This is a genomic window from Agrobacterium sp. 10T429 (assembly GCF_056393925.1).
Genome location: NZ_JBFTGV010000001.1, coordinates 285,599 through 516,284, shown reverse-complemented (window position 1 = coordinate 516,284; position 230,686 = coordinate 285,599). Strand labels below are relative to the sequence as shown.

213 protein-coding genes, 6 tRNA genes and 1 riboswitch (2 of these 220 cut by a window edge) are annotated in these 230,686 nt (G+C 58.9%); of the genes, 85 read left to right on the top strand and 134 right to left on the bottom strand.

The genetic code is table 11. The features are described 5' to 3' along the window. From adhP to AC1DCP_RS02485, 4 genes are all read right to left on the bottom strand, one after another. Positions 1-583 carry the 5' portion of an alcohol dehydrogenase AdhP gene (gene adhP / locus AC1DCP_RS02500; RefSeq protein ID WP_003515167.1) on the bottom strand. It extends 446 nt beyond the left edge of the window, so the window shows 583 of its 1,029 coding nt (coding positions 1-583); its start codon is at positions 581-583; the stop codon falls past the left edge of the window. Positions 584-732: 149 nt separating this feature from the next. Then, complete coding sequence (locus AC1DCP_RS02495; protein WP_476774153.1) at positions 733-1,134, bottom strand: MAPEG family protein; 402 nt, start codon at positions 1,132-1,134, stop codon at positions 733-735. Between the two features lie 114 nt (positions 1,135-1,248). After that, positions 1,249-2,754, bottom strand: coding sequence for an IMP dehydrogenase (guaB, locus tag AC1DCP_RS02490; protein WP_003515165.1), 1,506 nt, complete (start codon positions 2,752-2,754; stop codon positions 1,249-1,251). A 284-nt stretch (positions 2,755-3,038) separates the two neighbouring features. Then, a complete protein-coding gene (locus tag AC1DCP_RS02485; RefSeq protein WP_065658331.1) occupies positions 3,039-4,040 on the bottom strand; it encodes an MBL fold metallo-hydrolase in 1,002 nt (333 codons plus the stop codon). 193 nt (positions 4,041-4,233) lie between these two features. Between AC1DCP_RS02485 and AC1DCP_RS02480 the strand changes: the two genes are divergently transcribed. Continuing rightward, positions 4,234-5,631 (top strand): MDR family MFS transporter, encoded by a 1,398-nt coding sequence (locus AC1DCP_RS02480; protein ID WP_112153177.1) that lies wholly within the window; start codon positions 4,234-4,236, stop codon positions 5,629-5,631. On the opposite strand, the gene AC1DCP_RS02475 is transcribed toward AC1DCP_RS02480, so the two are convergent. The 3 genes from AC1DCP_RS02475 to AC1DCP_RS02465 all read right to left on the bottom strand — a co-directional run bounded on the left by AC1DCP_RS02475 (position 5,632) and on the right by AC1DCP_RS02465 (position 8,243). Next, a complete protein-coding gene (locus tag AC1DCP_RS02475) occupies positions 5,632-6,372 on the bottom strand; it encodes an RlmE family RNA methyltransferase (RefSeq protein WP_003515161.1) in 741 nt (246 codons plus the stop codon). It abuts the gene before it with no gap. Next, the gene (locus AC1DCP_RS02470) at positions 6,369-8,000 is read right to left on the bottom strand and encodes a Ppx/GppA phosphatase family protein (RefSeq protein ID WP_003515160.1); all 1,632 of its coding nucleotides are present in this window, start codon (positions 7,998-8,000) and stop codon (positions 6,369-6,371) included. The genes AC1DCP_RS02475 and AC1DCP_RS02470 overlap by 4 nt, the downstream gene beginning before the upstream one ends. 166 nt (positions 8,001-8,166) lie before the next feature. Beyond that, positions 8,167-8,243: transfer RNA gene (locus AC1DCP_RS02465), tRNA-His, on the bottom strand. Between the two features lie 361 nt (positions 8,244-8,604). Here AC1DCP_RS02465 and AC1DCP_RS02460 point away from each other — a divergent pair. Beyond that, on the top strand, positions 8,605-12,351 hold the full coding sequence (locus AC1DCP_RS02460) for an ATP-binding protein (protein ID WP_112153176.1): 3,747 nt from the start codon (positions 8,605-8,607) through the stop codon (positions 12,349-12,351). An 85-nt stretch (positions 12,352-12,436) separates the two neighbouring features. Further along, a complete protein-coding gene (locus tag AC1DCP_RS02455; RefSeq protein ID WP_065688331.1) occupies positions 12,437-14,095 on the top strand; it encodes an ABC transporter permease in 1,659 nt (552 codons plus the stop codon). A 311-nt stretch (positions 14,096-14,406) separates the two neighbouring features. Here the strand turns inward: AC1DCP_RS02455 and AC1DCP_RS02450 are convergent, their stop codons facing one another. The 5 genes from AC1DCP_RS02450 to AC1DCP_RS02430 all read right to left on the bottom strand — a co-directional run bounded on the left by AC1DCP_RS02450 (position 14,407) and on the right by AC1DCP_RS02430 (position 20,145). Beyond that, entirely contained in the window at positions 14,407-15,219 is an 813-nt protein-coding gene (locus AC1DCP_RS02450) for an ABC transporter permease (RefSeq protein WP_003515157.1), read from the bottom strand. A gap of 4 nt (positions 15,220-15,223) precedes the next feature. Next, positions 15,224-16,132 carry an ABC transporter permease subunit gene (locus AC1DCP_RS02445; protein WP_003515156.1) on the bottom strand — a complete coding sequence of 303 codons (909 nt, stop codon included), beginning with the start codon at positions 16,130-16,132 and terminating at the stop codon, positions 15,224-15,226. Positions 16,133-16,143: 11 nt separating this feature from the next. Then, positions 16,144-17,301 carry an ABC transporter ATP-binding protein gene (locus tag AC1DCP_RS02440; protein WP_003515155.1) on the bottom strand — a complete coding sequence of 386 codons (1,158 nt, stop codon included), beginning with the start codon at positions 17,299-17,301 and terminating at the stop codon, positions 16,144-16,146. Between the two features lie 179 nt (positions 17,302-17,480). Beyond that, the gene (locus AC1DCP_RS02435) at positions 17,481-18,578 is read right to left on the bottom strand and encodes a polyamine ABC transporter substrate-binding protein (RefSeq protein ID WP_476774120.1); all 1,098 of its coding nucleotides are present in this window, start codon (positions 18,576-18,578) and stop codon (positions 17,481-17,483) included. 151 nt (positions 18,579-18,729) lie between these two features. Next, positions 18,730-20,145, bottom strand: coding sequence for a helix-turn-helix domain-containing protein (locus tag AC1DCP_RS02430; protein WP_003515152.1), 1,416 nt, complete (start codon positions 20,143-20,145; stop codon positions 18,730-18,732). 254 nt (positions 20,146-20,399) lie between these two features. On the opposite strand from AC1DCP_RS02430, the gene aceA reads away from it, so the two are divergent. Together aceA and AC1DCP_RS02420 are read left to right on the top strand one after the other, a co-directional pair. Continuing rightward, positions 20,400-21,689: an isocitrate lyase gene (gene aceA, locus AC1DCP_RS02425; RefSeq protein ID WP_013635503.1), complete on the top strand. Its 1,290-nt coding sequence runs from the start codon at positions 20,400-20,402 to the stop codon at positions 21,687-21,689. Between the two features lie 83 nt (positions 21,690-21,772). After that, on the top strand, positions 21,773-22,030 hold the full coding sequence (locus AC1DCP_RS02420; protein ID WP_003515151.1) for an SMc00767 family acetate metabolism repressor: 258 nt from the start codon (positions 21,773-21,775) through the stop codon (positions 22,028-22,030). Positions 22,031-22,036: 6 nt separating this feature from the next. Here the strand turns inward: AC1DCP_RS02420 and AC1DCP_RS02415 are convergent, their stop codons facing one another. Continuing rightward, the gene (locus tag AC1DCP_RS02415; RefSeq protein ID WP_112153175.1) at positions 22,037-22,909 is read right to left on the bottom strand and encodes a LysR family transcriptional regulator; all 873 of its coding nucleotides are present in this window, start codon (positions 22,907-22,909) and stop codon (positions 22,037-22,039) included. A gap of 83 nt (positions 22,910-22,992) precedes the next feature. Here AC1DCP_RS02415 and AC1DCP_RS02410 point away from each other — a divergent pair, with 83 nt between their 5' ends. Beyond that, positions 22,993-23,340 carry a hypothetical protein gene (locus tag AC1DCP_RS02410; protein WP_162696114.1) on the top strand — a complete coding sequence of 116 codons (348 nt, stop codon included), beginning with the start codon at positions 22,993-22,995 and terminating at the stop codon, positions 23,338-23,340. Positions 23,341-23,450: 110 nt separating this feature from the next. Here AC1DCP_RS02410 and AC1DCP_RS02405 read toward each other — a convergent pair whose 3' ends face one another. Continuing rightward, the gene (locus AC1DCP_RS02405) at positions 23,451-24,632 is read right to left on the bottom strand and encodes a BaiN/RdsA family NAD(P)/FAD-dependent oxidoreductase (protein ID WP_112153173.1); all 1,182 of its coding nucleotides are present in this window, start codon (positions 24,630-24,632) and stop codon (positions 23,451-23,453) included. A 129-nt stretch (positions 24,633-24,761) separates the two neighbouring features. On the opposite strand from AC1DCP_RS02405, the gene AC1DCP_RS02400 reads away from it, so the two are divergent. The 7 genes from AC1DCP_RS02400 (at position 24,762) to AC1DCP_RS02370 (ending at position 33,696) form a co-directional block, all read left to right on the top strand. Beyond that, on the top strand, positions 24,762-26,198 hold the full coding sequence (locus AC1DCP_RS02400) for a glutamine synthetase family protein (protein ID WP_476774119.1): 1,437 nt from the start codon (positions 24,762-24,764) through the stop codon (positions 26,196-26,198). 10 nt (positions 26,199-26,208) lie between these two features. Continuing rightward, positions 26,209-27,495, top strand: coding sequence for an NAD(P)/FAD-dependent oxidoreductase (locus AC1DCP_RS02395; RefSeq protein ID WP_003515145.1), 1,287 nt, complete (start codon positions 26,209-26,211; stop codon positions 27,493-27,495). Positions 27,496-27,521: 26 nt separating this feature from the next. Beyond that, positions 27,522-27,872, top strand: coding sequence for a hypothetical protein (locus AC1DCP_RS02390; RefSeq protein ID WP_013635497.1), 351 nt, complete (start codon positions 27,522-27,524; stop codon positions 27,870-27,872). Between the two features lie 137 nt (positions 27,873-28,009). Next, the gene (gene zwf / locus AC1DCP_RS02385) at positions 28,010-29,485 is read left to right on the top strand and encodes a glucose-6-phosphate dehydrogenase (protein WP_038489859.1); all 1,476 of its coding nucleotides are present in this window, start codon (positions 28,010-28,012) and stop codon (positions 29,483-29,485) included. 10 nt (positions 29,486-29,495) lie between these two features. After that, positions 29,496-30,194, top strand: coding sequence for a 6-phosphogluconolactonase (pgl, locus tag AC1DCP_RS02380; protein WP_003515141.1), 699 nt, complete (start codon positions 29,496-29,498; stop codon positions 30,192-30,194). 123 nt (positions 30,195-30,317) lie between these two features. Beyond that, positions 30,318-32,138, top strand: a complete 1,821-nt coding sequence (edd, locus tag AC1DCP_RS02375) for a phosphogluconate dehydratase (RefSeq protein WP_003515140.1) — start codon at positions 30,318-30,320, stop codon at positions 32,136-32,138. 193 nt (positions 32,139-32,331) lie between these two features. Beyond that, positions 32,332-33,696 carry a metallophosphoesterase gene (locus AC1DCP_RS02370; protein WP_065688335.1) on the top strand — a complete coding sequence of 455 codons (1,365 nt, stop codon included), beginning with the start codon at positions 32,332-32,334 and terminating at the stop codon, positions 33,694-33,696. A gap of 21 nt (positions 33,697-33,717) precedes the next feature. Here the strand turns inward: AC1DCP_RS02370 and AC1DCP_RS02365 are convergent, their stop codons facing one another. The 6 genes from AC1DCP_RS02365 to AC1DCP_RS02340 form a co-directional block, all read right to left on the bottom strand. Further along, entirely contained in the window at positions 33,718-34,074 is a 357-nt protein-coding gene (locus AC1DCP_RS02365; protein WP_034501827.1) for a hypothetical protein, read from the bottom strand. Between the two features lie 254 nt (positions 34,075-34,328). Continuing rightward, positions 34,329-35,417, bottom strand: a complete 1,089-nt coding sequence (locus AC1DCP_RS02360; protein ID WP_013635492.1) for an ABC transporter ATP-binding protein — start codon at positions 35,415-35,417, stop codon at positions 34,329-34,331. 21 nt (positions 35,418-35,438) lie between these two features. Further along, positions 35,439-37,094: a beta-galactosidase BglA gene (gene bglA / locus AC1DCP_RS02355; RefSeq protein ID WP_065688336.1), complete on the bottom strand. Its 1,656-nt coding sequence runs from the start codon at positions 37,092-37,094 to the stop codon at positions 35,439-35,441. Positions 37,095-37,130: 36 nt separating this feature from the next. Further along, on the bottom strand, positions 37,131-38,291 hold the full coding sequence (locus tag AC1DCP_RS02350) for a carbohydrate ABC transporter permease (protein ID WP_065688337.1): 1,161 nt from the start codon (positions 38,289-38,291) through the stop codon (positions 37,131-37,133). 1 nt (position 38,292) lies between these two features. Next, entirely contained in the window at positions 38,293-39,306 is a 1,014-nt protein-coding gene (locus tag AC1DCP_RS02345) for a carbohydrate ABC transporter permease (protein WP_065688338.1), read from the bottom strand. A gap of 106 nt (positions 39,307-39,412) precedes the next feature. Then, the gene (locus tag AC1DCP_RS02340) at positions 39,413-40,774 is read right to left on the bottom strand and encodes an ABC transporter substrate-binding protein (RefSeq protein ID WP_038489846.1); all 1,362 of its coding nucleotides are present in this window, start codon (positions 40,772-40,774) and stop codon (positions 39,413-39,415) included. Between the two features lie 275 nt (positions 40,775-41,049). Between AC1DCP_RS02340 and AC1DCP_RS02335 the strand changes: the two genes are divergently transcribed. Continuing rightward, positions 41,050-42,075, top strand: a complete 1,026-nt coding sequence (locus AC1DCP_RS02335) for a LacI family DNA-binding transcriptional regulator (protein ID WP_065688339.1) — start codon at positions 41,050-41,052, stop codon at positions 42,073-42,075. Between the two features lie 9 nt (positions 42,076-42,084). Here AC1DCP_RS02335 and folD read toward each other — a convergent pair whose 3' ends face one another. The 29 genes from folD to motA all read right to left on the bottom strand — a co-directional run bounded on the left by folD (position 42,085) and on the right by motA (position 69,472). After that, positions 42,085-42,984 (bottom strand): bifunctional methylenetetrahydrofolate dehydrogenase/methenyltetrahydrofolate cyclohydrolase FolD, encoded by a 900-nt coding sequence (gene folD / locus AC1DCP_RS02330; RefSeq protein ID WP_038489842.1) that lies wholly within the window; start codon positions 42,982-42,984, stop codon positions 42,085-42,087. Positions 42,985-43,061: 77 nt separating this feature from the next. After that, the gene (locus AC1DCP_RS02325) at positions 43,062-44,837 is read right to left on the bottom strand and encodes a GumC domain-containing protein (protein WP_065688340.1); all 1,776 of its coding nucleotides are present in this window, start codon (positions 44,835-44,837) and stop codon (positions 43,062-43,064) included. A 113-nt stretch (positions 44,838-44,950) separates the two neighbouring features. After that, entirely contained in the window at positions 44,951-45,625 is a 675-nt protein-coding gene (locus tag AC1DCP_RS02320) for a WecB/TagA/CpsF family glycosyltransferase (protein ID WP_065688341.1), read from the bottom strand. Positions 45,626-45,802: 177 nt separating this feature from the next. Then, positions 45,803-46,339, bottom strand: coding sequence for a hypothetical protein (locus AC1DCP_RS02315; RefSeq protein WP_003515123.1), 537 nt, complete (start codon positions 46,337-46,339; stop codon positions 45,803-45,805). Then, positions 46,339-46,707: a hypothetical protein gene (locus AC1DCP_RS02310; protein ID WP_003515122.1), complete on the bottom strand. Its 369-nt coding sequence runs from the start codon at positions 46,705-46,707 to the stop codon at positions 46,339-46,341. Before AC1DCP_RS02310 ends, AC1DCP_RS02315 begins: the two co-directional genes overlap by 1 nt. Before the next feature lie 29 nt (positions 46,708-46,736). Further along, the gene (locus tag AC1DCP_RS02305; RefSeq protein WP_003515121.1) at positions 46,737-47,294 is read right to left on the bottom strand and encodes a rod-binding protein; all 558 of its coding nucleotides are present in this window, start codon (positions 47,292-47,294) and stop codon (positions 46,737-46,739) included. Between the two features lie 115 nt (positions 47,295-47,409). Continuing rightward, a complete protein-coding gene (locus AC1DCP_RS02300; RefSeq protein ID WP_003515120.1) occupies positions 47,410-47,829 on the bottom strand; it encodes a hypothetical protein in 420 nt (139 codons plus the stop codon). A 15-nt stretch (positions 47,830-47,844) separates the two neighbouring features. Then, the gene (gene fliR, locus AC1DCP_RS02295; protein WP_003515118.1) at positions 47,845-48,600 is read right to left on the bottom strand and encodes a flagellar biosynthetic protein FliR; all 756 of its coding nucleotides are present in this window, start codon (positions 48,598-48,600) and stop codon (positions 47,845-47,847) included. Next, positions 48,597-50,684, bottom strand: coding sequence for a flagellar biosynthesis protein FlhA (gene flhA, locus AC1DCP_RS02290; RefSeq protein WP_003515116.1), 2,088 nt, complete (start codon positions 50,682-50,684; stop codon positions 48,597-48,599). Before flhA ends, fliR begins: the two co-directional genes overlap by 4 nt. Before the next feature lie 159 nt (positions 50,685-50,843). Then, a complete protein-coding gene (locus AC1DCP_RS02285) occupies positions 50,844-51,110 on the bottom strand; it encodes a flagellar biosynthetic protein FliQ (protein WP_003515115.1) in 267 nt (88 codons plus the stop codon). A 49-nt stretch (positions 51,111-51,159) separates the two neighbouring features. After that, a complete protein-coding gene (gene flgD, locus AC1DCP_RS02280; RefSeq protein WP_003515114.1) occupies positions 51,160-51,630 on the bottom strand; it encodes a flagellar hook assembly protein FlgD in 471 nt (156 codons plus the stop codon). After that, positions 51,621-52,070, bottom strand: a complete 450-nt coding sequence (gene flbT / locus AC1DCP_RS02275) for a flagellar biosynthesis repressor FlbT (RefSeq protein WP_003515113.1) — start codon at positions 52,068-52,070, stop codon at positions 51,621-51,623. Before flbT ends, flgD begins: the two co-directional genes overlap by 10 nt. After that, positions 52,067-52,411 carry a flagellar biosynthesis regulator FlaF gene (gene flaF / locus AC1DCP_RS02270; RefSeq protein ID WP_003515112.1) on the bottom strand — a complete coding sequence of 115 codons (345 nt, stop codon included), beginning with the start codon at positions 52,409-52,411 and terminating at the stop codon, positions 52,067-52,069. Before flaF ends, flbT begins: the two co-directional genes overlap by 4 nt. Positions 52,412-52,445: 34 nt before the next feature. Beyond that, on the bottom strand, positions 52,446-53,549 hold the full coding sequence (locus AC1DCP_RS02265) for a flagellar hook-associated family protein (RefSeq protein ID WP_065688342.1): 1,104 nt from the start codon (positions 53,547-53,549) through the stop codon (positions 52,446-52,448). 3 nt (positions 53,550-53,552) lie between these two features. Then, positions 53,553-55,031 (bottom strand): flagellar hook-associated protein FlgK, encoded by a 1,479-nt coding sequence (flgK, locus tag AC1DCP_RS02260; RefSeq protein ID WP_003515109.1) that lies wholly within the window; start codon positions 55,029-55,031, stop codon positions 53,553-53,555. A 22-nt stretch (positions 55,032-55,053) separates the two neighbouring features. Further along, the gene (locus AC1DCP_RS02255) at positions 55,054-56,334 is read right to left on the bottom strand and encodes a flagellar hook protein FlgE (RefSeq protein ID WP_003515108.1); all 1,281 of its coding nucleotides are present in this window, start codon (positions 56,332-56,334) and stop codon (positions 55,054-55,056) included. A 104-nt stretch (positions 56,335-56,438) separates the two neighbouring features. Continuing rightward, entirely contained in the window at positions 56,439-57,110 is a 672-nt protein-coding gene (gene rem, locus AC1DCP_RS02250) for a transcriptional activator Rem (RefSeq protein WP_003515107.1), read from the bottom strand. A 282-nt stretch (positions 57,111-57,392) separates the two neighbouring features. Beyond that, positions 57,393-57,959 carry a lytic transglycosylase domain-containing protein gene (locus tag AC1DCP_RS02245; protein WP_019564301.1) on the bottom strand — a complete coding sequence of 189 codons (567 nt, stop codon included), beginning with the start codon at positions 57,957-57,959 and terminating at the stop codon, positions 57,393-57,395. Continuing rightward, the gene (fliK, locus tag AC1DCP_RS02240; RefSeq protein WP_065688343.1) at positions 57,907-59,262 is read right to left on the bottom strand and encodes a flagellar hook-length control protein FliK; all 1,356 of its coding nucleotides are present in this window, start codon (positions 59,260-59,262) and stop codon (positions 57,907-57,909) included. The genes AC1DCP_RS02245 and fliK overlap by 53 nt, the downstream gene beginning before the upstream one ends. Further along, positions 59,259-60,536 (bottom strand): chemotaxis protein MotC, encoded by a 1,278-nt coding sequence (motC, locus tag AC1DCP_RS02235; protein ID WP_003515101.1) that lies wholly within the window; start codon positions 60,534-60,536, stop codon positions 59,259-59,261. The genes fliK and motC overlap by 4 nt, the downstream gene beginning before the upstream one ends. After that, complete coding sequence (locus AC1DCP_RS02230; protein ID WP_065688344.1) at positions 60,533-61,819, bottom strand: MotB family protein; 1,287 nt, start codon at positions 61,817-61,819, stop codon at positions 60,533-60,535. Before AC1DCP_RS02230 ends, motC begins: the two co-directional genes overlap by 4 nt. Then, on the bottom strand, positions 61,816-62,466 hold the full coding sequence (locus AC1DCP_RS02225; RefSeq protein ID WP_003515099.1) for a hypothetical protein: 651 nt from the start codon (positions 62,464-62,466) through the stop codon (positions 61,816-61,818). Before AC1DCP_RS02225 ends, AC1DCP_RS02230 begins: the two co-directional genes overlap by 4 nt. Positions 62,467-62,717: 251 nt before the next feature. Further along, positions 62,718-64,010 (bottom strand): flagellin N-terminal helical domain-containing protein, encoded by a 1,293-nt coding sequence (locus tag AC1DCP_RS02220; RefSeq protein ID WP_019564305.1) that lies wholly within the window; start codon positions 64,008-64,010, stop codon positions 62,718-62,720. A gap of 306 nt (positions 64,011-64,316) precedes the next feature. Continuing rightward, a complete protein-coding gene (locus AC1DCP_RS02215) occupies positions 64,317-64,754 on the bottom strand; it encodes a hypothetical protein (RefSeq protein WP_003515097.1) in 438 nt (145 codons plus the stop codon). Positions 64,755-64,759: 5 nt separating this feature from the next. Further along, positions 64,760-65,842 (bottom strand): flagellar biosynthesis protein FlhB, encoded by a 1,083-nt coding sequence (gene flhB / locus AC1DCP_RS02210; protein WP_003515096.1) that lies wholly within the window; start codon positions 65,840-65,842, stop codon positions 64,760-64,762. A gap of 126 nt (positions 65,843-65,968) precedes the next feature. After that, positions 65,969-67,012, bottom strand: coding sequence for a flagellar motor switch protein FliG (gene fliG / locus AC1DCP_RS02205; protein ID WP_003515095.1), 1,044 nt, complete (start codon positions 67,010-67,012; stop codon positions 65,969-65,971). 27 nt (positions 67,013-67,039) lie between these two features. After that, positions 67,040-67,579: a flagellar motor switch protein FliN gene (fliN, locus tag AC1DCP_RS02200; RefSeq protein ID WP_003515093.1), complete on the bottom strand. Its 540-nt coding sequence runs from the start codon at positions 67,577-67,579 to the stop codon at positions 67,040-67,042. A 64-nt stretch (positions 67,580-67,643) separates the two neighbouring features. Further along, on the bottom strand, positions 67,644-68,603 hold the full coding sequence (locus tag AC1DCP_RS02195) for a FliM/FliN family flagellar motor switch protein (protein ID WP_003515092.1): 960 nt from the start codon (positions 68,601-68,603) through the stop codon (positions 67,644-67,646). Beyond that, complete coding sequence (gene motA, locus AC1DCP_RS02190) at positions 68,600-69,472, bottom strand: flagellar motor stator protein MotA (RefSeq protein WP_003515090.1); 873 nt, start codon at positions 69,470-69,472, stop codon at positions 68,600-68,602. The genes AC1DCP_RS02195 and motA overlap by 4 nt, the downstream gene beginning before the upstream one ends. 184 nt (positions 69,473-69,656) lie before the next feature. Here motA and AC1DCP_RS02185 point away from each other — a divergent pair, with 184 nt between their 5' ends. From AC1DCP_RS02185 to AC1DCP_RS02105, 17 genes are all read left to right on the top strand, one after another. Next, the gene (locus tag AC1DCP_RS02185) at positions 69,657-70,436 is read left to right on the top strand and encodes a DUF1217 domain-containing protein (protein ID WP_003515087.1); all 780 of its coding nucleotides are present in this window, start codon (positions 69,657-69,659) and stop codon (positions 70,434-70,436) included. Between the two features lies 1 nt (position 70,437). After that, a complete protein-coding gene (gene flgF / locus AC1DCP_RS02180) occupies positions 70,438-71,172 on the top strand; it encodes a flagellar basal-body rod protein FlgF (RefSeq protein WP_003515085.1) in 735 nt (244 codons plus the stop codon). An 11-nt stretch (positions 71,173-71,183) separates the two neighbouring features. Then, positions 71,184-72,590: a flagellar protein export ATPase FliI gene (gene fliI / locus AC1DCP_RS02175; RefSeq protein ID WP_065688345.1), complete on the top strand. Its 1,407-nt coding sequence runs from the start codon at positions 71,184-71,186 to the stop codon at positions 72,588-72,590. Positions 72,591-72,593: 3 nt separating this feature from the next. After that, positions 72,594-73,166, top strand: a complete 573-nt coding sequence (locus AC1DCP_RS02170) for a hypothetical protein (protein WP_112153172.1) — start codon at positions 72,594-72,596, stop codon at positions 73,164-73,166. 238 nt (positions 73,167-73,404) lie between these two features. Beyond that, positions 73,405-73,797, top strand: coding sequence for a flagellar basal body rod protein FlgB (gene flgB / locus AC1DCP_RS02165; RefSeq protein WP_003515082.1), 393 nt, complete (start codon positions 73,405-73,407; stop codon positions 73,795-73,797). 3 nt (positions 73,798-73,800) lie between these two features. Further along, positions 73,801-74,220, top strand: coding sequence for a flagellar basal body rod protein FlgC (gene flgC, locus AC1DCP_RS02160; RefSeq protein ID WP_003515081.1), 420 nt, complete (start codon positions 73,801-73,803; stop codon positions 74,218-74,220). After that, positions 74,217-74,552: a flagellar hook-basal body complex protein FliE gene (gene fliE, locus AC1DCP_RS02155; protein ID WP_003515080.1), complete on the top strand. Its 336-nt coding sequence runs from the start codon at positions 74,217-74,219 to the stop codon at positions 74,550-74,552. The genes flgC and fliE overlap by 4 nt, the downstream gene beginning before the upstream one ends. 122 nt (positions 74,553-74,674) lie before the next feature. Continuing rightward, positions 74,675-75,463, top strand: coding sequence for a flagellar basal-body rod protein FlgG (gene flgG, locus AC1DCP_RS02150; protein WP_003515079.1), 789 nt, complete (start codon positions 74,675-74,677; stop codon positions 75,461-75,463). A gap of 20 nt (positions 75,464-75,483) precedes the next feature. Continuing rightward, positions 75,484-75,972 carry a flagellar basal body P-ring formation chaperone FlgA gene (gene flgA, locus AC1DCP_RS02145; protein ID WP_013635474.1) on the top strand — a complete coding sequence of 163 codons (489 nt, stop codon included), beginning with the start codon at positions 75,484-75,486 and terminating at the stop codon, positions 75,970-75,972. Then, positions 75,969-77,090, top strand: coding sequence for a flagellar basal body P-ring protein FlgI (locus AC1DCP_RS02140; protein WP_013635473.1), 1,122 nt, complete (start codon positions 75,969-75,971; stop codon positions 77,088-77,090). Before flgA ends, AC1DCP_RS02140 begins: the two co-directional genes overlap by 4 nt. Beyond that, a complete protein-coding gene (locus AC1DCP_RS02135; RefSeq protein ID WP_019564308.1) occupies positions 77,087-77,623 on the top strand; it encodes a MotE family protein in 537 nt (178 codons plus the stop codon). The genes AC1DCP_RS02140 and AC1DCP_RS02135 overlap by 4 nt, the downstream gene beginning before the upstream one ends. Further along, the gene (gene flgH, locus AC1DCP_RS02130) at positions 77,620-78,336 is read left to right on the top strand and encodes a flagellar basal body L-ring protein FlgH (protein ID WP_003515062.1); all 717 of its coding nucleotides are present in this window, start codon (positions 77,620-77,622) and stop codon (positions 78,334-78,336) included. The genes AC1DCP_RS02135 and flgH overlap by 4 nt, the downstream gene beginning before the upstream one ends. 28 nt (positions 78,337-78,364) lie before the next feature. After that, on the top strand, positions 78,365-78,865 hold the full coding sequence (locus AC1DCP_RS02125; RefSeq protein WP_013635471.1) for a flagellar basal body-associated FliL family protein: 501 nt from the start codon (positions 78,365-78,367) through the stop codon (positions 78,863-78,865). Beyond that, positions 78,862-79,599 carry a flagellar type III secretion system pore protein FliP gene (fliP, locus tag AC1DCP_RS02120; protein WP_003515060.1) on the top strand — a complete coding sequence of 246 codons (738 nt, stop codon included), beginning with the start codon at positions 78,862-78,864 and terminating at the stop codon, positions 79,597-79,599. Before AC1DCP_RS02125 ends, fliP begins: the two co-directional genes overlap by 4 nt. Before the next feature lie 372 nt (positions 79,600-79,971). Continuing rightward, a complete protein-coding gene (locus AC1DCP_RS02115) occupies positions 79,972-80,982 on the top strand; it encodes a flagellin N-terminal helical domain-containing protein (protein WP_003515059.1) in 1,011 nt (336 codons plus the stop codon). A gap of 592 nt (positions 80,983-81,574) precedes the next feature. Continuing rightward, entirely contained in the window at positions 81,575-82,918 is a 1,344-nt protein-coding gene (locus AC1DCP_RS02110) for a flagellin N-terminal helical domain-containing protein (protein WP_026330633.1), read from the top strand. Between the two features lie 262 nt (positions 82,919-83,180). Continuing rightward, positions 83,181-84,518, top strand: a complete 1,338-nt coding sequence (locus AC1DCP_RS02105; RefSeq protein WP_003515057.1) for a flagellin N-terminal helical domain-containing protein — start codon at positions 83,181-83,183, stop codon at positions 84,516-84,518. A gap of 195 nt (positions 84,519-84,713) precedes the next feature. Here AC1DCP_RS02105 and AC1DCP_RS02100 read toward each other — a convergent pair. Next, positions 84,714-84,788: transfer RNA gene (locus tag AC1DCP_RS02100), tRNA-Thr, on the bottom strand. Between the two features lie 155 nt (positions 84,789-84,943). Between AC1DCP_RS02100 and AC1DCP_RS02095 the strand changes: the two genes are divergently transcribed. From AC1DCP_RS02095 to AC1DCP_RS02050, 10 genes are all read left to right on the top strand, one after another. Next, complete coding sequence (locus tag AC1DCP_RS02095) at positions 84,944-85,210, top strand: hypothetical protein (RefSeq protein ID WP_003515056.1); 267 nt, start codon at positions 84,944-84,946, stop codon at positions 85,208-85,210. 102 nt (positions 85,211-85,312) lie between these two features. Next, complete coding sequence (murA, locus tag AC1DCP_RS02090) at positions 85,313-86,605, top strand: UDP-N-acetylglucosamine 1-carboxyvinyltransferase (protein ID WP_013635466.1); 1,293 nt, start codon at positions 85,313-85,315, stop codon at positions 86,603-86,605. A 115-nt stretch (positions 86,606-86,720) separates the two neighbouring features. Then, positions 86,721-87,161 (top strand): DUF2948 family protein, encoded by a 441-nt coding sequence (locus tag AC1DCP_RS02085; protein ID WP_003515054.1) that lies wholly within the window; start codon positions 86,721-86,723, stop codon positions 87,159-87,161. 131 nt (positions 87,162-87,292) lie between these two features. Further along, entirely contained in the window at positions 87,293-88,591 is a 1,299-nt protein-coding gene (hisD, locus tag AC1DCP_RS02080) for a histidinol dehydrogenase (RefSeq protein ID WP_065658353.1), read from the top strand. Between the two features lie 3 nt (positions 88,592-88,594). Continuing rightward, on the top strand, positions 88,595-89,068 hold the full coding sequence (locus AC1DCP_RS02075) for a UPF0262 family protein (protein WP_003515052.1): 474 nt from the start codon (positions 88,595-88,597) through the stop codon (positions 89,066-89,068). Positions 89,069-89,070: 2 nt separating this feature from the next. Next, on the top strand, positions 89,071-89,559 hold the full coding sequence (locus AC1DCP_RS02070) for an arsenate-mycothiol transferase ArsC (protein ID WP_065688347.1): 489 nt from the start codon (positions 89,071-89,073) through the stop codon (positions 89,557-89,559). A 210-nt stretch (positions 89,560-89,769) separates the two neighbouring features. Next, entirely contained in the window at positions 89,770-89,988 is a 219-nt protein-coding gene (gene infA / locus AC1DCP_RS02065; RefSeq protein WP_003493814.1) for a translation initiation factor IF-1, read from the top strand. A 34-nt stretch (positions 89,989-90,022) separates the two neighbouring features. Then, on the top strand, positions 90,023-90,646 hold the full coding sequence (locus tag AC1DCP_RS02060; protein ID WP_003515050.1) for a Maf-like protein: 624 nt from the start codon (positions 90,023-90,025) through the stop codon (positions 90,644-90,646). A 3-nt stretch (positions 90,647-90,649) separates the two neighbouring features. Continuing rightward, positions 90,650-90,877: a DNA gyrase inhibitor YacG gene (yacG, locus tag AC1DCP_RS02055; protein ID WP_013635461.1), complete on the top strand. Its 228-nt coding sequence runs from the start codon at positions 90,650-90,652 to the stop codon at positions 90,875-90,877. Between the two features lie 148 nt (positions 90,878-91,025). Further along, on the top strand, positions 91,026-91,847 hold the full coding sequence (locus tag AC1DCP_RS02050; RefSeq protein ID WP_019564315.1) for a DUF6030 family protein: 822 nt from the start codon (positions 91,026-91,028) through the stop codon (positions 91,845-91,847). A 27-nt stretch (positions 91,848-91,874) separates the two neighbouring features. Here the strand turns inward: AC1DCP_RS02050 and galE are convergent, their stop codons facing one another. The 3 genes from galE to mscL all read right to left on the bottom strand — a co-directional run bounded on the left by galE (position 91,875) and on the right by mscL (position 94,980). After that, on the bottom strand, positions 91,875-92,906 hold the full coding sequence (galE, locus tag AC1DCP_RS02045) for a UDP-glucose 4-epimerase GalE (protein ID WP_065688348.1): 1,032 nt from the start codon (positions 92,904-92,906) through the stop codon (positions 91,875-91,877). Positions 92,907-93,232: 326 nt separating this feature from the next. Continuing rightward, positions 93,233-94,399, bottom strand: a complete 1,167-nt coding sequence (locus AC1DCP_RS02040; RefSeq protein ID WP_019564317.1) for a pyridoxal phosphate-dependent aminotransferase — start codon at positions 94,397-94,399, stop codon at positions 93,233-93,235. A 152-nt stretch (positions 94,400-94,551) separates the two neighbouring features. Beyond that, the gene (mscL, locus tag AC1DCP_RS02035; RefSeq protein ID WP_003515034.1) at positions 94,552-94,980 is read right to left on the bottom strand and encodes a large conductance mechanosensitive channel protein MscL; all 429 of its coding nucleotides are present in this window, start codon (positions 94,978-94,980) and stop codon (positions 94,552-94,554) included. A gap of 216 nt (positions 94,981-95,196) precedes the next feature. Here mscL and AC1DCP_RS02030 point away from each other — a divergent pair, with 216 nt between their 5' ends. Further along, a complete protein-coding gene (locus tag AC1DCP_RS02030; protein WP_476774118.1) occupies positions 95,197-98,706 on the top strand; it encodes a PAS domain-containing hybrid sensor histidine kinase/response regulator in 3,510 nt (1,169 codons plus the stop codon). A gap of 55 nt (positions 98,707-98,761) precedes the next feature. Here AC1DCP_RS02030 and AC1DCP_RS02025 read toward each other — a convergent pair whose 3' ends face one another. The 13 genes from AC1DCP_RS02025 to AC1DCP_RS01965 form a co-directional block, all read right to left on the bottom strand. Next, entirely contained in the window at positions 98,762-100,609 is a 1,848-nt protein-coding gene (locus tag AC1DCP_RS02025; RefSeq protein ID WP_112153170.1) for a methyl-accepting chemotaxis protein, read from the bottom strand. A gap of 148 nt (positions 100,610-100,757) precedes the next feature. Further along, the gene (gene visR, locus AC1DCP_RS02020; protein WP_162696116.1) at positions 100,758-101,459 is read right to left on the bottom strand and encodes a transcriptional regulator VisR; all 702 of its coding nucleotides are present in this window, start codon (positions 101,457-101,459) and stop codon (positions 100,758-100,760) included. A gap of 58 nt (positions 101,460-101,517) precedes the next feature. Beyond that, a complete protein-coding gene (gene visN / locus AC1DCP_RS02015; protein WP_003515014.1) occupies positions 101,518-102,249 on the bottom strand; it encodes a transcriptional regulator VisN in 732 nt (243 codons plus the stop codon). A 372-nt stretch (positions 102,250-102,621) separates the two neighbouring features. Next, positions 102,622-104,304 carry a flagellar basal-body MS-ring/collar protein FliF gene (gene fliF, locus AC1DCP_RS02010; protein ID WP_065688350.1) on the bottom strand — a complete coding sequence of 561 codons (1,683 nt, stop codon included), beginning with the start codon at positions 104,302-104,304 and terminating at the stop codon, positions 102,622-102,624. A gap of 131 nt (positions 104,305-104,435) precedes the next feature. Further along, entirely contained in the window at positions 104,436-104,819 is a 384-nt protein-coding gene (gene cheT / locus AC1DCP_RS02005) for a chemotaxis protein CheT (RefSeq protein ID WP_003515012.1), read from the bottom strand. Positions 104,820-104,833: 14 nt separating this feature from the next. Beyond that, complete coding sequence (gene cheD, locus AC1DCP_RS02000; protein ID WP_003515010.1) at positions 104,834-105,379, bottom strand: chemoreceptor glutamine deamidase CheD; 546 nt, start codon at positions 105,377-105,379, stop codon at positions 104,834-104,836. Further along, positions 105,376-105,765, bottom strand: a complete 390-nt coding sequence (cheY2, locus tag AC1DCP_RS01995) for a chemotaxis response regulator CheY2 (RefSeq protein ID WP_003515008.1) — start codon at positions 105,763-105,765, stop codon at positions 105,376-105,378. Before cheY2 ends, cheD begins: the two co-directional genes overlap by 4 nt. Next, positions 105,765-106,820: a protein-glutamate O-methylesterase CheB gene (cheB, locus tag AC1DCP_RS01990; protein WP_013635453.1), complete on the bottom strand. Its 1,056-nt coding sequence runs from the start codon at positions 106,818-106,820 to the stop codon at positions 105,765-105,767. The genes cheY2 and cheB overlap by 1 nt, the downstream gene beginning before the upstream one ends. Beyond that, entirely contained in the window at positions 106,817-107,725 is a 909-nt protein-coding gene (gene cheR, locus AC1DCP_RS01985) for a protein-glutamate O-methyltransferase CheR (RefSeq protein WP_065688351.1), read from the bottom strand. The genes cheB and cheR overlap by 4 nt, the downstream gene beginning before the upstream one ends. A 13-nt stretch (positions 107,726-107,738) precedes the next feature. Continuing rightward, on the bottom strand, positions 107,739-110,006 hold the full coding sequence (locus tag AC1DCP_RS01980) for a chemotaxis protein CheA (RefSeq protein WP_065688352.1): 2,268 nt from the start codon (positions 110,004-110,006) through the stop codon (positions 107,739-107,741). 16 nt (positions 110,007-110,022) lie between these two features. Next, positions 110,023-110,388 (bottom strand): chemotaxis response regulator CheY1, encoded by a 366-nt coding sequence (gene cheY1 / locus AC1DCP_RS01975; RefSeq protein ID WP_003493773.1) that lies wholly within the window; start codon positions 110,386-110,388, stop codon positions 110,023-110,025. After that, the gene (locus tag AC1DCP_RS01970; protein WP_013635450.1) at positions 110,385-110,684 is read right to left on the bottom strand and encodes an STAS domain-containing protein; all 300 of its coding nucleotides are present in this window, start codon (positions 110,682-110,684) and stop codon (positions 110,385-110,387) included. Before AC1DCP_RS01970 ends, cheY1 begins: the two co-directional genes overlap by 4 nt. Further along, positions 110,684-112,291 (bottom strand): globin-coupled sensor protein, encoded by a 1,608-nt coding sequence (locus tag AC1DCP_RS01965; RefSeq protein WP_081308557.1) that lies wholly within the window; start codon positions 112,289-112,291, stop codon positions 110,684-110,686. Before AC1DCP_RS01965 ends, AC1DCP_RS01970 begins: the two co-directional genes overlap by 1 nt. 504 nt (positions 112,292-112,795) lie before the next feature. Here AC1DCP_RS01965 and AC1DCP_RS01960 point away from each other — a divergent pair. The 7 genes from AC1DCP_RS01960 to mnhG all read left to right on the top strand — a co-directional run bounded on the left by AC1DCP_RS01960 (position 112,796) and on the right by mnhG (position 119,280). Next, positions 112,796-113,173: a hypothetical protein gene (locus AC1DCP_RS01960; RefSeq protein WP_026330635.1), complete on the top strand. Its 378-nt coding sequence runs from the start codon at positions 112,796-112,798 to the stop codon at positions 113,171-113,173. 106 nt (positions 113,174-113,279) lie between these two features. Continuing rightward, the gene (locus AC1DCP_RS01955; protein ID WP_065658358.1) at positions 113,280-116,198 is read left to right on the top strand and encodes a monovalent cation/H+ antiporter subunit A; all 2,919 of its coding nucleotides are present in this window, start codon (positions 113,280-113,282) and stop codon (positions 116,196-116,198) included. Further along, entirely contained in the window at positions 116,198-116,533 is a 336-nt protein-coding gene (locus AC1DCP_RS01950) for a Na+/H+ antiporter subunit C (protein WP_003514993.1), read from the top strand. The genes AC1DCP_RS01955 and AC1DCP_RS01950 overlap by 1 nt, the downstream gene beginning before the upstream one ends. Next, on the top strand, positions 116,530-118,176 hold the full coding sequence (locus tag AC1DCP_RS01945; RefSeq protein WP_013635446.1) for a monovalent cation/H+ antiporter subunit D: 1,647 nt from the start codon (positions 116,530-116,532) through the stop codon (positions 118,174-118,176). The genes AC1DCP_RS01950 and AC1DCP_RS01945 overlap by 4 nt, the downstream gene beginning before the upstream one ends. Then, the gene (locus tag AC1DCP_RS01940; RefSeq protein ID WP_003514990.1) at positions 118,173-118,661 is read left to right on the top strand and encodes a Na+/H+ antiporter subunit E; all 489 of its coding nucleotides are present in this window, start codon (positions 118,173-118,175) and stop codon (positions 118,659-118,661) included. Before AC1DCP_RS01945 ends, AC1DCP_RS01940 begins: the two co-directional genes overlap by 4 nt. Continuing rightward, entirely contained in the window at positions 118,658-118,939 is a 282-nt protein-coding gene (locus AC1DCP_RS01935) for a K+/H+ antiporter subunit F (protein WP_003514989.1), read from the top strand. The genes AC1DCP_RS01940 and AC1DCP_RS01935 overlap by 4 nt, the downstream gene beginning before the upstream one ends. Continuing rightward, entirely contained in the window at positions 118,936-119,280 is a 345-nt protein-coding gene (gene mnhG / locus AC1DCP_RS01930; RefSeq protein ID WP_003514988.1) for a monovalent cation/H(+) antiporter subunit G, read from the top strand. The genes AC1DCP_RS01935 and mnhG overlap by 4 nt, the downstream gene beginning before the upstream one ends. 246 nt (positions 119,281-119,526) lie before the next feature. On the opposite strand, the gene AC1DCP_RS01925 is transcribed toward mnhG, so the two are convergent. The 5 genes from AC1DCP_RS01925 to AC1DCP_RS01905 form a co-directional block, all read right to left on the bottom strand. After that, positions 119,527-119,602, bottom strand: a tRNA-Phe gene (locus AC1DCP_RS01925). A gap of 285 nt (positions 119,603-119,887) precedes the next feature. After that, positions 119,888-120,310 carry a hypothetical protein gene (locus tag AC1DCP_RS01920; protein ID WP_065688354.1) on the bottom strand — a complete coding sequence of 141 codons (423 nt, stop codon included), beginning with the start codon at positions 120,308-120,310 and terminating at the stop codon, positions 119,888-119,890. 169 nt (positions 120,311-120,479) lie between these two features. Further along, positions 120,480-122,696 (bottom strand): 3-hydroxyacyl-CoA dehydrogenase NAD-binding domain-containing protein, encoded by a 2,217-nt coding sequence (locus AC1DCP_RS01915; RefSeq protein WP_476774117.1) that lies wholly within the window; start codon positions 122,694-122,696, stop codon positions 120,480-120,482. Positions 122,697-122,882: 186 nt separating this feature from the next. Next, positions 122,883-124,091 (bottom strand): acetyl-CoA C-acetyltransferase, encoded by a 1,209-nt coding sequence (locus tag AC1DCP_RS01910; RefSeq protein ID WP_065688356.1) that lies wholly within the window; start codon positions 124,089-124,091, stop codon positions 122,883-122,885. Positions 124,092-124,123: 32 nt separating this feature from the next. Beyond that, positions 124,124-125,920: an acyl-CoA dehydrogenase C-terminal domain-containing protein gene (locus AC1DCP_RS01905; RefSeq protein ID WP_065688357.1), complete on the bottom strand. Its 1,797-nt coding sequence runs from the start codon at positions 125,918-125,920 to the stop codon at positions 124,124-124,126. 376 nt (positions 125,921-126,296) lie between these two features. On the opposite strand from AC1DCP_RS01905, the gene podJ reads away from it, so the two are divergent. The 4 genes from podJ to AC1DCP_RS01885 all read left to right on the top strand — a co-directional run bounded on the left by podJ (position 126,297) and on the right by AC1DCP_RS01885 (position 132,678). Beyond that, complete coding sequence (gene podJ, locus AC1DCP_RS01900; protein ID WP_075807503.1) at positions 126,297-130,070, top strand: cell division protein PodJ; 3,774 nt, start codon at positions 126,297-126,299, stop codon at positions 130,068-130,070. Positions 130,071-130,332: 262 nt separating this feature from the next. Beyond that, a complete protein-coding gene (locus AC1DCP_RS01895; protein ID WP_476774116.1) occupies positions 130,333-131,259 on the top strand; it encodes a sulfite exporter TauE/SafE family protein in 927 nt (308 codons plus the stop codon). Next, positions 131,256-132,080: a TIGR02186 family protein gene (locus AC1DCP_RS01890; protein ID WP_013635439.1), complete on the top strand. Its 825-nt coding sequence runs from the start codon at positions 131,256-131,258 to the stop codon at positions 132,078-132,080. Before AC1DCP_RS01895 ends, AC1DCP_RS01890 begins: the two co-directional genes overlap by 4 nt. A gap of 160 nt (positions 132,081-132,240) precedes the next feature. Continuing rightward, entirely contained in the window at positions 132,241-132,678 is a 438-nt protein-coding gene (locus AC1DCP_RS01885) for a universal stress protein (protein WP_003514961.1), read from the top strand. Positions 132,679-132,696: 18 nt separating this feature from the next. Here the strand turns inward: AC1DCP_RS01885 and pdeM are convergent, their stop codons facing one another. Together pdeM and AC1DCP_RS01875 are read right to left on the bottom strand one after the other, a co-directional pair. After that, a complete protein-coding gene (gene pdeM, locus AC1DCP_RS01880) occupies positions 132,697-133,425 on the bottom strand; it encodes a ligase-associated DNA damage response endonuclease PdeM (protein ID WP_025592414.1) in 729 nt (242 codons plus the stop codon). 34 nt (positions 133,426-133,459) lie between these two features. Then, positions 133,460-136,051: a ligase-associated DNA damage response DEXH box helicase gene (locus AC1DCP_RS01875; RefSeq protein ID WP_233284929.1), complete on the bottom strand. Its 2,592-nt coding sequence runs from the start codon at positions 136,049-136,051 to the stop codon at positions 133,460-133,462. Between the two features lie 50 nt (positions 136,052-136,101). Between AC1DCP_RS01875 and AC1DCP_RS01870 the strand changes: the two genes are divergently transcribed. Next, a complete protein-coding gene (locus tag AC1DCP_RS01870) occupies positions 136,102-136,605 on the top strand; it encodes an RrF2 family transcriptional regulator (RefSeq protein ID WP_013635435.1) in 504 nt (167 codons plus the stop codon). Between the two features lie 101 nt (positions 136,606-136,706). Beyond that, entirely contained in the window at positions 136,707-137,168 is a 462-nt protein-coding gene (locus AC1DCP_RS01865) for a carboxymuconolactone decarboxylase family protein (protein WP_065658364.1), read from the top strand. Between the two features lie 26 nt (positions 137,169-137,194). On the opposite strand, the gene AC1DCP_RS01860 is transcribed toward AC1DCP_RS01865, so the two are convergent. The 3 genes from AC1DCP_RS01860 to AC1DCP_RS01850 all read right to left on the bottom strand — a co-directional run bounded on the left by AC1DCP_RS01860 (position 137,195) and on the right by AC1DCP_RS01850 (position 139,597). After that, on the bottom strand, positions 137,195-137,836 hold the full coding sequence (locus AC1DCP_RS01860) for a YitT family protein (RefSeq protein WP_003514952.1): 642 nt from the start codon (positions 137,834-137,836) through the stop codon (positions 137,195-137,197). Positions 137,837-137,909: 73 nt separating this feature from the next. Continuing rightward, positions 137,910-138,521: a YitT family protein gene (locus tag AC1DCP_RS01855; protein ID WP_025592410.1), complete on the bottom strand. Its 612-nt coding sequence runs from the start codon at positions 138,519-138,521 to the stop codon at positions 137,910-137,912. A gap of 134 nt (positions 138,522-138,655) precedes the next feature. Beyond that, positions 138,656-139,597: a class I SAM-dependent methyltransferase gene (locus tag AC1DCP_RS01850; RefSeq protein WP_065688358.1), complete on the bottom strand. Its 942-nt coding sequence runs from the start codon at positions 139,595-139,597 to the stop codon at positions 138,656-138,658. 168 nt (positions 139,598-139,765) lie between these two features. Between AC1DCP_RS01850 and AC1DCP_RS01845 the strand changes: the two genes are divergently transcribed. Together AC1DCP_RS01845 and AC1DCP_RS01840 are read left to right on the top strand one after the other, a co-directional pair. Next, positions 139,766-140,032 (top strand): DUF6460 domain-containing protein, encoded by a 267-nt coding sequence (locus tag AC1DCP_RS01845; RefSeq protein ID WP_003514949.1) that lies wholly within the window; start codon positions 139,766-139,768, stop codon positions 140,030-140,032. A gap of 1 nt (position 140,033) precedes the next feature. Then, positions 140,034-140,531 (top strand): CAP domain-containing protein, encoded by a 498-nt coding sequence (locus tag AC1DCP_RS01840; protein WP_013635432.1) that lies wholly within the window; start codon positions 140,034-140,036, stop codon positions 140,529-140,531. Between the two features lie 124 nt (positions 140,532-140,655). Here AC1DCP_RS01840 and AC1DCP_RS01835 read toward each other — a convergent pair whose 3' ends face one another. Beyond that, positions 140,656-141,747, bottom strand: coding sequence for a quinone-dependent dihydroorotate dehydrogenase (locus AC1DCP_RS01835; protein ID WP_013635431.1), 1,092 nt, complete (start codon positions 141,745-141,747; stop codon positions 140,656-140,658). Then, on the bottom strand, positions 141,747-142,100 hold the full coding sequence (locus AC1DCP_RS01830; protein WP_065688359.1) for a DUF952 domain-containing protein: 354 nt from the start codon (positions 142,098-142,100) through the stop codon (positions 141,747-141,749). Before AC1DCP_RS01830 ends, AC1DCP_RS01835 begins: the two co-directional genes overlap by 1 nt. Positions 142,101-142,344: 244 nt before the next feature. On the opposite strand from AC1DCP_RS01830, the gene AC1DCP_RS01825 reads away from it, so the two are divergent. Together AC1DCP_RS01825 and AC1DCP_RS01820 are read left to right on the top strand one after the other, a co-directional pair. Next, complete coding sequence (locus AC1DCP_RS01825; protein ID WP_003514945.1) at positions 142,345-142,995, top strand: response regulator; 651 nt, start codon at positions 142,345-142,347, stop codon at positions 142,993-142,995. A 111-nt stretch (positions 142,996-143,106) separates the two neighbouring features. After that, entirely contained in the window at positions 143,107-143,757 is a 651-nt protein-coding gene (locus AC1DCP_RS01820) for a S24 family peptidase (protein WP_003514944.1), read from the top strand. A 74-nt stretch (positions 143,758-143,831) separates the two neighbouring features. Here AC1DCP_RS01820 and AC1DCP_RS01815 read toward each other — a convergent pair whose 3' ends face one another. Together AC1DCP_RS01815 and uppY are read right to left on the bottom strand one after the other, a co-directional pair. After that, on the bottom strand, positions 143,832-144,584 hold the full coding sequence (locus tag AC1DCP_RS01815) for a polysaccharide deacetylase family protein (RefSeq protein ID WP_065688360.1): 753 nt from the start codon (positions 144,582-144,584) through the stop codon (positions 143,832-143,834). A gap of 27 nt (positions 144,585-144,611) precedes the next feature. Then, positions 144,612-145,907 (bottom strand): Wzy-type polysaccharide biosynthesis protein UppY, encoded by a 1,296-nt coding sequence (gene uppY / locus AC1DCP_RS01810; protein WP_025592405.1) that lies wholly within the window; start codon positions 145,905-145,907, stop codon positions 144,612-144,614. A 350-nt stretch (positions 145,908-146,257) separates the two neighbouring features. Between uppY and uppX the strand changes: the two genes are divergently transcribed. Beyond that, entirely contained in the window at positions 146,258-147,484 is a 1,227-nt protein-coding gene (gene uppX / locus AC1DCP_RS01805) for a Wzx-type polysaccharide biosynthesis protein UppX (protein WP_476774152.1), read from the top strand. 40 nt (positions 147,485-147,524) lie between these two features. Here the strand turns inward: uppX and AC1DCP_RS01800 are convergent, their stop codons facing one another. Beyond that, the gene (locus AC1DCP_RS01800) at positions 147,525-148,286 is read right to left on the bottom strand and encodes a transporter substrate-binding domain-containing protein (protein ID WP_019564339.1); all 762 of its coding nucleotides are present in this window, start codon (positions 148,284-148,286) and stop codon (positions 147,525-147,527) included. A gap of 170 nt (positions 148,287-148,456) precedes the next feature. On the opposite strand from AC1DCP_RS01800, the gene AC1DCP_RS01795 reads away from it, so the two are divergent. After that, complete coding sequence (locus AC1DCP_RS01795) at positions 148,457-150,394, top strand: glycosyltransferase family 2 protein (protein ID WP_162696112.1); 1,938 nt, start codon at positions 148,457-148,459, stop codon at positions 150,392-150,394. A 135-nt stretch (positions 150,395-150,529) separates the two neighbouring features. Here AC1DCP_RS01795 and AC1DCP_RS01790 read toward each other — a convergent pair whose 3' ends face one another. From AC1DCP_RS01790 to AC1DCP_RS01775, 4 genes are all read right to left on the bottom strand, one after another. Next, positions 150,530-150,823, bottom strand: a complete 294-nt coding sequence (locus tag AC1DCP_RS01790) for a hypothetical protein (protein WP_019564341.1) — start codon at positions 150,821-150,823, stop codon at positions 150,530-150,532. Between the two features lie 90 nt (positions 150,824-150,913). Further along, positions 150,914-151,600 (bottom strand): aquaporin Z, encoded by a 687-nt coding sequence (aqpZ, locus tag AC1DCP_RS01785; protein ID WP_065688362.1) that lies wholly within the window; start codon positions 151,598-151,600, stop codon positions 150,914-150,916. A gap of 154 nt (positions 151,601-151,754) precedes the next feature. Beyond that, positions 151,755-151,828 (bottom strand) — tRNA-Gly (locus AC1DCP_RS01780). Between the two features lie 56 nt (positions 151,829-151,884). Then, positions 151,885-152,982, bottom strand: a complete 1,098-nt coding sequence (locus AC1DCP_RS01775) for a 2'-deoxycytidine 5'-triphosphate deaminase (RefSeq protein WP_065659892.1) — start codon at positions 152,980-152,982, stop codon at positions 151,885-151,887. Between the two features lie 73 nt (positions 152,983-153,055). Then, a riboswitch (SAM riboswitch) is annotated at positions 153,056-153,134 on the top strand. Between the two features lie 42 nt (positions 153,135-153,176). Between AC1DCP_RS01775 and AC1DCP_RS01770 the strand changes: the two genes are divergently transcribed. Then, positions 153,177-154,361: an O-succinylhomoserine sulfhydrylase gene (locus AC1DCP_RS01770; RefSeq protein WP_112153167.1), complete on the top strand. Its 1,185-nt coding sequence runs from the start codon at positions 153,177-153,179 to the stop codon at positions 154,359-154,361. 235 nt (positions 154,362-154,596) lie between these two features. Then, a complete protein-coding gene (gene apaG / locus AC1DCP_RS01765) occupies positions 154,597-154,989 on the top strand; it encodes a Co2+/Mg2+ efflux protein ApaG (RefSeq protein ID WP_003514932.1) in 393 nt (130 codons plus the stop codon). A 38-nt stretch (positions 154,990-155,027) separates the two neighbouring features. On the opposite strand, the gene AC1DCP_RS01760 is transcribed toward apaG, so the two are convergent. The 3 genes from AC1DCP_RS01760 to AC1DCP_RS01750 all read right to left on the bottom strand — a co-directional run bounded on the left by AC1DCP_RS01760 (position 155,028) and on the right by AC1DCP_RS01750 (position 158,416). Continuing rightward, complete coding sequence (locus AC1DCP_RS01760) at positions 155,028-156,017, bottom strand: Hsp33 family molecular chaperone (protein WP_065688364.1); 990 nt, start codon at positions 156,015-156,017, stop codon at positions 155,028-155,030. Positions 156,018-156,240: 223 nt separating this feature from the next. Then, positions 156,241-157,158, bottom strand: coding sequence for an ornithine carbamoyltransferase (gene argF, locus AC1DCP_RS01755; protein ID WP_003514928.1), 918 nt, complete (start codon positions 157,156-157,158; stop codon positions 156,241-156,243). A 55-nt stretch (positions 157,159-157,213) separates the two neighbouring features. Beyond that, positions 157,214-158,416 carry an aspartate aminotransferase family protein gene (locus AC1DCP_RS01750; RefSeq protein WP_003514925.1) on the bottom strand — a complete coding sequence of 401 codons (1,203 nt, stop codon included), beginning with the start codon at positions 158,414-158,416 and terminating at the stop codon, positions 157,214-157,216. A gap of 430 nt (positions 158,417-158,846) precedes the next feature. Here AC1DCP_RS01750 and AC1DCP_RS01745 point away from each other — a divergent pair, with 430 nt between their 5' ends. Next, a complete protein-coding gene (locus AC1DCP_RS01745; RefSeq protein WP_003514924.1) occupies positions 158,847-159,380 on the top strand; it encodes a GcrA family cell cycle regulator in 534 nt (177 codons plus the stop codon). Between the two features lie 299 nt (positions 159,381-159,679). Here the strand turns inward: AC1DCP_RS01745 and phoB are convergent, their stop codons facing one another. The 7 genes from phoB to phoR form a co-directional block, all read right to left on the bottom strand. Then, entirely contained in the window at positions 159,680-160,363 is a 684-nt protein-coding gene (gene phoB / locus AC1DCP_RS01740; RefSeq protein ID WP_003493692.1) for a phosphate regulon transcriptional regulator PhoB, read from the bottom strand. A gap of 31 nt (positions 160,364-160,394) precedes the next feature. After that, positions 160,395-161,120: a phosphate signaling complex protein PhoU gene (gene phoU, locus AC1DCP_RS01735; RefSeq protein WP_003514921.1), complete on the bottom strand. Its 726-nt coding sequence runs from the start codon at positions 161,118-161,120 to the stop codon at positions 160,395-160,397. A gap of 98 nt (positions 161,121-161,218) precedes the next feature. Next, positions 161,219-162,034: a phosphate ABC transporter ATP-binding protein PstB gene (gene pstB / locus AC1DCP_RS01730; protein ID WP_003514913.1), complete on the bottom strand. Its 816-nt coding sequence runs from the start codon at positions 162,032-162,034 to the stop codon at positions 161,219-161,221. Between the two features lie 14 nt (positions 162,035-162,048). Further along, on the bottom strand, positions 162,049-163,371 hold the full coding sequence (gene pstA / locus AC1DCP_RS01725; RefSeq protein ID WP_003514911.1) for a phosphate ABC transporter permease PstA: 1,323 nt from the start codon (positions 163,369-163,371) through the stop codon (positions 162,049-162,051). Then, positions 163,368-164,852, bottom strand: coding sequence for a phosphate ABC transporter permease subunit PstC (gene pstC, locus AC1DCP_RS01720; protein WP_003514909.1), 1,485 nt, complete (start codon positions 164,850-164,852; stop codon positions 163,368-163,370). Before pstC ends, pstA begins: the two co-directional genes overlap by 4 nt. Positions 164,853-165,126: 274 nt before the next feature. Beyond that, on the bottom strand, positions 165,127-166,161 hold the full coding sequence (locus AC1DCP_RS01715; RefSeq protein ID WP_003514907.1) for a substrate-binding domain-containing protein: 1,035 nt from the start codon (positions 166,159-166,161) through the stop codon (positions 165,127-165,129). 195 nt (positions 166,162-166,356) lie between these two features. Next, the gene (gene phoR, locus AC1DCP_RS01710; protein WP_046205579.1) at positions 166,357-167,616 is read right to left on the bottom strand and encodes a phosphate regulon sensor histidine kinase PhoR; all 1,260 of its coding nucleotides are present in this window, start codon (positions 167,614-167,616) and stop codon (positions 166,357-166,359) included. A gap of 240 nt (positions 167,617-167,856) precedes the next feature. Between phoR and ppk2 the strand changes: the two genes are divergently transcribed. Then, positions 167,857-168,738 carry a polyphosphate kinase 2 gene (ppk2, locus tag AC1DCP_RS01705; protein ID WP_003514903.1) on the top strand — a complete coding sequence of 294 codons (882 nt, stop codon included), beginning with the start codon at positions 167,857-167,859 and terminating at the stop codon, positions 168,736-168,738. Positions 168,739-168,799: 61 nt separating this feature from the next. Here the strand turns inward: ppk2 and AC1DCP_RS01700 are convergent, their stop codons facing one another. Continuing rightward, positions 168,800-169,945: a hypothetical protein gene (locus AC1DCP_RS01700; protein ID WP_065688366.1), complete on the bottom strand. Its 1,146-nt coding sequence runs from the start codon at positions 169,943-169,945 to the stop codon at positions 168,800-168,802. A gap of 255 nt (positions 169,946-170,200) precedes the next feature. Here AC1DCP_RS01700 and AC1DCP_RS01695 point away from each other — a divergent pair, with 255 nt between their 5' ends. The 4 genes from AC1DCP_RS01695 to AC1DCP_RS01680 all read left to right on the top strand — a co-directional run bounded on the left by AC1DCP_RS01695 (position 170,201) and on the right by AC1DCP_RS01680 (position 172,272). Beyond that, positions 170,201-171,163, top strand: a complete 963-nt coding sequence (locus AC1DCP_RS01695; RefSeq protein WP_065661405.1) for an NAD(P)H-dependent flavin oxidoreductase — start codon at positions 170,201-170,203, stop codon at positions 171,161-171,163. A gap of 137 nt (positions 171,164-171,300) precedes the next feature. Then, positions 171,301-171,376, top strand: a tRNA-Thr gene (locus AC1DCP_RS01690). Positions 171,377-171,543: 167 nt separating this feature from the next. Then, on the top strand, positions 171,544-171,702 hold the full coding sequence (locus AC1DCP_RS01685) for a YqaE/Pmp3 family membrane protein (RefSeq protein WP_003514897.1): 159 nt from the start codon (positions 171,544-171,546) through the stop codon (positions 171,700-171,702). Positions 171,703-172,029: 327 nt separating this feature from the next. Next, positions 172,030-172,272, top strand: a complete 243-nt coding sequence (locus AC1DCP_RS01680) for a DUF982 domain-containing protein (protein ID WP_003514896.1) — start codon at positions 172,030-172,032, stop codon at positions 172,270-172,272. Between the two features lie 72 nt (positions 172,273-172,344). Here the strand turns inward: AC1DCP_RS01680 and AC1DCP_RS01675 are convergent, their stop codons facing one another. The 6 genes from AC1DCP_RS01675 to AC1DCP_RS01650 all read right to left on the bottom strand — a co-directional run bounded on the left by AC1DCP_RS01675 (position 172,345) and on the right by AC1DCP_RS01650 (position 180,175). Beyond that, positions 172,345-172,731 (bottom strand): PRC-barrel domain-containing protein, encoded by a 387-nt coding sequence (locus AC1DCP_RS01675; protein WP_476774115.1) that lies wholly within the window; start codon positions 172,729-172,731, stop codon positions 172,345-172,347. Positions 172,732-172,858: 127 nt separating this feature from the next. Beyond that, positions 172,859-173,740: a helix-turn-helix transcriptional regulator gene (locus AC1DCP_RS01670; RefSeq protein WP_003514892.1), complete on the bottom strand. Its 882-nt coding sequence runs from the start codon at positions 173,738-173,740 to the stop codon at positions 172,859-172,861. Positions 173,741-173,842: 102 nt separating this feature from the next. Further along, on the bottom strand, positions 173,843-176,032 hold the full coding sequence (locus AC1DCP_RS01665) for a TonB-dependent siderophore receptor (protein WP_081308559.1): 2,190 nt from the start codon (positions 176,030-176,032) through the stop codon (positions 173,843-173,845). Positions 176,033-176,204: 172 nt separating this feature from the next. Then, the gene (locus AC1DCP_RS01660) at positions 176,205-177,881 is read right to left on the bottom strand and encodes an ABC transporter permease (protein ID WP_026330643.1); all 1,677 of its coding nucleotides are present in this window, start codon (positions 177,879-177,881) and stop codon (positions 176,205-176,207) included. Positions 177,882-177,954: 73 nt separating this feature from the next. Next, a complete protein-coding gene (locus tag AC1DCP_RS01655) occupies positions 177,955-178,971 on the bottom strand; it encodes an extracellular solute-binding protein (protein ID WP_065688368.1) in 1,017 nt (338 codons plus the stop codon). Positions 178,972-179,125: 154 nt separating this feature from the next. Then, positions 179,126-180,175, bottom strand: a complete 1,050-nt coding sequence (locus tag AC1DCP_RS01650) for an ABC transporter ATP-binding protein (RefSeq protein ID WP_013635410.1) — start codon at positions 180,173-180,175, stop codon at positions 179,126-179,128. 353 nt (positions 180,176-180,528) lie between these two features. On the opposite strand from AC1DCP_RS01650, the gene AC1DCP_RS01645 reads away from it, so the two are divergent. The 3 genes from AC1DCP_RS01645 (at position 180,529) to AC1DCP_RS01635 (ending at position 184,954) form a co-directional block, all read left to right on the top strand. Continuing rightward, on the top strand, positions 180,529-182,241 hold the full coding sequence (locus AC1DCP_RS01645) for a long-chain fatty acid--CoA ligase (protein WP_003514883.1): 1,713 nt from the start codon (positions 180,529-180,531) through the stop codon (positions 182,239-182,241). 127 nt (positions 182,242-182,368) lie between these two features. Further along, entirely contained in the window at positions 182,369-183,994 is a 1,626-nt protein-coding gene (gene pgi, locus AC1DCP_RS01640; protein ID WP_013635408.1) for a glucose-6-phosphate isomerase, read from the top strand. 90 nt (positions 183,995-184,084) lie between these two features. After that, positions 184,085-184,954, top strand: coding sequence for an ornithine carbamoyltransferase (locus AC1DCP_RS01635; protein ID WP_013635407.1), 870 nt, complete (start codon positions 184,085-184,087; stop codon positions 184,952-184,954). Between the two features lie 16 nt (positions 184,955-184,970). Here the strand turns inward: AC1DCP_RS01635 and AC1DCP_RS01630 are convergent, their stop codons facing one another. The 17 genes from AC1DCP_RS01630 to AC1DCP_RS01550 form a co-directional block, all read right to left on the bottom strand. Continuing rightward, positions 184,971-185,699 (bottom strand): esterase family protein, encoded by a 729-nt coding sequence (locus tag AC1DCP_RS01630; RefSeq protein WP_013635406.1) that lies wholly within the window; start codon positions 185,697-185,699, stop codon positions 184,971-184,973. Further along, entirely contained in the window at positions 185,696-186,661 is a 966-nt protein-coding gene (locus tag AC1DCP_RS01625) for an acetylxylan esterase (RefSeq protein WP_065688465.1), read from the bottom strand. The genes AC1DCP_RS01630 and AC1DCP_RS01625 overlap by 4 nt, the downstream gene beginning before the upstream one ends. 124 nt (positions 186,662-186,785) lie before the next feature. Then, positions 186,786-187,712, bottom strand: a complete 927-nt coding sequence (locus AC1DCP_RS01620) for a carbohydrate kinase family protein (protein WP_003514875.1) — start codon at positions 187,710-187,712, stop codon at positions 186,786-186,788. Between the two features lie 97 nt (positions 187,713-187,809). After that, positions 187,810-188,508: an orotate phosphoribosyltransferase gene (locus tag AC1DCP_RS01615; RefSeq protein ID WP_003514873.1), complete on the bottom strand. Its 699-nt coding sequence runs from the start codon at positions 188,506-188,508 to the stop codon at positions 187,810-187,812. A gap of 66 nt (positions 188,509-188,574) precedes the next feature. Next, positions 188,575-189,612 (bottom strand): dihydroorotase, encoded by a 1,038-nt coding sequence (gene pyrC, locus AC1DCP_RS01610; protein WP_013635404.1) that lies wholly within the window; start codon positions 189,610-189,612, stop codon positions 188,575-188,577. Positions 189,613-189,725: 113 nt separating this feature from the next. Then, entirely contained in the window at positions 189,726-190,763 is a 1,038-nt protein-coding gene (locus AC1DCP_RS01605) for a 4-hydroxyproline epimerase (protein ID WP_038489725.1), read from the bottom strand. Between the two features lie 128 nt (positions 190,764-190,891). After that, complete coding sequence (locus AC1DCP_RS01600) at positions 190,892-192,214, bottom strand: alpha/beta hydrolase (protein ID WP_013635402.1); 1,323 nt, start codon at positions 192,212-192,214, stop codon at positions 190,892-190,894. A 189-nt stretch (positions 192,215-192,403) separates the two neighbouring features. Continuing rightward, a complete protein-coding gene (locus AC1DCP_RS01595; protein ID WP_038489722.1) occupies positions 192,404-193,900 on the bottom strand; it encodes an acetyl-CoA hydrolase/transferase family protein in 1,497 nt (498 codons plus the stop codon). A gap of 268 nt (positions 193,901-194,168) precedes the next feature. Next, the gene (locus AC1DCP_RS01590; protein ID WP_013635400.1) at positions 194,169-194,969 is read right to left on the bottom strand and encodes a phosphodiesterase; all 801 of its coding nucleotides are present in this window, start codon (positions 194,967-194,969) and stop codon (positions 194,169-194,171) included. Between the two features lie 66 nt (positions 194,970-195,035). Then, on the bottom strand, positions 195,036-196,328 hold the full coding sequence (locus AC1DCP_RS01585) for an ABC transporter substrate-binding protein (RefSeq protein ID WP_013635399.1): 1,293 nt from the start codon (positions 196,326-196,328) through the stop codon (positions 195,036-195,038). Positions 196,329-196,370: 42 nt separating this feature from the next. Next, the gene (locus AC1DCP_RS01580; RefSeq protein ID WP_003514860.1) at positions 196,371-197,192 is read right to left on the bottom strand and encodes a carbohydrate ABC transporter permease; all 822 of its coding nucleotides are present in this window, start codon (positions 197,190-197,192) and stop codon (positions 196,371-196,373) included. Next, positions 197,192-198,118, bottom strand: coding sequence for a carbohydrate ABC transporter permease (locus AC1DCP_RS01575; protein ID WP_367079097.1), 927 nt, complete (start codon positions 198,116-198,118; stop codon positions 197,192-197,194). The genes AC1DCP_RS01580 and AC1DCP_RS01575 overlap by 1 nt, the downstream gene beginning before the upstream one ends. After that, positions 198,115-199,260, bottom strand: a complete 1,146-nt coding sequence (locus tag AC1DCP_RS01570; protein ID WP_013635397.1) for an ABC transporter ATP-binding protein — start codon at positions 199,258-199,260, stop codon at positions 198,115-198,117. The genes AC1DCP_RS01575 and AC1DCP_RS01570 overlap by 4 nt, the downstream gene beginning before the upstream one ends. Positions 199,261-199,477: 217 nt before the next feature. Further along, positions 199,478-200,290 carry a class I SAM-dependent methyltransferase gene (locus AC1DCP_RS01565; RefSeq protein WP_013635396.1) on the bottom strand — a complete coding sequence of 271 codons (813 nt, stop codon included), beginning with the start codon at positions 200,288-200,290 and terminating at the stop codon, positions 199,478-199,480. A gap of 174 nt (positions 200,291-200,464) precedes the next feature. Continuing rightward, positions 200,465-200,541: transfer RNA gene (locus AC1DCP_RS01560), tRNA-Arg, on the bottom strand. A gap of 217 nt (positions 200,542-200,758) precedes the next feature. Beyond that, entirely contained in the window at positions 200,759-202,177 is a 1,419-nt protein-coding gene (locus AC1DCP_RS01555) for a sensor histidine kinase (protein WP_013635395.1), read from the bottom strand. Positions 202,178-202,432: 255 nt separating this feature from the next. Further along, positions 202,433-204,460: a methyl-accepting chemotaxis protein gene (locus AC1DCP_RS01550; protein ID WP_003514848.1), complete on the bottom strand. Its 2,028-nt coding sequence runs from the start codon at positions 204,458-204,460 to the stop codon at positions 202,433-202,435. 348 nt (positions 204,461-204,808) lie between these two features. On the opposite strand from AC1DCP_RS01550, the gene rpmH reads away from it, so the two are divergent. From rpmH to yihA, 4 genes are read left to right on the top strand one after another with little or no spacing between them, the layout of a single operon-like run. Beyond that, entirely contained in the window at positions 204,809-204,946 is a 138-nt protein-coding gene (rpmH, locus tag AC1DCP_RS01545; protein WP_013635393.1) for a 50S ribosomal protein L34, read from the top strand. Positions 204,947-204,982: 36 nt separating this feature from the next. Further along, positions 204,983-205,366 (top strand): ribonuclease P protein component, encoded by a 384-nt coding sequence (gene rnpA / locus AC1DCP_RS01540; RefSeq protein WP_003514841.1) that lies wholly within the window; start codon positions 204,983-204,985, stop codon positions 205,364-205,366. Then, the gene (gene yidC, locus AC1DCP_RS01535; RefSeq protein ID WP_003514840.1) at positions 205,366-207,165 is read left to right on the top strand and encodes a membrane protein insertase YidC; all 1,800 of its coding nucleotides are present in this window, start codon (positions 205,366-205,368) and stop codon (positions 207,163-207,165) included. Before rnpA ends, yidC begins: the two co-directional genes overlap by 1 nt. Beyond that, on the top strand, positions 207,162-207,815 hold the full coding sequence (gene yihA / locus AC1DCP_RS01530) for a ribosome biogenesis GTP-binding protein YihA/YsxC (RefSeq protein WP_003514838.1): 654 nt from the start codon (positions 207,162-207,164) through the stop codon (positions 207,813-207,815). Before yidC ends, yihA begins: the two co-directional genes overlap by 4 nt. A gap of 13 nt (positions 207,816-207,828) precedes the next feature. On the opposite strand, the gene AC1DCP_RS01525 is transcribed toward yihA, so the two are convergent. Next, a complete protein-coding gene (locus AC1DCP_RS01525) occupies positions 207,829-208,206 on the bottom strand; it encodes a hypothetical protein (RefSeq protein WP_476774114.1) in 378 nt (125 codons plus the stop codon). A gap of 360 nt (positions 208,207-208,566) precedes the next feature. On the opposite strand from AC1DCP_RS01525, the gene argB reads away from it, so the two are divergent. Then, a complete protein-coding gene (gene argB, locus AC1DCP_RS01520; RefSeq protein ID WP_003514834.1) occupies positions 208,567-209,451 on the top strand; it encodes an acetylglutamate kinase in 885 nt (294 codons plus the stop codon). A gap of 48 nt (positions 209,452-209,499) precedes the next feature. Here the strand turns inward: argB and AC1DCP_RS01515 are convergent, their stop codons facing one another. Continuing rightward, entirely contained in the window at positions 209,500-210,417 is a 918-nt protein-coding gene (locus AC1DCP_RS01515) for a DMT family transporter (RefSeq protein ID WP_035252051.1), read from the bottom strand. A gap of 106 nt (positions 210,418-210,523) precedes the next feature. On the opposite strand from AC1DCP_RS01515, the gene AC1DCP_RS01510 reads away from it, so the two are divergent. After that, entirely contained in the window at positions 210,524-211,237 is a 714-nt protein-coding gene (locus AC1DCP_RS01510) for a pyrimidine 5'-nucleotidase (RefSeq protein WP_003514831.1), read from the top strand. Between the two features lie 122 nt (positions 211,238-211,359). Continuing rightward, the gene (locus tag AC1DCP_RS01505; protein ID WP_025592284.1) at positions 211,360-211,956 is read left to right on the top strand and encodes an EF-hand domain-containing protein; all 597 of its coding nucleotides are present in this window, start codon (positions 211,360-211,362) and stop codon (positions 211,954-211,956) included. A 43-nt stretch (positions 211,957-211,999) separates the two neighbouring features. On the opposite strand, the gene AC1DCP_RS01500 is transcribed toward AC1DCP_RS01505, so the two are convergent. Both AC1DCP_RS01500 and AC1DCP_RS01495 read right to left on the bottom strand, forming a co-directional pair. Continuing rightward, positions 212,000-212,257 (bottom strand): BQ00720 family protein, encoded by a 258-nt coding sequence (locus AC1DCP_RS01500; RefSeq protein ID WP_003493591.1) that lies wholly within the window; start codon positions 212,255-212,257, stop codon positions 212,000-212,002. Positions 212,258-212,313: 56 nt separating this feature from the next. Next, on the bottom strand, positions 212,314-212,739 hold the full coding sequence (locus AC1DCP_RS01495) for an Hsp20 family protein (protein WP_013635387.1): 426 nt from the start codon (positions 212,737-212,739) through the stop codon (positions 212,314-212,316). 212 nt (positions 212,740-212,951) lie between these two features. Between AC1DCP_RS01495 and AC1DCP_RS01490 the strand changes: the two genes are divergently transcribed. Then, on the top strand, positions 212,952-213,896 hold the full coding sequence (locus AC1DCP_RS01490; RefSeq protein ID WP_013635386.1) for a nucleoside hydrolase: 945 nt from the start codon (positions 212,952-212,954) through the stop codon (positions 213,894-213,896). Positions 213,897-213,966: 70 nt separating this feature from the next. Here the strand turns inward: AC1DCP_RS01490 and AC1DCP_RS01485 are convergent, their stop codons facing one another. Together AC1DCP_RS01485 and AC1DCP_RS01480 are read right to left on the bottom strand one after the other, a co-directional pair. Then, positions 213,967-216,312, bottom strand: coding sequence for a methyl-accepting chemotaxis protein (locus AC1DCP_RS01485; protein WP_112153184.1), 2,346 nt, complete (start codon positions 216,310-216,312; stop codon positions 213,967-213,969). A 166-nt stretch (positions 216,313-216,478) separates the two neighbouring features. Continuing rightward, positions 216,479-217,339, bottom strand: coding sequence for an LOG family protein (locus tag AC1DCP_RS01480; RefSeq protein ID WP_034501844.1), 861 nt, complete (start codon positions 217,337-217,339; stop codon positions 216,479-216,481). 144 nt (positions 217,340-217,483) lie between these two features. On the opposite strand from AC1DCP_RS01480, the gene dapD reads away from it, so the two are divergent. From dapD to AC1DCP_RS01465, 3 genes are read left to right on the top strand one after another with little or no spacing between them, the layout of a single operon-like run. Further along, complete coding sequence (gene dapD / locus AC1DCP_RS01475) at positions 217,484-218,338, top strand: 2,3,4,5-tetrahydropyridine-2,6-dicarboxylate N-succinyltransferase (RefSeq protein ID WP_003514821.1); 855 nt, start codon at positions 217,484-217,486, stop codon at positions 218,336-218,338. Positions 218,339-218,352: 14 nt separating this feature from the next. Beyond that, positions 218,353-219,549, top strand: coding sequence for a succinyl-diaminopimelate desuccinylase (gene dapE, locus AC1DCP_RS01470; protein ID WP_065688372.1), 1,197 nt, complete (start codon positions 218,353-218,355; stop codon positions 219,547-219,549). Beyond that, on the top strand, positions 219,533-220,129 hold the full coding sequence (locus AC1DCP_RS01465; RefSeq protein ID WP_019564415.1) for a hypothetical protein: 597 nt from the start codon (positions 219,533-219,535) through the stop codon (positions 220,127-220,129). Before dapE ends, AC1DCP_RS01465 begins: the two co-directional genes overlap by 17 nt. A 15-nt stretch (positions 220,130-220,144) precedes the next feature. On the opposite strand, the gene truA is transcribed toward AC1DCP_RS01465, so the two are convergent. Genes truA through def form a run of 3 tightly spaced genes read right to left on the bottom strand, consistent with a single transcriptional unit; the run spans position 220,145 to position 222,440 of the window. Next, a complete protein-coding gene (truA, locus tag AC1DCP_RS01460; protein ID WP_003514816.1) occupies positions 220,145-220,945 on the bottom strand; it encodes a tRNA pseudouridine(38-40) synthase TruA in 801 nt (266 codons plus the stop codon). After that, entirely contained in the window at positions 220,945-221,880 is a 936-nt protein-coding gene (gene fmt, locus AC1DCP_RS01455) for a methionyl-tRNA formyltransferase (protein ID WP_065688373.1), read from the bottom strand. The genes truA and fmt overlap by 1 nt, the downstream gene beginning before the upstream one ends. Before the next feature lie 47 nt (positions 221,881-221,927). Continuing rightward, a complete protein-coding gene (def, locus tag AC1DCP_RS01450) occupies positions 221,928-222,440 on the bottom strand; it encodes a peptide deformylase (protein WP_003514812.1) in 513 nt (170 codons plus the stop codon). A 148-nt stretch (positions 222,441-222,588) separates the two neighbouring features. On the opposite strand from def, the gene AC1DCP_RS01445 reads away from it, so the two are divergent. Together AC1DCP_RS01445 and AC1DCP_RS01440 are read left to right on the top strand one after the other, a co-directional pair. Then, the gene (locus tag AC1DCP_RS01445; RefSeq protein WP_003514811.1) at positions 222,589-223,782 is read left to right on the top strand and encodes a DNA recombination protein RmuC; all 1,194 of its coding nucleotides are present in this window, start codon (positions 222,589-222,591) and stop codon (positions 223,780-223,782) included. A 53-nt stretch (positions 223,783-223,835) separates the two neighbouring features. Continuing rightward, entirely contained in the window at positions 223,836-224,735 is a 900-nt protein-coding gene (locus AC1DCP_RS01440; protein WP_025592271.1) for a ribokinase, read from the top strand. A gap of 12 nt (positions 224,736-224,747) precedes the next feature. Here AC1DCP_RS01440 and trmB read toward each other — a convergent pair whose 3' ends face one another. From trmB to ybeY, 6 genes are all read right to left on the bottom strand, one after another. After that, complete coding sequence (gene trmB, locus AC1DCP_RS01435; RefSeq protein ID WP_065688374.1) at positions 224,748-225,446, bottom strand: tRNA (guanosine(46)-N7)-methyltransferase TrmB; 699 nt, start codon at positions 225,444-225,446, stop codon at positions 224,748-224,750. A gap of 173 nt (positions 225,447-225,619) precedes the next feature. Beyond that, positions 225,620-226,882 (bottom strand): methionine adenosyltransferase, encoded by a 1,263-nt coding sequence (gene metK / locus AC1DCP_RS01430; protein ID WP_003514808.1) that lies wholly within the window; start codon positions 226,880-226,882, stop codon positions 225,620-225,622. A gap of 188 nt (positions 226,883-227,070) precedes the next feature. Next, the gene (locus AC1DCP_RS01425) at positions 227,071-227,490 is read right to left on the bottom strand and encodes a helix-turn-helix domain-containing protein (RefSeq protein ID WP_003514807.1); all 420 of its coding nucleotides are present in this window, start codon (positions 227,488-227,490) and stop codon (positions 227,071-227,073) included. A 134-nt stretch (positions 227,491-227,624) separates the two neighbouring features. Beyond that, positions 227,625-229,214 (bottom strand): apolipoprotein N-acyltransferase, encoded by a 1,590-nt coding sequence (gene lnt / locus AC1DCP_RS01420; RefSeq protein WP_065661440.1) that lies wholly within the window; start codon positions 229,212-229,214, stop codon positions 227,625-227,627. A gap of 199 nt (positions 229,215-229,413) precedes the next feature. Next, entirely contained in the window at positions 229,414-230,559 is a 1,146-nt protein-coding gene (locus tag AC1DCP_RS01415) for a hemolysin family protein (protein ID WP_003514803.1), read from the bottom strand. A gap of 15 nt (positions 230,560-230,574) precedes the next feature. Next, a protein-coding gene (gene ybeY / locus AC1DCP_RS01410; protein WP_025592266.1) for an rRNA maturation RNase YbeY crosses the window boundary here: on the bottom strand, positions 230,575-230,686 show its final stretch. 395 nt of this gene lie beyond the right edge of the window; 112 of the gene's 507 nt are visible here — the last part of the coding sequence; the start codon falls outside the window, past its right edge — the gene reads right to left on this strand; its stop codon occupies positions 230,575-230,577.

The window sequence follows — 230,686 nt, the reverse complement described above, 5'->3', positions numbered from 1 at the left end:
CATGCATGCCCATGGCCTTGGCATATTGCACGGCCATATGACCAAGCCCGCCAATGCCCGATATGACCACCCATTCGCCGGGCCTCACTTCGGTTTCCTTGAGACCCTTGTAGACGGTGACACCGGCGCAGAGCACGGGTGCAGCGGGGCCGAATTCCAGATTGTCGGGAAGTCGGCCAACGAATTTCGGATCAGCAAGCCCGTATTCTGCAAAGCTGCCATTGACGGAATAACCCGAGTTCTTCTGACTTGGGCAAAGAGTTTCCCAGCCGGTACGGCACGGAATGCAGCATCCGCAGGCGGTATAAAGCCACGGCGTGCCGGCGCGGTCGCCTTCCTTGATGCCGGTCACGCCAGCGCCGATCTTGGCGACGTAGCCGACGCCTTCATGGCCGGGGATGAATGGTGGATTGGGTTTGACCGGCCAGTCGCCCGTTGCGGCGTGCAGGTCCGTGTGGCAAATGCCGGTCGCCTTGTAATTGATGAGAATTTCACCCGGGCCGGGATCCGGTATCGCCACTTCCTCGATGGTCAGCGGTTTGCCAAATGCGCGGACAACCGCGGCCTTCATTGTTTTAGCCATGACATACTCCCTAATCTCTGCTCGCCTGAAATTCTCGACGGCGAGGCAGAGACTACCGGGGATGGGGCGTCACGGAATTGACCCATCGCAAATCGCAGCATTTTAGAGGCGCGATTGTCTCACTTATGAAGCAACCTTACGGTGCCATCTCACTCCAGCGCCAACCAGATGGCGAGCCAGCCCCAGAGGCAGAAGAGAAGCGCGAAACCAATCGCGAACAATGGCGCACGATAACGCAGACGGTTGCTGGTGACGTGAACGAAGGAGTGCGCATAACGGGAAATCACGAACAGCCAGGCCAGAACGACGGTAACGATATTGTCCGCGTCGGTAATATAAAGCAGCAGGCAGACGGGGTGGAAGAGAACCGGAAGCTCGAACTGGTTGGCAATGTTTCGGTTGACCAGATAGCTTTCGCGCCCTTCCTGTCCCGTATCGCGATATCTGAGCGCGGTATCACGGTCCGTCAGCGTGTATTTTTTGCGGCGGTAAAGCAGTAGGGCGTAAAGAACGAACACGAGAAATGCATGGGCTATCATCGGCCAGAACATTGCGGTCGTTGGTGACATGCTTTCTCCTCCAATCACAATAACGCTCCCCGATCCGGCATGAATCGGGGAGCGCCAAATACTGAGACTATGTTGTTGCGGATTCGGTTCGAAAGATCAAACCGCGCCGGGGTAGTTCGGGCTTTCGCGGGTGATCGTCACGTCATGGGCGTGGCTTTCGCGCAAGCCCGCGCTGGAAATGCGCACGAAGGTGGCGCGCTCCTGGAATTCCTTGATCGTGCCGCCGCCGACATAACCCATGGCAGCCTTCAGGCCACCGGCCAGCTGGTGCAGGACGCCGGAGACCGGACCCTTATAGGGAACCTGACCTTCGATACCTTCCGGAACGAGCTTCAGCGTGTCGCGCACTTCCGCCTGGAAATAACGGTCGGCGGAGCCGCGCGCCATGGCGCCAACGGAACCCATGCCGCGATAGGCCTTGAAGGAACGGCCCTGATAGAGGAACACTTCGCCCGGGCTTTCATCCGTGCCGGCCAAAAGCGAGCCGATCATGACGGCGGAGGCGCCGGCGGCAATAGCCTTCGCCAGATCGCCCGAGAACTTGATGCCGCCATCGGCGATGACAGGAATATCTGCAGCATTGGCCACTTCGACCGAGGCCATGATCGCAGCAAGCTGCGGAACGCCAACGCCGGCGACGATACGGGTGGTGCAGATGGAACCGGGGCCGATACCGACCTTGACGCCATCGGCGCCGGCATCGATCAGTGCCTTGGTGCCGTCAGCGGTCGCAACATTGCCGGCGATGATGCGAACGGAGTTCGACATCTTCTTGACCACCGAAACGGCATCGAGCACGCGCTGCGAATGGCCATGCGCGGTATCGACGACCAGAAGGTCAACACCGGCATCGATGAGGCGTTCTGCGCGCTCGATGGCATCCGCACCGACGCTGATGGCGGCAGCGGCGCGAAGACGGCCCTGCGCATCCTTGGTGGCGTTGGGGTTGAGCTGCGACTTCTCCATATCCTTGACGGTGATGAGGCCGACGCAATTGCCTTTTCCATCCACCACCAGCAGCTTTTCAATGCGGTGCTTGTGCAACAGGCGGCGCGCTTCCTGCTGATCGACGCTGCTTTCCTTGACCGTAACAAGGTTTTCGCGGGTCATCAGTTCATAGATCTTCTGCTGCGGATCGGATGCGAAACGCACGTCGCGGTTTGTCAGAATGCCGACGAGACGGCCATTCTTGTGGCCGCCGGCACCGCCGTTTTCAACCACCGGAATGCCGGAAATGCCGTGCGCCTTCATCAAAGCCTGTGCTTCTGCCAGCGTGGCATCCGGGCCGATGGTGACCGGGTTGACGACCATGCCGCTCTCGAACTTCTTTACCTGCCGGACTTCTTCAGCCTGTTCGATGGGGGTAAGGTTGCGGTGGATGACGCCGATGCCGCCGGCCTGCGCCATGGCGATGGCAAGGCGGCCTTCCGTGACCGTGTCCATGGCGGAAGAGAGGATCGGCAGGTTGAGATCGATATCACGGGCAATGCGGGTGGCGATATTCGTCTGTCCCGGCATAACCTCGGAATGTCCGGGTTGCAGCAACACATCGTCAAATGTGAGGGCGTCCAAACCAGTGGGTGTTTGAATGATGCGTGCCATGACCAAATTCCTTCATAATGAAAATGCGTGGCCGTCCCGGAACGAAAAGTTCACCCCGGCGCCCTGCAAGGATTGCTTGGAAGTTGGCGAGGGCTGGTAACACGTTCATGACAGGAAGGAAATAGAAAAAACCCGGAATGACCTTCCGGGCTTATTCTGTTGCTGCATTGCAGCAGGCGTTAAAGAGCGTCCTGTGGATCCCTGTTCCGCACGACGCGCTTTAACTGCTTGTTTTTACGCATGTCTTTATCGCAAAATCGCTTAACACTCTTGCGCGATATGCATCAGATGTCGAACTGGTAGGACTTCGGAACGAAACGGTACCCCGTATCCAGCTTTTCCGCGTAACCGACAGCCGGGAAAGGCATGTGATAGCCGAGGAACGGCAACCGGTCCGTGGCGATCATGTCGTAGACCTTCTTGCGGGTTGCAGCGGCCGCCGCCTTGTCCATGTCGAACTTCACTTCCCAATCCGGCTTTTGCAGCGACAGGACGAAATGGTTGGCCGTATCAGCCGTCAGGATCAGCTGCTTGCCTTCCGATTCGACACGGAAGATCATGTGGCCCGGCGAATGGCCAAACGCCGCAATGCCGGTGATGCCGGAAACCACGTCAGCGCCGTCGCCGATGAAGGTCGCCTTTTCCGCCAGCGGTTTGACGTTGGCGATGACGCCTTTCTGGCCGCCTTCGGCAGGCGTGCCAACCCGCTTCTCGTCCGTCCAGAAATCATATTCCGCCTGGCCGAAAACATAACGCGCCTTGGAGAAGGCTGGCGCGCCCTTTTCCATCAATCCGCCAATGTGGTCTCCGTGCATATGGGTCAGCACCACCACGGTCACGTCGTCAGGAGAGTAACCGGCGGCAGCCATGCCTTCGATAAGACGGCCATTACCAGCGCCACGGCCGGACTCGCCGAAACCCGTGTCGAACAGCACGAGGTCCGTGCCGGTATTTACGAGAACCGGCGAGAAGGAATTGACGAATTGCTCCTTCGGCAGAAAATTGTCTTCCAGCAGCTTGCCGACGGTTTCCGCCGACTGATCGGTGCCGAAGGTCTCGCCCGGATTGGGCGCGGCGCGCGCGCCGTCTTTCACGACAAGCACTTCGAAATTACCAAGCTTGAAGCGATTGGTTTCAGGCGGCATGGCGTGTTTGATCTCCATGGAAGTTTGCGGCTGGTTCGTCTGCGCCGTTGCGGTGCGCGCCATCAAAAGCGGCGCGCCGAGAACGCTTGCTCCCGCCACACCGATAAGGCCGCGTCTGCTCATGCTCAAGGATTGAGTCATCATTTTTCTCCCGATTCTCGCCAATGTCACTTTGCCCAACGGACAATAGAGCGAGAAAGTTGCAAGAAAACCGGCCTCACGCAGGTTTGATCGGAACTTCAGAAATTGATAATTAACGTGTTGGCAAGTCAGCCCATCAGGCGTAGGAGGAACTGCGATACCATTGTCGCAGCGGAGAGCCGCAGGCAGCCTCATGAACCGCATCATTCCCCTGATCCTGGCAGTCGCTCTCTTCATGGAGCAGATGGACTCTACCGTCATCGCCACATCGCTTCCGGCCATTGCGGCCGATCTTCATGTGGGTCCGATCACGCTCAAGCTCGCACTGACGGCCTATATGGTGTCGCTGGCGATCTTCATTCCCATCAGCGGCTGGATGGCCGACAAATACGGCGCGAAGAAAATCTTCCGTTTCGCCATCGGCGTCTTCGTCGTCGGTTCGATCTGCTGCGCGGTCTCGTCATCGGTATTCGAATTCGTCGTTTCGCGCTTCCTGCAAGGCATGGGCGGGGCGATGATGACGCCCGTTGGCCGCCTCGTCCTCCTGCGGACGACGCAACGCAGCGAACTGGTTTCCGCCATGGCGCTTTTGACGATACCGGCACTTGTCGGGCCTCTGACCGGCCCGCCGATCGGCGGCTTCATCACCACCTATTTTTCATGGCACTGGATTTTCCTCATCAACGTGCCCATCGGCGTTATCGGCATCTGGCTGTCGACGATCTTCCTGCCGGAAATCGAGACCACCAATCCGCCACCGATGGACGGCAAGGGTTTCGTGTTATCCGGTCTCGCAGCATCGGGCGTGGTTTTCGGCGTGTCGGTCGTCAGCCTTCCGGCACTGCCGCCCGCCATCGGCATCGCCTCGACGGTCATCGGTTTCATCTGCGGCTTTCTTTATGTGCGCCACGCGGCAAACCACCCTGCCCCCATTCTGGATTTCCGGATTTTCCGCAACCCGACATTCCGGGCGGCCACCGTTGGCGGCACCGCCTTCCGCATTTCCACGGGCGCCATTCCCTTCCTGATGCCGTTGATGTTGCAGATCGGTTTCGGGCTCAACCCGTTTCAATCAGGCATGATCACCTTTGCCGGGGCAATCGGCGCGATCACCACGAAATTCATGGCCAAGCGGGTCTTCGCCGCAACGGGGTTCAGATCAACGCTGATCGGAGCCGGCATTGTCGGAGCCCTCACGACGCTCGCCAACAGCTTCTTCACGCCGGAAACGCCCTACCCGCTGATCATGATCTGCCTCGTCACGGCGGGCTTTGCCCGTTCCTTCTTCTTTACCGGATCCAACGCGCTCAGCTATTCCGATATAGACGACAGCCAGGCAAGTCAGGCAACTTCGATGGCATCCGTGCTGCAACAGATCAGCCTTGCGCTCGGCGTGGCTTTCGCAGCCGCCATCCTGGAAGTCAGCAGCATGTTATCCGGCTCGCATCTGCAGCTTGCCGATTTCCACGTTGCCTTCACCATCGTGGCGCTGGTCTCGCTGTTTGCAATCGTGCCGATCATCCGCATGGACGCGCAAGCGGGCGCGGCCGTTTCCGGCCACCGCGGCAAGGTCTCGCAACCGGCAGAGTGATTAGTCTTCGTCCGCCTCATCCACGTGCATAACGGACTGCGTTTCGGCTGTCCGGCCCTTGAAATGCTTGGCGAGCAGGAACATTTCGACCGATTCCGAGCGCGAGGACGCCGGCTTGATATGCAGGACCTGCTTGAAGTTCTTCTTCAGCATGTCGAGCAATGCCTTTTCCGTGCCGCCCTGGAAGGTCTTGGCGAGGAAATGGCCGCCTTCCGCCAGCACCTGAACCGCGAAATCGGCCGCGACTTCGCACAGATGCATGGTGCGGATGTGGTCCGTCTTCTGGTGGCCCGTGGTTGGTGCCGCCATGTCGGACAGTACCAGATCCGGCGTGCCGCCAACGGCCTCCATCAACTGGTCCGGTGCGGTCGGATCGAGGAAGTCGAGCTGCAGGATCTTCACGCCGGGGATGGGATCGATTTCGAGAAAATCGATAGCGGCGACGCGGATATCATCCTCGGTGGAATCGGTAACCTTAGAAGCGATCTGCGACCAGCTTCCGGGTGCCGCACCAAGGTCGATGATGCGGGTGGCGCCCTTCAGGATCTGGTGCTTGTCATTGATTTCCAGAAGCTTGAAGGCGGCGCGGGCGCGATAGCCTTCAAGCTTTGCGCGCTGCACATAGGGGTCGTTGATATGACGTTCCAGCCAGCGGCGCGATGAGGCCTTGAGCTTGGTCTTCTTGACCTTCTGACCGATCTTTCGGCCGGTGCGATTGGTGCTTGTGGGCGCCTTGCTCATGTCAAACCTTCCGTTCTGTCCTGCCGTGCCATCTGCATGCGCCTTATCCGGTTACGCCGCCATGCGCCGTCATCCGCCATCATATCCGTCAACAGGCCTTCGCGCAGCCCGCGATCGGCCACACGCATGCGCCGCGCCGGCCAGCGACGGCGAATGGCCTCGAGGATGGCGCAGCCGGCCAGAACCAGATCGGCCCTGTCAGGACCGATGCAGGCATTGGCGGCGCGGCCGGCGAAATCCCATGCCAGAAGCTTGTCCTGCATCGCCGTCACCTCGGTATCTGAAAGCCAGAGGCCATCCACCTTGCGGCGATCGTAGCGCGGCAGGTCGAGGTGAACGCCCGCGAGCGTCGTCACCGTACCCGAGGTTCCGATCAGGTGAAAATCCTCGTGATGCGCAAGTGGCGCCAGAGGCGGGCACTGGAAGGCATCCAGCAGCCCTTCGACTTCCCGCACCATGGCGGCAAACACATCCGGCGTCACATCGCGGCCGCCATGGCGTTCCGAGAGGGTAACAACGCCGACCGGCAACGATGTCCAGTGGGTGATGTGGTTGGCGAGCCGGTTGGAACGGTTTTCGCCGACCTTGATGACCGCGATTTCCGACGATCCGCCGCCTATATCGAACAGCACCACCGAACGAGCTTCACGCCCGACCAGGGAGGCGCAACCCGAAACGGCGAGACGCGCTTCCGTCTCGCGGCTGATGATCTCAAGCTTGAGCCCGGTTTCCCGGGTAACCCGCTCCAGAAACTCCTCGCCATTGGTTGCTGCCCGGCAAGCTTCGGTGGCGATGAGGCGCATACGCCTGATCGGGCGTCCAGCAAGTTTCGAGGAGCAGACCTTGAGAGCCTCCACCGCGCGATCCATGGCATCGTCTGAAAGACGGCCGGTCGATACCAGCCCCTCGCCCAGCCGGACGATGCGCGAAAAGGCATCGACGACCCGGAACTGGCCGGGCCGTGTCGGCTGCGCGATCAGCAGTCGGCAATTATTGGTTCCGAGATCGAGCGCCGCATACATGTCCGTTGCGAATTCGGAGCCATGCTCTTGATGGCGGGCGCCGTGACGGGCGGACATTTCGGATTGTTGCCGGTGCGGTTCCTGAGCCGTCCCATTGGCGCGACCGTTCTGCTTGCCAACATGTCGGGGCGCATGGGAGGGAACCAGCGGGCGACCCTGCGGATCGCGGCTGCGCGGATCACGGTGAGCCCGCTTGCGGTTACGCGACTTGCGACCACCGGCAGGCGGCACGGAGGATGGATTGGTGGCATCCGTTGCGACGACAGCCTCTGGCTGTTCACTGGCAGCAGGCGGCGTCTGATGGGAGGTGCCTTTGCCACGGGAACGCCGACGCCGCTTTCTTTTGCGCGGTTCGGCATCCGGCTCGAGAGCCGATACATAGGGGGAACCGGCCGGAACATCCGCGGCAACATCATGCGACAGCACAGCAACGTCACGGGGTTTACCGTCACGCCTGTTTTTCTTGCCACGACGGGATCGCTTCGCTTTCCCTTTGTTTGCCACCGACGCCCCTTGTTCCGACGGCTTTGGGCCGTTTCCGGGGTCGATCACTGTCTTGTCCATTTCGCCGCGCACAAGCGTAGACGCTATGCTGCTGGCTTTCATAAGGTTTCGTTGGGCGGACAATACCAGCGCAAGAGATTTTAGCCAAATGGTTTTTGGAAGCGAGGAAACCGCACCGTCGACGCGCAGCAAAGACATGCGTTTGCGATAACCCAAATCGGGTTTGAAATCGCTGCAATGATTTTCAGGAATTTTAGGAAATTGGAGATGGTACGGTTGGGGGGTCTCGAACCTCCGACCTCAGGTGCCACAAACCTGCGCTCTAACCAACTGAGCTACAACCGCACATCAAACGCCGAACCGGCGCCACGGGGGGTGACATAAAAGGTGTTTTCGCTATTTGCAAGTCCTTCAGCGAATTTTGCGAAAAAAGGCTTGGAAAGGCAAGCGGTTTTCATGGCGCCAGAGCTGGCAACAGTCGATAGCCGGGTATACCGCTTGTAATCTGGAACGGGGCCAGAACGGGTCTCGCCGGGCCTGTTCATGTTAACTCTATTTGGCGATTCATTCAGGCGGCGGTGGACCGCGCCGCCCTGTGAAGTTATTTAAAATTCTGTTAACGTGGTGCCTCAGCGGGTTTACGTTTCAGCTTCATGAGGAAGCCGAAAGCCTCGCAAGGTCCGGTAGTGCCAGAATAGGTTTCGACATGCCCGCCGTCCAGTATCCCTTTATCGATATCGCAGTGCATGAACGGGTGCGCGAAGGTTTCGGGCGCGGCGAGGCGATGGCTTTGTTCTCGCTCGATCTTCAGAGCGCGCTCTGGGCCAATGGGCGCGGTGCAGCGCTGTTCGGCACGCCGATGGTCTATGATTTTCTGGAACAGGGGCCCAAACGGCAGGACGTGACCTTCCGGCAGCTGGCCGCGACGGCGGCGCGTCTTTCGAAGACCGGCGACAGCCTGTCGTTTACCATTCGTATCAATGCGGGCTTCCGCAGCCTTGCCGTTACCGCCAAGGCGGAAATCATCGAGGCCGAACCGGGCCAGCCTGCTATTCTGTTTTCCGCCCTCACCGATCAGGCCGCACCTGACACGGCGGAATGCGCAAGGCGCATGATTGAAGGCTTTGACGATCCCGATATCCATATCGCTGTCATCAATGGCGATAACGAGGTCGTTGCCGCTTCGGCCAAGTTTGCGTCGCTCGGCATCACGCCGCATACGGCAAAGACGCTGGTTAGGATGGCCGCAGGTCAGGCTGGCCACCTCGTCAAACGGCCCGTGCCGACCGGCAAGGGTTACATGCCCGCCGCCGCCGGCCAGATCACAACATCGCCAGAACTCAATCTGTTGTTCGTGGTCGAAACCGCGCTCGGGACGCTCGATCCCGTTAACGGCTTTGCCGAAGACAAGCCGCAGGAAAACCCGGCCGCCGCCCAACCGGCTTTGCCGGTTGCCGAGACCGCGCCTGTTGCCGCAACGGCTGCCTCGTTCGATTCCGTGCTCGACGCCGTCGCCGGGATAGAAGATGTGGAGGACGTGCCGGAACTGCCTTCCGACGTCGAAGACGAAGTGACGGTGGAACAGGATGAGGAAGCCGTCCTGCCATTGCTTGCGGCAAAAGAAGAAACGGATGCTCCGGCGCATATCCCGCCGGAGGATGCCGATACGGCTGCGAATGCGGCTATGACGGACGATATTGCCGATATCTTCGAACTGGATGCGGATGAGGCAGAGGTTCCGGCAGCTGGTCAGGCTTCCAGCGAAGACCATACCGAACAGGCCCCGGACGTGGAGCGCGCAGAGGCGGAAGATGAGGTCGCTGAAACAATAGCGGCGCAGGACGCTGCACCCGTTGAAGAGGATGCCCCGGCGGCCGTGGAACAGACCGACGAACCCCGGCCTTTTGTCTTCAACGCCGGTGCGCGTGCATCCCGTTTCGTCTGGAAAATCGATGCCGAGGGCCGCTTCAGCTCGATCTCGCACGAATTTGCGGAGGCTGTGGGCGCGAAGGCGGCAGCTGTCGAAGGCATGAGTTTTGCCGATGTGGCGGCACTGTTCAATCTCGATCCGGAAGGCAAGATTCGCGAGCTTCTCGGCCGCCGTGATACCTGGTCTGGCAAGACGATCTATTGGCCGGTTGAAGGCACGTCTCTCATGGTGCCGATCGATCTCGCCGCCCTTCCCACCTATACGCGCTCGCGCGAATTTGACGGTTTCCGTGGTTTCGGCATCGTGCGGCTGGCCGATGCCGCAGAGGATCCGCACGCTACCGGCCTCACCTTCCTGCACGGCGAAGACATCCTTCAAACCGAGGTTTTGCCGCAGCCGGCTGCCGAGGATGAAGACGAGGAATTGCTGGCTTTTCTCGATGAGCTCGATGAGGAAACCCCGGCCGCTGAAGATGCGCCAGCCGAGATTTCGGACGAAGAGCGGCCCCACGATTACAGCCCGCCGGAATTCGAAGTGCCGGCCTTGGCAATCGTACCGACCCCGGAACCAGAGCCGGAGCCAACCTACTCCGACAAGGTCGTCCATCTGGAAGAGCGCCGCTGGCGCTCCCGCGAGGGCCTGACCGCAGGCGAGCAGGCCGCCTTCCGCGAAATTGGCCGGACGCTGGCACCCGTAGATGCCGTTTCAGACGAAGGCCCGAAGGCGGAAGAAGACGCTCCTTCTACCGATCCGGCTGCACAGCATATCCAAGACGATATCGACGCGGTAACGCAGGTGGACCTGCCGCCCGTGCTGGAAGAAGACGTTAATGCCGCAGAACCGGCTGAGGAAGACGATCTCTTCGCGGACTATGTTCGCGGCGAACGCCCTGCGGCCACGAACAAACCTGCCGATGAAATCCAGATCGAAGAAAAGACAGTCGCCTTCACCGAGGTGGTACCGGCGGCCGATATCGCTGCTGCGATGGTTAGCCCACCGCTGCGCCCCGCCGATGCGCTGAGCGCCGAAACGCTGGACCAGATGCCCGTGGCACTGCTGGTGCATGCCGGTGACAGGCTGATCCATGCCAATCCGGATTTCCTGCGGCTGACGGGCTACGGCTCTCTTGATGAATTGGACGAGGTCGGTGGACTGGAAGCCCTGCTGCAACGGCAGGAGCTTGAGGATATGCCTGATAACGAAGGCGGCATGGTCGTCGTCAGCGCCGAAAATGACATCATTCCGGTCAAGGCACGGCTGCAATCCATCCGCTGGGAAGACACCAAGGCGCTGATGCTGTCGCTGGTTCCGCTGGAAGAAAAGCAGGCACCGGTTACGGCAGCCAACGAGAATACGTCAGCGGCGGAAACCGCGAATGCCGACGCAGGCAGCGTTTCCGTATTGCAGGGCGAAGTCGAAGAACTGCATTCCATTCTGGAAACGGCAACGGATGGCGTGGTGCTTTTGGGAGACGACGGCGAAATCCGTTCGCTCAATCGCTCCGCCAGTGCGCTATTCAACTATGACAATGGCGAAATCGCAGGAAAGCCCTTCGTCACCCTGTTTGCGCATGAGAGCCAGCGCGCGGTGCTGGACTATCTTTCCGGCCTTGCCAATAACGGTGTCGCCAGCGTGCTGAACGATGGCCGCGAGGTGATCGGCCGCGAGGCATCCGGCGGTTTTCTGCCGCTGTTCATGACGATCGGGCGGCTCAAATCCTCGCACGGCTATTGCGTGGTCATCCGTGACATCACCCAGTGGAAGCGCACGGAAGAAGAGTTACGCAACGCCAAGCGCGCGGCGGAAACCGCCAATGCACACAAGACCGATTTTCTTGCGCGTGTCAGCCACGAAATCCGCACGCCTCTCAACGCCATCATCGGCTTCGCGGACATGATGGCGACCGAGCGTTTCGGGCCGATCGGTCATCCGCGTTATGTGGAATATTCCAATGATATCGGACGTTCGGGCCGGCATGTGCTCGATATCGTCAACGACCTCCTCGACATCTCCAAGATCGAAGCCGGGCAGATGGATGTCGATTTCATCGCGGTTCCGCTGAACGAGACGGTGGCCGAGGCGGTCTCGCTGGTGCAACCGCAGGCCAACAATCAGCGTGTCATCATCCGCACGGCGCTTTCGCAATCCGTTCCACAGATCGTTGCCGACCTGCGCTCGATCAAGCAGATCGTGCTCAACATCCTGTCGAACGCCATCCGCTTCACGCCATCAGGCGGCCAGATCGTAGTTTCCACTGCCTATGAGGCCAATGGCAGCGTCGCGCTGCGTATCCGCGACACCGGCATCGGCATGACCCGAGCTGAGCTGGAACAGGCCATGAAGCCGTTCCGGCAGGTGGCGTCATCGGGCAAGCGCGTGCGCGGCGATGGCACCGGGCTCGGCCTTCCCTTGACCAAGGCGATGGTGGACGCCAACCGTGCGAACTTCTCCATCACCTCGACACCGAACGAGGGAACGCTGGTGGAAATTACCTTTCCGTCGCAGCGGGTTCTTGCCAACTGAGGCCATGCGGGCGTAGCAATGCGGGAACCGCCGGCTAAACGGACAGCCGGTTGAGGCTTTCGCAGGACATCAGGCTGGCATTTCCATGACGGTTTCCATTCCGGCAACAAGACGCGTTTCATTGTTGCCCATCACGGCGGTCATCGTCGCAGCCATCGCCGCCATGCCTGTTCTGGCGGTCTTCTGGCTGGCGCTGACCGGCAGCACGGAAGGATGGCAACACCTTCTAGCCAATGTTCTGCCGCGCGCCGGGTTGCGCACCTTCCTGCTGCTGGCGATGACGGCCGCAACGACGGCATTGTTCGGCATTGTCTGCGCCTGGCTCGTCACCACATTCGAATTCCCTTTGCGGCGGGTATTGTCGGCGGCACTTGTCCTGCCGCTCGCCATTCCCTCGTATCTGGCAGCCTATGCTTTCGGCGAGTTCCTGGATTTCACCGGCCCGGTACAAAGCGCCCTTCGCGCCGCCTTCGGCTATCACAGCATCCGCGACTACTGGTTTCCGGACGTACGCTCGCTTGGCGGCGCCGTGGTGGTTCTGAGTTCGGTGCTTTACCCTTATGTCTATCTCTCGGCCCGCGCCGCCTTTTCCATGCAGGGACGGTTTGCGGCCGAAGCTGCGCGCACACTTGGTGCGAAACCGCTTGGCGTATTCTTTTCCGTTCAATTGCCGATGGCGCGGCCGGCGATCGCCATCGGTCTTTCGCTGGTCCTGATGGAAACGCTGAACGATATTGGCGCTGTCGAATATCTCGGTGTCCAGACGCTGACTTTCACGATTTACGAGACCTGGCTCAATCGCGGCAATCTTGCCAATGCGACACAGATCGCCGCTGTCATTCTGCTCATTGTCGGCGCGTTGATCTTCATCGAACGCAATGCCCGCGAAAAACAGCGCTTTGCCGCTCCAAAAGCCACGACCATGGCGCAACGCCACCGGTTGAAAAGCCTTCGCGGCTGGCGGCGCTGGTCTGCAAGCCTCTTCTGCATCGTTCCCGTGGCGAGTGGTTTCCTCATTCCCGTCATCGTTCTTGGCGGTTACGCCGCAAAAAGGCTGGATGCGCTGTTTGCGCCGAAGCTGCTGAAAGCACTCGGTCACAGTCTCGAGGTCTCGCTTTCCGCCGCCTTCGTCACCCTGATTGCGGCTTTCGTATTTTCCTATGCCATCCGCACCGAGCGCTCGCGGACGTCAAAAGTGGCCGCGCGACTTGGCTCCATGGGATATGGCGTGCCGGGAACGGTGCTCGCCATCGGCGTGCTCATTCCCCTGGCCGGTCTCGACAATCACGTAGACGGGTTTGTCCGCTCCCATTTCGGATTTTCGAGCGGCCTGCTGCTGTCAGGCACTGCCTTTGCCATCATCTACGCCCATTCGGTGCGCTTCATGACCATGGCGGAGGGAACGCTTGATGCCGGGTTCCAGAAGCTCTCGCCGCATATCGACATGGCCTCGCGAACGCTTGGGCGCAACCGGTTGCAGACACTGTTCAAGGTGCTGCTGCCGAATATGCGGCCTGCGGCGCTGACAGCCTTTCTTCTGGTACTGATCGAATCCATGAAGGAGCTGCCGGCGACGATCCTGCTGCGGCCCTTCGGCTTCAACACGCTCGCCACGCTGGTCTATGAAGACGCGTCCCGCTCAAGGGTGCAGGATGCCGCCGTGCCGGCGATCATCATCATCATTGCCGGGCTTATCCCCGTGCTTCTCGTGTCGAAATCGATGGATCATCCGGAAAACCGCTGAAGGCAACCCGCATGGCGGCAAAAAGAAAGGCGGCCTCTCGGCCGCCTGTATTAGTTGTGCTTTTTTAACGAGAGAAAGGGGGACAACCTCGCCATATGGAAATTATCAATCCCGGCTATCTAAAGTTTGACAGCCCTGCGTTGGGATTTACTTTCCGCCAACTCCTATTAACAAGCGGTTAAAACCAAAATCGATCAATTACCGACGATAATTCCTATTTTGAGACCGTAAAAGTCAAAAACTAAATTACAGGTTTCTAATTTTATCGACGCCTCAACAGTAACGCGTAGAAATCGGAGAGGAATATTCGATCAGTTGCGCGCGGCTGCGTGTTCGTCCTTCATTCGCTGGAGTTCCGTGCGTTTTGAGGCGATGGAAGCGACAATCACGCCGATTGTGACAAGCCCGATAAGGATCGTGCAGATGGCGTTGATCTCAGGTGTGACACCAAGACGAACCTGCGAATAAATCTTGATCGGCAGCGTCGTCGCACCCGGACCGGTGGCGAAACTTGCGATCACGAGATCATCGAGCGACAGCGTAAACGCCAGCATCCAGCCGGCGATGACGGCCGGGAAGATCAGCGGCAGGGTAATTTTGAAGAAGGTCTTGACCGGCGGGCAACCGAGATCGAGCGCTGCTTCCTCGAGGCTGCGATCAAAGGTCAACAGGCGCGACTGCACGACGATTGCCACATAACACATGGTGAAGGTGGTGTGTGCGATGACCACCGTCCAGAAGCCGCGATCCACCCCGACGGCCACGAACAGCAAAAGCAGCGACAGACCGGTAATGACCTCCGGCATGACGAGCGGCGCATAGATCATGCCCGAAAACAGCACGCGTCCCGGAAAGCGCGCAAAGCGCGTCAGAGACAGCGCCGCCAGCGTTCCGAGGATGGTGCCGATGGTGGCGCTCAAAATACCGACACGAAGCGTCACCCAGGCTGCATCCATCAGCCCCTGGTTCGACCACATGGACTTGTACCATTGCAGCGAAAATCCGCCCCAGACGGTGACCAGCTTAGAGGCATTGAAGGAATAAACAATCAGGATGATGATCGGGATGTAGAGAAAGGCAAAACCGAGGGTCAGGACGGTGATGTCGAATTTTCCGCGTTTCATGGCCTCACCCGACTTTCTTCTGCTGGTTCTGGAAGATGGCGATGGGCACCACCAGCAACAGTAGAAGCAGCACCGCAACGGCGGATGCTAGGGGCCAGTCGCGGTTGCCGAAGAATTCAGTCCAGAGGGTCTTGCCGATCATCAGCGTCTGCGCACCGCCAAGCAGATCGGGAATGACGAATTCGCCGGTTATCGGGATGAAACAGATCATCGACCCGGCCACCACACCCGGAAGCGACAGCGGGAAGGTAATCTTCCAGAAGGCCTTCCAGGGCGGGCAACCCAGATCGGCCGCCGCTTCCAGAAGCGTATTGTCGAATTTTTCCAGCGCCGAATAAAGCGGCAGCACCATGAACGGCAGATAGGAATAGACGATTCCGATGAAGATCGCAGTCTCGGTGCGGAAGATATTGACCTGCTGGTCCGGCCCCAGAAAACCGAGCCATTGGAACAGCACCGTCAGCAGACCTTCGGGCTTCAGAATACCGATCCAGGCGTAAACGCGGATCAGGAACGAGGTCCAGAACGGCAGGATGACCAGCATCACCAGCGTCGGGCGGATGGATGACGGCGAACGCGCCATGGCAAGAGCCATGGGATAACCGATCAGCAACAGCAGGAAGGTGGAGATGAATGCGATGCGCAGCGACGAGAGATAGGCGTCGATGTAGAGCGGGTCTTCCGTCAGAAACAGGTAGTTTTCGAAATCCAGCTGCGAGAAGAATGCGCCAAGCTTCGAAAACCCTTCGAAGACTGGCGTATAGGGCGGCATGGATATCGCCGTATCCGAAAGCGATATTTTGAAAATGATGAAAAAGGGCGCTGCAAAAAACAGCATCAGCCAGAAATAGGGAACCGCGACGACCAGCCATCGCCAGGGACTTTGCCGGTTTTCAGGAGTGGTGATCGCCATAAAAGCCTCCCTCAGTGCGTTAGCACAAGACCGGAATCCTGTTTCCAGTTCAACCACACCATATCGCCAAAGGTGATCGGGCGATCCACGAGACGCGAGACATTCGCCTGCGCTGCACGGATGACACGGCCATCGGCAAGCTTTACGATGAACACCGAGAAGTCACCGAGATAGCCGATATCCCAGACTTCGCCATAAGCGGAATTGACGGCGCTGTCGGTGGGTTGATCGAGCGAGATGCGGACCTTTTCCGGGCGGATGGCGAAAGCCACCCGGCTTCCGGTGACAGCGGCACATTCCTGCTCCACGGCAACTGTCAGCCCGTCGCAATCGAGTGTCACCAGTCCCGGCTTGCCGATATCGGACGCGTTAGTGACGACATTGGCGTCGAAAATATTGATGTCGCCGATGAAATCCGCCACGTAACGGCTGTTCGGCGCCTCGTAGATTTCGGCAGGCGTTGCCACCTGCACCACAATGCCCTTGTCCATGACCGCGATCCGGTCCGACACCGTCATTGCCTCTTCCTGGTCATGGGTGACGATCAAGAAGGTGAGGCCGAGATTGGTCTGGATGTCCATCAGCTCGAATTGGGTTTCCTCGCGCAGCTTCTTGTCGAGCGCACCGAGCGGTTCATCCAGCAAAAGCACCTTCGGCCGCTTGGCAAGCGAGCGGGCAAGCGCCACGCGCTGCCGCTGGCCGCCCGAAAGCTGGCTCGGCTTGCGCTTGGCAAACTCGCTGAGCTTGACGAGCCGCAGCATTTCCTCGACCCGCGAGGATACTTCTGCCTTGGGCAGACCGTCCTGCTCCAGACCAAAGGCAATGTTCTTTTCCACCGACATATGCGGGAAAAGGGCGTAGGACTGAAACATCATATTGGTCGGGCGCTTGTAGGGCGGCACGCCGGAAATATCCTTGCCCTGGAGGAGAATACGCCCATTGGTCGGTTCCTCGAAACCGGCCAGCATGCGCATCAGCGTGGTCTTGCCGCAGCCGGAAGGACCGAGCAGCGAAAAGAACTCCCGTTCGTAAATATCGAGCGTCAGATTATCGACGGCGACGAAATCGCCAAACCGCTTGGTGACGTTTTCAAAACGGATGAAGGGAACCGCATCGGGATTGTCCCAAGGGCTAAATTTGCGTTTGACCGGCCCCAGAGTTTTCGCCATTCACCCTACCCTCAAATCCCGTTGATTTTGTAGATTTGAGCATCGGATTTCCCGAAAACCGCGTCACACTTTTCGGTCCGATGCCATGAGGCGGGCAGCGCCGGCAGGTTGCGTGACCTGCCGGCAAGGTATCAGAGAAACAGGCCCGCCGGCCGTTTCTCAACCAGCGCGCGGAGCTATCAGCTACCGGTCTTTATCTGCGTCCAGACGCGGTTCAAGACACGCTGTTCCTTCGGTCCGTAGGGTGAGATGGTGAAGAGCTTCTTCATCGTCTCGGCATTGGGGTAGACCGCCGGGTTCTTGGCAACCGACGGATCCATCAGCGCCTGCGAGGCAAGGTTGCCGTTCGCATACTGAACATAGTTGGACGCCTTGGCGATGACTTCCGGGCGCATCAGGTAGTTTATGAAGGTGTGAGCTTCCTCGACATTCTTGGCATCCGCCGGGATGGCAAGGTTGTCGAACCACATATAGGTGCCTTCCTTCGGGATGACGTAGTTCACCTCGACGCCGTTCTTGGCTTCTTCGGCACGCTTTTTCGCCTGAAGAATGTCACCCGACCAGCCGATCGTGATGCAGCTGTCGCCATTTGCCAGCTCGTCGATATAGGCGGAGGAGTTGAAGGTCTTCACGAAGGGACGGATATTCGAATAGACGGCACCGCCCGCTTCCAGATCGGCCGTTTCCTTGCTGTCCGGGTTCTTGCCGAGGTAATTCATCGCGATGGCGAAGGTCTCGTCCGATGCATCGAGAATATTGATGCCACAGGATTTCAGCTTTTCGGCATTTTCCGGCTTAAAGAGAATATCCCAGCTGTCGACCGGAACATCAACGAGAGCCGCCTTCACCTTGGCGACGTTATAGCCGATGCCTGTTGTGCCCCACATGTAGTTCACGGCATACTCGTTGCCGGGGTCGTATTTCGCCAGACGCTCGGAGACATCCGGCCACATGTTCTTCAGATTCGGCAACTTGGACTTGTCGAGTTTCTGGAAAACACCGGCATTGATCTGGCGGGCGAGGAAGGGGCCAGTCGGCACCACCACGTCGTAGCCGGAGCTGCCGGCCAGAAGCTTCGTTTCCACGAGTTCGTTGCTGTCGAATACATCGTAAACGACCTTGATGCCGGTTTCCTTGGTGAAATCGGTAAGGATCGATTCGTCGATATAATCCGACCAGTTAAAGACGTGAACGACCTTCTCCTGGGCCATTGCCGAGCCTGCAGCAACGAGCGCCGTCGTGAGAGCCAAAGTGAAACGGAGCGAACGGTTTTTCATGATTTCTCCTGTTAACGCATCCTCGTGACGGAAGCGTGATCCCCTTTTTTAGTGAGACTAGAAAGGAAAACAAAAGGGAGCAAGCGGGAAATGTGCAGCACAGCATTTTCAACCGAATGTGTTCCACCGGGAAAAAAGTGATGCGAAACCTCTACTGGAAGTCGAAAACACTAAGACCGGTCACCATTTCGTCCAGACCGAGCGGCCTCGTCAGCGGGGCCTCCGCCCGCGACAGACAGCCCTGCCTTTCACACAGCCGGCACGAGGGACCAATGGCAATGGTCGGCCCACCTGCGCCGGCAGCTCCATAAACCGTCTCCCCGGCCTGGGCGAGATCGCAGCCCAGAAGCACGGCCGTTCGCCGCACCCTTTCGCCGAAACCGGCCTGCGGGCCTTCAAGCGTGCGCGACACAGTCAGGAAGGCGTCACCGTCAGGCATCTCCACCGGCTCCACCAGCACCTGCCCCGGCTGGGCAAAAGCTGCGTGGATATTAAGACGCGGACAGAGGCCGCCAAACCGTGCCCTCGGGAAACCACCGGCGCCCGCAAGACGGAAACGGTTGCCGGCATTGTCAGTCTCCATCAGAAAGAACGGGATTGCCGCAGCCGTCGGCCTTTGCAGGCTGACGAGCCTGTTGGCGGCCTGCTCGAACGACACATTGAAGCGTGATCGCAGGACATCGAGATCGTATTTCGCGCGCTGGGCGGCACTCAAAAACGCACCATAGGGCATCATCAGGGCGTGGGCGGCATAACGCGCCAGCTCGAAGCGGGCGATGCGCCGTGCCTCCTCCCCCTTCAGGCCAAGCGTCTCCAGCTCAGCGCCAATCTCCTCTCGAAGCGCCAGAAGACAGGTTTCCATCGCCATTTCCCTGAGCTGATCCGGCTGCGACAGGCGCTCGGACAAAAACAGCCGCATGGAATGGCGGTCATAACGCCGCCGCAGATTGGGCATGGCATGGACCGGCAGAGTTCTGACCACGATACCGTGGTTTTTCTGAAGCCATGCGCGAAGGCCCGCGGCGAGATCTTCGCCCGCCGACAATTGCTTGTGGAGTTCTTCTGCCGCCGCATCGATGGAATGGACATAGGCCGGCCGGTTTTCAAAGACGTGCCGCACCTCGTCGATCGGCAGTCGGGTGGAGGAAAGCGCCGTCTCATGTCCTTCGCGCGCCAGAAGATCCGAGAGGTCGGAAAGGCGCTGCGCCTGTTCCCGATAGGCCCTATACAGCTTGACGACGCCACTTGCCGCATTGGGCGCGGCATCTGCCACCTCGATCAGCTCCTGCGGCGACGGCACCTCGCCCACCAAGAGCGGATCGGCGAAGACCTCGCGCAATTGCCCGGCGGAACCGGCACTCTCGCCTTGCAGGTCGTCCAGATCCACCTTGTAGACTGAAGCGAGCTTCAAGAGCAGCTGCACGGTCAGCGGCCGCTGATTGCGCTCGATGAGATTGAGGTAGGAAGGCGAGATCGCCAGCGCCTCGGCCATGGCCGTCTGCGTCAGCGCCAGACCGTTGCGAATACGACGTACGCGCGGGCCAGCAAAAATCTTGTTTTCCGACACAGCCTCAACCTCACATCGAAAGACTCATACAAGTCTGTTACAAAATCGCCGGGCATAATGCTTTTACAAAGTTTACAATTTTACAGCTCCACCCTGTAATGCATACTACAGCATAACCTCTTTCAAGTCACTGTTTTTATGTTTGTTCTGGCGCTCAAACTCATGAAAATGTAAATGTAGTCACATCGAACGGCACTTCACACAGCTGAAGACAGCACGTTTCTGAAACTGCATTTGTCATGGGAGAGAGAAGTATGACGGATTTTTACAAACTTGTTCCGGGCGCACCGCAGGGACGCTTCGACGGCATTGAGCGCACTTATACCGCCGCCGACGTGGAGCGGTTACGCGGCTCCGTTGAAATCCGCCATTCGCTGGCCGAGATGGGTGCCAATCGGCTGTGGAAGCTGATCAACGAAGAGAATTTCATCAATGCGCTCGGCGCGCTTTCCGGCAACCAGGCCATGCAGATGGTTCGCGCCGGGCTGAAGGCGATCTATCTTTCCGGCTGGCAGGTTGCGGCAGATGCCAACACGGCCTCCGCCATGTATCCGGACCAATCGCTCTACCCCGCCAATGCGGCGCCAGAGCTTGCAAAGCGCATCAACCGCACCTTGCAACGGGCAGACCAGATCGAGACGGCAGAGGGCAAGGGCCTTTCGGTCGACACGTGGTTCGCGCCTATCGTTGCCGATGCGGAAGCAGGTTTCGGGGGACCGCTCAACGCCTTCGAGATCATGAAGGCATTCATCGAGGCCGGTGCAGCCGGTGTACACTATGAAGACCAGCTGGCATCTGAAAAGAAGTGCGGCCATCTCGGCGGCAAGGTTCTGATCCCCACGGCGGCGCATATTCGCAACCTGACGGCGGCACGACTTGCAGCCGACGTCATGGGCGTGCCGACGCTGGTCATCGCCCGCACCGATGCGGAGGCAGCCAAGCTTTTGACCTCTGATATTGACGAGCGCGACCAGCCCTTCGTCGACTACGATGCCGGCCGCACCGTCGAGGGCTTCTATCAGGTGAAGAACGGTCTTGAACCCTGCATCGCCCGTGCGGTGGCCTATGCGCCCTATTGCGATCTGATCTGGTGCGAGACCTCCAAGCCAGATCTCGAGCAGGCGCGCAGGTTTGCCGAGGGCGTGCACAAGGTGCATCCCGGCAAGAAGCTCGCTTACAATTGCTCGCCGTCGTTCAACTGGAAAAAGCACCTCGACGACGCGACCATTGCCAAGTTCCAGCGCGAACTCGGGGCAATGGGCTACAAGTTCCAGTTCATCACGCTGGCCGGCTTCCACCAGCTGAATTACGGCATGTTCGAACTGGCGCGCGGCTACAAGGAGCGGCAGATGGCGGCCTATTCCGAGCTTCAGGAAGCGGAATTCGCGGCCGAGGTAAACGGCTACACCGCCACCAAGCACCAGCGCGAAGTCGGCACCGGCTACTTCGACGCCGTGTCGCTGGCAATCTCGGGCGGCACGTCTTCGACCACCGCCATGAAGGAATCCACCGAGCATGACCAGTTCCGCCCGGCGGCGGAATAAACTGGAAAACTGCCCTTCCCTTGAACGGGAAGGGCTTGCAAATCGCATCAAGAACCCCAACCAATAAAGAGAGGAGAAATGCCATGAATGCCCATAACCCCATCAAGACCCACGTCAAGGAACGCGCCGAGGAGCAGTCCTCCGCCATGACGCAGGATCAACAGGTCGCCATCCGCATGCTGGCCAACGATCTGCACCGCCTCAATCAGGCCGTCATGAAGGCAGTTGAGGCCGGTGTTTCCGTTGAACTCGTCCGCTCAGCCCGCCATCACGGCGGGGGCGGCAACTGGGGCGATCTTCTGATCCCGGTCATCGTTGCGCAGGGAAGTGCTGCTGCGTGACACCGCTCATGCCGGACGGCTTTTTCGTCCGGCGTACAAATCGGAATGTCGCTTGATGAGACGCGTCATCCGGTCCGCCACCGTCCGTATATCGCGACGGTGGCGATCGTCGTTGTTCATGACGATCCACTGGTTGTGACGAAGCGCTTCGATTTCGTCACCCTCACGCATCAGCCGCGCATCGGCATCGCCCACGAAACACGGCAGCACGGCAACCCCTGCTCCGGCCAGTGCCAGATCGAGCAGTGCCGTCGGCCTGCTAACCGTCACCACGATCTCATTACCACGGTTTTCATGCGGCCAGCGCAGGTAGGCGGAAATGGCGTTTTCTTCCGCCACCGCCAACCACCGGTCTGAAACGGAGCTGGCGGCGTTGCGCAACCTGTAGGGCGCATAGGCCACCTCCCCCGTCTTGATGGCAGCGAGGTTGCGTTCCTCGGGCTCGAAAGCGCGAATGCCGATGTCGTTTTCACGGTGCGCCAAAGACGCCCTTTGTTCGGCGATGAAAAGGTCGATGCGGAAATCGTCGCGATCCGTGCAGATGGCGGAGAAATTTACTGCAAGCAGCCAGGCATTCCAGGTGCCGACGGCAATGCGCACGACGGAAGAGGTCGACGACGCCTTTTGCCATCCCTCGATATCCTTTGCGGCGTTTTCCATCGCCTGAAGGCGGTCAAACAGCGCGCGGCCTCCCGGTGTCAACGCGTATCCCGTCTGGCTGCGCTGGAACAGCGCCTTGCCGATACGCTCTTCCAGTTCGATCATGCGTCGCCCGATAGTCGCAGGGCTCAAACCCGTCAGCGCCGCAGCACCCGTAAGGCCGCCGCTGCGTGACACATCGAGGAAAAGTTGGTATGAGTCCCAAGTGACGTTTTTCATTTATGAAAAACGTAGCGCATTTTCTTGCGCAGATAAAACAAAAAACGGCGTGCATCATGGCCCTCCGCAACATGGAGAGTGACATGCACGTATTTTATTCAGCATTGGCCATCATCGAAAACCAGACGCCGCGCACGCGGCGGGAAGCCATCCGGCAGGAAGAGAAATTCTATGCCGATATGGCCGAGGCATCCTGGCCGTGGCGGCTGTTTACCGCGGTTGCTGCAAGGGCGAAAGCGAAGAGCCTGACCTTAATAAAAAAGGGCGATCAGGGCAGCCACGGCACCGGCTGCGATTGCAGTCAGGCGAAAGGCCAACTGCCTGCTCTCGCTTTCGGCGCGGGCGATGGCAATGGCGCGAGGGCGGCGATGTGCGGATCTGTTCATGCGCGGGCTCCTGACGAAAAACTCAACCGACCCATGCCCTGTTAAGAGCCTCCAGCATGACATCATGTACAGCGGAACCACAACGAGATTCGGCTTTGCTGGCATTCTGTCAGGATGACTCCGTGCCTGTTAACAAGGTGTTAATACGAGCGGTTTCAGGCGAATTCACCTGCTGCCTGACCGGAGGCCCAGGCCCACTGGAAATTATAACCGCCCAGCCAGCCGGTCACGTCAACACATTCGCCGATGAAATAGAGCCCGGCCAAGGTTTTCGCTGCCATGCTGCGGGAATCGAGGCCGGTCGTATCCACGCCGCCAAGTGTGACTTCCGCTGTGCGATACCCCTCGGAACCGGCTGGCTTGATCTGCCAGTCCTGCACCTCATTTGCCAGGGTCGCCAGAGCCTTGTCTGACATATCGGCAAGGTTGCCGGTCAGCCCCGATTTTTCGACGACATGTTGCGCCAGCCGTTTCGGCAGGATTTCCGCAAGAGCGGTCTGGGCCGACTGGCGGCCGTTCTTCTGTTTCGCTTCCTTTAGCAAGGCGACGATATCGCGCGCAGGCTCCAGTTTCAGGCGGATCGTATCGCCCTCCCGCCAATAGGAGGAGATTTGCAGGATTGAGGGGCCGCTTAGGCCCCGATGGGTAAACAGCAGTGCTTCGTTGAAAGCCGTTTTGCCATGGGAAATTTCGGCTGGCACGGCAACACCGGCAAGGGGGCTCAGCCTTTCCAGTGCCGCAGGATCAAGCGTCAGCGGCACGAGGCCGGGGCGCGTCTCGATGAGCGACAGGCCGAATTGCTCGGCGATCTGGTAGGCAAAACCCGTCGCACCCATTTTCGGGATCGACTTGCCGCCCGTTGCGACCACAAGGCTTTCCGCCTCGATGACGCCGCCGGAGGTCGTCACGCGAAACCGGCCGCCATCATATGCGACATCAGAAACAGCGGTTTCGAGCCTCAATTTCACCTTTGCAGCCTGCATTTCGCCAAGCAGCATGCGGATGATGTCCTTGGCGCTATCGTCGCAGAACAGCTGCCCAAGCGTCTTTTCATGCCAGGCGATACGATGTTTTTCGACCAGAGCGATGAAATCGCGCGGCGTGTAACGGGCAAGTGCGGATTTGGCGAAATGCGGGTTGGCGGAGAGATAATTCTTCGGCCCGGCGTGGATGTTGGTGAAATTGCAGCGGCCGCCGCCGGAGATGCGGATTTTCTCGCCCGGCGCCTTGGCGTGGTCGAGGATGATGACGGAGCGGCCGCGCTGGCCGGCACGGATGGCGCACATCATGCCGGCAGCCCCCGCCCCCAAAATCAGCACGTCACATTTGTCTGCCATAGTTGTTTTCCGTTTGCTTCTCCCTTTCCTCTTTTCGAAGTGTCGCCCGTTGTCAATGGCGCTTTCCCCCTCGCCAATTGCCAAACTCCGGTTATGATGGCGCCAGTCGAAACACAGACCCGGTGATACATGCCCCCGAAGAAAACCATGCTCCGCCCGAAGAAACAGGCAACCATGGCAAAGAAACCTCCCCTCGACCTTTCCTCTACCCGTGGCGTTTCCTCCTGGCGCGAAGCTTCGCAATGGTTGAGAGCGCGCGGTATTGAGGATATTGAATGCATAACACCCGATCTTGCCGGGGTCGCGCGTGGCAAGATGATGCCGACGGCGAAGTTTACGGGCGACACCTCGCTTGCCCTGCCCTCCGCCCTCTATCGCCACACGATCTCGGGCGAATATCCGGATGAGACGGCAAACTTCCGCTATGAGCCGCGCGACAGCGACCTGAAGCTTGTGCCTGATCTTTCCACGCTGTCCGTGGTGCCATGGGAAAGCGACCCGACCGCGCAGGTGATCTGCGATGTCGTGGATGCCGAGGGTAATTTCGTTCCCTATACGCCGCGCAACGTGCTGAAAAACGTGCTTTCGCTTTACACGGAAAAAGGCTGGAAGCCGGTCGTCGCGCCGGAAATCGAATTCTACCTGGTCGCCATGAATGACGACCCTGACTATCCGCTGCATCCGCCGAAGGGCCGCTCCGGACGCTCCATTGTCGGTGGGCAGAGCTATTCCATCGCCGGCATCAACGAGTTCGACKAACTGATCGACGATATCTATCACTTCTCCGAAAAGCAGGGCCTCGAGATCGATACCCTGATCCACGAGGAAGGCCCGGCCCAGCTGGAAATTAACCTGCGCCATGGCGATCCGATCGAACTTGCCGACCAGGTGTTCCTGTTCAAGCGCACGATCCGTGAAGCAGCATTGAAGCATGGCATCTACGCCACCTTCATGGCCAAGCCCATGCAGGGTCAACCGGGTTCGGCCATGCATATCCATCAGTCGGTGGTGGAGATCGACAGCGGCCGCAATATCTTCTCCAACAAGGACGGCGGCCCATCCAAGGAGTTCTTCGCCTTCGTCGGCGGCATGCAGCGTTATGTTCCGAACGCGCTGGTGATGCTTGCTCCTTACGTGAATTCCTATCGCCGCCTCACGCCTGATATGGCTTGCCCGGTCAACAATGCCTGGGGTTACGACAATCGCACGACGGCTTTCCGCGTGCCGATTTCCAGCCCGCAGGCAAGGCGTGTCGAAAACCGCCTGCCGAGTTCGGATGCCAATCCCTATCTCGCGCTTGCCGCTTCGCTTGCCTGCGGCTGGCTCGGCATCGTCAACAATATCGAGCCGACCGAACCGACCGCCGATACGGCCAATGAAGGCTCCATCGACCTGCCGCGCGGGCTGCTGGAAGCCGTGGCGCTGCTGGAAGGCGAAGAACAGTTCGAGCGGGTGTTCGGCCATGAATTCGTCGGCCTTTATGCGGGCCTGAAGCGCGGGGAATTCGAGACATTCATGCAGGTCATCAGCCCATGGGAGCGGGAATTCCTGCTTCTCAACGTGTGAGGTCTGAAGCATGACGTGGCAAAGCCCGATAGCGCCGGGGATTTCCTGGTATCAGGCAAGCGCCCAGGAGCGGCCGCAATATCCGGCGCTCGACGGGTCGAAAGCAGTGGACGTCGCGGTCGTCGGCGGCGGCTATACCGGGCTTCAGGCCGCCTTTAATCTTGCCGCCAACGGTGTCTCCGTCGCCTTGATCGAGGCGCATCGTTTCGGCGACGGCGCATCCGGCCGCAACGGCGGGCAATTTGGCACCGGGCAGCGCTCGTTTCCCGACGAGATGGAAGACGAGATCGGCTTCGAGCAGTCCAAGGTACTGTTCGATATCGCCGAGGATGCCAAGCACTACGTCCTCAACTTCGCCCGCGATCACGGCATCGACATGGAGTATCTGCCGGGGCAGCTCTATGTGGCGCACAAGGCTGCTTACGAAGACGATTACCGCAAAAGCGTCGATGCGATGAACAATCGCTACGGCTATCCGCATATTTCCTACATGGAGCGGGCGGACGCACGCAGACGTGTCGGCTCCAGCCATTATTTCGGCGGCACACGCGATACCGGCACCGGCCATATCCATCCGCTGAAGCTGCTGGTCGGGCTTGCGAAAGCCGCAAAAGAGGCGGGCGCCGGCATCCATGAAATGACGCCCGCCAAATCCATACGCCAGGCGGGCGGCAAGACCATTATCGAAACGCCCTCCGGCACGCTGACCGCAACGCGGGTGCTGATTGCGACCAATGCCTATATCGGCAATCTGGAACCGGTGACGGCGGCCCATATCATGCCCATCCGCTCCTTCATCGGCGCGACCGCACCGCTTGACGCTTATCCTGACATTATTCCCGGCAAGGAAGCCGTGGCCGATTCCCGTTTCGTGGTGCGCTATTTCCGCAAGACGGTCGACAACCGGCTGCTGTTCGGCGGGCGCGAGGCCTATACGGCCGATACGCCGCGCGACATTTCCAGCCATATTCGCCGGCAGATCGCGGAAATCTATCCCGAACTCGGAAATGTCGAGATCACCCATTCCTGGGGCGGCTCCGTCGGCATCACCCTGCCAAGGCGGGTGTTCGTGCGGGAAGTCATGCCAGGGGTCACCTCCATCGGCGGTTATTCCGGACACGGGGTGATGCTGTCGAACTATTGCGGCAAGCTCTATGCCGATCTCGTTCTCGGCAGACAGGATATGCTGGCGCCATTCGCGCGGTTGAAGGTTCCTTCGTTCCCCGGCGGCGCATCGCTGCGGGCACCGCTGCTTTTCCTGGCGCTCTCATGGTACGCGTTGCGAGACAGGTTTTAGGAAATCCGCCCACCTCTGGAGATCTGATGGAAAGACCTAGCGACAGGCTTGTAACGATTGCGACCGGTTACGGGATGGCGGAAACCGCCGTGACGTGTTCGTTTCTGCGCGCCTATGGCATCCACACCACCGTGCCCTCGGCCCATATCGTTTCCGTGAACTGGCATTTGACGGTCGCTTTCGGAGGCATGGAAATCCGGGTGCCGGAGTGGCAGCGGCATGAGGCAAGACTGCTGCTGGACAGTATAGATGCCTCGCACAAGGTCGATGAGCCATCACCGCGATCATGGATGGGGAAAATCGCAGCAATCGTCGTTTTTTTCTTTTTTTCCGTTCCGCCGCCGGCCAAAGGCTTGTTCAAGAACCCTGCTTTCTAGCCGGCATCACTCAATGACAATCGGTACGGGTTTTCGACCCGTGAAACCAAAATTCATAATTTCACATAACTGAGACTGGCATTTTTAAATCGATTAGATTATGGATGCCCCAACCCTTGAAGATCGAGAGTATCGATATGAGCAGTCAGATCATTCCTGTTGAAGCTTTTGATTGTGTCGTTTTCGGCGGCACAGGCGATTTGGCAGAGCGCAAGCTTTTGCCGGCCCTTTATCACCGTCAGGTCGAAGGCCAGTTCACGGAGCCGACCCGTATCATCGGCGCGTCGCGTTCGGTCATGAGCCATGAGGAATATCGCAAATTCGCGCAGGACGCGCTGAAGGAGCATCTGAAGGCGGGCGAATATGATGATGCGCAGGTTGCGCTGTTCCTCAACCGGCTTTTCTACGTTCCCGTCGACGCAAAATCCGGCAACGGATGGGACGTGTTGAAGAAGCTGCTCGATGAGGGCAAGGAGCGCATACGCGCCTTCTATCTCGCTGTTGCGCCCGGCATTTTCGGCGATATCGCCGACAAGATCCGCGAACACAAGCTTATCACCCGCTCGACCCGCATCGTCGTTGAAAAGCCGATCGGCCGCGACCTTGCCTCGGCGCAGGAACTCAACGACACCATCGGCCACGTCTTCAAGGAAGAACAGATCTTCCGCATCGACCACTATCTCGGCAAGGAGACGGTGCAGAACCTGATGGCACTGCGTTTTGCCAACGCGCTTTACGAGCCGCTTTGGAATTCCGCCCATATCGACCACGTGCAGATCACGGTCGCAGAAGCTGTCGGCCTTGAGGGTCGCGCCGGATATTACGATACGGCCGGTGCGTTGCGCGACATGGTGCAGAACCACATTCTGCAATTGCTTTGCCTCGTTGCCATGGAGCCGCCCGCTTCCATGAACGCGGAAGCTGTGCGTGACGAAAAGCTCAAGGTCCTGCGCTCGCTGAAGCCGATCAACACCACCAATGTCGAAAAGCTGACGGTTCGCGGCCAGTACCGCGCCGGCGCTTCCGCAGGCGGCCCGGTGAAAGGTTATCTGGAGGAGCTGGAGGGCGGCGTTTCCAACACGGAAACCTTCGTCGCCATCAAGGCCGAAATCGCCAACTGGCGCTGGGCCGGCGTTCCTTTCTACATTCGCACGGGAAAACGCCTTGCGACCCGCGTTTCGGAAATCGTCGTCACGTTCAAGCAGATCCCGCATTCGATCTTCGACGATGCGGCCGGCAAGATCGAAGCCAACAAGCTGGTCATTCGCCTCCAACCGGACGAAGGCGTCAAGCAGTCGCTGCTCATCAAGGATCCCGGCCCGGGCGGCATGCGTCTGCGTCAGGTCTCGCTGGACATGAGCTTTGCCGAAGCCTTCAATGTGCGCAGCCCCGATGCCTATGAGCGGCTTTTGATGGATACCATCCGCTCCAACCAGACACTGTTCATGCGCCGCGACGAAGTGGAAGCGGCATGGGACTGGGTCGATCCGATCCTCAAGAGCTGGGAAGAACTGGGACAGGGCGTACAGGGTTATACTGCCGGAACCTGGGGTCCGAGCGGCTCGATCGCACTGATCGAGCGCGACGGCCGCACCTGGCACGACGCTGACTGAGGGCGCGGGTATGAGCGAAACAATCCATGTCTTCGACACAGCCGCTGAACTGGCGAAAACCCTGGCGGCGGATGTTGCCGCGCGTCTCGACGCGGCAACGAAAGAATACGGAACGGCAAGCATTGCCGTTTCGGGCGGTTCAACGCCCAAGCTGTTCTTCCAGGCGCTTTCCCATCATGATCTCGACTGGAGCAACATCAGCGTGACGCTGGTGGACGAACGGTTCGTGCCGCCAGAAAGCGAGCGCTCGAACCACCGGCTGGTCAGCGAGAACCTGTTGCAGGACAAGGCGAAGGCGGCCTATTTCGTGCCGCTGTTCCAGCCCGCGGCCTCGCCTGAGGATGCAGCGACGCTTGCGACCGTCAAGACCGAAGCGATCTGCGATCCTTTCGATGTCGTCGTGCTGGGCATGGGAACGGATGGGCATACGGCATCGTTCTTTCCCGGTGGCGACAATCTCTACGAAGCGCTCGACCTTGACGAACCGCGCGGCGTTTTGACCATGGCGGCGGAAACCGCGGGGGAAGAACGGTTGACGTTCAACTTTTCCAGCCTTCACGATGCAGGTTTTCTGGTGCTCCACATCGAAGGTGCAGCAAAAAAGGCGACGCTTGAAAAAGCACAGTCGGGCGAGGATGAGGACGAAATGCCGATCCGCGCCGTGCTGAACCGGGCAGAAACCGCCGTGGATATTTACTGGGCGCCATAACTGGATGCGGTTGCCGCGCAAGCGGCCCCGCGACAGCGCCCGACGACACAAGACGAAAACACGATAACCGGTCCTTCATCTCCCGGAACGCCGGTTCTCGACCAACGAACAGGATGAACGCTCATGTCCGCCGATTCCCGCATTCAGGCCATTACCGCCCGCATCGTCGAACGCTCCAAGCCTTACCGCGAGACCTATCTCGAGCGGCTGCGGCTGCAGGTTTCGAAGGGGGTTCATCGCTCCACTCTCTCCTGCGGTAACCTCGCGCATGGATTTGCTGTCTGTTCCCCCGCCGACAAGGACCTCCTTGCCGGCGACCGGGTTGGCAATCTCGGCATCATCACCGCCTATAACGACATGCTGTCGGCGCACCAGCCCTACGAGACCTTTCCGGCAATCATCCGCGAGGCCGCAGCGCAAGCCGGCGGCGTGGCGCAGGTCGCGGGTGCCGTGCCTGCCATGTGTGACGGCGTAACCCAGGGCCAGCCGGGCATGGAGCTCTCGCTATTCTCCCGTGATGCCATCGCCATGGCTGCCGGCATCGGCCTGTCGCATAACATGTTCGACGCCGCCGTCTATCTCGGTGTCTGCGACAAGATCGTTCCCGGCCTCGTCATCGCAGCGCTTTCCTTCGGTCACCTTCCCTCCATCTTCATCCCCGCTGGGCCTATGACCACCGGCCTGCCGAACGACGAGAAATCCCGCATTCGCCAGCTTTATGCAGAGGGCAAGGTTGGGCGCGCCGAGCTGCTGGAGGCGGAGTCCAAATCCTATCATGGTCCCGGCACCTGCACTTTCTACGGCACGGCGAATTCCAACCAGATGCTGATGGAGATCATGGGTTTCCACATGCCCGGCTCTTCCTTCATCAATCCCGGCACGCCGCTGCGCGACGCGCTGACACGCGAGGCCGCCAAGCGGGCGCTCGCCATCACCGCGCAGGGCAACGAATTCACGCCTGCGGGCGAAATGATCGATGAGCGCTCGATCGTCAACGGCGTCGTTGGCCTGCACGCGACGGGCGGCTCGACCAACCACACCATGCATCTGATCGCCATGGCGCGCGCAGCCGGCATCATCCTCACCTGGCAGGATATTTCCGACCTGTCGGATACCGTGCCGCTGCTTGCCCGCGTTTATCCCAACGGTCTTGCGGATGTGAACCATTTCCACGCCGCAGGCGGCATGGGCTTCCTCATCAAGCAGCTTTTGAAACAGGGCTTCGTGCATGACGATGTCCGCACCGTCTTCGGACAGGGGCTCGAAGCCTACACCGTGGATGCCAAGCTTGACGAAAACGGCGCGGTGACCCGCGAGCCTTCTCCCGAGCAGAGCCACGACCCCAAGGTTCTCGCCAGCATTGAAACGCCGTTCCAGCCGACCGGCGGTTTGAAGATGCTGACCGGCAACCTCGGCAAATCGGTCATCAAGATCTCCGCCGTCAAGCCCGAACGCCATATCATCGAGGCGCCCGCGATCGTCTTTAACGACCAGCAGGAGCTTCAGGATGCCTTCAAGGACGGCAAGCTCAACCGCGATTTCATCGCTGTCGTCCGTTTCCAGGGTCCGAAGGCCAACGGCATGCCGGAACTGCACCGCCTGACACCGCCACTTGGCGTGCTGCAGGATCGCGGCTTCAAGGTGGCGCTGGTAACGGACGGACGCATGTCCGGCGCTTCCGGCAAGGTGCCGGCCGCCATCCATGTCACGCCGGAAGCTTCCGAATGCGGCCCGATCTCGCTCATCCGCGATGGCGACATCATCCGTCTCGACGCCATTTCCGGAACGCTTGAAGTGCTTGTTCCAGCCGCAGAGCTGGCAAAGCGCGAACCGGCGCGCGCCGACCTTTCCGCCAACGAATGGGGCATGGGCCGCGAACTTTTCGCCCCGTTCCGCCGTAATGTCGGCCCTGCCGACCAGGGCGCCAGCGTTCTGTTCCATTGATCGCCCGGAGGCGAAGGCCGGATTCGGCCTCGCCTCCGCACCCTCTTGGCATGACCTGCACAACCCGCGCTGAAACCGCTTTATTTCCCGTCTCTTAAACGCCAAACTTGTCATGCGGCTGTGATGATCGCCCTATAGGGGCTTCTCAGCCAGCCGCGGGACGATCACGCATTTCAAGATGATGGGGCCAGACATGACGATTTTCTCAAGCAAACGCCGTGACGTGCTGAAGCTTATGGCTGGCACCGCCATACTGCCGTTGATGGTGGTGGCAACGCCGGCGGAGGCGCAGGATGTGGCCCTGCGTGCAATCGTGATTTCCGACCTGCATTCGGCCTATGAGCGCATCGGGCAGCTCCTAGCAGCCATAGAAATGCGCATCGCGGCTGACAAGGCACCCAACATTATTCTTCTGAACGGCGACCTGTTCGAAACCGGCAATGCGGTGGCGACACGGTCGTCCGGCGAAATCGAGTGGACGTTCCTCTCGGCGCTCGCCAGGCTCGCGCCCACCGTCATCAATATCGGCAACCATGAACCGGATATCGATAACGACCTCGCCAATTTCGTCCGTCGTGCCCGCGCGCTCGGCATCACCGTGCTGTCCAACATCATCGACAAGCGCAGCGGCGCACCCTATGCACCGGCCAGTGCGGAGGTGAGTGTCGGCGGACGGCCGGTCGTCGTTGCGGGCCTTGCCACCAACGCGATCAATACCTATCCGAAGGCGACGCGTGAGATGCTGGATATTCCGCAGCCTGTGGAATGGGCCAAGGCGAATCTGCCTGCAATCGTCAAGCCGGAGGCGATCAACGTCGTTCTCAGCCACGCCGGTGTCGTTGCCGACCGCGATATCCTGCCGTTGCTGCCCGATGGCACCCTGCTGGTCGGCGGCCACGATCACCTGAACTTCGTGCATGAACAGGGTGCGACGCGCTATGTCCACACGGGCTCATGGTGCACATCCATGGCCATTGGGACGATCGAAGCTTCTGGCAAGGCGCCGACGATCGAGACCGTCGCCATTGACAGCGACGCCCCCTCCTCCCCGGCGCTCAAAGGCCTGATCGAACAGACACTCGACAAACATCTGACGGCAGAAGAGAAGGCGGTTGTCGGCAAAACGGAAAAGGCGATGACAGTTGACGAGGCCGGACGCCGTGTGGCGCAACTGATCGCCACAAAAACCGGCGCGGATGTCGGCTTCATAGGCCACACCTCCTTCGGCGCTGGTTTGCCAAAGGGTGATATCCGCCGGTACGATTTCAACGCCTCTCTGCGTTTCGACGGCAAGCTGATGGTAACGGAAGTGGATGGCGAAGCGCTTGCGCAAATCCTCAAGCGCTGCAACCAGGACGGCGACATTCCGCTTGCTGACCGCACCGGCGATTATCTTTACGCCATGCCGGAAAAACCGGTCACAAGAGAGCGATACAAACTGGTCTGCAACGACTGGTCCGCCACCAACCAGAAATCCTATTTCGGCCGCAGCGATCTTGCCTTTGCGGAAGTGCCGGATGTGAAGCTGAAGCAGACGGTTCTGGGGGGGCTTTCCTGAAGCCGGAGATTCTCCAGCCCCTCAGAAAGACCGGATATCGAGCTTCCGGTCCTTATGCGCCGGATGCGTGCTGAACACGAAAATGCGGTCGAGTTCCTTTTGCGTCAACATGCGCAGGAAACGGACGTGGATCGTATTGTTGGCGTTGACGCGCAACATAACGCAGCCGATCTTGGTGATGCGGGCGTCGGGAATATCCAGATAGAACTGGTTCGGAAGATTGTATTTCGTCAGCAGCGCCAGTACGGCCTCGGTCTGGGAAATGCGAATGACGTCGCAACGGCGAGCGGCCATATGCATGACGGCCTTCTCGGTATATTCGATGCGCGCCGCATTCATGGTGTCTTCCATGCGAAACCGGCCTTCGCGGTCGTACATGAAGGATTCTTCCTTGGTCAGGTAACTGTTCTTGATAACACCCGCACTGCTCTGCACGCCCTGACCTCCATGCTCTTTCTACGTCTCCAAGATTAAAACGTAGTCTTTAACAATTCATATCAGCGTCACCTTAAACAGACCGAAGACGGAACATTTTTGGCATTTTTCCACAGCGGTAAAATATCATGAAAAAACCCCGGAACGGGACGTTCCGGGGCATGTTTCCTGAAGCTCACCGGCCATTGTCTCCGCAACTATCTGCGGTAGTTCTTGCCCTCGGCATCAAAGAGATGGAGCTTTGCCTGCGGTGCCGCAAAACGCAGGGTCTGACCCTTGGCGACGGATACGATGCCCGGTACCTTGACGATGATCGGCTCCTGCCCCTTCGGCGCTTCGAGATAAAGCAGGGTCACTTCACCGAGAGCCTCGACGATCGCGACTTTTCCCTCGAAAAGATAATCGTCGCCGGTGACGATGCTCAAATCCTCCGGCCGGACACCGAAGCTCGCGGCCTTGCCCTGCTCGGTTGCAGGCGTGGGAACGACGATGTTCAGCGTCTTGCCTCCGGCAAGTTCGATCGAAGTCCGCTCTCCGGTTACGGCAATTTTTGCCGCAATGATGTTCATGGCGGGCGAGCCGATGAACCGCGCCACGAAGAGGTTGGCGGGGTTTTCGTAAAGTTCCAGCGGCGGGCCGACCTGTTCCACACGACCCGCATTCAAAACGACGATACGGTCGGCCAGCGTCATCGCCTCCACCTGATCGTGGGTGACGTAGATCATCGTCGTGTCTGCCATCTGCTCATTGAGCTTGGCGATCTCGATGCGGGTTGCGACGCGCAGCGCGGCATCGAGGTTCGACAGGGGTTCGTCGAACAGGAACACCTTGGGATTGCGGCAAATGGCACGGCCGATGGCGACGCGCTGGCGCTGGCCGCCAGAAAGAGCCTTGGGCAAACGCTCCAGATATTGCGTCAGCTGCAGGATTTCAGCGGCGGCGCGCACGCGACGGTCGATCTCCTGACGGTTCTCCTTGGCGATCTTCATGCCGAAGGCCATGTTATCGTAAACAGTCATATGCGGATAAAGCGCATAGGACTGGAACACCATGGCAATGCCCCGACGCGAGGGCGGGATTTCATTGACCAGCTGGCCGTCGATGAACATCTCGCCGCCGGTGATTTCCTCCAGACCCGCAATCATGCGCAGCAACGTCGATTTCCCGCAGCCGGACGGCCCGACGAAAACGATGAATTCGCCCTGTTCGATCTCCAGATCGATGCCGTGCAGGACTTTTACCTGCCCGTATGATTTGCGGATATCCTTGAGAACGAGACTTGTCATGGGTTGTTCCTCCCTGCTCTATCAGGCGTAACGGGCGAAGAAAGCGCCCCATGCCGGAAGTTCTACGCTTCTGCCGTCCACACCGCTTGCAAAGCCGTGGCCTTCGAGAACCTCCCAGTTCCCTTCCGGCAGCGTCGCCTTTGCTGACGTCGCGGACAGATTGAAGAGGCACAGAACGGTTTCGTTGCCGAGCGTGCGGATGTAGCTCAGCACATCGCCCTCCACTGGCTGGAATTCGATGCCGCCCTTGGCAAAGGCGGGATGCTTTTTGCGGAAGGAAAGGAAGCGGCGGTAATGCTCCAGCACGGATGCCTCATTGCCCTGCTGGGCGCTGACGGCACGCTGCTTGTGTTCGGCCGGAATGGGCAGCCAGGTCTTGTCCGAGGTCGAAAAGCCGGCCTGCGCATGGCCCGCATCCCACACCATCGGTGTGCGGCAACCGTCGCGGCCCTTAAATTCCGGCCAGAACTGGATGCCGTAGGGGTCCTGCAAATCCTCAAAAGCAATATCGGCTTCAGTAAGGCCCAGCTCTTCACCCTCATAGATGCAGACGGAGCCGCGCTGCGTCATCAACAACGCCGAGAGCACCTTGGCGAAAGCATCCTTATCCTCGACATGCTCGCCCCAGCGGCTGACATGGCGAACGACATCGTGGTTGGAGAAAGCCCAGCAGGCCCAGCCTTCCGGTGCGGCCCTGGCAAAATCCGCCTGCACGTCGGCAACACGCTGCGGCGTGAGCGCATCCGGCGCCAGGAATTCGAAGGCGTAACACATCTGCATCTTGTCGTCGCCGGAGGTGTATTCACCGACGATTTCGAGCCCGCGCTGGCTGTCGCCCACTTCTCCGACGGCGGCGATATCCGGAAACTCGTCCAGCACGGCGCGGAAGCGTTTCAGGAAAGCGATGTTTTCGGGGCGGTTCTTGTCGTAGAGATGTTCCTGGAAATTGTAGGGATTGACCGCAGGTGCCGTGGAGGCGTTGCGGCGCTCCGGCGCCAGCGCCGGGTTGTCGCGCAATTCCAGATCATGGAAATAGAAGTTGATGGTATCGAGGCGGAAACCATCGACGCCGCGCTTCAGCCAGAAGCGGGTGATATTGAGCAGTTCTTCCTGCACTTCCGGATTATGCAGGTTCAGATCCGGCTGCGAGGTCAGGAAGTTGTGCATGTAATATTGCATGCGGGTGGGGTCCCACTGCCAGCCGGAGCCGCCGAAGATCGACAGCCAGTTGTTGGGCGGCGTGCCATCCGGCTTGCTGTCCGACCAGACATACCAGTCCGATTTCGGATTGTTGCGGCTGGCGCGGCTTTCCACGAACCACGGATGCTGGTCAGACGTGTGCGACATGACGAGGTCGATCATGACGCGGATGCCCAGACGGTGCGCTTCCGCGATCAACCCGTCGAAATCGGCAAGCGTGCCGAACATCGGATCGACATCGACATAATTCGAGACGTCATAACCGAAATCCTTCATTGGCGAGGTGAAGAAGGGCGAAATCCAGATTGCGTCGGCACCGAGACCGGCAATATGCGCCAACCGGTCGGTGATGCCCTTGAGATCGCCGATGCCGTCGCCATTGGAGTCCTGATAGGAGCGCGGGTAGATCTGATAGATCACGGCGCCGCGCCACCAATCCTTGTTGGGCGTCAAAGCGGAAGTCACCGGAGCGGTCATAGTCTCATCCTGTCTGGTATGGGCGTTCATGGATAATCAGCCTCCCTTGACGGAGCCTGATAGCAGGCCACGCACGAGATAACGTTGAAGGGCAAAGAAGACGCCGAGCGGCACGACAATGGTAACGAAGGCCGAGGCGGTGAGGATTTCCCAGTTGCCGCCGCGCGAACCGAGCAGCGCGTTCAAAGCACCGGTCAGCACCAGCTCATCCTTCTGCGTGCCGAGGAAGACCATGGCGACGAGCAGGTCGTTCCAGGTCCACAGGAACTGGAAGATGGCGAAGGAGGCGAGCGCCGGGAAGGACAGCGGCAGGATGATCTTGACGAAGATTTCGAAATCGCTCGCGCCGTCGACACGCGCACTTTCGATGATCTCTTTCGGCAGGCCGGAAATGTAGTTGCGCAACAGGTAGATGGCGAGCGGCAGACCGAAGGCGGTGTGCGCCAGCCAGATGCCGGCATAGGTCTTGGACGGTACGCCGAAGATATTGCCGATTTCGTTGTAGAGTTTCAGGAGCGGTATCAGCGACATCTGCAACGGTACGACGATTAGGCCCACCACCATCGCAATCAGAAAATTGCGGCCGGAAAAGCTCATCCATGACAGCGCATAGGCGGCAAAGGCGGCGATGAGGATCGGAATGACGGTTGCCGGCACGGCGACTGTCAGCGAGTTGACGAAAGACTGGCCGATGCCTTCCGAGGTCAGGACGGTTCGATAATTGTCGAGTGTGAAGACCGGCGGTGTCGCGACGGAAATATAGACGCGCTTGCCGCGAGAGCCCTCGAAGCTTGAGGCCTTGCTGTATTCATAGGTGCCATCGGTGTTGACGAGCAGCGTTTCCCCGTCGCCGGTATCTGCCGCTTCACCGGCTTTGAAGGCCGTCGGCTCCTGCACGCGAACGCCGAAGGCTGCAACCTTGCCCCCCTGTCCGCTTTCAAAAACATTACCTGATATGACGTAGCGGTTCCCGTCCTGCTTCTGCACGGCAGCGTCGGCAAGGCGAACCGCCGCGGTCTGCTCGGAACTGGAAAAGGCCGTCCACCAGCCCGACACGGTGATCTGGTCCTTGTCGCGCAGGGAACTTACGAGAATACCGAGTGTGGGCAGAAGCCAGAGAAGCACGACGACCAGCACGCTGGCATGGACGATGAGGCGCGGCAGGCCGACGCGGCGCAGACGTTTTACGATATTCATCTCAGCGGCCCTCCATCTCACGGTTCGCTTGGCGGATGTTCCAGACCATGATTGGGGTGACCGCCGCCATGATGATGAGCGCTATGACCGCACTTCGGCCACTGTCACCGCCGCCGCGGAACATCCAGTCGAACATGAGGTTGGCGAGAACCATGGTGTTCCACTGACCGTTGGTCATGGTCAGCACGATGTCGAAAACCTTGAGAACGAGAATGGTGATCGTCGTCCAGACGACGGCGATAGTGCCCCAGATTTGCGGGACCATGATCTTCCAGAAGATCTGCCAGCCATTGGCGCCATCGATGACGGCCGCTTCGATTGTCTCTTCCGGAATGCCGCGCAGCGCTGCCGACAGGATGACCATGGCAAAGCCGGTCTGAATCCAGATGAGGATGACCATCAGGAAAAAGTTGTTCCAGAAGGGCATGGAAATCCACACCTCCGGGCTGCCGCCGAAAAACTCGACGACGGCGTTGAGGAGGCCGATCTGCACCTGACCTTCAGCGCGATACTCGTAAATGAATTTCCAGATGACGGAGGCACCGACGAAGGAGATCGCCATCGGCATGAAGACGATGGATTTGGCGATGTTGCCCCACCAGATGCGGTCGGTCATGACGGCAATAACGAGGCCGAAGAAGGTGCAGGCGGCCGGCACCACGGCCAGCCAGAGGATGTTGTTGAAGATCGATTGCCTGAAGCCGGCATCGAAAAATGCCCAGCGATAATTGGCAAGACCTACGAATTCGGCGCCGATCCGGTCATAGAACGAGAGGATGAGCGTCGCGATGACGGGATAGACCAGATAGACGAGAAGAAGGAGAAGAGCGGGGCCGATGAACAGCCAGGGCCTGACCGACGCGCGGCGGTTGAGGTTGCGGGACGCCTGCAACACGTCTCCCGAGCGGACGGGAAAGATTACCTGCAACAGTTTGTCGGATAGCCAATAATAGGCAGCGCAGGCAAAAACGCCGGCCACCATGACGCCGATGGCAGAAACGAGTTGTTGAGCCATGTTCCCTCCCTTGATCCTCTCCGCGCCGCGCTGATTTTATGCGGTCGACGGCCGTTCCGTTGGCAAAGGCCCGGCGGCATCACCGCCGGGCCAAGCTCTGTTGAGGTTACTTCAGGCCGTCCCAGGCCTTCTGGATATCGGCAGCGACCTGATCGGCCGACTTGCCGCCGACGAAATCGATCATGCCGGTCCAGAATGCACCCGCGCCGATCTTGCCCGGCATCAGGTCGGAACCGTCAAAGCCGAAGGTGGTCGCGGAGGTGAGGATTTCACCCTGGCGCTTCATCTGCTCATTGGCATAGGTATCGACATTCACACCCTTATACGGCGTCAGGAAGCTGGACTGTGCCATCCAGACTTCGTGGGCGATCGGGGTTTTCAGGAAATCGACGAAAGCCTTGGCGGCGGGCGCTTCCTTGGTGATGGTGACGAGCGTGCCGGCGCCCAGAACCGGCTTGCCGAGTTCAGGCTTTGCGGCATAGGTCGGCATATAGAAGAAATCCACATCCGTTCCGACCTTAGTACCATCAGGGAAGAAGGACGGCACGAAGGACGCTTGATGGTGGAGGTAGCACTTCGGCGGAATGTCGAAGAGACCCTTCGGGCTGTCGCGGAAGTCGGTGGAGGCGACAGCCGCAACGCCGCCGCTGACATATTTTTCGTTCTTGGCGAATTTGCCGAATTCATTGATTGCCGCAACGACGGCCGGATCGGTGAACTTCACCTCGTTCGTCGTCCATTTCTGATAGACGTCGAGTGGCTGCGTGCGCAGCATCAGGTCTTCCACCCAGTCCGTTGCCGGCCAGCCGGTCGCACCGCCGGAACCGAGGCCGATGCACCAGGGTGTGCCGCCATCGGCAACGATCTGGTCCGTCAGCTTGAACAGGTCTTCCATGCTCTCGGGCACTTTATAGCCCGCTTCCTCGAAGTTCTCAGGTACGTACCAGACGAGCGACTTCACGTCGGCCTTGAAGGGAAATGCAAAGTAAGCCTTGTTGCCGTCCTTGCCCTTGTAGCTGCCGAGATCAACCCAGGACTGGCCAGCGCCGTAATTGTCCTTGACCCAGCTTGCGGTCTCATCGCCGAGCGGAACCAGAAAACCCTTGGCGGCGAGATCGGCCAGAAGACCGGGCTGCGGCAGGATGGCGATGTTGGGCGGAGAACCCGCCTGCGTATCGATGACGATCTGCTGTTCGTAGTTTTCCGAGGAGGAATAGCGGACGTTCACGCCGGTCGCGTCGGAGAAATAGGCCAGCACCGTCTGGAACAGCGCCTCGTCCTCACCGCGCCAGGGCCCGAAAATCGTCAGCGTCTGACCTTTCAGATCGGCATGGGCCGCCTTGAAGTCTTCGTAGCTTTTCCAGTTGAACTTGGCATCCTGACCGGGCGCGAATTTCAGATCGGCGGCAAAGGCCGAACCCGACAGCAGCACTATAGAAGCCGCCGTCGCCAAAAAGGTCTTCTGCATGTGATTTACCTCCCATCACATAAAAGGCTCAAAGCATCTCCCATAAATCAAAGCGCTTTGGCTGCCTATTCATCTCATTGTCATTGAGAAGGAGTCAAGAGGCTCTTTCGCTGGACATGCCGCATTGTCGTATGAATAGTCATACTTACTTAGAAAGGCGGCTATCGTTTTCGATTGAGAAAACCGGCAGGGACTGGTAAAAAACTAAAGCGCTTTGGGAGTTAGAGGAGAGGCTTTTGCCATTTCCGATGCGCGCGCATGGAGGAAAAACAGACATGAACCTGAAACAGTTGTCGCAACTGCTGGGGATTTCTCAGACAACCGTCAGCAGAGCGCTCAACGGATATCCCGAGGTGAGCGCAGAGACGCGCCGCCGCGTCATGGAAGCCGCCGAAAAGACCGGATATCGCCCGAATGCCGCGGCGCAACGGTTGGCGACCGGCAAGGTCGGCTCCATCGGACTGGTCATGCCGGTTGGCGAGCACCACCGCTCGGATGTGCATTTCGGCGAATTCCTGAGCGGTCTAGGCGAAGAAGCGGCTCGCAGCGGATTTCACCTCGTCATCACGCCCACGGAGCCGGAAAAGGAACGGGAAGCCCTGCGGGGGCTGGCGGCGAGCGGCGGCGTTGATGGCATCTACCTCGCCTATATGAAGAAGAACGACGCCCGCATCGCCATGATGCAATCGCTTTCCCTGCCCTTCCTCGTCCATGGCCGCTCCATCGGCGTGGAAGAGGATTATCCCTTTCTCGACGTGGACAATGAGGCCGCATTTCGCGATGCGACCCAGCTGCTGCTTCAGCTTGGCCACAAGCGGATCGGGCTTCTGAACGGGCCGGAGGGCTACGACTTCACCTTCCGCCGCTGTCTCGGGGTGGAAAAAGCGCTGACGGCAAACGGGCTGACATTGCGCCCGGAAAATACAAGACACAGCAGCATGACCGACGAGGAGGGTTATCTCGGCATGGAAGCGCTGTTGTCACAGCCGGAAAGACCAACCGCCATTGTATGCGCCAGTACCGCATTGGCACTCGGCGTGATCCGCTCGCTCAACCAGCGCGGCTTGAAACCGGGCAAGGATATTTCGCTGATTGCCCATGACGATGTGTTGCCGCTGTTGAAGCCCGACAATTTCTCGGTGCCGCTCACCACCACCCGCTCATCCCTGCGGGCGGCGGGGGTGCGTGTCGGGCAGCGCCTGATCAACCGGATCAAGCTTAACCAGACCGAACCTCATCAGGAACTCTGGAAGGCGGAACTTGTCGTCCGCGCTTCCACAGGACCGGCTCCGAAAGAGTAACTACCGATTTCAGAACTTCGGTGCGGTCTTTCCAAGCGCGCGATAGGCGGCAATGACGGTGTTGGCCATCAACATGGCAATCGTCATCGGGCCTACGCCGCCCGGAACGGGGGTGATGGCAGCAGCGACTGCGCTTGCCTCATCATAGGCGACGTCACCGACCAGCTTCGATTTGCCTTCACCCTTTTCCGGAGCGGGAATGCGGTTGATGCCGACATCGATGACGGTGGCGCCGGGCTTTACCCAATCGCCCTTCACCATTGCCGCGCGACCCACCGCCGCCACGAGAATATCGGCCGTCTTGCAGACGGTGGCGAGATCCTTGGTGCGCGAATGCGCCATCGTCACCGTGGCATTGGCGTTCAGGAGAAGCTGGCCCATCGGCTTGCCGAAGAGGTTGGAGCGGCCGATGACCACGGCGTTCAGGCCGGAAAGATCTTCGCCGTGAATGCTGCGCACCAGAAGCATGGCGCCGGCTGGCGTGCAGGAGATGAGGCCGGTTGCGAGATCGCCGGTCGCCAGCTTGCCGGCGTTCAGCACGCTCAGGCCATCCACATCCTTCTCGGGCAGGATCGACTGGATGATCTCATCGGAATTGAAGTGTTTCGGCAAAGGAAGCTGTACCAGAATGCCGTGGATGGAAGCATCGGCGTTCAGTTCGCCGACCAACTTAAGAAGCTGATCTTGAGTTGTTTCTTCCGGCAGCGTGTGCTGAACGGAATTGAAACCGCATTGCTTGGCTGTCTTGCTTTTGGAATTCACGTAAGCGTGGCTGGCCGGATCGTTGCCGACGATGACAACCGCCAGACCGGGCTTCACACCCTGTTCCGCCTCAAGCGTTTCTGCCGATTTGCGGACCGCCTCCGTTACCGAAGCCGCCTTTGCCTTTCCGTCAATCACAACTGCCATGCGTCCTGCTCCTGCTGGATTACGTTGGCCCCGTATGGTGCCGACTTTGCAGGAATGCAAGCAAAAATGCAGCTTCGTCAGGCAGTTTTGCGGTAGTCGTTGCGATGCTCGGCGTAATCGGCGAGGCGCTCCCTCAAGAGCGCCAACTCGCGTCTCAATTCCGCCAATTCCTCGGCTTCGGCCTGCTCATGATCGAAATGCCCGGCAAGGGCTTCACTGAGCAAGGGCGGCAGCTCCGGTGTCGTCTGGGGGGTATTCCTGACGGTGCGGTTGCCCATCAGAACCTGCCGCACACGCTCGTCCAGCGGAATGTCATCGGTATCGAATCCGCTATCGTTCGCCGCCCCGGCGTAATAGTCCGCGAACTCAGCCTCCGGCTCGAATTCGCTATCCGCGGCCAGTTCTTCCAGATCATCGAACACATCCGGCTCGATCGGCTCGAACTCGGGAAACTGCATGAATTGCTCAGGCGCTTTTTCGGAGGGCAGAACATGCGCATCATCAAAGACGAGTGCCTCCTCCTCGTCATGGCGACGGTAGCTCAGGAGATACAGGCTGCCCAACAGGCCGAGCAACGCGCCACCGCCTGCCAGCATCGCGGCTTGTGTGAGGTCGCGCGACAATTCGCCTGGTCCGGCCTTCCTGGTGAGGCGGGTCTCAACGGCGGTTGTGGTGGATGAGGACATGTCCCGACGCTCGCTCGCCTCAAGATAGGCATTTCGCGCCGTTTCCAGTTCACCCTGCAATCTGGAGAATTCGCCGGGCGTGACACCAAGGCTGCTCAGGCGGTCGAGATGTTTCGTTCGTTCGGCGTTCGCGGTTGCAACTTCCTGTGCGACGCGCTTCTCATCGGCGCGCAAGCCATCGACCAGCTGACGCAATGCGGGAGCGACAAGCGCCTGCACGGCGTCTACGGCATTCTGGGCGGCGATGCGGCGGGGATGTTTCGGGCCGTAATCGATCGAGACTCCTGAAAGCGCCATGCTGGCACTTGCATGTCTTTGCCTGATGTCCTCAAGCACAGAGAAAGCAGCGCCTGACGGCAGGGGCTTTGACAATACCTCATTCGGCTTGAGGCCGGTGGCCACCGCCAAATCCGTCTGAAGCGACTGCTGCTGCTGGGTCGTCCCCGCAAGGCTGTCATTGAGGTCGCGCAATTGCTGCTCGAGTTGCTGCACTTCCGCCAGGACGGTCTCGCCGTGGCGCATCTGGAAACCGTTCAAGGCGGCTTCCGCCTCGTCCAACCGGGTGCGCGCCCGCTCCGTCTCGCGCATGGCGGGTGTCATGGTGCCGGCCTTGCCATCCGCAATGACACGCATCGAAAGATAATCCGTAAGCCGCATCGCGGTTTCCGGCGTCGCTGCCTTCGAGGTTACGATCAGCGTGTTTTCATCCGGCGTCAGTTCCAGACGGATCGCCTCGCCCACAGCACCGTTCAATGCTTCACGCGGGGAAAGCGAACGGGTATCCGCCCCGGTCAAAAGGTCGAAAAGCAGGCCAAGTTCGCCCTGATTGCGAACGCCGACCATGTCGGCGGGCTTCAATTTGAGGTCGCCCGTTATACGGTCCAGACCGGACGGAGAAAGCAGGGTGCGGCGGGCCATGGCAAGAAAGCGTGCCGCGTCGGGTGCATCGTAGCCGGTCTGGGTAACCTCGACATGCGCCTGCGAAACATATCCGCGAAAACCGGAATCGATGAGCAGCAGCGGAAGTGCAGCCCCCACAACGGTGGCAGCGGCTACGCAACCGGCTGTCAGAAGCCGCAGACAATGTTTGCGAAATTGCGACGCAGGCACGGCAACACCATCCTCATCAGGGCGCGTCGCCATCATATCGGGACTGTGATCAACCATCTGAAGCCGTCTGCCACGCTCGGCGCCGCCCGCAACAGGCGGCTTTCAAAACCTTACGGGAGGTTAAAGGATCATGGCAAACAAATGGTTAACGCGGGCCTTGCCGACCCGCCTCAGCCCTTGCCGAGCGCGATGTGCCAGGGCTCAGCGCAAAGGCTGTAAAGCCAGCTCATATGCAGCTTGCGAAAGATCTCGGGCATGCCAGCCACTTCGGACGCCAGCACCTTGAACAGGGGACCGACCGCGATGGCGAGACGCGCATCATCGCGATTGATGCTGCGATGCAGCCATTTCTCCTGGTTTTCCGCAAGCATGCCCGCCAGCACGACATCCACCTTCACGCCCGAAGTATCCCGGTTCAGCATCACGAAATCATGCCACGGCGCATGTGCGCGCAGCTTGGCGAGGACCTCTCCGACTTGTGCTGCGTCATCCCCCGCAACGCCGATACGTTTCGGCACCGCCATATAGGTCAGAAGTGCCATGACGAAGGCAACGCCATCGATGGTCTCGGGCAGAGGCTTGCCGTGTTCGGCGCGTGCGGCGGCATTCATACCCCTGCCCTGCGGCAGAAGCAGACAGCTTTCCAGAATCTGCCTGTAAGCAATGTCCTTGAGGGACAGTCTGGCATTCTGGATGGTAAGAAATGAGAGCATCGTGTGGCCATCACAAGCCGAAGCCTGGCCGCTGACCATTTCCAGCGCCCCGTTCCAGTCCAGATCACAGACGCGCAGTCCGTGAATATTCCGTTGCGATCCCGTCCGCGCAAAATCTGCCGCGAAATTCATGCCAGCCCCCGAATGCCAAATTCACCGCCGCCAATCCGGCGCATGGTTTGCGGGACGGCAGCTCATGGGTCTGTTTATACAGGTGCTGGTTGAATTTACCCTGAAGGCAACCGATCGAATATTCCGGAAAATAGAAAGGGGCGATTAACCAGACCGGTGGCCTGCACCGCGCCGCCGTTAGTGGCTTGGGGCCGCTTCTTTTCCGGTGTCGACTTTCTCGCCTTCGACAAGCTTGACCGAACGGGGCGAGCCGTTGCCCTTTTGCTCGCGAATATCGGCCTTCGACAGATAATCGAGCTGCTCGATCAGGACGTCCCCGACCACCTCGTCGCCAAGTTTCTTGTTCAGCCCCTCTCGGATGCGCTGCTTGAAGACATCAGGGTCAAAGGTGGAGATATTGGCGATGTTGACCATGGAAGAACCCGCCAGAAGCGTGAAGAGTTCGTCGGTCATCAATTGCGTTGCGGGCAGTTCGATCTTCGCCATCTTGTCCTTGTCGACACGCAAGGAAATGCGGCTGAGGAAATAACCGTTCACACCACCGTCATTGATGACGGGGATGGTGATGCTTTCGCCTTTGACCAGTTGCAGACTTGCCTTTTTCGCCCCCGCCTCATCTCCCGACGAGGGGGCCGTCGCCATCTGGACGGAGAAATACACCGCGCCGAGCGTGACGGCGCAAACCCAGACGCCGGTGAGAAGAAGCTTCAACATCAGGAGGCTGCGCCGTACATGAACTGTTCCTGGGAATAGGTGCCGTCCGTATCGGCTTCCTGAATCGCGGTCTTGAGAAGATCCGCAACAGCGCGAACCGCATTCAGATGCGCCTCGACGCGGCTGGCATTGGTCGCGAGCTTGGACTTGATGCCCTGCACCTGATCGAGATGTCCGGCGGCGATTTCCTCATGGGGCGTATCGCGGAACAACATCGTCAACTCATAGAGGCAACGGCTTTTATGGGCATTGGAGACTTTGAAATCGAACTGGGGGTCCTTACCGATATTGTCATTCTCATTGTCGATGATCATTTCAAGACGGCCGAGAACGGATTTGATGCGGTGGTCGTTCGACATAAGGTCCATGCTTGTCTCCTCGTTATGATTTATCATGCTCAAGCCTCGTCCGTTTTATCATTGGAAACGCCGAGGACCTGCCTTTCGAACTCCGCCACCATCCGAATTGCAGCATTATGGTCTTTGTCATTCATGGATACGTCGGTAATGCCTTTGCTCTCGGCTTTCCGCAACGCATCCTTGTAGGCCTGTTCTGCAATGCCAACGCCGCCATTTCTGGAGATCGTGTCGGCAAACTGTTCCGCCATCATGCTTTTCCAGATCTCGCCGGCGTTGCCCTTGCCGTAGACCTCCTCGCTGTCTTTCGGCAGCATGTTGGCAACGAAGGTCTGAAGCACGGAAGCCTCATACTTGCGATATGTTTCAGGAACTTCGGTACGGGCAGAGCGGATGTTGGTATTGCCGAGACCTGCCTTCGAGGTGGCGCTGTCAAGCATATCAATGGCAGCGCCAAAGCCCTTGCCCGAATCGGCAAGGCTCGTCGCAGCGAAAGCCGCCTTGTTCGCCTTCAATTTTTCCTGGGCGACCTGCACTTCCTGAGGGTCCGCAGCGCGAACCACATCCATCACCAGATCGCTTATAACCGATATCGCCACGTCCAGAACTCCCGAGCTGACGAACGGGCGGCATTAAAACCGGGGCGTTCGCTCAATCAAGAAACACCGCTGAATACGTCTCTCTGGACGCCCAACGATGCAACAACGGGACAGACTATGGATCGCCAACCTTGCTGGAGGCTGGTGTCCGGGATGCGTTCGTGATTTCTAACAGATCATAGATTGCATTGTCGTCGGCCTCGCGATCCTCGAGATCGCGCGCGAGGTGCATCCTGTCCTCCAGCCGGTCGGCCTTGGTCTTTTCCTTGAGCACCTTGTTTTCCTGCAATTGCTGCACGCCGGAGAGCTGACGGTCCTTGACGACAAGGCGGCCGTAACGATCCGAATAGTGCCTGGAGAACGTCTGGTGGACCGGCTCCATGGAACTCATCGCTTCAAGCACGTTCTCCATGGATTGCGCCACTTCGGCACGCACGCGGGTGGTGTCGGCCAGTTCCACCTCGGCCATTTTCTCCATGTGGCGCTGGACCGTTACCAGGCGCTTGAGTTTGGCCGAACGCTTGTCCGAAGCCATGGCGTTTTCTCCAGATCAGAAGCCGATGAAGACCGGGCCGAAACCATCCACGAATTGCCGGATGAGGGCCGCGATCGACAGGTAAAGCATGAAAATACCGCCCGCGAGAACGAAAGGCGTCGATATGAAGTAGACCGGTATCTGCGGCGCCAGCTTGTTGATGAGGCCGACCGCAACGTTGAACATAAGGCCGTAAATTACAAAGGGGCTGGCAAGCCGCAGCATGATGGAAAAGGAGGCGCGCAGCGTGTCTGTCAGGGTTATCAGCATCTTCTGGCCGCTGATGAGCGCGCCGACCGGTGTCGTGGCGTAGGAATCGACCAGCGCCCGCAGGACGATATGGTGGAAATCCAGGATAAACAGCACCATGAGCCCACCGAAGGTGATGAAGTTCGATATCTGGTTTTCCTGCACGTCTTCAACGGCATCCGCTCCGCCGGGAGCGCTAAGCCCGATGGATGCGCCGATGAGCGCGCCCGTGAACTGGAAGCCGAGCGTGTAAAACCGCGCGATCAGCCCGTACATTGCGCCAATGACGATCTCGGTGAAGATGAGGCCGACAACGGCGCCCTGGCTTGCGCCGGAGACTTTCGGATAGATCGTATCCCACAGTACCGGCAGAAGCGCCATGGACACCGCAACGCACAGGAGAATGCGTATCTGCGGCGAGATGCGCGAACTGGAAAAGCCCGGCATGGTCATGAAGCAGGCGCCGATACGGCAAATTGCAAGGAACAATGCGATAATTGTCCCTTGCGGGTCGGTTATCATGAAATGGCGCCCAGAATCTTGATCTCCAGCCCCTTGGCCAGTTCCACATGCGAGAGAACCGGCAGGGTCGCAAAGAGTCGTTCGATGATCATGCGCACATAGGACCGTGTTTCCGGCGACGTGACAAGGACAAAGGGTAGTCCGCGATCCATGAATTCACGGATAACTTTCGATGCCTGCTCGGAAAATTCCTCGAGATGGCGGGGATCGATATCGAATTCGACGATTTCGCCCTTTTGATCGCGCTTGAGCGCCTGATGGAAGACCATGTCCCATTTGTTGCCGAGGCGAAGCACACGCAATACGCCATTGTCGGCAAGATCGCCGCAGAGCTGCTGCGACATGCGCACCCGTACATGTTCGACGATCTGCTCGGTCTTGCGCACATGCGGGGCAAGTTCGGCGACCGCTTCCAGAATGAGATGCAGGTTGCGGATCGACACACGTTCGGCGAGCAGCAGTTTCAGCACGGCCTGCAGGCCGGAATAGGACATGTGCGACGAGCAGATTTCGTCGGCAAGCTTCTTGTATTCCGGGTCCAGCCTGTCGATGAGGATCTTGACGTCCTTGTAGGACAGCAATTGGGGCAGATTGTTGCGAATGACTTCGCTCAGATGCGTCAGCACCACAGAGACATTGTCGATCGGGTGGAAACCTTCGCGCTTCAAATCCTCGGTGAATGTCTCGAGAATGGAAACGGCCGGCATGCCGAAGGCGGGTTCGCGGATTTCGTCGCCCGGAATGCTCGGCTTGCGCCCTGCCCCCGTCACGACAAGAACATCGCCAACGCGCAGATTACTCGACGCGATCGTCGTGCCATGGACACGGATCTGGTAGGCCTTTTCCGGGATCATGATGTCGTCGGAGACCTTGATCTCCGGCACGACGAAGCCGTATTGGGTCGCGAATTTCTTGCGCATCTTGCCGACACGGAAAGCCAGTTCCTGATGCGCACCGAGGAGGCGGGTCGAAACCTGCTTGCCGAGGGCAAGTTCAATTTCGGACGTCTTGAGGACCTGCTTGACGGAGTCCTTTTCCGCTTCGTTGGTCTGGAGAACCTTGTCCTCCTCTTCCTGACGGCGCTGCGCGCTTTCCGCTTCGACCTGGCGCGGAATATACCAGCTGCCGAAGGCCATGATGCCGCCCAAAAGCGTGAAGGGCAGGAAGGGCAATCCCGGCATGACGGCAAGAAGCCCCATCAGCATGGCTGCGACCATCAAGGCGCGCGGATATCCGCTCAGCTGATTGATGACGGCCTGATCCGTCGATCCCGAGGTGCCGCCGCGCGACACCAGAAGGCCGGCCGCCAGCGACACGATAAGGGCCGGGATCTGCGAAACGATACCGTCGCCGACCGAAAGCTTCACGAAAACATCGGCAGCCTCGCCGATCGGCATGCCGTGGCGGAAGTAACCGATGATGATGCCGCCGAAAATATTGATCGCGGTGATGATCAGGCCGGCGATCGCGTCGCCGCGTACGAACTTCGAGGCACCGTCCATCGAGCCGAAGAACGAGCTTTCCTCTTCCAGCTCGCGGCGACGGCGTTGCGCTTCCTTTTCATCGATGATGCCGGCGGACAAATCCGCATCGATCGACATCTGCTTGCCGGGAATGGCATCCAGCGTAAAGCGCGCGCCGACTTCGGCGATACGGGTGGCACCCTTGGTGATAACGATGAAGTTGACGGTGATCAGGATCAGAAAGACGATCAGACCGATCACGAAGTCGCCGGACATGACGAGGCTGGAGAAGCCCGCAATCACGCCGCCCGCCGCCGTCGGCCCCTCGTTGCCGTGCGAAAGGATGACACGCGTCGTCGCAATGTTCAGCGACAGGCGAATCATGGTCGCGATCAGCAGCACGGTTGGAAAAGACGAGAAATCCAGCGGACGCTGAATCCAGAGCGCCACCATGAGGATGAGGACCGAAAGTGCTATGGAAAAGGCCAGACCGACATCCACCAGAACGACCGGAATGGGCAGGAACAGCACGCAGAGGATCGACACGATGCCCAATGCGAAACCGACATCCCGCATGCTCGGGCTTACCTTGGGCAAGGAAATGACTGGTGGTTGCGCCATAAAATCGTCCTGTCTCTTCATGAGAAGGGCGACGGAAAAGCCGCCGCACGGTTCCGCGGCACCGGTTTTCTAAAATCGCTGACGCAATTCAGCCCGATGCTTCAGCCTATCCCTAGTCGCTGAAGCTTGCGCGAGGATGGCATCCAGACGGTACGGGCGTCAGAAGCCCGACTGAACCCGCGAAAAGACGAGATTGGAAAAAAGGGCGATCTGCGCGCCCACAAACGGGGCGGCAACGCCGAGAACGATCATGATCGTTACGATTTTAGGGACAAAGGTCAGCGTCATTTCCTGAACCTGGGTCAGGGCCTGGATGAAGGCGATGGCGACACCAACGATCATGGCCGCGAGAACGGCGGGACCGGCCGCGACGAGAACCGTCCAGACTGCCGCCTGCATGATATCAAGCGCATCGGCCTCGTTCATCGTCGCATCCTTTATTCCGGAAAGGCGGCATCATGCCGCCTCTTCAATGTCAGGAACCTGCAGGCACGTCCGAATCGGTGCCGCTATCAGGTGTAGTCGCGATCGGACCGTTCGAGAAGGTCACACCGGCCTGCAGCAGCACTTTGTCACCAGCTTCTGTGATGGCGACGACGCCGTCCGAATAGACTTCGACTTCCTTTACCACGCCGGTGACCTTGTCGTCGGCGCTCTTGACCGTTTTGCCAACCAGGTCGGAAGCGCGTGTCAGGGCTTCGGCCTGCAGCATGCTCTTCAGATGGGTGTTGGTCTTGATCGTCTGCTCAACCTGCGAGAAGCTCGCAAGCTGCGACATCTGCTGGCCGGCATCCATCGGGCTGGTCGGATCCTGGTTTTTCATCTGGGCGATGAGAAGCTTCAGGAAGCTGTCGTAGTTAAGCGAGGCCGCGCTTTTGTCGTTGCTGCTCGCCCCGGCATTTGCCCAGGGGTTAGAGGCTGCCGACGTGACTGCATCTACCGCCATGGTGCGATCTCCTTGCGAATCTGCTCGATCGTTGCGGGGGTCATTTCCTGATTGTTGAGGATCTTTTCCTCGGTCGGGTACAGGCCACGAATGGCCTTCAGCGCTTCGAAAGCCTTACCCGAGGCAACCAGACCGTCGATACGCTTGAGTTCGGCCAAAATCTCCTCATGCTGGAAGCAATTCAGCAGCATGCTCACGGATTTGCGGAACAGGTTCGTCGACTGTTCGCGTCCTTCCGGGTTGATGAGGATCATCTGGGCGATGAAATAAAGCTGTCTGAGCGGCGTCGTCGCCTGCTCCGGCTGCAGGACGTGGTTTTCAAGCAGGAACGTGACGTCGTTCAGGAATTCGAGGGCCACCTTGCGATCCACCCGCAAAACCGCGCCGTTGATGAAAATCTTTTCGCCCGATTTCAGCGAGATTCGAAGTGTACTTTTCATTTCAGTCCATCCCTGATGATGGTTGTCACGTCAATTATACCCTGGAAATTCGTCGACTGACGTTTCCGGATCAGTTCGCACTCTTTCAAAATCCAGATCGCGATCGAAATCAGATTTGCCCTGAGTTCCATGGCCAGCTGGTTTTCGGGCTGCTTGAGGTCCTCAATGAAGCGGATCCAGACCCGTCGAGTGTAAAAAAGCGCTTCGATCGTGTGGCGCTGGGAAGAGGAATCCTTTGCCTCCACCAGTAGATCGATCGATTTTGTCAACGCCTGCCGCTCGCGATCCTTCGCGTCTGCGACACCATCCTCCATGATTTCGGCGTAGGAAAACTGGTACATTCATGTATCCTTTATCTGCCGCCACCCCTGTTCATCAGAGGTAGTTTACCAGACTCATTTTTTGCAGACGCGACGTAAGGCTGTAGGCAATTTCAATCTGCTGCTGGAGCAGATCCAGGCGTGTCTTCACCTCGTAGGTATCGATCCCCTCGATATCCAGCAGATGAGTCTCGATGATCTTTTTCTGGGCGGCGAGCGAGTCGTTCGCTTTCGAAACACGGCTTTCGGAAAGGCCGAGCTGGCTCTGCTGCTGGTTCAAACCACTAATGACCGTGCCTATATTGGTCACCGACCTGGTCGCCACCAATTCGCGAACATCGCTTGGGACCTTGTCATCAAGGAACGTCATCGCCGTCATTGCTGTCATCGCGAAATAACGCATGCCCTGCGAGTTGCTGTTGGTCGATGTCTCGACCACCTCGTTCTGGCTGATGCGGCTCGTCATGTTCGTGTCGCTCGCCTTCGACCCATAGGTCGTCCAGAAATCGTAATTCTGGCCGGCCGTCAGATCGCTGTGCGGTGGGTTCGTAACCGGCGTAGTACCGTTGAACACGCCTTCGATACGGGTCATGAACGCCGCGGCCTGATCCTTGGACAGGTCGGCAATGTTACCGACCGCAGGTGTCTGTGTCGCCATGAACGCGTTCAGCTCAACCTCATAGGCTGCCTTCAGCGTCGATCCTTCGGCAAAGTAGTCATCGATAGGCTTCACATCTGTATTGATGCCGGAAAACAGAAATTCGCCACTGACTGCTGTATTGGCAAAACCGGTGAAGGTGTTGAACGCATTCGAAATGGTTTTGGCGACCGTTGCCAGAGTTGGTGCTGCGCTGCTGGTATTCGGAACAAGAACCTTCTGAATTTCCTGGGCAGCCTTTGCCATGCCATCAAGTGCCGCCTGAGAGGACTTGAGGCGCTGCGTGGCGATGGAATTGACGCTGACGAGCGAAGAGAGACGATCGACATCGCGATTAAGGTCAAGACTGCGGGCCGTGTTGGCACCCAGCGTCACGCCCAGGTCCGCATGTTTACCCGTGGTCAGCTCGGTATTGAGGTTCGTCATCTCAAGCTGGGCCTTGAGGATGGTGCTGCGCATGCTGTTCTGCATCGCCAGCGATGAAATGAAGGACGTTTTCATCTATTACCTCACCATATCCATCAGCGACTTGAGCATGTCGTCGATGGTGGTCACCAGCTTCGTGGCGGCCTTGTAGGATTGCTCGATATCCATGAGCAGCGAAAGCTCCTCATCCAGGCTGACGGCAGTATTGTTCGAATAGGAGGTGGCGGAGCGCTCATAGAGCGCGCTTTTCGCTTCGTTTGCCGAAGTTGCGCCGGATCGTTCCTGTTCGAGCCACCCCACCGAGTTGGTGCCGTATTTCAGGATGCTTGTATTCGTATCGATACGTGTCGACGCGGCAAAATTCATGGGCGCGTCAAAAGCAGTGACATAGCTGTCGATCAGTGCGGAAAACCCGGTTCCGCCTGAAGTTGTGCTGTTGATTACATAAGCGGTACCGTTGATACCGCCGTCGCGCAACAATTCCGGGTTTCCACCTTTGGAAATAATTAACGCAGGGTTGACGGTAATGCTCGCAGCGAGCCCGGGAGAGACAACACCGCTTGCCGGAATGGTTGTGGCCGCAGGGGAGCCGTAGGTGAAGAGGCCTGGCATCTTCGGCAGCGTGCTGGTGGGGCTGGCCGGCTTTTCCGCAAACATGGTGATGAGGCCGCGCGCAATTTCGTCGAGCTGGCTCTGCATGGTTGGCGCCAGGTCGTCACGAACCTGCATAAGACCCTGAAGCGAACCTTCCGCTGTCGTGTTGCTGCCACTGCTCGCCTTGATCGCGACGCCATCAACGTAGATCGCGTTCCCCGTGACCGTCGCGTCGTAGCCCGGCTGCGCCTTGAAAGTAACCTTGCGCGGCACAACTTCGAACAGGGTCGCGCCATCCGCCGTGTAGAGCGCCACGTCGTTGTTTTCACGATTGACGACGTTGATCCCGATGATGGACGAAATGTCCTTCAGCAGCGTCTCGCGCTGGTCGAGAGCATCACTTGGATTGCCGCCGATCGCGGTCTGCGCCTTGACCTCGTTATTGGCTTCCTCGAATTTCGCGAGCAGGCCGTTCAGCTTGTCGACCTGAAGGGACATTTCCTTGTCGGCACGCAGGCGCATCGCCTGCAGTTCGGACGAAGCCTTGTTCAGGGAATTGGCGACGTCCACGGCGGATGTCACCGCCGTCGCAGCAAGCGCGGAATCGCTCGGCTTTGAGGCGTAACCGTCAAGGCTCTTCAGCAGTTCCTTCATATAGGTGGCAGGCGAACTCTCGTAATCGTTGCCGCCGAAAAGGCTTTTCATCTCCTCGAGCCCGGTCAGAACGGTTTTCTGGCCGGAAGCGAGGGATGCACTGGAGATCGTCTGCCTCAGGAGGCTCTCATTCTGGGCACGGCCGTTGGCGACAATACTTGCACCTGACATGGTCGTGCCGAGAATGGCGGTTCGCTTGACGTAGTTCGCATTACCCACATTGGCAATGTTTTTCGAAGTAACGTCCGTCTGCTTACCTGTATTGTTGAAGATCGACTGCGCAGTATTCATTGCTGACGTGAGCGACATTCATTTGTCCTCGTGAGAATTACTATCTCTTCAGATTGATCAGGACATCCATCAAATCCGACCCGGTCTGGAAGACTTTCGAATTCGCTGTATAGATACGCTGGGATTCAATCATGTCGGTGAGTTCGCTGGCGATATCGACGTTCGAGCCCTCAAGCGCACCCTTCTGGATGTAACCGAAGCTGCCCGTCTGCGGGAAACCGATGGTGACGACGCCCGACTCGTTGCTCGGCAGATAAACGTTGCCGTTCTGAGGGGAGAGGTTGTCGACGCTCGGCACCGTGGCAACCGCCAGCTGGTAGATGTTGCGGCGGCCACCATCCTGATAGACTGCAGTCACTACGCCGTCCTTGCCGATTTCCACGTCCTTGATCTGGCTCGGGCCGTTACCGTTCAGGATCGCGGTGCCGGGTGTGAACTTCGTCGAGAACTGCGACATGTCGGACAGGTCGATACTTATTGCCTGCGGGACGCCGCTGACCGTGTCGTTGATGGTGATCGACTTTTGAGAGGTAGGTGTGAGCTTATTGGTCGCCGGGTCGAATGCCAGCGTGACTGATTCCTTGACAAGGTTCGCTGCTGGGGTCGCCGTGTAAGGGAAGCCGCCATTGGTCGACTGGTCCTGACGATAGACTGCCACTTCCCAGGTATTGGCGCCGGTCTTGGTGTAATAGAAATCGTAGAGAACCTTCGCGCCACCGCTGTCGTACGCCGTCAACGATGTCTTGTTACCGATCGTCGATGTTGCAAGGTTGTCGCTCGGACGCGAGCCCGCCGCAACAGCGGCTTCATCGCGATTGAGGTTGGCCGGGAAGCTGCCCTGCGTGGAGGGCGATGCTGTCAGGCCGAAATTATTGACGTTGACGGCCTCAAGGCCGGTAAAGCCGTTGACGACGGCAGCTGGCGCATTTGCCCCGTAGGGGTAACCCATCAGCTGGAAGCCCGCTGCGTTTTCCAGGTAGCCTTCCGCATTCTTCACGAACGAGCCAGCACGTGTGAGATAAGGCGTGCCGCCACCATCCTGAACCACGAAGAAACCGTTGCCCTGAATGGCAAGGTCGGTGCTCGACGTGGTGTAGGAGAGGTTGCCCTGCTCTGAAATGCTGTAGCGAACGTTGGACTGCACGCCGCCGGAGGCATAGCTGCCCGACGAGGAGGGCAGAACGAGCGAGGAGAACGACGTCGATGCGCGCTTGTAGCCGGTGGTGCTTGCGTTGGCGATGTTGTCGCCAACGGTTCCCAGCTTGTTAGCCTGTGCATTCATGCCGGACACACCGGTTCGCATAGTGCCGAAAATACTCATTCAAAAACCCTCGTGGTCATCTTCAGGGAGAAGGTAAAGCGTTTGGCTTGCGTGAAGCTGTCTGAAATACCGCGTTTGAAAAAGACCACGCGGATGAATGAATATTATTGCCAATCAATGCTGTAACCGAGGAAACGCTTCGAATCGACCGGATCGTAGCCGAGCTTCTTGCGAAGCTTCTTGCGAAGCTTGCTGATGTGGCTTTCCACGACGTTCTCTTCGACGTCATCATCGAAGATGCCGTAGATGGCATTGAAAATCTGCGCCTTGGAAACGCGGCGTCCGCGATTGGCAATCAAATATTCAAGGATGCGGCGCTCGCGCCGCGGCAAGGCAAATACCTCGCCACCGACTTCGGGATCACGACCGTCTGAGAAAACCCGGATCGGTCCCGCATCGGTGAAATTCGAGATAACCTGCAGGCGGCGACGGATCGCCGCCGCACGCGCAAGGATTTCACGGGGGTGAACCGGCTTGCGCACGACGTCATCGACGCCGCTGTCGAACAGCGCCAGCGTCGATTCCAGCGATGGCTGGTCGCTGACCGCGATCACCGGTGCCGTCGTGCGATCCCTGATCGCCTTGGGCAAGGAGAAGCTCCGGTCGCCCTGACCGATCAGGAATGCCTCTACGGCCGCCAGATCGCTGTCCGCTGCCGTCGAGACCCACTCCCCGAATTCGACCGGATCGAAACCGGTCGAGGGGATGCCCTCACGCCCAAATAGAGAAGTATAGCCGTCTTTAACGAGCTCGCGCTCATCAACCACTACGATCATTCGTCCGCCTCCGAATCAGTGTGGTGTTTTCCAATGCGGCATTGGTACGAATCGGGGGATTCAGCGACAACTGTAGGAAATCATCGATAGTTATTAATAATTGATTAACCATTTTGTGCCGATTTGATCTATATATAGTGGTTGTTAACCATATACGGTACAAAATTTTTGTGTAAAAATTTCAAAAATCCGAAAAAATCGCTTGCGGCGCCTTTTTTAGGGCTTTCTCTCGCCACATTTCAAATTGCGAGTCCTTGACCGCACCAAAACAATCGATGGTTGTTATCCGTCGCAGAAATTTTTCGCGTTGGCGGTCCATTTTCCGTAGCCCGTCGCCACCAGATTGGCGATCACCCGGCAGACATATTTCTTTTGAGCCGGGTCGTTGTTGGGCCCGGCATGATAGCGGGCAACCGCCATGGTCCAGGTTTCGTGCCTGTTGTGGAGATTGCGCAGGAACATGGCGGCATATTCGACATTGCGGCGCGGATCGAACATTTCACGCGCGGATGTGAAGTTTTCGCCATGGAAATAGTGGTTTATCTGCATGCATCCGAGGTCGATCAGCTTGGCGCCGTTGCGCTTTGCCGTCTCGAAAGTGGTCAATGCCTCCTCGGTGGAGGAGGCAAATACCGGTTTTCCCTCAATATTCATGGCGTTGGGGTCAAGCCGACCCTTGCGACCGGTCTCGGTCAGGCCGACAGAATAGAGAATTCCCTCCGGCACGCCGTATTTGCGGGCGGCGGACTGAATTTCCCTTTCACAGACACCTGACGTTGCCGAAGCGGAGGCGTTTTCAGAGGTAAACGCCGTTGTCAGCAGAAGTGCGGGCAGAGCCAAGAGCGCCATCCATGCCTTCATTATGCACCCCCAAATTATCACCATTGCCCTGCCGTCCGCCGCGTGTGCCGGACTCGTCACGGTTGCGCCCTGCGGCGGCCTGTTGGCCCTGCTGCTGCGCCTGCTGATTTTGCTGATTGTTGGCTTGTGTGCCCGTTTGGTCACTCTTGTCAGAAGAAGCAATGCTGATCGTGATGTTATCGACCGTCAGACCCTGCGCCTTGAGGCCCTCGAGGATGCTCTTGCTGTCCTGCTGAAGCTTTTTGTAGGCGGCCACGTTCTCCACCGTCATGTGAACGGCAAGCTCATCACCGGCAAGACGCAACGACATCGTCACCGATCCCAGCTCGATCGGCGTCATGTGCAGCTTCAGCGTATGGACGACTTTGCCGGTGCTGCTCTGGGCCGCCTCATTGGACAGCGACGAGCCGGGCTGCATAGCGCTAACCCATTCAGAATCATTGGCGATGAGGCCAGTCAGAGCCGAGGCGTTGGATGATGGTGCCAGACCAATGAACCGCCGCGAATCGAGAACGGTAATCGTCTCGGTCGCCTTGCCACTGCTTTCCCGGGCATCGAACTCGACACGGCCATCCCGCTGAACCGTACTCATATCGAGAGCGCGGGCCGTGCCGGAACGAGGAGATGCGAAGCGGAATGCCGAGGCGTCGCCTTCAGTGCCCGATCCGGATCCGGCTTCGTTTCCGGCAAGCTCGGTCCGTGCGTGCATGTCCTTCGCCAGAGGATCAGCCTTACCCCTGACCGTTTCGACCTTTTCGGATTTGACATCGGCCTTGCCGGCAATCGCCTGTGCAATTTCCTCAAGGGGCGTCTTGGCTGTCACGATATCGCCGACATTGGCCGTGAGCGTCTGCAGCTCTGCCAGCTTCGGATCGATTGCATCCGCCGCCGTCTGGCTCTCCTTGTCGGCGTCCTTGACCTTCTTGCCAGGTTTGCCGTTTTCAGGCGATGTGTGCGCCGTCTTAATCGCATTCTGAAGTTCCGCCAGCGCCTCGTGGCCATGGCCTTCTCCGGAATGGTCCTTGACGATCACGTTCAGGAAGCTCGGGGGCCGCTTGACCGGCACATCCTTCTTTTCAGCATCGTCATCCGGTTGCGCATTCTGCTCCTCAGCCGATCCCGCTTCCTGCTGATGACGCGAATGCGGTGCCTGCGGCGGGCGCTCTTCCCTGACCGTCGCGAGGGTGTCGCCGAAACTTCCGCCTTTGGCGTCGTCCCTCACACTGGCGCTGCCAGCGCGCGGATCGTTATATGGCGCATTCACTATCGCGTTGATGGTTGCGTCGATCATGGTGCCCCCTCGCCTTTCTTCAAAAGGCTGTCGATTTCATCGAGCTTACTGCGGCCGCTCGTCACGAGTTGCCGGACGTTCTCGCCCTCATCCTCAGCCTTGTGGTTTTCAACTCTCCATATGCCCTTGGTCTCGGCACTGGCCGCCTCATTCGCGGGCGCGCCCGACCCGGCCCCCTGCCCTGCCGTGACACCGGGATCGGCGCCAGGCTGCGGGGAAGGCGGACGAACCACCTGGTCGGCGATTGCCCTTGCCGCGTCCCGCAGGGCCCTGTCGCGATCCGAAAGCTGGGCCTCGGGAATTTGCCCGATTGTTTCAATCGCGCTCACCACATCGGGCGTGCCGATATTGGAAAGGCTTTCATATAGATTTGCCTGAACTTGCGGCTGGTCCGGCATATCCGGCGACAGCGCTTTCGCCTTTAACGCCGCCATGCGCGCCAGCGAATCCTTGCCGCTGATCGCCGCGAGACGGGACAGGCGCAGATAAGCTTCCTTCTGCCTCTCCGCGTCCATCATGGCGAATGTTTCCTCTATCGTGTCGTGCCCGATGGAATCGACACGTTTGACCACCAGTGAGACCAGAAGGTCCGCGAACTGGCTGGCATAGGGCGAATGCAGGAACCGCCGCGCGTAACGCTGTGCATATTCGACGCCACGCCCGGCATCGCCGTCTTCAACGGCGATAGCAAGCGAGCGGCGGAGTGCAGCCTCCTCCACGATGGTACCGGGCGCTTCGAGCCGGGCTATGTCATAGAAACCCAGGGCAGCCACCGGATCGCGGGGGATCGTCACATTGCCGCCGATCAGTGCAAGATAGGCGCCAATTCTCGTGCCGCGATACTCGGGCACCATGGCCGCGATGCTCTGGGCGACCAGCGTTCCCTTGCCGGACAGATATTTGCGCAGAATATCGGCGACGCGGCTGTCGAAATTGCCGTCCACATCCCGCGCGACGAGCAATTCGAGCGTGGCCGGATTGCCGCCGCTCATCGCGTAGACAAGCGCCGCATCGACATTGCGCGGATCCTTGAAGATCGCCGAAGGTGCACTCTTAAGCCGCTCGTCGATCGTCTGGAGCAGAAACCGCTGCATTTCGGTTGCCGAATGGTCTCCCATGGTGACCGAATCCTGCACGAACTGCAGGGAACGCAACATGGCATAGGGCATGAGGTTGTCTTGCGATTGCGCAAAAACCTTCGCCGGTTCGGCACCGAGACCACACAGTGTCGCCGCAAGAAAAACCCAACGTTTCGAGGATTTCGTCACACTCACCCCCGATCGGCCTCAAGCAGGATTTCGATACGGCGGTTCGCATTCGCCAGCGGGTCTGCCGGCACCTGCAATCTGCGATCCGCGAAACCCGAAACCTGTTTCACCCGCTCTTCCGACAGGCCGCCGCGAACCAGCATGTAATAGGCGCTATGCGCGCGGTCCATGGAAAGCCGCCAATTGTCATTGGCCTCACCCTTGAACTGGCGTCCATCGGTATGGCCGCGGATCACCACGCTGCCGCCACGCTCCTGAAGCAACTTGCCGATCTTCTCCATGGCCAGGACCATTTCGCCGCGGGGCACAGCCGATCCGACATTGAACATCGGCGTTTCCGTCTGGTCGGAAATGGTCAACAGCAATCCGCCTTCGGCGGGCGTCACCACCAGACCTTCGGCGAGCTTGCCGCTGATGCCGGATATCTGCTTCTCGATCTCTTGGCGCAGCTCTTTGGCCTCTTCCTTCTGCGCAGCAGTACCTTGCTGCTGCTGCTCCGGCTGAGGCTGCGTAAGTGCTGCCTGCTCGGCGGCACCCGGCCGCTGCTGCGGCACCACGGCGGCGACTTCCATGGCCTTGCCGTGATCTGCACCATCGGCTGGCTGCTGAGACGATTTAGCCGCAACCGCTTCATTATCCTTGGCAGCGTCCTGCTGCTTGTTCTCGGCAGATTGCTGCTGTTCGACCGGATTTTGCTGCTGGTCCGCACGTGTGATCTTCACCTGCTGGGTCCAGAAATCGGGATCGAAGGGATCGCGGTAAGCCTCACCGCCGCTCGCACCCGTCGCCGGGCCGGAATCGGCAGCACCACCTTCGCCCTTGGCGCTGACATTGGCCTGCTGCCCGACCTGCTGGGCAATTTCCGCCAGAACGGAATAGGGATTCTCGAAAAAGTCCGCTTCTGAGAAGTTCGACTGCTCCCCGGTCTGCGAGGTCAGGTCTTCACCTGTCGCGGCGGCTGAACCCTGGGTGACCTTTTCCGCCTTTATGTTGGACTGGTCTTTCTTCTCGACGCCCTCTTCCTTGTCCACGGGCTTTTCCAGCCCCTTGGACGAAGGTTTCTCATCGGACAGCTTTATCGGATTGAAATAGCTGGCGACCGAGGCCTTGGTTTCCTCGTTTGCGGCGTTGACCAGCCACATGACGAGGAAGAACGCCATCATGGCCGTCATGAAGTCGGCATAAGCGATCTTCCACGCGCCGCCATGGGCGCCATCGTGCCCGCCCTTGTGGCGTTTGACGATGATGATCTCGTTCTTGCCGTGGTGGTGATTTTCGCCTTCACTCATTTCATCACCTTGCGAAGACTGGACGCCCAGGCGGACATGCGCGTGACGAACACGCTTTCACCCAACTCAACGGAGAGGTCGATATCTGCCGTCTCGATAAATTTCATCGTCTCTTCTTCAAAGCCCGGCTGCGTCTTCAGCTGCTCAAACAAATCTTTCGGGCCTTTCACGACAAGGGTCACGGCCTCGCCATCCGGCATGGAAGCGCGAACGACATCGGCAAGCGCCGAAACCGCCTTCAGCGACAGCTCTTCGGTCAGAACCGGGGCAAGGATATTGGCAGTCTGTTCGCTGAGATTGGTGGCGATCGCATCGATGCCTTCACGCAGTCTTAGCGACAGGAAAACGGCAATTTCTTCGAGATAGACGGAACGTAAGCCTTCGAGTTCTGCGGCATGAGCGGCAAGAAGCTCCTCGCGCTCGGCCTGCATTTTCTCCGTGATCTCGCGGGTCGCATCCTCGTGACCACGGGCATAGGCGGCCTGTTTTTCGCTTTCGACGTCGAGCGGCTCGAATTCATCGAAACCGGACGCAATATCGCCAAAACCGGAAATGCCGTCGACATCCGCCAACGGTTCGCCGAACGTCAGTCCCGCGGGCTGCACGTCACCGAAATCCTTGAGATATCTTGCAATGGACGCGCTCATGCCGGCCCCCGGCAAGACAGGCCAAAGGGGCGAGACATGTTTCGTTGCCTGCGATCTAAGCCGTTTGGCGGCACCACCGTCATCCTTGCTACCCTGCCCGTCTCTTCAATTGTTTCCGGCCGGATCACGCCATGCGATCCACCCGATATTGCCCCGACGTTAGGTGTTCAAACTTGTGCGAGGATGAAGGCGGACCCCGTTTTCAGAAACCTTGCAATCAACTCCCCCGAACCCGCCGGACCGACGCCGGTTTACTTGAAGAGCTGAAGGATGTTTTGCGCGTTGGCATTGGCGATCGAGAGCGCCTGGATGCCGAGCTGCTGCTGTGTCTGCAGAGCCTTCAGCCTGGTCGATTCCTCGTTCATATCCGCATCCACGAGACGGCCGATACCCTTGTCGATCACGTCCATCAGGCTCGAGACGAAGTTTTCCTGCATGTTGATGCGGCTCTGTAGTGAGCCGAGGCTGGAGGCCGTACTGGTCATGGCTTCGAGCTGCTTGTCGACAAAACTCATCATCACATCGATGGCGTCGGAAGCGGTGTAGTTCGTGGTGCCACCGGAAAAACCGCTCATCGCTGCCGCCACGACATCGAGATTGTCGAGATCGAGCGTGGAGACGGAAAGACCGAGGGATCTGGCAACGGAGGTCGGCGCACCGGTCGTGTCATAGAACCAATCGTTGCTGCCTGTGTCCCGATAGGCCGCCGCGACGGTGGTGGTGCCGCTCGAAGGGTTGGTCGCCGTCACCTTGACCCAGGTATTCTCGGACAAACGAAGATAATTCACCGTTCCGTTGCTGTAGACGCTCGGGTCGGCATTCGTATCCGGCGTCGCCGCATTCAGCGTGCCGATTTCGGCGTCCGTCAATTTCTTGACGACGTAACCCGCATTGGTGGTCACGCCGGCTGTCGTCGATGTTTGGGTGATCTGTTGTTCCGTCTTCGCGACAAAAACGGCGCTCTTGTCGAGAATACCGAGTTTTCCGCCGCTGAGGTCGAAAAGCACGGCACTGCCGTCCAGCACATAGTCAACCGTGGTGACGCCGACATTGCCCGAACCGGTGCGCGTGAAGGACGCGACGACCTTTTTGGTGATGGGTTCTACAACCGGCGGCGTGCCACCATTGCTGATGCTGGCCTGCAGCCAGTTCTCGCCGGAGAAGGAGGCAGATTCCGACGTGCTCTTCAGCTGTTCCTGAAGCTGCTTGATTTCGTCCTGGATCTTGCCGCGGTCAGCCCCGACGCCATAGGCGGCGACAAGCTTTTCCTTGATTTTCTTGACGACCTCGATCGAGTTCGCAAGGGCGTCATAGGCCGTATCGACCTTGGCGGCGCCCAGTCCCAATGCATCCTGCACGGCCGAGAGCGCTGCATTGTCGGAGCGCATGGTTGTGGAGATAGACCAGTAGGCGGCATTATCCGCCGCCGTTTCGACACGGTAGCCGGACGACACACGCGCCTGCGTCGTCTCGAGATTCTTGTCGATCATGCGCAAGGTTTGCAGCGCGGCCATCGCCGCCGCATTGGTCAAAATGCTGGTCATTGGGTCCACCCAATTGGTACTGTCAGGAAAAATCCGGCGCTGCGCCGAAAACGAGCAGAGGCATCATGCGCATCAGCGATGGTAAAAAGAGCCACCGCGACCTGCCGTTCGTTAACAAATCGTTAATTCGATAGGTACCAAACAACAACGCTGATTTGCAAGGCGTTCCTTGCCTTCACACGCCGGTTTTGCATAAACCGACACGCTTCAGGCAAGGTCGGGTGAAAAAGTGCCCGAATGAAGCCATCGCGCCCGCGAATTCGGAAGGCGCAATGGATAATATATGAAAATGTCCGCTGGACTGGTTCAGGCAGCTTCGCCCTGGCGGGCCGACACGAATCGGGCAGCCGTCAGGCTCTGACGGAGAAATTCGGTGTTCTCGTCCGGATTTTCCGAAGGGTTCTGAAACGAAACATGATTGATCTCGACCGCAGCGTGCTCGTTGGCCAGAATCAATTGCGCATAAACCGTCGCGCCGTGCGGTTTCAGTTCGAGATCGAGGACGATCTCCGGCGCCCCTTCCCATTCGAGCCTGTATTCGCCACCGGCACCGAAATTGATCGTACCCGGATGATAATAAAGCTCCGCGGCCGACGAGACGAGGTCGGCAATGCTGCCGTAGCACTCGAATCTGAGCAATGAAATCAGGTCGGCCGGATCGAGCAGGCGCAGTTCGGTGGCGATCGGGTTGATCGCCTCTGCGACGATCATTTCCCGCTTTTCAGAATAGGCGGATTTTTTCATTGGTTTTATTGAACCCGTATTTTCGATGACTTCATGGCGTAAACCCGATGAACGAGCTCAGCTACAGCCTTGTAAAAAGCTGGTGGAATCACACTATCGATCGAGACTTGCGCAAACATGGAGCGTGCGAGCGGCGGATCTTCAAAAACGGGGATATTATTTTTCTCCGCAATCTCGCGGATTTTCAATGCGATAAGGTCCTGACCCTTGGCAACGACGACAGGCGCGTCGCCTTCTTCGCGAACGTAACGCAACGCCACTGCAAAGTGTGTCGGGTTGGCAATCACCAGTGTCGCGCGCGGCACATTGTCGATCATGCGGCGGCGGGCGCGGTCACGGGCCACCGAACGCTGACGGGCTTTGACCACCGGGTCGCCCTGCGATTGCTTGTATTCTTCCTTCACCTCATGCTTCGTCATTTTCAGCTGGCTGAACCAGTGGTGGCGCGTCCACAAAAGGTCGACGGCGGCAAGCAGCGCGGTCGAAAAGAGAATCACGACCATCATCTTTTTGGTGAGCTCGACAACCCTGACGAAAATGACCTGCGGGTCGGAGAACATCAGGTCGATGAGACTGTAGAAATCGCCGCGCAAAGACAGGAACATGATGATCGAAACGATCAAGATCTTGAACAGGGATTTGCCGAATTCCACAAATCCCTGCTTGCTGTAGATGCGGCCGAACCCCTTTGCGGGCGAGATGCGCGACCATTGCGGACGCACCCTCTCAAGCACGGGCGACGGCAGGTTCTGGAAAAACGAGGAGGCAAGGCCGAAGACGATGAACATGATCATGGCCGGCATGAGCAGATAGGCCATGGACGTGCCGAGGAAATAAAGCAGCGACAGGGCATCCGGCCTGGTGCTGAGGTTCCATTGTTCGGGCTGCCCGAACAGGTCCTTCAGCGTTACGCCGAGGCGACCGGCGCCGTCGGGCAAAAAGAAAACCAGATAGCAGTAAAAGGCGAGTGACGAAGCAAAGATCGGCACCTCGCGGGAAAAGGGAAGATTGCCCTTTTCCGCCGCATCACGGAGTTTTTTCTCCGTTGGGTCTTCTGTTTTACTGTCCTTGTCCTGATCGTCTGCCAAGGCACGTTCCCGGGATAAAAAAAGGCCCGCCGATCGCGGCAGGCCGTCATTCCGAAACTAGCGCCCGAGACCGGCCATCGCAATGGCCGGCATTGCCTGTAAGGCGGGTTATCAACCGGCTTCCGCTCAGGCTGCTGCGGATTGTTCCTCTGTGGAGGCTTCCTTCAGCTGAATCTGACCGGAATTGGCCAGCCGAATCGCTTCCTGCGCCACGGCGCGGCGTGCAATCGCCACTTCGCGGGTGTTGATGGAAGCCTGCGGCACGGCGAGGTCCGATTCGATCATACGGCGCTGGCGCGGGCTGATGCTGGACAGCACACATTCCTTGATTTCCATGGTTGCGCCACGCAGCGCCATGGTGAGAACGTCCGCCGAGACATCGTTGAGCAGCAGGACGCGGCTGCGCTGCGGCATGAACATGAGATCGTCGAAGAGGAAGATCTTCGGCTTGACCTTGTTGGCAGCTTCCTTGCTGAGCGTTTCGAGCGAGCTGAGCAGCGTATCGACCTGCGGCTTTTCCATTTCGTTCATCAGGTCGGCAACCTTCGTGGAGCCGCCCGCATTGCGCTCTGCTTCGATCTCGTTGATGAGGTTGACCACGCGCTTCTCGATGATCTGGGCAGCCGTGGGGCTGACTTCCTTCATGTTCACCGTGCGGTTCATGATATCGGCGCGCTGCTCTTCGGGAATGGTCAGAAGGACCTTGGCACCGAAGGACGAGGGCAGCATGGAGAGGATATAGGCGATGGTCTGGGGATGCTCGCGCAGCAGGAATTTGCCGACGAATTCCGGCTCCGCTTCCTGCAGGCGATCCCAGATCGACGCTTCATAGGCCTGGAAGGCTGCACGACGGCCGAGAAGGCTGTCCACCTCCTCCGGTGTCAGGCCCTCTTCGAGAATGCTTTCGATCGCCTTGGCATTGTCCATCAGACCCGTTCCTTCCGTGAACAGGTCTTCGAACTCCGCCACGATCTGGGCGAGTTCGTCAGGGGGAATGACACGCAGCGTCTGGGCCGAGGAAATGATCATCTGCAATTCGTGCTGCGTGAAAAATTTCAGCAGCTTGCCGGCGACGCCCTTGCCCATGGCAAGAAGCACCGCGGCCGCCTTGTCGGCCTGAGACAACGGTTTCCCTGCCAGCGGGTTACCGAAATCCTCGAAGTCCATCATGGTCTTTCCTCTCCGTCCCCACAGGGATCAGGCTTTTCTCGTACTCATTACTTCAATCAATTTTACGCCGAAGCGCGTATCGTCGTCTTCAAGTACCGTTATTTCACCGCGCGCAATACGGCGGCCATTCACCATGATCTCGACCGGTTCACCGATCTTGCGGTCAAGCGCGATCGTTGCACCCTCTTCAAGGCTCATCAGACCCGAGACGAGCATGCGGCTGGTGCCGAGAACGATCTGGACATCGATCGGGATATCCATGATCAGGTCCATATTGTCGGACAGGCCACTGCCGAGCGGCGCCTTGATGCCCGCGACCTGTGGGGTGGCCGCGAAATCGTTCATTGCAAAATCGCCCGCTCCACCACCGAAGGCGGAAAGGTCGCTGTCGGCGGAAGCGTCGTCAACGCTCCCGAAATCCCCGAAGTCGCCAAAGTCGGACAGCGAACCTTCCGCATCCGTCTTGAGGACGCCACGCAGATCGCCGATAGCCTGGTCGAGCTCACCGCCATCTTCAAGCGACGGCAGCGCCATATCATCGGTCACAGGTGTTTTCTTCGTAGCCATGCGCTGATTATTCCCTTTGAAACTTGCGTCAGCCTGCCCAGAACCCAAAAAAGGTGGACAGGTTTTAACCCATCAGATGTCGCAAGATCTCGTCGTCCGTGCTGACATTGTTCTTTACCCGAACCATGTAGCGGTCGCCGGACTTKCCGAATTCACAATTATAGAGCTTGGAGCCGTTGGCGCTGACCTCGACGCCGATGTCGTCCTGCTTCAGATCCTGAAACGGAATGACGTCGCCGGCCACCAGCCTGGAGATCGTCCGCAGGGTCAAGGTTTCGAGCTTGATGCGCGCCTCAAGCGTTACCTGCGATCTCTTCACCTGCTCAGAGATCAAATCCACCCATTCCGCCTGCTTCTTCAGCGCCTGGGCTGAAGCCTTGGGAGCGGCGATGGAGGTCTTGAGCAGGGGCCGCTGCGGCACGATCAGCGCGAATTCCGAAGAAACCTTGCCGATGGCGATCTTCATGCGGACTGTCACGCCGTAGAGGCCGGCGATCATCTCCTCGAAGGCGCTTTTTCCATTGGCCGTAAAGGGCGGGTCGATCGTCGCCTCGAAACCGCCCGGCGCGTTGACGCCCGACCGCAGGACACCCCCGATGCGCCCGAGAACCATGGCCGCCAGGTCGAGTTCGATGTGGGACAGGCTGCGCTCGTCCGGCTCGCCGATGGTGTCGGCGGCGGCGCCCAGCATGCGCTCCATGAGCGCGATGACGAAGCCGTTGCCGACCGCCATCATGAAATTGGGGCACCAGTTGCGCAGAGAACAATCCGCAACCGAGAAATTGCCGCCGATATTGGCGATGAGATCGGTCATCAGCCCCGATTCGGAGCCGATATATTCGACGTCTATCGCAATGCCGGTCTCGCTGTGAAAGATATCAGGCAGGAATTCGCTGTAGAGATGGCCGATATCGGAGCCGACCTTCGCGATTGTCTTGCGGTCGGAAAGCCCGCCGGTAAGTTTCGCGAGCAGCGACGTGTCGATGACGGGTGCTCTTTGCTGTGCAGCTTTAGCCATGGTCATGCCGCCTTGTTTTCGCCGCCGGGGTTCATCATCTCCTGTTCGACGGCGTCGATGGACGGCCGCTCGTAGTTGGAGATGGTCTTGCGCCCGTATTCAAGCGCGACCTGCGGCACCGAGCCGTTCATGTAGGCGATCAGCGTCTGCTTGACGATGATGTAGAGGCGGTGCTGCTTGGTGCGGACGATCTTGACCTGCGAAGCGAGCGGGTTGCAGATCGAATAGGACAGGATGATGCCGAGCATGGTGCCCACCAGTGCGGCGCCGATGAGGCCGCCCAGCACTTCCGGTGATTCGTTGATCTTGCCCATGGCCTTGATGACGCCGAGAACCGCCGCGACGATACCGATGGCGGGGAAGGAATCGCCCATGGTGGTGATCGCGTGGTAAGGTTTCAGCTTGTCGTGCAGGATGGTCTCGATTTCCTCGTCCATCAGTGCTTCGATTTCGTGGCTGCGCGCGTTGCCGATGATGATGAGGCGGACGTAGTCACAGATAAACGACGTCAGCTCCTTGTTCTTCAGCACCGAGGGTGCGCTCTGGAAGATCGAGGATTCTTCCGGATTGTCGATATGCGCCTCGATCTCGTTGCGCGATTTCGTGCGCAGGTCGCGCATCAGCGAATAAAGTACGCCGAGTACGTCGAGATAGTTGCGCTCCTTCGGGACCGAGTGCTTGAAGGCCTCGCCGAGCGCCTTGCCCGAATCCTTCACGACCTTCATCGGGTTCGCCATGATGAAGCCGCCGAGGCCGGCACCGCCGATAATCAACAATTCGAACGGCTGAACCAGCACGTCCAGATGGCCGCCCATCGCCATGTAGCCGCCGATGATGCAGCCGAAGGTGATTATAAGTCCAATTACAATATTCATTGATCGACCACGCCCGAACAGTGTTCCATGCCGCCATCTCTAGAAAATGTGGCTTGCGTGAACCTGTCCGCGGAGCCTCTGTCCCTCGTCACTGCAGCCAGTTTCGCACAAGCAACATCCGGCATTATCCCGACAAAGGCGGACGTGCGCCTTGGTATCGGGATCAAACGAGAGCGGCGGTTCAGTGACTTCCACCTACACCAGCTACAGACTGATCAGTCAGGACATCGGCAAATCGCTTGAGCGTGTGTCGAAGCAACCCGACGTGGCGCGCGAAACCGAATATTACCGGTCGAAGATCGGCAGCGTGAAATCCGTCGACGACTTCATGGCCGATACCCGTCTTTACAATTATGCGCTGAAAGCTAACGGCCTCGAGGACATGGCCTATGCGAAAGCCTTCATCCGCAAGGTGCTGACCGAAGGCACGGCCGACAAGAACGCCTTCGCCAACAAGCTTTCCGACAGCCGCTATTCGGACCTTGCGAAATCGCTCGACTTTGCAAGTCTCGGTGCAGCGGCAACTGCGACCGAAGCGGCCCAGTCCGGCATCATCAGCAAATACACCCGCCAGACGCTGGAGCAGGAGGCGGGCGGCGACAATAACGGTGTCCGGCTTGCTCTTTACTTCGAGCGCAAGGCACCAACGATCAAATCGGGTCTCGATTTTCTAGCCGACGACGCGCTCGCACAGGTGTTCCGCACCGCCTACAACCTGCCTGACGAAATTGCGGCAGGAAGCGTCGAAAAACAGGCCGCGCTCATCGAAAAATCCATCAATATCAAGGATCTGCAAAATCCTGAAAAGGTCGGCAAGCTGCTCGAGCGTTTCACCATCATGTGGGAAATGCAAAATCCCTCGACGACCTATGATCCTCTGGCCGTTTTCGGCTCCTCCAGCGGCTACGGCATTTCCCCGGACCTGCTGATCTCCATCAACTCCCTGAAACTCGGAGGCAAATGATATGCAATCCGGACTATACGTCGCCCTTTCCTCGCAGATTGCGCTGGAGCGTCGTCTCACCACCATTTCCGACAATATGGCGAATGCGAACACGGTGGGTTTCCGCGGTTCCGAAGTGAAATTCGACGAAATGGTCGCCAAGAACCACAATGACATGAATGCCAAGGTGGCGTTCGTGTCGCAGGGTAACGACTATCTCTCCACCCGTCAGGGCGCCTTCGAACAGACTGGCAATAGTTTCGATTTTGCCATCAAGGGCGATGCCTGGTTCGCGATGGACACACCCGACGGCCAGATCCTGAGCCGCGACGGGCGTTTCACCATGCGTCCGGACGGCGCGCTCATCTCCTCAAGCGGTTATCCGGTTCTCGACGCCGGCGGCGGTCCCATCCAGCTCAATGCGAATGGAGGCCCGATCACCGTCAGTCTCGATGGTGCGATCAGGCAGAACGACAACATCGTCGCCACGCTCGGTATCTTCCAGGCGGATTTCTCGAAAGGCTTCCTGCGCCATCCCAATAGCGGCGTGAAGCCCGTGGCCCCGCCGACGCCGGTCGTCAACAATCACGAGGTCGGCGTCGTTCAGGGTTATCTCGAGCAGTCGAACGTCAACGGCATTTCCCAGATGACGCAGCTCATCCAGGTCAACCGGGCCTTCGAGAGCATTTCGTCGCTGATGCGCGATACCGAATCCACTTTCGGCGATGCCATCAAGACGCTTGGCGGCGCACGTTAAGGAACTGAGCGATGACAATGCCGGAATCCACACTCACGGTCGAGGCGATTTCACCCAAGCTCGCCCAGCTGGCCAGCCTTGCCGGGCACTATGCCGATCCGGAGTTTTCGGTGGCGCCGGGCGGCCATGTCCGCACCATCGCCGCCGGACACTACACGGTTTCCGGCCTGTCGCGGCATGTGAGGCTGGGCGAGTTCGTCGCCCATCGCAGCGCGACCGGTATCCATCTCGGCGAAGTCGTGCGCGTGGAACCCGATATCTGCTACGTCTGCCCCATCGAACCGGGCGAGCCGATTGGCATTCACGACACCGTCATCCGCAAGGGTGCCTTCCGCGTTGCGCCTGACGACAGCTGGTGCGGCCGCACCATCAATGCGCTTGGCGAACCCATCGATGGCAAGGGTCCGCTTGGATCAGGTACGGAGCGCCGTCCGATTTCCAGCAATGCACCGCCGTCGATGACGCGCAAGCGGGTGGAGACGCCTTTCAAGACGGGTGTCCGGGCAATCGATATTTTCTCGCCTCTCTGCCTTGGCCAGCGTCTCGGCATTTTTGCGGGGTCAGGCGTGGGCAAATCCACGCTCCTATCGATGCTTGCCAAGGCCGATGCCTTCGACAAGGTCGTCATCGGGCTTGTCGGCGAGCGCGGTCGCGAAGTGCGCGAGTTCATCGAGGATACGATGGGCGAGAATATGGGCAAGTCCGTCGCCGTTGTCGCGACCAGCGACGAAAGCCCGATGCTGCGCAAGATGGCGCCGCTTTCGGCCGTCACCATTGCCGAATATTTCCGTGACAGGGGCGACAACGTCCTTCTTATCATCGACAGCGTGACCCGTTTTGCCCATGCGATCCGCGAAGTGGCGGTCGCTTCGGGTGAACCGCCGGTGGCACGCGGCTATCCGGCCTCGGTCTTCACCGAATTGCCGCGCCTTCTGGAGCGGGCGGGACCCGGCGCCGAAGGCAGCGGTACCATCACCGCCATCGTCTCCATTCTGGTGGACGGCGACAACCACAACGATCCGATTGCCGATTCGACCCGCGGTATTCTCGACGGCCACATCGTGCTGGATCGCAGCCTTGCAGAAGAAGGCCGCTATCCTCCGATCAATCCTCTGGCCTCGATCTCGCGTCTCGCCAAGAAGGCATGGACACCGGATCAGGAAAAGCTGGTGTCGCGTCTGAAAGCGCTGGTGCATCGCTTTGAGGAAACGCGGGATCTGCGCCTCATCGGCGGTTATCGACCCGGCACCGATCCCGATCTCGACATGGCGGTGAAACAGGTTCCGATCATCTATGAAACGCTGAAACAGCTTCCGAATGAACCGGCGGCGCAGGACGCCTACGCCGATCTGGCGACCGCATTGCGCGGTGGAGTGCAAAATAATCAGCCACAGGTAAACCCGAGAATGAGAGGCTGACCCGTGAGAAAGAAACAGATCGACAAGATCGACGATAACGACCTCGAGAACGTACAGCCGCAGCCTCCCTTCTTCACGCCCGACCGTATTCTGGCGTGGACGGGAATAGGACTTGCCGCCGCCGCCGCATTTTTCCCCTGGTACGTGTTCTTCAACGAGGACAAGTTTGGAATGAGAGTGGCCGACGGCGATCGCACGCGCGACCTGCCCCATACCGGTCCGCGTGAAGTCTTCAGCGTTTCGCCCCTGGCCATGACCAATCGCAACAAGGAAGACGCGCCAGCCCCCGGCGAATTGCCGGACATGCTGACGACGGCGACGGTCAGCGAAAAGGGTAAGGAAAAACAGAACAATCTCGCCGCAGGGCTTGAAGACCAGCCCTTCCCCGGCCAGACCTCCTTCCGCCTGCTGCATGTCTCCAACGGCCGCGCCCTCATCGAGGACGGTTCGGGCATGTATATGGTGCGGGTGGGCTCCACATTGCCCGACAATGCGCGCCTGACCAAAATCGAGCAGCGCGACGGCGAGTGGATGATAGAGACCTCTTCCGGTAAAACCTATCATCCCGAGAAGTAGTCAGACCGGCACTCTGCTGAAGTCTGCTGCCGTCGCCGGATCCAGTCCGGCAGGACGGAGACGTCTTCGCAATTCACTATTCGATCCCAAGGCGTGCCGCATTTGCCGGCGCGCCATTTTTGTTTTCGCAATCGCCTCCGGGATCAGATTCTCCAGTGCTTCCGCACCTCCGCCCCTCCCCGCAAGTCTGACGCAAGATTAGCACCGTAGGTTCGTGCCATACGAGATGGAGAAGTCTATGCAACCGATTCAACTGTTCGATCTGGCCTCCCGCCAAGCGGAATGGCTGAGCGTGCGGCAGGAAGTCGTGGCGACCAACATCGCCAACGCCAACACACCCAAGTTTCACGCCAAGGATGTCAGTCCTTTCGAAGCGGTCATGCAGGCCACCAGCCAGCAGGTCGGCATGGCGAAGACCCATCCCGCCCATTTCGGTGCTAGCGAGCTCAGCGAAAATATCGCGGTGCGCGACAACCCGATCAATAACGAGATCGGCATGCAGGAGTCCGGCAATTCGGTCGCGCTTGCCGAGGAAATGACCAAGACCGGCGAGATCAAGCGGCAATACGACCTGAACGCCAGTCTCGTCAAATCCTTCCATCGCATGATGCTGATGACGGTAAAGAGGTAAACCATGGATCCCTTGAGTGCGGCGAGCAAGATCGCGGGCAGCGGCCTGGAAGTGCAGTCCACCCGACTGCGCATCGTTTCGGAAAACATTGCCAACGCAAGATCGACCGGCGACACGCCTGGCGCCGACCCCTATCGCCGCAAGACCGTGACATTCGGCTCCGAGCTTGACCGCGTAAGCGGCGTGCAGCGCGTGACGGTAAAGAAGCTTGGCGTCGACCGCGGCGATTTCGTCCATGAATACGACCCCGGCAATCCGGCCGCCGACACCAGCGGCATGGTCAAGATGCCGAACGTCAACGTCCTGATCGAAATGGCGGATATGCGCGAAGCCAACCGCAGCTACGACGCCAACCTTCAGGTCATCCGCCAGACACGCGACCTCGTCGCCTCCACCATCGACCTTCTGAAAGCATCGCAATGATCGACGGCATCAAACAACTCGGTTCCCTCTCGCTCACGCGTGGCACGAGCAACGTCTCTTCGCTGACCGACAGCATTTTCGGGAGCCAGCAGACGACGCCCGCCCAGCAGACGGGCGCAAGCTTCGCAAGCGTTCTCGGCAATATGTCGACGGATGCGATGAACAACCTGAAGAAGGCGGAAGTGGCCTCCTTCGAAGGTATTCAGGGCAAGGCAAACACACGCGAAGTGGTCGATGCCGTGCTTTCGGCCGAGCAGTCGCTGCAAACGGCCATCGCGTTCCGCGACAAGATCGTGTCGGCCTATCTCGACATTACCAAGATGCAGATCTAGAGCGCGTCCGGTTTGACGCCAATCGTTGGCCGCGCTCTAGGCCTTTGTTTTTAAGCACTTTCCGGACGTAGAACCGCTCCGCGCCTTTACTGGAAATGCTCTAGCCCCGCAGGAAAAATGACATGAGAGCTCTTGCCATCGCTGCCACCGGTATGGACGCCCAGCAGACCAATCTGGAAGTCATTGCCAACAACATCGCCAACATCAACACCACCGGCTACAAGCGCGCGCGTGCAGAGTTTACCGATCTTCTGTACCAGACCGAACGCATGCAGGGTGTGCCGAACCGTGCCAACCAGGCGATCGTGCCTGAGGGAGCCAATATCGGCCTCGGCGTGCAGACTTCCGCGGTGCGCAACATCCACACCCAGGGCAACCTGATCGAAACCGGCAACAAGCTCGACGTGGCAATTATCGGCCAGGGCTGGTTTCAGATCGAGGCGGCCGACGGTTCTACGCTCTACAGCCGCGCTGGCGCCTTCAACAAGAATGCTGACGGCAACCTCGTGACGGTTGATGGCTACAATGTCATCCCGAACATCAATATCCCGACCGACGCGCAGGACATCACCATCACCCGCACGGGTCAGGTGACCGCCCGCATCGGCAACGCTGCGGATTTCACTGAACTCGGCCAGTTGACCATCGCCAACTTTGCCAACGAGGCGGGCCTGAAGCCGCTCGGCGACAACCTCTTTTCCCAGACGCCGGCCTCCGGCGCCGCCGTTATCGGCGTGCCTGACGATCCGAGCTACGGCTACATCAAGCAATCCTACCTCGAAGGCTCGAACGTCGATGCCGTCAAGGAAATCACCGACCTCATCACGGCGCAGCGCGCCTACGAGATGAATTCCAAGGTCATCACCACCGCTGACGAAATGGCTTCGATTGTCAGCAAGAACCTGAAGTAAGAACGGAAAGGCAGGCGGACATGAGGTTTGGCCGGAAACATAGCAGCTGCAGAACGGCACTCGTCCGTATGTGCCTTGCGTCTGCCTTTTCACTGGGTGCCATGGCACCCGCTTTTGCACAGGCACCGACGGCGCTGGTTCCTACTCGCACGATCTATCCGGGCGAGACGATCACGCCCGAACAAGTGAAGCCGGTGGAAGTGACCAACCCCAACATTTCCGCTGGTTACGCGAGCGATATCAGCGAAGTGGAAGGCATGATCTCCAAGCAGACATTGCTTCCCGGCCGCACAATCCCCATTGCAGCGCTTCGTGAACCGTCACTTGTGGTGCGCGGCACGAGCGTCAAACTCGTTTTCCACATCGGCAACATGACGCTGATGGCGTCCGGAACGCCCATGAGCGACGGCTCGCTCGGCGAGGTCGTAAGGGTACGCAACATCGATTCCGGCGTGATGGTCAGCGGTACCGTCATGAAGGACGGAACCATTCAGGTTATGGCGAAATGAAAGTGCTTCGTATCCTCTGTGCGGCTCTGGTCATTTCGGCCCTGCCCTTCCTCTCGACGCCGCCAGCCCAGGCAGACACGTCCCGTATCAAGGATATCGCATCCCTGCAGGCCGGGCGCGACAACCAGCTGATCGGATATGGTCTCGTCGTGGGCCTACAGGGCACCGGCGACAGCCTGCGCTCTTCACCCTTCACCGAACAGTCCATGCGCGCCATGCTGCAGAACCTCGGCATCACCACGCAGGGCGGCCAGTCCAATGCCAAGAACATCGCCGCCGTGATGGTGACGGCCAACCTGCCGCCATTCGCCAGCCCCGGCAGCCGTGTAGACGTGACGGTCAGCTCGCTCGGCGACGCCTCCTCGCTTCGCGGCGGCAACCTCATCATGACATCGCTTTCCGGTGCAGACGGGCAGATCTATGCGGTCGCGCAGGGAGCACTGATCGTCAACGGCTTTTCGGCCCAGGGCGACGCAGCGACATTGACGCAGGGCGTGACGACCTCGGCGCGCGTGCCGAACGGCGCGATCATCGAGCGGGAACTGCCGTCGAAATTCAAGGATTCGGTCAATCTGGTCCTTCAGCTGCGCAATCCCGATTTTTCGACCGCGGTGCGCGTCGCCGATGTCGTTAACGCCTTTGCCCGCGCCCGTTACGGCGATGGCATCGCCGAACCGCGCGATTCGCAGGAAATCTCGGTGCAGAAGCCCCGCACCGCCGACCTGACGCGGTTGATGGCGGAAATCGAAAACCTGACGGTCCAGACGGATACGCCGGCGAAAGTCGTGATCAACGAGCGCACGGGCACGATCGTCATCGGCGCGGATGTGCGTATTTCCCGCGTGGCGGTGAGCTATGGAACGCTGACCGTGCAGGTGACGGAATCGCCGCAGGTCATCCAGCCGGCGCCCTTCTCGCGCGGTGAGACGGCGGTGCAACCGCAGACGGATATCATGGCACTGCAGGAAGGCAGCAAGGTCGCCATCGTCGAAGGCCCTGACCTTCGCACGCTGGTTGCCGGTCTCAACAGCATCGGGCTCAAGGCGGACGGCATCATCGCCATTCTGCAAGGCATCAAATCTGCCGGCGCCCTTCAGGCGGAGCTCGTGCTGCAATGATGGAACTTCAGAAGAAAACTGCTTTCAGGAACGGCTTTGCCCGGTTCGCGGCCGTTGCCTCGCTGCTTTTCCTGTTGCCCGCCGCCGGCGCCGAAAGCCAGCAGAACGTGGTGTCCGAACTCAGCACGCAGGATGAAATCCAGAAATTCTGCACCAATATTGCCGATGCGGCCCGCGACCAGCGCTATCTCATGCAGAAGCAGGAGCTGGAAAAGCTTCAGGCTGACGTCAACGAGCGCATTTCCGCGTTGCAGGACCGCAAGGCGGAATATGAGGACTGGCTGGCACGCCGCAATCATTTCCTCGAGCAGGCGAAAAGCAATCTGGTCGATATCTACAAGACGATGAAGGCGGATGCCGCAGCACCGCAGCTCGAAAAGATGCATGTGGAAATCGCGGCTGCCATCATCATGCAGCTTCCGCCGCGCCAATCGGGCCTCATCCTTAGTGAAATGGATGCTCAGAAAGCCGCAATCGTCGCCGGCATCATGTCGCAGGCAATCGACAAAAACACTTCGAAGGATCCTTCATGACCCCGCGTCTTCCGGCCCTCCTCCTGCCGCTTGCCCTGCTTGCCGGCTGCCAGAACAACCAGACCCTGAAGGAAATCGGCAACGCTCCCGCGATGAGCCCGATCGGCAGCGGCCTGCAATTCAGCCAGACGCCGCAGATGGGCATGTATCCGAAACAGCCGAAGCACATGGCGAGCGGCTATTCGTTGTGGAGCGACAGCCAGGGTGCGCTGTTCAAGGATCTACGTGCGCTTAACATCGGCGACATCCTGACCGTCAACATCCAGATCAACGACAAGGCCGATTTCGACAACGAAACCGAGCGCAACCGTACCAATTCCAGCGGCCTGAACTGGAAGGCAAAGGCGGAAATCTTAGGTTGGACGCCGGAGGCAGATTCCAACATCAAATACGGCTCCGACACAGACACCCAGGCCAAGGGCAAGACCAAGCGTTCCGAAAAGCTGACGCTGATGGTGGCGGCCGTGGTGACCGGCATTCTCGAAAACGGCAACCTCATCATCAGCGGTTCGCAGGAAGTGCGCGTGAATCACGAAATCCGCATCCTCAACGTCGGCGGTATCGTCAGGCCGCAGGATGTCGATGCGCAGAACATGATCTCCTACGAGCGCATCGCCGAGGCGCGCATCTCCTACGGTGGTCGCGGCCGCCTGACGGAAGTGCAGCAACCCCCGGTCGGTCAGCAGGTCGTCGACCTGTTCTCGCCGCTCTGACGCCGACATGCGAAAGCGGGACTGACCCATGGAAAACGAACAGACTGAGGGCAAGAAAAAATCCTCGCCGATGGTCATGACCATCGCTGGCGTTGCAATCCTCACCCTGCTGGGTGCGGGCGGCGGCTGGTTCGTGGGCGGCATGGTCGCCCCGAAGATCGCCGGCGCCGAGGCGCATGCCCCGGCTGCCGCCGGCGAACATGGCGAGAAAAAGGGCGAGGGCATCGATAAAATCCCGGCAGAGGCGAACGGTATCGTCCAGCTCGATCCCATCACCACCAACCTTGCATACCCCTCCACGAACTGGGTGCGGCTTGAAGTGGCGCTGATGTTCAAGGGTCCGGTAGAGGTCAATCTCGCGGAGGATATCCATCAGGATATCATGGCCTACGTCCGCACCGTTTCCCTTCAGCAGTTGGAAGGGCCGCGCGGCTTTCAATATCTTAAGGATGACATTCAGGAACGAGTTGACCTGCGCTCTCAAGGGCGCGTATCCAAGGTCATGTTCCGGACCTTTGTCATCGAATGATTCGATTTCTTGTTACCATCGCTGTTCTTCTGGCTTTGCCGGGCCTTGCCAACGCCCAGCAATTTCCGACCGATCTGTTCAATACACAGATAGACGGATCCGTCGCCGCATGGATCATCCGCACCTTCGGCCTTTTGACGGTCTTGTCAGTCGCGCCGGGCATCCTGATCATGGTCACGAGCTTTCCGCGCTTCGTGATCGCCTTTTCGATCCTGCGCTCCGGCATGGGGCTTGCCTCGACCCCGTCGAACATGATCCTCTTGTCGATGGCGATGTTCATGACCTTCTACGTCATGTCGCCGACCTTCGATAAAGCCTGGACAGACGGCGTGCAGCCGTTGTTGCAGAACCAGATCAACGAACAGCAGGCCATTGGGCGCATCGCCGAACCCTTCCGTACCTTCATGAACGCCAATACGCGCGACAAGGATCTGAAGCTGTTCGTCGATATCGCCCGCGAGCGCGGACAGGTCGTGATGACCGACAATGTTGTCGACTACCGCGTGCTCGTTCCGGCCTTCATGCTTTCGGAAATCCGGCGCGGTTTCGAGATCGGTTTCCTGATCATCCTGCCGTTTCTGGTCATCGATCTCATCGTCGCCACCATCACCATGGCCATGGGCATGATGATGCTGCCACCCACCTCGATTTCCCTGCCGTTCAAGATCCTTTTTTTCGTGCTGATCGACGGCTGGAACCTGCTGGTCGGCAGCCTTGTGAGATCGTTCAACTGACGGCAACTGTGCCGAAATAATCTTCGTTAATCCTGTTTGTTAACCCCGCAGCCCCACGGCTGCGGGGTTTTCGCGTTTTAACCCTTTGGTTACCGTTTTTGCTAGGGGTCGGATAACTATAATTTTAAATTAAAAACTTACCAATTAAATATACCTCGCAGTAACCATAAGTATTTTCTAGTATTTCTTAATGCTCAAATTAACAATTGGGCAATTCTTTGCTGCCAAATTCTCCCTACACACAGCGGGTTTGGTTTCCAAAGGCAAGTAATTCGGAACCGAGTGGCATGAAGCCGAAACGTTGTGACCGGTAATACAAAGTCCGGAATGTCCCCAACTCCAGTATCTCGTAAAAACAAGGGACAAAATACTATGGCAAGCATTCTCACCAACGCCTCCTCTATGGCTGCTCTCCAGACGCTGCGTTCGATCGGCAACAACATGGAGACCACGCAGGGTCGTATCTCGACCGGCCTGAAGGTAGGCTCCGCCTCCGACAACGCCGCTTACTGGTCCATCGCGACCACGATGCGTTCGGACGCTTCGGCGCTCTCCACCGTTTCTGACGCACTCGGCATCGGCGCAGCCAAGGTCGACACCGCGTACTCCGGCATGGAAGCGACGATCAAGGTCGTTCAGGAAATCAAGGACAAGCTGATCCTTGCCCAGGACCCGACTGCCGACAAGAAGAAGATCCAGAAGGAAATCGGCCAGCTCCAGAAGCAGCTGACGTCGATCGCCGACTCCGCGACCTTCAACGGTGAAAACTGGCTGAAGACGAAAGCATCCAACGACGGCGCAGCATTTGCTGCCGGTACTGACGATGCGGCTATTGCCAACCTGAAGAAGCAGGTTGTTGCTTCCTTCACCCGTGACTCCGCTGGCGCCGTCAAGGTTCAGCGCGTCGATCTGCAGCTCAGCGGCTCGAACGTTCTGTTCGATACCGGCGCTGTAACAGACGGCAAGGGTACGGGCATCCTCGACAAGGCAGCTGTCGCAGACGGCGTTAAGCAATCGGTTTCGAACCTCGATATTTCCGACCTGAGCATCTACAAGGGCGCTGGTGCCACCATGCTCGGCACTGCCGCTGCAACGGACAACGACATCCTCGACAAGCTCATCACCCACGTTGACAAGCAGCTTGAAACCCTCAACAGCGCTGCTGCCGATCTGGGCGCGGTCTCCAACCGCATCTCGATGCAGGGTGACTTCGTCTCCAAGCTGACGGCAACGATGGAAAAGGGTATCGGCCGTCTGGTTGACGCTGACATGAACGAAGAGTCGACCCGCCTCAAGGCTCTGCAGACGCAGCAGCAGCTGGCAATCCAGGCTCTGTCGATCGCCAACAGCGACTCGCAGAACATCCTGTCGCTCTTCCGTTAATCGGACCGAAAATTACAAAAGTCGAGCCGCGCCCGAAAGGGCGCGGTTTTGCATTTGTGGAGTGCTCCGCAAACGGGAAGATTTCGTTTACCATCCTTGCTTTGAAAGCATTTACCACGATTTGAGCGAAGCGCCGGGAGCACCCTGAAATTAGGGAATTGGAAAGCACCGGCTGTCAGATTTTGGGCATGGACAAGCGGATAGCCGCTGGCCTGAATGACACAACACGCAGGATCGCAAGCGGAGGCTGACCGTCTTGCAATTGCGTGAAACAGGCAAACGTGACGGAGGCTGACCCAAGCGTATTGCCCTTTTACCAAAGCCGCATCCGGAAACGGGTGCGGCTTTATTATTTTTTTAAACATTTCAGGCTACGCGCGCATGCGCGCGAAGATTGCATAATAAAATCTCAGCGTGTGCATTTTTTTGCGACCCTTAGCTCTTCATTAACCATATGGAGGTTAGCTAGAGCCATCGAAACGGCGAGCTAACCATTAAAAATCAGCAGGTTAGCAGGCATGATGCTGTGCGCTGTTCCCGGTGAGACCGGAATGTCCCTTCTTTAATCAGCCATTCAAGGGGCAAATTTACTATGACGAGCATTCTCACTAACGTAGCAGCTATGTCTGCACTCCAGACCCTGCGCTCCATCGGCCAGAACATGGAAACGACGCAGGACCGCGTGTCTTCCGGCCAGCGCGTCGGCGAAGCTTCCGATAACGCCGCTTACTGGTCGATCGCGACCACCATGCGTTCCGACAACGGCGCTCTTTCCGCTGTACAGGACGCCCTCGGCCTCGGCGCCGCAAAGGTCGACACTGCCTATTCGGGTATGGAATCGTCCATCGACGTCGTCAAGGAAATCAAGAACAAGCTGGTTGCCGCCCGCGAACCCGGTGTCGACAAGTCCAAGATCCAGGAAGAAATCACCCAGCTGCAGGATCAGCTGAAGTCGATCTCCAGCTCCTCGTCTTTCTCCGGTGAAAACTGGCTGCAGGCAACCGTCAGCAACGGTGCTGGCGAACTGAAGAACGTCACCAAGCAGATCGTTGGCTCCTTCATCCGCGACGCTGCCGGCAACGTGTCCGTAAAGACCGTCAACGTTGACCTGAGCCGCAACACGGTGCTGTTCGACACGTCTTCGGGCGCTGCAAAGGACAAGCAGGGCGTCCTCGACTCCTACGCCTATTTTTCTTCCACGGGCAGCTACAAGCTGTTCGAAATCACCAATGACTCGGACGGCGTAGGCGCCGCCCAGCCGGTGACCAAGGTTGCAGCAGCCAAGGTTTACACTGAAGCCCAGCTGAAGGGCCTGAAGGAAGCAACTGCCGGCACCCCCGTCACCTTCACAACCGCTGCTGCAACGGGTATCGTCACGATCGCTAACGCCGATGCGACAGCCCCCGACGTCAACGGCACCTACTTCAATCTTGGCAACGACCAGTATGTGAAAATCAACACGACTGCGCCGACCTCGCCGGCAACCAAGACCAACATTGCCGTTGGCCTCGACGGCACCACCAAGATCTACCTGGAAGAAGGCGCAACCGCCCAGCTCGCAACGCAGCTCACCTACTCCCTGACGTCTCTGGACATCACCAAGGACCTGACCGGCACGTTCAAGAACAGCGACGGCTCGGCAGTCTCGGAAAACCAGTACCTCGACGCCATGGTTTCCTTCGTTGACAAGCAGCTCCAGAGCATGACGTCCGCCGCTGCCGACCTCGGCTCGGTCAAGATGCGCATCGAACTGCAGGAAAACTTCGTCAACAAGCTGACCGACTCGCTCGACAAGGGCATCGGCCGTCTCGTCGACGCTGAAATGAACGAAGAATCCACGAAGCTGAAGGCTCTTCAGACCCAGCAGCAGCTGGCTGTTCAGGCCCTGTCGATCGCCAACAACGACTCGCAGAGCATCCTGTCGCTCTTCCGTTAATCGGAAAAGACGTCGCCAAAAAATCGAGCCGCATCCGAAAGGGTGCGGCTTTTTCCGTCATGGTTAAGAGAAATTATTATTTCCTAATTTTTATTAACGACAGTTTAGGCTTTGTTAACCATTCGGGCCCTAAAACCTAGCCATCGAAACGATTGGTTAACCAAGACGAAAAAGAGGTTAACAGGCATCAAGCCGCGCGATCGTTACCGGCGGCAATCCGGAATGTCCCTTTTCATTTAAGCCAATCAAGGGGCAAATAATTATGACCAGCATTTTGACGAACGTCGCGGCAATGGCCGCCCTTCAGACCCTCCGCGCAATCGGCAGCGACATGGAAGAAACGCAGTCGCGTGTCTCCTCCGGCCTGCGCGTCAAAACCGCCTCCGACAACGCCGCCTACTGGTCTATCGCGACCACCATGCGTTCGGATAACGGTGCTCTTTCCGCTGTTCAGGACGCCCTCGGCCTCGGCGCCGCAAAGGTCGATACAGCCTATTCCGCCATGGAAACCACTGTCGATGTCGTCAAGGAAATCAGCAAGAAGCTGGTTGCCGCCCGCGAGGCCGGCGTCGACAAGGCAAAGATCCAGGAAGAAATCCGTCAGCTCCAGGACCAGCTGAAAAGCATCGGCGAATCCGCCTCCTTCTCCGGCGAAAACTGGCTTAAGGGCAAGATTAGCGACGCATCCGGCAACCTCACCCCGATAACGAAGCAGATCGTCGGCTCCTTCATCCGTGACGGCGCGGGCAATGTTGCAGTCAAGACGATCAACGTTCAGGTCGACAACAAGACTGCCCTTTTCGATACCTCGACCGGTGCGGCGAAAAACGGTATCCTCGATAGCGCCGCCTATTATTCCGATACAGGCTCCCTGCGCAATTTCGAGATTACCACGACCACACCCGCAGGTGCTGCCACAAACACGCCCTCTACCGCAAAGGTGTTCACGCAATCCCAGCTTCTGGGTTTCCCCTCGGGGACGACGACCACAGTTTCTGCTCCAGACGCAGTAACCGGCCTCGTAACCGTTGCTGCGGCGACAACCGCACGAAACAACGGCACCTACTTCAAGATCGGCGAAAACGCAGCGGGTGAAGCCCTCTACGTAAAAGCCAACAATACCGCGCCGACGCCTGCAGGCACCACTGTAACGGCAATCGGAACCGGCGGTTCGTCCAATAACAATATTTACCTCGAAACCGCCGCCGCAGATTCCCAGATGGCACAGAAGCTCGGCTACTCGCTGATCGATCTCGACATCACCAAGGATCTCAGCGGTTTGCTGGACGCCAAGGGCCAGCCGCTGACGGACAATGACGGCCTCGACAACATGATCCAGTTCGTCAACACCAAGCTGGAATCGCTGATCAGCGCGAGCGCCGATCTCGGCTCCATCAAGATGCGCCTCGATCTTCAGGAAGATTTCGTCAACAAGCTCACAGACTCCATCGACAAGGGCGTCGGACGTCTCGTTGATGCCGACATGAACGAAGAGTCCACCAAGCTGAAGGCTCTGCAGACCCAGCAGCAGCTGGCAATCCAGTCGCTCTCCATCGCCAATACCAGCTCCGAGAATATCCTGTCGCTATTCCGCCAGTAAGCGGCGCCCGTTGGCTACGGGCGGTTTCGTCCCGCTCTGGCAGCAACAGAATATTCGGAAATGGAAACCGCGCTTCGCAAGAGGCGCGGTTTTCACATTTACCGAGACCAGTGCAGAATGCGCGAAAAAGCAAGCCGACATCGTGGACAAGACCCACCGTCACGTTGCGTAAATTTCTGATTTTATTGGGGAAAATGGTGCTGCTAGAGAGATTTGAACTCTCGGCCTCTCCCTTACCAAGGGAGTGCTCTACCCCTGAGCTATAGCAGCATCCGGTGCCGAAGCGTTTGCTTCAGCATCAAGCGTGGCGGCCTATTGCCATAGGTTTTTGACGAGCGCAAGTCGCAAAACGATATTCTTCAACAAGCGGGGCAAAAAAGCGTTCCCCCTGTTGAAAAACGTATTTTTCGGATATTGCTGAATTTATGAACGAACATCATGACAAACAGGCAAAGGCGGCGTTTTCCGTGAACGCTTCAGAAGACCCCGTTGCCGTTGCGGCAAGCGGCAACGCGCAGGCAGGACCCGGCGAGAAGGCGCGGCAACGCGAGGCGGAGCGCAAGGCGCGGGCAGCGAAGAAGCTGCGTGAAAACCTGCAGAAGCGCAAACAGCAGGTTCGCGCGCGCCGGGCCGGCGATGCGGATGAGACGATTGGCCTGCCTGCCGCAAAAACGGACGAATCATCCTCATAGAGAATTCACCAGCATCATTTGAAACGCCGCGGAAACTCGTCTAAGGACGCGCATTTCCGCAAGGCATGATTAAGAAAGGCGGGCAAAGGCCCGTAGGGACGCATGGATCGCATCAGAATTACGGGTGGTAACAAGCTCAACGGCATCATTCCCATCTCCGGCGCGAAAAACGCCGCCTTGCCGTTGATGATCGCTTCGCTTCTGACCAGCGATACGCTGACGCTCGAAAACGTGCCGCATCTGGCGGACGTCGAGCAGCTCATCCGTATTCTCGGCAATCATGGCGTCGATATTTCGGTCAATGGCCGTCGTGAAAGCCAGGGCGAAGCCTATTCCCGCACGGTCCACTTCACCTGCCGTACCATCGTCGATACCACCGCACCTTACGAGCTGGTTTCCAAGATGCGCGCCAGCTTCTGGGTCATCGGCCCGCTTCTGGCCCGTGAAGGCCGTGCGCGCGTTTCACTGCCCGGCGGCTGTGCCATTGGCACCCGTCCGGTGGACCTGTTCATCGAGGGCCTGCAGGCGCTTGGCGCAACGATGGAGATCGATGGCGGCTATATCAACGCCAGCGCTCCAAAGGGCGGCCTGATCGGCGCTGTTTATACCTTCCCGAAAGTCTCCGTCGGCGCGACGCATGTGATGCTGATGGCCGCGAGCCTTGCAAGAGGCACCACCGTCATTCACAACGCCGCCCGCGAACCGGAAGTCGTCGATCTAGCGCACTGCCTGATTGCGATGGGCGCGAAGATCGAGGGCGCTGGCACCTCCACCATCACCATCGAGGGCGTCACATCGCTTTCCGGCGCACGCCACCGGGTGCTGCCTGACCGTATCGAGACCGGCACCTATGCCATGGCCGTTGCCATGGCTGGCGGTGATGTGGTGCTGGAAGGCACGCGTGCATCGCTGCTCGACAATGCGCTGGACACGCTGCGGCTTGCCGGAGTGTCGATCAGCGACACGGAGACCGGTCTGCGCGTCGTGCGCAACGGCAACGGCATTCAGCCGGTCGATATCGTCACCGAACCCTTCCCCGGCTTCCCTACCGACCTTCAGGCGCAGTTCATGGCGCTGATGACCCGGTCGCAGGGTGTATCCCACATTACCGAAACCATCTTCGAAAACCGCTTCATGCATGTGCAGGAACTGGCCCGTCTCGGCGCGAAGATTTCGCTCTCCGGGCAGATGGCCCGTATCGAAGGCGTTACCCGCCTGAAGGGTGCGCCTGTCATGGCAACCGATCTGCGCGCCTCGGTGTCGTTGGTCATTGCGGGACTGGTGGCGGAAGGCGAGACCATGGTTTCGCGCGTCTACCACCTCGATCGCGGTTTCGAACGGCTTGAAGAAAAGCTCACCCGCTGCGGTGCGCTGGTCGAACGCGTCAGCGATTGATCCTTTCATCGCCGCTCATTCGTTTTCTCCCCGTTGCAGAGCGGGCCGCGACTGCCTATTTCCTGTACAAGGAATAGACATTGCGGGCGCGGCCCCGCGGAAAAGGAAGAAAACGATGAGCGGCCTGAAATTGCTCGCGCTGGATACTGAAGATCTCTCCGTCATTTCGACGCACATGCAGGACAGCGTCTTCAAACTGAAGGACGTTGCATTCGAGGCAAAGCAGGGCCAATTCACACTTTCCGCCAATCGTTTCGTCTGGGAAAGCGCGAATAAGAAGAACCTGCCGCCGGAGCGATGCCGCAGCGTGGTTTTCCTGAAGCGGGTCTCCGCCGTCCGCTCGCACGGCATCAATCGCAGTGATAAGGAACAGGTGCTTTCGCTCCTTGCAATCCGCTTCGTGCAGAACGGCGAAGGTCCTGATGGCGCCGTCGAACTGACGCTTTCGGGCGGTGGCGCTATCGCACTCGATGTCGAATGCATCGAGGCGCAGCTGACGGATGTGAGCGGCGCCTGGGAAACTGCCGCCAAACCGCATCATCCCGATAGCGAATAAGCTCTCCACGCCATTGCAACGGTTGCCTTTCGTCACTGTTTCGATTTATGCCACATACCAGAGCCGCATTTTTCTGCGGTGAGTTCGTGCACCTCGCGGGATCGCCGCGAGGAAAATGAGAGGGTAATGGCGTGGCAATCTGGCTGGAGCGGGCATCGGCTGATTTCGAACAGAAATTCGCTGCCTTCCTGACAACCAAGAGGGAAGTTTCGGAAGACGTCAACGCGACCGTTCGCGACATCATCGATGACGTCCGCAATCGCGGCGATGCGGCCCTTGCCCACTACTCCATTAAATTCGACGGCATCGATTTCTCGAAGGTCTCGATGCGGGTGACAGCGGAAGAGATCGATGCGGCCGTCGCAGCCGTTGACAGAAGTGTCATCGAAGCTCTCGAACTCGCAGCCCGGCGCATTGAAAAACACCATGCGCGGCAGATGCCGAAGGACGATATCTACGAAGACGAGATCGGTGTGGGCCTCGGTTCACGCTGGACGGCGATCGAAGCTGTCGGCCTTTATGTGCCCGGCGGCACCGCGAGCTATCCAAGCTCCGTCCTTATGAATGCTGTCCCCGCCAAGGTTGCCGGTGTAGAGCGTATCGTCATGGTCGTGCCGGCGAATGGCGGCGTGATAAACCCCGCCGTTCTTGCCGCCGCGCGCATCGCAGGTGTTGAGGAAATCTACCGCATTGGCGGCGCACAGGCCGTGGCTGCACTCGCCTACGGCACGGAAACAATCACGCCTGTCGCCAAGATTGTCGGCCCCGGCAATGCCTATGTGGCGGCCGCGAAACGGCATGTCTTCGGAACTGTCGGCATCGACATGATCGCCGGGCCCTCCGAAGTGCTTGTCATTGCCGACAGGGACAACGATCCGGACTGGCTGGCCGCCGATCTTCTCGCGCAGGCGGAGCATGACCGTGGCGCGCAGTCCATTCTCATCACCGACAATGCCGAACTCGGCAAGGCGGTGGAGGCGGCGGTGGAACGGCAGCTGAAACGGCTGTCGCGCGCCGAGACGGCAGCGGCGAGCTGGGCGGATTTCGGTGCGATCATTCTCGTCGAAAAGCTCACCGATGCCATTCCCTTGGCCAACCGCATTGCGGCCGAGCATCTGGAGCTTGCCGTTGACGATCCGGATGCGCTGATGGCGCACATCCGCAATGCCGGCGCGATCTTCGTCGGGCGCCATACGCCTGAGGTGATCGGCGATTATGTCGGCGGCTCCAACCACGTTCTGCCGACAGCGCGCTCAGCGCGCTTCTCTTCCGGTCTTTCAGTGCTGGATTTCGTCAAACGTACCTCGATCCTGCGTCTCGGGCCTGAGCAGCTGCGGCAGCTTGCGCCGGCGGCGATCACCCTTGCCCGTTCGGAGGGGCTGGACGCGCATGCGCGCTCCGTCTCCATTCGCCTCAACCCGGAAAGTTAAGAGATGGCTTCAGGCGATTTCCGGCTCTGCGATGTGGTTCTGGACGATAGCATCGGCCGGTCCACGCCGGACGTGGAGCATGAACGCGCCGTCGCCATTTTCGATCTGATAGAGGAAAACACGTTCGAACCATTCGGCCATGAGGGCGGTCCATACCGGCTGCACATATCGCTGGTCGATGCCAAGCTGGTTTTCTCGATCAAGACCGAAGACGAGAAGGATGTCTCGACCCATATCCTGTCGCTGACGCCGTTCCGCCGCATCATCAAGGATTATTTCCTGATCTGCGAAAGCTATTACGAGGCGATACGCTCCTCCACTCCAAGCCAGATCGAGGCGATCGACATGGGCAGGCGGGGCATTCACAATGACGGCTCGCAGACGTTGATGGACCGGCTTTCCGGCAAGATCAAAATCGATTTCGATACTGCGCGCCGTCTTTTCACCCTTGTCTGTGTGCTTTATTGGCGGGGTTAGAGATGAGAGATCCCGCCACGGCTCCAAATGGGGGACAGGCTCCCAAATCGGTCCTCTTCATGTGCGGCATGAACTCCATCCGTTCTCCCATGGCCGAGGTCATCGCCAAACGACTGGTGGCGCCCGGCATCTACATCCAGTCGGCCGGCGTGCGGGCGGGCGAGCGTGACCCCTTTGTGGATGCGGTGCTGGAAGAACAGGGATTTTCGCTCGGCAAACACAAACCGCGCACATTGGACGAGATCGAGGATGATTTTTTCGATCTGATCATTACATTGACGCCCGAAGCTCATCACGCAGCGCTTGAACTGACACGCTCGAACTCGCTCGACGTTGTCTATTGGCCAACCATGGACCCAACCGTCATCACCGGCACGCGGGACCAGATTCTCGATGCATATCGCGAGGTGCGGGACCATCTTGCCAGGCTGATTACCGAACGCCTGCCAGGAAGGCCGCAGCCGGCAGCAGATACGCTTTCAAAAGACTGAGGTTGAGTGTCCGTTTCGATCGGACCAGACACTTCAAACGCCGCACAGGATAGGCATTTATTCGATCCGCACCTCTCACCTGGCGAAAATCGGTTCCGATTTTCGCCGTGATGCTTTAGAGGTTCACAAATGTGCCGGGATTGTGTAGTTTCCGCGCAATTTTCCCGGACACGACAGGTCCGGCACTATCAACAGGAAGAAAACCCTTACATGACAAAAGAAGAAGTCCTCGAATTCCCGGGCATCGTAACCGAATTGCTGCCGAACGCAACATTCCGCGTGAAGCTTGAGAACGAACACGAAATCATCGCCCACACGGCGGGCCGCATGCGCAAGAACCGTATCCGCGTTCTGGCGGGCGACAAGGTGCTGGTCGAAATGACGCCTTACGACCTGAGCAAGGGCCGCATCACCTATCGCTTCAAGTAATCCGTTTTCGGCATTCGGAAGCCCGGGCAGCGCAATGACCAACTCAAAACAAAAGCTCGTTCTGGCATCCGGTTCGCCGCGGCGTCTGGAACTATTGCACCAGATCGGCATCGAGCCGGCACGTCTGATGCCGATGGATATCGACGAAACGCCCGTAAAGCTTGAGCATCCGCGCACGCTGTGCCGTCGCCTGTCGCTACAGAAGGCCGAGGCTGCGCATGCGGCGCTGAAGAGCGAGCAGACGTGGAAAGACGCCTATGTTCTCGGCTCCGACACCGTGGTGGCCGTGGGTCGCCGCATTGTCGGCAAGGCGGAATATACCGAGGAGGCTTCCGCAGCGCTGCATCTTCTCTCGGGGCGCAGCCATTGGGTCTATACCGGCATCTGCCTTGTGACGCCCGGCGGCAAAATCCGCCAGAAGGTTGTGGAAACCAAGGTGCGTTTCAAACGCCTTACCACGCGCGAGATCGACGCCTATATCGCCTCCGGGCAATGGCGCGGCAAAGCCGGGGCCTATGGTATCCAGGGCATTGCCGGCTCATTCGTGCAGAAACTGACCGGCTCCTACACCAATGTCGTCGGCCTGCCGCTGTATGAGACCATGTCGCTTCTTTCCGGTGAAGGATTCGAGGTGACGTCGGGCTGGCTCGAAGGATAGACCATGACAAAATCATCTCCTGAAGGTGCGGGAAATGTTACGCCGCTTCGGAAAACGAAGCCATGTCCGGAGTGCGGGCGGCCATCGACACGGGAAGACTATCCGTTCTGTTCGGATCGCTGCCGCTCGCTCGATCTCGCCCGCTGGCTGAACGGCTCCTACGCCATTCCTGTCGCCGACGACGAAAGCAGCGCGGACGAGCAGGACTCGTTCAAAAATTCCTCCGAATAACGTTGCGCCGCCGGAAAATCCGGCGGTTGAATACAGAATATTTTTAATGACCTTCAGCTCGCATTATATTCACCGGGTTGCCGACAGCCCGAAAGCCATGTCAAAAACCGGTTGACGCCCCTCCCCCGGCAGCCATTAGGGTTCCCCGATGGACGCAAGCCTGCAAAAAAGAGTAAGGCCTGGCGCGCTGCTGTTTGCGGTGCTGGCAGTTTGTCTTGCCATATTGGCAACGGTGCTGCTTGCCAATGACAAGAAACATCTCAAAAGCCTGCTGAGCTATCTCAACCTTGCGCCTGCCACACGCTCCGCCGAGCAGCCAGCGCGGATGAAGCCCGTCAAGCGGCAAAAGGTTACCGCCCAAAAGCTCAATCTACCGCCGCATCTGCTGAAATTCGAGCAAGGCGGCGACAGGGCATCCTTTGCCCGCGACTTCGTTCTGTCCGGCAAGGACCTCTGCGACCGCTTTACCGCGGCGGGCTTTTCCAACCCGCAAGGCTGGCACGCAAGCCCGGTGAAGATCCGCAATTTCGAATGCATGGCCGATCTTGTGGTCGGGGACACGGCGAACGCGTCGGAACGGGCATCGCTTTTTCTCGACATCAGAGGCGAGGCGTCCGACGAGGTTCGCTCTATCAGGATGAAAGTGGTTGCGCCGCAGACACCTGATGGTGCCGTTATTCTGACGAAGCTTGAGGACGCGTTGGCGATGATCATCGAGCAGACGCGCTGGGCCGACCTTGCCAGCATGCTTGAGCCGGCACGCAGGCTGCAACCCTATCAGGCAGAGCATTTCGGTATTTCCGTCTCCCTAAAGCCGGAGCCGTCTGCGCCGCATCGGCTGAACCTGATTTTGCTGGCAACGGAACAATTGCCGGGACTGAAGCTCACGCGCAGCTTTTTCGACAGCGAGAAATGGCTTCCCGCTGCCACTCTTTCGGATCGACCGGTCCTCTATTTTTCCGTCAGGTAGAACCGCATCCCGAAAACCAACGGCTACTCAGCCTATCGCTGCCAGTTTATGCTGCCCAGGCAGAATCCTGTCGCTTCGCTGGGCTTGACGTTTAGCCTCCCACTGAAGGGCCGTGCGAACGATGGTTGTGAGATCATTGAAACGCGGCGACCATCCGAGTTCCGACTGGATGCGGCTCGAATCCGCAACCATCGTGGCAATGTCGCCGGCGCGGCGGGGACAGTGGATAACCGGGAAATCGTTTCCAGATTCCCGCTGCACGGCATGCAGCACGTCCAGTACCGAATAGCCGACGCCATAACCGCAATTGAGCGTTCGTGTGCCGCCACCAGCACGCAGATGCGCCATGGCGAGCATATGCGCGTCGATCAGATCGCTGACATGGATATAGTCGCGAACGCCGGTGCCGTCAGCGGTCGGATAATCGGTTCCGTAAACCTCAACCTTGTCGCGCCGGCCGGTTGCCGCTTCGCACGCTACCTTGATGAGGTTCGCCACACCCGTGGGGGACGGCCCGGCACGGCCCTTCGGGTCGGCGCCGGCAACATTGAAATAACGCAGCGCCACATAGTTGAAATCATGTGCCTGCACGACATCGCGCAACATGATTTCTGAGGCGAGTTTCGACAGGCCGTAGGGATTTTCCGGGCTGAGAACTGCCGTTTCCGGCACCGGGCCATCAAAGGGTTGGTTCCCATAGACCGCGGCAGTTGAAGAGAAGATGAAATTGCGGATACCATGACCGACTGCCGCCGCAACAAGGGCGCGGGTCGTGCCGGTATTGTTTTCGTAATATTCCAGCGGCTGGCTGATCGATTCAGGGACGCTGACGGAGCCAGCGAAGTGGAAAATGGTCTCGATCTGGTTGTGTTCGAAAATCTGGCCGAGCAAGTCGCGATCGGCGACGTCGCCGAGATAGAAACGCGCCGCTGGCGCGACCGCCCAACGTGATCCCGTCGAAAGACGGTCGACAACAACGACGTCTTCACCGGCGTCGAGCAAAGCCCACACCATGTGGCTTCCTATATAACCGGCCCCACCGGTGACCAGAACAGCCATGACATTACTTCCCTGTTTGCTTTTGTTACGTCCATCAAAGCCAATAATTCTTCATCATTGATTACTTGCACAGCAAATACCCCACCTATCCCTCGCCCCTATGAAAAGGTGGCTTACGATTGGTTAGCGCAATGAAGTGTGTTTTATTTATTAGATGAAAATGTTCTCATAAATGGAACACAAGGCGCATAGCACAGAAAAGCCCGCACGTCGATTGGTACGCCGTGAGGTTGTAGTTTTAGCGGCTCGCAATGATTCTTTTGGCAGAAACTGTGCCTGCCGCGGCCAAATTCGGCGCGGCAGGGCGGGCTATCGCAGGATTGCGGTTATCTGCCGAGAATATAGGACGCAAGCCGATCGGCTGCGTCTTCGATCTGCTTTGGGTTGCGCAGGAAGCAGGCACGGAGAAACAGCTCTCCGCCTTGGCCGAAGGCGGTGCCCGGCGCGAGGCCGACGCCGGTCTTGTCAACGATATCCAGAGCCGTGGCGCGGCTGTCGGTCACGCCGTCCACCTTGAGGAAGGCATAAAGAGCGCCATCCGGCTTCAATGTCTCCACGCGGTTCGTCGCGATCAGCGCATCGCAAAGAATGTCGCGGGATGTCAGAGCGCGTTCGTAGTTCTCGCGGACGAAACCGTCACCATGGTCGAGAGCCGCGACTGCCCCGCGCTGCATGAACTGCGCCACGCCGGAGGTGGAATATTGAATAAGGTTCTCGATCACCTGGCCGATGACCGGCGGCGCCACAAGCCAGCCAACACGCCAGCCCGTCATGGACCAATTCTTCGAAAAAGAATTGGCGAAGACGATTTTGTCATCCGGTTCCATCACGTCGAGGAACGACGGCGCACGGGTGCCGGTATAGTGATAAAGTGCGTAAATCTCATCCGCCACGATCCAGAGGTCGTGCTTGCGGGCGAGTGCCAGAACATCGCGAAGATTGTCTCGCGTTGCGGTCCAGCCGGTCGGGTTGGACGGCGTGTTGATAAAGAGCGCCTTCGTCTTACCGGTGATCGCACTTTCCAGCTTGCCGATATCGAGATCCCAGCGACCATCGTGGAAATCGATGCCGGCTGCGACCGCCTTTGCGCCCGCCACGCCGATGGCGGCAACAATATTGGGCCAGGTGGGCGTGAGATAGATCATCTCGTCGCCCGGCGAGGTCAGCGCCTGCACCGCAAGCGCAATCGCCTGCATGCCGGAACCTGTTACGTAAAAATGATCTGCGGATAGAGAGGCTGAAAAGTGACGCTCGTAGTAGCTGCTGAGCGCCTGGCGCAATTCGGGAATGCCGCGTTGCCAGGTATAGAAGGTCTCGCCATTGTTGAGCCCGTCGATGGCCGCCTTGTTGATGAAGTCCGGGCTTGGCAGATCGCCTTCGCCGACCCAAAGCGGCAGAAGATTGTCCCGTCCCCGGGCATAATTCACGACCTCGACAATGCCGCTCTCGGGAGCCGCCAGAGAGCGCGCACTCAGACTGTTCAAAATGGACATTAAAGACACTCCGTTTGGTGTCTTCTTATCGCATCGAACGGGCGATATGCATGATATTCCGTGCAACAGTCATGGATTTTCTTTATGGATGGATGCCCGGCGAGAGGGAGCTGACCCATGGTCAGCAATATCGCGCCGGGACAATCTAAGCTTCAACGCGTCTTCAGCAGATCGCGGATTTCGGTGAGAAGTTTGACGTCTTCCGGCGGCGGAGCCGGTTCGGACTTTTCCTCTATCTTTTTCCGGTCGACAGAAGCGCGAAGCTTGTTGACCCCTTTGACCATCAGGAAAATGATCCAGGCGAGAATGAGGAAGTTGATGAGGACCGTGAGAAAGTTACCATAAGCGAAGACAGCGCCCTGATCGCGCGCGGCGGCAAGCGAGCTGGCGGTGACGCTGGAACTGAGTGGCAGGAAGTAGTTCGAAAAATCGAACCCGCCGAAAATCGCACCGACGATCGGCATGATAAGGTCGTTGACGACGGAATCGACGATCTTGCTGAACGCCGCCCCGATAATAACACCCACGGCCAGATCCATGACATTGCCACGGGCAATGAAGGTTTTAAATTCGTTAAGCATCAGATGGTCCCTCTCCTGCTTCGCGAGCTGAAGCTATGTGACTGTCCCTACGGGTTCAACCATATAGATTCCCTGTCCCATTTGGAATTCGTCAAGATTGCATTTATTAGGCTTTTTGCACGGTAGTCTTGAACTTTATGATCAGACCGCGCTCATTCTCAACGGCCCGGAATTCGCCTATGCTCGTTTTCAGGGATTGTTGCATGGGGAGGATGCGTGCTTCCTGGGTGGATCATATTCGGTTCGGCCTTCGCTTATGTCCTGCTGCTGTTTGCGGTTGCAAGTTATGGGGACAGGAACAGCCGGAAAAGAAACGCTCCCAAAAAGGGGCGGCCGTTCGTCTATGCGCTTAGCCTGGCGATCTATTGCACCTCCTGGACCTATTTCGGCGGCGTCGGGCTTGCGGCGGACAAGGGGCTGGAATTCCTCGGCATCTATACCGGGCCGATCCTTGCCTTCACCATCGGCATGCCGATCATTCGCCGCATCGTGGAGCTTGCCAAAACCGAAAAGCTGACGTCGGTTGCCGATTTCATTGCCGCCCGCTACGGCAAGAACTCCACCGTGGCGATGATTGTCGCCATCATCGCGCTTGTCGGCGCCATTCCCTATATCGCGCTGCAATTGAAGGCCGTTTCCAGTTCGGTGGCGACGATGGTCGATCCCGGCGATTACGGCATTGGCAGCGGCAACCTCTATTTCCTCGATCTGCCGCTGCTCGTCACCATCGTCATGGCGGGCTTCGCCGTCATGTTCGGCACCCGGCATACCGACGCGACCGAACACCAGGACGGGCTTATTCTGGCAATTTCGATGGAATCGCTCGTCAAGCTCGTCGCCATGTGCACCGTCGGCTTTTACGTTCTGTTCGTCCTATTCGACGGCCCCTCGCATTTGTGGGAACTTGCGTCGGGCAATGAACGGGCCATGCGGGCCATATCCTATCACACGCCCATCAGCCGCTGGATCGTGATGACCCTGCTTTCCGGTTTCGCGATCATCCTGTTGCCGCGCCAGTTCCATGTCACCGTGGTTGAAAATCGCACGCCGGAAGAGCTGCGCATGGCGGGGTTCCTGCTGCCGCTTTATCTGATTGCGATCAACATCTTCGTGCTGCCGATAGCGCTTGCCGGAATTTTGACGCTCGGCGCCAATGGCAACGCCGATCTTTACGTCCTGCAATTGCCGCTTGCGCATCAGATGCCGGTCGTTTCGCTGATTACCTTCATTGGCGGATTTTCAGCGGCGACCGCCATGGTGATCGTTGCCTCGGTCGCGCTGTCGATCATGATTTCCAACGACATCGTCATGCCGATCTTTTTGCGGCAGAAGCTGTTGAACCGTTCGCCGCACCGGGACAACTTTGCCAAAACGCTTCTCAACATCCGCAGAACAGCGATCTTTGCGGTGATGCTTCTGGGCTACGGCTACTACCGTGCGGCCGATAGTGCCACCGGGCTTGCCTCCATCGGCCTCCTGGCATTTGCCGCCATCGCCCAGATGGCACCTGCCCTTTTCGGCGGGTTGTTCTGGCGGCGCGCCAATGCGCGCGGTGCGATTGCCGGTTTGAGTTCAGGCTTTTTTGTCTGGGCCTACCTGCTGTTTCTGCCAAGCTTCGGCGGGCCTGATAACTCAGAGGTCGCGGCCACCGTTCTCGGCTTCCTGTTTTCTGGCAGTACGGTCTTCAACGGTCCCGAGGCCGACCCTTTTGTGAACGCGGTCATCCTCAGCCTGCTCGTCAACAGCATGGCTTTCGTGCTTGGCTCGCTTTCACGCAACCCGCGACCGGTGGAGCGCATCCAGTCCGGCATCTTCGTGAAGCGCCATTCGAAATCACAATTCGCCACGCGCGGCTGGAAAACCCGCGTCAGCGTCGGCGATCTCAAAAGCGCGATTGCCCGTTATCTCGGTGAAGAGCGCATGCTGCGCTCACTGGCGACCTATGAAAAGACGGCGGGCAGGAAGCTCAATGACGACCAGCCCGCCGACATGGCGCTGATCCATTTCTCCGAACAATTGCTGGGCAGCGCCATCGGCTCCTCCTCAGCCCGTCTCGTGCTTTCGATCATTCTCCAGAAGGCGGAGGACACCAGCGCCGACACGGCCTGGCTGCTGGATCAGGCAAGCGAGGCGCTGCAATATAATCAGGACATGCTGCAAACGGCGCTGGCGCAGATGGACCAGGGCATCGCCGTTTTCGACAGCTCGCAGCAGCTGACGATCTGGAACCGGCGCTTCCGCACCCTTCTCGATCTACCTGAGCAATTCGGGCAGGTGGGGCTGCCGCTGACGGACATCGTTTCCATGCTGCAGGAGCGTGGCGACATGCCGCCGGGCGACACGGAACAGCTGATCACCAGTTTCCTGACCATGGACCTGCCTTTCTCGCTGGTGCTTGGCGGCGGCGAGCGCATCATCGAAGTGCGCTCCAACACCATGCCGGACAAGGGTATCGTCGCCACATTCACCGATATCACGCAGAGAGTGGCGAGCGATCAGGCACTGAAACAGGCCAATGAAACGCTGGAGCAGCGTGTGGCGGAACGAACCGTCGAGCTTACCCGCGTCAACCGCGAACTTGCGGAGGCAAGAGCATCAGCCGACGAGGCGAACATCGGCAAGACACGGTTTTTCGCTGCCGCCGGCCACGATATCCTCCAGCCGCTGAATGCCGCGCGGCTTTATTCCTCCTCGCTGGTCGAGCGGCTTGGCGCCTCGGGGGAAAGCGATCTCGTCCAGAACATCGATTCGGCGCTCGAGTCGGTAGAGACCATTCTCGGCGCGGTGCTCGATATTTCCCGCCTCGACACGGGTTCGATGAAGGCGCGCATGACATCGGTGCCGCTGAACGAGCTGCTGAAACGCATCGAAACCGATTTCGCGCMTATGGCGCAGGAAAAGAACCTCGATCTCGTGGTCATGCCCACCTCGCTCACCGTCCGCTCCGACCCCAACCTGTTGCGGCGGCTGATACAAAACCTCGTCTCCAACGCCATCAAATACACGCTGAGTGGCAAGGTCATCGTTGGCGCGCGCCGCCGGGGAGGCGATGTCGTCATTCAGGTGACGGATTCCGGCATCGGCATTCCCGCATCCAAATTCCGCACGGTTTTCAAGGAATTCGCTCGGCTGGATGAGGGTGCAAAAACGGCCTCCGGCCTCGGACTTGGTCTTTCAATTGTCGACCGGCTGTCGCGCATGCTGCACCATCCGGTACAGCTGATCTCCACACCCGGAAAAGGTACGACATTCCGTATCCACCTGCCGCGCGAGGCAGACCGCCTGACGCCAGCCAAGGCCGCTGGCGGGATCGCCAATCCGGTGGCGAGCGACCGGCTTGCCGGCGTCAGGGTACTCTGCATCGACAACGAGCCGAAAATCCTCGAGGGCATGACGTTATTGCTGACGGGATGGGGCTGTGAGGTCTTACCCGCAGGTTCGGTGGCCACACTCGAAGAACCGTTCCTGACAATGTCAGCGGCGCCGGATGTCATCATTGCCGATTATCATCTCGACGACGGCGACGGTATCAGCGCCATCCGCCTGATCAGGACATTCTACGGCAAAACGATCCCTGCCCTGCTTGTGACGGCGGACCGCAGCCCGGAAGTGCGCAGCGATGCGGAAAAATATGGGATTTCCGTCCAGCATAAGCCGGTCAAACCGGCGGCGCTGCGGGCCTATATCAACCAGATATCCAGCACGGCCCGCGCAGCGGCAGAATAAAAAAGCTCCCGGACCTTGCGATCCGGGAGCTCTTCGACTTTCAAAAATTCTACTGTCAGGCTGCGCGGCTCAGTCGATCCTGGCCAGTCGCTGAGCCCTGCTCCATCTGAAAACGCTGAACCAGATCGAGCAACGCTTCCACTTCGCCCGACAGCACCCGGCTGGCTGCGCTCGACTGTTGGGCAAGAGCCGCGTTCTGCTGGGTCATCTGATCCATCTGGTTGACGGACCCGTTGACGTTGTGGAGCGCGGAGGACTGATCCTGCGTCGCCGTCGCGATGGTTTCGACATGCTGGCTGACGGCGACAATCTGATGGCTGATGGCTGAAAGAACCGTGCCCGCTTCCTGCACCAGCTTCGATCCGGAGCTCACCTCATGCGTTGACTGGTTGATGAGCTGCTTGATTTCACGGGCCGCGTCTGCGGAGCGTTGTGCAAGTTCACGCACTTCCTGCGCCACGACCGCAAAACCTTTGCCCGCCTCGCCCGCACGCGCAGCCTCGATGCCGGCATTGAGGGCGAGAAGGTTGGTCTGGAACGCGATGTCATCGATGACCTCGATGATCTGCTCGATCTTGCGCGAGGCGTCTTCGATACGGCCCATGGCGTCCACGGCATTGCTGACGACCGAACCGGAACTGTCGGCGCTCTGTTTGGTGATGCGGACGGCCTCGTTGGCTTCGCGCGCCCGCTCGGCCGACGATCTGACCGTTGCGGTGATTTCCTCGACAGCGGCTGCCGTCTCTTCCAGCGAGGCTGCCTGATTCTCCGTGCGCTTCGACAGATCGACCGACGATTGCTCGATTTCAAAACCGCTATGCTGGATGACCAGGGTGCGCTCGCGGATTTGCCCCAGCGCATCGCGCAGGTTGAGAAGGGATTCGTTGAAGTCCGTGCGCAGACGATCCAGACGGCCGTTAAAGGGTGTCTCGATCGTCCGGCTCAGATCACCGCGCGAAAGCCTGCCGAGGCCGGACGCGATCTCGCTGACTGCGAATTCGATCTGGCCGTCCAGCTCCTGCTTCTCGGCATCGTTGCGGTGACGCTCCGATTCCGCCACGAACCGTTCCTCGGCGCTTTTGCCCTCGATCGCGAGTTTCTCAAGCGCATTCTCGCGGAATATCACGAGAGCGCGGGCGATGTTGCCGAATTCATTGGTATTGGTGGCATAGGGGATCGGCGTATCGAGATTGCCGTCCGAAAGAGACTTCACCGCATCGGTAAGCTTGCCTAGAGGCTGCAGGGTGCGCCGGATGACGAAATAGGCGAGCAATCCCACGCCGACCATGGCAACTGCGCCACAGATCAGCATCAGGTCGCGCAGGCCGAAAATCTGGGCTTCGTAGACGGCCATGGGAACGCCCACGAAAAGAATACCGACGGTCGCTCCGGACTTGTTGAGAACCGGCATGTATCCGGTCATGTAATTGGTGCCGAAAAGCGTGGCGGCGCCGAAATAACCCTCACCATTGGAAACCTTTTCGAAAGCGGGATGGTCGGTGGCGAGCTTCGTGCCCGCTGCTCTCTCGCCCTTTTCGTTCTTCAGATTGGTGGTCATGCGAATATAATCGCCGGCCTTGGCTTCAAAAACCGTCGCGATGCCGCCATTACCGGCAGCCGTGCGGTCGACGAGATCATTGTCGCGCAGTGTCCCGATGCTGGCGCGGCCGATACTCTTGAGCTCTCCATCCACCATTTCGAGGGCCACGCCGCCGACCTTCATCTCGTAAAGGATCGCCATGCCGCGCATCGCGCTGTGCGTGTCACGCAGCGCAGTGGTGATGATATTGTCCTTCAGGCGAATGTATGTCGAAAAACCAACTGCCGCGACGCTGAGCGCAATCAGGCCGATCGTCAGCACGACGACCTTACCCGCAACGGACTTAAAGAGCCGGTTGTGCATGAAACAGTTCCCCAAAACCAAACTTATAAAAGTTCTAGTTGGCAACTGTTAAAAAAACGCGAAGTACCGATAGCAGCTTTTAGAGTGGATTACACAAGCCGCGCCGGCGCCTGCCGGCTTATAGGGACGGGAAAGCCCGCCCCCTCAATCAATGGATATAGCCGAGCCGGATGGCCTTTGCGATCGCCTGGATACGGTTGACGGAATCGAGCTTGATCGTCGCTGAACCCAGATAGGCGTTGACGGTGTGTACCGAAAGCCCGAGCTTCACCGCGATTTCTTCGCTGATACGGCCATCACCCGCCAGTTGCAGACAGGCGATTTCCCTTTCGCTCAACGCTTCAGACGGTGCCACCTTGCGCTCATCCAGCGCCAGCATATCGACCATGATCTCGCAGCATTTGATGTGCTGTTCGATGACGGCCTCGTTGTCGAGAACGAGGTTGCTGCCACAGAAAACGATGTAGCCGTTGCCGATCGTGCCGAGCCGCACCGGCAAAGCCAGTCCCGCATAGGGCAATGTATCGTTCTCGATCCGGCGCATCAAAGCCGGCACGTCAGGAAGATCGGCAAAACCGCCGGCGTTCTTGTTACGCCAGATGACCGGCAGCAGCGATGTCTCGATATGATCCAAAAGAATATCGCCGACCGCGCGGATGAACTGCGCGCTCTGTTCGGCGGCATTCATGCCCCAGTTCTCCAGCTCGCAGGTGAGCTTCTTCTTGTTGGGGAAGCCGGAGGCGGCAGCCTTCGTCACCACGAAATTACGTGCGCCGACCAGTTTCTGCATGGCGACCAGCTTCGGAAACAGATCCGACCGGCTTGTCACAACAGGGCTGCGGTAAAACATACCGCTGCTTTGACTCGTACCCTCATTATCTTTCGTCTGTACCATGGGTCCCGACCATCTATACGAGGTTGTTGCGCACGGCGTAGGCGATTGCCTCCGAGCGGGTTTTCGTCGCGGTTTTCCGCATCACGCTTGTAATGTAATTATTGATCGTATTGCGCGAAATGCCAAGTATCATCGCAATTTCGTCACTTGTCTTGCCTTCCGCGATCCAGAACAGGCACTCAAGCTCACGTTCTGTGAGGTCGATGTCACGCACGGCCTTTGCTTCGCTGGCAATGCCGAAGCTGACGCAATAGCCGGTCAGAAGCGCGATTTCGCGCAGACGGTCCGGCGAAGGAACCGAGTGTTCTGGAAACAGCAGCAGAAGCGAAAGACGAATGCGGCCCACACAGAAGGAAAGCGCCGAATATTGCCGGTCGATGCCGAAAGGGACAGAAACGTCGTCCGGAAGAACAAGCAATCGCGGCTGCAGAAGCGAAAGGCACTTTTCCATTTCGCTTGATCTGTTCTGGCTGTTGGCGAGTTCGGCACCAAGCCTGCGCACCAGATCGAAAGGCCAGTCGGATGTGATGATGAATTTCAGTCCGGTTTCTTCGAGAAGATCCTCCCGCGCCAGCAGATAATGCGAGGCGCCGGCGTAGGTTACGAGCAGATCCAGCGCGCCTGAAACGTTGCCGGCAGCGGCCGAGGCTGCGACGTTCTTGGCAAGCTGGTCGCGTGGCAAGGGCTTACCCATGCCCTCCATAGGCTTGGCAGACAGCCTGCGGATATCAACATCGACTTTCAATCGCCTACGCCCTCTTGCTCCCAACGGGGAGATTATACCTCGGGATGGAATCATTCCATTCGAGAAGCTTACCAAAATGGGATGGTGAGCCCCCGGAGACCGAATCACTTCATTTTATGGAACGGACTGGGATTTGCCATTACCTGACACCAGCCTTTCCACGTATTTCCTTGTTCGTCTATTCCTAAAAAACATACTGAAAAGCTGACCAATCCATAAACGGCATTCTCAGCCTATTCCCAGCAAACTGTATCGTTGCTGAATTTTTTGTAAACAGTGTCCCAAAGCGGGAATGCGACGGCGCGCGGCGCCAAGATACCAAAGAACCCGGAAATGCGCAAAAGGCCGGGATAACCCCGGCCTTTTTCAAAATCATGCAGCTTTTTCCACTGCCCATTTGCGAAGTATCTTGGCTGCGCGTTCTTCGCTGATTTCCACCATGCGGGAGAGCCTGCGCTCGGGTCCTTCGCGAACCCGGCGGTTGAAGGTGCCTTCGCTGTCGCCGCCCGCCAGAAGATCGTCGGTGCTGTCGAAGCCGAAATCCGCCCCAAACCCTTCCATGAGACCACCAGCACCCGCATCCATGCCGGGAGAGAAATCCGGCAGTTCGAGGCCTGCGGTCTCCTGGCTGATCTGGCCTGCTGCCGCGCCGTTGCCGGTGACCGTACGAACCAGAGGGCGTACACCGAGCCAGACGACGAGGAAAGCAACAGCGACGAAGGCGAGCGAGTTGATGATGCCTGCCGAATTGCGGCTGAGCACTTCCATGATGCCCGGCCCGCTTGCGGCTTCGTCGAGCAGCTGCGTTTCGAGGAAGTCCATCGCCGTCAGCGTGACGATATCGCCGCGATCGGAGGAAACTCCCGCAGCCGAGGTGACGATCTTCTGCATTTCGGCAAGATAGGCGTCGATCTTGGCCTGGTCGACGGGTTCGCCGACCATCTTGGCGATGCGACCCTTGTTTACGACCACGGCGACCGAAATCTTCTCGACGGTATAGCCATTCTTGACGGTGGCGACCGTTTTGGAATTGATTTCGTAGTTGGTCTGCTCTTCCTTCTTGGCAGACTGGTCGGAAGACTGCGGGCCACCTGCGCCGCCCTGGGGCGCTGCCTGCGGTACGTTCTGTTCCACGGTCGCGGCCGTATCGGGCTGCGTTTCCTGGGACTTCTGGTCTTCCTTAACGGTGCGGACGGAGCGCTCGACGCGCGATTCCGGATCGTAGACGGTTTCTTGAATCTGCCGGCTGTCGGTATTGAGCTGCGCCGTCACGCTGGAGCGGAAATTGTCCATGCCGAGGAAAGGCGCCAGCGCCTTGTCGATATTGGTGGTGATTTCCTGCTGAACGTTCTGCGCCAGCGTCAGCGAGCGGTTCATGGCGGCGTTGGTGACGTCGTCACCGGAAGCGAGAAGCTGGCCGGTGGAATCGAGCAGCGTCACGTCATCGACTTCAAGGCCGGGAACGGCCGATGCGACGAGATGACGGATGGAAGCGGACGCCTTGCGCCCGGCGGTGGCATTGGCTCGAATCATGACCGATGCGGTGGGCTTCTGCTCACCGCGGCGGAAATTACCGACATCCGGCATGACGATATGGACGCGTGCGGCCGCAATTCCGTCGATCTGCTGAATGGAGCGGCTGATCTCACCCTCAAGCGCGCGAACCCGGGTCACTTCCTGCATGAAGGAAGTCAGGCCGAGAGAACCGACATTGTCGAAAAGCTCATAACCGGCATTGGCACTGTCAGGCAGGCCGCGCTCGGCCAGAAGCAGCCTTGCCTTGCTGGTGAGGCCGACCGGAACATGGAGGCTGGCGCCATCCGTTCCAACCTGAAAGTCCAGCCCCGCTTCGGCGAGTGCAATGCTGATCTTGTTGAGGTCGCTTTTTTCAAGTCCCACATAAAGGGTCTCGTAAGCGGGACGGTTCACGTAAAGTGCTGCTGCAAGGATAATGGCCATGGACAAAATGCCCACGCCGCCCAGCATCAACAACCGTGTCTGACCCAGCGCCGCGAAATTCTTCAAGACCTGAGGGATTTGATTTAACAGATTCATTCTGTTCCGCACCGTCATTCATAGAGTCCGAGACCTTTTGGCCCCGTAATGACAATAGGGTGCGAAGCTTGCGCGAGCGTTGCCTTTATCCGCAATCCGCGAAAGGAAGGGAACCGCCAGATGAATGCTGTCTAGAACAGATCGAAGTCGCCGGCGACCTTGTCCAGCGGCTGCGAATGGCCGTGGCGGATGGCTGCGCCCAGCGCCTTTTGCATTTCTGCCAGCTTGACGAGGCTGAGCGCGGTCGAGACATCCACGATCCAATCACCGGGAATAGAGCCGGTGACGGTATCGATGAACTCGGCAAGGCCGCGGGTTTTCTGGACGGCAAGGTCGATGCCCTGCAAGAGCTTGACGCCATCGCTGGACAATTCGCCGCTTGTCGCTTCCAGCAGTTGCGGCTCGATGCGCTCGATCAGATAGGCGACATCGTGCAGTTCCGATACCACGCGCATCAGAACGTCGGGCAAGGCTTCTTCGAACGGAGTGGTGCCGGTGTTGTTTGCAATCTGCATTGGAAACTCCGTGACTAGAAAAATTCGATGTCGTTGGCGACGGGCTTGGGGGCCGGCACCGGACGCGTTTCCATGGCGACCGTCTTCTGGGTTTCCGCGCCGCTCAGCGGATGCTGTCGTGCACGGCCCGAAACCGGCCAGAACTCGATCTTGCGGCCATGATCCCCGCCCGTGGAGGAGCTGATGACCGGTATGCCTTCATCCTTCAGAAACTGCATGGCAAAGATGGCGTTCTGCTCACCGACATTGGAGAAGCTGGCAATCGTTTTTGCGCCGCCGAAAACCTTCGCCTCCAGCCGGTCGCGGCGTGCGCCCTTCTTTAGAAGACCGTTGATCAGCAGTTCCATGAGATGCACGCCATAACGCGTCGCATCCCCACCGGTCACGTTGCCCGTTCCCGGCAGCAGGAAGTGGTTCATTCCTCCAATGCCGGCAACGGGGTCTCTCAGACAGGCGGCCACGCACGAACCGAGTATCGTCGTCATGACCACGTCGGGATCGCTGACAACCTTGTACTCGCCCTGAATGATATGTACGCGCTTGGCCGCAGCTTCAATCATTTCAGCGATCCGAAAACCGCTTCGATGGCTGCGCGCATCTTGTCGATGGTGAAGGGCTTGGCCAGCACGTTGTTTGCGCCGAGCTGCGCTGCCTTCTGCACCAGCGCACGGTCGCCCTGTGCGGTGAGGATGATGAAGGCCGCCTTTTTGAGGGTCGGGTTGGCCCGCACGGCGTGCAGAAAACCGAGGCCGTCCATCTTGGGCATGTTGAAGTCGGAGATAACGAGATGATGGGGCTGCTGCTCCATGATCTTCAATCCCTGCTCGCCGTCGCCAGCGGCAGTGATCTGCTTGAAGCCGAGCTGTGTCAGCGCATCGCTGAGCAGCAGCCGGCTGGTCACCTGATCGTCGACGATCAGAACTTTGATCTTTTCTGCGAGAGACATTAGTCAGCACCTTCTTTGCGGGCAGTGGTTAGTTTCAGGATTTCTTCGCCGATTGAGGCCAGCGGCAATTGCAGTTCAACGGCGCCAAGTTCAAAGGCCACTCTGGGCATGCCGTAAACGACACATGTTTTTTCGTTCTGGCCGACGGTGCGCGCACCGGCATGCCGCATTTTCAGCAGCCCGGCCGCGCCATCGCGGCCCATGCCGGTGAGAATGACGCCGACGGCGTTGCGTCCGGCAAGCTCGGCGACCGAATCGAACAGCACATCAACTGAAGGGCGATGGCCGTTGACGGGATCGCGCTCGATAAGCCGGCAGCAGGGCGCGTTACGATTGGAAATCTGCAAATGGCGTTCACCGCCCGGCGCAAGGTAGATCTTGCCGGTCTGCAGGCGCGCCCCATCCGTCGCCTCTTCCACGACGGGTGCGCAGATGCGGTTCAGCCGTTCCGCGAAACTCTTGGTGAAAGTCGGCGGCATGTGCTGGGTGATAACCGTCGGCGGACAATTGGCCGGAAACTTCTGGAGCACGGCAATCAGTGCCTCGACACCGCCGGTGGAGGAGCCGATGGCGACGACTTTGCGGCCGGCACGATAATCGCTGACCGGGGTCGGCTGGGCTGCGACAACGGGTTCCGGGCGCGCCGCGCGGTAAGCTGCGTGTTGCGACCGTGCGGCGGCCTTCACCTTGTCGGCCAAGTCGCCGAAGGGGCGCGCATCGCCTGGAGCCGGCTTGCCGACACAGTCGAAAGCACCGATTTCAAGCGCGGCGAGCGAGGCATCCGCGCCGCGGTGCGTCAGGGACGAGACCATGATGACCGGCATCGGCCGCAGTCGCATGATCTTTTCGAGAAACTCGAGGCCGTTCATTTCCGGCATCTCGATGTCGAGCGTCACGACATCGGGATTGAGCTGCTTGATGGCGGCGCGCGCTTCCATGGCATTGCCGGCCTGCCCAACCACCTCAACCTCCGGATCGGCCTTGAGGACGGCGGAAATCAGGCCACGCATGGTGGGGGAATCATCGACGACGAGGACCCGTGCGAGTGCGCTCATGCCTTCCTCCCGGACGTGTGACCAATGTAGCGGTAGGTGGTGATGCCGGTATTGTCGAACAGGTTCTTGGCGTCGCCGGACACTCTTTCGGAATGGCCGATGTAAAGATGACCGCCTTCCGGCAGCAGGCCTGCAAAACGCGTCCAGATACGCATCTGGGTCGGCTCGTCGAAATAGATGACGACGTTGCGGCAGAAGATGACGTCGAAGTTGCCCTTGAAGGGCCATTGCGTCATCAGGTTCAGTTCATTGAAGGTGATGAGGCGCTTGACCTTGTCATCGATGCGGAACTTGCGGCGACCGCCGGCATCAACTTCCGTGAACCATTGCTTGCGCATCGCGGGAGACACGGTTTCGAGAGCGTTGTCATCGTAAACGCCTGCACGGGCCTGCGCCAGGATCTTCGGATCGATGTCGGTCGCCAGAATCTTGAAATCGTAGTCCGCCGCATTGGGAAACATGGCGAGCACGGTGAGCGCAATCGAATAGGGCTCCTGCCCGTCTGAACAGGCGGCCGACCAGATGCGGACGCGCCCGCCAGTCTTTGCCCTTGCAATGAGGCCCGGCAGGACCTCGTCGCGCAGGTGTTCGAAATGGTGGTTCTCGCGGAAGAAGCGCGTGAAATTCGTCGTCAGGTGCGACAGCATTTCGCGGCGTGCAGCCGCTCCATCGGGCGATGACACCAGTGCGCAATAATCCCGAAACCCGGCCAGTCCGAGATTGCGGATATGCTTGGACAAGCGCGAATAGACCAGCGACGCCTTGGTGTCGTTGAGATAGATGCCCGCATCCGCGTAGATCATCGCAGCGATCTCCGACAAATCGCGTCTCGTCAGCGGATATTCGCCGCTGGCAAGAACGTCATCGGGAGACTGTCGCTGATCGCTGAGATTAAGTGCTGCCATTGGATATCCGCCTTCAACCCGTCGCCGCGAGTGACATTTCCTGTTTCAGTGGCTGCCCGCGCGAAGCGCTGACGATGGCGTCGACATCCAGAATGAGCGCAACGCGTCCGTCCCCCAGAATGGTGGCGGCGGCAATGCCTGGAACATGGGTATAGTTGGCTTCCAAAGACTTGATGACGACCTGGCGCTGTCCCTGGATCGCATCGACCATCAGGGCGCGCTGGCCGCCGCCTTCCGATTCCACCAGAAGCGCCACGCCTTCCACAGGATCGGCCTGGGTCGGACGGAAGTTCAGAACGCGTCCCACGTCGACCAGCGGGCAGAAAGAGTTGCGGATGGAAATCAGCCGCTGGTTGGCGCCGAAGGAGTGAATGTTCTTCGCTTCCGGCTGCAGGGTTTCCACGATTGCCGTTAACGGAACGACAAGCGTCTGGCCGGCCACGGTTACCACCATGCCGTCGAGAACGGCAAGCGTCAGCGGCAGGCTCATGGTGAAAGTCGAGCCAAGACCGGGGCGCGAGGAGATGTTGATGCGGCCGCCGAGCGCCTGAATGGAACGCTTGACCACATCCATGCCGACACCACGGCCGGAAATGTCGGAAATCTTGTCTGCGGTAGAGAAGCCCGGCGCGAAGATCAGATTGTCGATCTCCTCATCCGTGAGGTTCGCATCGGCGGCAATGAGATCGTTGTCGATCGCCTTCTGGCGAACGCGCTCGCGGTTGATGCCCGCGCCGTCGTCCTGAAGCTCGATCAGGATGCGGCCCGACCGGTGCTTGGCCGAAAGCTTGATGGTGCCTTCCGGGTTCTTGCCAGCGGCTTCGCGTTTTTCCGGCGTTTCGATGCCGTGGTCCACCGCATTGCGGATCATGTGCGTCAGGGGTTCGGCCAGCTTGTCGATGACCGTCTTGTCGACTTCCGTGTTCTCGCCTTCGGTAACGAGGCGGATCTGCTTGCCGATCATGTCGGCAACTTCGCGAACGATACGCGACATGCGCTGGAAGACAGGCTTCACCGGCTGCGCACGGATCGCCATGACGCTGTCCTGGATTTCGCGCGTCAATTGCTGGAGTTCGTCGAGACCCATGTTGACGGCAGACGTGCCGCTCGCATCGTTTTCGATGACGCTCTGCGACAGCATCGCCTGATTGATGACAAGCTCGCCGACGAGGTTGATCAGGCGGTCAACACGGTCGAGATCGACACGGATGGTCTGGCCGGCGCTTGCATTGGCCGCGGCATGGGCATTCGCCTGCGCTGCGGCCGGCGCTGCCGCAGCCTCACGCTTTTCGATGGCGGCGTTGACGCTCTGGGCGATCTGCGTCGTTGCGACGGCAGCCTCGACGACTGCGGCAACGTAAGGCTCTTCGGCCCCGGCGGTCACAACGGCCGGTTCCCCTTCCGCATCACCGTCGAGAGCCGACAGGTCGAACGGAACCGGGATCATCGGCAGCTCTTCCGCATCCGCAGCGGTTTCCGAAAGAATCGGGGTGATTTCGAGATCGCAATCCCATTCGGCGAATTCGAAGACGCTGCGGATACCCTCTTCACCCTTGTCGGTCGAGATCGAAACCGTCCAGGAGAAATAGGACGCTTCTGGATCGAGCTTGTCGAGCGGGGGTAGTTCCGACAGGTCGCAATTGACGCTCATCTCACCGATGCGCGAGAGATCGCGCAGGAGAAGGGCTGCTTCATTGCCTTTCGAATAAAGCGATGCGTGCGGCTTAAAGGTTATCTGGAAAGACGGCGTCTCCATCAACGGCGTCGTTTCATCGGCAAAGTCCGAGAAGGAGAACGGGATCGGCTCGAAACCGCTATCGTCCGTCGGCTTGGGCGCAACGGGTTCCGGCATCTTTGCGACAACCGGCGCTGCCACCGGCGCGGATGCGTGGACGGTTTCGCCGTTGGCCAGGGCTTCCAGTTCCTTGACGAGGCCACGGGTGCGGCTTTCGTCGACGCTGCCGCCGTCTCTTGCCGCATTGGTCAGGTCCGCCAGCACGTCGGCGGAACGCAGCATGACTTTCAAGACGTCCTGTGTCGGTTCCAGCTTGTTGGAGCGAACGCAGTCGAGGGTCGTTTCAAAAACGTGGGCGAAGGCCACGAGATCATCCAGACCGAAGGCACCCGCCCCGCCCTTGATGGAATGAACGGCACGGAAAACGGCGTTGACGGTTTCCGGATCACGGTCACCGTCATTCAATTTAAGAAGCCCCGATTCCAGTTCCGCGAGTTGTTCCTCGCATTCCTGGAAAAAGATTTCCTTGATTTCGTTCATATCCATCGTGAAATGTCCCGTATCAGGCAGTTACGCGTTCAATGGCATCGATGAGCTTCGCAGGATCGAACGGCTTGACGATCCAGCCGGTCGCACCGGCCTGACGGGCGCGGTTCTTCTTCTCTGCGTCGCTTTCGGTCGTCAGAACGAGGATCGGTATGGCCCGGTACTTCTCGTTGCGACGCACACCCTCGATGAAGCCGAAACCGTCAAGACGGGGCATGTTGATATCGGTCACGATGACGTCGGGGTTGCTCTGCTCCAGCACTTCGAGACCCTCAATGCCGTCTTCGGCCTGAATTGTCTCGAAACCGGCATTGTTGAGCGTGACCAGGAGCATGTTCCTGATCGTTCTGGAATCATCCACGGTAAGAACTTTTTTCTTCACTTCTTGATCTCCTTCAGGAGCAAATGATCGATTTCGACGCCTATCAGTTTCATGGTCTTGTCGAATGCATCGGACACTCTGGCAAAACCGAACGGCTTGCCGTCCTCTTCCCAGGACTTCGCACCGGCCATCAGGACCTGGGCGCAAAGCGCACCGATACGTTCCACCTCGGACGCATCCACCGACAAAGGTGCTCCTCTCAGCGTCATCAGCTTGCCGTGCAGCGCCGATGCCTCGTTGAGATCCAGCACCGGTGACAGTTTCAGCGTCGCCTCAGCTGCTTTTCTGGCTGCCATTACATGACTCCTTGGCGTCTGAATTGTTGGTAATCCTGGCCGTAATCCGTGCGGTTATCCGCACGGGCCACAAATGATGTGTCCTGCCGAGCCGTAGCGGCAACAGCTGCCGCCTGTCCCTGACGGGCAATGCGGAATTCGCGAATGGTGCGGCCGAGTTCCAGAATGACAGTGTGAAGCGTATCGGCCTCCGAGGAGCCATTGCCCATATCGGCAAGGTTCCGGTCAGCCTGTCTTTGCTGTTCACCGATGTCGGCAGCGACTGATTCCAATTCGCCGGCGTGCTCTGCCGCGTGCCGGGAGACCTCGGTGATCATGTCGTTGATGCCGGATACCTGCCGGACGACACCGCCGATTGCCTCCTGCGTGCGGTTGACCATGTGCACGCCGCCTTCGACCTGCTTTTTCGTGGAGCCAACGAGGCTTTTGATCTCTCTTGCAGCGTCTGCGGAACGCTGGGCCAATGCCCGGACCTCCTGCGCGACAACGGCAAAACCGCGTCCGCTGTCACCGGCGCGTGCTGCCTCGATGCCGGCGTTGAGGGCGAGAAGGTTCGTCTGGAAAGCGATCTCGTCAATCGTGCCGATGATCCGTCCGATCTGCTCGGCGGATTGCTCGATATCCGACATGGCGTTTATCGCCTCACCGATTGCCTTGCCGCTTTCAACCGCCGCCTCACGGGCATGGGAAACCGCCGTCTCCGCCGCCGAAATGCGGGCGCCGTTTTCGGCCACATCCCCGATCATCGTCTGGATCGCACGGGAGGTCTCGGCAAGGGCTGCGGCCTGCTGGCGGGAGCGCTCCGCCATGGAACGGCCAATGTCGGCAAACCGCGCGCTCAGCGCCTCGGCTTCACCGATGCTGTTTTGCGCCGATGTCAGTGACGCGCCAATCGTCTCGAGTGCCGCATTGAAAGTGGCAGCAACGTCGCGGTAGGCGTCGGGCACGTCGCCGCCGATGCGGGCCTGCAAATCGCCTGCGGCAAATGCCGTCAACGCTTCGCCCAGCAACCTTGCGGCTTCAGAGCGGTCATTGTCACGCTGTTCTGCCAGTTCCCGGCCATGGCGCAGGCGCAATTCATTGAAGCGCAACGATACGGCAATCTCGGTATCGACCATCACCAGACGGACGACGTTCTTGACGGCTTCCGCCAGTTCGCGGCTCTTTTTGCGGTTGCCGGGCAGGATGGAGCGCGGCGCGTGCTCAGTCACCAGACCGCCCAGAAGATGTTCCAGAACGACGGCATGGCTGGCGATCTGCCAGCGCGGATCGAGACCCATGCGACCGGCATTGTCGGAAAGCACTTTCACCCGCTCGGCATAAAGCCCATCGAAACGCGCATCGGTCAGCACGCTCCAGTGCGAGGATTGCAAATCGTGCAGGCGGTCGAGCTGGTTTTCGCTTTCGAAAGACGGCGAACAGTCCGGCATGGACTGGAAACGGTTCATCACATCGCGCAGGCCGGCCTTAACGTAAGGCTCCAGCATGCTGCGATAATTGCGCAGGAAATCGGATTGCGTCTCGTCGAGGCCGGCAAAGCGCAACCGCCCCGCCAGGCTTGCGCCTGCCGATCTCCGCGCTTGTTCTGATGGCAAGTCCTGCCCCAACCGACGACCCCAATAATATGACGGCCGGTAAAACCCGGCCAAATGGCAAGGTTCAGAACGCCAGCACCCTTACGGGGGATTTTTGAACGAACATACCCATCGCGGACGATGCGGCATCGACGCTTGCCTGACCTTCTTGAACCAAGAAACGAAATACCGGATCGGGCCCGGTACGGCAGTGCGGCGTCATGCCTGGAAGGGGAGATAACCCCATTCCGCCGTGGAAATACCATCAATCTTTATGGTTAATTCCTTGCTTGAAAGTTAAGAAACATCAGCACCGGCGTCAAACGGTAAAATTTGTAAAAGCTTTTAGCCATTGTCGCCCCTACTTTGCCGCAAACGGGCAAAAACGAAAAGGAATCGGACGCGACGGGCGGTTTTTCCAGCCTGTGCGCTGGACAAGCGTGTCCGCCTTCCCCTAAAACAAATCAACGGGATATTCGCTCAGCGGTGATGCTTTAGAGAGACCTTTACGATCAAGGAGACGCCAACTTGTTACGGATGGAGAAATGCCGCTGTTCAAGGCGCCATCCGCAAGTGTTGATCGGTCTTGTGGTTGCGAGCCTGCTCGTCATCATCGGCTTTCAGGCGCCATCCGGCATCAAGGCAATCTCAAAGACCAGCCGTCTGGAACGATTGCAGACGGCTGACCTAAGCCACTCCCCCTCGCCTCGCGATAAGGACTGCACCACCGGCGACGATCACGGCTGCAAGGCTCACAACGGTGCTCCGGGGCTTCGCCCCGTCGGTTTTCCCTCGACCATCCTGCGGATCGTGGCTGACGCCAAACCGGCCGTCACGCCTGTTGCCATCGCGCCACAAACTTTCCGAGACTTTGCGAACGTGATTCCAAGAGCACCTCCGCATATTATCTCTTAGTCATTCCGGCGGTCCTCATCATTCGGTTCCTTGCGAACCTTGAGGGATCGGAGTCGTCGGAAACCCGCCGTAGGCTCCAATTCCAGAGAGAAAACCGCCGCCGCATATGACACTTGCAACCGTTCTACCATTTATTATCGCATTGCCGTTCGTCGGCGCTCTCATAACGGCCTTCATGCCGCGCGAAGGCGCGGCCGCAAGCGCGGCCTACGTAGCAAGCGCCGTAGCCCTCTTCGGCCTGGTCGGCAGCATCCTTCTTTATCCAAATGTCAGTGGCGGTGGCGTGCTGAAATACGATGTGGAATGGCTGCCGCAGCTGGGGCTTAATTTTACCCTGCGGCTGGATGGCTTCGCCTGGATTTTCGCGATCCTCATTACCGGCATCGGCCTGCTCGTGGTTCTCTACGCCCGATATTACATGTCGGCCCAGGACCCTATTCCACGGTTTTTCGCCTTTCTGCTCGCCTTCATGGGCTCGATGCTCGGCATAGTGCTGTCCGGCAACGTCATTTTGCTGTCGATCTTCTGGGAAATGACCAGCATCTTCTCGTTCCTGCTGATCGGCTACTGGCACCAGAACGCCGGCGCACGCGATGGCGCCCGCATGGCGCTGACCGTGACCGGCATCGGCGGCTTCAGCCTGCTCGCCGGGCTTCTGATCCTCGGCCACATGGCGGGAAGCTACGATCTGGACAAGATCATCGCGGCCGGTGCCGATATCCGCGCCCATTCCCTTTATCTGCCCGCACTTATTCTCATCCTTGGCGGCGCGCTGACGAAAAGCGCACAGTTTCCGTTTCATTTCTGGCTGCCCAATGCCATGGCGGCGCCCACGCCCGTTTCCGCCTATCTGCACTCGGCCACCATGGTGAAGGCCGGGGTTTTCCTGCTGGCGCGGTTCTGGCCGGTGCTGGCAGGCACGCCGGAATGGTTCTGGCTGGTGGGTGCTGCAGGCGTCATCACCCTGCTGCTCGGCGCCTATTTCGCCATGTTCCAGCAGGACCTGAAAGGCTTGCTCGCCTATTCCACCATCAGCCATCTGGGGCTCATTACCACGCTTTTGAGCCTGGGCAGCCCGCTTGCGGCGGTTGCAGCGATCTTCCACATGGTCAACCACGCCACCTTCAAGGCATCGCTGTTCATGGCGGCCGGCATCATCGACCATGAAACCGGCACGCGCGACATGCGGCGACTTAGCGGGCTTTACACCTATATGCCGGCAACCGCGACGCTCGCCATGGCGGCGAGCGCTGCAATGGCCGGCGTGCCCCTGTTCAACGGCTTCCTCTCCAAGGAAATGTTCTTTGCCGAGGCCGTCGAAACCCACGCGGACTCGCTGCTGGACCGGGCTTTGCCATACGTCGCGACGTTGTCAGGCGCCTTCGCCGTCGCCTACTCGCTACGCTTCATCCACACGGTCTTCTTCGGCCCCAAGCCGGTTGACCTGCCGAACCCCAATCCGCATGAGCCGCCGCGCTGGATGCGTTTCCCGATCGAGTTCCTCGTTTTCGCCTGCCTGATCGTCGGCATCGTTCCGAGCCTGTCGATCGGCCCGTTCCTGCATTCGGCTGTGCTTTCCGTTCTCGGTCCGCAAACGCCCGTCTACAGCCTGTCGATTTGGCACGGTTTCAACCTGCCGCTCATCATGAGTATTGCAGCACTCGGCGGCGGCGTTGCCATCTATGCCCTGCTCGGCGGCTATTTCTCCCGCTGCGACGACGGCCCGCCGATCTTCCGGCATCTTCGGGGACAGCGCATCTTCGAGCGCATTCTCGTCACCGTGTCCTGGAAGTGGGCGCGGTGGCTGGAAAGCACGCTCGGCACCCGGCGCCTGCAGCCGCAGCTGAGGCTTCTGATCCTCGTGGCGATTCTTGCCGGTTTCTCGCCGCTTTTCCTCTCGGAATTTTCATTGTCGCTGCCGCGCGTGACGTCCTTCGATCCGATCTTTGCCATTCTGTGGCTGATCGGCATGATCGCCGCGCTGGGTGCCGCCTGGCAGGCGAAATATCATCGTCTCGCCGCACTCATCATGCTCGGCGTCTCCGGCCTTGTCACCTGCCTCACATTCGTCTGGCTTTCTGCACCCGATCTCGCGATCACCCAGTTGCTGGTCGAAATCGTCACCACCGTTCTGATCCTGCTCGGTCTCAGATGGCTGCCGAAACGCTTCGAGAAGGTGGACAGCAGCGATGAATTGCCGGCGCAGCTTCGCCGCGCCCGTGACTTCCTGCTGGCCGCAGCAAGCGGCATTGGAATGTCCGTCATCGCCTATGCGGTCATGACCCTGCCCGTGCCGAACGCCATAGCGACCTATTTCCTTGAGCGCGCTTATTCGGAAGGCGGCGGCACCAATGTCGTCAACGTCATCCTCGTCGATTTCCGCGGCTTCGACACGTTCGGCGAAATCGCGGTGCTGGCGATCGTGGCGCTGACGGTCTTTGCGCTGCTTCGCCGTTTCCGCCCTGCGCATGAAAGCATCGGGGTGCCGGAACAGCAGCAGATGCAAAACGCCTTCGATGCGGAGCGGCCCGACCGCAGCAAGGGCGATACGGTGCGCGACTATCTCTATGTACCGTCCATCGTCATGCAATGGATGTTCCCGGTTATCGTCACCTTTTCGATCTTCCTGTTCATACGCGGCCACGATCTGCCCGGCGGCGGCTTTGCGGCCGGCATCACCATGGCAATCGCGTTCCTGCTGCAATATCTCGCCGGCGGCGCGCGCTGGGCGGAGGATCGCATCCGCATCCTGCCGCTGCGCTGGATGGGCTTCGGCCTTCTGATGGCGGCGGCAACCGGCATGGGGTCGTGGTACTTCGGCTATCCGTTCCTGACCTCTTATTTCCAGTACACGGAGATACCCTATATCGGCAAAATGCCGACAGCATCCGCCTTGCTGTTCGACCTCGGCGTCTTCTCGCTGGTCGTCGGCTCCACCGTTCTTATTCTTATAGCACTGGCACACCAATCGTTGCGTAACTACCGCGTTCGCACGCCTGAAGCCGCAAAAGCGGAGGACGTGTAATGGAACTCATTCTTTCAATCGGCATCGGCATCATGACCGGCTCCGGCGTCTGGCTGATCCTGCGCCCACGCACTTATCAGGTCATCGTCGGGCTTTCGCTGCTGTCCTATGCCGTCAACCTGTTCATCTTCGGCGTCGGCGGCATCAAGACCAATGCGCCGCCGGTGCTGGTGAACGGCGTCGACAGTTCCACGCTTGCCGACCCCGTGCCGCAGGCGCTGGTGTTGACGGCAATCGTCATCGGCTTTGCGACGACTGCGCTGTTCCTCGTCGTGCTTTTGGCCGCCCGAGGGCTTACCGGCACCGACCATGTGGACGGGAGGGAATCGAAATGATGTCGTTCCCCTTCCACATCGTCATCGCGCCCATTCTGGTGCCGCTGATCACCGCAGCCCTCCTGTTGTTCTTCGACGAGCGCCAGCGCGTGGCGAAGGCCGCCATCAGCCTTGCCTCGACCGCGATATTGCTTGTTGTCGCCATCCTGCTGTTCCGCGAGGTGAACTCGACGGTCAATACCGAGATTGCGGCGGTGGTTTCGAGCGGGGTCTATCTGCTCGGCAACTGGCCGGCGCCCTTCGGCATCGTGCTCGTTGCCGATCGCCTCTCCGGGCTGATGGTGCTTTTGACGGCCTTGCTTGCCATTCCCTCGCTGATCTATTCGCTGGCGAAATGGCATAAGGCAGGCGCGCATTTCCATTCGCTGTTCCAGATGATGCTGATGGGCGTCAACGGTGCTTTCCTGACCGGTGACCTCTTCAACCTCTTCGTTTTCTTCGAGGTTATGCTCGCGGCATCCTATGGTTTGCTGTTGCATGGCTCCGGTCAGCAGCGCGTCAAGGCCGGGCTGCATTACATCGCCATCAACCTCGTCGCCGCATTGTTCTTCCTGATTGGCGTCAGCCTCATCTATGGCGTCACCGGCACGCTGAACATGGGTGACCTTGCCCACCGCATCGACGGCCTCAACCCGGACCAGCGCATGCTGCTTGAAACCGGCGCTGCGGTTCTCGGCATCGCGTTTCTGGTCAAGGCTGGCATGTGGCCGCTGAATTTCTGGCTGCCTTCCGCCTATGGCTCGGCTTCAGCACCTGTCGGCGGGCTGTTTGCTATCATGAGCAAGGTCGGCATCTACGTCATTGCCCGCCTGTCCTTCCTGCTTTTCGGGCAGACGGCCGGGGAATCGGCCGGTTTTGGCCATGATGCCCTGCTTGTCGGCGGCATCGCCACCATCATCTTCGGCGCCATCGGCGTTCTTGCCTCACAGGCGCTTGGGCGGCTGGCCGGGTTTTCGGTTCTGGTGTCCTCGGGAACGCTTCTCGCCGCCATGGGCACCGGCAATCCCACGGTTGCAGCCGGCGCGCTCTATTATCTCGTCAGTTCCACACTCACCATCAGCGCTTTCTTCATGCTGATCGAACTGGTGGAACGCGGGCAGGATGCCGGCGCGAACGTTCTTGCCGTAACCATGGAAGCCTATGGCGAGGGCGAAGAGGAGGAAGAGGAAGAAGAAGTCGGCGTAACCATGCCCGGCACCATGGCAGTGCTCGGGGCGTGTTTTGCAGCCTGCGGCATTCTCCTCGCCGGTCTGCCGCCGCTCTCGGGCTTCATCGCCAAATTCTCCATGCTGACCGCCATTCTCAACCCTTCAGGGCTGGGGGCCAATGACACCGTCTCCACCCTTTCCTGGTGGCTGGTCTTCCTGATTGTCTTTGCAGGTTTCGCCTCTCTGATCTCGATGACCCGCGCGGGGATCCGCACCTTCTGGGCCTCCCTCGAAGGCACAGTACCGCGTGTTCTCGTCATCGAAATAGCGCCCATCATGCTGCTGCTGGGACTGACACTCGCCATGACCGTGCAGGCGGGGCCGGTGATGCGCTACATGCAGGAGACGGCGCGTATTCTCGATCTGCCGGCCAGCTACATTCAGGGCGTCATTTCCGCCCCAAGAGCGGGAACCAATCCGGAGGCGCAGCCATGATAAGCCGTGTCCTGCCCTATCCGCTGCTGACGGTTTCGCTGATCATCTTCTGGATGACGATCAACAGCTTTTCAGCCGGACATCTGCTGCTAGGCACCGGTGTGGCCCTCATCGCCTCCTGGGCTATGGCGTCGCTCCGGCCGGCAAAACCGCGCATCCGCAACTGGCACAAGCTCGTCAAGCTGATCGCGATCGTGCTTTACGACATCGTCCTGTCCAATATTTCCGTCGTGAAGATCATTCTGTTCCAGCGCGAGAGAGACCGCAAATCCGGTTTCCTCGCGGTGCCGCTCGATATTCGCGATCCGATGGGATTGGCCGTTCTGGCGACAATCCTCACCTCGACACCGGGAAGCGCCTGGCTCGAATATAATTCCAGCCAGGGCACGCTTCTGCTTCATGTTCTCGACGATGAGGATGAGGCGGCCTGGATAAGCCTCATCAAGAACCGATATGAAAAACTTTTGATGGAGATATTCGAATGAGTTCGATTATCCTTTTCTGGTCCTTTTCGCTCGCGCAGCTGATGCTCGCCATTGCCATGACGATTTCCGTTTACCGCATCGCCATCGGCCCGCGCGCCCAGGACCGGGTGCTCGGCGTCGACACGCTCTATGTCAACGCCATGCTGCTTCTCTTGACCTTCGGCCTGCGCACCGGCAACGACATCTATTTCGAGGCCTCGCTGCTCATTGCGATCCTCGGCTTCGTCTCCACCGTTGCCCTTTCCAAATTCATGATGCGTGGCGAGGTGATTGAATGAACAATGCCGCAGAATTTCCGCTCTGGGCCGCCATTCTGGTGGCGTTCTTCGTCCTTCTGGGCGCCTCGCTGACGCTGATCGGCACCATCGGCTTTGCCAAGCTCAACAGCTTCTACGAGCGCCTGCACGCACCTACGCTCGGCACCAGCTGGGGCACCGGCGGCATCGTCATGGCCTCCATCATCTATTTCTCCGTCTCCGGCGACCGTTTCGCCTTCCACGAGATCTTCATCGGCATCTTCGTGACGGTGACGACGCCAGTGTCGCTAATGCTGCTGGGGCGTGCCGCACTTTATCGGGACCGGGCGGAGCAGAATACGGATAACCGGGAGCATCTGTAGCACCGCCGACTCAGATAAGTTTTGCGTGAATTACCTTCCTGAAGGTCAAGGAAACTCTCCTGCGACGGGTCTTATCCGATGATCCACCTGCGGGCGGCTTTCCGATTGTTGGACAAGTAGGCAGACTTAACGCATCGAGTTACATCGTCCGCGCTAAAAAACTGATGACAACGGAAGCAATCTGATCTCGCCAGCGCGGGGGAGGCAACACGCATTCAATTCAGGAAAAAATGAAATTAAGAAGAATGGTGCCCGGAGGCGGATTTGAACCACCGACACGCGGATTTTCAATCCGCTGCTCTACCAACTGAGCTATCCGGGCACTTCAGGTCCTTGAAGAACCTCCGCTTTTGGCGGGCGGGGCTGTTTGGTGCCCCGAAAGTGAGCGGGGTTATAACATCTTGTTCGGACATGGCAAGCGCCATAGCGAAGTTTTTTGACAGTTTTTTCACGGCGCCTGTGGATGGCTGGAATACGTGCGCTGTGAAGGCCTTATCGTGGCTGGAAACGCGCTATCGGCAATCCGCCAGACCTGATCGACATCAGTCAGGTGGCGGATTCAGGCGCGGCTGATCCGGGCGAGCGGCGGTTGGGCGGCTTGGGGCAATTATGCCCCTTCCCTGCGCCGTGCGGCAAGTCCAAGCGCAAAAGGCACCACGGCCACCAGAGCCGCCATGACGGGTGAGGACGCGAAGATGCGGCTGGCAAGCGAGGTAACGGCAACGGAGCGCACAACCATCATCAGGCGCGAATTCTCGTGGTCTTTCTCGTGCCTGAGATCTGCGGGTTTGTGGCGGGTCGGATGGGATGCGGATTCCAGCTTTTTCACATCGCGGCGCAGCTTTTCCAACTGTTTGCGGAGTTCGTCCAGTTCCGCGCGTATCGACTGGTCCACCGTAGCGGAAGCACGCGCCTCTCGGACAGTGGGCTTTTCTGCCTCTTTCTCCGCAGCTTCTTCATCAAGTTCAGCCAAGTGGTCGTCAAGGTCCGATGGTTTGTCGAAACCATGGGATCGCAGCGATGTCTTCATTGCAGTCTCCTGAAGTGTCCTGAATTGCGGCACCGGGCGCGCATCGCCCGTTCACGCCTTCTCAACGCCCCAGCCGGGCAAAGGATGCACATAAAGCGACGGTATCGGCACGATAGGCCGATAAAAAAACAGGCCCCGAAGGGCCTGTTCATTTGTGTGTCTTGAAGGCTTATGCCGCTTTCGCGGTGCTGCCATAGGGATCGAAGCGACCGTAGAAGGTCTCGCCCTTGGCGGCCATGTCCTTCAGAAGCGGCGTCGGCTTGAAGCGTGGGCCATAGGTCTCGCTCAGCTTCTCGGCCAGCGCCACGAAGGTCTTCACGCCCATGCCGTCGATATAGGATAGGGCGCCGCCGGTGTAGGGCGCAAAGCCGAAACCGAGGATGGAGCCGACATCGGCCTCACGCGGATCGGTGACAATGCCCTCCTCCACGGTGCGGGCGGCTTCCAGCGCCACGGTGACCAGAAAACGCTGTTTCAGCACTTCCATATCCACATCCTCCGGCTTCTGCTGAGGATAGAGATCCTTCAGGCCGGGCCAGAGGGACTTCTTGGCAGGCTTTGGCGGGTAGTCGTAAAAGCCCTTGGAGTTCTTGCGGCCAAAACGGCCCTCGCCTTCCACCAGCTTCTTCACCAGTTCCATATGGCGCGGATCGACAGCCTTTTCACCGAGATCGGCAACGGTTGCTTTCAGGATCTTGTAGGAAAGATCGATTGCCACTTCGTCGTTCAGCGCCAGCGGGCCGACCGGCATGCCGGCGAATTTCGCGGCATTCTCGATCATGGCGGGCGGCACACCCTCGATCAGCATGTCGTAGCTTTCCGCCATGTAACGCAGCACGCAGCGATTGACGAAGAAGCCGCGCGTATCGTTGACGACAATCGGCGTCTTCCTGATCTTGGCCACATAATCCAGCGCGACGGCCAGCGCCTTATCGCCCGTTTCCTTGCCGAGGATGACTTCCGTCAGCATCATCTTCTCGACCGGCGAGAAGAAGTGGATGCCGATGAAATCCACCGGGCGCTTGGAGTTCTTCGCAAGCCCGGTGATCGGCAAGGTGGAGGTGTTGGAGGCGAAAATTGCGCCTTGCGGCAACACGGCTTCCACGGCCTCTATGACGGCCTTTTTCACGTCGCGGTCTTCGAAGACGGCCTCGATGACGAGATCGGCGTCGGAGAGCGCCGCGTAATCCGCTGTCGGGGTAACGAGGTCGAGCAAGGCCTTGCCTTCATCCTGCGTCAGCCTGCCCTTGCCAATGGCGGCCTTGACGCTTTCCTCGCAATGGCCCTTGCCCTTGTCGGCGGCTTCCTGATCGCGGTCCACCAGCCTGACGGGGATACCGGCTGCGGCGGTGACATAAGCAACGGCGGCGCCCATGAAGCCCGCGCCGACGACGCCGACCTTTCTGAACTCCGTCTTCGGCTGACCGGCCGGGCGGCGCGCGCCCTTGCCCAGTTCCTGCATGGAAACGAACAGCGAGCGGATCATGCCGAAGGCTTCCTTCGAACGAAGGATTTCGGTGAAATAACGCTGCTCCACCTTCAACGCCGTATCGAACGGCAATTGCAGACCCTCATAGACGCATTTCAGGATAGCAAGTGCTGCCGGATAGTTGCCGGCGCTTTCACGGCGCAGGATCGCCGGAGCGGCCGGCCAGAGCTGGGCAGCGGCCGGCGTCCAGATGCCGCCGCCGGGGGCCTTGAAGCCTTTCTCATCCCAGGGGGCAACCGGCTTCAGGCCGTCCTTGATCATTTGCTTGGCAGCGGAAATGAGCTGATCCGGCTCCACCACCTGATGAACCAGCCCCATGGCCTTGGCGCGCGCACCGGTCAGCGACTGACCGGTGGTCATCATCTGCAAGGCAGATTGCGCATCGGTCAGGCGCGGCACGCGCTGGGTGCCGCCGGCACCAGGGAAAATGCCGACCTTGACTTCAGGAAGGGCTATCTTGAGGCTCTTGGCATTCGACGCGACGCGACCGTGGCAGGCAAGCGACAGCTCGAAAGCGCCGCCCATGCAGGTGCCGTTGATGGCTGAGACCCAGGGCTTACCGTTGGTCTCCAGCTTGCGGAACAAGCCGGTCATGCGGCCGACCAGTTCGAACAGCTTGGCGGCTGCCTGATCCGGGTCCTTCGCCTTCTCGTCATTGTAGAAGGAGAACATCGACTTGATCATCGAAAGATCGGCACCGCCTGAAAACGTGCTCTTGCCGGAGGTGAAGACAACACCCTTGACGGCAGCGTCGGCGACAGTTGCGTCAACGATGGCGTTCAGTTCGTCCATCACCTCGGAAGTGAAGACATTCATGGACTTTTCCGGCATGTCCCAGGTGACGAGGGCAATGCCGTCTGCGTCCGTCTCGATGGTGAAATTGGTATAAGTGCTCATTTGGGATTCCTCTTCCCTGAATTTCGTTTCGCCGGACTTCCCGATCCCTCATTCCTGTGCCTGTCACAGGAACCCAGTCAGCCCAAGTCTTTGGGCTGGAAGACTCTCGCCCGCCGCAGACGCGGCGCTGCTGGAATCCCTGTGACGAGCAAAGGGATGAGGAGCCTGGGGTTAGCCCTCCGTAACTCAAACCCGCTCGATAACGGTCGCTGTGCCCATGCCCGCGCCGATGCAGAGCGTGACGAGCGCGGTGTTCAGATCGCGCCGCTCCAACTCGTCAAGCACCGTGCCGAGGATCATCGCTCCTGTCGCACCCAGCGGATGGCCCATGGCGATTGCGCCGCCATTGACGTTCATCCTGTCGTGGCTGATGTCGAAGGCCTGCATGTAACGCAGCACGACGGCGGCGAAGGCCTCGTTGAGTTCGAAAAGATCGATATCGGCAAGCGACATCCCGGTCTTTTTCAGAAGCTTCTCGGTCACATCCACCGGGCCGGTCAGCATCAGCGCCGGATCGGAACCGATATTGGCGAAAGCCCTGATGCGGGCACGCGGCTTCACACCCATCGCCTCGCCGCCCGCCTTGGAACCAACCAGAACGGCGGCCGCACCATCGACGATACCGGACGAATTGCCCGCATGGTGCACGTAGTTGATACGCTCCACTTCCGGGTGCGCCATGATGCCAACGGCTTCGAAGCCGCCCATTTCACCCGGCATTTGGAAAGAGGGGTTGAGTGAGGCAAGCGCCTGCATGTCCGTACCGGGGCGCATATGTTCGTCGCGGTCGAGGATCGTCAGGCCGTTGCGGTCCTTCACGGGGATAACGGACTTGCTGAAATAGCCCTTTTCCCAGGCATGCGCGGCGCGCTTCTGGCTTTCGACAGCATAGGCGTCGACATCGTCACGGGAAAAACCGTATTTGGTGGCGATGAGATCTGCCGACACGCCCTGCGGCATGAAGAAGGCGGGGAAGTTGACCGAAGGGTCCATGTACCAGGCGCCACCAGACATGCCCATGCCGACGCGCGACATGCTTTCCACGCCGCCGGCTATGACGATATCGTCGGAGCCTGCCTTGACCTTGCCGGCCGCGAAGTTGATGGCATCGAGACCTGAAGCGCAGAAGCGCGAAATCTGCATTCCCGGTGCCTTGTTGGAATAACCGGCCTCGAAGGCGGCGGCTTTCGGGATGACTGCACCGGCATCCATGACGGGATCGACACAGCCCATGATGATGTCATCGACAGCAGACGTATCGAGCCCGTTGCGGTCGCGGATGGCTTCCAGCGTCTTGGCGGCAAGGCGAACGGAGGGCACCTCATGCAGGCTGCCATCCTTCTTGCCGCGTCCGCGCGGGGTGCGGACATGGTCATAAATGTAAACGTCGGTCATTAACTCTCTCCCTCGGCGCGTGACACGCCCTGTCAGAATGCTTCCGCAGCCAGTTCCATCATGGTGTCCGCGCCGGTTTCGATGCGAGCCTTGCGTAGCGCCGTTTCCGGCATGATGCGCTCCATATAAAACTTCGCCGTGACAAGCTTGGTCTTGAGGAAATCCTCGTCCGAAGTGCTACCTGCCGCAAGGGCTTCGCTCGCCGCCTTCGCCATGCGGGCCTGCATGTAACCCAGCACCACGATACCGAAGAGGTGCATGTAATCGGTCGAACCTGCACCGGCATTGTCTGGCTTGGCCATGGCGTTCTGCATGAACCACATGGTTGCGGCCTGTAGATCGTTCAAGCCCTTCTTCAGGCCCTTGGTGTAGAGGCTAAGCTTTTCGTCGGCGCGGTTTTCCTCGCAGAAATCGCCGATTTCCTTGAACAGCGCCATGACGGCACGGCCGCCATTCATGCCGAGCTTGCGGCCAACCAGATCGAGCGCCTGAATGCCGTTGGCACCCTCATAGATCATGGTGATGCGGGCATCGCGGACATATTGGCTCATGCCATGTTCCTCGATATAGCCGTGACCGCCGAAGACCTGCTGCGCCATGACGGCATGGTCGAAGCCCTTGTCAGTCAGCAAGCCCTTGAGGATCGGCGTGACGAGACCGAGCAGGTCATCTGCCGTCTGACGCTCTTTCTCATCGGTCGACCGGTGGGCGATATCGGATTGCAGCGCGGTCCACAGAAGGAAGGCGCGACCAGCCTCGTTATAGGCCTTGATAGTCATCAGCGTACGGCGGATATCCGGGTGCACGATGATAGGATCGGCCTTTTTATCGGGGAATTTTGCCCCGGAAAGTGAACGGCCCTGAATGCGCTCGCGGGCATATTCGACCGCATTCTGATAGGCGATCTCACCCACGGACAGGCCCTGAAGGCCGACGCCGAGGCGGGCTTCGTTCATCATCACGAACATGGCGGAGAGACCCTTGTTCTCCGCACCCAAGAGATACCCCGTCGCATCGTCATAGTTCATGACGCAGGTGGCGTTGCCGTGGATGCCCATCTTGTGTTCGATCGCGCCGCAGGTGACGCCGTTGCGCTCGCCGAGCGAACCGTCCTCCTTCACGAGGAATTTCGGCACGATGAACAGCGAAATACCCTTGGTGCCTTCCGGCGCGCCCTCGATGCGGGCAATCACCAGATGGACGATATTGTCAGTCATGGAATGTTCGCCGGCCGAAATGAAGATCTTCTGGCCGGAAATCTTGTAGCTGCCGTCGCCCTGCGGAACTGCTTTTGTGCGCAGCAGGCCGAGATCGGTGCCGCAATGGGGTTCTGTCAGGTTCATGGTGCCGGACCATGTTCCCTCGACCATCTTCGGCAGATAGGTTTCTTTCTGGTCCTGCGTGCCATGGACGAGGACGGCAGCGATGGCGCCCTGCGTCAGGCCGGGATACATCATCAGCGACAGGTTGGCGGACGACATATACTCGCCAATCGCCGCATGCAGCGTATAGGGCAGGCCCTGCCCGCCGAATTCCGGCGGTACGGCGAGGCCGATCCAGCCGCCTTCACAATAGGCGTCGTAAGCCTCCTTGAAACCATCAGGAACGGAAACCGAACCATCATCTGCACGCTTGCAGCCCTGTTGATCGCCAGACAGGTTCAGCGGGAAAAGCCGCTCCTCGGCAAGTTTCGCCGCCTCGCCGGTAATAGCCTCGATCATGTCGGGGGTTGCATCCTCGAAGCCGGGCAGGTTGTTATACCGCTCGAGGCCAAGAACGTCGTTCAGAATAAAAAGCGTGTCTTTAACTGGGGCCTTGTAAACAGGCATTACCGATGTTCCTCCGCATCGTGAAAGCCGGAGCCGATCCGGCCGATATGGGATGACAATATTTGACGTGCGCGTAAACGTCAAATAAATTCCGGTCGAATGTCATGGCCCTTTTTCCGCGCAATGCTTGGCCAGCCCCACGCGAAAGCGTTACGCGCCGCAAAAGTTAAAAAATTCCAACCATAGTTAACCACTTCTTTACCACGTTTCGTGAATTCTCCGACACGAGGTAACTGCTTCGTCAATCGAAGCATTTTCCTCCATGGGGGCAAATACCGGCTCTAGAATTGCTGCATGTTGTGCGACGGCATTATCAGGCGGGTAGCCGTTGCAACAAACACCGGGCACGCCGGACGGAAGCGAAGCGAGCGAGAAGATGAACGGATTGCGATCGAAAAACCAAAGCCCGAGCGACAGGTCGTCTCTTGATGCTCTCAATCGCACCATTGAAGGCCTTGAAGCCCGCATCGAAGGGCTGATGAGCCAGAAATTTCCGCGCGACCCCCGGGCCACGACAGCTGAGCCGAAAAACGAGGCCCATGCCGCGCCGCGCGAGCCACGCGCCACCGTCACCCCGCCGCAACTCGACCCGGTCAACGAAATCCGCCAGCGCCAGCGCCTGCTTGAGGCAAGCTTCCAGCGCCCGCAGGAGCCCGTTGCGCGCCCGGAACGAACCATTACCAGACCGCTTGCGCCTGAATACCGGCCGAACGACGTGCAGAACGCGGCGGCCAACCCCGCACCGCGCGCGCGCTCCATCCCGCCCTATCAGGAGCAGCAGCGAAACGACGCGGCCTTGCAGGAGATCGCGCAGGCGCTCGTCAACCTGCGGCATGAGCTGAAGCACGATATTTCAGAAGGCGTGGCGCGCGAAGCGCAAGGGCTGCGAGCCGAAATCCGAAACATTCGCGCGATCGCGGAAGACCAGCAGTTCATCGGCGACCTGCGCGACGATATTGCAAGGCTTGCCGGCAGCATCGACCAGCTCGGCAATCTGGCCTCTCCCGATGCCTACGGGCTGCGCAATGAATTCGATGACCTGCGCCTCACCATCGATCAGCTTGCGCGTGAAGACAGCGTACATCGGATCGAAAGCCGCTGGAACACCGTGGAAGACACGTTGCGCGGTTTCGACACGGCCTCGCTGCAGGACGAAATCGTCTCGCTCGCCTATCGTCTCGACGACATCAAGACCCAGCTCGGCGGCATGAGCAACAATCCCGCCGTGCGCGTGCTTGAGGAAAAGCTGATCACCATCGCAAGCGCTGTGGAGCAGCTCGGCAAGCATATGCAGCCGAACGAGGCTGCCTTTACCGAACAGTTTTCCGGTCTGGACCAGCGACTGGATGAAATCAGCCGCGCCATTGCCGCTACTGGCGCCCGCTCCAACAATGCACAGGCCACCGACAACGCACTGGCACAGCGGCTGGAAACCCGCCTGAACGGCCTTGCCGAACAGCTCGGTGATATCAATCGTATTGCCGCCGCAAAGCCCGATCCTGCTGTGGATCTCACCGCCCGTCTTGAAACGCTGGCCGCCAAGATCGACGAATTGAGCACGGCGCGCGACGCGGCACAGCTGCACGAGCGACTGGACCAGCTTTCCCTGCTTCTGGAGCGTTCGCAGCGCCCCTCACAGCAGGCGGAACTGACATCGTTCCTCAGCGACATTTCCCGCAAGATCGACGCGCTGGATCACGGCACGGTCAATGACGGCCTGGCGGAACGGCTCGACACGCTTTCTCGGCGCATCGAAGACCTTGACTATCGCTACAGCCAGCCGCAGCCCGTTGCTGGTTTCAACGAAGGCACTTTTTCGCGCCTGGAAGAACGGCTTGGCGATATCGCGGCCCGTCTGGACGAGACCGCCCATGCCGCACCCGCCGACAGCGGCGCTTTGCTCAGCCTCGAAAATCAGATCGCCCATCTCTCCTCGCTAATCAGCCAGCCGGGTCATCACCAGCCGGCGGGCATGTCGCCGGAACTCGATGCCCGCATGTCGGCGATCGAGGACTACATGGCGTCCAACGATGAGTATATCATCGAAGCGGCTCGACAGGCGGCCGAGGCCGTTCTGGACGCCTTTACGCGCAACAATGTCTCCTCCGGCGCAAACCTCGCCGATATGACGATGCTGACCGATCTTGCCACCGATCTGCGCAGCCTCGAGGCGCTGAGCCGCAACACGGAAGAACGCACGCACCGCACCTTCGAGGCGCTGCACGAAACGCTGGTGCAGATTGCCGGTCGACTGGACAGCCTTGATAATCGCGCACCCGCTCCCGCCTATCGCGAAGAGGCAGCGCCACGCAACGTCGCGCAGCATATGATTACGCCCGCCCGCGAAGACGTGGCCATGCCGGCCGCCATCTTCCCGCAAGAGGGCTACATCACCGAAGAACAGCTTATTCTCGAAGACACGCGCGATGCCGGCGAAAACGGCGCGGATGCGATGGCAATCGTGCCGCCCGCCGCTGCAAAACCCGCAAAAGCAGAGAAAAAGAGCCTGCTTGCCGGCCTGACCAAGCGTTTCAAAACCGGCACGGCGAAGACCGCCAAATCGGCAGAAGAACCCGTATCGGCAACCACCACCCGCACGCAGGTGGAACCCGCCCCTTCGCTCGATCCGATCGACGTGCTGCCCGCGGGCCAGGAGAACGAACTTCTGGAGCCCGGCTCCGGCGCACCTGATATCAAGAAAATACTGGAACGGGTGCGCGCCAGCCAGGTCGCTTCCAGCGGCAAGGCGGCGGATGCAGAAGGCCGCACGGATTTCATCGCCGCCGCCCGTCGCGCAGCGCAGGCTGCCGCCATGGAAACCTCACCGGAGAAGCTTGAGACCGGCAAGAAAAATCGCAAGCCCGACGCTTCGGCGCTTTCACGTTATCGTCGCCCGCTGCTGCTCGGCATCGGCGCCATTCTTCTTGCGATGATGGCCATGCCGCTCGTCAAGACGATGATGGGCGGCGCGGAAGCCCCGGCACCGGTCATCGAAGAGAAGATGGGCGATGCCCCGGTCTCCGCACTTCCCGAGACCGGCGACAAGGCCGTGACCATTCCGTCCGAACTGGCTATCGATCCGCAGGAGGCGGCATCCGCCGACAGCATCGAAAACGCAGCACCATCGGAAAACACCATCGATCCGCGTACCATTGGCGGCGCGCCGCTTGCCAATGAACCGCCTGTTGCCGATGCGCCCGCTGTGGATGCGGCGACGTCAGGCACTGTCGCACAGAGTGAGCCGCAGGCACCGGTGCAAGCCGCTACCACGGCTGCCGCCGCCCAGGGCGCGATTGCGGTTCCCGCCGGTATCGAGCCAGCATCGCTGGCGGAAGCCGCAGCGAAAGGCGACACGCAGGCGCTGTACGAGATCGCAGCACGCTACACCGAAGGTCGCGGCCTTGCCGCCGATCGCGCGGAAGCCGCCAAATGGTACAAGCTGGCTGCGGATCGCGGCCTTGCTCCCGCACAATATCGTCTCGCCAACCTTTACGAGAAGGCGAATGGCGTCGAGCGCAACCTTTCCGAAGCGAAGCGCTATTACACGCTGGCAGCCGAACAGGGCAATGCAGGCGCCATGCACAATCTCGCCGTCCTGCTCGCCTCCGATGCGGCCGGCCAGCCGGATTTCACCACCGCCGCGCAATGGTTCATCAAGGCCTCCGAACTCGGCGTCCGCGACAGCCAGTTCAACCTTGCCATTCTCTACGCGCGCGGAAGCGGCGTGAAGCAGGATATCGAGGAATCCTACAAGTGGTTCTCCATTGCGGCCAAGGATGGCGACACGGACGCTGCCCAGAAGCGTGACGAGGTTGCGGGAGCGATGAACCCGCAGCAGCTTCAGAGCGCACGTGCGAAAGCCGACGCGTGGAAGGTCAAGCCGCTTTCGGAAGACGCCAACAGTGTCAACCCGCCCGAGGAATGGGCTGGCAAGGAGGGCGTGAAGACTGCCTCCGTGGACATGGAAAAGGCGATCCGCAACATTCAGGCAATCCTGAACAAGAACGGTTTCGATGCCGGCCAGCCCGACGGCAAGCTTGGCAAGAACACGGTTACCGCCATCAAGGATTTCCAGAAATCCGTTGGCCAGACACCCGACGGGCGCATCACCAACGAGCTGGTGACAGCGCTGCTCGCCCGCAACAAATAACCGTTTCGCAACGGATGAGGCGGCCTTCCCGGCCGCTTCCCCACAGTTTGGCGCCGGAATGTGGCGCTGCTCCCACGCCTGATCGCTATCTTTCCAAATTATCAACGTATTTACCGTTGAATGTTGACACGTCGGACCCTCGCGGGCATGACGGATAAGGCTGGGCATGCCCGGTCTTTTCAGACAGAAAATGTAAATCGCGGCGCGGCCCCCCACCCGGACAAGCCCTGCCGCCCGGAACCATTTGCCCGAGGTCCGAGCCGTGACTGTCTATCTGCCGATTGCAGAACTGTCGGTGAACATTTTCATCATTCTCGGCATGGGCGCGGCCGTCGGTTTTCTTTCCGGCATGTTCGGCGTGGGGGGCGGTTTTCTCATCACCCCCTTGCTGATTTTTTACAATATTCCGCCCGTAGTGGCTGTGGCGACGGGCGCAAACCAGGTGGTGGCCTCTTCCGTCTCCGGCTCGATCACGCATTTCCGGCGCGGAACGCTGGATGTGAAGCTTKGGAGCGTCCTGCTTGTCGGCGGTCTCGTGGGCGCTACGGTGGGCGTGTGGATATTCTCCTTCCTGCGCAGCATCGGCCAGCTCGATCTCATCGTTTCGCTGCTTTATGTCATCCTGCTCGGCACTGTCGGCACCTTGATGCTTAAGGAGAGCATTTCCGCCCTGCGCCGCGCTGCCCGTAATGAGACGGTGACGCTGCGCCGCCCCGGCCATCACAACTGGGTTCACCGCCTGCCGCTGAAAATGCGGTTCAAGAAGTCGAAGATCTATCTCAGCATCATTCCCGTTGTCACGCTGGGTTTCGGTATCGGCATCCTGACCTCGATCATGGGTGTCGGCGGCGGCTTCACCATGGTGCCGGCCATGATCTATCTTCTGCGTATTCCGACCAACGTCGTTGTCGGGACCTCACTGTTCCAGATCATTTTCGTTACCGCCTATACGACCATCGTTCAGGCCGCGACGAACTATTCCGTCGATGTGGTGCTGGCCTTCATCCTGATGGTCGCGGGCGTCATCGGCGCGCAATATGGCGTGCGCGTCGGGCAGAAACTGCGCGGCGAACAGCTGCGCGCGCTTTTGGCGCTTCTGGTGCTTGCAGTCGCCCTTCGCCTTGCCGTGGCACTGGTTGTTCGCCCCGAAGACCTGTTTTCGGTCGCCGTCGGAGGGTTAGGTTATTGACCCACCGCCTGCTGCTTTGCGCCTTTCTGCTTATCGGTTCCTGCCTTGCCTTTACCGCTTCGGCGCAGACACCGCCGCTTGCCCTGCCTCCCGGCACACAGCAGCGGTCCTTGCAGGAAAATATCGAAATCGGCGCATCGACGACGGAGATTCCGATCACCTCCGATTTTCGCGGGGCGGATTTCACGCTTTTCGGCGCTCTTAACAACACCGACCAGTTGCTGCTCGCTATAGGCCAATATGATATCGTCGTCACCCTTGAAGGCCCCAGCGACTACATGACGGTGCGCAAGAAGGAGCGCGTGGCCGGTATCTGGATCAATACCAGCGCCATCACCTTCACGCCGCTGCCGGAATCCTATTCCATGGCCAGCACGCGCGATATCAGCGCCGTCGCTTCGCCTGGCACCTTGCGGGCAATGGGGCTTGGTGTCGAACATCTGTCGCTCAAAAGTGCGGTGTTTTCCGGCGTGCCCGACAATGTCTTCGATTTTCAGGAGGCCTATCGGCGCCTGCGGCTTTCAAGCGGCATCTATCGCAACGACACGACCGGCGTGCGGCTTGAACGCACCGGCCTGTTCTGGGCAACCCTGCGCCTGCCCGCCAACGTCCCGAACGGCGTGCATACCGCCCGTGCCTATCTCTTCAAGAGCGGCAATTTCATCGCCCAGCGCGAGCTGAAACTGCGCGTCGTCAAGACCGGCATGGAACAGGCAATCACGGATGCCGCGCATCAGACACCGCTTGCCTATGGCGCGCTGTGCGTTCTCCTCGCCGTCGTCACGGGCTGGAGTGCCAGTATTATTTTCCGCAAGGACTGAGTGTTTTTCATTCCCGTAAAAGAGCGCGTCTTTCGCCCTCGGCGTAAAAGATAGCGTTCGCTTCCTTCAATGGTTTGCGGTAAAATTCAAGACGTTACAACCACGTACGCAGCTTATGGCGGCAAGTGCGGTTGTGACCGGGATGAAAAGGAGAAATGTCATGTTCAAGCACATTCTCATTCCCACCGATGGCTCGCCGCTGGCGCAGATCGCAATCGACCAAGGGTTCGCTCTCGCCAGAGAGGCAGGCGCAAAGGTGACCGTCGTGACGGTGTCCGAACCCTTTCACGTGATTGCCAGCGATGTCGAGGACATTGCCGCCATTGCCGAAGAGGAATTCCACCGTTGCGAGGAGGCGGAGCATTTTCTGAGAGATACGCAGGCGCACGCCGCATCGATGGGGCTGGATTGCGAAGCCCTGCTGGCGCGGGCGGGACGGCCGGATGAGGCGATTGTCGAAATCGCCAACAGGACCGGCTGCGACCTCATCGCCATGGCTTCACACCGGCGCAGAAGCTTCGTCGAGATGCTTGTCGGCAGCGTTACGGCTAAGGTGCTGAAAAACTCGAAGATACCGGTGCTGGTATACCGCCAATAGGCGGGCGGAGCGATGCGCTCAGCCGAGCAGATTTGAAAACCGTACCGAATAGATGCGGTCCCGCCCCATCAGATGCGCGACGAGTGCAGCGTGGTCAAAGAGACCGCGCATGGCCTTGTGTCGCAAATCCAGTCCGCCGCTCATCACCCCGAAGGCCGGCATCAACAGGCGGGAACCATCGGTGGCGAAACAGGGGCGCCGCACCGTTTTTTCGCGACGGCGAACAGTGGCGGAGGGATGCAGATGGCCTGCGATTTCACCCGCGGCATCTCCTACCTTAGGCTCGTGGCGGAAAACGAGATTGCCGTAAAACATCTCATCTACCGAAGACCCCGGCAGATCGACCGTGCCATCCGGATCGTGATTGCCGTTGATCCATATCCAGTCACGGCCACGGGCCATCTCGCGGATCAGTTCGCGCAGCATAAGCGGCAGATGCTCGGACCCGACCCGATCGTGGAAATTGTCGCCGAGGCTGACGACGATCTTCGGATCGTAACGGCTGACAAGGGAAGACAGGATTTTGAGGGTAGCGATCGTGTCGTAAGGCGGCAGCATGCGCCCGCGCCGGGCAAAGGCCGCACCTTTTTCCAGATGCAGGTCCGAGACAACCAGCAGCGACAGATCGGGCAGGTAAAGCCCACCCAACGGGTCACACCAGGCGGCGACGCCGTTGATGGCAGTTTCGCTGCCAAGGCATTCGAAGCCATTGGAAAACCTGTCGCTCAATGTCAGTCGGCTCAGCACTTTTGTGGTCGTTCCTTCATTCCAGTTTGATGCCTCAGGACATGGCTTCGGCGATAAGCTCGTCTGCGGCCTCGGCCAGCACCTGATCCATCGCCTCGCCCGCCACCGTCTCGCGGCCGATTTCCAGCATGACAGGAACGGCAAGCGGCGAGACGTGCTCCAGTGCACGATGGGTGGTGTGACCCTTGATTCGCTTCAGCATATCGCCAAGACGGCCAATGTCCAAAAGTCCCGCCGCCGCATCACGTCTGGTTGCCTCCAGTAGAATATGATCCGGCTCATGGCTTCGAAGAACGTCATAAATAAGATCGGCGGAGACCGTGACCTGACGGCCCGTCTTTTCCTTTCCGGGATGGCGGCGTTCGATGAGGCCGGAAATGACGGCACAGTTGCGGAAGGTCCGCTTCAGCATGAAGGATTCGTCCAGCCACGCCTCCAGATCGTCGCCCAGCATGTCCTCGTCGAGAAGTTCCGCCAACGACAGGCGGCGGGATTTCAGCCGCCTGCCAATATCCTCCATGGCCCAGATGGCGAGCGAATAATCGGTGGCAACGAAGCCCATGGGCTTTGCGCCCGCCCGTTCCAGCCGCCGTGTCAGAAGCATGCCGAGGGTCTGGTGAGCCAGCCGCCCTTCAAAAGGATACATGACCATGAAGAAGCGTTTGCGGAAGGGAAATGTCTCGACCAGCAGCTCGTCGCGCTTGGGAATGATCGATTTTTCCTTCTGGATTGCCAGCCAGTCGCGCACCTGATCCGGTAGCGACTGCCAGCGAGCGGGATCGGACAGCATGGAGCGCACCTGGTCCGCAAGGTAGGTGGAAAGCGGAAACTTGCCGCCGGCATAGGAGGGTATCTTCGGGTCCATTGAAAAGGCCTGCGACACCAAGCATTCATTCTCCCGGATGCCTTCGAAGCGCAGAACCTTGCCGGCAAACAGGAAGGTATCGCCCTGCACTAGCTGCTCGAGGAAATATTCCTCGACCTTGCCGAGCGACATGCCGCCGCGTCCGACCGAGCCCTTGGCATTGCGCTTGACCATGCGGACATTGAGTTCCGCAGCCTCGACGATGGTGCCGAGGTTTAGGCGATATTGCTGCGCGACCGCCGGATTGGAGACACGCCAGCGGCCGTCCTTCATCTGGCGGATGCGGGCGTAACGTTCATAGGTGCGCAGTGCGTATCCACCGGTAGCGGTAAAATCCACAACGCGGTCGAAGGTAGAACGCGGTAGATCGGCATAGGGTGAAGCGCTGGTCACTTCACGATAGAGATCATCCGCATCGAAAGGTTCGGCGCAGGCCATACCGAGCACATGCTGGGCAAGAACATCCAGTGCGCCTTGCGCGATGGGGGGCGTATCCTGCGCGCCGATATAGTTCGCATCGAGTGCGGCCCGGCACTCCATCACCTCGAAACGGTTGGCGGGAACGAGGATTGCCTTTGACGGCTCATCCATACGGTGATTGGCGCGGCCGATGCGTTGGGCAAGGCGGCTCGCCCCCTTTGGCGCGCCGACATGCACGACGAGATCGACATCGCCCCAGTCTATCCCGAGATCGAGCGTGGAGGTGGCGACGACCGCGCGCAATTTGTTTTCAGCCATCGCGGCCTCCACCCGGCGGCGCTGTCCGGCATCCAGCGAACCGTGATGCAAGGCGATCGGAAGATTATCGTCGTTTACATTCCAGAGTTCCTGAAAAATCCGTTCCGCCTGCGAGCGGGTGTTAACGAAGATGAGCGTCGTCTGGTGCGCCTTCAGAGCGGGATACAAATCCTTCATGGCGTAGCGCGCGGAATGGCCGGACCATGGAATACGCTCCTCCGTCTGCAGAATGGCGATGTTTGGCTTGGCTCCGCCTTCCACTGTTATAAGACCTGCGGGCGGTTCTCCCTGCCCCTGCGGTGCCAGGTAACGGCGTAAATCCATCGGCTCCGCCACCGTGGCGGAAAGGCCAATGAAGCGGACATGCGGCGCGTGCCTGCGCACCCGCGCGAGCGCAAGCGACAGCAGATGGCCACGCTTGGAGGTGACGAGCGAGTGCAGCTCATCCAGCACCACATATTTCAGGTCGCGGAAAAAGCGCTCGGCTTCCTTGTTGGCAAGCAGCAGCGACACCTGTTCCGGCGTCGTCAGGAGAATATCGGGCGGTTTGACCTTCTGGCGCTGGCGTTTTGCCTGCGGCGTATCGCCGGTGCGGGTTTCGATTGAGATCGGCAGGCCCATTTCCGTGACAGGCTTGGTGAGATTGCGTTCGATATCCACCGCAAGTGCCTTGAGCGGCGAGATGTAAAGCGTGTGCACGCCGACAAAGGCGGAGCCCGGCGGCACCTTGCCGCGTTCAGCAAGATCGGTGAGCGACGCCATGAAGCCGCCCAGCGTCTTGCCGGCACCCGTCGGTGCAATCAGCAGCATGTTTTCGCCGCCACGCGCCCGAGCCATCAGCTCCAATTGATGCGCGCGCGGGGACCACCCTTTTTCGGCAAACCATTTCTGGAATGAAAGGGGCAAGGTGCCGACATGCGTGCCGGAAATGGGAGACTCAGCGTGTTTCACGCCTTCAAGGTAGTGAGAAACCTTGAAAAAAGAAGAGTGGAACAGAGCTGCTTGACAGGAATGCATAATCATGGATAAATAATATCCACGATACTAAAGCAAACCAAACGTGAGCAAATCGGATGAAACTCGGCGACGGCGTTGAACAGGCCATTCACAGCGTAGGCATGTTAGCGGGACTTTCCGAAGGCGGCGTGCTTTCGGCGGCGGCGCTGGCAGAATTCCATGGCGTTTCCACGAGTTATCTCTTGAAGCACCTGCAATTGCTTTCCGGTGCCGGAATAGTTTCCACCGTACCAGGGCCGAAGGGCGGTTATCGTCTGGCCCGGACAACCGACAAGATTACCCTGCTTGATATTGTTCTGGCCGTGGAGGGACCACAGCCTGCCTTTCGCTGCGCAGAAATTCGCCAGCGCGGGCCGAACCCCCTGCCGGGACGTTATTTCACCAAGCCCTGCGGCATCAACGCCGCGATGCTGAAGGCGGAGAAAGCCTATCGGGCGGAACTCGCTAAAACCAGCATTGCCGACATTCTGGGCGACCTTGCCGCCACTGACGACGGCGGCATTGCGGCACGCGGCTGCGCCTTTCTGGAGCTGAACGAGCGCAGGACGGCGACGCGCTAGAACCTAAAAAGACCCGACCATCTGAAATACCGGAGAGCTTCGCAGCTTCCCGGAACGATGACACATGCCCCTCAAACTGAACCACGAATGGAGAGAGACACATGAAAACCCGTTTGAACTATGCCAAAGCGTCCCCCGAAGCCTTCAAAGCCGTGATGGCGCTCGAAACCTACGTCCAGAGCAGCGGCCTCGAGCGCCGCTTCGTTCATCTCATCAAGCTGCGCGCATCAATCATCAATGGCTGCGCGTTCTGTGTGGACATGCATGTGAAGGAAAGCCGTCACGACGGTCTTTCCGAACAGTGGATCAACCTGATGAGCGTTTGGCGGGAATCCCCGGTATATACCGAACAGGAACGGGCGTTGCTCGGCTGGGTGGATGCGGTGACGAAGATTGCCGAAACCGGCGCTCCGGATGACGCCTTCGAGGCCCTGAAGGCGCATTTCTCCGATGAGGACATCGTGAAGATCACCGTTGCCATCGGTGCCATCAACACCTGGAACCGCATCGCCGTCGGCTTCCGTTCGCAGCACCCGGTCGAAGCGGCAGCAAAAGCAGCCTGATCCGCTTTACCTGCACCGGACGACCGTTACATGGCGATGTAGCGGTCGTTTCTATGATTGATGGCGAGCGCGAGGTTCATGACCAGCGCGCCGAGGATGGAGCAGAGGATGACGAAGGGTGTCGCCACGAAGAATGAGCAGGCCAGCACCATGCCATCGAAGGCGAGCTGGACGAGACCGGCGCGCCAGCCAAAACGGTCCTGGAGATAAAGCGCCAATATGCCGAAGCCGCCGAGGCTAGTGCGATGGCGGAACAGTGCCAGCATGCCTGCCGCGACCGTCAACCCGCCGAAAAGGGCGGCCGCGACGGGATTGATGCTTTCGAAAGCGAAGAAGCCCGGCATATATTCCGAAAGCAGCGCCGTCATGGCAATGGCGCAAAAGGTCTTGACCGTGAAGGCAAGGCCGAGACGGCGGAAGGCGAGATAATAAAACGGCAGATTGACGAGGAAGAACACCGCGCCGAAGCTGAAGCCGATCGAATAGTGCACCAGAAAGGCAATACCCACCACACCCCCGGTGAGGAGGCCCGCAGCGGAAAGCAGCGTCACGCCGAGCGAGACCAGCATGCTGCCCGCCAGAACGCCCTGGGCATCTTCCAGCAGCGAATGGCGATCGGGCGCGGAAGCCCAGATATTCACGCGCTTTCGCGTAGTCGTATCGCCCATGCCTGTTCCCCTGATTTTCCCGCCTCGATCGAGCTATTGCGCCCAAGCGCGAGAGATTTCAAGCGTACTTTCTTCAGCGCACAACGATGTATCTGTCCGAGCGGTGGTTGATGGCGAGAAACATGTTGAGGACGAAAGCGCCGACAATCGAATAAATAACGGTGGCCGGATCGATGACGAGGAAGGCGCAGAGCATCACGAATGCATCGAAGGCAAGCTGGATCAGGCCGGCGCGGATGCCGAAGCGGTCCTGAATATAGATGGCCAGAATGCCGATGCCGCCGAGGCTGGCGCGATGGCGATAAAGCGCCAGCAACCCGTAACCGAGGAGCAGGCCACCGAGCAGCGCCGCCCAGAGCGGGTTGATGCTGTCAATGACCATCCAGCGCGCTTCCACTTCCGTCAGCACCGAAACAAGACCGATGGCAATGAAGGTCTTGATGGAAAAGGCAAGACCGAGGCGGCGGAACGAGAGGTAATAGAAGGGCAGATTGACGAGGAAGAACAGGAGGCCGAAGCTGATGCCGAAGGCATAGTGAATGAGGAAGGCGACGCCGGCGGTGCCACCGGTCAAAAGGCCGACCTTGTTCAGCAGATAAAAACCGAGCGCCGATACGATAGCTCCGGTAACGATGCCCTGCACGTCTTCCACCGGCGCATGTTTGGCCGGATCCGAACTCCACATGCTGTAAACGCTTCTCGTTCTGCTCACGCTTTTTCCCTCAGGTTTCCGCGCATTTTGCACTGCAACAAACACGCGATCAAGATGGATACGTAAGGACGACTGACCTATCGTAAAAAAGGCAAGAAACGAAATGTTCAGGCTTTGGCGCGGGCAAGAAAAAGAATGCCGGAAAGGGGTTTTCCGGCATCCTTGCGAATGGTGGTTTTGCGGATTTCGATAAGAGAATAGCCCGCCCGCTCAAGAAGGCCGGTCACATAGCTTTTCGAATGTGCGTAACGCAGCGATTCCCGCAGCACAAAACCATCTTCATCCCCTGCGTCCTCCACCGAAAAGGCGAAGAAACCGGAGGGCACAAGCAGGGCCGAAACGAGGGGCATGACGGTTTCGAGACTGCCGAGATACATCATCACGTCGGCGGCGGCGACGAGGTCCGCGCGGTGGTGCGGCATTGCCGACGCGAACAGTCCCGAGGCGTCAGCTTCCAGCGATAGATCGGCCTGGCCGAGATGGTCGTAAAGTCCCTTTTCCTCCGCCTTGGCGAGCATGTTCTGGGAAATGTCGAAACCTTCCAGCCGCTTTGCCAGGAGGCGGATTTCAACACCAAGAAGGCCGGTGCCGCAGCCGATATCGACAATGGTGTCGAAGACGCCGCCTCCCGCCGCCTTGCCGATCAGCTCCGCCAGCTTTTGCGGTACGCTGTAATCCAGTTTCTCGACGAGCGACGTTTCGAAACGGTCGGCATAATCGTCGAACAGCCCTTCTACATAACGGCTCGGCGGCTGCTCCGGTGTGTCCGCGGCGCCGAGAACCGCGAGTTTCAGTTCGGCTGCAAACAGCCCTTCCGTATCCAGTTCGGCGACTTTTTCGTAAGCCGCCACGGCTTTGTCCGTTTCCCCCGCCTTTTCATGATATTCCCCGAAGCGAAACCAGCCCGCCGTCCACCGTGGCGCAAGTTCAAGCGCCTGCTCCATGAGTTCGGCGGCGGCGGGATAATCACCGCTCTCCGCCAACATGCGGGCATAGTCCGCCCGGCGGTCGGCAATGACGTCACCGGAAGAAAACTGGTTTGGGGCCATTCAAGATTTCCTGAGAAGATGTCGGCTGTCATTTATCAAGCCATAAAAAAACTCAAGTCCTATTTCATGGCGCACTCATGGAATTGCGAATATGACGCGATATAGTGCACCGAAACTTGCATCGAAGCAGCGTGCTTCATATGTCAGGACAAAACAGGAGACTTGCTGATGGCCGGTGAGGTCAACAAAATGCTGGGTGATACGGTGGCCCGCACCGTGGTGAAGCTGCTGGTGGTTTCATTGCTCGTCGGCTTTCTGATGGCGATCTTCGGATTGACGCCATGGAATATCATCTATGGCGCACGCGACTTCGTGGTTGATCTGTGGCGCAGCGGTTTCCACGCGCTTGGCGCAATCGGCGACTATCTGATCCTTGGCGCGACGATCGTCATACCCATTTTCATCATCCTGCGCCTCCTGAGCTATCGCCGCTGACATGACCGACACATCTTTCCAGACGCTTACGCGGCGCGGCTTCGTGCTGATTTCCGCCGGTTCCGTTCTTTCCGCCTGTGTTTCCGTGCCTACAAACAAGGGCATGCCGTCAGGCACCCGCGATGAGACCGCGGCAGCGCTTCCAATGGTCAACGAGTTGCGCCGCTCGAAAGGGCTTTCGCCACTCTCCTTCAGTAGTGCGGCAAGTGGTGCGGCCGCTTATCAGGCCGGACGCATGGTCAAGGCGCAGAAGATGGCGCATCTGATCGGCCTGACCGACAGTTTCCTCATCCGCATGAAGGACGGCAATGTGCCGCTACCAGCAGCGGAAAACGTGGCGGCCGGGCAGGACAGCGTGGAGCGTGTCGTCAAGGCCTGGATCGGCTCGAAACATCATCTCGAAAACATGCTCGGACCATATAATGGCCTTGGCGTCGCGGTTGCCTATGATGCCGCAAGCCGCAACCGGCCCTACTGGGCGATGGTGCTCTGCGCGTGAGATAACGGGGGGCGCCCCCTCCACCCTCATTCCTGTCCCTGTTACAGGGATGAGGCAGGAGATAACACCACCACGATAAGCACTTATCTTAACCGACGCAGCGTCTCGACCGTTCAGGTCATCGTCATCCAAGCTTGCGGTCGGCCCAGCGGTCGACCGTGCTGTCGCGTAGGTCACGAATGGACTGCACACCTTCGCGAGAGACCAGCTTCGACAGGCCTTTGACGATGGACGACGGCAGGCCGGGGCCTTCATAGACCATGCAGGAATAGAGCTGAACCAGATCGGCCCCTGCCCTTACCTTTTCCAATGCCGTTTCCGGCGAAGAAACGCCACCCACGCCGATGATGGGCAGATTGCTGCCGACGCGCCGGCGCATCTTGGCGAGAACAGTGGTCGACAGCTCGAATAGCGGCTTGCCGGACAATCCACCCGCCTCACCCTTATGCGGACCGGGCCGCAGGCCTTCACGCGAGAGCGTGGTGTTGGAGACGATCAGGCCATCGAGATCATGGGCCAGCGCCTCTTCCGCCACGTCATCCAGCCCTTCCTCGGTCAGATCGGGCGCGATCTTCAGGAAGATCGGAATGCGTTTGCCAAAGCGTTCGGCTTCTGCCCTGCGGCGCTCCAGCACGGCGCCAAGAAGTGCCGCGAGGCTTTCGCGCGCCTGCAAGTCACGCAGACCCGGCGTATTGGGCGAAGAGATGTTGACGGTGAAATAGGATGCGACCGAATAAAAGGCCTCGATGCCCTGCACATAATCGGCGATGCGGTCTTCGCTGTCCTTGTTGGCACCGATATTGACGCCGACGATGCCGCGTAGCTGCGCCTGCTTCAGGCGCTCCAGCGCCGCGGCATGGCCTTCATTGTTGAAACCGAGGCGGTTGATAACGCCTTCATCCTCAACCAGACGGAAGATGCGCGGTTTGGGATTGCCGGATTGCCCACGCGGCGTGACGGTGCCGATTTCAGTAAAGCCGAAACCGAGCCTCAGAAGCGGTCCCGGGACTTCCGCATTCTTGTCGTAACCCGCCGCCATGCCGAGCGGATTGGGGAAAACGAGGCCTGCAACGGTCTGCTGCAGCCGCGGATCGTGCGGCACCATGCAGGTGGGCAGAAAGCCGCTTTTCAGCGCCGCCACGGACAGCCCATGTGCCTTTTCCGGATCGACAAGAAACAGGCCCTTGCGGCCGATTGAGGAAAATAATCCGCTCATCACAAAATCTCCGGAAACTGGTGCTGGCCATCGTGGCCAAGTGAAAGCGGCGTTTCCCAAAGCACGGCGGTCAAGGGAAGAGACGCATAGAGATGGGGGAAAAGATCGCCGCCTCTCGAGGGTTCATAAACCAGCTTTTCGCCAAGTGCTGCACCATCAACAGCGATCAGAAGCAGGTCGGTCTGGCCGGAAAAATGCCGGGCGGCAGTCTCGGCCGCCTGCTTTGCCGTTGAAAAATGAATGAACCCATCCGTCAGATCGATGGCGGCGCCTTTGAAGACGCCTTGTGCCCTGGCTGCATTCCACAACGTCTCCGGCACGATTTTATAAATGATCGCGGGCGTTTCGTGCATGGGGCTCTCCGAAGGCTTTCCAAGGCTTTTCAGTCTGGGCGGTTTGCCGCAAAGCGGGTCGATTGTCCACAGTTTCCACGGCATTTTTATTGCCGCGACGGCTGTTCCCAAGCTTTTTCTTGTAATACGCAACCGATTAGAGCAACCTTTCAGAAGAGGAGCCGGAAGCAGTCTAGACTGCCGGCAAACGGGAGTGCGCCATACCTTTCAAAGAACCGCATAACGCCCTTGGGAGGGGGCCAGAATGTCGGAACTTGTCATTATCATCGCAGACGACCACCCGCTTTTTCGCGGCGCCCTAAAACAGGCCGTATCCGGTCTCGACGGGCAGCAGACAATCATGGAAGCCGGCGATTTCGAGGCTGCCAGAAGTGCCGCGACGGCGTGCAACGACGCCGATCTGATGCTTCTGGACCTCGCCATGCCGGGTGTCAGCGGATTTTCAGGCCTGATGGCGCTGCGGGCGGAATTTTCCAGCCTGCCCATCGTCATCGTTTCGGCAACGGACGACGCGACCACTGTTCGCCGGTCCATCGAACTCGGCGCTTCCGGTTTTATTTCCAAATCCTCGGGCATCGACGATATCAGGGATGGCATTCGCGCGGTTCTTGAAGGCGATGTGTGGATACCGGCAAGCTGTCAGGGCGAAAAGGAGCATGATCCTGACGTGGCTGATCTCATCGGCCGGCTCAGAACGCTGACGCCGCAACAGAGCCGGGTTCTGGGTATGCTGGCCGAAGGCCTGCTGAACAAGCAGATCGCCTATGCGCTGAATGTTTCGGAAGCCACCATCAAGGCGCATGTCTCCGCTATTCTGTTGAAGCTCAAGGTCGATAGCCGTACACAGGCGGTGATACAGCTCAGCAAGATAAACACATCGGCCATGGTGGCATAATCGAGGATTTTATTCCTTTCTTTTCTTTACTCCTGACGGGATATGGTCTAGATTCCGCGGAGTAAACGACAGGAGCTTTTCCGCCACGGGCTCCACCTGCGGGCTTTCATCATGCTTTCACACGAGACGATCTGGAGCGCCATCGATACGCTTGCCAAACGTCACCAGCTGACGCCTTCGGCCTTGGCGAAGCGTGCCGGTCTCGATCCCACCTCGTTCAACAAATCGAAGCGTTTCGGCCCGGATGGCCGCAAACGCTGGCCTTCGACGGAATCGGTATCCAAGGTGCTGGAGGCGACGGGGGCAAGCGTCGACCAGTTTTTTGGTTATGCTTTCGGCAGGACGCAGACAATGCAGCCTTCAGGTGCGGACAATGCCATCCCCCTGCTCGGTTTTGCGCAGGCGGGCTCCGGCGGCTTTTTCGACGATGGCGGTTTTCCGGCCGGTCAAGGCTGGGATGTGGTGGAGTTCCCCTCTTCTCCCGAACGCAAGCAGGGCGTCTACGCGTTGGAAGTACAGGGCGAAAGCATGATGCCGCTTTACCGCGACGGCGATATCCTGATTGTGGAGCCGGGCGCGCAGGTGCGGCGCGGCGACCGCGTGGTGCTGAAAAGCCGTGACGGCGAAGTGATGGCCAAGGTGCTGGCGCGGCAAAGCCCCAAGAATATCGAGCTTCTGTCGCTCAATCCCGAACATCCGAACCGCAGCTTCGACATGGCCGATGTGGAATGGATCGCCCGCATCATCTGGGCCAGCCAATAGACACCCGCCATTGCGAAGACAGGCGTCCTGCTTGCCCGGGCACAACTCAGAGAGCAGGCGTCGATACTATCCCTTTACAGACCGAGTGACGTTGCCGCGGCATCAACCGTCATGATCTTCGCACCGCCGGAAGCTGCCCTGCGGACAAGGCTCTGAAGTTTGTCTTCCGGGCAACCGTAAAAGCTCGGTGTCTGCGAAACATCGTGGGTGAAAATGATGAGCCAGCCGCCATTTTGCAAAACATCCTCGAGCCAACGATCGGCGGCATCGAGATAGTTTTGATCGGGCCGCAATTCGACTGCGGCAAGATTGTACGGATCGATGCTGCCCCGGTTGATGCCGGGCATGACGCCGCGGGACGTCCTGAACCTGCGCCGCAACAGTGGCTGCATGAACGGCGAGGCCTTGCCGAAAGGAACGGAGAAATTCCGCCTGCCTCGGTTTTCGGCGAACGATGCCAGCACGGTTTCGTTGTGATCAAGATCCTCTTCAAGCCCGCGCCGTGAAAAGCTCGAGAGTTTGCGATGGGAAAAAGTATGGCAGGCAAGCTCGTGGCCGGCCGCTGCAAGTTCCGAACAGCCTTCGGTTGGAATCATGTCCTGCTGTTCATAGTGCTTGTCGATAAAAGTACCTGCGAGATAAAATGTCCCGCGAACACCCTCGCTTTCCAGAATGCGCGCGCCCCTCGTCCAAGCGCTCGCCGGCACATCATCGAATGTGAAGGAGACGATTGGTTCGGACGTTTTGATCAGCGACGCCGGTCCTGGAAAGTACTGCACCAGCCGGTTATTGATCCTGTCTGCAAATGTCCCGATTTTTTGTGTCATGCATAAGCCCCCCGGCCTGTCTGCAAATTACTGCCCCTGCTCAAGTATGTCGTACGCCTGATGCCTCAAACAATAGATTGCAATCAGTAGAGAAGACCAGATAGGCCCGGTTCCGGTAAAGAAATTACTCTCAAGACACGAAGAAAGCAGTGCATACACCCAAATTCTTGCAAAAAGCCGCGTTAATGCCGGATCGGTACCCTTGTTCACAGCTATACGAAAATCGTTTGCGGGTATGATGACGAGCCATATGACGATGAGAACAAAGGCCGGCAGGCCGCCATTCAGCAGGCTTTCGACAAAGCCGTTATGGGCATGGAAGGCGGTGACCGCCCAGGTGCCGGCAGTATCGGCCTGCGCCAGAAGCCGGTCACTCGTCCAGAATGCCTGAAAACCCTGCCCGAAGATCGGCGATTGCGCAAACGTGTCGAAGGACAGGCGCCATATATCCGTTCGGCCGGTAAAGGTGGAATCGATCCCCAGACTATCGACCACATGCCGTATGCTCGGAAAATAGGTGGAGCCGACCGCGAGGATGTTGAGGAAAGCCAGAAGACCTCCGATCATCAGCAATGTCCGACCGGCATGTCTTTCCATGACCCAGACCAGCGCAACAGTGACGGGCAACAGCATTGCTGCGGTTTTCCCGTTGGTTTTCCAGAGGAAGAACCCTGCCAGAAGCGTGATGACAATGCCGCCAACCGTCGACCAGCTATTGCGCAGGTAAAGCCCGATCATGACGAGAATGATCATGGCCGGAGCGGCGGCATTCTTGTGATTGAAGATGCCGCGCCAATCGCCGGCGAGCGCCGTTTCATCGAGATCGTAGGGCTGGTGGATCGAGCGCGAGCGCAGGAAGATCACCCCGAAGTAGCAGAGCGCCAGCAGGATGACGGCGAAGATGGCCATCATCCGGTCGAACTGCCGCCTGTCGCGCGGCATGACGACGAGGACACTGGTGATGAAGCACAGAAGGCCCGTAAAGAGCAAACGTTGCAGCGAAGTGCCAGGCTGGGAGCCAAGCACCGAACAAATCACCAGCCAGGAAAACAACAGCAGAATGGGCAGACGCGGCCGCAACAAAAGCCCCGTCAGCCGATGACGCAGGGCAAAAACACCCAGCATCAGCGCAATCACCAGCCCGGTCAGCTGGTTCGCGGCGGCGTGCGGCACGGGTGCAGCCGCAAGATTTTCAAAAGGCGCAACGGAAATCCAGATATAAAGCATCGTGACGACGAAAAAAATCGCGTCGCGACGGCCGCCCGTAAGCGACATGCTGTTGCTTTGTACAGGAATGGACTGCGTATCAGTAAAAGGCGGCATCGTCGGCCACATCGAAAAAGGATAATCGGATCATTGGCCTGCCTTGTGACGAACAACGAAACCCTTTTTGAAACCGGGCCATGTCCAAATAACCATAACAGTCATTATCATCATTATTATACAATTGCTTTAACCCTCTCTTACCTCAAGAAGGCTAAGACTGGGCAACTGCCATTCATAGAGGTCGACGGCCTTCGAATTATTGCCCCCTTGCCGGGTTTTTCAGTTCATCAATTTTAAGAACACGGCAGTTATCTTGAATTCGCCCGGCGACGCCGGAAAGCACGGAGAATAAGGTGTCGTTGAATACGCCGCGGTTCAGCCATCTAGTCAGACTGGGATTGACCTATATGGCATCCGGCGGGGCGCTTTTGATGTCCAGCGCCGCCCAGCTTTTGACCTTCGCCCTGCTTGCCCGCCATCTCGGCGTGGAACAATTCGCGCTCTATGCCTCGATCACGGCCGTGACCAATCTCGGCGTACAGATTTGTGGTTTCGGTTCGCAGGAATCGCTGATCCGCCGCGTGGCGCAGGATCGCAGCATGTTTCCCGTGATGCTCGGCCACAGCTATCTCTTGAGCGCCGCTACCGGCATTGTGTTGACCATCATCGGCATGGTCACGATCCCGGTGTTTTTCCCGACGTCGGAAACATTGCTGCATACCCTCATCACCACTTTCGTGATCCTGGTGACGAACCTCATCCTTCTGAAAGTCATTTCGCTTTCGACCCAAAGCTTCATCGCCCATTCCGACTTCGCCTCCGCCAACAAGCTGGAAGTGATGTTCGCCGTTGCCCGCACAATTGCCGCCGTGGTCGCCTGTCTCATCTTCAAGGTGGAGACGGTGGAGGCCTGGGCCCTGTGGAACCTGGCTGCCCATACAATTGCGGCAGTGATTTCGCTGAAGGCGATTGGCAGGCTCGGTCGGCCGGTTTTCCGGATCGTTCGCGATGAAATCCGCATCGGCATCCTGTTTTCCACCCAGTTCCTGTTCAAGGCCGTGCGTGGCAATGCCGATATTCTCGTTCTCGGTGCCGTTGCCAGCGCCGAGGTTCTGGGCAGCTACTCCATTGCCCGGCGAATTCTCGACAGCTCATACCTCTCCGTCGAGGCTCTGAACCGGCTGATCTATCCGGGGTCGGCCTCAGCCGCCCTGCAGGGTATCGGAAAGACCATAGAGCGCGCTTATAATGTGCTGAAGGCAGCGCTTGTCATCGCAGTCGGCAGCRCGCTGGTCATCTTCATCATCGCACCCTTCCTGCCGCTACTGTTCGGCGACGAATACGTCTCGCTGCCGATCATCACCCGTATCCTTTGCTGGGTCGTGCTGCCGATGGCCGTTGCGGCAACCGCGCTTGAGGCGCTTGGCGCATCCGGACGGCAGGATATCCGCGCCAAGATATGGAACAGCGGCAATCTCATCGGCTCCGTTATCGTCGCCTTCCTCACCTGGTCGTTCAGCATTTCGGGAACGATCGGCAGCTATTTCTTCGTGGAAGCCGCCATCGCCGCCGCCGTTTGGATCGCTCTTTTGCGATTGCGGCGCAACGAAGAAGCCTTTGCGCCCGCCAAATAGAACGTCATCCGGGCCCCGATCCGAGTGAAACCGGATTTCTCTAATAAAGCCCGTAGGGGAAATAACGCCGGTAGATTTCTTCCAGCCGGCCATTGCGCGAAAGTGCGGCAAGCGCCTGATCAAAGGCCGGTACAAGCACATCGTCCGGATCAACTGCCATGATGGAAAGGCCTTCGCCAAGAAATCTGTCGGATAAATAAGGTCCGCCGAAAAGCGCACAGCAAGCACCGGACGCGCTTCCCGAAACCCAGAAAGGCAGGCGCAGCCCATCCGCAAAAACCGCGTCCACCTTGCCCGTCTTCAACGCCTCATACATGGGTTCGTAACCATTAAAGCCTTCGGCCGAGGCTTTGGGAAAAAATGCCTTGAGCATCTGTTCGTGCCGCGAGCCCGTGACCACACCCACCTTCTTTCCCGACAGGGCATCTGCGCCGGAGCCAGTGAATTTCGCCGCCTTGTTGACGGCAAGACGCGCGGGCAACAGCAGATAGGGTCGCGAGAAGGTGAAACTCTTTCGCAGATCGGCGGTGGTGGCAATGCCGGAAATCACCGCTTCGCCCTCTCCCATTTCCAGCGCTGCCTCCAGCTCGTCAAACGGCAGTGCCTGCACCTGGCATTTGCTCTCAACCTTCAGCTGGGCGCAGATTTCGCGCACCAGATCGACATGAAAACCGGCAAGCCGGCCTTCCTGATCGGTAAAATTGAAGGGTGGGAAATCGACCGACATCAAAAACCTGATCCGGGGCACGGAGGACAGATCGCCACCCGGAAACCGCTCCTGCGCATCAAACAGCACCGGCATGCGGTTTCTGTCCGAGAGACCTTCCGCGTGAAGTTCTCCCAAATTACCACCGAATTGTAAAGCGATAGCTAAAGTAAAACCAATAACTATATTTCGCGTTACATTCATCATTCTCATCTATACTATCCGTAGCAAGAAGCAGGGCGTTACCATGGCGGCGGCAGCGATGCATGGATTATTTTAGGCACTATACACGAGAATCGTTCCGCACGACGTCAGCGGGGCGAAAAATTGCGTTTTCGCTCATCGGCGACAATCCACTTTGGACAGCGCCCGAACCGGACGAGCATGGGCCAACACGCTTTCTCTCTTCGCTGGGGTTCGGCAAACCTTACATCGCTGCATTCGAAGAGCAGGCCCTCAAAAACGGCTCAACCGTGGAAGACGAATTGCTGGCGAGCGGCCTAGTCGATGCGGATGCGTATTACGGTGCTTTTGCCAGATTGTTGCGATTGCCGTTTCGACCGGAAATCGATCCGGGTCGTGTGGCAGACATCAATCACCTGGACGCGCAACTAGCCGAACCACGGCTCCTGCGGTTGACACCGCTGAATGGTAAGCCAGTGCTGCTGATCGTGCCGGAACTGGCAAGGATGGAATTGCTGAAAGGTATCCTCGATCAGCGTCCGTATCTTCTTGAAGAACTTGCCGTGACCACGCCACAGGCCATGCGCAGCGCGATCTGGAAGGCGGGCGAAGCACGCCGCTGCCGAGACACGCGACATCAGCTTTTCAACGCGGCGCCACAGCATTCCGCAAGGATCACGCTGCATGGCGAGCAGGGTTTTGTCAGCGGCATTTTCGTTACCCTGCTCGTTCTGTCGCTACTGTTTTATACGCAGGCGGCCCTGGCCTATATTCACGTCACCCTCACGATGCTTTATCTCTCCACCTTGCTTTTCAGGTTGTTTGCACTCGTCCATACGCCAAAAGGAAACGATGCGAAAACCGTCATACCACTCCAGCAGGACGGGGAGCTGCCGGTCTACACTATTCTTATGCCGCTTTATCGCGAAGAGGCGGTCGTTGAGCAGCTCATTCATGCGCTGGAGCGGCTGGACTGGCCCAAATCCCGGCTCGATATCAAGCTCGTATGCGAGGCAGACGACGTAGCGACGATCGAGGCCATCCAGCGGATAAATCCCGGTCCGCATATCGAGATCGTCAGGGTGCCGCCATCCATGCCACGCACGAAGCCCAAGGCCCTGACCTATGCGCTTTCCGGCGCGCGTGGCACTTTCGTTGCCGTTTACGACGCCGAGGACCGGCCGCATCCGCTGCAATTGCGCGAGGCCTATGCCGCCTTCCGCGACCAGCCGGACGAGGTGGCCTGTGTGCAGGCGCCGCTTATTATCAGCAATGCCAGCTCCTCCTGGCTCAGCGCCTGTTTCGCACTGGAATATTCCGGCCTTTTCCGCTGCATGTTGCCCGTTCTTGCAGCGTGCAAGCTGCCGCTGCCGCTTGGCGGCACCTCCAACCATTTTCGCACCGCCGTGTTACGCCGGGTGGGAGGATGGGACCCGTATAATGTGACGGAAGATGCCGATATGGGCCTCCGGCTGCACAGGCTGGGTTATCGCTGCGGTGTCATCCGGCGGCAGACACTGGAGGATGCTCCGACCTCCCTTTCCGTCTGGCTGAACCAGCGCGCGCGTTGGTACAAGGGCTGGCTGCAAAGCTGGCTGGTCATGACCCGCTCGCCCTTCACGACCGCGCGCCGCATGGGATGGATCGCCTATATCGTCTTTCAGCTGCTGATCGGCGGCATGCTTCTGTCGTCGCTGGCCCATCCCTTGCTGTTTGTTTCCTTCGCCTTCATGGCCATAGCAATCCGGGAAAACGGCGCGGATATGCTGCTTTCCTGGCAGGGCATTCTGTTTTTCATCGATACGCTGAATATTTTCGGAAGCTACGCGATCTTCGTACTGATGGGCAGAAACAGGATGATAGCTCATGAGAAACAACAGGTCGGACGGCGCTGGTTGGCGATCCCGCTTTACTGGCTGATGCTGTCACTCGCCGCATGGCGCGCCGTGGTGGAATTGAAAACCAAGCCGTTCGTCTGGAACAAGACGCCGCATATGCCGGTCATCAGGAACAAGGCCTGAGAGAAAATTCTACAAACGAATTCCAGCTCCGTCAGCGCCGCCACAGCGGATATGGCACAAACCAAAATGCCTTGCCGAACGAGGCTTCTCCACCGGCAAGGTTTATCGCTTCGCAACAAGATCGGCCGAGCGGCTCTATTTGGTAACGAGCTTGTTCTTGATAAGGCCCACAATGATCTGGACAATCAGGCCGCCGACGCCGCCGCCAACAAGCTGGCCGGCAAGAGCGCCTATATCCATGCCGCCGGCGGCAGCAGTTCCCGCCGTCCCGAGCAGCGATCCGAGCACGGTTCCTCCGCCGATGCCGCCAATAGCGCCGGCAATCAGGTTGCCGAGCGCACCGAGATCAGAATCCTTGAGTATTTTTCCGCCGGCCGAACCGCCAACCGCACCGCCGACAATTTGGGCCAATATCGAAGTAAGATCCATGTCATCCTCCTCACAGGTTTCCCCGACCATTCGGGGAAACAATGCTTCCCATTCATGTCTGTTCGGGCCGGAGAAAGCGGGCCTTGAGCCTTAGTCTTTCTCGCCGAAAAGTTTCCAGACCACGGCGCCGATTGCGCCGCCGAGGATCGGAGCGAGCCAGAACAGCCAGAGCTGTTGCAGCGCCCATCCACCAACAAACAACGCCTGTCCCGTCGAGCGGGCCGGATTGACGGATGTGTTGGTGACCGGAATGGAGATCAGATGAATAAGTGTGAGAGCAAGGCCGATTGCGATCGGCGCAAAACCAGTGGGAACCCTGCCATGCGTCGATCCCAGAATGACGATCAGGAAAAATGCCGTCAAAATGACTTCGATCAGCAGCGCCGACACGAGCGAATATCCACCCGGCGAATATTCCCCGTAACCATTTGCGGCAAAACCGCCAATATCGGCACCGGCTTTGCCGGTAAGGATGACATAAAGCGCCCCCGCCGCGACGATCGCACCCAGAACCTGCGCCACTATGTAAGGAACGAGGTTCGATGCCGGAAATTTGCCAGCAACGGACAGACCGACGGAAACGGCCGGATTAAAATGACCGCCCGAAATACCCCCGACCGTATAGGCCATGGTCAAAACCGTCAGACCGAAAGCGAAAGCGACACCAAGAAAGCCAATGCCGAGTTCAGGGAAAGCAGCGGCAAAAACCGCACTGCCGCAACCTCCGAACACGAGCCAGAAAGTGCCAAGAAATTCCGACAGAAGCTTGCGACTCATAACACTCCCCCAATAATGTTACGACCGCATCAACTATTACGTGCAATTTAATTGTAGTCAAGCTAAATCGCATAGTCGCACGTTTGCCGCAGCGATGGCGGTGACATGCGCGCTTTTGGCTGGCCAAGAAGTTGTTTGGATTGCCTTGAAAATATGGAGCGGGTGAAGGGAATCGAACCCTCGTATTCAGCTTGGGAAGCTGCTGCTCTACCATTGAGCTACACCCGCGCCGCGCACAAGACATCGGACAGTTCTTATCGGGTGTCAAGCACCCGACAGGATCATTACTCCGCGCGGAAATGCTTGGAGAGCTTCAGGCCCTGTGCCTGATAGTTGGAGCCAAGGCCGCTACCGTAGAGGCCATCAGGTTTTTGCAACATGTGCTCGTAAACCAGCCGGCCGACGATCTGGCCGTGTTCGAGGATGAAGGGCACCTCGTGGCTGCGCACCTCGAGAACGGCGCGGCTGCCCGTGCCGCCCGCCTGCGCATGGCCGAAGCCTGGATCGAAGAAGCCCGCATAATGCACGCGGAACTCGCCCACCAAGGGATCGAAGGGTGTCATTTCGGCCGCATAAAGTGGCGGTACATGCACGGCTTCACGCGAAACGAGAATATAGAACTCATCCGGATCGAGGATCAGTTCGGCACGGCCGCGGGCGTATAGAGGTTCCCAGAAATCGAGAACATCGTGCTGAGCCTTTTTGTCGACATCTACCACCGCTGTGTGATGCTTGCCGCGATAGCCGATCAGCCCTTTTTCGCCAAAACCCTTTAGATCGATGGAAAGCGCGATGCCGCCGCCGGTCACATTAGGGGTTTCGCTGGCGACCAGCATCTCCGTCTCGTGCAATTTCAGAAGCTCGGCTTCGTTGAGCAACGAGTGGCCGATGCGGAAACGGATTTGCGAGAGGCGCGAGCCACGGCGCACGACGACCGGGAAGGTGCGCGGGCTGATTTCCAGATAGAGCGGGCCGGCATAGCCCGCGGGTATCTTGTCGAATTCCTGCGCATTGTCGGTCATGACGCGGGTGAAGATATCAAGACGCCCCGTCGAGCTTTTCGGATTGGCCGAAGCCGACATATCCGCCGGCAGCTCCAGGCTCTCCATCAAGGGCACGATGTAGACGCAACCGGTTTCCAGCACCGCCCCCTCGCTCAGATCGACCTCATGCAGGCTGAAGCGGTTGAGCTTGTCGATGACTCGGGTTCCGGGGCCGGGCATGAAACTGGCGCGCACGCGATAGGCTTTGGAGCCCAGTCGCAGATCGAGGCTCGCGGGTTGCACCTGATCGACATCGAGATCAGCCTCGCTTCTCAGCTTGCCGCCCGCAAACAGCGCCCTGATCGCGCCATCCGCCAAAATGCCCGTGGTTCTGGTCATGATCATCATTCCTTTTTACGGCGACAAAACCAAAAGGAAAGCATTGACGCAAGCCGGTAACGGCAGTATGGCAAGCTTATCCCGTGGTGATTTGGCCGGTCGGCTTGCAGCCACGTTAAACAAGTGGCTAAAAAGACCGGGTGCTAGGAACCGGTCTGCTTTTGCGACCGGTTTTTTTGTTTTGAGGTGATCACATGAGCAATAAATGGCGCCCGGCAACCCAGCTCGTTCACGGTGGTACGCTACGCTCACCCTATGGTGAGACGTCGGAAGCGATCTATCTGACCCAGGGTTTCGTTTACGAAAACTCCGAAGCCGCCGAAGCGCGCTTCAAGGGCGAAACGGATGGCTTCATCTATGCCCGCTATGCAAGCCCGACCAATGACATGTTCGAAAAGCGCATGTGCCTGCTGGAAGGTGCGGAAGACGCCCGTGCGCTTGCCTCCGGCATGGCCGCCGTGACAGCCGCCATCATGTGCCAGCTGCGTGCCGGCGATCACATCGTTGCTGCCCGCGCGCTTTTTGGCTCCTGCCGTTGGGTGGTAGAAACGCTTGCACCCAAATACGGCATCGAGTGCACGCTGATCGACGGACGCGATCTCAACAATTGGGAAAAGGCGATCCAGCCGAACACCAAGCTGTTTTTCCTCGAAAGCCCGACCAACCCGACGCTCGAAGTGGTGGATATTGCCGGTGTGGCGAAGCTCGCCAACCAGATCGGCGCGAAAGTGGTTGTCGACAATGTTTTCGCCACACCGCTTTTCCAGAAGCCACTCGAACTCGGCGCCCATATCGTCGTTTATTCGGCGACGAAGCATATTGACGGTCAGGGCCGTTGCCTTGGCGGCGTGATCCTTTCCGACAAGAAGTGGATTGAGGAAGAGCTGCAGGACTATTTCCGCCACACCGGCCCAGCCATGTCGCCGTTCAATGCCTGGACGCTGCTGAAGGGCATCGAAACCCTGCCGCTGCGTGTCAAGCAGCAGACGGCCAATGCCTCGAAGATCGCCGATTTCCTCGTCGACAGCAGCAAGGTTGCCAAAGTGATCTATCCGGGCCGCGCCGACCATCCGCAGGCAGACATCATCGCGCGGCAGATGTCGGGCGGCTCGACGCTCGTGGCTTTCGAACTGAAGGGTGGCAAGGAAGCGGCATTCGCACTGCAGAACGCGCTTGATATCGTGAAGATTTCCAACAATCTCGGCGATGCCAAGAGCCTCATTACCCACCCTGGCACGACGACGCACAAGAACCTGACCGACGAGGCGCGCGCCGAACTGGGTATTTCCGGCGGGACCTTGCGTCTTTCCTGCGGTATCGAAGATACGGACGATCTGCTGGAAGATCTGGCGAAGGGTCTTGCGGCCGTTTCAGTTTAAGGATTCAATCGACATATCGCCATGGCCCGACTTCCCGTCGGGCCATGGCACACATCCCGCCTGGGTGAAAGCCCGCGTCTGGCAACCAATATTTACCTTTACCGTTATCCCTAACCGTGAAAAAACGGCGCAACAGAAGATGCGCGTGGTCGTCAAGTCATTCATTTTCTTGACGATAGCCAGAACCTGTAGTGTAGGATGATGGCAGCAGGGAAAATATCGAGGTGTGGCGCGTATGTATCGTGCTCTGACAAGGGATATCGAGGTAACGGTCGATCCGTATTATCTCGAGGAGCAGTCCGACCCGGATGACGATCGTTATGTCTGGGGCTATAAAGTCGTGATCTCGAACAATTCCGATGTTCCGATAACACTCGTCAACCGCTATTGGCACATCACCGACCAGAACGGACAGGTGGATGAGGTCTACGGGCCGGGTGTCGTCGGCGAAAAACCGCATCTGAACCCCGGCGACAGTTACGAATATTCATCCGGCTGCCCGCTGGATACGCCGTCAGGCCTTATGTTTGGCCATTATGAAATGGAAACGGACAAAGGCGAGGTGTTCAACGTCACCATCCCCGCCTTTTCACTGGATTCACCCGGCCTGTTGCGGGTGCTGAACTGACAAAAAAGCCGCGCCATTCACAAGCGCGGCTCTCCTCGTCAGACGTGTTCAAACTCGCTGACATCGTAACGATAGGTCGTGGAGCAGAACTCGCACGTCACGGCAATCGCACCGTCTTCCTCACTCGCCTTGATCTCTTCAGCGGTGAAACCGGACAGCACACCCTTGATCTTGTCCCGTGAACAGCTGCAACGGTCGAAAATGACCTGCGGATCGTAGATGCGCACGCCGCTCTCGTGGAAAAGCCTGTAAAGCAGACGCTCCACTGGCACCTGCGGATCGGTCAGCTCGTCGGTATCCACCGTATTCAGCAGCGACACTGCCTCTGTCCAGGCATCGTCCTCCGCCACTTCATAATCGCCCTCGTCGCCGTCACCGCCATGGAGATCGCGCATGCGCAAACGCTCGGGCGCCTGCGGCAGGAACTGGGCAATCACGCCGCCTGCACGCCAGCTATGGCGCGGCTTGCCTTCGCCGTCACGGTCGAAGAACTGGGCAACGCCGAGGCGCACGCGGGTGGGAAGCTGTTCCGACTGACGGAAATAAACCCCGGCGATTTCTTCCAGCGAAGAACCGTCCAGCGGCACGATGCCCTGATAAGGCTGCATGCCGACGCCCTGATCGATGGTGAAGGCCAGAATGCCGGTTCCGAGCAATTGTTCGGGCGAGGTTTGCCCCGCAGCAACAGCTTCCGCCAGCCGCTCCTCATCGAAACGAGCATAAGCGCGCATGCTCTCGGGCGCGGTGAAATCCGCCACCAGAAGGTCAACCGGGCCGTCGCCCTTGGTCTGCACAGTCAGCTTGCCGGAAAATTTCAGGGATGTGCCGATCAGCGCCGTCAGAACCGTTGCTTCCGCGAGCAGGCGGGCGACAATCTCGGGATATTCGTGACGTTCGAGGATGGCATTCAACAGCGGCCCGACCTGTACGGCGCGACCGCGCACGTCCAGACCTTCGACCTGAAAGGGCACAACCTTGTCGTCGCCAGCTAAATCGAGATTGTCCAGTTCAACCGTTACATCTGCCATGTCATAACTCCTTGGCGCAGCCGTTGCGCCGCTACCGTCCAAAAGTCCGGCTTTTAAAATGTACTTTTTCAGCTTGTCGCACAGAGATCCGGCAAGCGAAACTGCCTCCGGGGAAAATCGTGCAAATCGTGAGGTGGCCCGCCAGCGAAAAGCCGACGAGCGTCTTCGAAGCCCCACAAATGGGAATGTGCATCGCCGAGTTCAAGCACCCGGCCGATAGCGGTCAGATGACGCCCATGCACCAGGCGATAATGGACTTCTGCGCATGGAGCCGGTTTTCCGCCTCGTCGAAGACCACCGATTGCGGCCCGTCGATCACTGCATCCGTTACTTCCTCGCCGCGGTGCGCCGGCAGGCAGTGCATGAACAGCGCTTCCTTGTTGGCCTTCGCCATCAGCGCTTCATTGACCTGATAAGGCTGGAAGATATTGTGGCCGCGCGCCTTGTGTTCCTGGTTCATGGACACCCAGGTATCGGTGACGACGCAATCAGCGCCCGCCACTGCCTTGTCGGCATCGTGGTACAGCGAGATTTCGCCGCCATTGTTGCGTGCCCAGTTCAGGAACTTGTCGTGCGGTTCCGAACCCATCGGTACTGCCATCGCCATGCGGTAACCGAAACGGGCGGAGCCTTCCACGAACGAATGCAGCACATTATTGCCGTCACCCGTCCAGGCAATGGTCTTGCCCTTGACCGGGCCGCGATGTTCCTCGAACGTCAATATATCCGCCATGATCTGGCAGGGATGCGTGTCGTCCGTCAGGCCATTGATAACAGGCACGGTGGCGTGTTCGGCAAGCTCGAGCAGACGCGAGTGATCCGTGGTGCGGATCATGATGGCATCGACATAGCGCGACAGCACCTTGGCCGTATCGCCAATCGTTTCCGCGCGGCCCAGCTGCATTTCCGTGCCCGACAGGAAAAGGGTCTCACCGCCGAGCTGGCGCATGCCGACATCGAAGGAGACGCGGGTGCGTGTGGACGGTTTTTCGAAAATCATTGCCAGCATCTTGCCGGCAAGCGGCTTTTCCGCCGTGCCGGTTTTGGTGGCAATCTTGCGCGTGCGCGCATCATCAAGAATTGTCCGCAGATCCTCCGACCCGACGGCCGAGAGGTCCAGAAAATGTTTTGGTGAACCCATTCTAATCTGTCCCATGCTTGCGAGCCCCCTGAAGAGAGGCCCGCTCTTGATTTTTTCAGGCGCTTTTTGCCTGTTTCGCAACCGTCAGGGAAGCGGCAGCCGCGTCGATACGTGCAAGACCCTCACGGGCCTCTTCCGCCGTGGTGACGAGCGGCGGCAGAAGACGGATGACATTGTCGCCCGCAGGCACGCCAAGCAGATGCTCTGCGCGCATGGCCTGCAGCAATTCGCCCGAAGGAATCTTCGCCTTGATGCCCAGAAGCAGGCCTTCGCCGCGAATTTCGTCGATCACGTCAGGATAACGGTCCTTGAGCGAGGCCAGACCCTGCCGGAAGACCAGCGCGACGTCACGGACCTTCTCGAGAAAACCTTCGGAGAGAACGACGTCAAGCACGGCATTGCCGACTGCCATGGCCAGCGGGTTGCCGCCATAGGTGGTGCCATGTACGCCCGCCGTCATGCCGGAAGCGGCATCTGCCGTGGCAAGGCATGCGCCGAGCGGGAAACCGCCACCGATACCCTTGGCGACCGCCATGATATCGGGCGCAACACCGGTATGTTCATAAGCAAACAGCTTGCCTGTGCGGCCGACACCCGTCTGGACCTCATCGAAAATCAGCAGCAGGCCGTGCTCGTCGCACAATCCGCGCAGAATTTGCAGGAATTCCTTGCTGGGCGAGCGAATGCCGCCCTCGCCCTGGATGGGCTCGATCAGAAGTGCTGCAGTCTCAGCCGTGATGACGGCCTTGAGGGCATCGACATCACCGAACGGAACCTGATCGAAACCTTCGACCTTGGGACCGAAACCTTCGAGGTATTTCTGCTGGCCACCCGCGGCGATCGTCGCCAGTGTACGGCCATGGAAAGCGCCTTCGAAGGACACGATGCGGAACTTCTCCGGATGGCCCTTGGTATAGTGATAACGGCGGGCGGTCTTGATGGCGCATTCCAGGGCTTCCGCGCCTGAATTTGTGAAGAATACCTTGTCCGCGAAAGTCGCTTCCGTCAGGCGCCTGGCGAGTTTTTCCTGTCCCGGTACTTCATAAAGGTTCGAGACGTGCCAGACCTTCTCGGCCTGCGTCTTGATCGCATCAACGAGGTGAGGATGGGCGTGGCCCAGCGAGTTGACAGCAACACCGGCCGCAAAATCCAGATATCGCTCGCCGCTTTCCGTGAACAGCCATACACCCTCACCGCGCTCGAAGCGCAAGGGGGCTCTTGAAAACGTATCAAACAATGGCGCGCCGGCTTCGGCCATGGCTGTATCACTCCTTGCGCAGATGCGCTGTCAAACTGTTGTCAATAGGCTTGCGGGGTTATCCCTCGCCTGAAAATCAAAATGCCGCCTTGCGGCGGCAGGGGCACTATTGTCACTTCGTTTGCCGATGTCAACAAAAGTCAGCGTTTCCCGGGCTTCTCAAGCACTAGTATGCGGCGGCGGGCCAGCCCCAAGGTGTTGCCTTTCAGACTCAATACGCCAGCAAGTTGGGGAAAACCGGAAAATCGATTCCAGATGATTCCCGCGACTCTTGCCACGGAGTCGGGCTGGCACTAGGTTAATCGCTAATTACTAGACTGCATTGCGGCGGAACTAGTCACCGAAAATCAGGCGGAAACCACGCTTGCGGCATGCGCGCGAGACGGAGAGGGATTCTGCCGAAAATACACGCGACAAGCGGAGAAGCGGCATGAACTGGACAGACGAACGAGTCGAAAAGCTCAAGAAATTGTGGTCCGAGGGCCTTAGCGCCAGCCAGATTGCAGCGCAGCTGGGCGGCGTCAGCCGTAATGCCGTGATCGGCAAGGTCCATCGTCTCAATCTGCCGGGACGCGTCAAGGCTGGCGGTCCAGTGACTTCGGCACGCTCCGCGCCGAAGCGCACCGCTGCCCCTGCCCCGCGTGCGACGACTTTCGCAGGTCGCGTCAACGCGGCACCGGCACGCATCCTCACCCGTTCGAACGCGGCAACGGCGCTGCACGAGGAGATCGATATCGAGACCGCGCAGGTTCTCGATTACGTTCCTTCCAAGAACGTTGTCACGCCGATTTCCCGTCGCCTGACGCTGACGGAACTGACCGAGCGCACCTGCAAATGGCCGGTTGGCGATCCGCTGAAGGACGACTTCCATTTCTGCGGTTGTGAAGCGCTGGAATCTTCGCCCTATTGCAAGTTCCATGCGAAACTCGCCTACCAGCCGGTGAGCGAGCGCCGCAAGGCTTGAGTGTTGCGGCACGCATTCAGCACTCAAAAATTACGGGCCTTCGGGCCCGTTTTTTTATGACAAAAATAAAGCCGCTTTCTGGGCGGCTTGATGGCAGGCCTCACCCTTTCCCCTTACCATCGGGCGTGACCCTTCAATCCGGATTTCAACGCGCCGCCGATCTCCTCCGGTCAAAACGGACAATGGCATCGAGTTTGGCGGATATTCATATTGAAAAAGCCCGAAATCGTTTCAGATTTCGGGCTTCCTGATTTTTTGGTGCACTACTTCGCCAGCGAAACTATCTGGTTCCGCATCGCTCAGGCTTCCATCGAATATCCCGCACCACGCACCGTGCGGATGACATCCTGCATGTGCGAGAAATTCAGGGCCTTGCGCAGACGTCCGACATGCACATCGACAGTACGCTCGTCGACATAGATATCATGACCCCAGACGCCATCCAGCAATTGCGAGCGGGAAAACACCCGACCCGGCGACGTCATCAGGAATTCCAGCAAGCGGAATTCCGTCGGGCCGAGGCGCACTTCGCGGCTTTTGCGGTGAACGCGATGGGTCTCGCGGTCCAGTTCGATATCGCCGCATTTGAGCACCGACGACAGAACCTCCGGACGGGCCCGGCGCAACATGGCCTTGACCCGGGCCATGAGTTCCGGCGTCGAGAACGGCTTGACGACATAATCGTCAGCGCCGGTAGCGAGACCGCGAACCCGTTCGCTCTCTTCGCCACGCGCCGTCAGCATGATGATGGGCAGGCGTTCTGTTTCCGGCCGCATTCTCAAGCGCCGGCACAGTTCGATACCGGAGACACCGGGCAACATCCAGTCCAGGATGAGAAGATCCGGAATGCGCTCCTGCAGCCTGATTTCCGCCTCATCGCCACGGGGTATCGTGTCGACGTCGTATCCCTCAGCCTCGAGATTGTAACGAAGCAGGACGCTCAGCGCTTCCTCGTCTTCCACAACTGCAATCTTGGGCACCATATGCTGAACTCCGCAAGCTTCTGCTTGTCTGTTACTCGGTCACCGAACCAAGCGTGTTGGAACTGTCGTCCTTCGGACGCTCGCCCTCCGGCTGGCTGCCAGTGGTCATGTAATAGATCGTCTCTGCGATATTCGTCGCATGATCGCCGATACGCTCGATGTTCTTGGCGCAGAACAGAAGATGCGTGCAGGTGGTGATGTTGCGCGGGTCTTCCATCATGTAGGTCAGAAGCTCCCGGAAGAGCGACGTGTACATGGCATCGATTTCCTCGTCGCGTTCACGGATCGCATTGGCCTTTTCGGCGGAACGCGTGGAATAGACGTCGAGGACTTCCTTGAGCTGCACCAGCGCCAGGTCGGACAGATGCTCGATGCCGCGGGCGAGCTTGCGCGGAACGCCGGTGCCGGCGACAGCGATAACGCGCTTGGCCGTGTTCTTGCCAAGATCGCCGACGCGTTCGAGATCGGCGGCGATACGCAGGGTGCCGATGATCTCGCGAAGGTCTGCCGCCATCGGCTGACGCTTGGCGATGGTTACGATCGCCTTGTCGCCAATTTCGCGCTCAGCATGGTCGAGAATGGTATCGTCCGAAATGACCTTCTGCGCGAGCGCAGCATCGGAATTGACGAGTGCGCGCACGGCGTCACCGCACATCTGCTCGGCAAGACCGCCCATTTCGGCGATGCGGCGCGTCAGAAACTTCAGTTCGTCGTCATAGGCAGACAGGATATGCGAATGGGTCGTTGTCTGTGTCATGGTCTATTCCTCCGGCTTGGCCTGCATGCGCGTGCCCAACAGCGGGGCACGGCAGAGGCACCAGTCTTGTACGGTTACGATAAAGCACCGGCCGGGGATCAGCCGAAGCGGCCCATGATGTAGTCCTGCGTGCGCTGGTCGTCCGGATTGGTGAACATCTTGTCGGTTTCGTTTTCTTCGACAAGGTGACCAAGATGGAACATGGCCGTACGCTGGGAAACGCGCGCCGCCTGCTGCATGGAGTGCGTGACGATGACGATGGTGTAGTTGGTGCGCAGTTCGTGGATGAGTTCCTCGACCTTCGCAGTCGCGATCGGATCCAACGCCGAGCACGGCTCGTCCATCAGGATCACTTCCGGGCTGACGGCAACCGCGCGTGCGATGCACAGACGCTGCTGCTGGCCACCGGAGAGGCCCGTGCCGGATTCCAGCAAACGATCCTTCACCTCGTTCCAGAGACCCGCTTTCTGCAGGCTATGCTCGACGATCTGGTCCATATCCGCCTTGTTGCGGGCGAGACCGTGGATACGCGGGCCGTAGGCGATGTTCTCATAAATCGTCTTCGGAAACGGGTTCGGCTTCTGGAACACCATGCCGACGCGGGCACGCAGTTCCACGACGTCGATCTGCTGATCGTAGATATCGTCGGTATCGAGCGTGATCTTGCCGGTGACCCGGCAACCGTCGATCGTGTCGTTCATGCGGTTCAAGGTGCGCAGGAAAGTGGATTTACCGCAACCGGACGGGCCGATAAGTGCAGTCACCGTGTTTTCGCGGACATTGAGGTTCACGTCGTAAAGCGCGCGCTTTTCGCCGTAATAAACCGAAACATCCTTGCCGATCATCTTGTATGAGACTTCATTCATTTTCTTGTCCAGCGCCTTTTCAACTGCTGCTTCCGACAACATGTTCATTGCTCTAGCTCCCTCTACCAGCGCCGCTCAAAGCGGCGACGCAACAGGATTGCGCCAACATTCATGAGAATGAGGAACAGAAGCAGGATGATGATAGCGCCAGATGTCCGTTCGACAAAGGCACGCTCAGCTTCGTTCGCCCACATGTAAATCTGCACCGGCAGGGCCGTGGACGGATCCATAGGCGTTGTCGGATAGTTCGCGACGAATGCCACCATGCCGATCAGAAGCAGCGGCGCCGTTTCGCCCAGTGCGTGGGCGAGACCGATGATGGTGCCGGTCAGAATGCCAGGCATTGCCAGCGGCAGGACGTGATGGAAAATCGTCTGCATCTTGGAAGCGCCAAGACCGAGTGCGGCGGCGCGGATCGACGGCGGCACGGCCTTCAATGCAGCGCGGGTGGCGATGATGATCGTCGGCAGGGTCATCAGCGTCAGGACGAGGCCGCCGACCAGCGAGGCCGAGCGTGGAAAGCCCATGAAGTTGATGAAGACGGAGAGACCGAGCAGACCGTAAACAATGGAGGGAACAGCCGCCAGATTGTTGATGTTGACCTCGATAAGGTCCGTCAAACGGTTCTTGGGGGCAAATTCCTCCAGATAGATGGAGGCCGCAACACCGATCGGCAGCGACAGCACCAGCACGATCAGCATCATGTAGAACGAGCCGATCAGCGCAACGCCAACACCCGCGGCTTCCGGACGGCTCGAAGCGCCGTTGACGAAGATGCCGGTATTGAAATGCTTGCCAAGCTGTCCGCTTTCCACGAGCTGGTTCATCCAGCCGAGCTGCTGGTTCGAGATGCGGCGGTTTGCTTCATCCCCCGACATGTCGACCTGGCCCTTGAAGGCGCTGTCGACATCACCCGACGCCAGAAGCGTGACGCTGCGCGTGGTGCCGATGACGGACGGATCGGCGACGACGATATCACGCAGCTGGGTGCGTACGCTGTCGGAGATCATGACGTTGACGGCGCGAAGACCGGCCTTATCCGTCGGCGCGACGCCGAGAACCTTGGCCACCGCATCACGGGCGAGGACGGGGTAGTTGGCCGTCATCAGCTTTGCCGGATTGGTTGCGCGCTCGTTCTTTGGATCGATGATCAGTTCGGAAAACTCGACCGGAACGGTGATCATCGTCTGCTGGAAGGCGGTGTGACCCTTGGATACGACCGACCAGAGCAGCAGAAAGAGGAAGATGAGGCCGAACGAGATTGCTGCCAATCCATAGGCGCGGAAGCGGCGTTCAGCAGCATAGCGACGCTTGATGCCGATATCACGGCGCGTGGCCTTGTTCACGGCGGCAGCACCGGCCGCCGGGGAAACGATGTCGGTCATTCATATTGCTCCCGGTATTTGCGCACGATGTAAAGCGCGTAGATATTCAGGCAAAGCGTGATTGCAAAAAGAGTTATGCCCAGCGCGAAGGCCACCAGCGTTTGCGGCGAGGTAAACTCAAGGTCACCCGTCAGCTGGCTGACAATCTTGACCGTCACTGTTGTCATGGGTTCGAAGGGGTTGAGCTGCAGGCGGGCAGCGACACCAGCCGCAAGAACCACGATCATGGTCTCGCCGATCGCACGCGACGCCGTCATCAGCACGGCGCCGACGATGCCGGGAAGAGCGGCGGGAAGGATGACCTTCTTGATGGTTTCAGAGCGCGTGGCGCCGAGACCGAGAGAGCCATCGCGCAGCGAACGCGGCACGGCGGTGATGATGTCGTCAGACAGCGACGAAACATAAGGGATCAGCATGATGCCCATGACGAAGCCGGCGGTGATGACGCTCTGCGCCTGGATGAAGTTGGCGTAGTTGCCTGTCGCAAGACCGCTGATCTGCGTGGAAATGTCTCGCAGGAAAGGACCAACGGTCGTCAGCGCGAAGAAGCCGTAGACGATTGTCGGGATGCCCGCGAGCACCTCGAGCAGCGGCTTTACTATCGAGCGAAGGCGCGGCGTCGCATATTCCGACATATAGATCGCAGAAAACAGCCCGACCGGAACGGCGACCAGCATGGCGACGAAACCAATATAGAGCGTGCCGGCGAGCAGCGGGATCAGGCCGAACTGGCCGGAAGAGTCGGTCGCACCGGCAGCGGCAAAACGCGGATCCCACACCGTTCCGAAGAAGAACTGGTGCGCCGGAACCATGGTGAAGAACTGGATTGCTTCTGAAAGCATCGAAAGGACGATGCCGATGGTCGTCAGGATGGCGATGGACGACGCGACGACCAGAGCCGCGAGAATGACCCGCTCCACCCTGTTGCGCGCCCGAAAACGCGGCGCGATTGAACGCAGTGCATAAGCGGCACCGGCGAATGCGGCCAGCAGCACGGTGGCGATCATGCCCAGGCGGCTGGTGGAGGTCATCGCATTCAGCGTCTGGGCGGCATCGACCATGAAACGCTGGGGTTCGCCGGCAATTGCCACGCCCTTCGATGCAAGAAGCGATCTTACCGCAGCCGTATCCGCATCAACCTTTGCGGTTTCTTCCGGCGTCAGACGCTGAAGACCGCGGGCGATGGACGTTACCATGCCATAGGTCAGGCTCTGCTGCGCTTCGGATTGGGAGCGCACATCTTCGGGAAATTCGCCACGCACCGCAGAGGTAACGATCAGCGGGCTGATAACAAGCCAGATACAGAGAATGAGCGCTGCAGGCAGCACCGCCCAGACGACAGCGTAGGAACCGTGATAACCGGCACGGGAATGCATGCTGGAGGGACGCCCACCAGACAAAGCAACGGCGCGGCGGCTGCCGAGCAGATAACTGCCGATGCCGATCAACACCAGTATCAGCAAAAGGATCGATGTGTTCATTAGAGTTCCCTCGTCGTGCCTCAAGAGCACGGTGCGATATCGGGCAAATCAAAAAGTCATCAAAACGAGACCGCTGGACCATCCAGAGATGCTTGCCGCCTGACTGTAACAAAGTCTGGCAAGCGTCAAGGTTGATACATCCTATCCATCTGTAATCCATCAACAATTATGTGGACGGCGATGGATGGGAACTGTCAACCGGAGACAGCCGCCTTAAGCACAACGGTACCGGAGCGGAGAGAGGGGTGCGGCAGGCCGCACCCCTCCTTGTTTATTACATCGAAGCGCCGGCAGCGAACTTGGAGCGAATTTCTTCGCGTTCTTTTTCCGGAGCGGCAACGAGGCCGTAGTTTGCGAGCGGGGAGTCGGGGCCGATCATTTCGTCAGAAACGAAGAACTCGACATATTCCTTGAGGCCCGGGATAACGCCCAGGTGAGCCTTCTTCACGTAGAAGAACAGCGGGCGCGAAACCGGGTACTTGCCGCTGGCAACGGTTTCCGTGGACGGAACAACGCCGCTGACGGTCGCAACTTTCAGGCGGTCAGCGTTGTTCTCGTAAAATGCCAGGCCGAAAACGCCGAGGCCGGTCTTGTTGGCGTCGATGCGGGCAAGCGTCTCGGTGTAGTCGCCGTCGATGTCGACTGCAGCGCCGTCCTTGCGAACTGCAACGCACTTGGCAGCAGCCTGCTTGGCGTCGGTGATCAGCGCCTTGATGGCGTCGGTCGCCTTGGCTTCCTTGCAGCCGTCAGCCATGATCTTCTCTTCGAAGACTTCGCGTGTGCCGTGCTTGGAACCCGGAATGTAAGCGGCGATCGCTACATCAGGCAGTTCCTTGTTGATTTCCGACCACTTCTTGTAAGGGTTGGCAACGAGCTTGCCGTCCTTGACGATTTCAGCGGCGAGCGCGAGGTACAGATCCTTCGGCTCGAGCTTGATGTCCTTGTTGGAAGAGTCCATTGCGAAGACGATGCCGTCGTAGCCGATCTTCACTTCCTGAACGTCGGCAACGCCAGCGGCCTTACAAGCGGCAAGTTCGTCGCTCTTGATCGGGCGCGAAGCGTTTGCAATGTCGATGGTGCCTTCGCCGACGCCGGAGCAGAACGCCTTCAGACCGCCGCCCGTGCCGCCAGACTCAACAACCGGAGCCTTGAAGTTCGGGAAAGTCTCAGCAAAAGTTTCGGCAACGATCTTGGCATAGGGCAGAACCGTGGAGGAACCAGCAACCTGGATCTGGTCGCGAGCAGCGGCGGCGCCAGCGAAGGCGACAGAAGCCACCAGAGCTGCTGCGGAAAATTTAACGAAGTTCATTTGTCTCTCCCGTCGTGGGCTTGTTTGTGGACGCAGCCGATAGCGGCAGACGCTCTTAGCATGCGCTCGGCGGTCTCTTCTTAACCACCGTAACCACTTCCTTTTATGTCACTTCGGTGAAAGATTTGTGACAGCCTAAATTATTGATTTTATTTATAAAATTTTTCGAAGCTAAAGACTGTAACGTACTCTATGTCAGAATCTGACGGTAAAGTCCGTGCCATTGCCCAGTTCCGATTTAATGATGAGGCGGGCGCGGTGGCGGGTGAGGATGTGCTTGACGATGGCAAGCCCGAGGCCGGTCCCTTTTTTGGAGCGACTGTCAGCGACACTGACGCGGTAAAACCGTTCCGTCAGACGCGGCACATGTTCGGCAGGAATGCCCGGCCCCTTGTCAATGACGCTCACCTCCACCGGCTTACCGGGTTCGGCACGCAGCCAGACATCCACGACCTTGCCTTCCTGGCCATATTTACAAGCATTTTCAACGAGGTTCTGAAACACTTGCACCAGCTCGTCGCGGTCGCCCTGCACTTCTGCCGGCCGGTCGGGCAGATGCAGCGTAATAACCACATCCAGCTCGTTGGCGAGCGGCAGCAGCGCATCCCGGACATGGCCGATGACTGGGACGAGATCGACCTTCTGGTCCGGCGCAATATTCGCCCGCAATTCCAGCCTCGAAAGCGACATGAGGTCATCCACCAGCCTGCTCATGCGTGTGGCCTGATCCAGCATGATGGCGAGGAAACGTTCCTGCGCTTTGGGGTCGTTGCGGGCCGGCCCCTGCATGGTTTCGATGAAACCGCGCAGCGAGGCGAGCGGGGTGCGCAATTCATGGCTTGCATTGGCGACGAAGTCGCTGCGCATGCGGTCGATGCGGCGAAGCTCCGAAACATCGCGGAACGACAGGATGTAGAACGGTGGACCCGCTGCCTCTCCCGCATCCGCCCGGGCAATGCGGACGATGAAGACCCGCTCTGAGGGAAAACGCTCGGAATGCTCGACCTGGTTGGGCTGGCCGGTGGTGATGGTCTCGCGAATGACATCCAGCAAGCCCGGCGAACGCAGCCGGGCGGAAATATGCGCGCCGGCCGGAAGCTGGCCAAAGGCGCGTTCCGCCGCGCCGTTCTGATAAAGCACGCCTGCGTTTTTATCGAGGATGAAGACCGGCGTATCCAGAACGGCCAGACCCGCCCTCACCCCGGAAATGACGTTTTCGCCGGGCACATCAGGCTCTTCCGCCTCAGCAGCTGCGGTTTCATCCTTAGCCGGCTCCTCCGGCTTTTGCCGAGCGGTCAAAATAGCGATGACGGCACAGAGCCACAGGACGGCGGGCATATAGGGCGTTTGCAACTCAGAAACGGCAGCGACGGCAAGCATGCTGACGACGAGAACAGGCAACCAGTTTCGGCCAAGCTTTTTCGCAAAAAGCTTCAATCCACTCTCGCCTTTCATGACTGCCATTTCAGCACACTTTCCACTTTCACCTGACAGCGCATCGGAGTCTCATAGGCCAGCTTCATGACAGAGATTCATCATCGCGTATTTTCCACAGCGTATATGCGCAAAATCTGCGCCGCAATCGTCACTGCGGTAGCACTCCGGCTAACCAATCCTCTTTCACTTGAATTATGCGGGTGGATATGAACTCATTGGCAGCGAGTTGCCTTTACACAACAACATCAGGAGGAAAGCATGGGCGAAGAAACGAAGAAGCGATCGGTGGAGATCACCATTGGCGGCAAGCTGCGCAGCTTCGACATCGACGATCCGGTTCTTCCCGACTGGGTGGAGGAGAAGAAGCTTTCCGCCGGAGATTTTCCTTACGACAAAAAGATGAAGCGGGAGGAATACGACGCCACCCTCGAGGCGCTGCAGGTTGAGCTGGTCAAGGTGCAGTTCTGGCTGCAGGCCACCGGCAAACGGGTGATGGCTGTCTTCGAAGGACGCGATGCCGCCGGAAAGGGCGGCGCGATCTTTGCGGCCCACGCTTACCTCAACCCCCGCTATGCCCGTGTCGTGGCGCTGACCAAACCAACCGAGACCGAGCGTGGCCAATGGTATTTCCAGCGCTATATCTCGCATTTCCCGACGGCTGGAGAATTCGTCCTCTTCGACCGTTCCTGGTATAACCGCGCCGGGGTGGAGCCTGTTATGGGCTTCTGCACCCCGGAAGAGCACAAGCGCTTTCTCAAGGAAACACCACGCCTCGAAAAGATGCTGGTCCATGAGGGTGTTCATCTGTTCAAGTTCTGGCTTGATATCGGCCGCGAAACGCAGATCGAGCGCTTCCATGACCGTCGCCACAGCCCGCTGAAATGCTGGAAGCTTTCCGACATGGATATCGCCGCGCTGACGAAGTGGGACGACTACACACAAAAGCGCGACGAGATGCTGGAAAAGACCCACACCGATGTCGCCCCGTGGACGGTGGTGCGCGCCAACGACAAACGCCGTGCGAGGGTGAACCTCATTCGCCACATCCTCAATACGCTTGACTACGACGGCAAGGACAAAAAGGCGATTGGCGAAATCGACGACAAGATCCTTGGATCAGGACCGGGTTTTCTGAAATAAGACTGGGAGACGTCAACAAGCGCCCCGGCTGCGGCGCTTGTTCCCTCTTCTTGCTGGATTCTTACTGACCCGGCAAAATGCGCACGGAGTACAGGTTCACCGGGCGGGCATTGCCATCGATATCGCTGTTGATGAAGATCTTGCCGGGCGCATTCGGGGCAAGCGAACGCTCGAACGTCGTGTTCAGCAGCATATCCGCACGCTCGGCCGTTGCCGTGAAACGGTGACGGGAGCAATCGCCCAACGTGGCGAAATCGCATGCTACGGAAACCTGAGTTTGCCGATCGCTGGAGGATTGCAGCGTGATCGAGATGGTCGAGGATTTACCCGCCATGTCGCGCATCACTTCCACCGGAACCTCGACGCTGATTGCGCCGTCCTGAGAGACGCTTCTCGACGTCACCCGTATCGCCTTGCCGGCGGGTGTGGCGATGTTCTCGACACTGGCGCGGGAGCCTGCCGAAACTCCGGAACTGCCGCGCTCCGCATTAAATACTTCCACCCAGTCGTCGGAAAAACCGCGGCCGGCGGAAAGGCTCGGCGCGGGCTCGGTACCGTTGAAGTCCTCCGCCTGGACTTGTGCCGGCGGATTGGGCACGCTGGTATCGCGCTGCTCCGGCGTGAGCAGCAGGCCGGAGGAATAGACCCACCAGGCGCCGAAACCTACAAAGGCAAGCAGTGTCACGAGCATGAAAAGCCGGGCGAAAAGTCCGCGACGCTTGCGGCGGCCAACGGCACCTTCCGGACGAAACGCGAGCGAGGCGTCACCTGCGCTGGAGCCTCTCCTTGGCGGTTTTCCACTACGACGTCCAGCACTCAGCGGTTCCGGAGCCGCAGCGGCGCCCGGCCGCACATCGCGCGTTTCGCCACGCAATTCCGGCTCGACGGCCATATCGCCGTGATGCTGCGATTGTGAGACGGGATCGACCGAGGGGCCGTCATGCGCCGCACTTTCCGGCACAGGCGGCCGCAACTGCTGCTCCACCCTGTCCAGAAGACGGTTCCGCTCTTCGTTCTCTATAACATGGATCAGGCTTTCGAGCCGCTGGCGCTGCTGGCCCACAATCTGCGGGTCGTCTATGCCCTGCTTGCGCAGGCCCGCTTCCAGTGCCTGACGGGACGATTGGTAAATTCGTGCACGAACTTCGGCGTTCGATCTGTCCGATTTTTCCAGAGCATTTCTGATTGCCGTTTCCAGTCCGCTCACGACCGATCCTTATTCTACTGCTCTTCGCAAAAAATATGTGGCAGTGCGCCATTGGTTTACGATTCGGTAACGGCTATGCCGCGCCTCCGCAAGCATCGTTTGCGATAAAGACCGGATTGCCTTGGGGAAAATCGATCCATTGTGGCGCTGCGAGCGCAGGTCCGGCGGGCCAGTGCGACGCTGTTTTCGCTTTCAATCCGCCACCGAACACGATATTGACTTACGTGCGCGTAAACGTAATCCGTGGGAGGAGACATGCTGCCGTCCGTGCTGAAAGACAATCTGCGTCTTCCGGTCATAGCGTCACCGCTATTCATTATTTCGCATCCGCAATTGACGCTGGCGCAATGCAAGGCGGGCGTCATCGGCGCTTTCCCGGCGCTGAATGCGCGGCCCGAAAGCCAGCTGGACGAATGGCTGGCAATGATCACCGAGGAGCTGGCCGCCCACAACAGGGCCAACCCCGAGCGCCCGGCCGCTCCTTTCGCCGTCAACCAGATCGTACATATGTCCAACCGGCGGCTGGAACACGATCTCGGCCTCTGCGTCAAATACAAGGTGCCGGTGGTGATTTCCTCGCTTGGTGCAGTACCGGAAGTCAATGCGGCCGTGCATTCCTATGGCGGTATCGTGCTGCATGATGTCATCAACGATCGCCACGCCCGCTCCGCCATCCGCAAGGGCGCGGACGGGCTGATTGCAGTGGCAACGGGTGCCGGCGGACATGCGGGCACGCTTTCGCCCTTCGCCCTGGTTCAGGAAATCCGCGAATGGTTTGATGGCCCCCTGCTGCTGGCTGGCGCCATCGCCAATGGCGGCTCCATCCTTGCGGCGCAGGCCATGGGCGCGGATATGGCCTATATAGGCTCCCCCTTCATCGCGACGCAGGAAGCCCGGGCCTCCGACGCTTACAAGCAGGCGATCGTGGAGGCACAGGCCAAGGACATCGTTTATTCGAACTATTTCACGGGCGTACACGGCAACTACCTGAAAAGCTCGATCGTCGCCTCAGGCATGGACCCCGACAACCTGCCGGAAGCGGACCCTTCCAAGATGGACTTCGAAACCGCCACCGGCGGCGCAAAGGCCTGGAAGGATATCTGGGGCGCCGGACAAGGCATCGGCGCGGTCAAGGTGGTGGAGCCGGTGGCTGACCTCGTCGATCGGCTGGTACGCGAGTATGAGGCAGCCAGACAGCGCATCTGCGCGAGAGGCTGAGGCCACCTATAAACAACGGGCAGGCAAAGCTTTTTTTCGGATTTTTCGAAACCCGCGCATTCAAGGCTTGAAATCCGTCAGCATTGCCTGTATCAGCCCGCCATGAAGCTGATCCGTAACAAACGGGTCACAATCGGGCCGCTTTAGCTCAGTTGGTAGAGCACGTCATTCGTAATGACGGGGTCACGTGTTCGAGTCACGTAAGCGGCACCATTTCTTCCTAAAAAATTCATTTCCGACATCGAGTTGTCTTTGGCGCGGCGTTGTCCACTGGCGGAAATCGTCATTTGGCGCTGCTGCTGCAATCATAAAACCTTTGAAACCAAACGGGCGTCCGCACGTTGAGCAGCAAGTCGCAATCAAATGGAAAGCCTGCCATCGTGGATGTCCTTCGTATTCTTATCGCCATCATTCTTCCGCCGGTTGGCGTGTTTCTCCAGGTCGGACTTGGCCTGCATTTCTGGTTGAATATCCTGCTCACGCTTTGCGGCTACATTCCCGGCATCATTCACGCGATCTGGGTGATCCTGCGCAAATGAAATTTGCGCGGCATATGACGGGACAACCATCAGATGCGCACAATATTTTAGTACGTGATTAAATTCGTAATGCCGACTGGAACCTCATCTTCTCCCTCACGTTATGGTGATGACACCAGCTAAGGAGAAAATCATGAACCAGATCATCTACATCGTGGGCCTCGTCGTCATCGTTCTGGCGATTCTTTCGTTTTTCGGCTTTCGTTGATCACCGTTGTCAATTCGATCGCTTGCGCTTATTCTAATCAGCGGTAACACACGGCTGCGTTCATGGGTTGCTTTGCTGTCGGGTGTATTTCGGGATCGCGTTGCTCTGGGAGGTGCACGATGAAGAACGAGAGATGGACAGAGCCTGTCGAGGTCAATCTCGAGGCGAAGGGCAAAAGCGTTATCGCCGGCCCGTTCGAGGCACTGATGTTATTGACGGAAGGCTGGCCCAAAATTCGCGGATTGAGTTTCGTGAGAGCCAGAAGCGCCTGCCGCGCTGCGCTTGATGGACGCAAATCGCCGGAGGAAGCGCGCAAGTGCTTTACCGATGCGGTTTCCGAGATGCAGAAAAATCCGCACTGACCATATTCAGACGACAAATGGCCCCTCGAAAGGGGCCATTTTCATGCTTGCTATATTTCGTTCGATCTACATCTAGTAAGGTGCGACGCCGTAGTAGTCGTAAACCTTGCGGTCTCGCGCATGCAGCAGGTCATCGTCGTCGAGGTTGGCGAAGTGAGGCGCATTTTCGATCTGCTCTTTGGTAAGATCGATGCGATAGCCGTCAAGCTCTTCGTCATAATGCAACTTTTCCCACGGCAGCGGATAATAGTCGTCGCCGATTCCGAAAAAGCCACCGAAGCTCAAAACCGCATAAGCGACACGGCCGCCGCGTTTTTCCAGAATGATACGCTGGATCGAGCCGATATGCTTGCCATCGGCGCCATAGACGCGCGTGCCTTCAACCTTGTCGCTGGCGATCAGGCTCGGTGTATCCTTTACGTAAGGGTCCTGCCCGGCACGGGGTTCTTGATGCAACATAACGTCTTTCCTCCTTGGTTTTTCCTCGTGAGTATTACGCCTGGTAAACCCCTCCGCCGGAAATTCGTTCCGAAGCTTTTCGCGCGCTGCGGACTGAAGACGCGGATCAGGAGGCGCGGAAAAAGCCCTATTGGCGGATTTTTTGCCAGACGGAAGGAGAAACGCCGACCATTTTACGGAAGACGCGGGAAAAATGCGCCTGATCCGAAAACCCGGCTGCGATGGCGATGTCGGTCAGCGCCATGTCGGTTCGCATCATCAGGTCCTTGACCCGATCGATACGCGCCTGCATCTGCCATTGATGCGGCGGTACGCCTGTCGACGCCTTGAAGGCGTGGCTGAAATGGGATTGCGACAGGTTGGTGAGTTCTGCCAGTTCCTCCAGCCTTATCGACCGCAGGCAATGTTCGCGAATGTAATCGGTCGCCGCCCTCAACTGCCAGGAGGCCAGCTTGCTGCGTTTTTTGACCGGCTCCCGCTTCACCTTGAGGAAATCCGTCAACAGCGCCAGCACGAGGCTTTCGCCGTATAGATCGTGCAAAGGGTCTGGATTATCACATTCGGCGGCGATCAGCCGCGCAAGCACCAGCAGGCGCTCATCCTCGAACATCAGGTGCGGATCGAGCAACCCGTGCGGATCGAACCCCTGCACCAGCCGCGCCCCCAGCAATCCCGCATCGAAGTGCAGATCGAGATGGCGCACGAAGGAAACATTGCTGAGTTCCGCATGTACATCCAGGTCGGCCGGTACGAAGGAAATGCGGTTCGCTTCGGATGACGCGTAATTGTCGCGGCGGCTACGGTTCATCATGAACCGGCCATCATCCGTCCCATCCATATCGAGCAGGAAAACGAAACGCGGGTCCTTGCCGACATAGCGGCCACCCGCCTTCGATGCGCAACGCACGTCCCAGAGATCGGCGACGATGCCGTTCCACACCCGCGAGCGTGGGCCGCCGATGACGGCAAAGCCCTCGATCTCATTTTCCATCCGAACGCGGAAAGCCATGGCCTCTCGATCCCGCAAGGCGCAAAGGCGCCCCTATAAACATGATAAGATTATTCATGTTTATAGGGGCAAACTATTTTTCCCGCAACTACTAGCTACCCGTTACCACTTCTTGGAAAGCTTGAAGGTGATGGTGCGGCTGTCACCCCAGCCGCAAACCGAGACGCCGGCGCAACTCTTGACGTATTCCTTGTCGAAGACATTCGCGACGTTGACGGATGCCGTCCAGTCGTTCTTCTCGTAGCGGATCGCGGCATCGAAGACCGCAGCATCCGGAACACGCAGCGTGTTTGCCGCATCTGCCCAGGACTTGCCCTGATAACGCACGCCGCCGCCAATGCTGAGGCCTTCAAACGTATCATCGGTGAAGGCGTAATCCACCCAAAGCGACGCGGTGTGAGCAGGCACGATCCACGGCGATTTGCCGATCAGGTTAGGATTGGCGTCCTTGGTGATATCGAGATCGGTATAGGAATAGGAGGCAATGGTTTTCCAGTTGTCGGTGAGATTGGCCTTCGCCTCCAGCTCAAAGCCGGTAGACTCCACCTGTCCGAACTGGCCGCTCGTCGTTACGCCGCCGGCGGTATAGGAAACGATGGCGTTGTCCTTAACAAGCTTGAAGACAGAGGCGGTGATGCTGCCATCGAAGAAGGTCGGCTCGTATTTGATACCGGCCTCGAACTGATGTCCTTCCTCGGGTACGGCGGAGCTGCCGTCCGCAAGTGTATCGATGAGCGGATTGAAGAAGGTGGCCGCCGAGACATAGGGCGTCAGGCCATTGTCGAATTCATAGGCAAGACCGGCGCGACCGCTCAGCGCATCGTCATTTGAGCGGCGAGACACACCCGCTGGCAGCCTGTTGTTCAGTTCGGTAGCGACGTAATCGTAGCGCCCGTTCAGCGTTACCAGCCAGCCATCGCCGAAACGCAGCTGGTCCTGTGCATAGATGCCGATCTGCTGCTGCGTCACGACGTTATTGGAGTAGACGAAATTCGTTCCCTGCGTCGAACCATAGACCGGGTTGAGCGCACCGATCGCATTCGATCCGCAGCACGCCTGCACCTGATCCAGCTTGTAGTATTTATAATCGAGACCGAAGAGCAACGAATGGCTGACAGCACCGGTATCGAACTGGCCTTCGACGCGGTTGTCGACGCCGAAACTGTCGACCTTCGACAGGCCGTCATAACCAAAGCGGGTCAGCATATAGTCATTGGTGCTGGCATCGAGGATTGGCTGGCCATTGGCGTCGGTATTGGCCCAGCCGCCCGCATAGGGTCCGGTTTCGTGCTTGTAGAGGTGGCCGTAGCGGGCGTTTTGGCTGATCTTCCAGCCATTGTCGAATTCGTGGCTGACTTCGTAACCCACCATGGACTGGTAGACGCGACCATTGTCGATATCAGGCTCGCCATAAAAGGCCTTGCGGTCGAGCTTGCCGAAAGGTGCGTCAACCACAGTGCCTACATAGGGCAGGAAGCCATTACCGACATGGACCTGATCCAGCGCCGAGAAATAGCCGTAGAGCGTGGCACTGGTCTGAGCATCCGGCTCGAAGGTGATCTGCGGCATGATGAAGCCACGCAGATCCTCGGAGTAGTCGGTGTAATTATCGCCGCCCGAGACCTTGCCAGTGACGCGGTATTTCCACACGCCCTCACCGTCAACCTTGTCGCCGAGATCAAAACCGAAGAAGGCATTGCCGAAATTGTTGATGCCGATTTCCGTTTCGCGGACTGGCTCATCCTGCGGGCGCTTGCGAACCATCTGCACGATGCCGCCGGGATTGGCGCCGCCGTAGAGCACCGAAGCCGGTCCCTTCAGCACCTCCACCCGCTCCAAACCATAGGCATCCATCTGGAAACCGCCGAAACCGTAGCTGAACAGGTTCAGCCCATCCAGAAACACGCCGGTCTGGGTTGCCTGGAAACCGCGAATGTAAAACCAGTCCGTATCCGGATCGGTGCCGAAAGGCTCCGCTGTTACGCCGGGCGTGTAGCGCAGTACCTCGTCGATCTTGGTCACGACACCGCGGTCATCCATTTCCTTGCGGCCGACGACCGATACGGACTGGGGAATGTCCTTCGTTTCCGTCTCAGTTTTCGAACCCGTCGCGCTTTTCTTCGCAACGTACCCCCGGACCGGACCAGTGGCGTTTTCCGCGCCCTGCCCCTCGACGGTGATCTCCCGCAGGACGGTCGTCTGCTGTGCGTGACCTACCAATGGCGCCATCAAAACAATGGCAGCCGTTCCCAAAGCCAGGCGGCCCAAAAACATCTCATGCAAATTTTTCAAGATATGCCCCGAAACAGATCACGGCCGACGTTTATATACGGCAGGCCGCAGCACCTCAATTAAGCTGAGTATTTACATCAGGATTAAGGCCGGATGCTTGTCGTTTTCTGGGGAGATTTGAAGCTTATTGGCTTCTCGCACAGTTTTGCGCCTGTCATTTATGGCGCAAGCGTCAGCTCTTGCGCCGCCCGATCCTTGCAAGCTGCATGACCGGCAGGATGCCGATGACGACGATCGCCAGTGCCGCAATCGACGCTTCCTCGTAGGTGCCACGCGCCGCCTCACCGTAAAGATGGGTCGCGAAAGTCTCGAAATTCAAGGGCCGCAACAGGAGGGTGGCGGGAAGTTCCTTGACGCAATCGACGAAGATCAACAATGCGGCGGCGGCCAGCGATGCCTTTGAAAGCGGCAGATGGATCTGTCGGAATGTCTGTGTTGCGGATCGTCCCAGTGTTCGCGAAGCGTGATCGAAGGATTGCGGGATACGGCTCAGGCCGGCATCGACGCCGCCAGCCGCAATGGTGAGGAACCGCGCCGAATAGGCGTAAATCAGGGCCGCACCGCTGCCGATGAAAATGAGGCCGGTGGATATGCCGAACCAGTCGCGCATGGTCTGGTCGACAAACCGGTCGAAGCCGCCAAGCGCAATCAGTACACCTATGGCGATGACCGTGCCGGGGGCCGCGTAACCTACCGTGGAAAGCCGGTAGGACCAGAGCGAGAGGCGTCCCGGAGCAAGGCGCATCGCGTAAGCGACCGCAAGGCCGAGGACGAGGGTGATCGCCGTCGCCAGTCCGGCAAAGAGGATGGTATTCAGAGCCTCATCGGCAAAACGGGACGACAGTCCGCTGAACCGGAAACGCTTCCATGCCTCGGTGACGAGGTAGCTTGCCGGCGCCACGAAGCCGATCAGAACCGGCAGGCTGCCGAGCGCAAAGGCACCGCAAGCTTTAAGACCGGTGAGACGCACAGGCTCCAGTTCCCTGCTTTTCTGCGCCGACACGGTATAACGCTGCTTGCGCCGCGCCCATCGTTCAAATGCCACGAGGGCAACCACGATGAATAACATGGAAAGCGCGATCTGCGCCGCACCGGGCAGGTCGGATTTCGTGACCCATGTGGTATAGACCGAAACGGTGAGTGTTCGGACACCAAGGAATTCCGATGCGCCGATATCGTTCAGCGCTTCCATCAGGGCAAGGCTGATGCCGACCGCGACGGCCGGGCGCGCCAAAGGCACCGCAACCTTGAAGAAAGCCGCGCGTCTGGAAACGCCAAGCGTGCGTGCCGCTTCAAGCAGGTTGCCCGCCTGCGTGAGGAACATGGCGCGCACGGGAATATAGACATAGGGAAACAGCACGAAACCGAGCAGGATGATGCAGCCCGTCATGGACCTTATGTCCGGCAGGCGGAATTCACGCGGGCTGGAATAGCCCAGCAGCCAGCGGATCGCCCCCTGCACCGGCCCGATCGGATGCAGGATATCGAGATAGGCGTAAGCGACGATATAGGTGGGCATGGCGAGCGGCAGCAGCAGCGCCCATTCCAGTATTTTGCGGCCGGGAAAATCATAGGCCGTAACCAGCCAGGCGGCAAATGTGCCGATAACACCGGCCAGCAACCCGACGCCGAGCATCAGAACTGCGGTATCCGGCAAAGCCGTCAAAATCACGCTGGAACCGAGATGGGACCACAGGCCATCAGACCCCTGCACCGCCTGCGAGACGAGTGCCAGAACCGGCAGCATGGCGCCACAGACCGCTGCCAGAGACAGGCTCAGCCACCAGAAGGAGGATGAAAACCTTGGTCTTGCGCGGGGCATCAATGGCTGGACGGCGTCTGGATTCATGAGCTTCTTGAAAATACAGGGAAAGGCGCCCGCGGATGCGAACGCCTTCCAACTTGTTGTCGCCAATTGGCCTTTACTGGTCGAAACCGACCTTGTCGACCAGCTCGCTCGCCTGTTTGCGATGAGAGACGATCTCCGTCAGCGACTTGTTGTCAACCTTCAGGGTGCCGAAGGAGGCAACGATGTCGTTGAGTGCAGCGCCCTGCCTGACCGGATATTCGAAGTTGGCTTCGGCATACATCTTCTGGGCTTCGTCCGAAACAAGGTATTCCAGAAGCTTGACGGCTTCGGCCTTGTTCGGAGCGTTCTTGGCAACAGCCGCACCGCTGATGTTGACCTGCGTGCCACCATTCTTGAACGTCGGCAGAACGACCTTGATCGCGTCGCCCCACTTCACCTGCTCCTCGCCGCCCTTGCCCGAGCGCATCAGGCCGACATAATAGGAGTTGGCGATGCCGATATCGCAAATGCCGCCGAGGATATCCTTGGCAACGTCACGGTCACCGCCGCCTGCCTTGCGGGCCAGGTTTTCCTTGACGCCGGCAAGCCACTTTTCGGTGTCCGCTGCGCCATAGTGAGCGATGTAGTCGGCAAAGAGAGCCGTATTATAGGGATGCTGGCCGGCGCGAATGCAGATCTTGCCCTTCCACTTCGCATCTGCCAGGTCTTCATAGTTGAAGGAGGCAAGGTCGAGATCCTTCGCCGCATAGAGAACGCGGGCACGCATGGAAAGTGCGAACCAGTGGCCCTTGGCGTCGCGAAGTTCCGCCGGAATCGCCTTGTTCAGGGTTTCGGATTCAACCGGCTGGGTAACACCCTTTTCCGCGAGATCGACGAGATTGCCGGCATCCACCGTCATCAGCACGTCGGCAGGTGAGCTTGCGCCCTCGCTCAGAACGCGCTCTGCAAGGCCATCCTTGAGGAATACGGTGTTGACCTTGACACCGCTGGAGGCCGTGAAGGATTCCAGCAGGGGCTGGATCAGGGCCGGCTCTCTCGTGGTGTAGATGTTCAGTTCAGCAGCGCTGACTGATCCCGCTGCAAAGGCGACCGTGCTGGCAAGCAGGGCAAGTTTGGCAAATTTCGTCATGGTGTGTCTCCCTCTTCGATGGCGCAATATAGGGGGAGCAAACATCATACATGACGTATCAAATCAAGTTTTATTTGGCCGTTTTCAGGAGGGTTTCGATCACCAACAGTTGAAAATGGAGCGAAAATAAACATGCAAATCCACTCATTCAACTTCAGGTAAATATCAGGACACCCTTCGGATCGATGCCGAAGCGCACGGCCTTGGTCTTGGCGGGTGTGCGCTGCATCGTCCTAACGCGCAGGTCGGCTGGAAGGCCGGGAACGGCTATGCCGAGTTGTTCGATCTCGCCGAGAAACACACGACTTGATATTTCGCCGGCAATCCCGTCTTTCGCAGCGCTGTCCTCGATGATCGAAATCGCATTGGGGCGAACATAGGCGGTGGCGGCAAGACCTTCCGCCAGACCGGACGCATCGCCCAGAGGCCCGAGCGGCGTTTCCACGCGCCCCTCCCTCACCCTGCCCTCGATCTTGTTGAAGGCGCAGAAAAAATCGGCGGCGTAGCGGCTTTTGGGATGATCGTGGATTTCGTAGCCCGTGCCGCTCTGGACGATACGACCGCGCTGCATCAGCACCACACGATCGCCGGCGGAAAGCGCTTCTTCCGGATCATGGGTGACCATGATCGCCGTCGTGCCCAGTTGCCGCAGGACGCCCAGCGTTTCCTCGCGCACAGTGTCGCGCAATCCCCGGTCCAGATTGGAAAAGGGCTCATCCATCAACAGCAGGCCCGGTTGCGGGGCAAGGGCGCGGGCGAGGGCTACGCGCTGCTGCTCACCGCCCGAAAGCGTGTGGGGATAGCGCTTGGCCAACTCCTGCAGATGAACGTGCTCGATCATCTCCGCAGCCCGGCGGCGGGCCTCGGCCTTTGGCAATGACCTGAGACCAAACATCACATTCTGTTCGACGGTGAGATGCGGGAAGAGCGCATAATCCTGAAAGACGAAACCGATATTGCGCTTTTCCGGTTCCACGAAACCAGCCGGACCAGCAACGACTGCGCCATTCACGCAAACGCTGCCATGATCCGGCGTCTCCACACCCGCTATAATGCGCAGCAGGGTCGATTTTCCACAGCCGGAACGTCCCACCAGACAAATGATTTCGCCGCGTTCGACGGTCAGATCGATATCGGACAATACATCCGTATCGCCGAATCTTTTTCCGACCGATTTCAGTTCAAGCGCTGCGTTGCCTGCCATTTCCAATCCTGCCCTGCTTTGCGAATTATGTTGATCGCTCAAATCAGGATTAAAGTCAAAAGGCGGGGAAAATAGGTTTCCATTCACGAGGTTGCGAGATGTTCGGCAGGAATATTGACGTTTACGTTAGAGTTAAATAGGCTTTGCCGATACGATGGACGTCAGGTGATTAGACGTCTATCATTCGTCATCGGGGAGCGGAGGAGCAGTCGATCCGGTGACGCCACATGCGGTTCCCTCAATCCGGCCATTACGCCGGTTGATTGGGGGTCTCATGATGATCAGGCAGCTTATAGCGCCTTTCATGCGTTCCATCGAACGCACGGCGCGACAGAGACTCTGGGAGGAGAAGCATGAGTGAATTGTCCCTGGGACATCCGGAAAATGTCAGCGCAGAGAAGCGCTGGCTGGCATCCTACCCGCCGGGCGTACCTTCCGAAATCCCCGCATCCGCCAATACCTCCCTTGTCGAACTTCTCGAAAAGAGCTGCGCGAAATTTGCCGACAGGAAGGCCTTTTCCAGCATGGGAAAGTCCCTGACCTACCGGGATCTGGATATTGAAACCCGCGCGGTGGCCGCGTGGCTGCAATCCAGAGGGCTGGAAAAAGGCGACCGGGTTGCGGTGATGATGCCGAATATCCTGCAGAACCCCGTCGCCGTATACGGAATTTTGCGGGCAGGCATGATCGTGGTCAACGTCAATCCGCTCTATACGCCGCGCGAGCTGGAACACCAGCTGAAGGATTCCGGCTCAAAAGCGCTTTTCGTACTGGAGAATTTCGCCCATGTGGCGCAGCAGGCGGTGCCGAAAACCGCGGTCAGACATGTTGTCGTTGCAGCCATGGGTGATCTCCTCGGCCTCAAGGGACATATCGTCAATCTTGTGGTTCGCAAGGTGAAGAAACTGGTGCCGGCCTACGCTATTCCCGGCTCCATCAGCTTCAAGGCCGTGTTGAAGGAAGGTCAGGGATTTTCCCTGAAGGCGGTCCGCCTCCTGCCGCAGGATATCGCATTCCTGCAATATACCGGCGGAACGACGGGCATTTCCAAAGGTGCGATCCTCACCCACGCCAATCTTCTGGCCAACAAGGCCCAGATCAGCCTGTGGCTGGATGCCGCTTTCACCCAACGCAAGGACCGTCCAGAAGTCCTCAACTTCATCTGCGCGCTGCCCCTGTGCCACATCTTTGCACTGACAGTGAATTCGCTGATGGGCATCGCGCTTGGCGGCCATAACCTGCTGATCGCCAATCCACGCGATATTCCCGGCTTCGTGAAGGAGTTGTCGCATTATCGACCGCATATTTTTCCGGGTATCAATACGCTGTTCAACGCGCTGATGAACAATGAGGATTTCCGCAAGCTCGATCTGTCCTCGCTCATTCTCGTTCTCGGCGGCGGCATGGCGGTGCAGAGGCCGGTGGCCGAGCGTTGGCTTTCCATGGTCGGCTGCCCGATCGCCGAAGGTTACGGGCTATCGGAAACATCGCCCGTTGCCACCGTTAACAGACTCGATGCCACGGAATTCAGCGGCACCATCGGCCTGCCTATTTCCTCTACGGAAATCGACATTCGCGACGAGGAAGGCAAAAGCCTGCCGACCGGCGAGGTCGGCGAGATCTGCATTCGCGGGCCGCAGGTCATGGCCGGTTACTGGCAGCGGCCGGATGAAACCGCGAAAGCAATGACCGAAGACGGCTTCTTCCGTTCAGGCGACATGGGCTTCATGGACGAGCGCGGCTACACCAAGATCGTCGACCGCAAGAAGGACATGATCCTCGTTTCCGGTTTCAACGTCTATCCGAACGAGATCGAGGAAGTGGCCGCCAGCCATCCCGGCGTGTTGGAATGCGCGGCAATCGGGGTTCCCGACGAACATTCCGGCGAGACCGTCAAGCTTTTCGTCGTCAAGAAGGATCAGTCGCTGACGGAAGCGGAACTCAAGGCCTTCTGCGCCAAAAGCCTGACAAACTACAAACGGCCGAAAATCATCGAGTTCCGAACGGAGCTGCCGAAATCGAACGTCGGCAAGATCTTGCGGCGTGAGTTGCGCAATCTGAACTAAAGGACGAGAGCCGGGTGACCGGCTCTTTTCTTTTCTCCCAGTCCATTTCTTTTACCGAAGTCGCCTTGATTTGGTCGCCTGAAAAAGAATAGTTTCCTCATCCTTCCAGGAAGCCGAGGAGCACGAGATGCAGGCCACCATCGAAAAACTGAAAGCAACGGCAAGCAGCACAGCCGCAACCGATCTGCGCGCTGCTTTTGCGGCCGACGACAAACGATTCAGCCGTTTCAGCGCCAAATTCGATGACCTGCTGATGGACTATTCCAAATGCGCTATTAATGACGAAATCGTCACGCTTCTCGAACAGCTGGCGCGCGACGGTGGCGTCGAGGCAAAGCGCGAGAAGATGTTCTCCGGCAAGGCGATCAATTTCACCGAAGATCGTGCCGTGTTGCACACCGCACTGCGCAATCGCTCCAACACGCCGGTTCTCGTTGACGGCAAGGATGTGATGCCGGATGTGAACGCCGTTCTTACCGCCATGGGCAAGTTTGCCGACGCCATTCGCTCCGGTTCCCTGAAAGGTGCGACCGGCAAGAAGATCACCGACATCATCAATATCGGTATCGGCGGCTCCGATCTCGGCCCCGTCATGGCGACGCTGGCGCTTGCGCCTTTCCATGATGGTCCGCGTGCGCATTTCGTCTCCAATATCGATGGCGCGCATATTGCCGACACGCTGAAGCTCGTTGATCCCGAGACCTCGCTCTTCATCGTCGCCTCCAAAACCTTCACCACAATCGAAACGATGACGAATGCCGCGACCGCGCGCCGTTTCATTGCCGAAAAGCTGGGTGAAGAGGCTGTGAAGCACCATTTCGCCGCCGTTTCGACAGCATTGGAAAAGGTTGCCGCCTTCGGCATCGAGAGCGATCGCATCTTCGGTTTCTGGGACTGGGTTGGCGGACGTTATTCGATCTGGTCGGCTATCGGCCTGCCGCTGATGATCGCCATCGGGCCGGAGAATTTCGGAAAGTTTCTGGATGGCGCGCATGCCATGGACAAGCATTTCCGCGAGGCGCCGATCCGTGAAAACCTGCCGATGCTGCTCGGTCTCATCGGATTTTATCACCGCAACGTGCTGAACTATTCCACGCGGGCGATCCTGCCCTATGACCAGCGCCTGTCGCGTTTCCCTGCCTATCTGCAGCAACTCGACATGGAATCGAACGGCAAGGGCGTGACGATCGACGGGACACCTGTCGAAGGCCAGTCCGGCCCGGTCGTCTGGGGCGAACCCGGCACCAATGGCCAGCACGCCTTCTACCAGCTCATCCACCAGGGCACGAGCGTCATTCCGGCGGAATTCATGATCGCCGCCAACGGTTTCGAACCGGAACTGCGCCATCAGCACCAGCTTCTCATCGCCAATTGCCTGGCGCAGTCGGAAGCCCTGATGAAGGGCCGCACGCTGGCCGAAGCGAAAGCTCAGCTCACCTCCAAGGGCATGGAAGACAGCCAAGCCGATTTCATCGCGCCGCACCGCGTTTTCACCGGCAACCGCCCGTCCATTACCTTCGTCTACGACAAGCTGACGCCATTTGCGCTTGGCCGTCTGATCGCGCTCTACGAACACCGCGTCTTCGTGGAAGGCGTGCTGTTCCGCATCAACTCCTTCGACCAGTGGGGTGTGGAGCTTGGCAAGGAACTGGCAACCGGCCTGCTTCCCGTCGTTGAAGGCAAGGAAAGTGCAGCCGGCCATGACAGCTCGACACAGGGTCTGGTGAAGGTACTGTCGGGACTGGCGGGGTAAAATCCTTGCTCCCTTGATGATTACGAAAGCCGGAAGGAAACTTCCGGCTTTTTCAATTCAGCATCGATGGAACGCCGATTGGAGGCACATATGGCACTGCGGCAAGGCAAGGATTTTCTGGCGTTTCATGACCTGCCTGAAGATGCGGTGCTGTCGATCATAGACCGTGCAGGCAGTCTGGCGCAGGACTGGTCAAAGGGCACGATGCCACAGCTGCTCAAGGGAAAACGCATCGGGCTGATCGTCGACGACACCGGTTGGCGCAACACCGCTGCCTTCGATCTCGGCATTCAGGCCATGGGCGGTATTTGTGTCACCGTCCCGATCAGCTTTAATGGCCGCGAAGAAATCGCCGACCTGGCGGGCTATCTCGACAACTGGTTCGATCTAGTCATTATCCGCACGAAAGAACTCTCGACCCTCCGGGTGCTTGCGGGCGAAATGCGCGCATCCGTCATCAACGCGCGGACCAAGTCCAATCATCCCTGCGAGACGCTTGGCGATCTTGCCCACATCAAAAGCTTGAGAAGCCGGGTCGACGGTCTCAAGATCGTCGGCGTCGCGCCGGATGCCAATATTTTGCGCTCGTGGGTCGAGGCCTCGATTTCCCTGCCAATTCAGGTCACACAAGTTTACCCCGAACAATGGCACGTCACCGATGCTGCGCTCATCAACCCGAATTTCCGGGCCAGCTCTGATATGGCGGAGTTGCTGGACGCGGATGTGGTCATTACCGATTCCTGGCCCACCGGTTCGGATCATATCCTGATCGACTACCGCATATCCGCATCCCTTCTCGACAGGATGCAGCCCGAGGTGATCTTTTTACCCTGCCCACCGGTCGCCCGTGGTCAGGAAGTGACGGCAGACGCAATGACCCATCCGGCCTGTCAAAGCCGGCCCGCAAAGGCATTTCTTCTGCACGCGCAGAATGCCCTGATGGAATTTCTCCTCGCCTGAGGCGGCGCCGGTCGCCTCAGATATACAGCGCCGCCATCTTGCGCCAGGGGCCTGCCCGATGGGCACGTCCCTCCCAGACATGCAACTGATGCCCTATCTGCTTGTCGTTAAGAATCCGGCTCAGGTGATGGTTGTTGTCCAAAAACGGATCGGCATCGCCGATGGTGAAAACCATGTCGATGCGGCGGAGGTTTTCAAGCCGCCAGCCGCAGGCGAGGTCCGGCAGAAAGTGGCTCGGCATGTGGAAATAGACATCGTCATCGTAGTAACCGTCGAACAGATCGCCGAAGGATTCCACCTTCATCGTCAGATCGTAGCGGCCGGAAAAGGCGACGAGCTTGCGGAAAAGATGTGGGTGACGAAAGACGAGGCTGGCGGCCTGAAACGCGCCGAGACTGCAGCCCTGCACGATGGTATCACCATGCGGGTTTTTCTTAGCCATCAGCGGCAGCACTTCATTGAGAATATAATCTTCGAAGGCGGCATGGCGGCGAATGCGCTCGGACGGGTGATTATGGGCCGCATAAAAGGTCTCTTTGGCCAGCCCCTCGATACAATAGAGCTGAAGATGACCGGCCTCCACTTTATCGGCCATACTGTCGACAAGGCCAAGTTCCTCATATTCGAAGAAGCGCCCGTCGCGTGTGGGAAACATCAGCACCTTGGCGCCAGAATGACCGAATATCAACAGCTCCATATCACGATGAAGCCTTTGACTATACCAGCGGAGATATTCGCGTTTCATGGCACCTTGAAAAACTGTCTGACCTTGTCCCTGTGGACCGCATCTTGGGATGCACTGTCAGCGTATTCGAAATGTCCCGCGTCTAGGATGAAGATTTCATTAAATTTTGAGAACGGCAGGGCATTGGCAACCGCAAACTGGCACGGCGGCGCCACCGCCGGATCGAACAGGGCGGGCGCGACCAGCATCGGCACTTTTATGCGGGAAGCCGCAGAAGCGGCATCGAACAGACGCAGCATTTCCAGCACATTGGCATGGGTCTTCTGATAGGTCTGGACCGCATCCGCGCTGCCGACGGTCGGCAGCGTCAGCCAGAACGGCCGGTGTCCGAATGTCGGTACGACCAGATGGCCCCGGTCGATGCGCGCATCATATGGTATCGCCAAAGCCCCAATCCCGCCCCCGAAGCTGATGCCGCTGTAACCCACCTGCCCTTCCAGCCATGGATAGAGCGTGACGAGCGTGGAGACGGCGATCCACAGATCATCGACACAGCCACCGATGATGTAGTCGTCTTTTCTTTCGATGTTGTAGAGGACATGACGGGCCGGGTCGGACGAAATCGGCGGACAGGCGCTTAGCGAAAGCCCGCGAAAACAGGGAAACAGCACGGCCGTTTCTTCTACCGGCACATCGAAATCGGGCTCTCCCCGCCCGCCATAACCATGGCCGACAACAAGTCCGCGCCGCACCTGTCCTTTGCGCGGCAGAAGCATCCATCCACCGATGCGGAAGCCGCCGGTGGATGTGTATGAGATATCGAGAACATGCCAGCGGGGATGGCTGAGTTTGCTCTTGCGCAGCACCGGTCGCGGATCCGTGGCCAGCGCGCGGCGATAACGCTTCTTCCAGAAATCATCAAAGCCCGGCGGCGCCTCAGGCGGGATAATGGCCTGCAACTGCTCGCGCCGCATGCCATAGGTCGGGTCGAAATCGAAAGGATGGGTTGTTGGAACGCTCATGCGATGCTTGTTTCGTGAAAGACCGGCCGACACAAGCTTCTTGATATCCAAATATCGGTTTTTTACGACCCTGGCCCAGGCAGGAGTGGTGAACCGCCTTTTCAAAACGGTTCAACCATATCCTTTACAATCCGATTTCATGCGCGAAGGGCGGATTTGCGCCAGCTCGCGAGACGGTCACCGCAGCAGCCTTTGCGCCGAGCGCCAAAGCCTTTCTGATCTGCTCTTCCGTCAGCGAAGCGACCTGCGCCTTCGTCAGAAGCCCCTGCATTTTAAGCGAGGCGAGAATGCCGGCGTCGAAGGTGTCGCCCGCGCCGACGGTATCGACGACCTCCACCCGCTCGGAAGCCACTTCCACCTTGAAATTGGCGGTGTAACCGACCGCACCCTTGGCGCCACGGGTGACGACGACCAGTTTCGCGCCGTGATGCAGCCAGTGGCGAGCGAGCGTGTCCTCATCACCTTCCAGACCGAACCATTCGAGGTCTTCGTCGGAGAATTTAACGATATCCGACATGGCAGCCATACGGCGGATGCGGGCCATATGCGACTGCTTGTCCTTGATGAAACCGGGGCGGATATTCGGATCGAGGGAGATGACTCGGCTTTGATGCTCGCGCACCATCAGCGCCTCATAGGTGCTGCCGCAGGGTTCCGGAATGAGGCTGATCGCGCCGAAATGCAGCGCCTCGCAATCGGCGCCCAAGGCCGGAAGCTCTGCCTCGGTGATCATCCGGCCGGCGGTGTTTTCGTCATAAAAGGCGTAGGTGGCATGGCCATCGACGAGCTTGACAAAGGCGATGGTGGTCGGCCGCGAAAGTGTTGCGCAATAGCTGAAATCCACGTTGCTCGCCCGCAGGGTTGTCCGCAGGATATCGCCCATCATGTCATCGGAAAGACCCGTGAAGAACGCGGACGGGACGCCGAGACGCCCGAGCGCAATGGCCGTGTTGAAGACTGCTCCGCCTGCATAGGGGGCAAAACCCGCCTCACCCAGCGTCGTCTGCCGGGGCAGCATGTCGATCAGGGCTTCACCACAACACAGGATCATTACGGTCCTCCTCAAACAGCAAATCAAATGGACTTAAATCGATTTAGACGAAGATCGATCGGAAGGCCAGCCACAAGCTGGCTGGCCGCATCCGAAATTAAGATTGCGGCAATTCGCTGACGCCGCCGCGCTTTGCAGACCACGGCAGCGGGTTATCGAGGAAGGCCTCGACCTCCGACAGGGTCTTTTCGTCGAACAGCTTTTCAGCCCGGGCAACAGCCAGAACATCGCGCCAGGTCGTGAGATAATGCAGCTTGACATTGCCATTGGCAAAGCGCGCTTCGGCCTGTTCGAAAATGCCGTAATAGAAGAGCGCAATACCGTGATCGACAATGCCGCCTGCCGCACGGATGGCGTCGATGAAGGTGAACATCGAGCCGCCAGCCGTCGTCAGGTCCTCAATGACGAGCACGCGGGCGCCTTCCGGCATATGGCCTTCGATCTGGGCGTTGCGGCCATGGCCCTTTGGCTTCTTGCGGCAATAGATCATCGGCAGGCCAAGACGCTCAGCAAGGAAAGCCGCGAATGGAATGCCCGCCGTTTCACCGCCCGCGACACAGTCGAATTTCTCGAAACCGGCCTCGCGCATCACCGCCGCTGCCGCAAAATCCATCGCCGCCGAGCGAATACGCGGGAAGGAAATGAGCTTGCGCATGTCGATATAAACAGGGCTCTTCATGCCCGACGCGAAGGTGTACGGGCTTTCCGAATTGAAGTGGACCGCCTTGATTTCCCACAACATCTTCGCAACCAGTTCTGCAACGACAGTGCGGTCAGTGAATGTGAAATGGTTCATAGGCGTTCTCCTTTTTCGGCCTTCATAACAAAACCGCCGGCAGTGCCGGCGGTCATTAAAAAAAAATCAGCTCACGTCCCAATGAAGCGGGAACATCGGATCGAATACGGTCACCGGCCCGGCGCCCGTCTCGATCTTGGCGGGAAACGACACCGGCTCATCGCGCTTCACCAGCGTGATCGTCTCCTCATTTGGCGCCAACCCGTACCAGGCTGGGCCGTTGAGGGAAGCGAAGGCTTCCAGCTTGTCGAGAGCGTTTTCCTGCTCGAAGACATGCGCAAGACAGCTCATGGTGTTGATCGAGGTATATATGCCGGCGCAGCCGCAGGCGCATTCCTTCAGCGGATCGACATGCGGGGCGGAATCGGTGCCGAGGAAGAAGCGGGCATCACCCGAAATCGCGGCCGCACGGAGTGCCAACCGGTGCTCCTCGCGCTTTGCGACGGGCAGGCAGTAATAATGCGGCTTGATACCGCCGACCAGAATGGCGTTGCGGTTGATGATGAGATGGTGAGTGGTGATGGAACCGGCGAGATTGGCCTTGGACGACTTGATGTAGTCCACGCCATCGCGGGTGGTAATGTGCTCCATCGTCACCTTGAGCTCAGGCAGGCGCTGGCGCAGCGGCTCCAGAACCGTGTCGATGAAGGCTTTCTCGCGGTCGAAAATATCGACCTCCGGCGTCGTCACCTCGCCATGCACGCAAAGCGGCAGGCCGATCTTCGCCATGCGTTCCAGAACCGGCATCGCCTTGTTGAAGTCGCGCACGCCGCCGTGGGAATTGGTGGTCGCGCCGGCCGGATAGAGCTTCACGGCGGTGATAAGGCCACTTTTCTTGCCCTCTTCCACGTCGTCGGCCTGCGTGTCCTCGGTGAGATAAAGCGTCATCAGCGGCTCGAAACGGTCGCCCGCCGGAATGGCCTTGACGATGCGTTCGCGATAGGCGCGGGCATCGGCGCAGGTGACCACCGGTGGCACCAGGTTCGGCATGATGATTGCGCGGGCGAAATGGCGGCTCGTATCCCCGATCACGCCTTCCAGCATGGCGCCATCGCGCAGATGCAGATGCCAGTCATCAGGGCGGCGAAGGGTGAGCGACTTCATCGGGATACCTCGGAGCATGACGGAATTGGCGCCCGCTTAGCATCTTTCGTCACAGGAAAACAGCCGCCGAGAGGCATCGGGCGGCTGTAAATGTCATTTTTTTGAAGCGAGCCTCAGATGCCGCCCGCTTCGGGACCCCACACATCCGTCATGGCAAAGCCGTCCGCAAAGGGATCGAAGGGGTCAAGGCCGACCTGGTGCAGCCCGAAGGTGAAACCGCGCCCGGCAATGGTGGGAATGACCGCCGGACGACCGGCCACTTCGGTGACGGCGGAAAGGCCGACATCGAATTCCGAACCGATGATCGAACGGGATTTGTATTCGTCTCCCACCTTCACCTTGCCGCGCGCATAAAGCGTGGCGAGATTGGCGGAATTGCCGGTACCGCAGGGCGAGCGATCCGCCCGGCCAGGCCACATGGTGGTGCAGGTGCGGATGGAACCATCGGCATCCACATCGCGGAACATCACATAGGCCACGCCTGATATGGCGGGGATTTCGGGATGCACGACCGTCATTTCACTGTTGACGAGGTCCTTGAGGATCATGCCCGCAGCAACCAGTTTCGCTGCATTGGCCTTTTCGATGGTCAGGCCGATCTGGCGCACATCGACCAGCGCGTAAAAGATGCCGCCATAGGAAATATCCATCGTCACCTTGCCCCATTCGGGCGTGTCGATGGTCACATCCAGCTCATGCACGAAGGACGGCACCATGGTCAGCTTGACCTTTTCGCAGCGCCCGTCGCGGCAGGTGGCGGTGGCCTTGACCAGACCGGCGGCCGTTTCCAGAATGACGACCGTTTCCGGTTCCTGCATCTCCACCATGCCGCTTTCCAGAAGTGCTGTCGTCGCGCAGATGGAATTGGAGCCGGAGCTGGCATGCGCCTGATCCGGCTGGAGAATGACGAAGGCCGTATGGGCATCCGGGTGCTTCGGCGGCAGCAGAAGATTGACTGACCCCATGGGCGTGCCACGCGGCTCCAGCGTCAGAAAGCGGCGCAGGGCTTCCCCTTTTGGATCGGTATTCATCCAGTTAAGCTGCTCGGCCACGGTGTTGCCGGGAATTTTCGGCGCGCCGCCGGTGACGACACGGCCGATTTCGCCTTCGCAATGAACATCGAGAAGCTGCAGGGTGCGTTTCCAACGCATGGGATCTTACTCCGGAAGTTGAGCTGTTGACCCGACCATATAGGTAAAAATACAAGCTGTATACAAATCTGCGCGAGCTGGATGGCGAAAATCGCTTATGGTTTTCGCCATACACTTCTCATCGTGATCTAGCGATTGCGGCACTCCGCCCGGTTACGATTGGCGGCGGCGTCGCAATTCACTCTCGAAGACTGAACCGCCTGATCGTCCACCACGGAGCCGGCCGTATCACCAACCGATCCGACGGTGTTTTCAACAGAGCGGCCGAGCCTCTCCACCTGCCTGCCGTAATTTTCACGCGTGCGCGGATCGAACACCGCAATGGGCGCGCTGACCACGACGCTTGCCGCCGTTCCAACCGTTTGCGCGGCACCGATGCTGACCGCGCCCAGCGCCTCCCCCAGACCGACATCGGAATCCGTCACAGTCTGGCCGGCAATGAGGCGGTCGCCGATCAAGCGCACGACTTCAGGGCTTTCTGCAAATTTGCCGTGGTTCAACCGGTCACCGGATTGCAGCTTGGTCAGATCAAGAACAGTGATACCGGCCTTTTCCAGCTGGCTGCGATAGGGTTCGACGGAAGGGTCGATCTGGCCCAGACGGTCGACATTGCCGGAAATGCGGCGCGACAGGCTGAGCGCACGGTCATCCTGCGAGACGAACAGGGTGAATTTCGGCGGCGCCTTGCCGAAGCTGGCGAACTGCCGGCTGAACACGTCCACATCGAGATCTGGTGCTGCCAGAATGACATTGCTGATCTTCGGATCGACGCGGCCGTTGCGGATGGCCATCTGGCGCAGCGCCTCCACGGCAAGCCATGTGCCCATGGAATGCGCCATGACCGTGACCTCGCCGATCGACTTGTCCTTTGCCAGACGGGTCAGCATTTCCTCTAGCGCATCGCGCGAGTAATTGGTGCTTTCCTTGTCGTAATTATAGTCGAAAATACTCGCCCGTGACGGCCATGTGAAAACCACAGGCACGACATCCGAGCCGGAATCATAGACGATCTGCGCAAAGCGATAGACCGATTCCTCGTAACGATTGTTGAAACCGTGCACGAAGACCAGAACGCGGCGGTCCTTATGGATATGTTTGCTGATCCAGCTTTTCGTCTCCGCTTCGGAACGAACAGGCTCAACCGCCACCGTGGTGAAATCCTTCAGAGGGTTAGGCGGCAGCTTCTTCGGCCACTGCACCTGCCCGACCTTGCGGTTGGCCTTAGGCGGAATGGAGATGGTGACGGCATCGACCTTCAAGCCGGTTCCGCGTTCGCCGCCGAAAAGCACGGCGGCATTGTCCGAGGGCGCTCGCGTGGTGGCAACCAGGAGATTGACGGGCGTGGTTCCCGCCACGGTCTGCCCTGTTGGCGTCATGACCCCGATGGGACGCCCCCCGCAGCCAGCGAGCAGGGCAACAATCGCGATTATGGCTACGAAGCGGATGGGCATCACATCATTCTCCTGCAACCCAAAGGCAGCCGGATAGCGGCCAGAGGACAGGAATTTCTACCGGAGGCGGAACTGCCGCGCCAGCAACCATCGCGCAAGCGCGGAGATTTCCGCGCCGGTGTGTCCAAACAGACCCAATTTTCCCGCCTTGCGGAGCCGGGAGACGTGATTGTGACGTGCAGGCGAGTTCTATCGCTGCGGCAGCATCGTGCCCCTTTCGCGAAGGGCATTGTGCCAGGACAGCGCCTCTTCAATGAGGTGCGGCGTATGTCCGCCGCGTGCCACCGCTCGCTGGAAATAGTCCGTCAGGGCATCGCGATAGTGGGGATGCACGCAATTTGCGATAATGACAGCAGCGCGCTCACGCGGAGCAAGGCCGCGCAGATCGGCCAACCCGATTTCCGTGACCAGAATATCCACATCATGTTCGGTATGGTCGACATGGCTGACCATCGGCACGACGCTGGAGATGGCGCCGCCCTTGGCAATCGACTTGGTGACGAAGATGGACATGTAGGCGTTGCGGGCAAAATCCCCCGAGCCGCCAATGCCGTTCATCATGTGAGTGCCACCGACATGAGTGGAATTGACGTTCCCGTAAATATCGAACTCCAGCGCGGTGTTGATGCCGATGATGCCGAGGCGGCGGATGACCTCCGGGTGATTGCTGACCTCCTGCGGACGCAGGATCAGCCTGCTCTTGTAATCGGCCAGTCGCGGCATGACCCGTTCGTTCATGGCAGAGGAGAGCGTGATCGATGAACCGGAAGCGAAAGTCAGCTTGCCCGCGTCGAAAAGCTCGAAGGTCGAATCCTGCAGAACTTCCGAATACATTTTGAGATCGTGAAACGGCGTATCGATGAAACCGTGCATGACGGCATTGGCGATGGTGCCGATACCGGCCTGCAACGGCTGGAGTTCGTGGGTCATGCGGCCATGACGGACCTCATTCAGCAGGAATTCGGAGAGATGGCCGGCAATCGCCTTGGTCTCGTCATCAGGCGGCAGCACCGTCGAAAAACTGTCGCTCTTGTCGCTCAGGACGATTGCGGCGATTTTTTCCGGCGGCACCGGAATGAACGGCAGACCGACGCGGCTGTCCGTTGCTACCACAGGAATGGGCATGCGGGTCGGGCGTTTTGCGGGGATGAAAATATCATGCAACCCCTCGAGAACGTCGGGTTGCGACAGGTTGATCTCAACGATGACCTTTTCGGCCAGAATGGCAAAGCTCGCCGAGTTACCGACGGATGTGGTGGGCACGATACCGCCGTCCGCCGTAATCGCCACCGCCTCGATGATGGCCACATCCACACCGTGGATCTGGCCGCCGCGCAATTGCTCGACCGTTTCAGAAAGGTGCTGGTCGATGAACATCACCTTGCCGTCATTGATCGCCTTGCGCAAAGCGGGGTCGGACTGAAACGGCATACGGCGCGCCAGCATGCCCGCCTCCACCATGGTCTTGTCGAGATCATTGCCAAGCGATGCACCGGTCATCAGGGTAATCTTCATCGGGTGCGTCTTCGCACGCTCGGCCAGCGCCAGCGGTACCGCCTTTGCTTCGCCGGCCCGCGTAAAGCCGCTCATGCCCACCGTCATGCCATCCTGAATGAGGCCGGCAGCCTCTTCGGCGCTGACGATCCTGTTCAAGAGGGACGCGTTGCGGATACGCTTTTCAAGCATGCACTTCTCCATGATCTGCATTCCAGATGGCGCGTCACGTGGCTGGCCACCTCACCAGTGACTATGGCGCGGAGTTTCAACGATGAAACTGACATAGATCAAGGGTGTGAACGGGACCATGGCTTTGATCCATCAAATCTGATCGACAGACCGCAAGTGGCGCATCGGCGCGACAGGCTGCGGGGCGATCGCAGCATCGCAGCCGACCGCAACCGCTGATGAGGCGTATGGATCGCCTCGTCACATACCGGAGGGTTGCCTCAGCTATTCAGGGGCCTTCGCATGCGGAGGCCTGACCCAGCACGGCCTGCCCTACCTCGACATCATAGGCACGCAGGCCGAATGTACCGAGACTGATCACCCGGTAACAGGGGTTGCCGCCGGTCCACAGGGGATCGACAACCTCGATATCGGTGATGAAGCGATGCGCGCAGGCCTGGCCGGAACTATAGGCGATGCCTTCGGCGCTGGTGCCCGCCATCGGAACGTGGATATGGCCAAAAACAATATGGCGCACGCCGGCCGGATGTCTGCCTAGACGCTGCATAACCGCGCCGTCGTCATGCATGCCGATGTTTTCGAAATGCCGGATACCGCAATCCATTGGCGGGTGGTGAACGAAAACCGTCACGGGATGGTCGCCAGCGCCTTCGAGCGCCTTGTCCAGCCATGTCAGGCGATCCGCACCGTACATGCCGCCGATGACATCGGCCTCGTGGCTGTCGAGAAACAGCAGCCGGCCGAATTCGGTATCGATGAAGGACTGGATATAGCCGTTTTCATCCCGTGGCTGTTCGGGAAAGGCCGCCACGAATTCCGGACGGCGGTCGTGATTGCCGAGCATCAGCCGCACGGGCAAGGACACGGACGCCAAAATGTCGCGAAGGAGTTCATAGGCCTCCGGCTCGCCGTAATTGCAAAGATCGCCCGTCATCACCAGAAGGTCGGCGTCTGCGTGTTTCTCGACAATATCTGATATCGCCGCGCGCAACTGCTTCTCGGGATCCACGCCGTTTATCGCGATGCCTGGCGGCAAAAGATGGGTGTCTGTAATCTGGATGATCTTCATTGTCGGTTTCTCTGCATAAAAATGGCTGCGGGAATGTGGTTCCCGCAGCCTTTTCGATGGTATCGCTTACTTCAGCAGGGCGTTGGTCTGCTCGACGATCTGCTTGAGACCAGCTTCCGGCGACACTTCACCGCGCATGACGGTGCCGATGATATCGCGCTGGGTGCGCCAGATGCGGACGGAATCACCACCGGGATAACCGGCCCACGGCAGAGAACGATCGGCCTGCAGCGAAGCTGTCTTCACATTCGGGTTCTCGGCGTAATAGGGAGCCAGGAAGTCGGCGCCGGTTGCCAGCTTGTTGGTCGGCAGGTAGCCGGTGATGCGCACGATGGTGTTCTGCGCCTCGGGGCCGGTGATCCACTTCAGGTACTTCCAGGCAGCATCCTGCTTGGCTTTTTCCTGCGTCAGTATAACGGCAGAGTTGCCGCCGGTCGGCACGCCGCCCTTTTCCTTGTTGTCGAGCGGGAAGGTTGCCGTCTTCAGTTTGAAGCGGTCACCAACCAGGCCGGTGATGGTCTGAACGTGGGCCGGGGTTGAAAAGATGAAGCCGGTAAGGCCTGCACCGAACTGCTGGCGCGACTGGTCCCAGTCGAGCAGGTTCTGGCCACCTTCGGTGACGAACTGGCGGGTCATCTTCAGGGCGTTGAGGCCGATCTCGTTGTCGAACGCAACGGTCTTGGTCTTTTCGTCAACGAGCTTGCCGCCCTGTTCGAAAACAAGCGCCTGCCACAACCAGTCATCCGGCCAGCCATTGATGTCGTAGCTCATGCCCGCAAACTTCGGGTCGAGTGCCTTGATCTTCTTGGCGAGAGCGATCAGCTCCGGGAAGGTCGTCGGCATCTTGTCCGGGTCGCCGCCAGCCTTGGTGACGAGGTCGGAGTTGATGTAGATGATCGGCGAGGAAGCGTTGACCGGCAGGCCGTACTGCTTGCCGTCGATCTGGCCGAGAGCTGCCATCTTCGGGCTGTAGTTCTTGTCGAGGAAGGCCTGACCGCCTTCAGCCTGGATGAATGGGCTAAGATCGGTGATCTGGTTGCGCGGTGCGAGCGTGTGCACCAGTTCCGCCGTCAGGTTGTAACCCGAGAAATAAACATCGGGCAGATTGCCGGTGACGGCCGAGCGCAAGACCTGCTGCTGGCCTTCATTGTAGCCTGCGGCCGGAGCGAGGAAGTTGATCTTCACATCCGGGTTCTTCTTCATGAATTCATCGGCCAGCGGCTGATGGAATTTCGTGAAACCCGGCAGGTTGTAGAGAACGTTCAGCGTGATTTCGTTGGCAAGAACCGGCGTTGCGAGGCCTGCAAAGGCCACGCCGAGTGCCAGACCGCCCATCAGAGCGCGTCGGTTGATTTTCATGTCATTCTCCAAAATGGGTTGGGAGGAGGAGTTCGAACGACGTCACTTGACGCCGGTCATGGTAATACCGGCGATGAAATGCCGCCGTGCGAGGAGGAAGCACAGCACCATTGGCGCGGTAATCAGTGTTGCGCCCGCCATCAGGGCACCGTAATTGGCGCCGGATTCGACATCCGCAAAAAGCATCATGCCGAGCGGCGGCGGGGCGAGATTGGTGTCGGAGACCACGATCATCGGCCAATAAAGGTCGTTCCAGTGGGCGACGAGCGAGAAGATCGAGAAAGCCGCGAGCGAAGGCAGCGAGCCGCGCAGCACCAGTCCCCAACAAATCTCCATTTCCGAAAAACCATCCATGCGGGCCGCTTCGATGATTTCATCCGGGTAGCTGCGGAAGGACTGGTTGAACAGGAAGATGGCGAAGACAGACAGGAAGAACGGCATCATCATCGCGAAATAGGTGTTCAGCAGTTCCGTCTTCGCCAGACCGACGAAAAGCGGCAGGGCAAGTGCCTGAATTGGCACGCAGAGTGCCGCGATGATGAGACCCAGCAGCAGCTTGCGACCCGGAAACCTGAGCTTCGCCAGCGCATAGGCCGCTGGCACCGATGTCAGGACCTGTACGACGAGGATACCGACGCAGACGATGACGCCGTTCAGCATGAAACGTGCCATCGGCACCTGGCTCGCTGCGCGGGTATAGTTTTCGACGGCATCGAATTTCGCCGGGATCGGCCAGAGCGAGACGTCGAATATTTCCGCAGGCGAGCGGATCGACGTCAACATCATCCAGTAGAACGGCAGGAGCATCACGAAAGCGCCGAGTGCCAGCACGAGATGCGGGAAGTATTTGCGGAGCGCGGCCATCAATAGTGCACCTTCCGGTCCATATGCAGCGTCTGGCCGATCGAGAGGATCAACACGATAGCGAGGAAGATCACCGTCAGCGCAGCGGCATAACCGGTGTTGGAATATTCGAACCCTTCAAGATAGAGATCGAAAAGCAGGGTTTCGGAACCGAAGCGGCCCTTGGTCAGCACGGCAACCGTCTCGAACACCTTGAAGGCCGAGATCGAGGTGGTGACCACCACGAACATCGTCGTCGGCCCCAGCATCGGCCAAGTCACCGTCAGAAACCGGTCAATCGGGTTTTTCGCGCCGTCCAGTCTCGATGCCTCGTGCAGATCCTTCGAAATGGCGGTGAGGCCGGCGAGGAACAGCACCATGTTGAAGCCCAGAACCTGCCAGACACCCATCAGCGCCATGGTGGGAATGAGCAGGACCGGGTTGGAGAGGAACGCGACGGGCTCGAAGCCGAACCACTTGATCGCCGCATTCACCGGGCCAAGCGACGGATGCAGCAGAAATTGCCACACGGTCGCCATGGCGACGAGCGTTGCGGTGACGGGCAGGAAATAAGCGACTTCCCAGAATGCACGGCTGCGCTTGCGATTATAAACGAGCAAAGCCACGCCGAGCGCCAGGAACACGCCGAAGGGAATGACGATGACCGCATAAATGGCGGTATTCGCCAGCGCGCGCAGGAAGACCGGGTCGTGGAAAGCCTTCACGAAATTGTCGAGACCCACAAAGCGGGTGGAGACTGCGCCGAGCTTGTAATCTGTGACGGAAAAACCGGCCAGAACGAATATCGGAACGATATAGATCGCCAAAAGCAGCAGACTTGCCGGTGCCGCGAACATCAGGCCACGCCATATCATCCGCCGGTCCGCCTTCGAGAGGCGCGGGCGAGACTTTGCGCCCGTGGCCGAGGAAAAATCAACCGCCGTCATGCCGGCACCATTTCACGCACCGTCGTCTTGCGACGCAGGCCGTCCGCGGCAAAAAGATGCACGCGCTCCGGCGCAAAGCCGAGGTTCATCACACCGTTCTCATCGGCGCCCAACACCTCGCCCGCGGCCTGACGCAGGGTAATGGCGACGGTTTCATCGCTCAGAAGACGGCAGTTCACGAAACGGTCCGCGCCATGGGTTTCGCTGCGGGTCACCCGCACCGCGAAGCCTTCCGCACCCGGGCGCAGATCCTCGGCGCGAAGGCCAAGCGTCGCCGGGCCGGCATCACGACCAGAAGCCTCGACGCCAAGATCGCGGCCGAAAGCCGTGACCTTACCTCCAGCATGGATTTCCACCGGCAGCAGGTTGATCGACGGCGTGCCAATGAAGCGCGCAACCGTCAGTGTCGCCGGTTTCCGGTAAAGCTCGTCCGGCGTGCCCAGTTGCTCGATACGACCTTCCGACATCAGCGCGATGCGGTCCGACATTGTCATCGCTTCGATCTGGTCATGGGTGACGTAGATAAACGTCGCGCCCAACCGCCGGTGCAGCCCGGCAAGCTCCTCGCGCATGTGGGCGCGAAGCTTTGCATCTAGGTTGGAGAGTGGTTCGTCCATGAGGAATGCGGCAGGCGAGCGCACCAGTGCCCGGGCCAGAGCCACGCGCTGGCGCTGGCCGCCTGAAAGCTGGGCCGGCTTGCGGTCCAACAGATGCGCGATCTGCAGGGTCTCGGCCGCCTGTTCGACGGCAGCATCGATCTGGCGCAAAGTTTCGGCAGGCGCCGCAAATCTTCCGATCAGCGGCAAGCGTGCAGCAAGCGGCAGACGTCGCATTCGAAGCGGCGTCGCAATGTTCTGGCGCACGCTCATATGCGGATAAAGCGCGTAGGATTGAAACACCATCGCCAGATTGCGGTCACTTGGATCGATCTCCGTCACATCCTGACCGCCGATCGTCACCGAACCGCGATCCGGCGTTTCCAGCCCCGCGATGATGCGCAGCAGCGTTGACTTGCCGCAGCCGGACATGCCGACGAGGGACAAAAATTCTCCGGGACGGATGGAAAGATCGATCTCTTTCAGAACATCGTCAGCTCCAAAGCCTTTTCCGATACCCGAAAGTTCAAGTGATTGTGGCGTCATTCTGCGCTCCTTTTCTGGAGCGCATATGCTTATATTGTATGACAATATGACGAAGGTTTGCAGAAAGTTCCGTGACACTGAAAAGCCCGGCAATCCCGGCTCATCGCCATGCCTTGCGATACCGACCTTCACAAAAAACCGCTAATATCAGGGGGCAGTTCGACTATCCGAGCTCGACGCTTGTTCACCGGCTCCGCGAGCCTCGCGGGCCCGGTTTCTAAACGGCTGCAAGAATCACATGAGCCTGAATTTTGGTGACGACTTCGTCGCTGCCATAGCGCGCTTCAATGGCGGATGCGGCGCAGTCCGTCGCGGCTTCAAGTTTTCCCGGCGCTCTGGCTTCGATTTCGGTCCGGAGAACGGTTCCCTGACAATAGGCGATGGCAGGAATGCGCGGTGACGATGCACGGCTTTGCGCCGCTATCGTCTCGATCACCACCCGAGAGAAGCCGGCACTTTCCAGCTCACCACGAATCAATGTCGTATCGTGGTATCCGTGCGGGGTGCGGACCATGAAGCGCGGCGGATCGTCGGGAAACAGGCTTGCAAGGGCGTTAGTCACCTCATTCGCGAGATGATTCTCCTCGATGCGGTCCCATACGTTGAATAAATAATGGCCGCCGGGCTTCAGCACCCTCTTCGCTTCGCGATAGGCAGACGGGCGGTCGGGAAAAAACATCGCACCGAACTGGCAGATAACGAGATCGAAAGCAGCATTTTCGAACGGCAGCGCCTGAGCGTCGGCTTGGCGCCACCGGATGCGATTGTCGGGCACCTGGCGCGACGCCGCAAAGTCAAGCATCGGCTGGTTGAGGTCTGTCACGACATAGTTTGCGGCGGGCGGTAATCCTGGTGCCAGTTCACGCGTGACAACCCCGGTACCTGCGGCGATTTCCAGAACATTGATCGGCGTCAACGCCGCCGCCCGCCGTGCCAGATCGCGGGCGAATGGCTCGAAAATCAACGGCACCATATAGCGGTCGTAGTTTTCCGGGATAGAGCCGGAAAAAACCTTGTCCGTTTCCAACATGGCTTTCACCCTGCGGTCAGCTGATGACCCCGGAACTTTAGCACATATAAGGGAAATTCGGAATCTGTTCGGCCACGTGGGTTTTACGTATATGCCAACGGTGCCGATATTCTATCGGCATGACTAAAAGCCTTGAGTAAAGGCCGTATCATAGTGTTTTTGTGGGAAGAGAAATGGCGCACCCGAAGAGATTCGAACTCCTGACCCCCAGATTCGTAGTCTGGTGCTCTATCCAGCTGAGCTACGGGTGCGTGCCGTTCCGGTCATTTCCGGTGGCGTGGCGATCCTCTAAAACGTCCTCATTCCGATTGCAAGCGATTTCGTTTCGAAATTGTCATTTTTCCGCAGCAATTCATTTATCTTATTGATTATACTACAAATTCCATCAAGGGCATTTTTGAGTGGCTATATGGGGCGCATATTCCGGGAGGTGCGGCGATTGTGCAGGACCTTCTTCAGGCGAAGTGATCAGGCGGTCCGAGCGGCGTGTACGGAGGCGGCGCGGTCGGCGATCTCGATGCGAAACTGCGTGCCGGGACCGGGTTTTTCGACAAGCGCTATCGTGCCGCCATGGGCAAGCACAAGTTCCCGCGCAATCACGAGGCCGAGACCGGTGCCGCCGGAGCGGGCCGATCCCCTGAAGGCGGAAAACAGGTTCTCTTTCGCCTTGCGCGGCATTCCCGGCCCGTTGTCGTCTATCACGATGCTGACGACGTTGCCGGCCCTCTGGGCTGCAATCGACAGATGCCGAGGCGACGCGTTCGCCGTGTCGGATTGCAGTGCCTGAACGGCGTTGCGACAGAGATTGTGGATCACCCGGAAAAGCTGCTCGGCATCCGCATCGACGGTGAGATCGGGCGGCACGCTATCGTGAAACTCGATGCCGCTTTCCGGATCGAGCGCCAGAATGTCACGCACATCCCGCACCAGAAGACTTAACTGCACCGTCTTGCGTTTCGGCGCGCCCTCCGTCGCCTGCCCGTAGGCCAGAACCTCGGTTGTATAGGATACGGCGCGGTCGATCGTGCGCAGCAGTTTCGGCGCAAAGCTCCTGACCATCGGATCCTTGGCGTCCACCAGCCGGTCCGACATAAGCTGTGCGGATGACAGGATATTGCGCATGTCGTGGTTGATCTTCGAAACCGCCAGACCGAGATCCACGAGGTTTTTCTGTTGCCGCAGGGTTTTCTGCAACTCCGTCTGCATGTCGGCCAGGTGACGGCCCGCGACGGACAACTCGTCGCTTCCCTCCTCCGGCACGAAAATCCGCTCGGGATTGCCCGGTTCCTCGGAAAAACGCTGCATGCCGAGCGTCAGGCGACGTATGGGCCGGATCATGATGCGGTTGATGGAAACGAAGATGAGACCGGCGGTTACAAGCGACAGGACGATGGAGATAAGGAAAACATTGCGGGCATAAGCCAGCATCGCCGCCCGTAGTTTGTTTTCACCCAGCACGAGTTCAATGATGGTGTCGCTGTCTCCGACCACATCGAAAACGCGGATGACGCGATTGCCGCCAAACAGCAATGTGGAGAAGGCATCCCGCACCGCTGCCAGTTGCGAGACATCGGAAAGATCATATTGCTCATCGACCCCAGGTGGCGTTTCTGCCACGGCAAGCAGGCGCGATGTGCCATCCTTGCGCAGCGCAATCAGCTTCGCCCCGGTGGCCATCAGCGTGTCGTTCTGCACGCTCCGCGGCAATTCGGCCTGCAAGCCATCGATCACCGCGCCGGCTGCTGCCGCCGTGTTCAGACGGTCCCGCAGCCATGAAAGGCGCATATTGGCGACCGAAGGTACGAAGATCAGCACTTCGGCAATCATCACGAAAATAACGGTGAGCAACAGCAGGCGCCCGGAAAGCCCCCCGGTCAATCCCGGCATGCAGTGCACCGGATTGTCTTCCGTGCCGTCCAAGCTGTCTACGCCTTTAGAAAACACCGGGCCCTGATCCTGTATGCGCGCCGCCGCTTCGGTGGAACGGCTCGGTTTATATGCAAGCACGATAATAGGACCTAACAGATATTTTTCAAATGCGTTGCAAAACAAACGTTTCCATCGCCTGAAAAACAAAACGCCGCCCGGGAGGGCGGCGTTTGACTTAGAACCGGTCTCAAGCGAAACCGCAGTCGGAATGGCTTAGAACTCCTGCCAGTCCCCGTTCGCTACAGCAGCGGCTGGTTGGGCGTTGAGAGCGCGGCTGACGCTGCTCATCAATTTACGTGCCGGAGAGGCCACGGCCGCTGCCCTTCCGGACACCGCCACGGGCCGCATCGGCTGTTCTGCGCGAGAGCGTATCTGACCATCCTCTACGCCGACCTTGAAGCGCGACACCAGCGTGACGAGATGGCCCGCTTCACCGCTCAGCTTGTGGGTTGCGGCCGAGGTTTCCTCGACCATTGCGGCATTGCGCTGCGTCACCTGATCCATCTGGTTGATGGCGGTATTCACCTCATGCAGGCCGGTCGACTGTTCCCGCGCCGCCGTGGCGATCGAATGGATATGTTCGTTGATAGCCAGAACGCGGGTCTCGATCTCGCCCAGCGCGCTGCCGGTTCTCTGCACCAGCGACACACCGCGACCGACCTCTTCGCCGGACTTGGTGATCAGCGCCTTGATGTCCTTCGCAGCCGTCGCGGAGCGTTGCGCCAGTTCACGCACTTCCTGTGCGACGACAGCGAAGCCCTTGCCCGCCTCACCCGCACGCGCGGCCTCAACGCCGGCGTTCAGCGCCAGGAGGTTGGTCTGAAAGGCGATCTCGTCAATGACATTGATGATCTGGCTGATTTCCCGCGAGGCATGCTCGATCCGATCCATGGCGGAGACGGCATCGCGCACGACATTGGCGGATTCTGCCGTCTTCTGCTTGGTCTCGGCCACCATTGTGCTGGCTTCCTGCGCCCGATCCGTTGAATTGCGAACGACGGCGGTGATTTCATCAAGGGCGGCGGAGGTTTCCTCCAGTGCCGCAGCCTGCTGTTCCGTCCGCTTCGAAAGGTCGTCGGCCGCCGAACGCAATTCGTTCGCATTGCCGCTGATGCCTTCCGTGCTGCTGCGCACTTCCCGCATCGTCTCCCGCAGCTTGGCCAGCGTCTCGTTGACATTGGTCTGGAGCTCGGCGAACACGCCGCGGAACTCGCCATCCATCTTTTCCGTCAGATCGCCCCGCGCCAGACCTTCGATGACGCGGCTGGTCTCGGAAACACCATTGTCCACGCCGGTGAGCAGGGCATTGATCGTCGCAGCGAAACGATTGAGGTTTTCGTCGCCGTAATCCTTGTTGATGCGGCGGCTGAAATCGCCCTGGGCCGCAGCGTCGACGACAACGGCCATGCCGGCCTGCAGATCATCGCTCTTGGCACGCATGGCGGTTTCCTGCGCATTCATGCGGCGCACTTCACGACCGTTCTTCTTGAAGACTTCGACTGCCGCTGCCATTTCGCCGATTTCGTCGGTCCGGCCGAGATAGGGAACGTCCGCATCCAGATTTCCGTCCGCAACGGCATTCATCACTTCCGAAACCTTGCGGATGGGCGCGCTCAGCTGCCGCGCTCCGATGTAGAGGCCGAACGCCGCGCCGGCCAATATGCCGCTGCCGGTGACGATGATGACCAGCCAGAAGGTCGTCGTTACAAACCCGTCGATGCCCGCCTTGACGGCTTCAAGCCCGGCGATGTCATTCTTCACGACAGCATCGATTTCCGCCTGATAGGCTTTGCGGTTGGCCCGGTTCGCGTCGTTGTTACCCTGCTGGTTGGCGGCCTGCGGGCCGGCCTCGCGGGCAAGCCGTGCCGTTTCCAGACGGAAGGCCTTGAATTCCTTGAAGCGACTGGAGAGATTGTCGAAGGCCGCCTTCTGTTCTGCCGGAACGAGAGGGGTCCAGGTTGCGATCAACTTCTCCATGGCGTCGAGGTTCTTGACGATGCCATCAGCAAAAGGTGCCGCCTTTTCGATATCGGGCGCAGCGTAGACCCCGCGCGCCTCCATGACGACCGCAGTCACAAGCCGGTTCAGCGCTTCACCCTTATAGGCGCGCTCCGCTGCCTTTTCGTATCCGACCGTGCGCACCTGAAACTCGCTGACCGCATATATGGACAGGCCGCCGATGGTGCAGGCCACAAGGCTCATAAGCCCGACAAGAAGATTGATACGACCGCGAATTCTCAATTTCGTTCCCCCAAAAGCCAGCCGCACGATGGAAAATGGGAAGCTGGCATAACTTTTCCCATCACAACATTTATCAATGCCGCCTTAAGAAAGAATTTCAGAATTTACCGATCGTGCGATCGGAATGCGCGCGCAGCGCCCGTGAGCGAAGCCGATTTCATGGCGCTTCCGCAAAAGGTGAAGCGCGAAAACCCCTTCGGCAATTGACTTTGCTCGGCCTATGCCCTTATAAGCCGCGCACGCTCGGCCATTAAAAGCTCGCCCAGGCGGGGTTAGCCGTGCAAAAAACGAAACGCTCTTGCAAATAGTGCAAATTCAAGAAGGGCCGCACACCGCGGTATTAAATAAATGTCGAAGCGTACATTCCAGCCATCCAAGCTTGTTCGCAAGCGTCGTCATGGTTTCCGTGCCCGTATGGCTACTGCCGGCGGTCGCAAAGTTCTCGCAGCCCGCCGCGCGCGCGGCCGCGCAAGTCTGTCGGCTTAATTGCCGTCTCTGTGGCCCGATGAAAGTCGCGGGCACATGAGCAAGACAAAAAAACTGCCCGGCCGGCTTAAAAACCGGTCGGATTTTCTTGCCGTGCAGACGGGGGAAAAGCGTCGGGGAGGCACCTTTCTTCTGGAGGTCCTCGACAGGAAAACCCCGGAAACCGAACCTCGGGTCGGTTTCACCGTAACGAAAAGACAAGGCAACGCGGTCGAGCGAAATCGCATGCGCCGCCGTCTCAAGGAAGCCGTCAGGCTTTCTGCCGGATTCGCAATGAAGCCCGGCCATGACTATGTGATTGTCGCCCGCAGGGACGTGCTCGAGACGGCCTTCCCGAAACTTCAGTCTCTCCTTACCGAGCGAATTGAAGGAACGGCGAAACCGAAACGGTCCCAGGACACCCGCTCCAGGAAAGAATGATGGAAAAGAACCGCAATTACTTCATCGCGATAGCCCTTTCGGTTGTCATCGTCCTCGCCTGGCAATTCCTTTACATGAATCCGCGCATCGAGCAGCAGCGCCGCGCCGAAGAGGCCCGCCAGGCGCAGCAGCAGACAACGCAGCAACAGCCGGCACCGGGTGCCGCACCCGGCGTGACCGTCGACGGCGCACCGCCTGCCTCCTCCACGCAGGCCGCCGCCACGGCGACGCGTGAAGAAGCGATTGCAAAAAGCCAGCGTGTGGCCATCGACACCAACGCCATCGCCGGCTCGATCAATCTGACCGGCGCCCGCTTCGATGACATCCGGCTCAAGGGCTACCATGAGACCGTCGATGACTCGAGCCCGATCATCACGCTGTTTTCGCCTTCCGACACCAAGGACGGCTATTTCACCGAACTCGGTTACGTTGGCGGCGCCGATGCCGGCAGCGTTCCCGGTCCTGCGACCGTGTGGACACTCGCAAGCGGCGACAAGCTGACGGAGACCACACCGGTTACCCTGAAGTATACCAACCAGAATGGCGTCGTTTTCTCCCGTACCGTTTCGATCGACCAGCATTACATGATCACGGTCAACGACAAGGTCGAGAACCCCGGGCAGGCGCCCGTCTCCTTTGCCACCTACGGCCGCGTGACGCGCAACAACAAGCCGGCAATACCGCCCGTTTTCGTCATCCATGAAGGCTTCCTCGGCGTCTCGGGCAAAGACGGCAGCCTGACGGAAGAAAAATACAAGGATGTCGAAGAAACCCCGGTAACGATTGCCAAGGCGACCGGCGGCTGGCTCGGCATCACCGACAAATATTGGGCCGCTGCCATTGTGCCGCCGCAGATGACGCCGTTCGAAACGCGTTACTCGCACATCAAGGGCAATCAGCCGAGCTACCAGGCCGATTTCAAGAGCGACACGATGACGGTCGAACCCGGCCAGTCCATCGAACTGAAGAGCCTTGTCTTCGCCGGTGCCAAGGAAGTGCCGCTGGTTGACCGCTATGAAACCGAATATTCCATTCCGAAGTTCGACCTGTTGATCGACTGGGGCTGGTTCTACTTCATCACCAAGCCGATGTTCAAAATGATGGATTTCTTCTTCCGTTATTTTGGCAACTTCGGTGTGGCCATCCTGCTGACCACCATCGTCGTCAAGGCTCTCTTCTTCCCGCTCGCCAGCAAGCAATATGCATCCATGGCGAACATGAAGCGCATGCAGCCGAAGATGGAAGAGCTGAAGGCCAAGCATGGCGATGACCGCATGGCCATGCAGCAGGCGATGATGCAGCTCTACAAGGAAGAGAAGATCAATCCGGTTGCCGGCTGCTGGCCGATGCTGCTGCAGATTCCGGTCTTCTTCGCGCTCTACAAGGTCATCTACGTCACCATCGAAATGCGGCATGCACCGTTCTTCGGCTGGATTCACGACCTTTCCGCGCCAGATCCGACCTCGCTGTTCAATCTGTTCGGCCTTCTGCCCTACGACGTGCCGCACTTCCTGATGATCGGCGTCTGGCCGCTCGTCATGGGCATCACGATGTTCCTGCAGATGCGCATGAACCCGACCCCACCCGATCCGACACAGGCGATGATCTTCACCTGGATGCCGCTGATCTTCACCTTCATGCTGGCTTCGTTCCCCGCCGGTCTGGTTATCTACTGGGCATGGAACAACACGCTGTCGATCTCGCAGCAGGCCCTCATCATGAAGCGTCACGGTGCCAAGATCGAACTGTTCGATAATCTCAAAGGGCTATTCAAGCGAAAGCCGGTGCAATCGAAATGAGTGAAACCGGCCCGGCAACCGAAAAGCCCCTCTTTGGGCGACCCTGGATATTCATTCGCGGCGTTCCCGCGATGAAATTCCTGCCGCCCGAAGGCCCGCCGGAGATTGCCTTCGCCGGACGTTCGAATGTCGGCAAGTCTTCGCTCATCAATGCGCTGGTGGGCCACAAAGGCCTTGCCCGCACCTCCAACACACCCGGACGCACGCAGGAACTGAACTACTTCGTTCCTGAGGGTTATTCCGGTGAGCCGGGCGACCTGCCGCCGATGGCGCTGGTCGATATGCCGGGTTACGGCTATGCGCAGGCGCCGAAGGACCATGTCGATGCCTGGACGAAGCTCGTCTTCGATTACCTGCGTGGACGTGCGACGCTGAAGCGCGTCTACGTGCTGATCGATTCCCGCCACGGAATAAAAAAGAACGACGAGGAGGTTCTTGGCCTGCTCGACAAGGCGGCCGTGTCCTATCAGGTCGTGCTGACGAAGACGGACAAGATCAAGGACGTTGGCGTTCCCCGGCTGATCAGTGAAACGCTGGAGAAAATCCGCAAGCGTCCCGCCGCCTATCCGGAAGTTCTCGCTACCTCTTCGGAAAAATCCTTCGGGCTGGATAGCCTACGCGCCGAGATCGTACGAACGGTCTCGCTCTAAAAGACCATCGCCTTCAGGCGATGGTGAAAAGCAGGACGGCGGTCCACAGCATCGCCATCAATGCCAGAAGCCGCCAGAAACGCACGGAATTCCACACCTCCAGAAGCATTGCGGCGAATATGCTGCCATTGCGAAGCGGCTGGCCCTTGAATGGCAGACCGGAGCGAAGCGGATCCCTGTCAAGCAGGGCTGCGACGCCCGCTCTTTCGCGATATTCGGTTTCCGCCAGATTGTCACGCCAGCGCCTGACCATGGCCGCAAACTGGCGGTCGCGTTTGACGCGTTTTGCAAGCTCCGCCATGCTTTCCGGTGGCAAGGCACCCAGCACATATTCGCCAGCGAGTACTTCGTCCCGCAAACCGCTTTGCTTGTCTCGATCCGGTACGGTCATATGTTTTCAAACTCCTCGGTCGTTCAGGCCAGCATCATTTTTTGCGATGCGCAACGATCCTCCGTCGCCCTGCTGAATAACCCCTCCCCTGCTCGCCACAAGGCTGGTCCGATTGGTGCTTTATGTCAATCTCATTACGCGCCGCAGGCCGCCCAAAAGCGGAATTTTACTATGCGCCGACACAATATGGCCCGGAGGTTACTTCATTCATTCACCCCGCGCATTCACCTGTCCTTGCAAACGCATCGACATGCCGAATCCGCGCATCCTGCACCGCAAAAATCGATTCCGATTTTTGCGCCGATGCTGTAGAGCGATGAAAGGCTCTCAAGGGCCGCAACCACAGACCGAGGTTTTTCCATGACTGCTTCCGAAAGCGAGACTCAGGCGCGGCTGCTCGCACAGGCTCTGCCCTTTATGCAGAAATATGAGAACAAGACCATCGTGGTGAAATATGGCGGTCATGCCATGGGCGACTCCACACTTGGAAAGGCTTTTGCGGAAGATATCGCCCTGTTGAAGCAGTCTGGTATCAACCCCATCGTCGTGCACGGCGGCGGCCCGCAGATCGGCGCGATGCTGACGAAGATGGGCATTGAATCGAAGTTCGAAAGCGGCTTGCGCGTTACCGATGCCAAGACAGTCGAGATCGTCGAAATGGTTCTGGCCGGCTCGATCAACAAGGAGATCGTCGCGCTCATCAACCAGACGGGCGAATGGGCCATTGGCCTGTGCGGCAAGGACGGCAACATGGTCTTCGCCGAAAAGGCGAAAAAGACCGTCGTCGATCCCGACAGCAATATCGAGCGCGTTCTCGATCTTGGTTTTGTCGGTGAAGTCGTCGAGGTCGACCGCACCCTGCTCGACCTGCTTGCCAAGTCGGAGATGATCCCGGTCATCGCTCCCGTCGCTCCCGGTCGCGATGGCGCCACCTACAACATCAATGCCGACACCTTTGCCGGCGCCATTGCCGGTGCGCTCAACGCCACCCGCCTGCTGTTCCTCACGGACGTGCCTGGCGTTCTCGACAAGAATAAGGAACTCATCAAGGAACTGACGGTCTCCCAGGCGCGTGCGCTGATCAAGGACGGCACGATTTCCGGTGGGATGATCCCGAAGGTCGAGACCTGCATCGAGGCCATCAAGGCCGGTGTTCAGGGCGTGGTGATCCTCAACGGCAAGACCGCCCATTCCGTTCTTCTGGAAATCTTCACGGAAGGCGCGGGCACGCTCATCGTGCCCTGATACGGTTCATGTGGCGGACGGGAATGCCTGTCCGCCACGACAACACTTTCAGCCGAATATCAGAAGCGACAGCACGCCCAGAACGATCAGCAGGCAGCCCGAAAGTTCCAGCCGGTTGATCTTTTCCTTGAAGAAGAGCACGGTCGAGGCGAAGGCGAAGAGCATCTCCACCTGCGCCAGCGCCTTGACCACGGCCGCCTGTTGTAACGTCATCGCCGTGAACCAGCCGAATGACGCCGTGGCCCCCACGAAACCGACCGCAAGCGACGGTTTCCACGCCTTCGCGATCCGCCGCAATTCGTCCCTCTCCCGCCATACGATCCACAAGAACATCGCCAAGGTCTGCGTCACGATGACAACGACGAGGGTAAAGCCGGCCTGCATCACCGCATCCGGTGCCGGCAGGCTGGGTGCTAGCGCCAGCGAGGCCGAACGGTAAGCGACAGACGACAGGCCGAAAAAAGCCCCCGAGGCGAGGCCGATGCCCGCCGTCCGGCTGAAGATGGAGGTGAGAATGGAGGCAGGGGTCACTTCCGTGCGTGCAACCGAAATCAGCATGACGCCGGCCACCGAAATAGCGATGGCCGCAAGAGTGCCGCCATTGACGCTTTCGCCAACGAAAATCAGCGCAAACAATGCCGCCTGCGCCGGCTCAGTTCGGGAATAGGCCGTGCCAACCGCGAAGTTGCGGAAGGAAAACAGGTGCACCAACAGGAAAGTGGCGGCGATCTGCGCCATGGCCCCGACCATCGCCCAGACGGCGAATGACATGTTCGGCACCGGCAGCGGCCGGCCAAGTACACCATGCAGAAAACCGAGATAGGCAAGAGCGAAGGGCATTCCAAAAACGAAGCGCACGAAAGTTGCGCCCGTGGTGCCCATCATGCCCTTCAGGTGCTTTTGCAGGGTCGAGCGCAGGTTCTGCAAGAACGCGCTTGCGAAGGTTATGCCTATCCAGAGTTCCATGATCTTGGCGGTATCATGCGCTGGAGGCCGCAGCCAAGCCCGATTTTCCCGTCTGTCGTCGTCTTTTCGATTTTCTTCGGCATTCGAAACGGGCATAAAGCTGCCCATGGACACAAAGCCGAAAAACCTGCCCGATGCCGCCGATTTCGCCCACGTCAGCGAATGGGTCTTCGACCTCGACAACACGCTCTATCCGCATCACGTCAATCTGTTTTCCCAGATCGACCGTAACATGACGGCCTATGTTGCTGAGCTTTTAAAGCTCGAGCCCGACGAGGCTCGCGCGCTTCAGAAGCGCTATTACCACGAACATGGCACCACGCTTCAGGGCCTGATGATCCACTACGGCATCAGCCCGGACGAGTTTCTGGAGCGCGCGCATGCCATCGACTATTCCGCGCTGAGCCCACATCCGGAGCTCGGCGAGGCAATCAAGGCGTTGCCGGGCCGCAAGTTCATCCTCACCAATGGCAGCGTCAAGCATGCACAGGCAGCGGCGGGCGCGCTCGGCATTCTCGACCAGTTCGAGGATATTTTCGATATCGTCGCCGCGGACTATCTGCCAAAGCCGGCCAGTGCGACCTATGAGAAGTTTGCCGCACTTGCGAAGCTCGACACCAGAAAAGCCGCCATGTTCGAGGACCTGCCGCGCAATCTCGCGGCACCCAAGGCACTCGGCATGAAGACAGTGCTGCTCGTTCCTTCGAACCTCGAAGGCGTCATCATGGAGCGCTGGGAGATCCCCGCCGCGACGGATGAGCATATCGACTACATCACTGACGATCTGACCGGTTTCCTGATCAAAACGATCGCCCGCTGACAGGTAACATCGAAATCGAGCGTAGACGACATTACCGAAGCTTCATGCACCTTACGGATGTTTAAGTAGTGAACTGCCACCTACGCCACTATCTTCCTCCTCAGGGACACCAACGGAAGGTAATGACGATGTCTACACGAAAGATCGCACTCTCTGCTCTTGGCGCAGCCCTCTTGCTCGGCTCGGCTGCTACAGCCAGCTTTGCGGCCCCGCCAGCGCACGGCAAAGGCCACGGCGAGCGCATGCCGTTCCGCCCGGAACTGGCGTTCGTTCAGCTGCTGAAGGTGGCCGACACCAACAAGGACGGCAAGATTACCAAGGAAGAGTTCGCCGCACGTCAGGACGCACTTTTTGCCGAGATCGACAAGGACAAGGACGGTTCGATCACGCCAAAGGAAATGCGTGAATACCGCCAGGCCAAAATGGAGGCGTTCCGTGCGGCTCATCCGCGCCCAGAGGCTGCTGACGCTAAAGCGGGCGAAGGCAAGGGACCTGAGGGCAAGCGCGCCGAACGCGAACATGGCGGTCGTCAGGGCTGGGGCAAGCATGGCGGCAAGGGTGGGGCGTTCGCGATGATGCGCATGGCCGACACCGATGAAAACGGCCAGGTCAGCAAGGCCGAATTCACCGCAGCCGGCGAAAAAATGTTCGAACGGCTGGACAGGAACAAGGACGGCGTCATCTCCATCGATGATATGCCAGACCGCCCGTTCCTTTAATCACATAAGAAAAAGCCCGCTCAATCGGCGGGCTTTTTTCCTTTCAATGCAGGCTGACGGTTTTCAAATCGTCTTCGGCAGCCTTGAAAAACGTGCTGGAACGATTGTCTGTCAGGAGGATCGGCGTGCCATCCGCGCCAAACAGGGCCCAGAGATCGAGTTGCGGATCGAGATCAGGCGCTTCCGGGAAACAGCGGCTTACGTCTTCCGCACGGATTTTACGGATATAGCCCACTTCTCCCTCGCCGATATGAGCGAGCTGGGACCGGGTGAGACGCGCATGCGCTTCTTTTAAAAGCATATTTCAGCCTCCTTCTTCACGCCGAGCGATTCGTGTCGGATTCCGGCGTTCACGTTCTACTCTGAGACGGAAATATTAATTTTCTTTACCACGTTTGAAATTTCGGGCTTCACCAGATCGATGGCAAGAAGGCCATTGCGCAGGCGCGCGTCCCTCACCTGCATGCCGTCTGCAAGCACGAAGACCCGCTGGAATTGCCGGGCAGCGATACCCCGGTAGAGAAAATCCCGCTTTTCCTGCTCCTGCTGGCGACCGCGAATGACGAGCTGGTTGTCGGCCGTCGTCACATCCAGATCGTCCTGCGAAAAACCGGCGACTGCAATCGTGATACGCAGGCGTTCCGGCACGTCTTCACCGCCGGGCAGGCGCTCGATGTTGTATGGAGGATAGCCATCATTGGCCTTCGCCATACGCTCCAGCGTTTTTTCCATGGCATCAAAACCCAGCAAAAGCGGGTGGGTGAATGGCGTCATGCGGCTCATATCGTCTCTGTCCTTGCAACCAAGCGACGTTTCGCGGTCCCGCTTCCGGCAACCCTGCCGGTCAATCTTACCGGCTCTACGCAATATGGGAAGCAAAACCACGATGCGCAAGGCGGGGCCACAAGGCAAAGGCAGGCACTCCGAGGAATGAGACTTGACAAGTGAACGTCCGCCGCTGGAAAAAAGCGCCTTATCTCAACGGCGGGCAAGACATGGCAGAACGCAGAAAAATCATCATAGACACGGATCCAGGTCAGGACGACGCGGCAGCGATCATGCTGGCTTTCGCAAGCCCGGAAGAAATTGAAATTCTCGGTCTGTGCGCCGTCGCCGGCAATGTTCCGCTGAAACTGACCAGCCGCAACATCCGCATCATCTGCGAATTGTGCGACCGCACCGATATTCCCGTCTATGAGGGTGCCGAGCGGCCACTGGTGCGAAAGCCCATCACTGCCGAGCATGTTCACGGCAGCACCGGCCTTGATGGCCCGGTTCTCGACGAGCCGACGATGGAGGCACAAAAGCAGCACGCCGTCGATTTCATCATCGAAACGCTGCTGCGGGAGCCTGCGGGCACCGTGACGCTCTGCACGCTCGGCGCGCTGACCAATGTGGCGCTGGCTTTGCAGAAGGCCCCCGAGATTGCAGGCCGCGTCAAGGAACTGGTGATGATGGGTGGCGGCTTCTTTGAAGGCGGCAACATCACACCGGCTGCGGAATTCAACATCTATGTCGATCCGCAGGCTGCCGATATCGTCTTCCGTTCCGGCGTGCCCATCGTCGTGATGCCGCTTGACGTAACCCACCAGTTGCTGACCACCAAGGCGCGTGTCAGCCGCATTCGCGATATAGGCACACGCCCGGCAATCGCCATGGCGGAAATGCTGGAATTCTTCGAGCGTTTCGACATCGAGAAATACGGTTCGGACGGCGGCCCCCTGCACGATCCAAGCGTCATCGCCTATCTCCTCAAGCCCGAGCTGTTTCAGGGCCGCGATTGCAATGTCGAAATCGAGGTCAATTCCGAACTGACCATGGGCATGACGGTGGTGGACTGGTGGCGGGTGACCGAGCGCCCGGTCAACGCCCGCGTGATGCGAAATGTGGATGCGGACGGCTTTTTCGAATTGCTGACGGAACGTTTCGCCCGCCTCTGATGGGAACGCAGACATGAAAAGGGCCGCTGGCATGACCAGCGGCCCTTTCATTTGGAACCACGGGATATTCTCAGAACTCGGTCCAGTCGTCCTGTGCCAGCGCGTTTGCGCCGCTGGTTCTTGGGCGGGAACGTTGGGTCGCAGCCGAGCGGCCCGATGCCTGTGACGAGGCGACAGGCGCACGCATTGCCGCCGCGGTGGCGCGCAATTGCTGGCTCGACTGGCTGGAATGACCGCCGGATACGGAGAAGCCGGCAACGAGCGATTTCAGCGTTTCCGCCTCGCTGTTCAGCGTCACGCTTGCCGCCGTTGTTTCTTCCACCATGGCAGCATTCTGCTGGGTGACCTGGTCCATCTGAGTGACGGCGGAGTTGATCTCCTTGAGACCTACCGCCTGCTCGCTGGCGGAGGCCGAAATCTGCCGTATCAGCTGGTTGATCTGCAGAACCTGATCGGCAATCTTTCTCATCGTCTCGCCGGCCTTGCCGACCAGCTGGACGCCCTCGCCCACCTGCCTTGCGGAGGTGTTGATCAGACCTTTGATCTCCTTCGCGGCTGTCGCGGAACGTTGCGCCAGTTCACGTACTTCCTGCGCGACGACGGCAAAACCCTTGCCAGCCTCGCCCGCACGGGCAGCTTCCACACCGGCATTCAGCGCCAGAAGGTTGGTCTGGAAAGCGATTTCGTCGATTACCCCGATGATGCGGGAGATTTCCGCCGAGGATTGAGCGATGCCTTCCATGGAACTGACGGCCTGCTGCACGACCTCGCCCGACTTGCCGGCGTCGTCGCAGGCATTGCTGACAGCTGTCGCCGCCTGCGCTGCGTTTTCCGCACTGGAATTGACCTGCGCCGTCAGCTGGTTGAGGGCGGCAGCGGTCTCTTCCAGGCTTGCAGCCTGCTGTTCCGTGCGGTGGGAGAGATCGCTCGCAGCGCGGGTGATCTCGCCGGTGCCGTTGCCGATGCTGGCAACGGTTCCGTTGACGGTGGAAACGGTTTCCTCGAGGCTGGCGAGCGCCGAGTTGAAGTCGTTGCGCAGCTTTGCATATTCACCGGGGAACTGGTCCTCGATACGATAGGTCAGATTGCCCTGCGAGAGCGCATTGAGACCCGCGCCGAGTACGCTCACGATATGTTGCTGCATCCGGCTGTTCTCATTGCGCTCGGATTCGGACCTTTGGCGCTCCGTTTCCGCATTGCCACGCTGCACGGCGGCATCCGCTTCCATTTCGCGGATACCGGCAAGCTTCGCACGGAAGCCTTCCAGAGCCGTTGCCACCGCGCCCGTCTCATCCCTGCGGTCCTGTCCGGAAACCGGCACATCGTAACGACCGTCGCTCAGTGTTTTCACATCGGAGACCAGCGAGGCGAGCGGATTGCGGACGAAATAGCGGACGGAGAAATAGAGCGCGGCAATAACCGCCGCAAGAATGACGATCGCCCCGAGGATCATCAGATAAGTCTGTTCCTGCACCGGCGCGTTCAACGCCTGATGCGGGATATCCACCAGAACCACCCAGGTGGCATTGAGGCCCGGAACCGCAAACGGATAGACAAGGCGGTTATAGGGCGCGTCGGTATCAAGGCCGAGATTTTCGATCAGGCCCTGCTTGCCGGATGTGATCGCCGCCTGAACGGTGCTTGCACCCTCTCCGTCATAGGCCTTCATGTTCTGCTCGGGCGTCGGCGGTACCAGCCATTGGCCGCCCTGCGAAATGAGTGTCACACGGCCGGTTTCGAAAGGATGCAGCGCCTGCAGCTTCTGCGACAGAGCTGCCAGCGAGATATCGACCCCCGCCACACCAATCATCTTACCATCAGACATGACGGGATAGGCAAGCGAGGTCATTGTGGTGGGCACTTCCGTGCCTTCGGCCAGATAGGGCTGGGTAATGGCGCCCTTGCCGGATTTGGCGGCCAGCGAATACCACTCCGCCGCATAGTCGTTCTTGAAGGTCGAAAACTGGATGTCGCCTTTCTGGGTCTTCGACCAGTAGGGGGCAAATGCACCCGTTGCATTGGTGCCGAGATCGAGCCTGTTGGCGATCTCGGTGGTCTGTCCGTCGAAAAGGCCCAGCTGCTCACAGAACCAGCTTCCGAAAGCGAAAGCATTCTGCTCGACATTGGCCTTGAGGATGTTGACGATGCCGGGGCGGTCCATCGATTTCGCCTGGTGCGCACGGCCGATGATACCGGCCATGGAGCGGGCAGCACTGCCGAGTTCACCGACATCTGCGGCGATGACGTTGGCGATGGCGCGTGCCTCGGTGTTCGCCTGATCCATGGTCAGCGAATGGACACGGTCGCTGGTCTGGGAAATGAGGAAGGAATTCGATGCGACAAGGACCGTGGTGATTGCACAGCCGGTTACAAGGATCAGCTTGGTCGCAAGCGACTTCACTTTGAAATTGAACATTTTGGCCTCGATCAAATCGCCGGCCGAAAAGGCTGGCGTCAACGGATGAGAAATCTCCGTCATGGAGGCCCGCCCGCTGGGGGCAGTGCGCTGCAACGCGACGAGGGGAAATTAGAATATCTTTGCTAATTAACCCCTAAAATTCCCCCGTCGCATCGAGCCGAAATCAGTGCTCGTAATAGGCGGATACGATGTTCCATGCATCGTCGGCCGTTTCGGCGAAATGTAGCAGCTCCATATCTTCGGGCGCAATGGTTCCGAAATCCGCGAGGAATTCGAAATTGACGACGGAGCGCCAGAATTTCTCTCCGAAGAGAATGAGCGGGATGGGCGCCATGCGCTTCGTCTGGATCAGCGTCAGCGTCTCGAAGAGTTCATCGAGCGTGCCGAAACCGCCGGGGAAGATCACCACGGCCTTGGCCCGCATCAGGAAATGCATCTTGCGGATGGCGAAATAGTGGAAGTTGAAGCTCAGCTCCGGCGTGACATAGGGGTTGGGCGCCTGCTCATGCGGCAGAACGATGTTGAGGCCGATGGACGGGCCTCCGACATCGGCTGCGCCGCGATTGCCTGCTTCCATGACGCCGGGACCACCGCCGGTGACCACGACATATTCCAGATGGTCCGATTTCGCGCCGTAGTCGGTGCAGAGCCGGGCGAACTTGCGCGCCTCCTCGTAATAAACCGAGGATTGCTCCAGATTGCGTTTCTGCGTCTCGTTGCGGGCCGCCCAAGCCTCGCCGCCGGGCTCGGGAATGCGCGCGCCGCCGAACATGACGACGGTGGACTTGATGCCCCGCTCGGTCAGCGCCATTTCCGTCTTCAGAAGTTCGAGTTGAAGCCTGACGGGGCGCAACTCCTCGCGGCAGAGAAAATCCATATCCGCGTAGGCAAGCCGGTAGGATGGGGAATCCGACTGCGGTGTTTTGGGAATGACATCGGCCTGCTGCTTGTCCGCAGAGCTACGCTTCAACGGGTCCCACACCCCATCCTTGCGCCGCAATTTGCCGTTTTTCAGTCGTGTCATTTCCAAGCCTTTCGTCTGGTGCGCCAAATCACCCAAATCACATTGACGCCTTTCCAACACTCCCTTAGATCAAATGACCATAGCCTTCCAGCGGCGCGGGACCATCCGTGGCCAAGAACACACGCGACATTCAAGGAATTTTCCATGAGCCTTCCGGATCTCACCTCCCTCGAAACCACCATCGAAACAGCCTTCGACAACCGTGACGGTGTGAACGTATCGACGAAGGGCGAGGTTCGCGACGCGGTGAACACATCTCTTCAACTTCTCGACAGCGGCAAGGTCCGCGTCGCCGAAAAGCAGGCGGACGGGAACTGGAAAGTGAACCAATGGCTGAAAAAGGCCGTGCTCCTCTCCTTCCGTCTGAACGACATGGAAATCGTCACCGGCGGCCCCGGTGAATCCACCTGGTGGGACAAGGTGCCGTCGAAGTTCGAGAACTGGGGTGAAAACCAGTTCCGCGCTGCGGGCTTCCGCGCAGTGCCTAACGCCGTCGTGCGCCGCTCGGCCTATGTGGCCAAGAACGTGGTGCTGATGCCTTCCTTCGTCAATCTCGGCGCCTATGTCGATGAAGGCACGATGGTCGACACCTGGGCGACGGTCGGCTCCTGCGCGCAGATCGGCAAGAACGTGCATCTGTCCGGCGGCGTTGGCATCGGCGGCGTTCTGGAGCCGCTTCAGGCCGGCCCAACCATCATCGAGGACAATTGCTTCATCGGTGCCCGTTCGGAAGTCGTAGAAGGCTGCATCGTGCGCGAAGGCGCCGTTCTCGGCATGGGCGTCTTCATCGGCAAGTCGACCAAGATCGTCGATCGCGCCACCGGCGAGATCACCTATGGCGAAGTGCCACCCTATTCCGTCGTCGTTGCCGGCACCATGCCGGGCAAGCCGTTCCCGAACGGCGAGCCGGGCCCGAGCCTTTATTGCGCCGTCATCGTCAAGCGCGTCGATGAAAAGACCCGCTCCAAGACCGGCATCAACGAGCTTCTGCGCGACTGATAAAAGCTGATACCATGACCACGACCGATCCCGTTGCCAATCTCGCTGCCCTCATCCGTTGCCCTTCGGTGACGCCCGCCGAAGGTGGCGCGCTATCGCTGCTAGACACCCTGCTTTCACCGCTTGGCTTTGCGGTGGAAAAGATGGTGGCGAGGGAAGTGGGAACGCCTGACGTTGAAAACCTCTACGCCCGGCTTGGCACGGAAGGTCCGCACCTGATGTTTGCGGGCCATACCGATGTCGTTCCGGTGGGCGACGAGGCGGCATGGAGCCATCCGCCCTTTGCCGCTGAAATTGCCGGCGGCGAAATGTTCGGCCGTGGTGCGGTGGACATGAAGGGCGGCATTGCCTGTTTCGTTGCTGCCATCGCCCGCTACATCGAGAAACACGGAAAACCGAAAGGTTCCGTTTCTTTCCTGATCACCGGTGACGAGGAGGGCCCCTCGATCAACGGCACCTCCAAGTTGCTGGAATGGGCCGCCGCCAAAGGCGAGACATGGGATGCCTGCGTGGTGGGTGAACCGACCAACCCCGACCAGCTGGGCGACATGATCAAGATCGGCCGCCGGGGATCGATTTCGGGCCGCATCACCGTGCATGGCGTGCAGGGTCATGCCGCATATCCGCATCTGGCCGACAACCCCATTCGCGGGCTGCTGCAACTGACCCACGCGCTGATGCATCCGCCCTTCGATCACGGCACGGACGACTTCCAGCCGTCTAATCTGGAAGTGACGACCATCGACACCGGCAATGCCGCCACAAATGTCATTCCGGCGCGGGCGACGGCGTCGTTCAACATCCGTTTCAATGACAGCTGGACGGTGGAGAGCCTGCGGGCGGAAATCATCCGCCGCCTCGATGCCGCCGCTGCCGAGGGAGAACTTCGTCCCGACCGCAGCCCGGTCAAATATGAGATCGTCTGGGCGGACCGTCCGGCCCATGTTTTCCTGACCCGGAACAATGCGCTCATCTCATCGCTTTCCGGCGCCGTGGAAGCCGTGACAGGCAAGGAGCCCAAGCTCTCGACCACCGGCGGCACGTCGGATGCGCGTTTCATCAAGGATTATTGCCCCGTCGTGGAATTCGGCCTCGTCGGGCAGACCATGCATATGGTCGATGAGCGCGTGGAAGTCGCCGATCTGGAGACGCTGACACGCATCTACGAGACCTTCATCGAACGCTGGTTCTCCCATGCCGACGGCAAGTGAAGTAAGGCTCTATCTGAAAGGCCTCTGGCTGCTGCTGCTCGGCGACCATACCGGCGCGCGTTATCTGGATCTTTCCGAGCGCGGCATGTGGCGGTCCTTCTACTCCGCCCTCTGGTGCCTGCCCGCCATGCTGGTGTCCTGGCTGTGGCTGCGCGCTGCGTTCCTGGCAAGCTATCCGCCCGGAACAGGAACGGGGTTCATCTTCTTTTTCCGCCTTGCGATGGTCGAGGCTATCTGCTGGATCGTGCCGCTGCTGTTGATCGGCATGCTGCTGTTCGCCTTTGGCGCACGGGAAAAATTCACCGCACTGGTCACCACCATGAACTGGCTGTCGCTGCCATTTTCCTATGCCTATGCGGTTCTGATCCTGATCGCGTTTTTTCTGCCGCCCTTGCAGGGGCTGATCGCCATTCTCTGGCTGGCACTCCTGCTGTCGCTGGTCTTCGCCTTTTCGCGGATCGTGCGCTTCTTCATCCGCGACCAGTCGTTGCTTGTCTCGGCGATCGTTATGACCCTGCTGGTGCCGGGCATGCTTCTGTCCGAGGCACTGCAGCGTTTTCTCGGCGTTTATCCGGCCTGAGAAACGAGACGGACTTCAGTCCGTGTCTTCGACCGTCTCGACCTTTGAATAGACACGCGGCGGAATGACGTCGGGATAATCGACCTGCATGAAATAGAGACCATCCGGCGGCGCGACTGGGCCGCAGGCTTTGCGATCCCGTGCTTCCAGTGCCGCGCGCACGTCTTCCGGTGTCATGCTGCCTTCACCGGCCATTTTCAGCGTTCCGGCAAAAGAGCGTATCTGGTTGTGGAGAAAGCTCTGCGCGGTGGCGCGTATCTCGATAAGATCGCCATTGCGCGTCACATCCAGCCGGTCGAGCGTTCTGACCGGGCTGCTCGCCTGACAATGAACCGAGCGGAAAGTGGTAAAATCGTGCCGGCCGACGAGCATCTGTGCAGCTTCATGCATGTGTTCGTGGTCCAGATCTTTCGATACCCACCATGCGCGCTTGTGCTCGAGTGCCAGCCGCGCTTTCCGGCAAATGATGCGGTACAGATAATGGCGGCGAAGCGCGGAGAAGCGCGCGTCGAAATCCTCGGTCACCGCCGTTACGTCGACAACCGAGACGGCCTCTTTCGCCATGGCCAGATGGGCGTTGAGAGCATTGCGAAGCTTATATGGCGCCCAATCGCGGGAAAGATCGACATGGGCTACCTGTCCCACGGCATGCACGCCGGAATCGGTGCGGCCAGCGCCGCGAATAGAAACGGTTTCGCCGGTCAGCGACCGGACGGCAGCTTCAAGCGCGCCCTGAACTGAAGGGCCGTTATCCTGTCTCTGCCAGCCGAAGTAAGGCGTACCGTCATATTCGACGGTCATGCGGAAACGCGGCATCAGCCGAGCCTCGTTCTGGCGGGAACGGGTGTGCCACGAACGAAATCGGCAGCCGACAGCGGCTTGCCACCCGCCTTCTGCAAACGGGTAAGCCGCACCGCGCCACTGCCGCAGGCGATGGTCAGGGCGTCATCGAGCACAGCGCCCGCTTCGCCCATACCGCTCGCCAGTTCTGACGCCAGAACCTTCACGCGCTCGGCCTTACCGCCGATTTCCATTTCCAGCCAGGCGCCGGGGAAAGGCGAAAGGCCGCGGATATGGTTATGGACGTCCTGTGCCGGCCGGGAAAAATTAATCCGGGTCTCGCCCTTGTCGATTTTCGAGGCATAAACGACGCCTTCTTCCGGCTGCGCAACGAGAGGAAGATCGTCTGCTTCCAGCTTGTCCATCGCCTGCCGCATCAGCCGCGCGCCTGTCAGCATCAGGCTGTCGTGCAATTCACCTGCCGTGGTATTCTCACCGATCGTGACCTTGGCGGTCAGCGCCACCGGGCCGGTATCCAGCCCCTTTTCCATTTTCATGACCATCATGCCCGTCTCGGCATCGCCAGCCATGATCGCTCGCTGAATGGGAGCAGCGCCGCGCCAGCGCGGCAGCAACGAGGCGTGGCCGTTATAGCAGCCAAGACGCGTACCGCTCAGGATAGCCTCGGGCAATAGCAGCCCATAGGCAACGACAACCGCGACATCGGCGTTGAATTCCCTGAATTCCTGCCGGTCTTCCTCGGCCTTGAAATTTACCGGCGTCAGCACGGGCAGACCCAGCAGTTCGGCCGCCTGATGCACCGGCGATTTCTGCAGATCGAGGCCACGGCGACCGCCTGGACGCGGCGGCTGCGTATAAACGGCAACGACCTCGTGACCAGCGTCCACCAATGCACGCAGCGTGGGAACGGAAAAATCCGGCGTGCCCATGAAAATGATGCGAAGAGCCATATCGCCCCCTGCCCTCTATGCCGGTCCGTCTACGTAATTAAGACGAATCAGACCTTAGCGCGGGCTGCTTTGGTGAATTTCTTGATGACCATTTCTCGCTTCAGCCGCGAAATATGGTCGATGAACAGAATGCCGTTCAGGTGGTCGATCTCATGCTGCAGACACGTCGCCAGAAGTCCGTCCGCATCGACCGTCTGCTGCTTGCCGTCACGATCGACATATCGCACTGTCAGGGATGCGGGACGCTCTACCTCGGCATAATAATCGGGAATGGAGAGACACCCTTCCTCATAGGCCGAGACGTCGTCCGACACTTTGAGGATTTCCGGATTGATGAAGACGACCGGCTTTTTCTCCTCGTCCTCGCGCGAAACGTCGATCACCAGCATGCGGCGCGGCACGCCCACCTGAATGGCGGCAAGGCCGATACCCGGCGCATCATACATGGTTTCAAGCATATCGTCGGCAAGGCGCAACACTTCGGCATCCACCTGTTCGATGGGCCTTGATTGCTGGCGCAGCACGGGATCGGGCAAAATGATAAGCGGTTTGATAGTCATGGCTTCCCATAACGTATCTCTTGCGCGGAGGAAATAAAAAATACGCGGTCGAAATGAGACCTTCGTCCGGTTTTGGCCGACTCAATTCCGCCGCATGAATGTTCTTGTTTTGATCTTACGAATCACTGGAAATCTGGTAGATTTAGCCATGAGCATCGATTTCTCTTTTCTCCTCGATCCCGCCTTGCGGGCCGGCTCCGTCGACATCAGCTTCGGCGGGCTTCTTGCGGCTCTCGTTTTCGGCCTTTCCGCTTTCTGGATGGTCACGAAAAGTCGCGGGAAAAAAGCGGAAGCCGATGGTGAAATTTCCGATCTGTTGAAAACCCAGTCGGAACTGCACGGCCGGATCGCGGCGATGGCCGAGACGCTCGGCACGCGCCAGAGCGAGATGGGCCAGACGATCAACCAGCGCCTCGACGGCATGTCGCAGCGGCTGGGCGAGACGCTGACCGAGCAGACGCGGTCGACACACGAGAATCTAAGCCGCCTGCAGGAGCGGCTTGCGGTTATAGATGCCGCACAGGGTAATATTCAGGATCTGGCAAAGGACGTGGTCGGGCTTCAGGCGATCCTCTCCAACAAGCAGACGCGCGGCGCTTTCGGGCAGGCGCGCATGGAAGCGCTGATCGCCGATGCGCTTCCCGCCGGGGCCTTTCAGCTTCAGCCCACGCTTTCGAATGGCTACCGACCAGACTGCATCATCAGGATGCCGAACAACGCCCCGTCCCTCGTCATCGATGCCAAGTTTCCGCTGGAGGCGTGGAATGCGCTGAAGGCGGATGAAACGCCCGAGGGCAAACGGGCTGCGACCCAGCAGTTCCGCCGCGATATGGAAGTGCATATTCGCGACGTGGCGGAGAAATATCTGATACGCGGCGAAACGCAGGATACGGCCTTCATCTTCGTGCCGTCGGAATCGATCTTCGCCGATATTCACCAGCATTTCGAATATCTCGTGCAGCGTGCCCATCGCGCCCGTGTCGTCATTGTCTCGCCATCGCTTTTGATGCTGTCGGTGCAGGTTATCCAGTCGGTGCTGAAGGACCAGCGCATGCGCGAGCAGGCGCACCTCATTCAGGGTGAAGTCGCGCTTCTCATGGATGACGTGCGGCGGCTGGACGACCGGACGCGCAAGCTGCAGGCCCATTTCGGGCTGGCGCAGAAAGATGTCGACATGATGCTGATTTCCTCCGACAAGGTGCTGGCGCGTGGCCAGAAGATCGAGGGCCTCGATTTTTCGCCGACGGAAAAGGAGACCTCCCACAGCGAAATCGAGCAGGCGCGACGCTTTGCAGAGAACAGGGCAGGAACGGCCAAGTTGCGGGTGGTTGACGACGAGTGATCCCCTCGGGCAAAGTCGCCGCCTTGCTTTGAATTTCATACGGACATGCCCTGATGATTACTGTTTTCGGCTCCATCAACATGGATCTCGTCGCCACCGCCAAACGCCTGCCCAAACCCGGTGAAACCGTGACGGGAGAAACCTTTTCCACGGCGGCCGGCGGAAAGGGAGCCAATCAGGCGCTTGCCGCACGGCGCGCAGGTGCAACGGTCAAAATGGCGGGCGCTACGGGTGATGACACCTTTGCCGCGCCAGCGCTGACATTGCTGCGCGATGCCGGCACCGATCTGTCGCTCGTCAAGACCGCGCCCGGCCCCACGGGAACCGCCGTAATCCTGATCGGTGAAGGCGGGGAGAACATGATCTCGGTCATTCCCGCCGCCAATGGCGAAGTTTCCGCATCCGACGCCGCAAGAGCCGTGGCGGAGATGGCAGCGGGCGATATTCTGATGCTTCAGTTCGAGGTGCCCGCACCCTCAATCGAAGCAGCACTGACGGCCGCGAAGGCTAAACGTATCACCACTATCATCAATACCGCGCCGCTGACCGCGGACGGGCCGCGCCTTGCCAGCCTTGCCGATATCGTCATCGCCAATGAAACCGAGTTCGAACTGCTGATCGGCAAAAACGGACTTTCAGCCTCCGAACGGGAAAATGAACTCAAATCCCTGCATGAGCAGACCGGCCAGACATTGATCGTGACGCTTGGTGCTGATGGCGTGATCGCCATTCGCAACGGCAAGGTCTTCAAGGCGTCCGGTCTCAAGATCGAGCCGGTCGATACTGTTGGCGCTGGCGATACATTCTGCGGTTATCTCGCCGCCAGCCTCGATCAGGGTATGGATTTCGAAAAGGCGCTGAAGCGCGCCGCAGTCGCAGGCTCGCTCGCCTGCACCCGCGCCGGCGCCCAGCCTTCCATTCCGGTTGCTGCCGAAGTGGACGCGAATTTCTGACGGTTCGAGCTGTTAAATGCGAATGAAAGTGAGATAGGCCGAGCTGCGGCCTTCTCTTTTCGCCTTGTTCTCATAACGCGTGCCCGGCCAGTTGGCATAGGGGGTGTGCCAGTCCTCAGCACTTGCCGCCTTCCACTCGAAACCGCCGTGGCGGGCGCAATGCTGTAGCGTCCAGTTGACGTAGGTATCGATATCGGAAGCAAAGCAGAACTTGCCACCGGGTTTCAGGACGCGATGGAAACGGGCAAGATTGACGTCGGAAACGAAACGGCGCTTCCAGTGCTTCTTCTTCGGCCAGGGATCGGGATAGAGAAGATCGATGTGATCGATCGACCCATCCGGCAGCCAATCCAGCAATTGCGTCGCGTCATCATCGTAAAGGCGGATATTCATCAACTCGCCTTCACGCACGCTTGCCAGCAGCTTGGCCATGGAATTGACGAAGGGCTCGACGCCGATAAAGCCGGTCTCAGGATTTTCAACCGCGCGGTGGGCAAGGTGCTCGCCGCCGCCGAAACCGATTTCCAGACGGACCGATTTCACATCCGCCGGAAAGAGAGCGACGAGATTTTTCGGAGGCGCGCTTTCCAGATCGATTTTCAGCAAAGGCAGCAGGTTTTCGATCGTATCGATCTGCTGATTGCGCAGGGGCTTGCCCTTGCGTCTGCCAAAAAACGCTTCCGTTGCGCGCGAACGCCGCTCTTCCGTCATGTCATACTCTCAAGAACAAATAGACTAAACCCGCACAGGGCCACTTGAATGGCACTATGCGGGTTACAAATGGTGCAACCGGTATCTCTCAATCCCCGTCGAATGACAAGGCTTAGAACAAGTCCCCGCATTTTCCGAACGTAAAATCGCTACGCAATTTTACTGGAAATGCTTCAAGCGCTCAAAGCTTCCTTGAGCGGCTTCACCAGATCGAGCTTCTCCCAGGAGAAGGAACCGTCACGGCCCGCCTTGCGACCGAAATGGCCGTAGGAGGACGTCTTGGCATAGATCGGCTTGTTGAGATCGAGATGACGGCGAATGCCCGACGGCGAGAGATCCATGACCTTGCGGATGGCGCCTTCGACCTGATCTTCGCTGACCTTGCCGGTACCGTGCAGATCGACATAAATCGACAGAGGCTGGGCGATGCCGATCGCGTAGGAAATCTGAATGGTGCAGCGCTCGGCCAGACCGGCAGCCACCACGTTCTTGGCCAGATAGCGGGCAGCATAGGCCGCGGAACGGTCGACCTTGGTCGTGTCCTTGCCGGAGAATGCACCGCCGCCATGGGGGGCAGCACCGCCATAGGTGTCCACGATGATTTTGCGGCCGGTCAGACCCGCATCGCCATCCGGACCACCGATAACGAATTTGCCCGTCGGGTTAATATACCACTGGCAATCATCGGCGATCTTCAGGTCACCCAGCGCTTCGCGGATATAGGGTTCGACAACTTCGCGAACCTTCTTCGAATCCCAGCTGGCATCGAGATGCTGCGTGGACAAAACGATGGATACGGCTTCCGAAGCCTTGCCGTCAACGTAACGAACCGTCACCTGGCTCTTGGCGTCGGGACCGAGTTTCGCAGCTTCGCCTTCGCCGCTTTTACGGGCGGTCGCGAGCAGCTGCAGAATACGGTGGGAATAATAGATCGGAGCCGGCATCAGGTCCGGCGTTTCCTTGCAGGCGTAACCGAACATGATGCCCTGGTCGCCAGCACCCTCGTCGCCCTGCTTGTCGGAGGCGTTGTCCACGCCCTGCGCGATATCCGCCGACTGCGGATGCAGGAGAACGTCGATCTTCGCCGTCTTCCAGTGGAAACCATCCTGCTCGTAGCCGATGTCGCGGATCGCCTTGCGGGCAGCCGACTTGAACTTCGAGGGATTGATGACCGGGTGGCCGGCAGCATCCTTGAGAACCTTGCCGTCCTTGTCCTTTTTCAGCAGGGTATCGGGAACCCGAACCTCACCGGCGATAATGACGCGGTTCGTCGTCGCAAGCGTTTCGCATGCGATGCGCACGGTCCAGGGGTCGACACCCGTCTTGGATGCCTCACGATAGATGAGATCCACGATTTCATCGGAAATACGATCACAAACCTTGTCCGGATGACCTTCGGCCACGGACTCGCTGGTGAACAGGTAATTGGCACGCATGCGGGATTCCCCTCAAAGAACGGTCTTCGAGTTTGTTAGTCATTTCGGCCATGAAAGACAAGGACACAACCACATAAATATATCTTTATGTGAGAATTCCTTTCTAATTGGGCACAAAAAAACGGCCCTTGCGGACCGTTGAGTGTCCAGCGCCGCACGCTGGAAAATAAAGCAGTCGCCTGCGAGTGCTACTCGGCATCCCCTTCGGCGGCGAGCGACTTGACGAGATCAACGAGGCGGCGGCGAACCTTCGGGTCGGCGATCTTCACGAAAGCGCGGTTCAGTTGCAAGCCTTCGGCAGACGACAGGAAATCCACCACGTAATTGGAACTCGATGCTTCTGCCATGCCCGTCGTGCCGACGGCCTGATCACCCGGCGCGTCCTCGAAGAAGAAGGAAACCGGGACATTCAGGATCGCGGAGATATTCTGCAGGCGGCTGGCGCCCACGCGGTTCGTGCCCTTTTCATACTTCTGAATTTGCTGAAAAGTAATTCCGAGGCTTTCACCCAGCTTTTCCTGGCTCATGCCCAGCATGGTTCTGCGAAGACGAATTCGGCTTCCGACATGAATGTCGATGGGGTTAGGCTTTTTCTTATTTTCGGTCATCATGCGGTCCTGACACTCGGAAAGGGTTGATATCTCGTTTCATTGCTTATTCGAAGAAATGAGCTGGTATTTCGACAGCGTCTAAACTTGTTTTACGACTGACGTATTCACTATGCAATTGTAGGGGTTCCCGGTCAATTCTGGCGCCGGGCAAAACGCCAGGCAGAAAATACCGAAACGGTCAGCATGATAGAAAAAATCAACCAGAAATACGTCCGATGTATGTCGTAAGTAACAGCGTCATTTGACCCACCACTCAAGGTGGCGTCAACAATTCCGACCCGGCCGTAATCCAACCCGGCAATAATACGACCATAGGGATCTATAACGGCGGAAATTCCGGTATTAGCGCCGCGAATCACCGGCACTCCCGTTTCAACGGCCCGTACTCTTGCCTGCAGAAAATGCTGATAAGGGCCGGGTGTATCGCCGAACCAGCCATCATTCGTGACGTTCAGGATCGCTGCGGCGCCCGCCAGACCAGGGGTCATCTCTTCGGGAAAAATGATCTCGTAGCAGATCAGGGGATAGAGGGTTTTACCGGAAGGAAGCGTCAAAGGCGTGCGCGAAGACGCGGCTGAAAAGCCGCCCGGCAGGCTGATGACATTATTGATGCCGAATCCCCGTAGAATATCTTCGAAAGGGACATATTCTCCAAAGGGTGTCAGATGGACCTTGTCGGTCGCGCCGATGATCTCGCCCTGACTGTCAATCGCATAGACCGAATTGTAGTAACGCGGAGGCCGGCCGGCACCGGCATCTTCCATTCTGACCGCACCGGTAAACAGGACCTGCCCGTCTTCAAGCGTCTTGGCGATTTCCGCCAGAGCGTCCGGGTTTTGCGTCAGGATGAAAGGCACGGAGGTCTCCGGCCAAACGATGATATCTGGGCGTTTTTTTCCTTCGCCGGGCGGCAGGCCCGTCAAGCGCAGATGCTCGCTGAAAATCTCGGCCCTGTCTGCATTCAGCATCTTGCGGGACTGGTCGATCGACGGCTGCACGATCCTCACGGTCAGCGCGTCCGCAGGTGTCTCCAACGGTGTCTGAAGGCGGTAAAAGCCATAACCAAAATGGCCAGCCAGCAGCAGGCTCGCCGCAATGAGACCCGGCCACATGCCTTTTTTCGTGCCGATCAAGGCAGGCGAGGCGAAGATGAAGACGGCAAGCGTGGTGACACCAAAAAGACCAAGCAGATGCGCCGACTGCATCATGATCGGCACAGGCATGATGCCATAACCGATAGCGTTCCAGGGAAAGCCAGTTGCTATGAAGCTGCGGAGCCATTCCAAAAGGCCGAATGCGGACGCAAGTGCGGCGATACGGCCGAGACCGTCCGACCAGACGATATTGGCGGCTGCGACCGCAAAACCGTAAAACACGGCGAGAACAGCCGGAAGGCCGAGGATGGCGAGCGGTAGCGCCCAGGCGAACTCGTCAGCTTCCAGCAGGAGCGCATTACCCAGCCACCACAGGCCCGCCACGAAATAACCAAGGCCGAAACACCAACCGATGCCGAAAGCGGGCATGATACGGCTGAAGATGCCGCCGCCCGGCTTGCCGGTGCAGCCATCGACCAACCAGACAAGCAGGGTGAAAGACAAAAAAAGCGCCGCGAAAAAGCCAACCGGAGGCAAGGCCAGCGCTCCAACCGCGCCTGCGGCAATCGCCATCACTGCGCGGCTTTTGCCGCCGGCCAGCATTACCCTGCCTGCAAGACGCTCCATGCCATCTCCGTTTAATGCCCACCCGGAAAAGCCCAACCCCGGCATGGCCGCGCAAAGGAATTTCCCTTTAGACTCGACGTAAAGGAAAAAAGATTCGCAGTCCACAGAAGGGATGATCGCCGGAGCACCGTGCGTCCTTTTGGACTCTTGATGACGCGTTCAAGGAGCGGAGGCGACGGGGAGCATCCCGTCGCCCACCTCAGTCAGCGTTTTGCTGGTGGGTGATGAGGCGAACATCCGGCGCGGGCAGCGGAATAACCTCATCGGCATCGGCATCGCCCGGCGCGCGGTCATCCTGCCCTTCCGAGCCATGATCGCGGACGATACGGACACCCTTGATACGCCTTGTATCCGCATCGAGGATCTGGAACTCGAAACCAGGTACGGCCCTGACCACTTCACCCTTGGCCGGAATGCGGCCGAGTGCGAAGAATATCAGGCCGCCGAGCGTATCGATTTCTTCAAGATGTTCGCGGACATCGAATTCCGGTCCGATTGCCTCGGCAAGTTCAGTAAGTTCGGCGCGGGCATCCGCCACCAGCACGTCGGCGGACAGACGCGAAAACATCGTCTCGTCCTTGTCGTGCTCGTCATCAATGTCACCCACCACCATCTCGACGATGTCCTCATGGCTGACGAGACCGTCCGTGCCACCATATTCGTCGATCACCAGGGCAAGCTGTGTTCTCTGTGCCTGCATGGTCTTCAAAAGATCGGAGGCCAGCATGGAGGGGGGTGCAAAAAGAATTTTACGCACCAGCCCGGCATCGGCGACCGTCTGTTCCAGATCCACCCGTGCCAGGTCAAAATTCGGTCGCGGCGAGCGCGGAGCCTTCGCCTCGCCATAGGCAACGCCACGCGATCCCACCCGGCGCTTGTTGCGCGCCTGCTTGGCGACATAGGCCAGCAGATCGCGAATGTGGATCATGCCCTTCGGATTATCCAGCGTCTCATCGTAGACCGGCATGCGGGAGCGCCCGGTTTCCTCAAAGAGGATCAGAGCTTCGCCGATGGTCATATTCTGGTCGAGACCGTCGATATCCACGCGTGGGATCATGATATCTTCGACCCGAACCTCCCGGAAACGCAGGATATTGTTCAGCATCGCCCGCTCTTCGGGCGAAAAGGCGGCACCGATTTCGGTGTCGTCCATCAGCGCGTCGGTCAAATCCTCGCGCAGGCGCTCGCCCTGTGACGGCTTCAGCAACCGTCCAATGCGCGACCAGATCGTCGATCTCGGCTTTGCATTGGAGTCGTTCCGTAAATGACTACTGCCCTCCTCCGAGGAGGACTGCTCGCCGTTTTCTCTGCCCTCATTGGCAGGTCGTGCAGAATGTTCGTTCATGGCTCCAGACAATATTCAAAGCGGTTCCTGTCCCGCGTAAGGATCAGATAGGCCAAGCACCGCCAAAATGCGAGTCTCAAGCGACTCCATTTCTTCCGCCTCCTCCTCATCCATGTGGTCATAACCG

Bases quoted from the DNA above. Each gene is read 5' to 3' on its own strand.
- AC1DCP_RS02060 (WP_003515050.1), top strand. From the start codon at position 90,023: ATGACCAACTCAAAACAAAAGCTCGTTCTGGCATCCGGTTCGCCGCGG.
- AC1DCP_RS01980 (WP_065688352.1), bottom strand. From the start codon at position 110,006: ATGGATATGAACGAAATCAAGGAAATCTTTTTCCAGGAATGCGAGGAA.
- ppk2 (WP_003514903.1), top strand. From the start codon at position 167,857: ATGGGCGAAGAAACGAAGAAGCGATCGGTGGAGATCACCATTGGCGGC.
- AC1DCP_RS01815 (WP_065688360.1), bottom strand. From the start codon at position 144,584: ATGACACAAAAAATCGGGACATTTGCAGACAGGATCAATAACCGGCTG.
- AC1DCP_RS02455 (WP_065688331.1), top strand. From the start codon at position 12,437: ATGACGGTTTCCATTCCGGCAACAAGACGCGTTTCATTGTTGCCCATC.
- fliK (WP_065688343.1), bottom strand. From the start codon at position 59,262: ATGATCGACGCAACCATCAACGCGATAGTGAATGCGCCATATAACGAT.
- yacG (WP_013635461.1), top strand. From the start codon at position 90,650: ATGACAAAATCATCTCCTGAAGGTGCGGGAAATGTTACGCCGCTTCGG.
- AC1DCP_RS01590 (WP_013635400.1), bottom strand. From the start codon at position 194,969: ATGAAGATCATCCAGATTACAGACACCCATCTTTTGCCGCCAGGCATC.
- guaB (WP_003515165.1), bottom strand. From the start codon at position 2,754: ATGGCACGCATCATTCAAACACCCACTGGTTTGGACGCCCTCACATTT.
- cheD (WP_003515010.1), bottom strand. From the start codon at position 105,379: ATGATTGAAGCTGCGGCCAAGCGCGTACATATCATTCAGGGCGAGTAC.
- argF (WP_003514928.1), bottom strand. From the start codon at position 157,158: ATGGGTTCACCAAAACATTTTCTGGACCTCTCGGCCGTCGGGTCGGAG.
- galE (WP_065688348.1), bottom strand. From the start codon at position 92,906: ATGGCTGTTCTGGTCACCGGTGGGGCCGGTTATATAGGAAGCCACATG.
- AC1DCP_RS01625 (WP_065688465.1), bottom strand. From the start codon at position 186,661: ATGAGCGTTCCAACAACCCATCCTTTCGATTTCGACCCGACCTATGGC.
- AC1DCP_RS01575 (WP_367079097.1), bottom strand. From the start codon at position 198,118: ATGACGGCGGTTGATTTTTCCTCGGCCACGGGCGCAAAGTCTCGCCCG.
- AC1DCP_RS02230 (WP_065688344.1), bottom strand. From the start codon at position 61,819: ATGAGTGAAGGCGAAAATCACCACCACGGCAAGAACGAGATCATCATC.
- pstC (WP_003514909.1), bottom strand. From the start codon at position 164,852: ATGAACACATCGATCCTTTTGCTGATACTGGTGTTGATCGGCATCGGC.
- AC1DCP_RS01945 (WP_013635446.1), top strand. From the start codon at position 116,530: ATGATGTCGTTCCCCTTCCACATCGTCATCGCGCCCATTCTGGTGCCG.
- AC1DCP_RS02335 (WP_065688339.1), top strand. From the start codon at position 41,050: ATGAACCTGAAACAGTTGTCGCAACTGCTGGGGATTTCTCAGACAACC.
- fliN (WP_003515093.1), bottom strand. From the start codon at position 67,579: ATGGCTACGAAGAAAACACCTGTGACCGATGATATGGCGCTGCCGTCG.
- flgC (WP_003515081.1), top strand. From the start codon at position 73,801: ATGGATCCCTTGAGTGCGGCGAGCAAGATCGCGGGCAGCGGCCTGGAA.
- AC1DCP_RS02445 (WP_003515156.1), bottom strand. From the start codon at position 16,132: ATGGCGATCACCACTCCTGAAAACCGGCAAAGTCCCTGGCGATGGCTG.
- yidC (WP_003514840.1), top strand. From the start codon at position 205,366: ATGGAAAAGAACCGCAATTACTTCATCGCGATAGCCCTTTCGGTTGTC.
- AC1DCP_RS01920 (WP_065688354.1), bottom strand. From the start codon at position 120,310: ATGAAGACATCGCTGCGATCCCATGGTTTCGACAAACCATCGGACCTT.
- AC1DCP_RS02105 (WP_003515057.1), top strand. From the start codon at position 83,181: ATGACCAGCATTTTGACGAACGTCGCGGCAATGGCCGCCCTTCAGACC.
- AC1DCP_RS01940 (WP_003514990.1), top strand. From the start codon at position 118,173: ATGATAAGCCGTGTCCTGCCCTATCCGCTGCTGACGGTTTCGCTGATC.
- AC1DCP_RS02480 (WP_112153177.1), top strand. From the start codon at position 4,234: ATGAACCGCATCATTCCCCTGATCCTGGCAGTCGCTCTCTTCATGGAG.
- AC1DCP_RS02265 (WP_065688342.1), bottom strand. From the start codon at position 53,549: ATGAAAACGTCCTTCATTTCATCGCTGGCGATGCAGAACAGCATGCGC.
- infA (WP_003493814.1), top strand. From the start codon at position 89,770: ATGACAAAAGAAGAAGTCCTCGAATTCCCGGGCATCGTAACCGAATTG.
- AC1DCP_RS01495 (WP_013635387.1), bottom strand. From the start codon at position 212,739: ATGAGCCGCATGACGCCATTCACCCACCCGCTTTTGCTGGGTTTTGAT.
- AC1DCP_RS02125 (WP_013635471.1), top strand. From the start codon at position 78,365: ATGGAAAACGAACAGACTGAGGGCAAGAAAAAATCCTCGCCGATGGTC.
- lnt (WP_065661440.1), bottom strand. From the start codon at position 229,214: ATGGAGCGTCTTGCAGGCAGGGTAATGCTGGCCGGCGGCAAAAGCCGC.
- cheR (WP_065688351.1), bottom strand. From the start codon at position 107,725: ATGGCAGCACTTAATCTCAGCGATCAGCGACAGTCTCCCGATGACGTT.
- AC1DCP_RS02245 (WP_019564301.1), bottom strand. From the start codon at position 57,959: ATGGCGCTCTTGGCTCTGCCCGCACTTCTGCTGACAACGGCGTTTACC.
- flgK (WP_003515109.1), bottom strand. From the start codon at position 55,031: ATGTCGCTCACGTCAGCAATGAATACTGCGCAGTCGATCTTCAACAAT.
- AC1DCP_RS02410 (WP_162696114.1), top strand. From the start codon at position 22,993: ATGCACGTATTTTATTCAGCATTGGCCATCATCGAAAACCAGACGCCG.
- AC1DCP_RS01580 (WP_003514860.1), bottom strand. From the start codon at position 197,192: ATGGCCGCGCTCCGCAAATACTTCCCGCATCTCGTGCTGGCACTCGGC.
- AC1DCP_RS02220 (WP_019564305.1), bottom strand. From the start codon at position 64,010: ATGACCAGCATTTTGACCAATGCGGCGGCGATGGCCGCGCTGCAAACC.
- fliR (WP_003515118.1), bottom strand. From the start codon at position 48,600: ATGATAACCGACCCGCAAGGGACAATTATCGCATTGTTCCTTGCAATT.
- AC1DCP_RS02070 (WP_065688347.1), top strand. From the start codon at position 89,071: ATGAGAGATCCCGCCACGGCTCCAAATGGGGGACAGGCTCCCAAATCG.
- AC1DCP_RS01490 (WP_013635386.1), top strand. From the start codon at position 212,952: ATGGCAGAACGCAGAAAAATCATCATAGACACGGATCCAGGTCAGGAC.
- AC1DCP_RS01505 (WP_025592284.1), top strand. From the start codon at position 211,360: ATGACGATGTCTACACGAAAGATCGCACTCTCTGCTCTTGGCGCAGCC.
- AC1DCP_RS01670 (WP_003514892.1), bottom strand. From the start codon at position 173,740: ATGGCTTTCCGCGTTCGGATGGAAAATGAGATCGAGGGCTTTGCCGTC.
- flgF (WP_003515085.1), top strand. From the start codon at position 70,438: ATGCAATCCGGACTATACGTCGCCCTTTCCTCGCAGATTGCGCTGGAG.
- AC1DCP_RS01695 (WP_065661405.1), top strand. From the start codon at position 170,201: ATGCTGCCGTCCGTGCTGAAAGACAATCTGCGTCTTCCGGTCATAGCG.
- aqpZ (WP_065688362.1), bottom strand. From the start codon at position 151,600: ATGAGTCGCAAGCTTCTGTCGGAATTTCTTGGCACTTTCTGGCTCGTG.
- AC1DCP_RS01570 (WP_013635397.1), bottom strand. From the start codon at position 199,260: ATGACGCCACAATCACTTGAACTTTCGGGTATCGGAAAAGGCTTTGGA.
- AC1DCP_RS02370 (WP_065688335.1), top strand. From the start codon at position 32,332: ATGACGATTTTCTCAAGCAAACGCCGTGACGTGCTGAAGCTTATGGCT.
- AC1DCP_RS01795 (WP_162696112.1), top strand. From the start codon at position 148,457: ATGGATTATTTTAGGCACTATACACGAGAATCGTTCCGCACGACGTCA.
- flbT (WP_003515113.1), bottom strand. From the start codon at position 52,070: ATGAAAAGTACACTTCGAATCTCGCTGAAATCGGGCGAAAAGATTTTC.
- AC1DCP_RS02435 (WP_476774120.1), bottom strand. From the start codon at position 18,578: ATGAAAAACCGTTCGCTCCGTTTCACTTTGGCTCTCACGACGGCGCTC.
- AC1DCP_RS01620 (WP_003514875.1), bottom strand. From the start codon at position 187,712: ATGATCCTGTGTTGTGGTGAAGCCCTGATCGACATGCTGCCCCGGCAG.
- AC1DCP_RS02495 (WP_476774153.1), bottom strand. From the start codon at position 1,134: ATGTTCTGGCCGATGATAGCCCATGCATTTCTCGTGTTCGTTCTTTAC.
- apaG (WP_003514932.1), top strand. From the start codon at position 154,597: ATGTATCGTGCTCTGACAAGGGATATCGAGGTAACGGTCGATCCGTAT.
- AC1DCP_RS02135 (WP_019564308.1), top strand. From the start codon at position 77,087: ATGATGGAACTTCAGAAGAAAACTGCTTTCAGGAACGGCTTTGCCCGG.
- mnhG (WP_003514988.1), top strand. From the start codon at position 118,936: ATGAACAATGCCGCAGAATTTCCGCTCTGGGCCGCCATTCTGGTGGCG.
- AC1DCP_RS02095 (WP_003515056.1), top strand. From the start codon at position 84,944: ATGAACGAACATCATGACAAACAGGCAAAGGCGGCGTTTTCCGTGAAC.
- pstB (WP_003514913.1), bottom strand. From the start codon at position 162,034: ATGAACATGTTGTCGGAAGCAGCAGTTGAAAAGGCGCTGGACAAGAAA.
- AC1DCP_RS01595 (WP_038489722.1), bottom strand. From the start codon at position 193,900: ATGCTTGAAAAGCGTATCCGCAACGCGTCCCTCTTGAACAGGATCGTC.
- cheB (WP_013635453.1), bottom strand. From the start codon at position 106,820: ATGAGCGCACTCGCACGGGTCCTCGTCGTCGATGATTCCCCCACCATG.
- AC1DCP_RS01950 (WP_003514993.1), top strand. From the start codon at position 116,198: ATGGAACTCATTCTTTCAATCGGCATCGGCATCATGACCGGCTCCGGC.
- flgB (WP_003515082.1), top strand. From the start codon at position 73,405: ATGCAACCGATTCAACTGTTCGATCTGGCCTCCCGCCAAGCGGAATGG.
- flaF (WP_003515112.1), bottom strand. From the start codon at position 52,411: ATGTACCAGTTTTCCTACGCCGAAATCATGGAGGATGGTGTCGCAGAC.
- AC1DCP_RS01440 (WP_025592271.1), top strand. From the start codon at position 223,836: ATGATTACTGTTTTCGGCTCCATCAACATGGATCTCGTCGCCACCGCC.
- AC1DCP_RS01845 (WP_003514949.1), top strand. From the start codon at position 139,766: ATGGCCGGTGAGGTCAACAAAATGCTGGGTGATACGGTGGCCCGCACC.
- AC1DCP_RS02360 (WP_013635492.1), bottom strand. From the start codon at position 35,417: ATGACAAGTCTCGTTCTCAAGGATATCCGCAAATCATACGGGCAGGTA.
- fliI (WP_065688345.1), top strand. From the start codon at position 71,184: ATGACAATGCCGGAATCCACACTCACGGTCGAGGCGATTTCACCCAAG.
- AC1DCP_RS02475 (WP_003515161.1), bottom strand. From the start codon at position 6,372: ATGAGCAAGGCGCCCACAAGCACCAATCGCACCGGCCGAAAGATCGGT.
- cheY2 (WP_003515008.1), bottom strand. From the start codon at position 105,765: ATGTCTCTCGCAGAAAAGATCAAAGTTCTGATCGTCGACGATCAGGTG.
- AC1DCP_RS01865 (WP_065658364.1), top strand. From the start codon at position 136,707: ATGAAAACCCGTTTGAACTATGCCAAAGCGTCCCCCGAAGCCTTCAAA.
- AC1DCP_RS01935 (WP_003514989.1), top strand. From the start codon at position 118,658: ATGAGTTCGATTATCCTTTTCTGGTCCTTTTCGCTCGCGCAGCTGATG.
- AC1DCP_RS02140 (WP_013635473.1), top strand. From the start codon at position 75,969: ATGAAAGTGCTTCGTATCCTCTGTGCGGCTCTGGTCATTTCGGCCCTG.
- flhA (WP_003515116.1), bottom strand. From the start codon at position 50,684: ATGGCGCAACCACCAGTCATTTCCTTGCCCAAGGTAAGCCCGAGCATG.
- AC1DCP_RS01885 (WP_003514961.1), top strand. From the start codon at position 132,241: ATGTTCAAGCACATTCTCATTCCCACCGATGGCTCGCCGCTGGCGCAG.
- fliF (WP_065688350.1), bottom strand. From the start codon at position 104,304: ATGAATCTGTTAAATCAAATCCCTCAGGTCTTGAAGAATTTCGCGGCG.
- uppY (WP_025592405.1), bottom strand. From the start codon at position 145,907: ATGCCGCCTTTTACTGATACGCAGTCCATTCCTGTACAAAGCAACAGC.
- AC1DCP_RS01500 (WP_003493591.1), bottom strand. From the start codon at position 212,257: ATGCTTTTAAAAGAAGCGCATGCGCGTCTCACCCGGTCCCAGCTCGCT.
- AC1DCP_RS01760 (WP_065688364.1), bottom strand. From the start codon at position 156,017: ATGGCAGATGTAACGGTTGAACTGGACAATCTCGATTTAGCTGGCGAC.
- pyrC (WP_013635404.1), bottom strand. From the start codon at position 189,612: ATGAAGTCGCTCACCCTTCGCCGCCCTGATGACTGGCATCTGCATCTG.
- pstA (WP_003514911.1), bottom strand. From the start codon at position 163,371: ATGACCGACATCGTTTCCCCGGCGGCCGGTGCTGCCGCCGTGAACAAG.
- AC1DCP_RS01915 (WP_476774117.1), bottom strand. From the start codon at position 122,696: ATGAGCACTTATACCAATTTCACCATCGAGACGGACGCAGACGGCATT.
- AC1DCP_RS01630 (WP_013635406.1), bottom strand. From the start codon at position 185,699: ATGAAACGCGAATATCTCCGCTGGTATAGTCAAAGGCTTCATCGTGAT.
- AC1DCP_RS01745 (WP_003514924.1), top strand. From the start codon at position 158,847: ATGAACTGGACAGACGAACGAGTCGAAAAGCTCAAGAAATTGTGGTCC.
- pgl (WP_003515141.1), top strand. From the start codon at position 29,496: ATGAGCGAAACAATCCATGTCTTCGACACAGCCGCTGAACTGGCGAAA.
- AC1DCP_RS01825 (WP_003514945.1), top strand. From the start codon at position 142,345: ATGTCGGAACTTGTCATTATCATCGCAGACGACCACCCGCTTTTTCGC.
- AC1DCP_RS01445 (WP_003514811.1), top strand. From the start codon at position 222,589: ATGAGCATCGATTTCTCTTTTCTCCTCGATCCCGCCTTGCGGGCCGGC.
- AC1DCP_RS02365 (WP_034501827.1), bottom strand. From the start codon at position 34,074: ATGTACGACCGCGAAGGCCGGTTTCGCATGGAAGACACCATGAATGCG.
- AC1DCP_RS02025 (WP_112153170.1), bottom strand. From the start codon at position 100,609: ATGCACAACCGGCTCTTTAAGTCCGTTGCGGGTAAGGTCGTCGTGCTG.
- fliG (WP_003515095.1), bottom strand. From the start codon at position 67,012: ATGATGGACTTCGAGGATTTCGGTAACCCGCTGGCAGGGAAACCGTTG.
- AC1DCP_RS01605 (WP_038489725.1), bottom strand. From the start codon at position 190,763: ATGCGTTGGAAACGCACCCTGCAGCTTCTCGATGTTCATTGCGAAGGC.
- AC1DCP_RS01840 (WP_013635432.1), top strand. From the start codon at position 140,034: ATGACCGACACATCTTTCCAGACGCTTACGCGGCGCGGCTTCGTGCTG.
- AC1DCP_RS01960 (WP_026330635.1), top strand. From the start codon at position 112,796: ATGGAGAAATGCCGCTGTTCAAGGCGCCATCCGCAAGTGTTGATCGGT.
- fmt (WP_065688373.1), bottom strand. From the start codon at position 221,880: ATGGCTCTTCGCATCATTTTCATGGGCACGCCGGATTTTTCCGTTCCC.
- AC1DCP_RS01615 (WP_003514873.1), bottom strand. From the start codon at position 188,508: ATGAACCATTTCACATTCACTGACCGCACTGTCGTTGCAGAACTGGTT.
- AC1DCP_RS01480 (WP_034501844.1), bottom strand. From the start codon at position 217,339: ATGACACGACTGAAAAACGGCAAATTGCGGCGCAAGGATGGGGTGTGG.
- AC1DCP_RS02470 (WP_003515160.1), bottom strand. From the start codon at position 8,000: ATGAAAGCCAGCAGCATAGCGTCTACGCTTGTGCGCGGCGAAATGGAC.
- dapD (WP_003514821.1), top strand. From the start codon at position 217,484: ATGAGCCTTCCGGATCTCACCTCCCTCGAAACCACCATCGAAACAGCC.
- AC1DCP_RS01835 (WP_013635431.1), bottom strand. From the start codon at position 141,747: ATGAGCGGATTATTTTCCTCAATCGGCCGCAAGGGCCTGTTTCTTGTC.
- AC1DCP_RS01515 (WP_035252051.1), bottom strand. From the start codon at position 210,417: ATGGAACTCTGGATAGGCATAACCTTCGCAAGCGCGTTCTTGCAGAAC.
- AC1DCP_RS02310 (WP_003515122.1), bottom strand. From the start codon at position 46,707: ATGGACCTTATGTCGAACGACCACCGCATCAAATCCGTTCTCGGCCGT.
- flgA (WP_013635474.1), top strand. From the start codon at position 75,484: ATGAGGTTTGGCCGGAAACATAGCAGCTGCAGAACGGCACTCGTCCGT.
- fliP (WP_003515060.1), top strand. From the start codon at position 78,862: ATGATTCGATTTCTTGTTACCATCGCTGTTCTTCTGGCTTTGCCGGGC.
- AC1DCP_RS01750 (WP_003514925.1), bottom strand. From the start codon at position 158,416: ATGGCCGAAGCCGGCGCGCCATTGTTTGATACGTTTTCAAGAGCCCCC.
- AC1DCP_RS02225 (WP_003515099.1), bottom strand. From the start codon at position 62,466: ATGAGCGCGTCCATTGCAAGATATCTCAAGGATTTCGGTGACGTGCAG.
- AC1DCP_RS02340 (WP_038489846.1), bottom strand. From the start codon at position 40,774: ATGCAGAAGACCTTTTTGGCGACGGCGGCTTCTATAGTGCTGCTGTCG.
- pgi (WP_013635408.1), top strand. From the start codon at position 182,369: ATGCAGGCCACCATCGAAAAACTGAAAGCAACGGCAAGCAGCACAGCC.
- flgH (WP_003515062.1), top strand. From the start codon at position 77,620: ATGACCCCGCGTCTTCCGGCCCTCCTCCTGCCGCTTGCCCTGCTTGCC.
- aceA (WP_013635503.1), top strand. From the start codon at position 20,400: ATGACGGATTTTTACAAACTTGTTCCGGGCGCACCGCAGGGACGCTTC.
- yihA (WP_003514838.1), top strand. From the start codon at position 207,162: ATGAGTGAAACCGGCCCGGCAACCGAAAAGCCCCTCTTTGGGCGACCC.
- AC1DCP_RS02345 (WP_065688338.1), bottom strand. From the start codon at position 39,306: ATGGCTCAACAACTCGTTTCTGCCATCGGCGTCATGGTGGCCGGCGTT.
- AC1DCP_RS01565 (WP_013635396.1), bottom strand. From the start codon at position 200,290: ATGTTGGAAACGGACAAGGTTTTTTCCGGCTCTATCCCGGAAAACTAC.
- AC1DCP_RS01675 (WP_476774115.1), bottom strand. From the start codon at position 172,731: ATGTTGCATCAAGAACCCCGTGCCGGGCAGGACCCTTACGTAAAGGAT.
- AC1DCP_RS01860 (WP_003514952.1), bottom strand. From the start codon at position 137,836: ATGGGCGATACGACTACGCGAAAGCGCGTGAATATCTGGGCTTCCGCG.
- AC1DCP_RS01425 (WP_003514807.1), bottom strand. From the start codon at position 227,490: ATGACCGAAAATAAGAAAAAGCCTAACCCCATCGACATTCATGTCGGA.
- AC1DCP_RS01790 (WP_019564341.1), bottom strand. From the start codon at position 150,823: ATGGATCTTACTTCGATATTGGCCCAAATTGTCGGCGGTGCGGTTGGC.
- AC1DCP_RS01775 (WP_065659892.1), bottom strand. From the start codon at position 152,982: ATGACCAGAACCACGGGCATTTTGGCGGATGGCGCGATCAGGGCGCTG.
- fliE (WP_003515080.1), top strand. From the start codon at position 74,217: ATGATCGACGGCATCAAACAACTCGGTTCCCTCTCGCTCACGCGTGGC.
- AC1DCP_RS02285 (WP_003515115.1), bottom strand. From the start codon at position 51,110: ATGAACGAGGCCGATGCGCTTGATATCATGCAGGCGGCAGTCTGGACG.
- AC1DCP_RS02395 (WP_003515145.1), top strand. From the start codon at position 26,209: ATGACGTGGCAAAGCCCGATAGCGCCGGGGATTTCCTGGTATCAGGCA.
- dapE (WP_065688372.1), top strand. From the start codon at position 218,353: ATGACCACGACCGATCCCGTTGCCAATCTCGCTGCCCTCATCCGTTGC.
- metK (WP_003514808.1), bottom strand. From the start codon at position 226,882: ATGCGTGCCAATTACCTGTTCACCAGCGAGTCCGTGGCCGAAGGTCAT.
- AC1DCP_RS01910 (WP_065688356.1), bottom strand. From the start codon at position 124,091: ATGACCGACGTTTACATTTATGACCATGTCCGCACCCCGCGCGGACGC.
- def (WP_003514812.1), bottom strand. From the start codon at position 222,440: ATGACTATCAAACCGCTTATCATTTTGCCCGATCCCGTGCTGCGCCAG.
- AC1DCP_RS01970 (WP_013635450.1), bottom strand. From the start codon at position 110,684: ATGGCAGCCAGAAAAGCAGCTGAGGCGACGCTGAAACTGTCACCGGTG.
- AC1DCP_RS01485 (WP_112153184.1), bottom strand. From the start codon at position 216,312: ATGTTCAATTTCAAAGTGAAGTCGCTTGCGACCAAGCTGATCCTTGTA.
- AC1DCP_RS01655 (WP_065688368.1), bottom strand. From the start codon at position 178,971: ATGACGAAATTTGCCAAACTTGCCCTGCTTGCCAGCACGGTCGCCTTT.
- AC1DCP_RS01955 (WP_065658358.1), top strand. From the start codon at position 113,280: ATGACACTTGCAACCGTTCTACCATTTATTATCGCATTGCCGTTCGTC.
- AC1DCP_RS01870 (WP_013635435.1), top strand. From the start codon at position 136,102: ATGAAACTCGGCGACGGCGTTGAACAGGCCATTCACAGCGTAGGCATG.
- AC1DCP_RS02390 (WP_013635497.1), top strand. From the start codon at position 27,522: ATGGAAAGACCTAGCGACAGGCTTGTAACGATTGCGACCGGTTACGGG.
- cheT (WP_003515012.1), bottom strand. From the start codon at position 104,819: ATGCAGATTGCAAACAACACCGGCACCACTCCGTTCGAAGAAGCCTTG.
- AC1DCP_RS01650 (WP_013635410.1), bottom strand. From the start codon at position 180,175: ATGGCAGGCAACGCAGCGCTTGAACTGAAATCGGTCGGAAAAAGATTC.
- AC1DCP_RS01830 (WP_065688359.1), bottom strand. From the start codon at position 142,100: ATGCACGAAACGCCCGCGATCATTTATAAAATCGTGCCGGAGACGTTG.
- AC1DCP_RS01800 (WP_019564339.1), bottom strand. From the start codon at position 148,286: ATGCCGGTGCTGTTTGATGCGCAGGAGCGGTTTCCGGGTGGCGATCTG.
- podJ (WP_075807503.1), top strand. From the start codon at position 126,297: ATGAACGGATTGCGATCGAAAAACCAAAGCCCGAGCGACAGGTCGTCT.
- edd (WP_003515140.1), top strand. From the start codon at position 30,318: ATGTCCGCCGATTCCCGCATTCAGGCCATTACCGCCCGCATCGTCGAA.
- AC1DCP_RS02110 (WP_026330633.1), top strand. From the start codon at position 81,575: ATGACGAGCATTCTCACTAACGTAGCAGCTATGTCTGCACTCCAGACC.
- AC1DCP_RS02420 (WP_003515151.1), top strand. From the start codon at position 21,773: ATGAATGCCCATAACCCCATCAAGACCCACGTCAAGGAACGCGCCGAG.
- AC1DCP_RS01555 (WP_013635395.1), bottom strand. From the start codon at position 202,177: ATGCCGGGATTGACCGGGGGGCTTTCCGGGCGCCTGCTGTTGCTCACC.
- AC1DCP_RS01645 (WP_003514883.1), top strand. From the start codon at position 180,529: ATGAGTGAATTGTCCCTGGGACATCCGGAAAATGTCAGCGCAGAGAAG.
- rem (WP_003515107.1), bottom strand. From the start codon at position 57,110: ATGATCGTAGTGGTTGATGAGCGCGAGCTCGTTAAAGACGGCTATACT.
- folD (WP_038489842.1), bottom strand. From the start codon at position 42,984: ATGGCAGTTGTGATTGACGGAAAGGCAAAGGCGGCTTCGGTAACGGAG.
- AC1DCP_RS02440 (WP_003515155.1), bottom strand. From the start codon at position 17,301: ATGGCGAAAACTCTGGGGCCGGTCAAACGCAAATTTAGCCCTTGGGAC.
- AC1DCP_RS02315 (WP_003515123.1), bottom strand. From the start codon at position 46,339: ATGTTGAAGCTTCTTCTCACCGGCGTCTGGGTTTGCGCCGTCACGCTC.
- AC1DCP_RS02115 (WP_003515059.1), top strand. From the start codon at position 79,972: ATGGCAAGCATTCTCACCAACGCCTCCTCTATGGCTGCTCTCCAGACG.
- argB (WP_003514834.1), top strand. From the start codon at position 208,567: ATGACTGCTTCCGAAAGCGAGACTCAGGCGCGGCTGCTCGCACAGGCT.
- AC1DCP_RS01635 (WP_013635407.1), top strand. From the start codon at position 184,085: ATGGCACTGCGGCAAGGCAAGGATTTTCTGGCGTTTCATGACCTGCCT.
- AC1DCP_RS02040 (WP_019564317.1), bottom strand. From the start codon at position 94,399: ATGTCCATTTTGAACAGTCTGAGTGCGCGCTCTCTGGCGGCTCCCGAG.
- AC1DCP_RS01905 (WP_065688357.1), bottom strand. From the start codon at position 125,920: ATGCCTGTTTACAAGGCCCCAGTTAAAGACACGCTTTTTATTCTGAAC.
- AC1DCP_RS01660 (WP_026330643.1), bottom strand. From the start codon at position 177,881: ATGAATCCAGACGCCGTCCAGCCATTGATGCCCCGCGCAAGACCAAGG.
- AC1DCP_RS01770 (WP_112153167.1), top strand. From the start codon at position 153,177: ATGAGCAATAAATGGCGCCCGGCAACCCAGCTCGTTCACGGTGGTACG.
- AC1DCP_RS01855 (WP_025592410.1), bottom strand. From the start codon at position 138,521: ATGTGGAGTTCGGATCCGGCCAAACATGCGCCGGTGGAAGACGTGCAG.
- murA (WP_013635466.1), top strand. From the start codon at position 85,313: ATGGATCGCATCAGAATTACGGGTGGTAACAAGCTCAACGGCATCATT.
- AC1DCP_RS02255 (WP_003515108.1), bottom strand. From the start codon at position 56,334: ATGAGTATTTTCGGCACTATGCGAACCGGTGTGTCCGGCATGAATGCA.
- AC1DCP_RS02215 (WP_003515097.1), bottom strand. From the start codon at position 64,754: ATGAAAAAATCCGCCTATTCTGAAAAGCGGGAAATGATCGTCGCAGAG.
- rnpA (WP_003514841.1), top strand. From the start codon at position 204,983: ATGAGCAAGACAAAAAAACTGCCCGGCCGGCTTAAAAACCGGTCGGAT.
- AC1DCP_RS02415 (WP_112153175.1), bottom strand. From the start codon at position 22,909: ATGAAAAACGTCACTTGGGACTCATACCAACTTTTCCTCGATGTGTCA.
- phoR (WP_046205579.1), bottom strand. From the start codon at position 167,616: ATGAAAGGCGAGAGTGGATTGAAGCTTTTTGCGAAAAAGCTTGGCCGA.
- AC1DCP_RS01680 (WP_003514896.1), top strand. From the start codon at position 172,030: ATGAAGAACGAGAGATGGACAGAGCCTGTCGAGGTCAATCTCGAGGCG.
- AC1DCP_RS01850 (WP_065688358.1), bottom strand. From the start codon at position 139,597: ATGGCCCCAAACCAGTTTTCTTCCGGTGACGTCATTGCCGACCGCCGG.
- AC1DCP_RS02350 (WP_065688337.1), bottom strand. From the start codon at position 38,291: ATGAATATCGTAAAACGTCTGCGCCGCGTCGGCCTGCCGCGCCTCATC.
- AC1DCP_RS02320 (WP_065688341.1), bottom strand. From the start codon at position 45,625: ATGAATTTCGCGGCAGATTTTGCGCGGACGGGATCGCAACGGAATATT.
- AC1DCP_RS01510 (WP_003514831.1), top strand. From the start codon at position 210,524: ATGGACACAAAGCCGAAAAACCTGCCCGATGCCGCCGATTTCGCCCAC.
- AC1DCP_RS02085 (WP_003515054.1), top strand. From the start codon at position 86,721: ATGAGCGGCCTGAAATTGCTCGCGCTGGATACTGAAGATCTCTCCGTC.
- bglA (WP_065688336.1), bottom strand. From the start codon at position 37,094: ATGACCGCTCCGGTGACTTCCGCTTTGACGCCCAACAAGGATTGGTGG.
- AC1DCP_RS01820 (WP_003514944.1), top strand. From the start codon at position 143,107: ATGCTTTCACACGAGACGATCTGGAGCGCCATCGATACGCTTGCCAAA.
- motA (WP_003515090.1), bottom strand. From the start codon at position 69,472: ATGAATATTGTAATTGGACTTATAATCACCTTCGGCTGCATCATCGGC.
- AC1DCP_RS01415 (WP_003514803.1), bottom strand. From the start codon at position 230,559: ATGAACGAACATTCTGCACGACCTGCCAATGAGGGCAGAGAAAACGGC.
- AC1DCP_RS01465 (WP_019564415.1), top strand. From the start codon at position 219,533: ATGCCGACGGCAAGTGAAGTAAGGCTCTATCTGAAAGGCCTCTGGCTG.
- AC1DCP_RS02460 (WP_112153176.1), top strand. From the start codon at position 8,605: ATGCCCGCCGTCCAGTATCCCTTTATCGATATCGCAGTGCATGAACGG.
- AC1DCP_RS02300 (WP_003515120.1), bottom strand. From the start codon at position 47,829: ATGGCTTCGGACAAGCGTTCGGCCAAACTCAAGCGCCTGGTAACGGTC.
- rpmH (WP_013635393.1), top strand. From the start codon at position 204,809: ATGTCGAAGCGTACATTCCAGCCATCCAAGCTTGTTCGCAAGCGTCGT.
- AC1DCP_RS01525 (WP_476774114.1), bottom strand. From the start codon at position 208,206: ATGACCGTACCGGATCGAGACAAGCAAAGCGGTTTGCGGGACGAAGTA.
- flgD (WP_003515114.1), bottom strand. From the start codon at position 51,630: ATGGCGGTAGATGCAGTCACGTCGGCAGCCTCTAACCCCTGGGCAAAT.
- AC1DCP_RS01715 (WP_003514907.1), bottom strand. From the start codon at position 166,161: ATGAACTTCGTTAAATTTTCCGCAGCAGCTCTGGTGGCTTCTGTCGCC.
- AC1DCP_RS02325 (WP_065688340.1), bottom strand. From the start codon at position 44,837: ATGGTTGATCACAGTCCCGATATGATGGCGACGCGCCCTGATGAGGAT.
- AC1DCP_RS02450 (WP_003515157.1), bottom strand. From the start codon at position 15,219: ATGAAACGCGGAAAATTCGACATCACCGTCCTGACCCTCGGTTTTGCC.
- AC1DCP_RS01585 (WP_013635399.1), bottom strand. From the start codon at position 196,328: ATGAAAATCAACCGACGCGCTCTGATGGGCGGTCTGGCACTCGGCGTG.
- flgG (WP_003515079.1), top strand. From the start codon at position 74,675: ATGAGAGCTCTTGCCATCGCTGCCACCGGTATGGACGCCCAGCAGACC.
- trmB (WP_065688374.1), bottom strand. From the start codon at position 225,446: ATGACGGAAGAGCGGCGTTCGCGCGCAACGGAAGCGTTTTTTGGCAGA.
- AC1DCP_RS01600 (WP_013635402.1), bottom strand. From the start codon at position 192,214: ATGCCCATCCGCTTCGTAGCCATAATCGCGATTGTTGCCCTGCTCGCT.
- AC1DCP_RS01875 (WP_233284929.1), bottom strand. From the start codon at position 136,051: ATGATTATGCATTCCTGTCAAGCAGCTCTGTTCCACTCTTCTTTTTTC.
- truA (WP_003514816.1), bottom strand. From the start codon at position 220,945: ATGCCGCGTTTCCGCATGACCGTCGAATATGACGGTACGCCTTACTTC.
- phoU (WP_003514921.1), bottom strand. From the start codon at position 161,120: ATGACACAGACAACGACCCATTCGCATATCCTGTCTGCCTATGACGAC.
- phoB (WP_003493692.1), bottom strand. From the start codon at position 160,363: ATGGTGCCCAAGATTGCAGTTGTGGAAGACGAGGAAGCGCTGAGCGTC.
- AC1DCP_RS02405 (WP_112153173.1), bottom strand. From the start codon at position 24,632: ATGGCAGACAAATGTGACGTGCTGATTTTGGGGGCGGGGGCTGCCGGC.
- visR (WP_162696116.1), bottom strand. From the start codon at position 101,459: ATGTTTTACCGCAGCCCTGTTGTGACAAGCCGGTCGGATCTGTTTCCG.
- AC1DCP_RS02050 (WP_019564315.1), top strand. From the start codon at position 91,026: ATGGACGCAAGCCTGCAAAAAAGAGTAAGGCCTGGCGCGCTGCTGTTT.
- mscL (WP_003515034.1), bottom strand. From the start codon at position 94,980: ATGCTTAACGAATTTAAAACCTTCATTGCCCGTGGCAATGTCATGGAT.
- AC1DCP_RS02485 (WP_065658331.1), bottom strand. From the start codon at position 4,040: ATGACTCAATCCTTGAGCATGAGCAGACGCGGCCTTATCGGTGTGGCG.
- zwf (WP_038489859.1), top strand. From the start codon at position 28,010: ATGAGCAGTCAGATCATTCCTGTTGAAGCTTTTGATTGTGTCGTTTTC.
- AC1DCP_RS02075 (WP_003515052.1), top strand. From the start codon at position 88,595: ATGGCTTCAGGCGATTTCCGGCTCTGCGATGTGGTTCTGGACGATAGC.